Annotated in this window: 182 protein-coding genes, 1 other RNA gene and 8 pseudogenes (1 of these 191 running past the window's edge); 87 read left to right on the forward strand and 104 right to left on the reverse strand. The window is 40.8% G+C overall.

Going from position 1 to position 230686, the window contains the following annotated elements; all coding sequences use genetic code 11:
* The first annotated feature begins 23 nt into the window (after positions 1-23).
* The 7 genes from FVA69_RS06530 (at position 24) to gcvP (ending at position 9809) form a co-directional block, all read left to right on the forward strand.
* A complete protein-coding gene (locus FVA69_RS06530; RefSeq protein ID WP_109912924.1) occupies positions 24-602 on the forward strand; it encodes a YecA family protein in 579 nt (192 codons plus the stop codon).
* A gap of 191 nt (positions 603-793) precedes the next feature.
* The gene (pepP, locus tag FVA69_RS06535; protein ID WP_109912923.1) at positions 794-2116 is read left to right on the forward strand and encodes a Xaa-Pro aminopeptidase; all 1323 of its coding nucleotides are present in this window, start codon (positions 794-796) and stop codon (positions 2114-2116) included.
* Between the two features lie 34 nt (positions 2117-2150).
* Positions 2151-3329 (forward strand): 2-octaprenyl-6-methoxyphenyl hydroxylase, encoded by a 1179-nt coding sequence (ubiH, locus tag FVA69_RS06540; RefSeq protein ID WP_164528560.1) that lies wholly within the window; start codon positions 2151-2153, stop codon positions 3327-3329.
* Positions 3330-3355: 26 nt separating this feature from the next.
* The gene (ubiI, locus tag FVA69_RS06545) at positions 3356-4585 is read left to right on the forward strand and encodes an FAD-dependent 2-octaprenylphenol hydroxylase (protein ID WP_004913057.1); all 1230 of its coding nucleotides are present in this window, start codon (positions 3356-3358) and stop codon (positions 4583-4585) included.
* 518 nt (positions 4586-5103) lie between these two features.
* Entirely contained in the window at positions 5104-6198 is a 1095-nt protein-coding gene (gene gcvT, locus FVA69_RS06550) for a glycine cleavage system aminomethyltransferase GcvT (RefSeq protein ID WP_164528561.1), read from the forward strand.
* A gap of 45 nt (positions 6199-6243) precedes the next feature.
* Positions 6244-6636 (forward strand): glycine cleavage system protein GcvH, encoded by a 393-nt coding sequence (gene gcvH, locus FVA69_RS06555; RefSeq protein ID WP_123382449.1) that lies wholly within the window; start codon positions 6244-6246, stop codon positions 6634-6636.
* A gap of 296 nt (positions 6637-6932) precedes the next feature.
* Positions 6933-9809 (forward strand): aminomethyl-transferring glycine dehydrogenase, encoded by a 2877-nt coding sequence (gene gcvP, locus FVA69_RS06560; protein WP_004913047.1) that lies wholly within the window; start codon positions 6933-6935, stop codon positions 9807-9809.
* A 97-nt stretch (positions 9810-9906) separates the two neighbouring features.
* Here the strand turns inward: gcvP and FVA69_RS06565 are convergent, their stop codons facing one another.
* The 3 genes from FVA69_RS06565 to ygfZ form a co-directional block, all read right to left on the reverse strand.
* Entirely contained in the window at positions 9907-10803 is an 897-nt protein-coding gene (locus FVA69_RS06565; protein WP_164528562.1) for a YncE family protein, read from the reverse strand.
* A gap of 244 nt (positions 10804-11047) precedes the next feature.
* Entirely contained in the window at positions 11048-11668 is a 621-nt protein-coding gene (locus tag FVA69_RS06570) for an HD domain-containing protein (protein WP_164528563.1), read from the reverse strand.
* 11 nt (positions 11669-11679) lie between these two features.
* On the reverse strand, positions 11680-12663 hold the full coding sequence (ygfZ, locus tag FVA69_RS06575; protein ID WP_164528564.1) for a tRNA-modifying protein YgfZ: 984 nt from the start codon (positions 12661-12663) through the stop codon (positions 11680-11682).
* A 247-nt stretch (positions 12664-12910) separates the two neighbouring features.
* Between ygfZ and sdhE the strand changes: the two genes are divergently transcribed.
* Both sdhE and FVA69_RS06585 read left to right on the forward strand, forming a co-directional pair.
* Positions 12911-13177 (forward strand): FAD assembly factor SdhE, encoded by a 267-nt coding sequence (sdhE, locus tag FVA69_RS06580; protein ID WP_004913039.1) that lies wholly within the window; start codon positions 12911-12913, stop codon positions 13175-13177.
* Complete coding sequence (locus FVA69_RS06585; protein ID WP_042851636.1) at positions 13158-13568, forward strand: protein YgfX; 411 nt, start codon at positions 13158-13160, stop codon at positions 13566-13568. Before sdhE ends, FVA69_RS06585 begins: the two co-directional genes overlap by 20 nt.
* Before the next feature lie 89 nt (positions 13569-13657).
* Here the strand turns inward: FVA69_RS06585 and fldB are convergent, their stop codons facing one another.
* A complete protein-coding gene (fldB, locus tag FVA69_RS06590; RefSeq protein WP_164528565.1) occupies positions 13658-14176 on the reverse strand; it encodes a flavodoxin FldB in 519 nt (172 codons plus the stop codon).
* A gap of 117 nt (positions 14177-14293) precedes the next feature.
* Between fldB and xerD the strand changes: the two genes are divergently transcribed.
* The 7 genes from xerD to FVA69_RS21340 all read left to right on the forward strand — a co-directional run bounded on the left by xerD (position 14294) and on the right by FVA69_RS21340 (position 26811).
* Entirely contained in the window at positions 14294-15196 is a 903-nt protein-coding gene (xerD, locus tag FVA69_RS06595; RefSeq protein WP_164528566.1) for a site-specific tyrosine recombinase XerD, read from the forward strand.
* A 21-nt stretch (positions 15197-15217) separates the two neighbouring features.
* Positions 15218-15922: a bifunctional protein-disulfide isomerase/oxidoreductase DsbC gene (gene dsbC / locus FVA69_RS06600; RefSeq protein ID WP_164528567.1), complete on the forward strand. Its 705-nt coding sequence runs from the start codon at positions 15218-15220 to the stop codon at positions 15920-15922.
* 9 nt (positions 15923-15931) lie between these two features.
* A complete protein-coding gene (recJ, locus tag FVA69_RS06605) occupies positions 15932-17665 on the forward strand; it encodes a single-stranded-DNA-specific exonuclease RecJ (RefSeq protein ID WP_164528568.1) in 1734 nt (577 codons plus the stop codon).
* 129 nt (positions 17666-17794) lie between these two features.
* Positions 17795-18896 (forward strand): peptide chain release factor 2 gene (gene prfB, locus FVA69_RS06610; RefSeq protein WP_109912913.1). Its coding sequence is split into 2 segments (ribosomal slippage): positions 17795-17872 and positions 17874-18896, totalling 1101 coding nucleotides; the frame shifts between segments, so codons are not numbered across the junction.
* Between the two features lie 7 nt (positions 18897-18903).
* The gene (gene lysS, locus FVA69_RS06615) at positions 18904-20421 is read left to right on the forward strand and encodes a lysine--tRNA ligase (protein WP_115166895.1); all 1518 of its coding nucleotides are present in this window, start codon (positions 18904-18906) and stop codon (positions 20419-20421) included.
* An 817-nt stretch (positions 20422-21238) separates the two neighbouring features.
* The gene (locus tag FVA69_RS06620; RefSeq protein ID WP_109912911.1) at positions 21239-21793 is read left to right on the forward strand and encodes a hypothetical protein; all 555 of its coding nucleotides are present in this window, start codon (positions 21239-21241) and stop codon (positions 21791-21793) included.
* Between the two features lie 20 nt (positions 21794-21813).
* A complete protein-coding gene (locus FVA69_RS21340) occupies positions 21814-26811 on the forward strand; it encodes a hypothetical protein (RefSeq protein ID WP_241254168.1) in 4998 nt (1665 codons plus the stop codon).
* A gap of 202 nt (positions 26812-27013) precedes the next feature.
* Here the strand turns inward: FVA69_RS21340 and FVA69_RS06630 are convergent, their stop codons facing one another.
* The 3 genes from FVA69_RS06630 to FVA69_RS06640 all read right to left on the reverse strand — a co-directional run bounded on the left by FVA69_RS06630 (position 27014) and on the right by FVA69_RS06640 (position 29420).
* On the reverse strand, positions 27014-27832 hold the full coding sequence (locus FVA69_RS06630; RefSeq protein ID WP_115168261.1) for a helix-turn-helix transcriptional regulator: 819 nt from the start codon (positions 27830-27832) through the stop codon (positions 27014-27016).
* Positions 27833-28559: 727 nt separating this feature from the next.
* A complete protein-coding gene (locus FVA69_RS06635) occupies positions 28560-28925 on the reverse strand; it encodes a nitrous oxide-stimulated promoter family protein (protein WP_004913005.1) in 366 nt (121 codons plus the stop codon).
* A 282-nt stretch (positions 28926-29207) separates the two neighbouring features.
* Positions 29208-29420, reverse strand: a complete 213-nt coding sequence (locus FVA69_RS06640) for a DUF465 domain-containing protein (protein ID WP_004261774.1) — start codon at positions 29418-29420, stop codon at positions 29208-29210.
* Positions 29421-29686: 266 nt separating this feature from the next.
* On the opposite strand from FVA69_RS06640, the gene eco reads away from it, so the two are divergent.
* Positions 29687-30163, forward strand: coding sequence for a serine protease inhibitor ecotin (gene eco / locus FVA69_RS06645; protein ID WP_004913002.1), 477 nt, complete (start codon positions 29687-29689; stop codon positions 30161-30163).
* Between the two features lie 48 nt (positions 30164-30211).
* Here eco and FVA69_RS06650 read toward each other — a convergent pair whose 3' ends face one another.
* On the reverse strand, positions 30212-30649 hold the full coding sequence (locus FVA69_RS06650) for a universal stress protein (protein ID WP_004912997.1): 438 nt from the start codon (positions 30647-30649) through the stop codon (positions 30212-30214).
* A 300-nt stretch (positions 30650-30949) separates the two neighbouring features.
* On the opposite strand from FVA69_RS06650, the gene FVA69_RS06655 reads away from it, so the two are divergent.
* Positions 30950-31879 carry a cation diffusion facilitator family transporter gene (locus FVA69_RS06655; RefSeq protein WP_004912996.1) on the forward strand — a complete coding sequence of 310 codons (930 nt, stop codon included), beginning with the start codon at positions 30950-30952 and terminating at the stop codon, positions 31877-31879.
* Positions 31880-32113: 234 nt separating this feature from the next.
* On the forward strand, positions 32114-33154 hold the full coding sequence (locus FVA69_RS06660) for a galactose-1-epimerase (protein ID WP_164528569.1): 1041 nt from the start codon (positions 32114-32116) through the stop codon (positions 33152-33154).
* A gap of 72 nt (positions 33155-33226) precedes the next feature.
* Here FVA69_RS06660 and FVA69_RS06665 read toward each other — a convergent pair whose 3' ends face one another.
* The 3 genes from FVA69_RS06665 to prpB form a co-directional block, all read right to left on the reverse strand.
* Positions 33227-34681: a bifunctional 2-methylcitrate dehydratase/aconitate hydratase gene (locus tag FVA69_RS06665; RefSeq protein WP_004912992.1), complete on the reverse strand. Its 1455-nt coding sequence runs from the start codon at positions 34679-34681 to the stop codon at positions 33227-33229.
* A gap of 11 nt (positions 34682-34692) precedes the next feature.
* Complete coding sequence (prpC, locus tag FVA69_RS06670; protein WP_004912990.1) at positions 34693-35856, reverse strand: bifunctional 2-methylcitrate synthase/citrate synthase; 1164 nt, start codon at positions 35854-35856, stop codon at positions 34693-34695.
* A gap of 61 nt (positions 35857-35917) precedes the next feature.
* Positions 35918-36805: a methylisocitrate lyase gene (prpB, locus tag FVA69_RS06675; protein WP_164528570.1), complete on the reverse strand. Its 888-nt coding sequence runs from the start codon at positions 36803-36805 to the stop codon at positions 35918-35920.
* 245 nt (positions 36806-37050) lie between these two features.
* On the opposite strand from prpB, the gene prpR reads away from it, so the two are divergent.
* Positions 37051-38679, forward strand: coding sequence for a propionate catabolism operon regulatory protein PrpR (gene prpR / locus FVA69_RS06680; protein WP_164529326.1), 1629 nt, complete (start codon positions 37051-37053; stop codon positions 38677-38679).
* 598 nt (positions 38680-39277) lie between these two features.
* Positions 39278-40420, forward strand: a complete 1143-nt coding sequence (locus FVA69_RS06685; protein ID WP_004912983.1) for an MFS transporter — start codon at positions 39278-39280, stop codon at positions 40418-40420.
* A gap of 69 nt (positions 40421-40489) precedes the next feature.
* Here FVA69_RS06685 and FVA69_RS06690 read toward each other — a convergent pair whose 3' ends face one another.
* Both FVA69_RS06690 and FVA69_RS06695 read right to left on the reverse strand, forming a co-directional pair.
* On the reverse strand, positions 40490-41434 hold the full coding sequence (locus FVA69_RS06690; protein ID WP_164528571.1) for an ATP-grasp fold amidoligase family protein: 945 nt from the start codon (positions 41432-41434) through the stop codon (positions 40490-40492).
* A 373-nt stretch (positions 41435-41807) separates the two neighbouring features.
* Positions 41808-42905: a fatty acid desaturase family protein gene (locus FVA69_RS06695; RefSeq protein WP_004912978.1), complete on the reverse strand. Its 1098-nt coding sequence runs from the start codon at positions 42903-42905 to the stop codon at positions 41808-41810.
* 553 nt (positions 42906-43458) lie between these two features.
* Here FVA69_RS06695 and FVA69_RS06700 point away from each other — a divergent pair.
* The 5 genes from FVA69_RS06700 (at position 43459) to fghA (ending at position 47306) form a co-directional block, all read left to right on the forward strand.
* Entirely contained in the window at positions 43459-43785 is a 327-nt protein-coding gene (locus tag FVA69_RS06700) for a DUF1090 family protein (RefSeq protein WP_109913132.1), read from the forward strand.
* A 185-nt stretch (positions 43786-43970) separates the two neighbouring features.
* A complete protein-coding gene (locus tag FVA69_RS06705) occupies positions 43971-44888 on the forward strand; it encodes a bestrophin family protein (protein WP_164528572.1) in 918 nt (305 codons plus the stop codon).
* 168 nt (positions 44889-45056) lie between these two features.
* Entirely contained in the window at positions 45057-45329 is a 273-nt protein-coding gene (gene frmR, locus FVA69_RS06710; protein ID WP_109913133.1) for a formaldehyde-responsive transcriptional repressor FrmR, read from the forward strand.
* Between the two features lie 17 nt (positions 45330-45346).
* Positions 45347-46459, forward strand: a complete 1113-nt coding sequence (locus tag FVA69_RS06715) for an S-(hydroxymethyl)glutathione dehydrogenase/class III alcohol dehydrogenase (protein ID WP_004912967.1) — start codon at positions 45347-45349, stop codon at positions 46457-46459.
* Between the two features lie 10 nt (positions 46460-46469).
* A complete protein-coding gene (gene fghA, locus FVA69_RS06720) occupies positions 46470-47306 on the forward strand; it encodes an S-formylglutathione hydrolase (RefSeq protein WP_109913134.1) in 837 nt (278 codons plus the stop codon).
* Between the two features lie 74 nt (positions 47307-47380).
* Here fghA and FVA69_RS06725 read toward each other — a convergent pair whose 3' ends face one another.
* From FVA69_RS06725 to hemP, 8 genes are all read right to left on the reverse strand, one after another.
* Positions 47381-47599, reverse strand: a complete 219-nt coding sequence (locus tag FVA69_RS06725; protein ID WP_004912961.1) for a HEAT repeat domain-containing protein — start codon at positions 47597-47599, stop codon at positions 47381-47383.
* Between the two features lie 278 nt (positions 47600-47877).
* Positions 47878-48090, reverse strand: a complete 213-nt coding sequence (locus FVA69_RS06730; RefSeq protein ID WP_004912957.1) for a HEAT repeat domain-containing protein — start codon at positions 48088-48090, stop codon at positions 47878-47880.
* Positions 48091-48393: 303 nt separating this feature from the next.
* On the reverse strand, positions 48394-49182 hold the full coding sequence (locus FVA69_RS06735) for a heme ABC transporter ATP-binding protein (protein ID WP_004912955.1): 789 nt from the start codon (positions 49180-49182) through the stop codon (positions 48394-48396).
* A gap of 2 nt (positions 49183-49184) precedes the next feature.
* Complete coding sequence (locus FVA69_RS06740) at positions 49185-50186, reverse strand: FecCD family ABC transporter permease (RefSeq protein WP_004912953.1); 1002 nt, start codon at positions 50184-50186, stop codon at positions 49185-49187.
* A complete protein-coding gene (locus FVA69_RS06745) occupies positions 50183-51004 on the reverse strand; it encodes a heme/hemin ABC transporter substrate-binding protein (protein WP_004912949.1) in 822 nt (273 codons plus the stop codon). The genes FVA69_RS06740 and FVA69_RS06745 overlap by 4 nt, the downstream gene beginning before the upstream one ends.
* Positions 51005-51020: 16 nt before the next feature.
* Entirely contained in the window at positions 51021-52070 is a 1050-nt protein-coding gene (locus FVA69_RS06750; protein ID WP_004912947.1) for a hemin-degrading factor, read from the reverse strand.
* Positions 52071-52095: 25 nt separating this feature from the next.
* Entirely contained in the window at positions 52096-54108 is a 2013-nt protein-coding gene (locus FVA69_RS06755; protein WP_164528573.1) for a TonB-dependent hemoglobin/transferrin/lactoferrin family receptor, read from the reverse strand.
* Positions 54109-54539: 431 nt separating this feature from the next.
* A complete protein-coding gene (gene hemP / locus FVA69_RS21345; protein WP_004912942.1) occupies positions 54540-54713 on the reverse strand; it encodes a hemin uptake protein HemP in 174 nt (57 codons plus the stop codon).
* A gap of 209 nt (positions 54714-54922) precedes the next feature.
* Between hemP and FVA69_RS06765 the strand changes: the two genes are divergently transcribed.
* The 11 genes from FVA69_RS06765 (at position 54923) to fhuB (ending at position 68693) form a co-directional block, all read left to right on the forward strand.
* Positions 54923-55552, forward strand: coding sequence for an NAD(P)H-binding protein (locus FVA69_RS06765; RefSeq protein ID WP_004912939.1), 630 nt, complete (start codon positions 54923-54925; stop codon positions 55550-55552).
* 26 nt (positions 55553-55578) lie between these two features.
* A complete protein-coding gene (locus FVA69_RS21615; protein WP_004912936.1) occupies positions 55579-55806 on the forward strand; it encodes a hypothetical protein in 228 nt (75 codons plus the stop codon).
* A 401-nt stretch (positions 55807-56207) separates the two neighbouring features.
* Entirely contained in the window at positions 56208-57260 is a 1053-nt protein-coding gene (locus FVA69_RS06775) for a UDP-glucose--hexose-1-phosphate uridylyltransferase (protein WP_117162496.1), read from the forward strand.
* An 80-nt stretch (positions 57261-57340) separates the two neighbouring features.
* Complete coding sequence (gene galK, locus FVA69_RS06780; protein WP_109913138.1) at positions 57341-58495, forward strand: galactokinase; 1155 nt, start codon at positions 57341-57343, stop codon at positions 58493-58495.
* A 33-nt stretch (positions 58496-58528) separates the two neighbouring features.
* Complete coding sequence (gene galM, locus FVA69_RS06785; RefSeq protein WP_109913139.1) at positions 58529-59569, forward strand: galactose-1-epimerase; 1041 nt, start codon at positions 58529-58531, stop codon at positions 59567-59569.
* Positions 59570-59723: 154 nt separating this feature from the next.
* Positions 59724-60728 (forward strand): substrate-binding domain-containing protein, encoded by a 1005-nt coding sequence (locus FVA69_RS06790; protein ID WP_004912929.1) that lies wholly within the window; start codon positions 59724-59726, stop codon positions 60726-60728.
* A 262-nt stretch (positions 60729-60990) separates the two neighbouring features.
* Positions 60991-62622, forward strand: coding sequence for a sodium/sugar symporter (locus tag FVA69_RS06795; RefSeq protein WP_036958441.1), 1632 nt, complete (start codon positions 60991-60993; stop codon positions 62620-62622).
* 287 nt (positions 62623-62909) lie between these two features.
* Positions 62910-64985, forward strand: a complete 2076-nt coding sequence (locus FVA69_RS06800; RefSeq protein WP_164528574.1) for a TonB-dependent siderophore receptor — start codon at positions 62910-62912, stop codon at positions 64983-64985.
* A gap of 48 nt (positions 64986-65033) precedes the next feature.
* The gene (locus FVA69_RS06805) at positions 65034-65816 is read left to right on the forward strand and encodes an ABC transporter ATP-binding protein (RefSeq protein ID WP_004261670.1); all 783 of its coding nucleotides are present in this window, start codon (positions 65034-65036) and stop codon (positions 65814-65816) included.
* Positions 65807-66733, forward strand: coding sequence for an ABC transporter substrate-binding protein (locus FVA69_RS06810; RefSeq protein ID WP_123381777.1), 927 nt, complete (start codon positions 65807-65809; stop codon positions 66731-66733). Before FVA69_RS06805 ends, FVA69_RS06810 begins: the two co-directional genes overlap by 10 nt.
* A complete protein-coding gene (gene fhuB, locus FVA69_RS06815; RefSeq protein WP_123381776.1) occupies positions 66723-68693 on the forward strand; it encodes a Fe(3+)-hydroxamate ABC transporter permease FhuB in 1971 nt (656 codons plus the stop codon). The genes FVA69_RS06810 and fhuB overlap by 11 nt, the downstream gene beginning before the upstream one ends.
* A gap of 177 nt (positions 68694-68870) precedes the next feature.
* Here the strand turns inward: fhuB and FVA69_RS06825 are convergent, their stop codons facing one another.
* Positions 68871-69851 carry a LacI family DNA-binding transcriptional regulator gene (locus FVA69_RS06825; RefSeq protein ID WP_004912912.1) on the reverse strand — a complete coding sequence of 327 codons (981 nt, stop codon included), beginning with the start codon at positions 69849-69851 and terminating at the stop codon, positions 68871-68873.
* Positions 69852-70120: 269 nt separating this feature from the next.
* Between FVA69_RS06825 and FVA69_RS06830 the strand changes: the two genes are divergently transcribed.
* From FVA69_RS06830 to FVA69_RS06850, 5 genes are read left to right on the forward strand one after another with little or no spacing between them, the layout of a single operon-like run.
* Positions 70121-71038 carry a GNAT family N-acetyltransferase gene (locus FVA69_RS06830; RefSeq protein ID WP_110732086.1) on the forward strand — a complete coding sequence of 306 codons (918 nt, stop codon included), beginning with the start codon at positions 70121-70123 and terminating at the stop codon, positions 71036-71038.
* A 27-nt stretch (positions 71039-71065) separates the two neighbouring features.
* Positions 71066-72316: an MFS transporter gene (locus tag FVA69_RS06835; RefSeq protein WP_004912906.1), complete on the forward strand. Its 1251-nt coding sequence runs from the start codon at positions 71066-71068 to the stop codon at positions 72314-72316.
* Between the two features lies 1 nt (position 72317).
* A complete protein-coding gene (locus tag FVA69_RS06840) occupies positions 72318-73394 on the forward strand; it encodes a Gfo/Idh/MocA family protein (RefSeq protein WP_004912903.1) in 1077 nt (358 codons plus the stop codon).
* Positions 73391-74455, forward strand: coding sequence for a sugar phosphate isomerase/epimerase family protein (locus FVA69_RS06845; RefSeq protein WP_109913146.1), 1065 nt, complete (start codon positions 73391-73393; stop codon positions 74453-74455). Before FVA69_RS06840 ends, FVA69_RS06845 begins: the two co-directional genes overlap by 4 nt.
* A gap of 11 nt (positions 74456-74466) precedes the next feature.
* A complete protein-coding gene (locus tag FVA69_RS06850; RefSeq protein ID WP_164528575.1) occupies positions 74467-75606 on the forward strand; it encodes a Gfo/Idh/MocA family protein in 1140 nt (379 codons plus the stop codon).
* A 307-nt stretch (positions 75607-75913) separates the two neighbouring features.
* Here FVA69_RS06850 and FVA69_RS06855 read toward each other — a convergent pair whose 3' ends face one another.
* The 4 genes from FVA69_RS06855 to FVA69_RS06870 all read right to left on the reverse strand — a co-directional run bounded on the left by FVA69_RS06855 (position 75914) and on the right by FVA69_RS06870 (position 80043).
* Positions 75914-76246, reverse strand: a complete 333-nt coding sequence (locus FVA69_RS06855) for a DMT family transporter (protein WP_371021498.1) — start codon at positions 76244-76246, stop codon at positions 75914-75916.
* A gap of 90 nt (positions 76247-76336) precedes the next feature.
* Complete coding sequence (locus FVA69_RS06860) at positions 76337-77638, reverse strand: HdeD family acid-resistance protein (protein ID WP_004912893.1); 1302 nt, start codon at positions 77636-77638, stop codon at positions 76337-76339.
* Positions 77639-77665: 27 nt separating this feature from the next.
* Positions 77666-78940 carry an MASE1 domain-containing protein gene (locus FVA69_RS06865; RefSeq protein WP_164528576.1) on the reverse strand — a complete coding sequence of 425 codons (1275 nt, stop codon included), beginning with the start codon at positions 78938-78940 and terminating at the stop codon, positions 77666-77668.
* A gap of 416 nt (positions 78941-79356) precedes the next feature.
* The gene (locus FVA69_RS06870; RefSeq protein WP_004912887.1) at positions 79357-80043 is read right to left on the reverse strand and encodes an outer membrane protein; all 687 of its coding nucleotides are present in this window, start codon (positions 80041-80043) and stop codon (positions 79357-79359) included.
* A gap of 203 nt (positions 80044-80246) precedes the next feature.
* Between FVA69_RS06870 and FVA69_RS06875 the strand changes: the two genes are divergently transcribed.
* Together FVA69_RS06875 and FVA69_RS06880 are read left to right on the forward strand one after the other, a co-directional pair.
* Positions 80247-80477: a hypothetical protein gene (locus FVA69_RS06875; protein WP_109913150.1), complete on the forward strand. Its 231-nt coding sequence runs from the start codon at positions 80247-80249 to the stop codon at positions 80475-80477.
* A 113-nt stretch (positions 80478-80590) separates the two neighbouring features.
* The gene (locus FVA69_RS06880; RefSeq protein WP_164528577.1) at positions 80591-80755 is read left to right on the forward strand and encodes a hypothetical protein; all 165 of its coding nucleotides are present in this window, start codon (positions 80591-80593) and stop codon (positions 80753-80755) included.
* 502 nt (positions 80756-81257) lie between these two features.
* On the opposite strand, the gene FVA69_RS06885 is transcribed toward FVA69_RS06880, so the two are convergent.
* Genes FVA69_RS06885 through FVA69_RS06905 form a run of 5 tightly spaced genes read right to left on the reverse strand, consistent with a single transcriptional unit; the run spans position 81258 to position 88277 of the window.
* Positions 81258-82382 (reverse strand): 34 kDa antigenic family protein, encoded by a 1125-nt coding sequence (locus tag FVA69_RS06885; RefSeq protein ID WP_164528578.1) that lies wholly within the window; start codon positions 82380-82382, stop codon positions 81258-81260.
* Positions 82379-82642, reverse strand: coding sequence for a PAAR domain-containing protein (locus FVA69_RS06890; protein ID WP_164528579.1), 264 nt, complete (start codon positions 82640-82642; stop codon positions 82379-82381). Before FVA69_RS06890 ends, FVA69_RS06885 begins: the two co-directional genes overlap by 4 nt.
* Before the next feature lie 12 nt (positions 82643-82654).
* On the reverse strand, positions 82655-83617 hold the full coding sequence (locus FVA69_RS06895) for an SEL1-like repeat protein (RefSeq protein ID WP_164528580.1): 963 nt from the start codon (positions 83615-83617) through the stop codon (positions 82655-82657).
* A 3-nt stretch (positions 83618-83620) separates the two neighbouring features.
* Positions 83621-85567 carry a phospholipase D-like domain-containing protein gene (locus FVA69_RS06900; RefSeq protein ID WP_123381771.1) on the reverse strand — a complete coding sequence of 649 codons (1947 nt, stop codon included), beginning with the start codon at positions 85565-85567 and terminating at the stop codon, positions 83621-83623.
* 1 nt (position 85568) lies between these two features.
* A complete protein-coding gene (locus FVA69_RS06905; protein WP_164528581.1) occupies positions 85569-88277 on the reverse strand; it encodes a DUF2345 domain-containing protein in 2709 nt (902 codons plus the stop codon).
* Between the two features lie 316 nt (positions 88278-88593).
* Between FVA69_RS06905 and FVA69_RS06910 the strand changes: the two genes are divergently transcribed.
* Positions 88594-88899, forward strand: a complete 306-nt coding sequence (locus FVA69_RS06910; protein ID WP_231136859.1) for a hypothetical protein — start codon at positions 88594-88596, stop codon at positions 88897-88899.
* Here FVA69_RS06910 and FVA69_RS21620 read toward each other — a convergent pair.
* The 9 genes and pseudogenes from FVA69_RS21620 to FVA69_RS06955 all read right to left on the reverse strand — a co-directional run.
* Positions 88858-89199, reverse strand: a complete 342-nt coding sequence (locus tag FVA69_RS21620; protein WP_164528221.1) for a hypothetical protein — start codon at positions 89197-89199, stop codon at positions 88858-88860. The genes FVA69_RS06910 and FVA69_RS21620 overlap by 42 nt on opposite strands.
* The gene (locus tag FVA69_RS06920) at positions 89192-89701 is read right to left on the reverse strand and encodes a DUF6538 domain-containing protein (RefSeq protein WP_164528582.1); all 510 of its coding nucleotides are present in this window, start codon (positions 89699-89701) and stop codon (positions 89192-89194) included. The genes FVA69_RS21620 and FVA69_RS06920 overlap by 8 nt, the downstream gene beginning before the upstream one ends.
* Positions 89702-90300: 599 nt before the next feature.
* Positions 90301-90597 carry a hypothetical protein gene (locus FVA69_RS06925; protein WP_237683227.1) on the reverse strand — a complete coding sequence of 99 codons (297 nt, stop codon included), beginning with the start codon at positions 90595-90597 and terminating at the stop codon, positions 90301-90303.
* Positions 90594-91522 (reverse strand): annotated as a pseudogene (locus FVA69_RS06930) (transposase). The gene FVA69_RS06925 and the pseudogene FVA69_RS06930 overlap by 4 nt, the downstream one beginning before the upstream one ends.
* Before the next feature lie 436 nt (positions 91523-91958).
* A complete protein-coding gene (locus FVA69_RS06935; protein WP_164528583.1) occupies positions 91959-92543 on the reverse strand; it encodes an antirestriction protein ArdA in 585 nt (194 codons plus the stop codon).
* Positions 92544-92946: 403 nt separating this feature from the next.
* Positions 92947-93863: pseudogene (locus tag FVA69_RS06940) on the reverse strand (IS3 family transposase); the annotation flags it as partial.
* Positions 93864-95216, reverse strand: coding sequence for an IS110 family transposase (locus FVA69_RS06945; protein ID WP_164528584.1), 1353 nt, complete (start codon positions 95214-95216; stop codon positions 93864-93866).
* 167 nt (positions 95217-95383) lie between these two features.
* Positions 95384-95702: pseudogene (locus FVA69_RS06950) on the reverse strand (transposase); the annotation flags it as partial.
* Between the two features lie 33 nt (positions 95703-95735).
* Positions 95736-96014 (reverse strand): annotated as a pseudogene (locus FVA69_RS06955) (tyrosine-type recombinase/integrase); the annotation flags it as partial.
* Positions 96015-96169: 155 nt separating this feature from the next.
* Here FVA69_RS06955 and FVA69_RS06960 point away from each other — a divergent pair.
* Both FVA69_RS06960 and FVA69_RS06965 read left to right on the forward strand, forming a co-directional pair.
* Entirely contained in the window at positions 96170-96742 is a 573-nt protein-coding gene (locus tag FVA69_RS06960) for a cytochrome b/b6 domain-containing protein (protein ID WP_004917250.1), read from the forward strand.
* 677 nt (positions 96743-97419) lie between these two features.
* Positions 97420-97707: a hypothetical protein gene (locus tag FVA69_RS06965; protein ID WP_164528585.1), complete on the forward strand. Its 288-nt coding sequence runs from the start codon at positions 97420-97422 to the stop codon at positions 97705-97707.
* A 44-nt stretch (positions 97708-97751) separates the two neighbouring features.
* On the opposite strand, the gene FVA69_RS06970 is transcribed toward FVA69_RS06965, so the two are convergent.
* The 20 genes from FVA69_RS06970 to FVA69_RS07065 all read right to left on the reverse strand — a co-directional run bounded on the left by FVA69_RS06970 (position 97752) and on the right by FVA69_RS07065 (position 121278).
* Entirely contained in the window at positions 97752-98072 is a 321-nt protein-coding gene (locus tag FVA69_RS06970) for a hypothetical protein (protein ID WP_164528586.1), read from the reverse strand.
* Positions 98073-98084: 12 nt separating this feature from the next.
* Entirely contained in the window at positions 98085-98813 is a 729-nt protein-coding gene (locus FVA69_RS06975) for a hypothetical protein (protein ID WP_164528587.1), read from the reverse strand.
* A gap of 562 nt (positions 98814-99375) precedes the next feature.
* Positions 99376-100800 carry a hypothetical protein gene (locus FVA69_RS06980; RefSeq protein ID WP_164528588.1) on the reverse strand — a complete coding sequence of 475 codons (1425 nt, stop codon included), beginning with the start codon at positions 100798-100800 and terminating at the stop codon, positions 99376-99378.
* Between the two features lie 80 nt (positions 100801-100880).
* Entirely contained in the window at positions 100881-101333 is a 453-nt protein-coding gene (locus FVA69_RS06985; RefSeq protein WP_238789288.1) for a hypothetical protein, read from the reverse strand.
* Positions 101334-101376: 43 nt separating this feature from the next.
* Positions 101377-101550: a hypothetical protein gene (locus FVA69_RS06990; RefSeq protein WP_164528222.1), complete on the reverse strand. Its 174-nt coding sequence runs from the start codon at positions 101548-101550 to the stop codon at positions 101377-101379.
* 93 nt (positions 101551-101643) lie between these two features.
* Positions 101644-102378, reverse strand: a complete 735-nt coding sequence (locus FVA69_RS06995; RefSeq protein WP_164528589.1) for an outer membrane protein — start codon at positions 102376-102378, stop codon at positions 101644-101646.
* A 627-nt stretch (positions 102379-103005) separates the two neighbouring features.
* A complete protein-coding gene (locus FVA69_RS07000) occupies positions 103006-103842 on the reverse strand; it encodes a DUF932 domain-containing protein (protein ID WP_164528590.1) in 837 nt (278 codons plus the stop codon).
* Positions 103843-103943: 101 nt separating this feature from the next.
* The gene (locus FVA69_RS07005; RefSeq protein ID WP_164529328.1) at positions 103944-104378 is read right to left on the reverse strand and encodes an antirestriction protein; all 435 of its coding nucleotides are present in this window, start codon (positions 104376-104378) and stop codon (positions 103944-103946) included.
* A 240-nt stretch (positions 104379-104618) separates the two neighbouring features.
* Entirely contained in the window at positions 104619-105044 is a 426-nt protein-coding gene (locus FVA69_RS07010) for an antirestriction protein (RefSeq protein WP_164528591.1), read from the reverse strand.
* A gap of 91 nt (positions 105045-105135) precedes the next feature.
* Entirely contained in the window at positions 105136-106008 is an 873-nt protein-coding gene (locus tag FVA69_RS07015; protein WP_164528592.1) for a GTPase family protein, read from the reverse strand.
* A 457-nt stretch (positions 106009-106465) separates the two neighbouring features.
* A complete protein-coding gene (locus FVA69_RS07020; RefSeq protein ID WP_238789289.1) occupies positions 106466-106954 on the reverse strand; it encodes a hypothetical protein in 489 nt (162 codons plus the stop codon).
* A gap of 13 nt (positions 106955-106967) precedes the next feature.
* Positions 106968-107660: a hypothetical protein gene (locus FVA69_RS07025; protein WP_136134715.1), complete on the reverse strand. Its 693-nt coding sequence runs from the start codon at positions 107658-107660 to the stop codon at positions 106968-106970.
* Between the two features lie 12 nt (positions 107661-107672).
* Entirely contained in the window at positions 107673-109226 is a 1554-nt protein-coding gene (locus tag FVA69_RS07030) for a formylglycine-generating enzyme family protein (RefSeq protein ID WP_136134716.1), read from the reverse strand.
* Positions 109216-110451 carry an ABC transporter permease gene (locus tag FVA69_RS07035; RefSeq protein ID WP_419894543.1) on the reverse strand — a complete coding sequence of 412 codons (1236 nt, stop codon included), beginning with the start codon at positions 110449-110451 and terminating at the stop codon, positions 109216-109218. Before FVA69_RS07035 ends, FVA69_RS07030 begins: the two co-directional genes overlap by 11 nt.
* Entirely contained in the window at positions 110432-111124 is a 693-nt protein-coding gene (locus FVA69_RS07040; RefSeq protein ID WP_136134718.1) for an ABC transporter ATP-binding protein, read from the reverse strand. Before FVA69_RS07040 ends, FVA69_RS07035 begins: the two co-directional genes overlap by 20 nt.
* A complete protein-coding gene (locus tag FVA69_RS07045; RefSeq protein ID WP_136134719.1) occupies positions 111124-113121 on the reverse strand; it encodes a vWA domain-containing protein in 1998 nt (665 codons plus the stop codon). The genes FVA69_RS07040 and FVA69_RS07045 overlap by 1 nt, the downstream gene beginning before the upstream one ends.
* A gap of 8 nt (positions 113122-113129) precedes the next feature.
* Positions 113130-114128 (reverse strand): hypothetical protein, encoded by a 999-nt coding sequence (locus FVA69_RS07050; protein WP_136134720.1) that lies wholly within the window; start codon positions 114126-114128, stop codon positions 113130-113132.
* Positions 114129-114132: 4 nt separating this feature from the next.
* Entirely contained in the window at positions 114133-116856 is a 2724-nt protein-coding gene (locus FVA69_RS07055; protein ID WP_164528593.1) for a putative virulence factor, read from the reverse strand.
* Entirely contained in the window at positions 116853-119846 is a 2994-nt protein-coding gene (locus FVA69_RS07060; protein ID WP_136134722.1) for a virulence factor SrfB, read from the reverse strand. Before FVA69_RS07060 ends, FVA69_RS07055 begins: the two co-directional genes overlap by 4 nt.
* Positions 119847-119850: 4 nt before the next feature.
* Positions 119851-121278 carry an SrfA family protein gene (locus FVA69_RS07065; protein WP_136134723.1) on the reverse strand — a complete coding sequence of 476 codons (1428 nt, stop codon included), beginning with the start codon at positions 121276-121278 and terminating at the stop codon, positions 119851-119853.
* Between the two features lie 279 nt (positions 121279-121557).
* Between FVA69_RS07065 and FVA69_RS07070 the strand changes: the two are divergent.
* Positions 121558-122255: pseudogene (locus FVA69_RS07070) on the forward strand (IS1 family transposase).
* Positions 122256-122419: 164 nt separating this feature from the next.
* Here the strand turns inward: FVA69_RS07070 and FVA69_RS07075 are convergent.
* Positions 122420-123826, reverse strand: a complete 1407-nt coding sequence (locus FVA69_RS07075) for a VWA domain-containing protein (RefSeq protein ID WP_136134724.1) — start codon at positions 123824-123826, stop codon at positions 122420-122422.
* 417 nt (positions 123827-124243) lie between these two features.
* Here FVA69_RS07075 and FVA69_RS07080 point away from each other — a divergent pair.
* Positions 124244-125408: pseudogene (locus FVA69_RS07080) on the forward strand (IS3 family transposase).
* A gap of 22 nt (positions 125409-125430) precedes the next feature.
* Here FVA69_RS07080 and FVA69_RS07085 read toward each other — a convergent pair.
* A pseudogene (locus tag FVA69_RS07085) lies at positions 125431-125696 on the reverse strand (transposase); the annotation flags it as partial.
* A gap of 518 nt (positions 125697-126214) precedes the next feature.
* Here FVA69_RS07085 and FVA69_RS07090 point away from each other — a divergent pair.
* The 6 genes and pseudogenes from FVA69_RS07090 to FVA69_RS07115 form a co-directional block, all read left to right on the forward strand.
* The gene (locus tag FVA69_RS07090) at positions 126215-126934 is read left to right on the forward strand and encodes a WYL domain-containing protein (RefSeq protein ID WP_434738208.1); all 720 of its coding nucleotides are present in this window, start codon (positions 126215-126217) and stop codon (positions 126932-126934) included.
* Positions 126935-127038: 104 nt separating this feature from the next.
* The gene (locus FVA69_RS07095) at positions 127039-129924 is read left to right on the forward strand and encodes a DEAD/DEAH box helicase (protein WP_202983404.1); all 2886 of its coding nucleotides are present in this window, start codon (positions 127039-127041) and stop codon (positions 129922-129924) included.
* Positions 129925-129926: 2 nt separating this feature from the next.
* On the forward strand, positions 129927-134786 hold the full coding sequence (locus tag FVA69_RS07100; RefSeq protein ID WP_164528595.1) for an Eco57I restriction-modification methylase domain-containing protein: 4860 nt from the start codon (positions 129927-129929) through the stop codon (positions 134784-134786).
* A gap of 163 nt (positions 134787-134949) precedes the next feature.
* Positions 134950-141372 (forward strand): DEAD/DEAH box helicase, encoded by a 6423-nt coding sequence (locus tag FVA69_RS07105; protein WP_164528596.1) that lies wholly within the window; start codon positions 134950-134952, stop codon positions 141370-141372.
* A 14-nt stretch (positions 141373-141386) separates the two neighbouring features.
* Positions 141387-143513 (forward strand): UvrD-helicase domain-containing protein, encoded by a 2127-nt coding sequence (locus FVA69_RS07110; RefSeq protein WP_202983405.1) that lies wholly within the window; start codon positions 141387-141389, stop codon positions 143511-143513.
* Positions 143514-143761: 248 nt separating this feature from the next.
* Positions 143762-144294, forward strand: a pseudogene (locus FVA69_RS07115) (TraI domain-containing protein); the annotation flags it as partial.
* A gap of 430 nt (positions 144295-144724) precedes the next feature.
* On the opposite strand, the gene FVA69_RS07120 reads toward FVA69_RS07115, so the two are convergent.
* Entirely contained in the window at positions 144725-146728 is a 2004-nt protein-coding gene (locus FVA69_RS07120) for a hypothetical protein (RefSeq protein ID WP_164528598.1), read from the reverse strand.
* A 98-nt stretch (positions 146729-146826) separates the two neighbouring features.
* Between FVA69_RS07120 and FVA69_RS07125 the strand changes: the two genes are divergently transcribed.
* The 3 genes from FVA69_RS07125 (at position 146827) to FVA69_RS07135 (ending at position 149545) form a co-directional block, all read left to right on the forward strand.
* Entirely contained in the window at positions 146827-147057 is a 231-nt protein-coding gene (locus tag FVA69_RS07125) for a helix-turn-helix transcriptional regulator (protein WP_238789290.1), read from the forward strand.
* Between the two features lie 17 nt (positions 147058-147074).
* Complete coding sequence (locus FVA69_RS07130; RefSeq protein ID WP_164528600.1) at positions 147075-148568, forward strand: YfjI family protein; 1494 nt, start codon at positions 147075-147077, stop codon at positions 148566-148568.
* Between the two features lie 305 nt (positions 148569-148873).
* Entirely contained in the window at positions 148874-149545 is a 672-nt protein-coding gene (locus FVA69_RS07135) for an inovirus Gp2 family protein (RefSeq protein ID WP_164528601.1), read from the forward strand.
* Positions 149546-149791: 246 nt separating this feature from the next.
* Here FVA69_RS07135 and FVA69_RS07140 read toward each other — a convergent pair whose 3' ends face one another.
* The 7 genes from FVA69_RS07140 to smpB form a co-directional block, all read right to left on the reverse strand.
* A complete protein-coding gene (locus tag FVA69_RS07140; RefSeq protein ID WP_164528602.1) occupies positions 149792-150769 on the reverse strand; it encodes a hypothetical protein in 978 nt (325 codons plus the stop codon).
* 3 nt (positions 150770-150772) lie between these two features.
* Complete coding sequence (locus tag FVA69_RS07145) at positions 150773-152704, reverse strand: hypothetical protein (RefSeq protein WP_164528603.1); 1932 nt, start codon at positions 152702-152704, stop codon at positions 150773-150775.
* A 1-nt stretch (position 152705) separates the two neighbouring features.
* Entirely contained in the window at positions 152706-154910 is a 2205-nt protein-coding gene (locus tag FVA69_RS07150; protein WP_164528604.1) for a sugar kinase, read from the reverse strand.
* A 429-nt stretch (positions 154911-155339) separates the two neighbouring features.
* Positions 155340-155957, reverse strand: a complete 618-nt coding sequence (locus FVA69_RS07155) for a hypothetical protein (RefSeq protein ID WP_164528605.1) — start codon at positions 155955-155957, stop codon at positions 155340-155342.
* Positions 155958-156258: 301 nt separating this feature from the next.
* Positions 156259-157500 (reverse strand): integrase, encoded by a 1242-nt coding sequence (locus FVA69_RS07160; protein WP_164528606.1) that lies wholly within the window; start codon positions 157498-157500, stop codon positions 156259-156261.
* 181 nt (positions 157501-157681) lie between these two features.
* Positions 157682-158045: a transfer-messenger RNA gene (gene ssrA / locus FVA69_RS07165) on the reverse strand.
* Positions 158046-158093: 48 nt separating this feature from the next.
* Positions 158094-158576, reverse strand: coding sequence for an SsrA-binding protein SmpB (smpB, locus tag FVA69_RS07170; protein ID WP_004265004.1), 483 nt, complete (start codon positions 158574-158576; stop codon positions 158094-158096).
* A gap of 153 nt (positions 158577-158729) precedes the next feature.
* Between smpB and FVA69_RS07175 the strand changes: the two genes are divergently transcribed.
* Together FVA69_RS07175 and FVA69_RS07180 are read left to right on the forward strand one after the other, a co-directional pair.
* Positions 158730-159164 (forward strand): type II toxin-antitoxin system RatA family toxin, encoded by a 435-nt coding sequence (locus FVA69_RS07175; protein ID WP_004912851.1) that lies wholly within the window; start codon positions 158730-158732, stop codon positions 159162-159164.
* Positions 159148-159453, forward strand: coding sequence for an RnfH family protein (locus tag FVA69_RS07180; RefSeq protein ID WP_181937050.1), 306 nt, complete (start codon positions 159148-159150; stop codon positions 159451-159453). Before FVA69_RS07175 ends, FVA69_RS07180 begins: the two co-directional genes overlap by 17 nt.
* Positions 159454-159626: 173 nt before the next feature.
* Here the strand turns inward: FVA69_RS07180 and bamE are convergent, their stop codons facing one another.
* From bamE to nadK, 3 genes are all read right to left on the reverse strand, one after another.
* A complete protein-coding gene (gene bamE, locus FVA69_RS07185; protein WP_004265001.1) occupies positions 159627-160019 on the reverse strand; it encodes an outer membrane protein assembly factor BamE in 393 nt (130 codons plus the stop codon).
* A 112-nt stretch (positions 160020-160131) separates the two neighbouring features.
* Positions 160132-161793: a DNA repair protein RecN gene (gene recN / locus FVA69_RS07190; protein ID WP_004912847.1), complete on the reverse strand. Its 1662-nt coding sequence runs from the start codon at positions 161791-161793 to the stop codon at positions 160132-160134.
* Between the two features lie 86 nt (positions 161794-161879).
* Complete coding sequence (gene nadK / locus FVA69_RS07195; RefSeq protein ID WP_123382544.1) at positions 161880-162779, reverse strand: NAD(+) kinase; 900 nt, start codon at positions 162777-162779, stop codon at positions 161880-161882.
* A 101-nt stretch (positions 162780-162880) separates the two neighbouring features.
* On the opposite strand from nadK, the gene grpE reads away from it, so the two are divergent.
* The gene (grpE, locus tag FVA69_RS07200; RefSeq protein WP_004912841.1) at positions 162881-163474 is read left to right on the forward strand and encodes a nucleotide exchange factor GrpE; all 594 of its coding nucleotides are present in this window, start codon (positions 162881-162883) and stop codon (positions 163472-163474) included.
* A 105-nt stretch (positions 163475-163579) separates the two neighbouring features.
* Here grpE and ung read toward each other — a convergent pair whose 3' ends face one another.
* Complete coding sequence (gene ung / locus FVA69_RS07205) at positions 163580-164275, reverse strand: uracil-DNA glycosylase (RefSeq protein WP_004912838.1); 696 nt, start codon at positions 164273-164275, stop codon at positions 163580-163582.
* 379 nt (positions 164276-164654) lie between these two features.
* Between ung and grcA the strand changes: the two genes are divergently transcribed.
* Positions 164655-165038, forward strand: a complete 384-nt coding sequence (gene grcA, locus FVA69_RS07210) for an autonomous glycyl radical cofactor GrcA (protein WP_004912835.1) — start codon at positions 164655-164657, stop codon at positions 165036-165038.
* Between the two features lie 158 nt (positions 165039-165196).
* Positions 165197-166642: an ankyrin repeat domain-containing protein gene (locus FVA69_RS07215; RefSeq protein ID WP_164528607.1), complete on the forward strand. Its 1446-nt coding sequence runs from the start codon at positions 165197-165199 to the stop codon at positions 166640-166642.
* Between the two features lie 32 nt (positions 166643-166674).
* On the opposite strand, the gene srmB is transcribed toward FVA69_RS07215, so the two are convergent.
* The 4 genes from srmB to FVA69_RS07235 form a co-directional block, all read right to left on the reverse strand.
* Complete coding sequence (gene srmB, locus FVA69_RS07220) at positions 166675-168012, reverse strand: ATP-dependent RNA helicase SrmB (protein ID WP_109911444.1); 1338 nt, start codon at positions 168010-168012, stop codon at positions 166675-166677.
* Between the two features lie 182 nt (positions 168013-168194).
* Complete coding sequence (gltS, locus tag FVA69_RS07225; protein ID WP_042851630.1) at positions 168195-169400, reverse strand: sodium/glutamate symporter; 1206 nt, start codon at positions 169398-169400, stop codon at positions 168195-168197.
* Between the two features lie 522 nt (positions 169401-169922).
* Positions 169923-170840, reverse strand: coding sequence for a formimidoylglutamase (gene hutG / locus FVA69_RS07230; protein ID WP_164528608.1), 918 nt, complete (start codon positions 170838-170840; stop codon positions 169923-169925).
* A 2-nt stretch (positions 170841-170842) separates the two neighbouring features.
* Positions 170843-171574 carry an IclR family transcriptional regulator gene (locus FVA69_RS07235; protein WP_004912819.1) on the reverse strand — a complete coding sequence of 244 codons (732 nt, stop codon included), beginning with the start codon at positions 171572-171574 and terminating at the stop codon, positions 170843-170845.
* Between the two features lie 158 nt (positions 171575-171732).
* Here FVA69_RS07235 and trmN point away from each other — a divergent pair, with 158 nt between their 5' ends.
* Entirely contained in the window at positions 171733-172467 is a 735-nt protein-coding gene (gene trmN, locus FVA69_RS07240; protein WP_004912814.1) for a tRNA(1)(Val) (adenine(37)-N(6))-methyltransferase TrmN, read from the forward strand.
* Between the two features lie 31 nt (positions 172468-172498).
* Here the strand turns inward: trmN and nadB are convergent, their stop codons facing one another.
* The gene (gene nadB / locus FVA69_RS07245; protein WP_162598828.1) at positions 172499-174094 is read right to left on the reverse strand and encodes an L-aspartate oxidase; all 1596 of its coding nucleotides are present in this window, start codon (positions 174092-174094) and stop codon (positions 172499-172501) included.
* 384 nt (positions 174095-174478) lie between these two features.
* Between nadB and rpoE the strand changes: the two genes are divergently transcribed.
* The 11 genes from rpoE to acpS all read left to right on the forward strand — a co-directional run bounded on the left by rpoE (position 174479) and on the right by acpS (position 184386).
* A complete protein-coding gene (rpoE, locus tag FVA69_RS07250; RefSeq protein WP_004912810.1) occupies positions 174479-175057 on the forward strand; it encodes an RNA polymerase sigma factor RpoE in 579 nt (192 codons plus the stop codon).
* A 58-nt stretch (positions 175058-175115) separates the two neighbouring features.
* Positions 175116-175739 carry an anti-sigma-E factor RseA gene (rseA, locus tag FVA69_RS07255; RefSeq protein ID WP_004912807.1) on the forward strand — a complete coding sequence of 208 codons (624 nt, stop codon included), beginning with the start codon at positions 175116-175118 and terminating at the stop codon, positions 175737-175739.
* Positions 175739-176689 (forward strand): sigma-E factor regulatory protein RseB, encoded by a 951-nt coding sequence (gene rseB, locus FVA69_RS07260; RefSeq protein ID WP_004912804.1) that lies wholly within the window; start codon positions 175739-175741, stop codon positions 176687-176689. Before rseA ends, rseB begins: the two co-directional genes overlap by 1 nt.
* A 3-nt stretch (positions 176690-176692) precedes the next feature.
* On the forward strand, positions 176693-177157 hold the full coding sequence (gene rseC, locus FVA69_RS07265; RefSeq protein WP_164528609.1) for a SoxR-reducing system protein RseC: 465 nt from the start codon (positions 176693-176695) through the stop codon (positions 177155-177157).
* A gap of 404 nt (positions 177158-177561) precedes the next feature.
* Positions 177562-179355, forward strand: a complete 1794-nt coding sequence (lepA, locus tag FVA69_RS07270) for a translation elongation factor 4 (RefSeq protein WP_042851876.1) — start codon at positions 177562-177564, stop codon at positions 179353-179355.
* A 17-nt stretch (positions 179356-179372) separates the two neighbouring features.
* Complete coding sequence (gene lepB, locus FVA69_RS07275; RefSeq protein ID WP_004912796.1) at positions 179373-180338, forward strand: signal peptidase I; 966 nt, start codon at positions 179373-179375, stop codon at positions 180336-180338.
* Between the two features lie 303 nt (positions 180339-180641).
* Positions 180642-181322: a ribonuclease III gene (gene rnc, locus FVA69_RS07280; protein ID WP_004912793.1), complete on the forward strand. Its 681-nt coding sequence runs from the start codon at positions 180642-180644 to the stop codon at positions 181320-181322.
* Positions 181319-182227, forward strand: a complete 909-nt coding sequence (gene era / locus FVA69_RS07285; RefSeq protein ID WP_004912791.1) for a GTPase Era — start codon at positions 181319-181321, stop codon at positions 182225-182227. Before rnc ends, era begins: the two co-directional genes overlap by 4 nt.
* Positions 182228-182238: 11 nt before the next feature.
* On the forward strand, positions 182239-182967 hold the full coding sequence (recO, locus tag FVA69_RS07290) for a DNA repair protein RecO (protein ID WP_004912788.1): 729 nt from the start codon (positions 182239-182241) through the stop codon (positions 182965-182967).
* Between the two features lie 295 nt (positions 182968-183262).
* A complete protein-coding gene (gene pdxJ, locus FVA69_RS07295) occupies positions 183263-183994 on the forward strand; it encodes a pyridoxine 5'-phosphate synthase (RefSeq protein ID WP_164528610.1) in 732 nt (243 codons plus the stop codon).
* Positions 183994-184386 carry a holo-ACP synthase gene (gene acpS / locus FVA69_RS07300; RefSeq protein WP_004912785.1) on the forward strand — a complete coding sequence of 131 codons (393 nt, stop codon included), beginning with the start codon at positions 183994-183996 and terminating at the stop codon, positions 184384-184386. The genes pdxJ and acpS overlap by 1 nt, the downstream gene beginning before the upstream one ends.
* Positions 184387-184632: 246 nt before the next feature.
* On the opposite strand, the gene FVA69_RS07305 is transcribed toward acpS, so the two are convergent.
* The 3 genes from FVA69_RS07305 to FVA69_RS07315 all read right to left on the reverse strand — a co-directional run bounded on the left by FVA69_RS07305 (position 184633) and on the right by FVA69_RS07315 (position 186600).
* Entirely contained in the window at positions 184633-185079 is a 447-nt protein-coding gene (locus FVA69_RS07305; RefSeq protein ID WP_004912779.1) for a hypothetical protein, read from the reverse strand.
* A gap of 236 nt (positions 185080-185315) precedes the next feature.
* Positions 185316-185576 (reverse strand): YfhL family 4Fe-4S dicluster ferredoxin, encoded by a 261-nt coding sequence (locus tag FVA69_RS07310; protein WP_004912777.1) that lies wholly within the window; start codon positions 185574-185576, stop codon positions 185316-185318.
* 712 nt (positions 185577-186288) lie between these two features.
* Complete coding sequence (locus FVA69_RS07315; protein ID WP_231136862.1) at positions 186289-186600, reverse strand: hypothetical protein; 312 nt, start codon at positions 186598-186600, stop codon at positions 186289-186291.
* Between the two features lie 302 nt (positions 186601-186902).
* Between FVA69_RS07315 and leuE the strand changes: the two genes are divergently transcribed.
* Together leuE and tadA are read left to right on the forward strand one after the other, a co-directional pair.
* Positions 186903-187550 (forward strand): leucine efflux protein LeuE, encoded by a 648-nt coding sequence (gene leuE, locus FVA69_RS07320; protein WP_164528612.1) that lies wholly within the window; start codon positions 186903-186905, stop codon positions 187548-187550.
* A gap of 96 nt (positions 187551-187646) precedes the next feature.
* On the forward strand, positions 187647-188129 hold the full coding sequence (tadA, locus tag FVA69_RS07325; RefSeq protein ID WP_164528613.1) for a tRNA adenosine(34) deaminase TadA: 483 nt from the start codon (positions 187647-187649) through the stop codon (positions 188127-188129).
* Between the two features lie 40 nt (positions 188130-188169).
* Here the strand turns inward: tadA and mltF are convergent, their stop codons facing one another.
* Entirely contained in the window at positions 188170-189834 is a 1665-nt protein-coding gene (gene mltF, locus FVA69_RS07330) for a membrane-bound lytic murein transglycosylase MltF (protein WP_109911453.1), read from the reverse strand.
* Positions 189835-190104: 270 nt separating this feature from the next.
* Between mltF and purL the strand changes: the two genes are divergently transcribed.
* Entirely contained in the window at positions 190105-193992 is a 3888-nt protein-coding gene (gene purL, locus FVA69_RS07335) for a phosphoribosylformylglycinamidine synthase (protein ID WP_164528614.1), read from the forward strand.
* A 115-nt stretch (positions 193993-194107) separates the two neighbouring features.
* Here purL and FVA69_RS07340 read toward each other — a convergent pair whose 3' ends face one another.
* The 4 genes from FVA69_RS07340 to FVA69_RS07355 form a co-directional block, all read right to left on the reverse strand.
* Complete coding sequence (locus FVA69_RS07340) at positions 194108-194755, reverse strand: 3-keto-L-gulonate-6-phosphate decarboxylase UlaD (protein WP_164528615.1); 648 nt, start codon at positions 194753-194755, stop codon at positions 194108-194110.
* Positions 194752-195582, reverse strand: a complete 831-nt coding sequence (locus tag FVA69_RS07345) for a Cof-type HAD-IIB family hydrolase (RefSeq protein ID WP_115166961.1) — start codon at positions 195580-195582, stop codon at positions 194752-194754. The genes FVA69_RS07340 and FVA69_RS07345 overlap by 4 nt, the downstream gene beginning before the upstream one ends.
* Positions 195583-195632: 50 nt before the next feature.
* Positions 195633-196100, reverse strand: coding sequence for a PTS sugar transporter subunit IIA (locus FVA69_RS07350; RefSeq protein ID WP_004912756.1), 468 nt, complete (start codon positions 196098-196100; stop codon positions 195633-195635).
* Between the two features lie 72 nt (positions 196101-196172).
* Positions 196173-197927 carry a PTS ascorbate-specific subunit IIBC gene (locus FVA69_RS07355; protein ID WP_109911459.1) on the reverse strand — a complete coding sequence of 585 codons (1755 nt, stop codon included), beginning with the start codon at positions 197925-197927 and terminating at the stop codon, positions 196173-196175.
* A gap of 402 nt (positions 197928-198329) precedes the next feature.
* Between FVA69_RS07355 and ulaR the strand changes: the two genes are divergently transcribed.
* Both ulaR and ulaG read left to right on the forward strand, forming a co-directional pair.
* Positions 198330-199085: an HTH-type transcriptional regulator UlaR gene (ulaR, locus tag FVA69_RS07360; RefSeq protein WP_004912750.1), complete on the forward strand. Its 756-nt coding sequence runs from the start codon at positions 198330-198332 to the stop codon at positions 199083-199085.
* Positions 199086-199200: 115 nt separating this feature from the next.
* Complete coding sequence (ulaG, locus tag FVA69_RS07365) at positions 199201-200268, forward strand: L-ascorbate 6-phosphate lactonase (protein ID WP_004912748.1); 1068 nt, start codon at positions 199201-199203, stop codon at positions 200266-200268.
* Between the two features lie 114 nt (positions 200269-200382).
* Here the strand turns inward: ulaG and fbpC are convergent, their stop codons facing one another.
* From fbpC to FVA69_RS07395, 6 genes are all read right to left on the reverse strand, one after another.
* Positions 200383-201432, reverse strand: coding sequence for a ferric ABC transporter ATP-binding protein (gene fbpC, locus FVA69_RS07370; RefSeq protein ID WP_123382552.1), 1050 nt, complete (start codon positions 201430-201432; stop codon positions 200383-200385).
* A gap of 16 nt (positions 201433-201448) precedes the next feature.
* On the reverse strand, positions 201449-203527 hold the full coding sequence (locus tag FVA69_RS07375) for an ABC transporter permease (RefSeq protein ID WP_164528616.1): 2079 nt from the start codon (positions 203525-203527) through the stop codon (positions 201449-201451).
* Positions 203528-203729: 202 nt separating this feature from the next.
* Positions 203730-204761 (reverse strand): ABC transporter substrate-binding protein, encoded by a 1032-nt coding sequence (locus FVA69_RS07380; protein WP_164528617.1) that lies wholly within the window; start codon positions 204759-204761, stop codon positions 203730-203732.
* Between the two features lie 14 nt (positions 204762-204775).
* Positions 204776-206101: an MFS transporter family glucose-6-phosphate receptor UhpC gene (gene uhpC, locus FVA69_RS07385; RefSeq protein ID WP_109911464.1), complete on the reverse strand. Its 1326-nt coding sequence runs from the start codon at positions 206099-206101 to the stop codon at positions 204776-204778.
* A gap of 106 nt (positions 206102-206207) precedes the next feature.
* The gene (locus FVA69_RS07390; protein ID WP_109911465.1) at positions 206208-207734 is read right to left on the reverse strand and encodes an MASE1 domain-containing sensor histidine kinase; all 1527 of its coding nucleotides are present in this window, start codon (positions 207732-207734) and stop codon (positions 206208-206210) included.
* 7 nt (positions 207735-207741) lie between these two features.
* Positions 207742-208368 carry a response regulator transcription factor gene (locus tag FVA69_RS07395; RefSeq protein ID WP_164528618.1) on the reverse strand — a complete coding sequence of 209 codons (627 nt, stop codon included), beginning with the start codon at positions 208366-208368 and terminating at the stop codon, positions 207742-207744.
* Between the two features lie 1117 nt (positions 208369-209485).
* On the opposite strand from FVA69_RS07395, the gene FVA69_RS07400 reads away from it, so the two are divergent.
* The 5 genes from FVA69_RS07400 to glnB all read left to right on the forward strand — a co-directional run bounded on the left by FVA69_RS07400 (position 209486) and on the right by glnB (position 215154).
* Entirely contained in the window at positions 209486-210925 is a 1440-nt protein-coding gene (locus FVA69_RS07400; protein ID WP_004912732.1) for a sensor histidine kinase, read from the forward strand.
* Positions 210925-211755: a two-component system QseEF-associated lipoprotein QseG gene (qseG, locus tag FVA69_RS07405; protein ID WP_164528619.1), complete on the forward strand. Its 831-nt coding sequence runs from the start codon at positions 210925-210927 to the stop codon at positions 211753-211755. The genes FVA69_RS07400 and qseG overlap by 1 nt, the downstream gene beginning before the upstream one ends.
* Positions 211752-213092, forward strand: coding sequence for a two-component system response regulator GlrR (gene glrR, locus FVA69_RS07410; RefSeq protein WP_164528620.1), 1341 nt, complete (start codon positions 211752-211754; stop codon positions 213090-213092). Before qseG ends, glrR begins: the two co-directional genes overlap by 4 nt.
* Before the next feature lie 88 nt (positions 213093-213180).
* Positions 213181-214803, forward strand: coding sequence for an NAD+ synthase (locus FVA69_RS07415; protein WP_004912723.1), 1623 nt, complete (start codon positions 213181-213183; stop codon positions 214801-214803).
* Positions 214804-214815: 12 nt separating this feature from the next.
* Positions 214816-215154, forward strand: a complete 339-nt coding sequence (gene glnB / locus FVA69_RS07420) for a nitrogen regulatory protein P-II (RefSeq protein WP_004912721.1) — start codon at positions 214816-214818, stop codon at positions 215152-215154.
* 188 nt (positions 215155-215342) lie between these two features.
* Here glnB and hmpA read toward each other — a convergent pair whose 3' ends face one another.
* Positions 215343-216542, reverse strand: coding sequence for an NO-inducible flavohemoprotein (gene hmpA, locus FVA69_RS07425; protein WP_004912719.1), 1200 nt, complete (start codon positions 216540-216542; stop codon positions 215343-215345).
* A gap of 462 nt (positions 216543-217004) precedes the next feature.
* Here hmpA and glyA point away from each other — a divergent pair, with 462 nt between their 5' ends.
* The gene (gene glyA, locus FVA69_RS07430; protein ID WP_004912718.1) at positions 217005-218258 is read left to right on the forward strand and encodes a serine hydroxymethyltransferase; all 1254 of its coding nucleotides are present in this window, start codon (positions 217005-217007) and stop codon (positions 218256-218258) included.
* Positions 218259-218339: 81 nt separating this feature from the next.
* A complete protein-coding gene (locus FVA69_RS07435) occupies positions 218340-219491 on the forward strand; it encodes a 3-phenylpropionate MFS transporter (RefSeq protein ID WP_004912716.1) in 1152 nt (383 codons plus the stop codon).
* Positions 219492-219530: 39 nt separating this feature from the next.
* Here FVA69_RS07435 and FVA69_RS07440 read toward each other — a convergent pair whose 3' ends face one another.
* From FVA69_RS07440 to FVA69_RS07485, 10 genes are all read right to left on the reverse strand, one after another.
* Positions 219531-220235, reverse strand: a complete 705-nt coding sequence (locus FVA69_RS07440; RefSeq protein ID WP_117162430.1) for a fimbrial biogenesis chaperone — start codon at positions 220233-220235, stop codon at positions 219531-219533.
* Between the two features lie 13 nt (positions 220236-220248).
* Positions 220249-221331, reverse strand: coding sequence for a fimbrial protein (locus tag FVA69_RS07445; protein WP_181937049.1), 1083 nt, complete (start codon positions 221329-221331; stop codon positions 220249-220251).
* Positions 221332-221339: 8 nt separating this feature from the next.
* Positions 221340-223844: a fimbria/pilus outer membrane usher protein gene (locus tag FVA69_RS07450; protein WP_164528621.1), complete on the reverse strand. Its 2505-nt coding sequence runs from the start codon at positions 223842-223844 to the stop codon at positions 221340-221342.
* A 14-nt stretch (positions 223845-223858) separates the two neighbouring features.
* Entirely contained in the window at positions 223859-224548 is a 690-nt protein-coding gene (locus FVA69_RS07455) for a fimbrial biogenesis chaperone (RefSeq protein WP_109911472.1), read from the reverse strand.
* 49 nt (positions 224549-224597) lie between these two features.
* On the reverse strand, positions 224598-225188 hold the full coding sequence (locus FVA69_RS07460; protein ID WP_109911473.1) for a fimbrial protein: 591 nt from the start codon (positions 225186-225188) through the stop codon (positions 224598-224600).
* A gap of 413 nt (positions 225189-225601) precedes the next feature.
* The gene (locus tag FVA69_RS07465) at positions 225602-226879 is read right to left on the reverse strand and encodes a TRAP transporter large permease (RefSeq protein ID WP_109911474.1); all 1278 of its coding nucleotides are present in this window, start codon (positions 226877-226879) and stop codon (positions 225602-225604) included.
* Positions 226870-227349 carry a TRAP transporter small permease gene (locus tag FVA69_RS07470; protein ID WP_004912692.1) on the reverse strand — a complete coding sequence of 160 codons (480 nt, stop codon included), beginning with the start codon at positions 227347-227349 and terminating at the stop codon, positions 226870-226872. Before FVA69_RS07470 ends, FVA69_RS07465 begins: the two co-directional genes overlap by 10 nt.
* Positions 227350-227426: 77 nt before the next feature.
* Positions 227427-228431, reverse strand: coding sequence for a C4-dicarboxylate TRAP transporter substrate-binding protein (locus tag FVA69_RS07475; RefSeq protein WP_004912689.1), 1005 nt, complete (start codon positions 228429-228431; stop codon positions 227427-227429).
* Between the two features lie 52 nt (positions 228432-228483).
* Positions 228484-229929, reverse strand: a complete 1446-nt coding sequence (locus FVA69_RS07480) for a tagaturonate reductase (RefSeq protein ID WP_202983396.1) — start codon at positions 229927-229929, stop codon at positions 228484-228486.
* 364 nt (positions 229930-230293) lie between these two features.
* Positions 230294-230686 carry the 3' portion of a GntR family transcriptional regulator gene (locus FVA69_RS07485; RefSeq protein ID WP_004912686.1) on the reverse strand. 513 nt of this gene lie beyond the right edge of the window, so 393 of the gene's 906 nt are visible here — the last part of the coding sequence; its start codon lies off the right edge, out of view — the gene reads right to left on this strand; its stop codon occupies positions 230294-230296.

Genomic DNA, 230686 nt, shown 5'->3' on the forward strand with positions numbered 1-230686 from the left:
ATAAGCTAACATGACGAATTCAGATGTCTATACAAAAATCTTTACCAAACTATGAATCACTGGACAAACTCCTGCAACAGCACTCAATCGCACTTACTGCTGCGGAAATCCATGGTCTAATAACCGGGTTGATCTGTGGTGGGGGCCGTGACCATAGCTGGCAAACGTTAGTCCATGACCTTGCTAACGATGGTTTAGCTTTCCCTCAAACTGTTGCACAGCCACTGCGAGAACTTTTTGATACCACATTTGAAGCACTTGATGACAGCGAGTTTGCATTTGCCATGCTATTCCCTGACGAAGACGCTTCTGTTTTTGACCATGCTGATGCACTGGCTGGTTGGGTTAATCACTTTTTATTAGGGCTTGGAGTTACACAACCGAAATTGGCTGATAAAAAAGAGATAAGCGAAGTTATCACCGATTTACGCAATATTGGTATGCTTGGTTATGATGAAGACGAAGACCAAGAAGAACTTGAGCAAGCGCTAGAAGAAGTGATTGAGTATGTCAGGGTGGCGGTACAATTATGTTACATTGCATTGATTGAGCCAACTAAAGGCCCAACGACAGTGGAAAATGATAAGCCCGTTCTTCATTAATTTCTATTAATGTGCGTTTTCAAAGCCACTTAACTTTGTCGATGAATAATTTATTACTGATAAAATTAAGTGCTTGAAAACGGGATGTATCCAGTTTTAAGTCATTTCGCCAGTGTATGTTGTATGTGATTGGTTAAACACAAGCAATATATTCAGCAATCTAATTATTCTGATAATAAGGCAAAAACGGTATGAATAAACAGGAATTTATTTCTCGTCGCAATGCATTATTGGCTCAAATGCAATCAGGCAGTGCAGCAATTATTTTTTCAGCGCCTCCTGCGCAGCGTAATGCGGATTGCGAATACCCGTACCGTCAACACAGTGATTTCCTTTATTTGACGGGGTTTAGTGAGCCTGAAGCTGTATTAGTCCTGATTAAGAGCGATGAAAAACATAGCCATACTGTTCTTTTTAACCGTGTTCGTGATTTAACTGCTGAGATTTGGTTTGGTCGCCGCCTTGGGCAAGATGCTGCTCCTGAGAAGTTAGGTATTGATAAAGCGTTACCTTTCAATGAAATAGAAGAGCAGCTTTATCAATTATTAAATGGCCTCGACGTGGTTTATCATGCTCAGGGTGAGTTTGCCTATGCCGATAAATTGCTATTTGATGCCTTAGATATTTTACGTAAAGGCAGCCGTCGTAACTTACGAGCACCACAAACATTGGTAGATTGGCGGCCGATTGTCCATGAAATGCGCTTATTTAAGTCGGAAGAAGAAATTAACACCCTGCGTATGGCTGGGCGAATTTCTGCTCTAGCACACGTCAGAGCCATGGAAACTTGCCGACCTAATATGTATGAATATCAACTTTGTGGTGAGTTAGAGCACGAATTTACTCGCCATGGTGCACGTTTTCCTTCGTACAACTCTATTGTGGGCAGTGGTGAAAATGCCTGTATTTTGCATTACACCGAAAATGAGAGCCTAATGAAGGATGGCGAATTAGTCTTAATTGATGCGGGTGCAGAGTTTGAAGGTTATGCAGGGGATATCACACGTACTTTCCCAGTTAATGGTAAATTTAGCCAAGCACAACGTGAAATTTACGATATCGTCCTCAAAGCATTAAATACCGCGTTAGAGCTATATCGTCCGGGAACCAGCATCCATGAGGTGACTCGTGAAATTGTTCGTATCAAAACTGAAGGCCTCGTTGCACTTGGAATTTTACAAGGCGATGTGGATCAATTGATCGAAAACAAAGCATATCAGCCATTCTTTATGCATGGTTTAAGTCATTGGTTAGGGTTAGATGTACATGACGTAGGTTTTTACGGTACAGACCGGGATCGTGTGCTTGAAGTTGGAATGGTATTAACTGTCGAGCCTGGTTTGTATATTGCTCCAGATGCCGATGTGCCACCGCAATATCGCGGAATTGGTGTACGTATCGAAGATGATATTGTGATCACCGAAAACGGAAATGAAAACTTAACAGACTTAGTCGTGAAAGACCCTGATGAAATTGAAGCCCTAATGGCAGCAGCAACGCACAATTTAGGGTAGATGTCAGTCATCATAGAAAGGTAATAAACAACGCATGAATGTGATCATCGTGGGGGGCGGTATGGCGGGTGCAACATTAGCACTGGCGATATCATCCCTTAGCCAAGGAAAATTATCGGTTTCATTAATCGAGGCAGCTTTGCCAGATGGTAAACATCCCGGGTTCGACGCACGTGCGATTGCGTTAGCCCACGGTACTTGCCAATCGTTAGCAAAAATAGGTGTCTGGCCTGCTTTAGCAGATTGTGTGACCCCCATTAATCACGTTCATGTGTCTGATAGAGGCCATGCTGGTTTTGTAAACATTGCTGCCGATGATTATCATATCGACGCTCTAGGCAATGTCATTGAATTGCACGAAGCTGGCGCCCGCCTGTTTTCGTTGTTACGTAAAGCCCCTGGAGTTACCCTTTATTGCCCTGCAAAAGTAGAAAATGTTCATCGTGAACAAGATATCGTTACGGTCACCTTGGATAATGGCGATAAGGTAACCGGGGAATTACTGATTGCTGCTGATGGTAGCCATTCCGCGATAGGTAAAGCCTGCCATATGCAATGGCAACAGGATGACTATGGGCAGGTGGCTATTATCGCGAATGTGAAAACCGCCATTGACCCGCAGGGCCAAGCTTTTGAACGTTTTACTGAATTTGGCCCATTAGCACTATTGCCGATGTCACAAGGCCGTAGTTCATTGGTTTGGTGTCATCAACAAGAGCAAGCAGACACCATCAGGGCTTGGGATGATGCGACATTTATGGATAAATTACAGCAAGCGTTTGGCTGGCGGTTAGGTGAAATCGTCATGGCAGGTAAGCGCCATTGCTATCCACTGGTATTGCGTAAAGCACTTAACCCAGTCAGTCATCGAGTTGTGTTAGTTGGAAATGCCGCTCAGACTTTGCATCCTATTGCGGGGCAAGGTTTTAATTTAGGTATCCGTGATGTGATGCAATTGGCTCACATGGTGGTAAATGCAGACGCGAAGGGGCAAGATATTGGACGTTATTCACTCCTAAGCCAATACCAGCAAGCTCGGGCGTTAGATAGAGACAAAACGGTTACGATAACCGACGGTTTGGTTCGTTTATTTGCGAATCGCTGTTTACCGCTTATTGTCGGGCGTAACTTAGGTTTAATGGCAATGGAAATGTTACCGCCAGCTCGTGATGTTTTGGCTCGCCAAACATTGGGTTGGATTGCACACCAATAACCACGAAATAAAGAGGAATAAAGAATATGCAATCATTTGATGTGGTTATCGCCGGTGGTGGTATGGTTGGGTTAGCACTCGCTTGTGGGCTTGAGGGGAGTGGGCTACGTGTTGCAGTAATTGAGAATCATCCACCTAAGGTACCATTTAGTGCAGCAGAACCGCACGCATTAAGGGTATCAGCTATTAATGCGGCAAGTGAAAAGTTACTGTCCCATTTAGGTGTTTGGTCAACGATTAAAGGAATGCGAGCTTCTGCATATAATGGCATGGAAGTTTGGGATAACGATAGTTTTGGGCGTATTACTTTTACCGCTCAAGAGCGCAACTTAACGCATTTAGGGCATATTGTTGAAAATAATGTCGTACGTGATGCACTATGGCAAAAGGCGTCGCAGCTTCGCGATGTGACATTATTAGCACCCGCAACGATTAAAAAAGTAGTGTGGGGAGAAAATGATGTTTTTATTACGTTAGATGATGAAAACATGTTAACAGCACGGTTAATTGTGGGGGCTGACGGGGCAAACTCGTGGTTGCGTAGTCATGCGGATATCCCATTAACCTTTTGGGATTATGAACATACCGCGTTAGTTGCTACGGTCCGAACTGAAAAACCTCACGAAGGTGTTGCTCGCCAAGCTTTTGATGGTAAAGGTATTTTGGCGTTTTTACCATTAAGTGACCCGCATCTTTGCTCGATTGTCTGGTCTCAGCCTGCTACTGAGGCAGCAAGGCGCCAGTCTTTAGAACCTACTGATTTTAATAAAGAATTGGCAGTTGCATTTGATATTCGTCTTGGTCTTTGCCAAGTGGAAAGTGATCGATTAACTATTCCATTAACTGGACGCTATGCAAGGCAATTTGCGGCGCAACGTTTAGCGTTGTTAGGGGATGCGGCTCATACCATCCATCCATTAGCGGGCCAAGGGGTTAACCTTGGTTTTATGGATGTCGCTATGCTGATTGGTGAAATTAAACGTTTGCACCGTGAAGGCAAAGATTTTGGTCAATATTTATACTTGCGTGACTATGAGCGTAGCCGTAAGCACAGTGCAGCGTTGATGTTAGCTGGTATGCAAGGCTTCCGTGAATTATTCGATGGTAATAACCCTGCGAAGAAGTTGCTGCGTGATATTGGGTTAGTATTAGCGGATAGCTTACCGGGGGTTAAACCTCAATTATTGAACCATGCGATGGGGCTGTTTGATATGCCTAAGTGGCTGGAACAACTCCAAGTTGAAGACTCTCTCTAAATTCCTTTCAGTAAAGGCACAATATTATCAATTGTGCCTTTTCTTTATTTATCTCAATACACATAGTGTCATCACTGATTTCTGTATAAGAAATAATCCTAATGACCTCGTTTTAATATGAGTCGTAGACCTCTTCTTTTATTTCCTGACTGAAAAAAACTAATTATATTCATTTTTCGCATTAGTTTTATTTATATTGCTATGGTGGGTTTTATTTATCAAGGCATCATTCAAATTCTAGTTTTGGTGATATTTTGCACCATTAGACTCTAAATGTAAGGGTTTTGAGTGATCATTCTCAATTATTTAACAAAAATCGCTGGCAAAATCAGAGCGCAATCAGTAATACAGAGGAATGGTAGCCCTATTTTTTTTTATAGAATAGAACCGCAAACAGTGGTAGGTTTTTAAAAAGTTATCGTTTGCGTCGGGTTAAAATTATCACGTGATTTTGTTGCAGATGGGTAATTTTCACCACGCAATCACCCTGTCATATTAATAATGTAAAGAGGGTATTCATGGTAAAGCAAACAACACTATATGATGAACATATAGCCTGCGGTGCAAAAATGGTCGATTTTCATGGTTGGATGATGCCGTTGCATTATGGTTCACAGATCAATGAACATAATTTTGTCAGAACCGAAGCAGGGATGTTTGATGTTTCCCATATGACTATTGTTGATTTACACGGCGAAGGCTGTCGTGATTTTCTGCGTTATCTTCTCGCCAACGATATCAATAAACTTACAGAGCAAGGTAAAGCCTTATATACAGGCATGCTGAATGCTTCTGGTGGTGTTATTGATGACCTGATTGTGTATTACCTCGCTGATGACTTTTATCGTCTCGTCGTCAACTCAGCAACACGTGATAAAGACCTCGCTTGGATTGAGCAGCATGCTAAAGGCTATGCTGTTGAAATTCGTGTTCGCGATGATTTAGCACTATTGGCTGTTCAAGGGCCACAAGCGCCAGAAAAAGTTCATTCATTACTCAGTGCGGAACAAAACAGTGCTATTGAAGGAATGAAACCATTTTATGGTGTTCAAGCAGGGGATTTGTTCATCGCAACCACTGGGTATACTGGTGAAAAAGGTTATGAAATTGCCCTGCCTAAAGAGCAGGTCGTTGAATTTTGGCATAAACTGCTTAAGTCTGGAGTTCACCCTGCGGGCTTAGGGGCACGTGATACCTTACGCCTTGAAGCCGGTATGAACCTATATGGGCAAGATATGGATGAAAGCATTTCTCCCCTTGCCGCGAATATGGGCTGGACGATCGCTTGGAAACCTGAAGATCGCCAATTTATTGGCCGTGAAGCATTGGAAAAATTACGCGAACAAGGTACTGAAAAACTTGTCGGTATTGTGATGCGTGAAAAAGGTATACTGCGTGCGGGGCAAGTTGTCCGCTTTACTGATGAACTTGGGAAACTACAAGAAGGGGTGATAACCAGTGGCTCTTTCTCGCCAACCCTTGGCTTTAGTATTGCGTTAGCGCGTGTCCCGAACGGAATTCAAGGCAAAGCAATTGTTGAAATCAGACAAAGAGAGATGCCAGTTGACGTCGTTAAACCGGGCTTTGTCCGTGAAGGAAAATGCTTAGTGTAATTTGGGCGAATCTAATTAATAAATTTAAAAATTGAGAGGCTAATGATGAGCAATACACCTAAAGAATTAATGTACACCCGTGAACATGAGTGGCTGCGCGATGAAGGTAATGGTGAGTTTACGGTTGGTATCACCGAACATGCGCAAGAAACGTTAGGTGACATGGTGTTTGTTGATTTACCCGAAGTAGGTACTGCAGTAAGTGCAGGTGATGACGTTGCAGTCGTCGAGTCAGTTAAAGCGGCATCCGATATTTACGCTCCTCTGAGTGGCGAAATTGTGGCGGTTAATGGCGAACTGAATGACGCGCCAGAACTTGTGAACGAACAGCCATACCAAGAAGGCTGGATTTTCCGTATTAAAGCATCCGATACCGCAGAGCTGGCGGATTTAATTGATGCGGCGGGTTATACCTCTATGATCGAAGCCGAAGAATAAAATCCTAGTCATATTTCTTCTTGTGGCGGCGTTGGCTTCGCTCATTCGCCCTAGTCACATACTGATGTATGCTCCTAGGGTCTTATTCGTTTGCCGCCTAGCCACAACGCAACCTATTTAGAATAAACACTTTTTAGTGATAGCCATGAGATGAGCTATTTAGAGGATTGATAAAATATAATTAGTAAGAAACAAGAAACAAGCAGCAATATCATTGATTTTAAGCGTTATCTCGCAAGTTCCGTAATAATCGCCCTACAACTTATGCATAGCAGACAAAGGATGGGAACACAGATATGTCGATGTCACTGAGTCAATTAGAAAACCGTTCAGAATTCATTTCGCGCCACATTGGTTCATCAGAACAACAATTAAAAACCATGTTAGACACCGTGGGTGCAACGTCATTAGATACTTTGATGGACAAAATTGTCCCTAAAGCCATTTTGCTTGCAGAGCCACCAAGAGTGGGTGGGGGAGCAACTGAGCAAGAAGCCTTAGCTGAATTAAAAGCGATAGCGTCACTCAATAAGCGCTACAAAAGCTACATTGGTATGGGGTATGCGCCTGCAGTGCTTCCGCCGGTTATTTTGCGTAATTTATTAGAAAACCCGGGTTGGTATACCGCTTATACGCCATACCAACCGGAGGTGTCACAAGGTCGTTTAGAATCATTATTGAATTTTCAACAGGTAACTATCGACCTTACTGGTTTAGACCTTGCCTCTGCGTCGTTATTAGATGAAGCCACTGCTGCGGCTGAAGCTATGGCAATGGCAAAACGGATCAGCAAACTGAAAGATGCAGAACGCTTTTTTGTAGCAGATGATGTTCATCCGCAAACGCTAGATGTCGTTCGCACGCGTGCGGGTACTTTTGGTTTTGAAGTGATTGTGGATAGCGCAGAGAAAGCATTGGAACACGAAGGTGTTTTTGGTGTGTTACTTCAGCAGGTTGGCTCGACAGGTAATGTCCATGACTACAGCGCGCTCTTTGCTCAGCTAAAAGAGCGTAAAATTGTCAGCTGTGTTGCTGCAGATATGATGGCACTAGTATTACTGACCGCACCGGGTAAGCAAGGGGCGGATATTGTCTTCGGTTCAGCGCAACGTTTTGGTGTTCCCATGGGTTATGGTGGACCTCATGCGGCATTTTTTGCGTGTCGTGACGAATTTAAACGGGCAATGCCGGGACGTATTATCGGTGTGTCTCGTGATGCGGCAGGTAATACTGCACTACGTATGGCGATGCAAACCCGTGAGCAGCATATTCGCCGTGAAAAAGCGAACTCGAATATTTGTACATCCCAAGTGCTGTTAGCCAATATTGCAGCCATGTATGCGGTTTATCATGGACCAAAAGGGCTGAAAATAATTGCAGAGCGCATTCATCGCTTTAGCTCTATTTTTGTCAAGGCATTAGCAGATGCAGGTTTCGTATCACGCCATAAAACTTGGTTTGATACACTTTGCATTGAAGTCGCAGACAAAACAGCAGTGCTAGCGCGTGCTGAAAAAGCCAAAGTGAATTTACGCACTGACATTCGTGGTGCAGTCGGTGTGACTTTTAGTGAAATCACGACCCGCCAAGATTTAAATGAATTGTTTGCAGTGATCACCGGTGTCGAAACTAAGCTGGATTTTGAAAAACTAGATCAGTCAGTTTCCGCGACAGAACAAGCAATTCCAAACACGATGAGACGTGATGATGAAATTTTAGTACATCCCAACTTTCATCGTTACCACAGTGAAACCGAAATGATGCGCTACATGCATAGCTTAGAGCGCAAAGATTTAGCATTAAACCAAGCTATGATCCCACTCGGTTCTTGTACCATGAAGCTTAATGCGGCTGCGGAAATGATCCCAATTACCTGGCCTGAATTTGGCGAGCTACATCCGTTTTGTCCACCTGAGCAGGCGCAAGGTTATCATCAAATGATAGAACAGCTTTCTCATTGGTTAGTACAATTGACCGGTTATGATGCGGTTTGTATGCAACCTAACTCAGGGGCTCAAGGTGAATATGCAGGTTTATTAGCTATTCGTCGTTACCATGAAAGTCGCAATGAAGGGGAGAGAAATATTTGTTTGATCCCAGCTTCTGCTCACGGTACTAATCCAGCTTCTGCGCATATGGCAGGTATGGAAGTGGTGGTAGTGCGTTGTGATGATGAAGGTAATATCGACTTAACTGATTTACGTGAAAAAGCCCAGCAACATAGCGAAGCTCTTTCTTGTGTGATGGTAACTTACCCATCAACCCACGGGGTATATGAAGAAAGTATTCGTGAAGTGTGTGAAATTATTCACCAATATGGCGGCCAAGTATACCTTGATGGCGCAAATATGAATGCTCAGGTTGGGTTAACAACTCCAGGCTTTATTGGTGCGGATGTTTCTCACCTAAATTTACATAAAACATTCTGTATTCCTCATGGCGGTGGTGGCCCAGGTATGGGGCCTATTGGTGTGAAAAAGCACTTAGCACCGTTCGTACCGGGGCACTCTGTGGTTGAGCAAGAAATGTTAACTGACCAAGGTGCGGTATCAGCCGCCCCATTTGGTAGTGCATCAATTTTGCCAATTAGCTGGATGTATATTCGTATGATGGGCTCTTATGGCTTACGCAAAGCCAGCCAAGTTGCCATTTTAAATGCTAACTATATTGCTAAGCGTCTTTCTGGTCGTTATGACATTTTATATACAGGGCAAGAAGGCTATGTGGCTCATGAGTGTATTGTCGATTTACGTCCGATTAAAAAAGACACGGGTATCAGTGAACTGGATATTGCTAAGCGTTTGATTGATTATGGTTTCCATGCACCAACCATGTCTTTCCCTGTGGCGGGAACATTAATGATTGAGCCGACAGAGTCTGAAAGTATTACGGAAATTGATCGGTTCATTGATGCTATGTTAGCTATCCGTGATGAAATTGACCAAGTAGTGAAAGGCCAATGGACGTTAGAAGATAACCCATTAGTGAATTCGCCTCATGTGCAAACAGAGTTAGCAGGGGAGTGGCCTCATAGTTATAGCCGTGAGCTTGCCGTATTCCCTACTGAACAAACGAAAGCGAATAAATATTGGCCTGCGGTAAAACGCCTTGATGATGTGTATGGGGACCGTCACCTACACTGTTCGTGCGTACCGATTGAAGATTATATGTAGGAATAAATCACACCTTTCATTAAATAGTGTGAATTAAATATGTTTTAGGCTTGATTTCGATAGTTTACTGAAATCAAGCCTTTATTTATGGATATTTCTAACCTAAATATTGTGAAATCCCCGTATAATTTTTACCTTGGTATAGCTTTTCCACTTCACCTGTTTCCATAACGACTTGGTAAACCCCTCCATTAAGGTCGGCGACATACATCAGTTTTGCTGGTTTATCATATGTCAGCCCAATTGCTTCTTTAAAACCACGGCTTATTACCTTGTAATGGCTTAATCCATCAGCAGTAATATTGGCACAATTTAAGCTATTACCATCGGGCTCAGCGCCTCTATCTGTCCAATATAAAATATGGGTTTCTTCATCAAGCAATAAATCAATAGGTTCGGGTAGGTCTTGAAGGAGCAATTGAATATCGTTTCGTTGATTGGCTGATTGTTGGGTTTTAGGCGTTAATGGCACCCTAAAGATACGACCTAAATTACCTTTAGGGGTTCCTTTTTGAGTCCAGTAGAGCCAATTATTTGCGACATCAACAGTAATGCCAACACATTGGTCTAAGATATCTACTTTATTGTGTTTATCTCGGGGTCTTGCTACATGGACGAATAAATTAGAACCATCGATATTACACGATGAAACCATACCTCCTTCACGGTCACACCAATATAATCGTTGATTCACTAAATCAAGATGTAATTGTTTTGGCGTTCTTATTTTTCCATTGCCTAATAGCATTTTTCTGCCAGTGCCATCAAAATTCATCACATTGATGGAGCCATCGTCAGCTTCATAATCATCCCCCATATTGCTCCAATAAATTAATCGATTAGCAGGGTCAATAGCAATGCCGTCAGGGGTTCCACCGAGTTCTTCGATAATTGGGATTGTTTGACGAGTTGATTTATTGAATTGAACTATAGCGGGTGAATGGACATCTAGTAGTAAAAGGTAAGGATTTGAATATTCATTGAATTTTTGCATTTTAAACCTCACAGGCAAATGTTCAATGATAAAGATAGGAGTGATATTAATAATTAGCAAGTTATTAATATTGGTATTTCTATATAAGTCGAGATTAATAATTATTAAAAAATATAAAGTGGTTTATTATTTAAATTAAAATAATGAATTAGTGAAAGGTATATCTTACTATGGGCAATAGATATTAGATTAGATGAGTGTAAAACGTTAAATGAAGCGGCTTTTCAGCCGCTTTGGGCGACAATTACAGCAACCAGCCTTTTTGCTGAGCTAGCTCCAATTGTAATTTAAGTTGTTGATAAAATTCAGGTAGGATCTGTTGAATATAATCACATTTACTGAGAACTTGTTCCAGACGAATGTGGTTTTCGACCCAGCTTTGCCCTTGATTGTGCAGGTTCATCAGCATTGGCATTGCTCGGTCAATGGCATTCGCATACACAGATTCCGGGGTTTCTAATGTATCATATTCATTCCATAAAGCTAGCAATGTTTCATTTTGCGGGCTAGGCAGTAAGTTAAAAATACGCTTAGCCGCTTTAACTTCTTCTTCATGAATAGCATCACGAGCGGCATTATCAAATACCAATACATCACCTGCGTCAATTTCCACAATGTCATGCACAAGGGCAAGTTTTATCGCATGTTCGATATTAACGCCTTGTACATAGGGTGCAAAACTCATGGCTGCAACCGCAAATTGCCAACTGTGTTCTGCTGTATTTTCTTGGCGTTCACGGTTCAATAACTTATTTTTACGATAAACACTTTTGAGTTTATCTAATTCCATCAAAAATTGGACGACTTCGGTAAAAGCCCCAAAATTAACCACCTCTACGGGCTTGCTACCTAATGCAGATGACATAAAAACTCCAATTAATTCTCTTCTAATGAATAAGGTAATGGTGCGATAGTTAGATGACTTTGCTCATCACCCATAACGCGGAAAACGCTATCGGCTTCCATATCGTTATTCATAATGACTTGTACATAGATTTCGCCACTACCTAAGCGAATTGCCGCTAGCACGGTTCCTGTACGGCGCCATTTATCACCAAGCTGCCATTCCACACCTTCACCAATAGCAGGAATGGTAGTGCCTGTGCCTTTTAAGGTATACATCGCACGTTTATTTGCACCGCGGAATTTTGCACGGGCAACCATTTCTTGACCGGTATAACAGCCTTTTTTAAAGCTAATACCATGAGGTAGGGCTTGTAAATTGGTTGCTTGAGGTAAATGTTGAGCACTGTTTTGTTGATCGATAACTGCAAACCCAGCTTCGATATCAAGGGCTAGCCATTGTTCATCATTGACCTGAATAGCACTCAAGGTTTGAGCCATTTTTTGTGCCGTTTCTTCGCTTGTGATCACCAGAAAACGCTCTGTGGGTAATGCAAAATGCAATATGGTAGAAGCGCCGTCAGTAACCACTTGGTTTTGGTCGTCTGGTAATGTAGTAAAGAGTGTTGCCAGCGCTTCTCTAGCGCCTTTACCTGCGACCCCGATTAATTTTAGGTCCGGTTTCTTTTCAAAAGTGACTTTCGAGAAAACAGCATATTTTTTCAGTTCAGCGAGTTGTGAATCGGCAACGCTAGTTCTTAATAGATAGGAATAGCCATCTAAGTGATGGAATAAGCGGAGGTCACTCCACATCTTACCTTTGGGATCACAGTGTGCTGTTAATGTGTGTGATTGTGTGAGTGTGGCAATATCCGCGGTCACTTGACCTTGCAGGTATTTTTCTGCGTCGGCGCCGTGAAGGTGAATAAGTTCCCAGTTTTCCAGTGAAATCAAAACGAGTGGTAAAGACTGAGATCCGAGAGGAAATTGCTGTGTACTATCAATGTGGTTAGTCATGATTTCACCTATTGTTCTTTGATAGATAAGGGTGCCTAATGGTAAAATAGCTAGATAACATTGCAAGTAGTTATTATGATGAACCTGTATTATCTAATAGTTTTTCATCAGCTGTTTGTAGAAAAACGGTATTTTACTACTAAAATTACAACTATGTAGTCTATAACATGTTTTCTTGGCGGATAATCTGTTAGAGTATGGAAAATAATCAATCTAATCAGTTAACTGCAAAAAAGGCCGTAGTAAAATGGATATTGAGAATAAAGCGCGAATTCATTGGGCATGCCGCCGTGGTATGCGTGAATTAGATATTTCAATCATGCCGTTTTTTGAGTATGAATATGATAACCTGACAACCCAAGATAAGCAGGTATTTGTTCGATTATTAGAATGTGCGGACCCTGACTTATTCAACTGGTTAATGAATCATGGCCGCCCAGATGATGACGAACTTTTTCGTATGATTAAACTGATTCAGGAAAAAAATAAAAATCGTGGTCCTGTGGAAATCTAATCTCTCCATTTCATGGAAAACTCAATTGTTCTCAACCTGTGTTCATGGGGTCATTGGGATGTTTTTGCTTCTGACTCCATGGTCTCCTGGTAACTCAATGATATGGCTGCCGCTACTAGTGGTTGTCGTTGCGAGTTGGGCAAAGAGTCAGAAAAATATCAGTAAAATAAAAGGGGTTGCTGTACTGGTTAATGGCAATAAGCTTCAGTGGAAGAAAAACGAGTGGCGAATACTGAAAGCACCTTGGCTTACTCGTTACGGCATATTGCTGACATTAGAAGCGTTACAAGGCAAACCGCAAAAGATCCATTTATGGGTAGCTAAAGACGCACTTTCGGAGGAAAATTGGCGTAATTTAAACCAGTTATTGCTGCAATACCCTGATATCTAGGCAACCAAGATCAACCGAATTGGTGGCCTAAATACCGCTAGGTGCCGCTCACTTTGGGTTATCGATGAGCAAGCAAACATCAGTTTGCATTATAATAGAGCTTCAATTTCCTGAAAAATCTGTACACACCATTGTGCGATGCGTTCATCGGTCTGTTCAAACTGGTGAACTTCATCTAATGCAAGCCCCACAAACATATCACCGGTTTCATTGAGTGGTTTAGGGCTATCAAAGGTATAGCCTTCGGTCGGCCAGAAGCCAACGAATTTAGCACCAGTTGGTTTTAGTTGATGGTAGAGCATGCCAAGGGCATCAAGAAACCACTCGCCATAATCTATTTGGTCACCAAGACCATACATCGCAATGATTGTATTTGCGAGGTTAAGATTGGGAAGCGCTTCCCAAATTTCAAGCCAATCTTCTTGTATTTCACCAAAATCCCACGTAGGTATTCCCAAAATAAGAACATCATACTGTTCCATTTCTGCCGGCGGTGTATCGTTAACGTTATGCAGTGTGACGAAATCATCGCCGAGAATATCACGTATTTTTTCTGCAACCATTTCGGTATAACAGGTACTAGAACCGTAAAAAAGACCTATTTTCATATATATTATTACTATGTCCAGCTATGGTTTTCATCACAAGAGATGTATTGTAACAGAAGCCGGCACATTCAGGCATAATAGAATCGTGTGGTATTATCGAAAGGAAGTAGATCTGTCGTGGAAACAAAACAACTTAATCCATTAATTGAACAATTTCTTGATACAATCTGGCTTGAACAAGATCTTGCTGAAAATACATTAGCTTCTTATCGTAATGATCTTCAATTATTAGATAAATGGCTTGATGTTCACCAGTTGCATTTAGAAAATGTTCAATCTATTGACTTACAATCTTTTTTTGCTGAACGCATTGATTGTGGATATAAAGCAACCAGTTCAGCACGTTTATTAAGTGCGATGCGTCGGTTATTTCAATATTTGTATCGGGAAAAAATTCGCCTGGATGACCCCTCCGCGGTCATTGCTGCACCCAAAATTCCGCAGCGTTTACCCAAAGATTTAAGTGAAAAACAAGTTGAAGATTTATTAAACGCCCCTGCTACCGAAGATGCTTTAGAGCTACGTGATAAAGCCATGTTAGAAGTGTTATATGCCTGTGGTTTGCGTGTATCTGAATTAATCGGTTTAACGTTCTCAGATATAAGTTTGCGGCAGGGAGTTATTCGTGTTGTCGGTAAAGGCGATAAAGAAAGATTGATTCCCTTGGGGGAAGAGGCAATATATTGGCTAGAGAAATACATTGATGAAGGTCGCCCTGATTTATTAAATGGCAAAACGAGCGATATTCTATTCCCAAGTAAACGTGGCACGAAAATGACTCGGCAAACGTTTTGGCACCGAATAAAATATTATGCCGTACTTGCTCATATTGACAGTGAGCTACTCTCACCGCATGTTCTAAGACACGCTTTTGCCACCCATTTACTCAACCATGGGGCCGATTTACGCGTGGTACAAATGTTGTTAGGTCATAGCGATCTATCAACCACACAAATTTATACTCATGTTGCGACTGAGCGGTTACGAGTATTGCATGAGCAGCATCATCCAAGGGGGTGATGCATGATTAAAGGACTATCTATGAAACGCAAATTGTTATTATTGGCTGCCGCATGTATTACGTCGTTTACTTCCACAGTCTATGGGGCAACGGAAGAAAAAGTTATCCGTGATACATTGGAAAAATACAATATGGTTGTTGAGGTGATTAAACCTTCACCCATTGTTGGGCTGAATGTGGTTGAAACATCAACTGGCGTTGTATACATCACAGATGACGGCAAGTATTTATTGCAAGGGCCAATTTATGATATGAGCGGTAAAAACCCGGTTAATATCAGTAACCAGCCGTTATTGAAAAAAGTAGAGGCGCTAAAAGATGAAATGATTATCTTTAAAGCTCCCCAAGAAAAGTATGTTGTGACCGTTTTTACCGATATTAGCTGTGGTTATTGTAAGAAATTACATGAGTCTGTTGATGAATTAAACCGCCAAGGTGTCACAGTGCGTTATCTGGCTTATCCACGCCAAGGCGCAGATAGTGACGTAGGGAAAAAAATGGCGTCTATCTGGTGTAATGGCCTACAACAAAAGGCATTAACTCAAGCGTTTAAAGGTGAGGACGTTGCGATCATTGATGACTGCAAAATTGACCTAAGTAAGCATATGAGTGTGGGTAATTTATTCAAAGTGACGGGAACCCCAGCAATCATCCTACCTGATGGGCAAATGCTACCTGGTTATATGAAACCGGATGCCCTTGTTCAATTACTCAACCAAAAATAGTTAATTATTGTGAATGTAGAAACGCTCTTACAACAAAGACAGCAACAAAGCTCTGCGGCTCAACTTCTTGGCTTGCCTGAACTTTTACAACGGATTTACCAACACCGAGGCATCACGGACATAACTCAGTTAGAGCGTAAAGCGGCTAATTTATTGGATTATCGGTCATTATCGGGTGTTGATAAGGCATTACCACTACTTTATCGCGCACTAAATGAGCATGAAGCTATTACTATTGTTGGTGATTTTGATGCCGACGGAGCAACAAGTACGGCATTAGCTATTCGAGCTTTAAAATCAATGGGATATAGAAATATCAACTATATCGTTCCGAACCGTTTTGAAAATGGCTATGGTTTAACGCCATTGGTTGTTGAAGAAGCCCGTAAACGTGGAACAAATCTCATTATAACGGTTGATAATGGCATTTCATCTCATGAAGGGGTTGGTGCCGCTAATCATTATGGAATGAATGTAATTATTACCGACCACCATCTGCCGGGGGAAACGTTGCCTGCTGCGGATGCGATAATCAACCCGAACTTAAATGAATGTTGCTTTGCATCTAAATCATTAGCGGGGGTAGGTGTCACATTTTATTTAATGTCAGCCTTACGTGCGTATTTACGTCAGCAAGGATGGTTTGCGAAACAAGGGCTTGCAGAGCCTAATTTAGCCGAATACCTTGATTTGGTTGCATTGGGAACCGTTGCCGATGTGGTGCCTCTTGATACCAATAACCGTATTTTAGTTCACCAAGGGCTAAATCGTGTTAGAGCAGGGCGTTGTTGTGCGGGAATTAAAGCCCTCGTTGAGGTTTCCAACCGCGATTTATCTAGGTTAGTGGCAAATGATTTTGGTTTTGCTCTTGGTCCTAGATTAAACGCGGCAGGTCGATTAGATGATATGTCAGTGAGTATTGAATTATTACTGACAGACGATATGGCATATGCAAGGGAACTGGCGAATGAGTTAGATGGGTTAAATCAAACTCGTCGTGAGATTGAAGCGGGTATGCAACAAGAAGCACTCGTGCTTTTTAATCAATTCGAATACGGTGAAAACCAGTTACCGAATGGCTTAGCCATATATCATCCTGAATGGCATCAAGGTGTTGTCGGTATACTCGCTTCAAGGATCAAAGAACAATATCATCGTCCGGTTATCGCATTTGCCCCTGCTGGTGATGGTTTATTAAAAGGTTCTGGCCGCTCTATTCAAGGTGTTCATATGCGGGATGCACTAGAACGATTAAATACGTTACAACCCGGTATCATGCAAAAATTTGGTGGGCATGCAATGGCTGCAGGTTTAACTTTACATGTTGATCAATTTGACGCCTTTAAACATCATTTCGAATTATTGATGGGTGAATTAGTTCAACCTGAGCAATTAGCTGGGGTGATCTGGAGTGATGGTGAACTTTCTCGCCATGAGTTTTGTTTAGAAACGGCTGAACTTATTCGAGAAAGTGGCCCGTGGGGGCAAGCATTTCCAGAACCTATTTTTGATGGCGAGTTTCAATTATTGCAGCAAAGGCTTGTTGGTGAACGTCATCTGAAACTGATGCTAGAGCCTGTGAATGGTGGGCCAATGTTAGATGCAATCATGTTTAATATTGATGTCCGTAGATGGCCAGACAACAGTGTCAAAAAAGCTAAAATAGCCTTTAAATTAGACGTAAACGAATATCGTGGCCAAAGAAACGTACAATTAATGATTGAGCATATTTGGCCGGATTAAGCTGGTAATAAACCAGAAGAATAACCAGTAAATAGCGTTTGATGGCGCTATAAACATGAGATAAATTCCGCTATACTAAGCGGTTTGTGAATAAAAAATTATTTTTGACTAACCATAAGATATTGAAAAATGACGTTTGAAATAAACCCAGTAAAAAGTAAGATTCAGGACCTGTCTGAACGGACAGTGGTTCTGAGGGGGTATCTTTGACTATGATGCCAAGAAAGAACGCTTAGAAGAAGTCAACGCTGAGCTTGAACAGCCAGATGTCTGGAATGAACCCGAGAGAGCACAAGCCCTTGGTAAAGAACGCTCATCGCTTGAGGCAATTGTTGAAACGATTGACCAGATGATGCAAGGCCTTGAAGATGTTGAAGGTTTATTAGAGCTAGCGGTTGAAGCTGATGATGAAGACACATTCAATGAAGCAGAAGCTGAATTAGAGCAATTACAAGGCAAGTTAGAGCAACTTGAATTTCGTCGTATGTTCTCAGGCGAATACGATAGCGCAGACTGCTACATTGACTTACAAGCGGGTTCTGGCGGTACTGAGGCTCAAGATTGGGCAAGTATGTTATTACGCATGTACTTGCGTTGGGCCGAGTCAAAGGGCTTTAAAACCGAAATTATCGAAGAGTCTGATGGTGATGTTGCCGGGCTAAAATCGGCAACGGTCAAAATTATTGGTGACTATGCCTACGGATGGTTAAGAACGGAAACGGGTGTTCACCGTTTGGTTCGTAAGAGCCCGTTTGACTCGGGTGGGCGTCGCCATACTTCTTTTAGTTCTGCGTTTATTTATCCTGAAGTTGATGATGATATTGATATCGAAATCAATCCAGCAGATTTGCGTATCGATGTGTACCGTGCATCTGGTGCTGGTGGGCAGCACGTAAACAAAACGGAATCAGCGGTACGTATCACACATATTCCAACCAATATTGTGACGCAATGCCAGAATGACCGTTCGCAGCATAAAAATAAAGACCAAGCTATGCGCCAGTTAAAAGCGAAGCTATACGAACTGGAAATGCAAAAGAAAAATGCAGATAAGCAAGCGATGGAAGAGAACAAGTCTGATATTGGCTGGGGAAGCCAGATTCGTTCTTATGTCCTTGATGATGCAAGAATTAAAGATTTACGTACTGGTGTGGAAACGCGTAACACGCAAGCCGTACTGGATGGTGATTTGGATAAATTCATTGAAGCTAGTTTAAAAGCTGGCCTGTGAGGGAAAAATGTCTCAGGAACAACAAGGTGTTGAACAAGCACCTGATTTGAATAACGAACTTAAAGCCCGTAAAGAAAAATTAGCGGCACTGCGTGAAAAGGGTATTCCATTTCCAAATGATTTTCGTCGTGAAGATATTTCCGACAAAATTCATGCTCAATATGATGATAAAACATCCGAAGAGCTTGAAGACTTAAATATCGAAGTATCGATTGCTGGCCGTATGATGACGCGTCGTATCATGGGTAAAGCGTCATTTGCCACGCTACAGGACGTTGGTGGACGCATTCAAATTTATGTATCGCGTGATGACTTGGCAGAAGGCATCTATAACGAACAGTTTAAAAAATGGGACTTAGGCGATATCTTAGGTGCTAAAGGCCGTTTGTTTAAAACCAAAACTGGCGAGTTAACTGTTCATTGTCATGAAGTTCGTTTATTAACCAAAGCATTGCGTCCATTACCTGACAAATTCCACGGTCTATCAGACCAAGAAACACGTTACCGTCAGCGTTACCTTGATTTAATTGCGAATGATGAATCTCGTCATACTTTTATTGTTCGCTCGAAGATCCTCGCTGAAGTACGTAACTTTATGGTTAGCTACGGTTTTATGGAAGTGGAAACACCGATGATGCAAGTCATTCCAGGTGGTGCTTCTGCACGTCCATTTGTGACTCACCATAATGCATTAGATATCGATATGTATTTGCGTATTGCGCCTGAATTATACCTCAAGCGCTTAGTTGTGGGTGGTTTTGAACGAGTATTTGAAATTAACCGTAACTTCCGTAATGAAGGGCTATCTCCACGTCATAACCCAGAGTTCACTATGATGGAACTCTATATGGCTTATGCGGATTACCGTGACTTAATCGCGTTGACAGAAGATTTATTCCGTACACTGACACAAAAAGTATTAGGTAATACCGTAGTTCAGTATGGCGAGCAAGAGTTTGATTTTGGTAAACCTTTTGCCAAACTCACCATGAAAGAAGCGATTTGCAAATATCGCCCAGAAACCAATGTTGCTGATTTGGATGATATGGATAAAGCGGTGGCGATTGCTCAGTCTATCGGTATTAAGATTGAAAAGAGCTGGGGCTTAGGCCGTATTCAGTGTGAAATTTTTGAAGAAGTTGCAGAAAGCCACTTGATTCAGCCAACATTTATTACTGAGTATCCAGCTGAAGTTTCACCATTAGCACGCCGTAACGATGACAACCCATTCATTACTGACCGTTTTGAATTCTTCATTGGTGGCCGTGAAATTGGTAACGGCTTCTCGGAATTAAATGATGCAGAAGACCAAGCTGAGCGTTTTGCTGAGCAAGTTCGTCAAAAAGACGAAGGTGATGATGAGGCAATGTTCTATGATGAAGACTATGTTACTGCATTAGAACATGGTTTACCGCCAACGGCCGGTTTAGGTATTGGTATTGACCGTATGGTGATGTTATTCACTAATAGCCATACTATTCGTGATGTTATTTTATTCCCTGCTTTACGTCCTAGCAAAGCTTAAATGCATTATGCCCGGTTAATTCCGGGCATATATTTATAAGCTATCAATATTACTCTTCACATGTTTTATTCAAGTGGTCATTTTAGTTAAAAAATAAAACACCATTTACTAGACGTTAAATGAGTAACGTAAAATGAAATCACTGAAAAGTTTTTTTTTAGTGATTATGACTATGTAATCACTATGTTTTAATTAAAAATAAATTTGAGTTACGAATCGTATCAATTTAATATAAGTAATTCTGACAGATAACTGCTATGCTTTATTACGTAGTTGAATGTCTATAAATACGTTTTTTGATAAAAAATTGATTCTATTTATAATTTTTAATTACTGTTAACCTGTAGAATTGAATTAAGCAGGTTACCCATATTTGGTGTGATGGCGATTATTTTCATGTCATAGGCTTAAATGTGTCAGCAGCTTGATAAATGAAATAAGATTTTTTGTTAGCTAGCATTTTATTTGTTAACAATTGTTTCAGATGACAGAACTAAAATAAGAGTTTACTTGAAAGGTATTGAATTGCTAGTAAGGTTTACCAAGTAACCTAATCGTTATCTGACATAAAATAATAAAAAATTCCGAAAAAGGTGTTAATTTACTCCTTTATTGGACGACTAGTGAGAATTAGCTCATAAAATTAATGAAAATATAGCAATAAAATAATTTTAAAACTAAAGTTAAGTTAATCATAAATTTATGAGATGACTCTATTTCTACGTTCGGACTTATAGAAAATAGCTAATTTTTAGCTTACACTAGGTTTTTTGGACATCATTATAATAGCGAAGAAAAGTGCTGGTAAGGTAACCATATGTTTTTAAAAAATAAATTTCATGTTGCATCTTTGCTTATAGCAGGTACAGCTCTTCTTTCAGGTTGTACATTTGGCTCAGACACATACAATACAGCAACACCGAATACCCCAAGTAAACAGACAGTCAATGCAAGTACCGCTCAGCCAGTAACACAACCAACTGCGGATACGAATTCAGGCCAGACTGATAACACATACCCTGAATCTCAAAAAGTTTTAAATAGTGCCATTAGTCGTACACCAATAGCATCAACAAGCTATGGTGAAAATGGTGCTGATCAGCAATCATTTGCCCATTTAAATACGTGTGTTAAAGAATTAAACGCGCTCAAAACACTCTCACCTAAAGATTACAATCGCTTAGTAGGTTCATTTAAAGAAGTTAGCGAAATCAACCGTCTATATCGACAAGTTGAAAGTACTGCTAGCCCAGACACAATTGAATTATTACAAATGGCGATCGAATCCAAAACTAAAGTGTTGTGCGCAAAAGTTCGTTATAACTCAGTATTGTCTACCGAATCAACATTGAAGAAAATTAGTGGATTATGAGAATAAACCTTAGGCTTTGTGTGTCACTGGCACTTGTTACGACTTTTTTTAGTCATGCTCCAAAAGCAGAGCGCTTTAACAATATAATTGATGATTTTGATACTTACCTTCAAATGGAAAAAGAAGGCAAAGTGCAAGAACAAAAGCAGCAATTGCCAGTTAATACACAAAACCAAGGTTATGATATCTTTTCTTCGCTATCTACTGTTCCTGCGCCAAAAGAGAAACAAAAATCTGCGGCAGCTAAAGCTAATAAAGGAACTAAAAGTAAAGCAACAGGGAAGAATAAATCTGCGGCTACATCAACAAAGAAAACAGATGTAGTGAAAGCAGATCCTACTGAGCCAGAAAAAACGACGTTTCCTGAGGTGTGTGCGGTGACGACAGAAAATGGCGTAGCCCCTATTTTATTGTCGTCTTACCCTTATTTTTTTCAAAGCAATCAATGGGATCCTGCTTATCTAGCAAAAGATTTCGCAAAGTATCAATTAGTTCTTGACCCTCTCGGCTTATATGCGTCTAAATTTGCTAAGCCAACTGGTATTAATGCCTCTGCTTATCTTGAGCAGTTAGCGCAATTAATTGAACGTCAGCAATTAACTCATTTATATAAGTTTGGTATTGCTCAAGGAGTAGGCCAACTTATTGCCTATAATCATTTACTCAATGATGAACAACTTGTTTCTGAACTCATTAATCATAATAAGAGTATTGCGCAATTAACGCATACAATTACCGAAAAGCAATTTGAGATTGATAAATTAAATGATGAGGTTCTGAAGAATAAAGAGCAAATAGCTCAATTACAGACGATTGTAGATTCATCAGATGACCAGTCTTTAGTTGACACATTAAAGGCTAAATTGGCGGATGCACAAAAAACAATTGAGCAAAAGCAAAATAGCCTTGAGCAATTGAGCCAAGAAAATCAACAAACTCAAGAAACCATTGCTCAGCTTGAAAAGCAATTAAATGAAAGTGTTGTTGAACAAGCCCAACTTAAACAGCAATTAGCAGAAAAAGAACAGCAATTTGCCTCAGCGAATTTGAAAATTGAGCAACTGACAGCTGATATTGCAAAATTAGAGTCAGAGGCTAAAAATCAACTACAACTCGTTGGTAACACTGATGAACAGATAAAATCAGTGACAGCTGAGCTTTTACAGCAAAAAGAGTTGTTAAAACAAAAAGAAAATGAACTAGCAACGGCTAAAAGTGAAAAAGATGGCGTTCAATCTTCTTTAGTTGCTCAGCAAGAAAAAAGTAAATCACTCGAGTCTCAAAACCAGCAATTACAAGCCCAGTTGGTTGAAAAAGAACAATTAGCAGAAAAAATTCAAGCTTCCCTGGCAGAAAAAACTGAACAAGCAGAACAAAAAGTTGCATTAGAAAATGCATTAAAAGCGGCTCAGGAGCAGCTTAATTCATATCAAAGCACGCAGAATACGTTAGCAAAACAGTTGGCTCAAAGTGAAAAACAACAGGAAGACTTGCAGGCAAAACTCAGCCAGCAAGAGCAGAGTTATGCCACCGCACAAGCGCAGCTGAAGCAAGCGAAGGCGGACTTACAAAAACTCCAAGCGGATGTGGAAAAACAAACCGCGTTGATGAGCCAAGCCAGCGATCAGCAAGTTAAAGCGCTGACGGCGGATTTAAACAAACAACTGGCGTTGCTGAAGCAAAAAGAAGATGGGTTGAAGAAAGCGGAAACCGAAAGCCAAACCACCCGTGACGCCTTAGCCAAACAGCAAGCGGATGCGAAAGCGTTAGCCGAGAAAAACCAGCAGTTGGTCGCAGAGCTCCAGCAAAAAGCGCAACAAGCAGATAGAATTCAGGCGTCATTAGCGGAGCAAACCGCGAAAGCGTCTGAGAAAGTGGCGTTAGAAGCCGAACTGGCCGCGGCGAAAAAACAGCTAGCCGAGCACCAAGCCGCGCAAAATGCGTTGTCAAAACAGTTTGCGAACAGTGAAAAACAGCAGGCGGACTTGCAGGCAAAACTTAGCCAGCAAGAGCAGAGTTATGCCACCGCACAAGCGCAGCTGAAGCAAGCGAAGGCGGACTTACAAAAACTCCAAGCGGATGTGGAAAAACAAACCGCGTTGATGAGCCAAGCCAGCGATCAGCAAGTTAAAGCGCTGACGGCGGATTTAAACAAACAACTCGCGTTGCTGAAGCAAAAAGAAGACGGGTTGAAGAAAGCGGAAACCGAAAGCCAAACCACCCGTGACGCCTTAGCCAAACAGCAAGCGGATGCGAAAGCGTTAGCCGAGAAAAACCAGCAGTTGGTCGCAGAGCTCCAGCAAAAGGCGCAACAAGCAGATAAAATTCAGGCGTCATTAGCGGAGCAAACCGCGAAAGCGGCTGAGAAAGTGGCGTTAGAAGCCGAACTGGCCGCGGCGAAAAAACAGCTAGCCGAGCAGCAAGCCGCGCAAAATGCGTTGTCAAAACAGTTTGCGAACAGTGAAAAACAGCAGGCGGACTTGCTGGCAAAACTCAGCCAGCAAGAGCAGAGTTATGCCACCGCACAAGCGCAGCTGAAGCAAGCGAAGGCGGACTTACAAAAACTCCAAGCGGATGTGGAAAAACAAACCGCGTTGATGAGCCAAGCCAGCGATCAGCAAGTTAAAGCGCTGACGGCGGATTTAAACAAACAACTCGCGTTGCTGAAGCAAAAAGAAGACGGGTTGAAGAAAGCGGAAACCGAAAGCCAAACCACCCGTGACGCCTTAGCCAAACAGCAAGCGGATGCGAAAGCATTAGCTGAGAAAAACCAGCAGTTGGTCGCAGAGCTCCAGCAAAAAGCGCAACAAGCAGATAAAATTCAGGCGTCATTAGCGGAGCAAACCGCGAAAGCGGCTGAGAAAGTGGCGTTAGAAGCCGAACTGGCCGCGGCGAAAAAACAGCTAGCCGAGCACCAAGCCGCGCAAAATGCGTTGTCAAAACAGTTTGCGAACAGTGAAAAACAACAGGAAGACTTGCAGGCAAAACTCAGCCAGCAAGAGCAGAGTTATGCCACCGCACAAGCGCAGCTGAAGCAAGCGAAGGCGGACTTACAAAAACTCCAAGCGGATGTGGAAAAACAAACCGCGTTGATGAGCCAAGCCAGCGATCAGCAAGTTAAAGCGCTGACGGCGGATTTAAACAAACAACTGGCGTTGCTGAAGCAAAAAGAAGACGGGTTGAAGAGAGCGGAAACCGAAAGCCAAACCACCCGTGACGCCTTAGCCAAACAGCAAGCGGATGCGAAAGCATTAGCTGAGAAAAACCAGCAGTTGGTCGCAGAGCTCCAGCAAAAAGCGCAACAAGCAGATAAAATTCAGGCGTCATTAGCGGAGCAAACCGCGAAAGCGGCTGAGAAAGTGGCGTTAGAAGCCGAACTGGCCGCGGCGAAAAAACAGCTAGCCGAGCAGCAAGCCGCGCAAAATGCGTTGTCAAAACAGTTTGCGAACAGTGAAAAACAGCAGGCGGACTTGCAGGCAAAACTTAGCCAGCAAGAGCAGAGTTATGCCACCGCACAAGCGCAGCTGAAGCAAGCGAAGGCGGACTTACAAAAACTCCAAGCGGATGTGGAAAAACAAACCGCGTTGATGAGCCAAGCCAGCGATCAGCAAGTTAAAGCGCTGACGGCGGATTTAAACAAACAATTGGCGTTGCTGAAGCAAAAAGAAGACGGGTTGAAGAAAGCGGAAACCGAAAGCCAAACCACCCGTGACGCCTTAGCCAAACAGCAAGCGGATGCGAAAGCGTTAGCCGAGAAAAACCAGCAGTTGGTCGCAGAGCTCCAGCAAAAAGCGCAACAAGCAGATAGAATTCAGGCGTCATTAGCGGAGCAAACCGCGAAAGCGGCTGAGAAAGTGGCGTTAGAAGCCGAACTGGCCGCGGCGAAAAAACAGCTAGCCGAGCAGCAAGCCGTACAAAATGCGTTGTCAAAACAGTTTGCGAACAGTGAAAAACAGCAGGCGGACTTGCAGGCAAAACTCAGCCAGCAAGAGCAGAGTTATGCCACCGCACAAGCGCAGCTGAAACAAGCCAACGCAGACCTGTTGAAGTTACAAAAAGATGTTGAAAAACAAACAGCGCTAATAGGGCAAGCAAGTGACAAGCAAGTTAAAGAGCTAACAATAAACTTAAATAAACAGATTGCCCTATTGAAACAGAAAGAATCAGCTTTAGCTAAGTTAGAATCTGAGAAAAAATCAATTAATGATGCTCTTACTGCCCAAGAAAATGAGAAGAGAAAACTTGAGCAGCAAAATCAGCAATTTGTTAAGCAGACTAAGTCTCAAGAAGACAAAATTAACAAACTTGAAAGTGATATAGCGGCTAAAACAAAGAAACAGTCTGAGGTTGAGCAAAAACTGGCAGACACAAATAAGCTTTTTGGTGATTTAAAAACGACTTCTCAGAAAGAATTAGCATTAGCACAAGAGAAATTGAAAAAATTACAAACAGAGTTAGATTCGCGTAAATCCATTTCGAGTGATGAAACTTTAAAATTACAAATTGTGGACTTGAACCGATTGATAACTCAACTACAAGATGAAAATGATGCATTAAAAGCGAGAAGTGGATCAAAAACGAATACAGGTTTGGCTGGACGAGTTCCGCCTAGTAAAGATTTAAAAGCGATCGCTGCAGAAAATGCGAAGAAAAACCAAAAGATTATTGAACAAATTACTGCTCAAAAATACAGTAAGCTCGATAACAACACTTACTATAAGATCATGCAAGCAGGCTCACCGATAAAAGACGTCAAAAATAAAGATGTAACTTTTATTATGAGGGAACAATTGACGGATGGTAAGGTTACAGTATTGTACACCGATCAAAACCCTGTCACATTGCCTTATAGCCAGTTACCAGCTCCATTAAATTCCTTTGTAGAACGAGCAGGGGAAGGGGGCATGGTTAAGGTATATATTAAGCCTGAAGGAGGGTATGGTGTTGAAGGTATACCTGGTGAAGTACCACCAAACTCCATGTCAATTATTGATTTGAAAATAATTAAAGCAAAATAATATAATTTTTGTCTAAGTTTATCTTAAAGGTAATTTGTCACTGAAAAGGCAAATTACCTTTTTTGTGATGTATTAATTTAAAAGGGAGTATAAGAAGTATAAGAAGTTTAGGTGAATACTTAAAAGGGGGAGAGCTGCTTGCCGTTCTGCCAGATTATATTTCTATAACTGACAGGGCATGAGTTTGAATATTACTGAGCGGTTAAGCTGCTATTCTTGACCGACTCGGAGTGTATCCAAATCTTTTTCGATAAGTTTGAGTGAAGTAAGATTGACTTGAAAAACCAGCTTCCATTGAAACTTCAACAATACTCATTGTTGTGTTAATTAATAACTGGTGTGCATACATAATACGTTTTTCACTAATCCAAGAACGTGGTGATGTAGCATAAACGGTATTGAACAGCTCTTTAAAGGTTGTTAATCCCATGCCAAAAGTACGTGCAAACTCACTTAATCTCCACTCCTTAAGATAATTATTTTCCATAAATAATTGCAAACGCTCTACTTGGCGACTACTCAGCTGTCTAAAATTAGATAACAATAAAGCACCTTGTTCACTGTAGCTCAGTAATAATAATAACTCGCTTACTCTGAGTGAGAAGATAACATCAGGGTATTCATTATTGATAAATGCATTTAAGCTTGCTTTAATTTCGTTAATGAGAGGAGAAGAATTAAATTTAATTACATCACATGGTAAGCCTTCACCGCGGTCTATTCCACTTAACTCAGCACCATGATTGGAGATGAAGTTACGTAAAAACTTATCATCTAAAGAAATCCAAAGTAAATCACAATTTGTTGTTTCAGCGAGCTGCAATGAGTAAGCGCCTTGTTTGTGATATAAGATATCACCTTCATTTAAACGTTGAGAGTTAGATGGGGTTTCTAGTAATACCGAGCCTTGCTCTACGATTAAAAGCCCTTTGGTTTCTAAATCGATAATGTGATGAGCTGCGTTACTATTAACTTTTATTTGTTTAATTACGTATTGATTTGGTGAATTTACTACTTGCATGACGATACCTTCATTAATTGTATTTAAATATAACTTCAAAATTAAATGTTCAACAATTTCCACCTGGTGATATAAAGCATGGATGTTATTAGTATGTTTGAAATTATATAAATCGATTAATTTTGTGTCACATTGTAATTCCAAATATAAATAAATGTTTCCAAATATATATTTTCCGATCTTTTTCTGCAAATAGCTCGGTATTTATTGGTTTTAAAATGGTATTTTTTCTGTTTATTCCTATAATTTTAATTAGTTTAGATTAAAATTCTAAATTAATAAAATTAGTCGGTTGTTAATATATTATTGTTTATTACACATAAAATGTGTTTTTTTCTACTTTCTGCTCACTTATCATTTTTAGTATAGTAATATGAATTTTAGCTATGCTAATGGTGATATTAGAATTCGTTAAAACTATTATTGATTAATTTCATTAATGTAATAATTGATTGCTAACTTAATTTATTTTTTTTTATAATCGTATCGATTGATATTATTTATTAACATGAGGGTAATTGCTGTTAAGATGTGACTTGAGTCTCATTTTTTAGTAGATAGGTTTGAATGATGGCTCTGATAGGTATTTTAAATATATGTTTTGATAAATAGTTTTTTCTTGTTATTACTTTTCTCGCTTATTATTGTTTAATATACCCGTATTTTATTACTTCTCCTTATACTGTATTTTGCTTAAGTAGAGGGTTAGTTTGAGTTATGGTTACGCTTATCGAGGTTCTTGCTTCCGAGCTGTGCGTTTATTTACTTTGGTAGGTAAATCAGGAACAGGTTTACGATCATCAATTAAATGGCGTATAGCGAGTATTGGGTGATGGATTAACATTTTAGGGCCAGCCCAGCGCATAACTAGCTTCATTTGTTCCCGCATTTTGGGTTGGTAACAATGGATTGGACATTGTTTACATGCTGGTTTTTCTTCCCCATACCGGCATTTTTCTAGCCTATTAACGGCATAGGAAAATAATTTTTGATAAAAATCAGGAGATTCTAGTGGCGCAGGGTAGGCTTTTTCATAGATTTTTATCATTTTTTCAATCGTTTTAATTTCACGATGAATGCGTTTGCCAACCATAGAAAGTCCTTAGAGAATTAAAACATATATTTAATATACAATTTTAAGAGGCGAATGGTTAGCTAATGATGATTTATTCGTGTTTTTATTGATAGAGCTCAATTAAATGGTGAATTTTCGACGCAATAAAAAGAGGGTAAAAAATTACCCTCTTATATTAGTGTGAAAAACCACTTAGCTAAGACTAAATGAATCAATATAATATCGTCATTTTTAGAATGTTAGCTAAGTTTGTGATTTTCGTTATGTGAGAAAAATACCAGATATTATTATCGTGATAAGCTATTGACTCGAGAGCATTATCTTTTGCATTTCATCTTTAAGATGTAATTTTTCTTTTTTTAGCTTAGCGACATGCTCATTGTAACCAGCTCCAGAAGGACCTTCTAATTTACTGATTTCTTTGTCGAGTTGATGGTGTTTTTCATAAAGAGTCTGAAAACGGGGATGTGTAGAGATTAATTTTGAAACTAAATCTTGATCTGCTGATAACATACTACCTCCTCAGAATGTATTAAGCCTCAGATTCAGTATAAACATTGCGTACATTTTGTACATCCAAATAGCTTGTAATTTACATAATTTTTATTAGTTTTATGATCTTTCTACTAGAATTAAGTCGTATTACATTGCTTTACCTGAGTTATCTCTATTTTTGTAATTAAGAATCATCTATAGTGATAATTACGACGTAAATGACTTAATATGTATAAAAGTCTGGTTTTAAAAGTTAGTTTTATGTTCTTAAATAGGAATAAATAATGAAAAAAGCGATTTTATCTGTAATGGCAGCGGCACTAATTTCATCTTGTGCAGTAGCAACGGAAGATTTGGAAAAGATCGCGCCATATCCAAAAGCTGAATCGGGTATGACTCGTCATGTAATTGAATTAACCAAGCAACAAAATGAAAATGACTTTATGGTTGAGTTAGTTATTGGAAAAACGATCAAAGCAGATTGTAACCGCCAATGGTTTATGGGTGACCTAGACAAAAAGACATTAGAAGGTTGGGGTTATGATTATTATAAACTCGACGAAGTAAAAGGCCCTGCGTCTACCATGATGGGATGTTCTGAGCCGGCAAAAGACCGTTTTGTGACAACTCAGTTAGGTGATGATGCATTTGTGCGTTATAACAGCAAGCTACCAATTGTGGTTTACGCTCCAAAAGATATGCAAGTGAAATATCGCATCTGGTCTACAGACGATAAATTAATTGATTCAGTTAATAAATAAATATTCAAGAAAATGCCGCATTTAGCGGCATTTTTTATAGCAATTAATTTAGCGAATAACAAATACAGATGTTTTCGCATGGCGCACAATAGCGGATGCTGTGGAGCCTAATAGGTAGGTTGAAGTGCTTGGGTGATGAGAGCCAACAACTATTAGGTCGGCACCAATTTCTTGCGCATAATCCAAAATTTCGTCTTTGGCGGAACCAATACCAACTTTGCAGTTAATACGTTCATCAGCAACTTTGATATCTTTAATGACCTCTTCTAATGCACGCATTGCGAGAACTGAGCGTTCTGCAGAATCTTTATTGCTTTCTGGTAAGGCGGCAATTTCAATACCAAAAAATAATTCAAGACTTGGAATAACGGATAGAAAATGAATTTCGGCTGAGCTTAGTTGCGCTAGTGCCTCAACGTGTTTGATGATCTCTTGGTTCAACTCATCTTCTAACAAATCAATAGGAACTAGGATTTTTTTATACATAGCGACCTCATTTTCGTGTTATTTGAAATTAATTACAAAGGCTTATCTTCAATATATCATAAGTTAAATGGAAAGTAATAAATGCTATAACGTGCGCATTTATCGCTTAGAGTTAAGGTAAATATAATTAATTATCTGAAAATAAAGGATAATTATTGTTGAGTCACCCTTTGTTTACAATTATTAGTGAGACTTTTAACAGGAACTATGCGATTATTGATTTTAAATATCATTAACCAATTGATTTAAAAGGTTTATTTGAATGATAATTATTTTGTTTTTCATTAAAGAATACATCATATGAATATGAATAATGCCTCGCCCAAGAAAAAAAGTGAGCTCGAGCTACAGCAAATAAAATTTAATGCAGCGAAGAAAAGTACACTCATCAGTGTCGTTGTTAATACACTCTTATCCATTTGGCAGATAATTATTGGTGTTATTTCACATTCTTCAGGGCTAGTTGCTGATGGTATCCATACCTTGTCTGATTTAATTGCTGATTTTGTCGTATTAATCGCGAATAAAAAAAGCCATAAAAAACCTGATGAAGATCACCCCTATGGCCATTTTCGTTATGAAAATGGTGCCTCATTAATATTAGGAATAATTTTATTAATTGTTGGTGTGGGGATGGTTTGGTCTGCTATTGAAAAGTTACTCAACCCAGATTTAATTCCTGAAGTACATACCATAGCTTTGGTCGCTGCACTGATCGCTTTAGTGGCAAAAGAAGGTTTATTTAGATATATGCTTCATGTTGCTAACAAAGTGAATTCGAGTATGTTAGTTGCAAATGCTTGGCATGCACGCTCTGATGCCGCTTCTTCATTAGTTGTTGCCATCGGTATTATTGGGAGTTTATGCGGTTTACGTATTTTTGACCCGATTGCTGCCCTCATTGTCGGGACTTTTGTTTTTCGCATGGGGTTCAAATTTACGAATCAATCGATGCAAGACTTAATGGATAAAGGCGCGAATGAGGAAACTTTGCAGGAAATTCGTTCTGTTTTAGATAATATAAGTGAGTTATCGGGATATCATGATTTAAAAACACGTAAGTCGGGTGATTTTTTATTAGTAGATGTGCATCTAGAACTTGATGGAAATATGAGTATTACTGTTGGCCATGAGATTGCGGTAAATGTACGTAACAAGTTGATGGAAAACCCATTAATTTTAGATGTTATGACTCACCTTGACCCTTATGATAAAGATGTTAAGCATTAATCATACGTTTATTTTATTTTTCGATAAGAACCGAGCTTTAAAGTGGCTCGGTTTTTTATTGCAAGCTATTATATAAAAATGACTTATTAATTATTGCATCCAGTTGATAACAAGGCGAAAATTAATACGTTGTTTCATAATGGCACAATATAGTATTTGTTCAAAGTATAGGGAACATGTAGCAAACTCTACAAATTTGTACTCTATAGTGATTATTGAATGATTGAGGAAAAAATGCGGTTAACTCAAGAACAATGTCAGACATTTCGCGCTCCAAAAGTAATTGCCCTTACGAATCAAAATGGTATGAAGGTTATTCTCAGTAGCTTAGGAGCTAGTTGGCTTAGCTGTATACTTCCGTTAACAACAGGAAAGCGAGATGTTGTTTTGGGTTCACCCAATATGGCGAAACAGATGGAGCAAGGAGTATATCTTGGTTCGATAGTCGGGCGAGTAGCTAACCGTATAAATAACTCTCAATTTACGCTAAATAAGCAACATTATCAGGTAACGGGTAACCAAGGAGTACATTGCCTTCATGGTGGAAAACATAATTTTAGTCACCGTATATGGGGTATTTTTCAACCAACTCCACAGAAAGCTATTTTTTCTTTGGCGTCTCCTGCTGGCGAACAAGATTTTCCGAGCCAGTTAGACGTTGAAGTGAGTTATGAACTTACAGAAGATAATCAAGTGGTTATCCATCATAACTACCAAGCTACCGAGGCTTGCCCTGTTAACCTTGCGAATCACATCTATTTTAACTTAGCAGGAGAGGATTCGGTTAGAACGGCTTTAGAGCATGATTTATATATTGATGCAGACCAATATTTGCCAACAGATATGGACGGTATTCCAACGGGGGAATGGCATAATGTTGCAGAAACAAATTTTGATTTTCGCCAAAGTAAGCGAATTGGCCGGGATTTTTTACAAGATGATGTGCAGCGTCGTGTTGGGGGCTATGACCATACGTTTATATTAAACAACGCATTAACCGATGGTGAGCAGACAGTCGCAATCCTCAGCGCACCAAGTGGTGATGTGTGCCTCAATATCGCCACTACACAGCCTGCATTACATGTGTACAGTGGAAATAATCTGTTTGCAACGTCAGGGAAAACCCGAACGTATGTCCCTTATTCAGGGGTAGTGATGGCTACTCAGTTTCCAACAGACGCCATTAATCATTCGGAGTGGGGCACGCGATACAGCTCGATTGCTCTTTCTCAACAAGTGTATCGAAGCCAAACTCGTTACCAATTTATTTTCTAATCTAGCAGGTGAATATTCAGCGCCTCTATATTAAGGCGCTGAATTGAATTACTGGTTAATAATTATTTAGACTTAAATAACAAACAAATCCAGATATTCATTGACGGGCATTTTTTCTAGCATGGGTTTATCGAGAGAGGCTTTTAGAATTCGAATTTGTTGGGCTTCTGGGAATTGCCTTGCTAAATTAATTCTAAATTTATTCAATAACAATGGCATACCCTCTTTGCGGCGGCGTTTGTGACCAACTGGGTATTCGATAACAACTTCATCAAGCACTTGCCCATCTTTCAATGTGATGGTTAACCCGTTGCTAATCGAACGTTTTTCAGGATCATGATAATCTCGAGTAAACTGTGCATCTTCGGTGCAATACATTTTTGCACGTAATGCATCAATACGCGCATCTTTGGCAATATTGTCTTCATAATCAGCTGCGGTTAAACGACCAAAAATTAATGGGATAGCAACCATATATTGGATGCAATGATCTCTATCTGCCGGGTTATTTAATGGGCCTTTTTTATCAATAATACGAATACAAGCCTCATGGGTACGAATGGCAATAGACTCAATATCTTGTGCCGATTTCCCTAATTTCTCAAGGGTTTGATAGAGTTGTAAAGCTGCTTCTACCGCTGTTTGGGAATGAAACTCAGCAGGGAAAGAAATCTTAAACAACACATTTTCCATGACATATGAGCCATAAGGGCGTTGAAAACGCAGTGGTTGTCCATTAAATAAAACATCGTAGAAGCCCCATGTTTTTGCGGTTAACGCCGTTGGGTAGCCCATTTCTCCTTTTTGAGCCATTAAAGCCAACCGAACTGCACGGGATGTGGCATCACCGGCTGCCCATGATTTACGGGACCCTGTATTGGGGCTATGGCGGTAGGTACGTAAGCTGTGCCCATCAATCCATGCTTGGGAAACGGCATTGAGAATTTGATCTCTTTCCAGCCCTAATAAATGTGCAACAACCGCAGTTGAGGCTACTTTAACTAAAATGACATGATCAAGGCCAACTTGGTTAAAGGCGTTTTCTAACGCAATACAACCTTGAATTTCATGCGCTTTAATTAATGCAGTCAAAACATCTCTAATGACTAGTGGCGCTTTGCCTTTAGCAATGTTTTCACGTGAAAGCCAGTCAGCCGTCGCCAAAATACCGCCAAGGTTATCTGATGGATGGCCCCATTCGGCAGCAAGCCAAGTGTCATTAAAATCGAGCCAGCGGCACATGGTACCAAGATTAAAAGCGCCTTGCACAGGATCTAATTGAAATTGTGTGCCTGGGATTTTTGCTCCATTTGGCACAATTGTTCCTGGCACAATAGGTCCTAATAATTTTTTACATGCGGGGTATTCAAGGGATTCCATACCGCAACCCAGCGTGTCGAGCAGGCAATGATAAGCTGTATCATAGGCGAGGTCAGAAATAATCGGGTAATCCATTACATAATCAACAATATCGCTGATCACTTTATCAAATTCAATTTGTTGCGAACGCACGGTTTGTGTTGTCATTAGGTTACCTTTTAACGCTGTTCTATAGGAGTAAATAATTGATTTTCAGGCCCAATGTAGTTAGCTGAAGGACGAATAATTTTGTTATCTTGTCGTTGTTCAATAATATGGGCTGACCAGCCAGCGGTACGCGCCATAACAAATAACGGGGTAAACATAGCGGTGGGGATGCCCATAAGGTGATAAGCCACAGCCGAAAACCAATCTAGGTTGGGAAACATGTTTTTCTCACGTTTCATCACGGACTCAATGCGATCCGCAACGGTATAAAGATGCCGGTTTAAACTTTGCTCTGATAACTGTAAAGCAACAGATTTGATAATGGGATGGCGAGGGTCTGCGAGGGTATAAACTGGATGGCCAAAACCAATGATAACCTCACTATTTTTAATGCGTGCGGTAATATCGTGTTCCGCTTCGTCCATCGAGGCATAACGTTGCTGAATTTCTAAAGAAACTTCATTTGCGCCGCCATGTTTTGGACCACGCAGCGCGGCAATTGCCCCTGTCATCGCTGAGTAAAAATCCGTACCTGTCCCAGCAATAACCCTTGCTGCAAATGTGGATGCGTTAAATTCATGTTCCGCATATAAAATTGCCGTAATATGCATGAATTTTTCCCATTGAGCAGGAGGTTTTTTACCGTGTAATAGGTGTAAGAAATGCGCACCAATCGAATCATCATCTGTTTGGGTTTCAATACGCCGTCCATGGTGGCTAAAGTGGTACCAGTACAACAATATCGACCCTAATGATGCTAATAAGCGATCAGCGATATCTCTAGCACCAGAAAAAGGGTGCGATTCTTTTTCTGGTAAAACACAGCCCATCATTGATACGCCTGTGCGCATGACATCCATCGGGTGTGCGTTAGCGGGTATTGATTCTAACGTCTGTTTAACGCTTGCCGGTAACCCTCGAAGGGATTGCAGTTTTTCTTTGTATGCAACGAGTTCAGTTGCCGTAGGGAGCCTTTCATGGATGAGCAAATGTGCGATTTCTTCAAATTCACATTGTGTTGCCAAGTCGTGAATATCAAACCCGCGATAATGCAGGTCATTACCATTACGCCCAACGGTACAAAGGGCCGTGTTTCCGGCTGCTACACCAGAAAGTGCAACTGATTTTTTAGGCTTAAATTGAGGAGTTTCAGTGTGGTTAAGTTGTTCATTCATCATTTATTCCTTGTAGGGGACTGAGGTAATGCAACTTTCGGTAATAATAAGTAATTAAAAATTAATATTTTTTCTGTGAAAATAATGCATCCAGTTTTTGCTCATAATCGTAATAATGAATACTCTGATACAGCTCTTCTCGAGTTTGCATTAGCGTAATGACACTTTTTTGCGTGCCTTCTTTACGTAATGTTGTATAAACCTGTTCAGCCGCTTTGTTCATGGCGCGAAATGCAGAAAGTGGATATAGTGCGATGGCAATGCCAACACTGCGTAATTCATCAAGAGTAAACAGTGGGGTTTGGCCAAATTCAGTTAAATTGGCCAGTACGGGAGCAGAGGTGTTATTTGTAAATTTTTGATACATAGAGAGTTCTGTAATAGCTTCTGGGAAAAGCATGTCCGCGCCTGCGTCTAAGTAAGCTTGTGCACGTTCCAGTGCGGCATCAATGCCTTCTACCGCTAATGCATCAGTTCGAGCCATAATCACAAAACTGTCATCGGTTCGTGCATCAACAGCTGCTTTGATGCGGTCGACCATTTCTTGTGTCGAAACAATTTCTTTATTAGGGCGGTGGCCACAACGTTTGGCACCCACTTGGTCTTCAATATGTAACCCTGCTGCACCTGCTTTACAAAAGGATTTCACGGTACGGGCAACGTTAAAAGCGGAAGGGCCAAAGCCAATATCGGCGTCAACCATTAGTGGTAAGTCACAGACGTCGGTAATGCGTCGAATATCAATTAAAACATCATCTAACGTTGAAATACCTAAGTCAGGCATACCTAATGATCCTGCGGCTACGCCACCCCCAGATAAATAAATAGCTTTATAGCCAGCTTGTTTTGCAAGGAGTGCGTGGTTGGCATTGATCGTTCCAACAAGCTGCAATGGCGACTCTTGCTTGATAGCCTCGCGAAATTTGTGTCCTGCACTAAATGATGACATAGCGGCCTCATAAAATGTTAATCAGTTGTAATGAGATTAGGGTAACAATAGTCATATAGCAATTGGCGTGCCAACCTTGAATTAAGAGGTATGGGAATATAAATGTATAAAAAATCAATTGGATATTGATTTTTCTGGTTTGTGATAGAAAAAACAAAGTTAAAATAATCAGTTGGAATGTTTCAATGAAACAATATATTGTTAAGTGAAACGGAAATGAAACACGATGAGAAGGTATGGCGATGATGGATAAACCGATTATTTGGACGGTTTCAGTGTCCCGGTTATTTACACTGTTTCGAGATATCAGCCCAGAATATAGTGAACAAGCGGAAATCACACCACTTAATCTTGGTTTTGAACAGGCGGTAGAGGCCGTTCGTCAACGATTACAGGAAGGGCATTGTGACGCCATTATTAGTGCGGGTTCAAATGGTGCTTATTTAAAAAGCCATGTTTCAGTACCGGTTATTATCGTGAAAACCAGCGGGTTTGATGTTATGCAAGCATTAGCCAAAGCACGAGAAATTAGCGATAAAATTGGGATCATCAATTATAAAAAGCCATTTTCATCATTAGATGAATTTCAGCAGCGTTTTGGTTTGCAAATTGAACAGCGTAGCTATGTTACCGCAGAGGATGCGAGAGCTCAGCTTAAGGCACTGAAAGCTTTGGGGATCTCCGTTGTGGTGGGCGCTGGGTTAATCATGGACTTAGCAGATGAAATGGGGATGACAGGGGTTTTTGTTTATTCCACACAAACCATACGGCAAGCATTTTCAGATGCTATCGAATTAAGCCTGATGTCGAGGCGTGAAAACCATTCGCAAGACAAATATCTCCCCCCTAACCCTGCAAAAGTTCGTTATACCATTAATGACCTGATTGGTTCATCATTACAGATGGAACGTGTTAGGCAAACCATTATGTTGTATGCACGCTCTGATGCAACAGTATTGGTTCAAGGTGCGAGTGGAACAGGGAAAGAGATGGTGGCACAAGCTATTCATCACGAATACACCTTATTCAATCAACATAAGCGCAGCAAACAACAAATGCCTTTTGTGGCTGTGAACTGCGGGGCGATACCTGAAACATTATTAGAAGCCGAATTATTTGGCTATGAAGAAGGTGCCTTTACGGGGTCTCGCCGCGGTGGCCGAGCAGGCTTATTTGAACTGGCGAATGGGGGAACACTGTTTTTAGATGAAATTGGTGAAATGCCTATTGCATTACAAACAAAGTTATTACGAGTGCTCGAAGAGCGTTCGGTAGTGCGAGTTGGTGGGTATAAACCGTTACAAGTCAATGTTCGGGTCATTTGTGCAACCCACTGTGATTTAGACGGTTGGGTAAAAGAAGGGCGCTTTCGAGCTGATCTATTTTATCGGCTCGGGGTACTAAGAATGCGAGTACCAGCGCTCAATGAACGTGGCGATGATATTTTTGTATTAGCGGAGCGGCTGCTTAAATTAGCCTTTGCAGGATTAAGATTGCCTTTACCTTCCTTTCGTGTACAGCAACTAATTGTATGTAAAGAATTTTTTCTTGAGTATTCATGGCCCGGCAATGTTCGAGAACTCAGAAACTTAATGGAGCGAGTCGCGCTGTATTGCAGTGCTTACCCAGAAAAAGCGATCACAACACAAATGTTAATAAGTTTATCTCCAGAAAGACAGGGTAGCGAACACAAGGACGTCGTAATAAAAGATAAATCACATGAACCATTAGAAGACGTAATGGCAAGATTTAATGGGGATCGTAAAGCGGTGGCCGAGTATTTAGGAATTAGTAGGACTACGTTATGGCGCCGACTTTCCTCCCATTCCTCCAGACCGAATTCTCGTATTGCACTAAGGAAGAGTAAGAATTAGTATTTTTATGCATTCCTCTAATTCGATTTATAGTGTTTTCACTAAATTTTAATGAACCTCTATTAATTTTTAAATAAAAAGAAAAAATAAGGGAATAACAAACAAAAAAGTGAAATAAATTGTTTTAGTAAATTGAGCAAGGCAAATTTGCTTTATCAATCAGCTTATGCAGCAGGAGAAAACAATAAATAATTTTTTTTGTGATTAAGCACTTTTTAGGTTCCTTATATTTAGTTTAAGTTGTATCTAAAAGTAACAGAGGTGGTTTTGCATGTTGTTTTTATAACTAACTGTTATTTAGGTAATTAGTTTCTTTTTCTTGCCATTTTTGAACAGGGTTTACCTACAAAAAAAACGTGATTTTTCTCACATAAATTATTTTGTTAGTCACCATTAGATTTTCTCATTTTAACTTCGTGATTGAACGTTCTATATTGCGCTCAAATTAGTCTTATCTTTGTTTTTTTACTACTGCACTAATCGCCGAAATGTGTTCTTTCTTGGGAACACAATGTTGTCGTATTCTACGATGTAGTTGCAGCGCATATTATTTATTTTGTTAGTTGGAGAGTGGGGCGTGAATCAGTCCACTACTATCATGCGCAAACGCGACAATGCATTCGTTCCTGTTGCAGGGTTAACGATTTTTGCTATTGCATCGGGTTATTTAATGAGCTTAATCCCATTATCTATGGGAAGCTTTGGTATTGATACGCAATATGCCGGCTGGTTAGCGAGCGCGTATTATATTGGTTTATTAATTGGCTCAATGTTAATTGAACCTATTATTGCCAAAATAGGCCATCGTCTTGCGTTTATTGGTTTTTTATTGATGCTTGCCGCGACAGTTATCGTACTGCCATGGACGCCAACCATTGAAGCTTGGTTGCCGAACCGCTTAATTGCAGGGGTTGCGGTGGCGGGTATTTTTGTGGTTGTCGAGTCTTGGTTATTGATTGGCGATAATCCGAAAGAGCGTGCTAAACGTTTAAGTTTTTATATGACGTCATTGTATGGCGGAACAACACTTGGCCAGCTTGCTATTGGTGTCATTGGAACCCATGGTGCCTATCCATTTATGGTGGTATTAGGGTTATTATTATTAGCGGTAATGCCACCGTTATTAGTGCGCCAAGGTCAGCCAGAAAGTGGTTCTCATCAGAAACTCTCATTGAAAAAAATTGCTCGTTTAAGTAAACCTGCAATTATTGGCTGTATGGTTTCTGGTATTACTATGGGAACTATTTATGGGCTAATGCCGTTATCATTGAAAAAAGACCAATTCACCACTGACCAAGTCGGTGTGTTGATGGCCTCAATTATTCTTGGTGGGATGTTAATACAGCCAGTTGTTAGTAAATTATCTATCTTAATGAGTAAAACCTTGTTGCTTGCAATGGTTTCATTATTAGGTGTTTTTGCGATGGGTGTTATTTATATTTCGAGTGATTATTTGGTGATGATCGTTGCTTTAGCGTTACTCGGTATGTCAACTTTTGCCTTATACCCGGTAGCGATAACATTGGCGTGTGATAGCCTAGATTCCTCATACATTGTGGCAGCAACTCAGGTGATGTTGTTTAGTTACAGTATCGGTTCAGCAATGGGGCCTATCGCCGCCGGAACATTTTTAGGCCAACATAATGGTTTAGTGAATTTTTTCTTTATTGTGCTGTTAGTAACTGCAATTTATATGTTAATTGCCAGCTTACGTCGCAAGGCTAGTGTGTTAGCAAATTAATTTTATCAACAAATAAAACCAATAAATAAAAAGCTCTGTGAATTATTGCAGAGCTTTTTTGTATTCTAATTATTTCTTTTTATTCACGGTTGAAGGTGCCAGTTGTGCTTCAATGGGGGAATGCCTAGTGTTACGTACAATACGTTGTTCCCAAAGCTCCCCTAATTTGAAATCCCATGACAGCGGTGATATTTTTGTTCTACCTGCATTTGGAGCGAAAGTGAGTTCGCTGAAATACAACGTATTTTCATCAGACATCAAAAAATCAGCTCGGCAATAATCAAAAGGAGTGACGAGTATTTCTGCTAACCGTAACATCTCTTTGAATAATGGCGGTTCAGATACGGGTTCTAGCATGTTTGGATAACCAAAAGTCACGGGTTGTAACTGCCAGTTGATATCATAAATATTAATAAATTCATTACCAAATTCGTCGGTATAGTCAATTTCTGCATAGACAGGCTTACCGGAAAAACAATGAACCCGGCATGTTTCTGGTACTAACTTCCGGTTTTTATTAGCGAATAAATCAATATATTCTTCACACATAATTTGTGCGGGAATAGTTTTATAATGACGCTCTCGAGTAATATAGTAAAGATTTTTAGTTAAATGAAAATCCAATTTGTTTTTAGCTATTAGCCAATTAAATTGTGCTTTGTTTCGACAAATAATACTACTGCCACTGTCGTGATTACATTTTAAAACAAAACGCTCTGGCAGTTTGCTTATATCAATTTCATCGACATTTTTATAAGTATCAATGATAGGAACTAAATATTCATTTCCTATTGTACGTGAGATATATTCCCTTACCGTAAGTTTATCTGCAAATTGTGAATATAATGGGTTTTTATCTCGCAACATTCTAAAATTCACTTTCTCATTAAAGCTTTTTGGGGCTTTAAAGTCAGGGCGGTAATTGAGTTTTTTAGTAAATTTATTAGTGAGATATGTTTTGTCACTCATAATGAGTGTACGTAATTTTTTTATAAAATACTCTGCTTTTTTCATGCGAGCACCAACCATTCTAAAATTGTAGTGTGTAAATGAAATCTAATTTTTATTTGATTATATTTTTTATAACTTAAATAAAACATCAATAAATGTAACGGTCAATTTAATAATTTCTTAATAAATAAATAGTAAACAAAAGATAAATAAAGGTCATTTTGTTAATAATAGCCGGGTATCTGTATGCTTTTATATCAATAATTAAATCAATCGTTTTAATTATTCGTCATTAATAATAAGGGTATTGCCTATTTAAAGTGTAACATAGGCAAGAAAGATAGACCTTAAGGGTTTATTTAGAGAATGACCTCTAAATAAATGGATTTAGAGATGGCATTTTAGAAAGTTGTTATTTTTTAAATTACTAAAATTGTTATTGCAGTGGCGGTTGTCCCATTTGTTTTAAAAATCGTATTTGAGCTGCAACGAGTTGTTTGTAATCAATACAACGGTATGGCATATCGTACTGTTGGGCCAATTTGGCTAAGATGTGTGCTAGAGCAGGGTAATGGCGATGGTGCCAATGAGGGAAAAGATGATGTGTAAGGTGATAATTTAGTCCCCCAGTTAAGCGCCATAAAAAATGGGGAGTTGGTAGCCAGTCACAAGCCGTGACAAAATTATGGTGGTACCAGCCATGCGTGATTTGTTTATCCTCAGGTGCAGTAAAAAACTGTGTCTCTGCCCAATGTGTTCCTAATAATAAATAAATTACAAAAATGGAAGCAACCATCTGGCTCAACAAGTACGTGATAAATATTGCAGTTAAGCTGATCCCATGATGGTGAGCCACTATTACTGGGATACCAAGCATCAATATTAAGTGTCCTATCTTGCTACCTAAAAATAATCCCCAACCTAGTTTACCTTCTAAAACTTTCTGTGTTTTTAAGCGTGTTTTCCCCGTTCGATCAGACCAATCAAACACCAGAGCTATCCATGTGAGTGACAATGATGCGACGAAAGGCCAATAAATATGTTGATATTTCATAAAAGGTCGCCAACGCTGAAAGGGTGTTTGGCGGAATATGCCATTTTCTTCAGTGTCTAAATCATAATGTTCGATATTGGCATAATGGTGGTGATAATGAACGTGGCGTGTGCGCCAAAATTCCGGTTCTAATCCTAAGGGTAATGTAACTAAACGCCCAAATAACCGATTTTTCCAGCCGGATTTAAATAAGGTATTATGGCAGGCGTCATGTTGGCCAATCACATTTAATAGCATGATGAGTAAGACAAATACAAAATAGGACAATATGTAAACTGTGGTAGATGTTGTAATGAGAATTGGAAGATAACTCAGAACAGCAACAATAAACAAGACGCCAATTGCAGCAAGGTCAGCTAGGCTGGCATACACGTGATCGTGCTTAGTTTGCAGATATTCCTGACTTGCTTGTTTTAATGCGGTATGAAATTGTTGTTCGTTAGCATTGGCGAACTTGAGTTCGAATTCGGTGTGATGCATGTGATTCTCATTTGAGGTTATCTTCTTTATATTCAAAGAGTATATCTTTACTCAGTAAACCGTCGTAAACAAATATGAAAGGAGGTGGGAGTTTAGGCTTATTCTGAATCAGATATCATGGAAAAATTAAATCTCGAAAATTTAAATGCGTTTTTTTGATGAAAATAGTAGAAATTAATATTAATGCGGATAAGAGATTAAATACGAGATATGGATTAATTAAATTGATATGTTGTTTTATGAAGCATTTGGTAATAATACGTATTGCTTACCTACTGAGGTACGGAAACTAGCTACATCCTTGTAGAATAATCCTTTAATATTAAAGTATCAGGGAAAAATGTGTCTGTCTGTAATAAATCATGTAAAAAAAACATTTTAACTTAATACTCATCATTAATAATAAATGATTGTTATCATTTTAGGTGGGTTTATTTTAATTACTCGTTATATTTGTTTAGCCTAAGCTAAATTAGGAGCTTACCTATATTAATAATGTGCCAAAATGATGAAATAGCCACAGGTAAATTATTTTTTGAATTAGGAATGTGACATGAAAAAAATACTGTTAATAATTTTATCAACACTGATTATTCCAGTATCCGCTCAAGCCGGTTATAAATATTATGGTTGTGATAAAAAAATCTATCAATTAGAAAAACAGCTAAAATATGCCAAAATGCACGGTAATCGAAATAGAGTCATGGGGTTAGAGCGTGCTATTTCAAATGTACAAAATAACTGCTACGACCATTATTCCGGAGCCACAGGCCCAACTAAATTAAATCATCGATATAGTTTTACTGAAACGGATCATTTAGAGCAGCAGATAGAAGCGTTACAAGATGAAATTGAGCGTTTAAAAGCCGCAAAAAACTAGCTTAATAAGTAATATTAAAATCAAATATTACTTATAAACGAAAACCGTGTTGGATGAATTTAGCGCTATTGCTGCTTGTCATAATTATTGTGATATTCACTTTAATTGTTGTTTGGCTATAGCGCATTGAATTAATCAATGAAATAATAAGTTAATGTCGTTTTCTTAATTCAATATGTCTTCTTATGGTTATTCGTCCTCATCAGCACTGGTTTTTTCGGTTATTCGACTGGCATGGTTCTGTACTGTCAAAAATAACATTTCGGCTTTCTCTAAATATAATGATATCTATCGTAGCAGTACTCAGTTTTCAATGGTACGAACGATTAGGTATACACTTAACGATTGCTCCTTTTAGCTTACTGGGGATTGCCATCGCAATCTTCCTCGGTTTTCGTAATAATGCCTGTTACAGCCGTTTGATTGAGGCGCGAACGCTTTGGGCTTCGTTATTAATTAATCAAAGAAATATTTTAAGGAATATTAAAGGGTTATTACCTAATGACCAATTAGCTCAAAAGGAGTTTGCGAATCTGTTGATTGCTTTTGGTTGGAGCCTTAAACACGAACTAAGAAAAACCAGTCCAATCATTGACTTGTACCGGTTATTACCTCGAAATATTTTTGATGAGGTTATCCGAAGTCCGTTTCCCACTAGCCGAATATTGTTGCAGATTGGCCTAAAGGTGGGGGAATTACGTGATAAAAAAGTCATCAGCGATGTACTCTTTCAAGCCATTAATAAAGATATTAATGTATTATCGGACGTACTTGGTGGCTGTGAACGTATTTCGAATACGCCGATCCCGTTTGCGTATACGTTAATTTTACAGCGAACAGTCTATCTATTTTGTTCGTTACTTCCTTTTGCATTAGTCGTAGACCTACATTTTATGACGCCATTTGTTTCTGTTTTTATTTCTTATACCTTCCTAGCGTGGGATGCATTAGCAGAAGAACTCGAAGATCCTTTTGGGATTGCTGCAAATGATTTACCGCTTAATGCTATTTGTAATAGTATTGAACGTAATGCATTGGATATGTTAGATATTCAACCACTTCCCCCTCAGTATCAGCCAGATAAATACTTTAACTTGTTGTAGCGTTAATCTATTTCTTATTGAAGACAGTAGAACGTGATATTCACGTTTTACTGTTTAACCTTTATACCTAATATTATTTTGTATTTTGGGGGCATAAAAATAAGCAATTCTGTACAGATAATCCTATAGATACTATACTCCCCCTATGTATATTAAAGAGGCTTAAATATGCCACATTCCCCAAAGGAAAAAAAAGCAGTCCTTACTCGGGTTAGAAAGCTGAAAGGGCAATTGTTTGCCTTGGAGTCGGCCTTGGAGGATGAAGTTGAATGTGCTGCCATTTTACAACAAATTGCTGCTATTCGCGGTGCAGTTAATGGTTTGATGGCAGGGGTATTAGAAAGTCATTTACGAGAAGGGCTTCAAGAGTCTGCGACAACACAGTTGCAAAAAGACTCAGTAGACGATGCTATCTCATTAATTCGTACCTATTTGCGGTAAATAAAGAAGGAATAACGATGAAATCACGTGCAGCAGTCGCATTTGGCCCAGGTGAGCCATTAAAAATTGTCGAAATTGATGTCATGCCACCAAAAGCTGGGGAAGTGTTAGTTAAAATTAGCCATACAGGTGTTTGTCATACTGACGCTTTTACATTGTCAGGAGATGACCCAGAAGGTTTGTTTCCTGTGGTATTAGGGCATGAAGGCGCAGGTGTTGTTGTCGAAGTCGGTGAAGGTGTTACCAGTGTTAGTGTGGGTGACCATGTCATTCCACTTTATACGGCAGAATGTGGGAAATGTGTTTTTTGCGAATCAGGTAAAACAAACTTATGCGTCTCTGTCAGAGAAACACAAGGTAAAGGTGTGATGCCAGATGGAACAACACGTTTTTCTTATAATGGCCAGCCAGTTTATCATTACATGGGCTGTTCAACATTCAGTGAATATACCGTTGTTGCCGAAGTCTCTTTGGCAAAAATTAACCCTCAAGCTAACCATGAAGAAGTTTGTTTATTAGGTTGTGGTGTGACAACCGGTATTGGCGCGGTACATAATACAGCTAAAGTGCAAGAAGGTGACTCAGTTGCTGTTTTTGGGCTCGGTGGTATTGGTCTGGCAGTTATTCAAGGGGCAAGGCAAGCAAAGGCTGGTCGTATTATTGCTATCGATACTAACCCCTCTAAGTTTGAATTAGCACGTCAATTTGGTGCGACAGAGTGTTTGAACCCTAATGATTTTGATAAGCCGATTCAACAGGTTCTGATTGAGAAAACCCAGTGGGGTGTTGACCATACCTTTGAATGTATTGGTAATGTGAATGTCATGCGTGCCGCACTTGAAAGTGCACATCGCGGATGGGGCCAATCGATTATCATTGGTGTCGCAGGAGCAGGGCAAGAGATTTCAACTCGTCCATTCCAATTAGTGACAGGGCGTTCATGGCGCGGTACGGCATTTGGTGGTGTGAAAGGCCGTAGCCAATTGCCAAAAATGGTTGAAGATGCCATGAAGGGGGATATTGAACTGTCTCCCTTTGTGACGCACACATTGCCATTAGACAGTATTAATGACGCATTCGATTTAATGCATGAAGGTAAATCAATCCGTACCGTTATTCACTATGATTAAGGAGTCTTTGATGGAGAGAATTGAACGCCATGCGTGTTTTGGGGGCTGGCAGGATGTTTATCAACATCAATCCACTGTGCTCGGCTGTGAAATGAAGTTCGCAGCCTATCTACCACCACAAGCGAAAACAGTCGCCTGCCCGGTGATTTATTGGTTATCAGGGTTAACCTGTAATGAGCAAAATTTTATCACTAAGGCGGGAGCCCAACAATTTGCGGCAAAATATGGCGTAATTCTTATTGCACCGGATACCAGCCCTCGCGGTACTGAAGTCGCTGATGACGAGGCCTATGATTTAGGGCAAGGTGCAGGTTTTTATGTGAATGCGCAGCAAGCTCCGTGGCGTAATCATTACAAAATGTATGATTATATTGTGTCTGAGCTACCTGATTTAGTCGAAACACATTTACCTGTATCTGAAAAACGCGCTATTTTTGGCCATTCTATGGGTGGGCACGGCGCTTTAATGATTGGCCTACGTAATACAGGTCGATATTGTAGTTTATCTGCATTTTCTCCGATTGTTGCTCCAACTCAGGTTCCTTGGGGGCAAAAAGCGTTTATGGCTTATTTGGGGGAAGATACGGTTAGTTGGTCTCAATATGACACCGTTGAATTGCTCGAAAAGGCTGAGGCTATTCCACCTATTTTAGTGGATGTCGGTACTGCGGATCCTTTTTACCAAGAGCAACTGAAACCAGAGTTATTTGCGGATATTTGTGATAAAAAACAATTTGAATATTGTTTGAATCTGCGTGATGGGTATGATCACAGTTACTACTTTATTAGTAGTTTCATTGGTGAACATATTGCATTTCATGCACGATATTTAAGCGATAATAACTAAATATCATAAAGTGAGACCACTAATTGGTTTCACTTTACTATTTCCATTATTTTATCGTAATAATGCTCAAGTCACTATTCGACCACCTCATTGGAGAGCTTGCTAATTGCTTTAATTGCGCTGATTGCGACATCTTTATTTGGGTCATTACATAATTCAAGTAGGCGGTTAATCGTAATATGTTGTTTCAGCTGTATTTTACAATCGCCTAAAGCGGATATAGCGGCTATTTTTACATCATCATTTTTTCTTTTTGTTAAATCAAGTAATGTATTTATGACTTTGTTATCCATTCATTATCCTGCTAATAGGTATTAATAAATGAATTAAAACTCATTTATTTTTTAAGAGGGTAATTTCAATGTTTAAAATGCTACTAGAAGGAGGTATTTATTGATATCAAAAAACACAACTAATTTGAGTGTAGTGTGGCTGAGCTAGCGTATGAATAGGTAGTAGACATTATTACCTATTCATATTTAGTGACTAGAGAGATCGAGAAAGTTAAATAAGTTTAATTAATAAGTTTTAATTTCAAGAAGAGTATTGATAAAAAGATATTGTTTGTATATTAAAAATGGTCGGAGAGTTTACTTAGCGCTTTTATTGCAGACACTGCGACATCTTTATTTGGGTCTTTACAGAGTTCAAGTAAGCGGTTGATTGCATTTTGTTGTTCAACGGTTACTTTATAATCTCCTAAGGCAGAAATAGCTGCAATTTTAACATCATCATTTCCACGATGCGTTAACTCAATTAATGTTTCAATAATATTGTTTTCCATGTAAACCCTTTGAAATACCTGCGCGATGCTTAGGTATTCTAAGTGAAATTACTTGAGATTTATTTTTGAAATTTACGGGTTTATTAACGGATTATATAGATTTTACACTTTTTTGGGCTAATAACTATTTTATTAACTGAAGTGCATCAAGAGAGTAAATACTATTGATGTAAAGACTAACACCATTAAAAGTTATTGATAACATATTAAAATCGGTATGGTTTAATAATTCTTTATTAAGATAAGAATATTAAAGTACTTTACCCTTAAAGTGAGTTGAATAAAGTACTTTTTAGATATTAGTTAATGGCGCAAATAAACATGAGGCGTGTTATTTTCTGGGTGTTGAGTAACACCTAGGTCAGCTTGATACCATTGAGTTAAATTTTCAGTTGTTAAAACTTCAATAGGGGAACCTTGAGCAACAAGCTTTCCATCATGAATTAATAACACTTTATCTGCATACAGAGCGGTTAAGTTAAGGTCATGCAATACACAGCAAACACCTAATGGTCGTTGACGCGTCAGTTGATGCAGTAACCGTAAGCTATGCTGTTGGTGATATAAATCAAGTGCTGAAGTGGGTTCATCAAGAAATAAGCAAGCGGGTTGAGCTGTCGGTTGCCATAATTGTGCTAATACTCGTGCTAATTGAACGCGTTGTTGCTCCCCCCCTGAAAGTTGGCGGTAATCCCGCTGCCGTAGTGATTGGCAACTGGTTTGTGTTAACGCCTCATCAATAGCGGTATTTTTATATTCAGAACCGTAGGGGGTTCTTCCCATAGCAACAACATCTTCAACAGTAAAAGCAAATTGTAAGTGGCTATGTTGCTTCATGACGGCACGTTTTTGCGCTAATTCGTTATGATCCCAGTCACTCATCGCTCGGCCTTCAATAAAACACGTGCCATGGGTTGGGGTGTTATAACCTGTTAGTAATTTTAATAGGCTGGATTTCCCTGCGCCATTTGGCCCAATGATCGCGACAAATTCCCCTTGCTCAATAGATAAACTCACATTATCTATCAGTGTCTTTTCACTGATTTTATAAGATAAATTTTGTGCTTCTAATAAGAACGGTTTGGTTTGCATATTTAGATTCTCCCTGCAGGCTGTCGCAAAATGAGCCATAAGAAGTAGGGGCCACCAATCAAGCCTGTCAGCAAGCCAACAGGAATTTCAGCAGGCGCAACCGCAGTTCTCGCTACCGTATCAGCAATCAGTAATAACCCCGCCCCTACGATAGCTGAACCAGGAATGAGCCAGCGATGGTCAGGGCCGAGTGTCATACGAATAAGGTGCGGAACAACGAGACCCACAAAACCAATAACCCCACTCATTGCAACAGCACAACCGACTAACATGGCGCTGAGGAATAATAAAATAAATTTGGTGCGTTCAACATTAAGCCCAAGGTAATGTGCATCTTCATCCCCTAATTGCAGAATGTTGAGCTTATTTCCCTGCATTAGGCAGATAACACAAATAGGAAGAATAACTGAAGCGGCAATGGTCAGTGACGTCCAGTCAACATTACCGAGTGTGCCCATCATCCATAAACTAAATGTTCTTAGCTGTTGATCATTACTGATATAACTAAGAACACCGATGAATGACATGCACAGTGCATTGATTGCGATGCCCGCGAGAAGTAATTTTGCGAGGTTGCCATTTGATGAACGATTTAAGCTAAAAATAATAAAAGAAACGGTTAGGCTACCAATAAAAGCAGCAGCAACATGGCCATAACCTTGTATCACAGTCGGTAATGAAACAGAGAAAACGATAAATGCGGCAACGGATAAAGCCGCACCACTACTGATACCGAGTAAGCTAGGGTCGGCAAGTGGATTACGAAATAACCCTTGCATAATGGCACCAGACACCGCCAAGGCAAGACCAACTAAGATGGCAATTAACACACGAGGAAGGCGAATATTCAGCCATATCTGCCAATCCGAGTCTGTGGCAGAAGCCTGCCACAGTGCTTTTAATGAAAAGTTCATGGCGCCTGCATTCGACGCGATGAGAACTAAACCACCAAGTGCTAACAATAAAATGATAATCACCAAAAATGGGTTTTTAAAGCGACTCATTGGGATTTTTCTAATGCCTCACGTAGTTGTTGCATGACTTTAGGCGTACCTAAACTGAAGGTGAGCATACCGACATCATCAACAACCAAAAGCGCTTTATTTTTTCCTGCGGGGGTCATTGACATTCCTTGTAAGTTCCACACTTTTTCTATTCCGCCTAATGATTTAACCCCTTCCTGAGTAAAAATGATTAAATCAGGCTGGCTTGATAGCAAACCCTCTTGGGATAAAGGACGGTAACTGTCGAAGCTGCTCATGGCATTTTTTGCACCGACTGCGTTAATCACGCTATCTGCTGCAGTGTGCTTTCCTGCTGCCAATGGTAGAACGCCGCCATGGCTCATAATGAACAGGACTTTTTTATCTATAGGTGCCGTATTTACTTGGCTAAGTTGTTGGTTAAATTGATTAACCAATTGTTTTCCTTGCTCTGTTTTACCGACCACATTAGCGATAGTGGTAATTTTTTCTGGAATGGCTTCTAAACTGGGTTTCCCTGTTACCTTAATAATTTTTACGCCACTTTTTTCGATTTGCGAGAGAGCCATTGAGGGTTTAGCTAACTCACTCGCAAGTACTAAAGTCGGACGCATTGACAACACGCCTTCCGCATTAAGCATACGCATATAGCCCACGTCAGGGAGCTTGGTCGCTTGCTCTGGATGAAGACTGGTGCTGTCACGGGCAACGAGCTGTTCTTGTGCTCCGAGTGCATACACAATTTCAGTCACATCACCACCTAAGGTGACGATACGTTCTGCTGCATAAGAACTAACAGAGATAAACAGCGTTGATAAGATTAGAAGCCATTGTTTCATAATAAGTTACCTAGGTTTAAATGCGGGGTAATGCGGTGACTTGTTGGCGCCATTGCTCTTGCTCTGGAGTCCCTTCCGTACGCTGCCCATACATTTGTGCGATTTGATTTCCTTGGTTATCGAAGACTTCAAGGCTTGTCACATGGCCATCTTGCGTTGGCTTACGTGTAACCCAGCATTCGGCGATACCATTTTCAATCATGTGCAAGGTGAAATCAGGATTGAAAATATTTAGCCACTTTAAGTCTGAACCTTCACTTTGGTATGGCATGATTTTTTTGATTTCACCAGTGAAAATTTGCACACATCCGCGGTTGCCCACAAAAATCATAATTTCGTTTTGATCTTTGAATGCAGTGTTAATCAGCTGATTGAAGGAATCATTAGGCACTTTCCAAGCCAAATCATCACTGACTGCGGCGAAAACTTGCTGCCGGCTGAGGTTATTTTTCTTCAGGAGAACAAAAAATTGGTGAACATCTGTCATGTTGCGCCATTCTTGTTCTAGCTGTTGTTTTAGCTCTTCACTAACGGGCTGGCTGGTAAATGGCGCTGCTGCTTCATGGATGAGTTCCGGGTTATCTTGGGTAGCATATTTTTCAATCAGTGCTTGCCATGCCGCCATATCCGTTTCATCGGTGGTGTAAACTTTATGTAGCGCATCACCTTGTTTATCAAAGAATTGGATACTATGGCGCTCACCGTGTTTGCTATCTTCTGTCAAAGCAAAGATAGCGTCCCAATGGCTGAAAAACATTCGTAAATCAAGGGCTCGAGGGTTTAAAATTAAGCCGCCATGTGGGCTAAATGTCGCATTGTCATAGCGACCAACTTGCTCATGAACCACATATTCGTTGCGTGTAATCGCTTTCACTTTTCCAACAGTGGCTAATTCTGTCAACAAAGTGGGGGCATCGACGTTTAAACGAACAGCTTTGTCGTGACCAACACGACTATGCAGGAGCTGAGCTTCAGATACATTTAAATAGGCGGCGAGATCGCGAGCGTATTTGGCTTTGTTCTCTGTTTTTGCTTGTTGGTAACGCTCGTAAAGTGCTGAATTCACGTTTATCTCCTTAATATTGTGTGAATTACCATTGGAAGCTGACAAGCAGCTTGGCATTACGTCCATCTTGAGGAATGCCTTGTGATGAGTAGTATTCTTTATCAAAAGCATTGCCTAACACGACACTGGTTTCTAACCCTTTGAGTTGTCCTTCACCTTGGTAACTCACATAGAAGTCATGCACGGCATAGCCGGCTTGTTGTTCAGCTTTAGAGGCTTTATTGAAGTCGGTATGGCGCGTAAACTCGCCTAACCAGCCCACTGAAAAACCGCTGTCTGCGATAGGCACAGCCAAATTACTGGTGACAGAATCAGGTTTAATTGATGTTATTGATTTTCCATTAGATTCATCTTTTCCTTCAGTATGGTTATAAGCCAAACTCCAATTGAAATAGTCGGTTTTATAATCCATCGAGGCATCCCATCCCCAAATTTTTGCACGTTTAGTATTGATTGATGTGGTGTAGTTATTTTGCAGAACATATCTATCAACATTCACATATGTGTTGATGTAATCTTTCGCTTTGGTATCAAAATAGCTGGCTTTAAATTGCAGGTTATCCCTTTCCATCAATAAGTCATCGAAACGCAGACCAAAACCATATTCTGCCGTACGGGTTGATTCAGGTTTCAGATTAGGGTTTGGTTTCCATCGATTAACGATTGGCCCCATTTGGAAGTGGACCTCGTCGTTATACATTTCCATCATAGAAGGGGCTCGGAAGGCTTCTGAATATGACGCAAATAGCATCGACCACTCTGTTGGTGTGATGCTAACGGCCCCTTTAGATGACCATTTGCCTTTTTTCACATCTTCATTGCCATCGGATGTGGCTTTATAGTGGTCATAGCGCGTACCGACAATAAAGGAAACAGGCAAATCTTTTAGGCTAATTTCATCTTGTAAAAATCCAGATGCAAAGGTGATGTCCGCATCGGGGAATTGGGTGGTATTTGCATAAGGGGTTTGTTTTTGCTTATAAGCTTCACTGCCGTAAGTCAGGTTATGTGACGCTAATGGCAAGTTATAAAAGTTAGAGCGGTTATCTGCTTTTATGCCATAAGTTTTTTGTGTACGGCCTTCATAGGGGGTTCCTTGGCCTTTTGCTGTGATATTAACATCGGAGTAATAAGGCGTGACTTTAAAATTTAACCATTCCTGTGAGCCCGGTTTGATTTGATAAGTCATCTGCGCATCACGTTGGCGGGTGGTGCGGTTAACTTTTAGATTGTCACTCCCCGCATTAATTTCTTGCGGATTTTTCGGCTCATTGGCATCGTTATTATAATAACGCACTTGGCCAGAAAGCTTTTGTGCATCATCAATTTGCCATGTACCTTTCGCGAGCAGGTTACCGATGGTTTCTTTGTTTTTCATGTCATCGCCATTACTCATGCGGACATTACCGGTTTCTTTAGTCACAAAACTGAATAGCCCATCAAGGTTATCACTACGGCCAAATGCGGTACCACCGAAACCGAAGCTATGATCGCCTGTAGCGGCTTCGGTAAAGACACGGAAACCGTGGTCTTGGCCTTCACGCAACAAATCTTTGGCATCAACTGTTTCCCAAGCAATCACACCGCCCATAGCACCACTGCCATAAAGCAAGGCTGAAGGGCCACGGATGATTTCAACTTGCTTAATCAAGGCAGGGTCGATAAACGTGCCATTGACATGGCCTGTATCTGTCCCTTGGCGAATACCATCAACTAAAGTCAAAATGCCGCGTCGATCAAACCCGCGCATATAAATATCTTGCCCATTCACTCGGCTGGTGCCGGTGACGCCAATCCCTGGTACTTTGCGTAAAATATCATTGACCGTGCTGGCCGTTTTTGTTTCAGGTGAATTGTTTTTAATCACGGTAACCATCATCGGGGTTTCGAAGCTGTCACGCTCGCTCCCTGTGGCATAGACGGTCATCACATCATGATGATTTTTTTTTGGTGTTGGCTCTGTTGTTTGTGCTTGAGCACTTGCTATTACGCCTAAAATGGCGCTGGTCAGGACTGACATTCGCAAAACAGGGGACATAATTGTGATACTCCATATAGTTTTTATCTGTATTAAGCAGAATGAATTCGTATTAGTTGATGATGATGCGTTGGTCTGGAGGACCTGAATTCGGTATGACACAGGAAAAATTGCATGTAAGCAGTGTCTGAACATAGCAAGAGGAGTAAACACATAATGAAAGTATAAAGCTGAGGTAATAGCAGACTACTGGTTTGTGTTCAGCAGGACTATTTAGGGTTTTGCACATGAAAGCGACCGCTGTGCGATAGTAAAGTATCGAGTGGCTATCCTTGCTAATTCGATATTTAGCGGTACAAATGTGGAATACAAACGTCAGTTTAAACTCCATAAGAAACCTTTTCCTATGTTTAGATTAAGCTGGCTGCCTGGATAATTGACCTAGGTGGCTTGCGAATTAAGTTTTGGTGCGACTTACTTTGGGTACGGTTTTACTTAGTTAAGATCAATTTACCTGTACGCGTTTGTCTCAATTGATAAAGTTCGCCATTATGTTGAATTGAGACCTTACCGGCAGGGCCCAATAATTGTTGGCTTTCTATCACGTCAGTTTTAACGGTTTGTTTTGCCGTTTCGACGGTATTTTCTGCAACTGGGGCTGTCATATTATTTACCATACTAAGTTTGTTGATAATCGAAATGATATTGATAATGATTATCTTTAGAATGATTGCTAATATCAAGCAATTTTCACAATCAAACAACAAAAGAGCCACAAACAACTAAGTTAGTACGAAAAAACAGCATGAATCTAGTGGAAGCCCACTGACAAGGCTATAATTGAATTTCTCCATTCATTGCATGGGTGAATAAAATGAAAATATTACTGTTAGGCGCGACAGGGCTTGTGGGAAGTCATGTTTTATCCTTGGCTCTTGCAGACTCTCGTGTGACTCAGGTGATAGCACCAACACGACATGCATTAGCAGAACATGAGAAATTACAAGCACCTATTGTAGATTTTAATCATCTGCCTGATGAGGCTGCATTATGGGAAGTCGATGCGGTGATTTGTGCACTGGGTTCAACTCTCAAAGCAGCAGGGTCGAAAGCGGCATTTCGTCAAGTAGACTACACTTATCCTTTAACTTGTGCAGAGCTGGCCAAAAAATGGCACTGCCCGACATTTGTGTTGACTTCTGCTTTGGGGTCAAATGCGAAGTCACCTTTTTTTTATAGTCGAGTAAAAGGGCAGCTCGAACAAGATTTAATGTCACTGGGTTTTGATTCTTTAACTTTGGTTCGGCCGAATGTGATTAGTGGTGACCGCCAAACAGCGCGTTTGGGTGAAGTCGTTGTGATCCGTATTATTTCTTTTCTATCACCTATACTGCCAGCTAGTTGCCAAGTTAGCCCCGCAACAAATATTGCGAAAGCATTATTTGAGGCCGCTGTGGCTCCCTCTAAAGGGGTTCATGTTATTTCATCTAAACAGCTGATATAACACTGAGTCGTTCATTTTTATTAGTTATGCTGATTTTTATTTCACATAAAAATGCCGCTGGGGCTTTAACAGGGTTTGTCAGTCTATTCGCTTATATTGGGGCATCAATCGCAGGATATTCATTATCAATCGTTATTGAAAAATACCAATGGAATGGTTTCTATTCCTTACTATTAGGCCTATCCATTTTCTTAATTTTACTGCTAATTATTGTAATGGTAATGACGAAGAAAGAGGTCAGCGTGGAAGGTTGATTCTTCTATAGCGTTATACTAAACCAAGTCTACAATAGTCGGCTTGATTGCTTGCAAACCTACCTCTGAATTTGTGTTAATAAACTCGATTACTTGCATCGCCGTCCATCTAAGGGGCGGCTTTTTACTTAACTTGCAGCCAAATATTATTATTTTACTCAAAATGGACAGCTTTATATTTTTGTGTAAACGTTTACACTAATCGAGATGGATCACAGAATCCTATTGAAACTCGTTGCTATAATTCGTGGTAACGACAGGTTTGAAGGTGAAGTTATGCTTAAGCAGTATTGAGGGAGAAGATAAATGCAACAGGATCAACGATTGATGATAGGGCTGTGGATGGCTGCGGATAGCAATCAAATATCCCCAATGGTGATGAAATTGAGGAGACAGATAAGATGAATACAATGCCATTTAACCCTTCGGATTGCCCCCATCGTCGCTATAACCCATTAACGGGCCAATGGGTGTTAGTGTCTCCCCATCGAGCAAAACGCCCGTGGAGCGGTAAAGATGAAAAGTCATCAATAGAAGATTTACCTCAGTATGATGCACACTGCTTTCTTTGCCCAGGTAATACAAGGGTTTCAGGGGAGGTCAATCCTAACTACCAAGGGACTTATGTATTCCAAAATGACCATGGTGCATTATTAGCACAACCCTGTGCCCAACCTGATAATCAATCTGAGTTGTTTCAATCACAATCGGTGAGTGGTGTTAGCCGAGTGATCTGTTTCTCTCCTGATCACAGTAAAACACTGCCAGAGCTGTCTGTGCCTGAACTTGAAGGCGTTATCGAAACATGGCAGCAACAAATCGCCGAATTAAGTGAACACTATGCTTGGGTTCAAGTTTTTGAAAATAAAGGGGAAATAATGGGGTGCTCTCAACCTCATCCTCATGGACAAATTTGGGCTAGTGATTTTTTACCCAATGAAATTGCACGTAAGGACCACTTTCTCGCGCAATATTATCAACGTCATGACCGTAATTTATTAATTGATTATATTAAAGCAGAACAACAAGATGGCTCACGGATTGTTGTTGAAACTCAAGAGTGGATTGCACTTGTCCCTTATTGGGCGGCTTGGCCATTTGAGACGCTGTTACTACCAAAACAACATATTCGCCGCATGGATGAAATGAATGAAGTCATTCGCGCAGACCTTGCTATAGCGCTAAAAAAACTCACAAGTCGCTACGATAACCTATTTCATTGCTCTTTCCCTTATTCAATGGGATGGCACTTTGCGCCTTTTATGAATGAAAGCCAAAGTATCGAACATTGGCAATTACATGCTTTATTTTATCCACCATTACTGCGTTCAGCGACAGTGAAAAAGTTCATGGTGGGGTATGAAATGTTAGCGGAAACCCAGAGAGACATCACGCCAGAACAAGCCGCGCAACGTTTACGTGAGGTGAGTGACTGCCATTATAAACAAAATTAAACCGCTAAATAATTTATCAAATTGTAATTAACTTGGCTGTGTGCTGGGTTAAGCAAATGACGTATTAAGGATAATAAAAAATGGAAACGTTAAAGCAAACTGTTGCCACATCGTTTGAAAAAACCTTTGGTTATCAACCTGAAATATATGTTCAAGCGCCAGGGCGAGTGAATCTTATCGGCGAACATACAGACTACAATGATGGTTTTGTTTTGCCTTGTGCGATTGACTACCAAACGATGACTGCAGCAGCAAAACGTGATGATCGCATCATTCGAGTCGTTGCGGCTGATTACCATAATGAGTGTGATGAATTCAGTTTGGATGGCGATATTACATTTTTGCCTGAAAAAATGTGGGCGAACTATATACGCGGCGTAGTGAAGTTTCTCTTACAAAGAGGGTTTTCGTTTAATGGTTGCGATATTGCAGTCAGTGGAAACGTTCCGCAAGGAGCGGGCTTAAGCTCTTCAGCTTCACTAGAAGTTGTGATTGGACAAACACTTAAAGCCTTGTATCAATTAGATATTAGTCAACAAGATATCGCGCTGAATGGCCAACAAGCTGAAAACCAATTTGTTGGTTGTAACTGCGGTATTATGGACCAACTGATTTCAGCTTGTGGTGATGCAGGCCATGCTTTACTTATTGATTGCCGTAGCTTGGCGCTATTTCCTATTTCCATACCTGATGATTTGGTTGTGATGATAATCAATTCAAATAAGCAACGAGGCTTAGTTGGGAGTGAATACAATACACGCCGCCAACAATGTGAAGAAGCCGCCAATTTGTTTGGAGTGAAAGCGTTGCGTGATGTCACATTTGATGATTTTTTGCAGCAGCAACACCAATTATCTCCTATTGTTGCCAAGCGAGCTAAACATGTGATCAGTGAGAACGAGCGTACTTTGGCGGCAGCAAAAGCATTAACGCAAAATGATTTATTGCAACTAAGCGAATTAATGGCGCAGTCACATATTTCCATGCGTGATGATTTTGAAATCACAGTTAAAGAAATTGATACTTTAGTGGATATCGTTAAGTCCGTTTTAGGTGTTCAAGGCGGGGTACGTATGACTGGAGGGGGCTTTGGTGGCTGTGTGGTTGCAGTGATGCAGCAGCAATGTGTTCAACCAGTGATTGACGCGGTAGAAGCGCAATACCAGAAAGCGACAGGTTTACAAGCCGATATTTATGTATGCCAACCTAGCTCAGGTGCGAGTGTGGTGCGTTAAAAGCAAATCAACACATTGAGAAGTTGAAATAACATGATGTTTACTCAAGAAAAAAATCAGACATTAGGTTCACCCAAAGTCGTCGTGTTAACCAACAAAAATGATATGGAAATTACCCTGACAAGTTTAGGGGCAAGTTGGCTAAGTTGTATTTTACCACTAGCGAGTGGGAAACGAGACGTTGTCCTAGGTTCGCCAAATATGGATAAACAGAAGGAACAAGACGTGTATTTGGGGGCGACAGTGGGGCGCGTGGCTAACCGAATCACGAATGCACGCTTTTCTATTCATGGTGAAAATTATTTAGTATCAGCCAACCAAGGGGTGAATTGCTTACATGGTGGGAAAGATAATTTTAGCTATCGAGTTTGGGCAGTTTCACAGCCTAGTGCTCAACAGGTTATTTTTTCACTTATTTCGCCAGATGGTGACCAAGGTTTTCCTGGGGAATTGAACGTTGAGGTGAGTTATGAATTAACGGATGAAAACCAAGTGATTATCCGCTATAAACACCAAACTACAAAGAGCTGCCCTGTGAACCTAACCAATCATGCTTATTTTAATTTGGCAGGTGAAGGTAGTGATAAAACAGCTCTAGATCACGCTCTTACGATTTACAGTGATTGTTATTTACCGACAGATAAAGCAGGGATCCCCAGTGGGGAGTGGCGTAATGTGACTGGTGGTAATTTTGATTTTCGCCAAAGCAAGCTCATTGGCCGCGATTTTCTCCAAGATAACGACCAAGTTTCTGCCGGGGGATATGACCACACATTTATTCTCGATACAGCTCGTATTGATGGACGGCAAACGGTGGCATCGCTGTGTGCTCCCGAGAGGGACGTAAAAATGAATATTTCTACAACGATGCCCACCATGCAGCTTTATACAGGGAATTATTTGATTTCAGTTGCGGGTAAAACAAAATCGTATACGCCTTTTTCTGGTGTTGCATTTGAAACGCAATTTCCACCTGATGCAGTTAACCACCCTGAATGGGGGGAGCGATACAGCCCGATTTCACAGCCTAATCAAATATATTGTAGTGAAACGTGTTATCAATTTATTTTTTAGGCCTACTGTTGATTAACACCGCTGAAATGCGGTGTTTTATTTTTCTATATTATGCATAGATGAGTCTTAGCTAAATAATTTTAATATGCGCTATGCCATTGTTTTTAATTCTAGCTCATTGTTTAATAAGCCATCCTAATTGTAGAGGTGCACGATGGCGACAATCAAAGATGTGGCAAAAGAAGCGGGTGTTTCTGTTGCAACTGTTTCACGGGTGATTAATCAATCACCTAAGGCAAGCCAAGCTTCTATTGCATCAGTAAAAAAGGCAATGAATAAGCTAGGGTACCGCCCAAATGCGGCGGCTCGCGCGTTAGTGAACCAAAGCTCAAATACAATTGGGGTGCTCGTTAACGATGTGTCAGACCCATTTTTCGGTGTTATGGTTAAAGCTGTTGATGCGGTAGCTCATAAAAATGGTAAACATATCTTGATTTGTAACGGTTATCATAATGCAAAGGAAGAGCGCCAATCTATTGAGCTGTTGATTAACAACCGCTGTGATGCTTTGGTCATTCACTCTAAAGCCCTTGATGATGCAGAACTACTCCAATATGCGAACGAAGTCCCGAGTATGGTACTGATCAACCGCCATATTGATGAGATTGCAACCCGCTGTATTTCATTAAATAACTACAAAGGTGCCTACTTAGCGACGGAACACCTCATTCGTCATGGACACACTAAAATTGCGTACATCTCTTCAAATCACCAAATTGAGGATGCGATACAACGTTTGCAGGGCTATCGAGACGCATTGAAAAATAATGGTATTCAACTGCCTGATAGCTATGTTGAATATGGTGCTCCTTATGGGGAAGGTGGCGAGCAAGCGATGACTAACTTGCTGATAAAATCACTCGAGATCACTGCGGTCGTGGGCTACAACGATTTTATGGCTGCGGGGGCCATCGCGGTATTAGATGAAAATGAAATTCACTCGCCAGAACAAGTTTCGGTTATTGGTTTTGATGATGTATTGATTGCCCGCTATATCCATCCACGCTTAACAACGATTCGTTATCCCATTCAAATGATGGCAGAAAAAGCCACTCAGTTAGCACTTTCCTTAGCAAGAGGGGAAAAAACGACAGTTGAAAGTTTGATTTACTCACCGACACTGGTTCAACGTAATTCAGTTAGGCCTTTGCACGCCTAGTGATTTTATAGGCATAAAATTACCGCATTTCATGTAAACGTTCTCATTAATATTTGATGAGCTTCACGGAATCATCAAAAAATAGATTACTTTCGAGTAATTCGTCTTCGTTCTTTTCTAAAAACTTGCATTAAAATCTGTTATTTAACTCACTAAGTTAACGTTGTTGAGGATATTGTGAAAATATGTGATTCATTTAACGGTGATATTTTGTGGTAACGTTTACACTGGCTTCGTGATCATTTGGCGAAGGAATTTGATTATGCAAACTGAAGGGGTTGGGTTAAGCACATTAGATTACGGAATATTCATTCTGTATGTGCTTATCATTATTAGTGTGGGTCTTTGGGTTTCTCGAGATAAAAAAGGACAAAAAAAAGGTACAAAAGACTATTTTCTGGCAGGAAAAACATTACCTTGGTGGGCGATAGGTTCTTCACTGATTGCGGCAAATATCTCTGCAGAGCAGTTTATTGGTATGTCCGGCTCTGGCTTTTCAATTGGTTTGGCCATCGCATCCTATGAATGGATGGCAGCACTAACTCTGATTATTGTCGCAAAATACTTTATGCCCGTATTTATTGATAAAGGTATTTTTACTATTCCAGAATTTGTTGAAAAACGCTTTAATAAAACGTTAAAAACGATCTTAGCCGTATTCTGGTTAGCATTATTTATCTTTGTTAATTTAACTTCAGTTCTCTATTTAGGGTCGTTAGCATTACAGACAATCCTAGGCATTCCAATGCATTATGCTATTTTTGGTTTAGCATTATTTGCAGTGATTTACTCTCTTTATGGCGGGCTATCTGCGGTTGCGTGGACGGATGTCGTACAAGTTTTCTTTTTAATTTTAGGCGGTTTTTTAACCACAATAATGGCGGTGAGCTATATTGGTGGTGATGCGGGTTTATTCGCGGGTATGAGCCGTATGGCAAGTGAAGCGCCTGCACATTTTGAAATGATTTTAAGCCAAGACAACCCGCAATTTAGCAATTTACCCGGTATTGCCGTATTAATTGGCGGACTATGGGTTGCCAATTTATATTACTGGGGCTTCAACCAATATATTATTCAACGTGCATTAGCGGCCAAATCAATTAATGAAGCGCAAAAAGGCTTGGTTTTTGCGGCATTTCTCAAACTGATTGTCCCAATCCTTGTTGTTGTACCGGGTATTGCTGCATTTGTGATTGTTTCTGACCCTGCATTACTGGCGGGATTAGGAACAATGGCACAAGAGCATATGCCAACACTGGCCCAAGCGGACAAAGCCTACCCATGGTTAACTCAATTCTTACCTGTCGGCGCTAAAGGGGTCGTATTTGCGGCATTAGCTGCAGCTATCGTTTCTTCTTTAGCTTCCATGTTGAACTCAGTGGCAACTATTTTCACCATGGATATCTACAAAGAATACATTGCTCCATCAACCGCGGATCATAAGCTAGTGAATGTCGGCCGGATTAGTGCAGTTGTTGCGTTAATTGTGGCATGTTTTATCGCACCATTATTAGGTAACATTGGGCAAGCTTTTCAATATATTCAAGAGTATACGGGGTTAGTTAGCCCTGGTATTTTAGCGGTATTCTTACTAGGCTTATTTTGGAAGAAAACCAATGCAAAAGGTGCGATTATCGGTGTGCTGCTCTCAATTCCGTTTGCGCTATTCTTAAAACTGATGCCGTTAGGTATGCCATTCCTTGACCAAATGATGTACACCTTCTTCTTTACTGCAGTCGTGATTGGTTTAATTAGCCTGACAACGGCAAAAGAAGATGACTGTGAGGGGGCGATTATTTTAACGTCCGAGACCTTTAAAACGTCGACAGGTTTCAATATCGCATCCTACGCAATTATGGTTATCTTATGTGTGCTATATGCGCTGTTCTGGTAGTGCAATATTTCTAACAACCTGATAAGTAAATGATAGCACTAGGCGGGAAGGAACACTCCCGCCTTATTTTTTGCATTTATTAACTTAAATAATGACCTAACATTAGTATCGAAATCATTTTCGTTATTCTCGCTGAATAATCTCCCTTCTTTATGTATGGTTAATTGTATCTAAATTGATTTTTTTAATAACTATTTGTTATAAGTAAATATGCCAAATTGATTTTAATTTGACTTATTTTTAGGAATAATACTGAGACTTATTATTATTATCATTGGAACTATTTTGTGAAAAATTTAGGTTTATTTCGTTTACATCAGGTTGCCATTTTCACCTTGTTAGCGCTGGCTGTTCAAAACCAATCCATGGCAAATGAACAAAATAGCGACAAACAAGACTCTTTCATTGTCAGTGCACAAGCACTCAAAGTGAATACTGCGCTGCAAGAAACGCCAAAATCTGTTTCAATTATTACGGAACAAGATTTGACCATACATGCTCCGCAAAAAATTGATGAAGCACTTCGCTATACCTCGGGGGTTGTTGCACAACCTTATGGGGCTGATAATGATACGGACTGGTTCAAAGTTCGCGGTTTTGATGCCGCAACTTATTTAGATAATAGCCGGTTATATCGAGATGGCTACTACACTTGGCTACTTGAACCTTATGGATTGGAAAGTATTGAAGTCGTGAAGGGGTCATCAGCCGTTCTCTTTGGCGAATCCACTCCTGGAGGCGCTGTTAACTTAGTAACGAAAAAGCCATCTATTAATGCTAAAAATGAAATATTTTTAGAAGCGGGTAATAACGATCATCAAGCGCTAGGCTTTGATCTTTCTACAGCATCAGCCGATGCAGGTGCCCGCTACCGTTTAGTGGGAACGATGAAAAAATCGGATGGGGAACTCAAAGGCACGGATAATAAACGTATTTATCTGGCGCCAAGTGCGGCATTTGACTTGTCTGATCAGACTGTACTTACGTTAATGGGAACGTATCTGCACGATGATGGTACGCCCACGAATCCTTTTTTCCCAGCGGCGGGAACATTAATTCACTCTAATTACGGTAAAATTAAGCCATCAACCAATTTAGGTGAGCCTGATTACGATAAATACAAGCGGACTCAGTTCTCAGTGGGTTATTTATTAGAACATCAATTTAATGATGAGTGGCGTTTTGCGCAGCGTGTAAATTATGGTTACAACGACCTAACACTCAGAAGTGTTTATGCTTTCTTTAATGCAGACCCTACCGTGCAGGAATTGGGGCAAGGTATTGTTTTTCGCGATGGTAAAAACCAAAGTTTTAGTTTTGATAACAATATCGTCGGTGAATGGGATAGTGAGCGGTTTGAAAATACCTTACTTGCGGGTATTGAATTCCAATATCATCAAACCAAAGGCGATGAACAGGATAATTATGCTTTTGGTAAAATTAACCCTTGGAAGCCAGTTTATGGGCACTATACCCCACTTGACCCATCAAATAACATTCATCGCACTATTGATAAAACACAAGCTAGTATTTATTCACAATACCAAACAAAGCTTGATAGCAAATGGATTGGGGTCGTTGGTGCACGTTATGATTGGGTAAAAACTGAAAATAAAGCACATAAAAAAGCAGAAGATGAGTCTAGAAATGATGGGCAGATGAGTTTAAATGCGGGTTTAATGTATATTGCTGACAATGGCATTTCACCTTATTTAAATTACTCTCAATCTTTTGAAGTTCAATCGACAATCGACCCAACAACCCAAAAACTATATAAACCACTTAAAGGTGAGCAATTTGAAGCAGGTATCAAATATACACCTTATTTTATGGATGGTTATTGGAATATTGCTTGGTTCGATATCGAACAAAAAAATGCGTTAGTCACAACTCCTGAACACCCTGTTGCAACACAAACAGGTAAAGTCACTTCACAAGGTATAGAAACAGAACTATTTGCAAGTGTTACTGATAATTGGGATATTAAAGCGACATACACTTATACCAATGCGAAAACAGATCAAACAGGTGGTAAGGGACGTAAACAGGCTGGTATGATCCCCAAACATATGGCGACTGTCTGGACTGACTACGAAATTCCAATCGTGAGTAACCAGTCGTTAAAACTCGGAACTGGTATTCGCTATTATGGTCAATCAAAGGATAACCCAGCAAGCAGCAACCTTTCTGTTCCTAGTGCGACGCTCTGGGATATGGCCGCGATATATCAATTATCGAACAATTGGCAGTTCCAGTTCAATATGAATAACATCCTCAATAAAGAGTATGTTTCATCCTGTGATACCTGGTGCTATTACGGCCAATCGCGCTCATTTGTGTTACAAACAAAGTACACTTGGTAATTTTAAAAAAGGCATGCTAATAATGTTGGCATGCCTTGAGTCCTTTCTATGTTTCGATTAGCAAATATTAATATCGTTCGCGATCATCGTTCTATTTTATCTATAGATTCGTTAAATATACCCACAACAGAACTCACAGTGGTTCTTGGTCATAATGGTTCAGGAAAATCTACACTGGTTAATCTCCTTTCTGGGCAGATGGCACCGGATAGCGGGCAAATTGATTTAAATGGCACGAGTCTTTCTCAATATAAAACGAAAGAATTAGCGCAAAAAATCGCATATTTACCACAAAAACTGCCAGCCTCAGCGGGGCTGTCTGTGAAAGAACTTGTGCGGTTAGGGCGTTTTCCGTGGCGAGGTGCACTTGGTCGCTGGCAAGCTGACGATGAAATTATTATCCAACAAGCGATGGAGAAAGCTGGGGTTGAGGGGTTTTCCGCGAACTTAGCAGACAACTTGTCTGGTGGAGAGCGCCAGCGCGCATGGGTTGCCATGTTACTTGCTCAACAATCACCAGTTTTAATACTGGATGAACCGACTTCTGCATTAGATATTCACCATCAATACCAGTTAATGAATTTATTGAGTGAGCTTAATAAAGTTCATGGGATTGGTGTGATTGTGATCCTTCATGACCTCAACCTTTCTTTACGGTATGCAACACACATCGTGGCATTAAAAAAAGGGAAAATAGAATTTGAGGGAAAAAGCGTTCTTCTCCATGATGAAGCAAGGCTATCGTCACTCTACGATACTCCGATTAAATTAATACCACACCCTAGTTTTCCCGAGTCAGAACATCATAGGGTTGCTATCGTATGCGCTTAAGAATCAATTTGCTTGGCCTTATTTTATTAACAAGTACATTATTATGCTCATTTTATACACGGGCTTATTCTGTTACGGACAGTCGTGGTATTGTCGAGTTCAATTCGCCGCCTCAGCGCGTTGTGGTTTTAGATTGGGATTTGCTGGAACAGCTATTAACGCTTGAAATTACACCTGTTGGGGCCACGGAATTAGAGAGTTACCAGCAATGGGTTGTTGACCCTGTTGTTCCTTCTTCAGTCAAAGAGGTAGGAACCCGGGCTGAGCCTAATTTAGAGCAAATTGCCGCATTGAAACCTGATGTTATTATTGCAAGTAGCGCGCAAGAAGATTTACTGCCTTTATTGGAAAAAATAGCGCCAGTCGTTTATTTATCAAATTTTGCACGCCAAGATGACTCAGGGCTTGTAGCCATTGCGCATTTTAAAACGTTGGCTCGCTTATTTGACAAGACCTCTTTTGCTGATGAATATCTAATGAAAATGGATAAACGTTTTGCTGAATTAAGATCACAACTTGAACGTGCTTTTACAACGAAACCAAGTGTTGCTGTTATCCGGTTTTCAAGTTTAAGCACTATTTTTCTTTATACTGAGAATTCAACACTCAATTATGTTCTTGAACAGCTTGCATTAAAGCCCGCTATTTTAGTCCCCGCACGTCCTTGGGGAATAGAGCAGAGACGAATAAATTCATTGCAGTTTATAAATGATGGGTACGTGTTATACATCAAACCATTTGTAGAAGAAAAAAAACTAAATGATTCTATTTTATGGCAGTCTATGCCTTTTGTTAAACAAGGGCGGATAAATAGTGTTCGTCCCGTTTGGAATTATGGTGGTGTCTTTTCCTTGCAATTAATGGCGGAAGCATTAACAGAAAGCTTATTACAGGTTGCTCCTCATAATGACAACTAAACAGTACTCAATACTATTTTTTGTATTAATGGTGTTCGCGCTGATTAACCTTCAGCTCGAACCTGGGGTTACACTCAGTCAGCAATTATTTTTAGTTATCCATCCAGCTTCAGCCGATACATTTGCTGATTATTTTTATTTATATGGCCAATTACCACGCCTTGCTATGGCATTATTAGTGGGCGCGACTTTTGGTTTATTGGGCAGTTTGATGCAGCAATTAACACAAAATAATCTTACTTCACCACTAACATTAGGTTCATCATCCGGTGCTTGGTTAGCATTAGTGGTAGTCAATATTTGGTTTAGTAACGAGATAGGGTTATATCAAACGCTAGCTGCGATGGTGGGAGCATTACTTGCATTTGGTTTAGTAATATTAATTGCAGGTATTCGTAATATGACAGGCATTCCGTTGGTTGTTTCGGGAATGGTCATCAATATTTTGTTTGGTGCTATAGCGACTGCATTAATTACATTAAATTCTCAATTTGCACAAAACATTTTTATGTGGGGAGCAGGAAATCTAGCGCAAGATGGCTGGCAAAAAGTGGTTGGTTTATTACCTTTATTGTTCCCTATCATTATTATTATCTGTTTTGCACCTCGTATTTTGACATTATTGAAATTAGGTCATGAGGGGGCTAAAGCTCGTGGCTTATCCGTTTTACCTACTTTCTTACTTTTTATTGTTTTAGCATCTTGGTTAGTGGCGGCGACTATTTCAACTGTAGGGGTTATTAGTTTTATTGGTTTATTAGCCCCAAATATAGTACGGCGAATGGCGAATATGAGTGCAAGGCAAGAGCTATTAAACAGTGCAGTTGTAGGCGCGATTTTATTGCTTCTTGCAGACAGCGGGGCTATCGCACTAACAAACTACCTTAATATTGTGGTTCCTACGGGGGTAATGACTGCTGCTATTGGCGCTCCTTTATTGATCTGGTTTAGCCGCCGAGCAATGACAGCCCAAGATCAATTATCGATAGGGTTATTACCAACAAAAATAATACTTTCCAAAACCACGGTATGTATTCTTATTTTATTGTTAGCAAGTGGAGTTGTATTTTCACTTTGCTTACAAACGAATGGTGAACAATATTATTGGCAACTGCCATCAAGTTTTCAATGGGATATTAAATGGCCTCGTTTATTAGCGGCTATATTCTCTGGCTTAGCATTGAGTATTGCAGGCGTTTTATTACAAAGAATTATTTATAACCCGTTGGCCAGCCCAGATATTTTAGGGGTTTCTTCAGGTGCTACAGCGGCACTTGTTCTATTTAGTTTACTATTAGGCACTGCTATTCAAACCTCATTTTGGGGTATTGCTTTAATCGGGAGCCTGATTGTATTAGGGCTATTGTTGTACCTAGGTAAACGACATCAATACGCACCAGCAAGCTTAATTTTGACAGGGATCTGCCTAACGGCAACGTTAGAAGCTTTTGTTCAGTTCTTTTTAGCTCAAGGTACATTGAGTAGCTATCGGATATTATTATGGCTTTCAGGGTCAACTTATCGTGTGGAAGGGCAACAGGCTATTATTTTTTCAATCAGTATTGTTGTGTTAGCTATATTAGCGATCACGTTAAATCGTTGGCTAGTTTTATTATCAATTAGTCGGTCATTTGCACAGGGAAGAGGACTAAATTCACAATTAGCGACTATATTGCTATTAATCTTAGTTGCATTATTGTGTGCTTTTGTCACTTCTACTGTTGGCCCTATTGCATTTCTTGGTTTAGTTGCACCCCATATGGCTTTTTTAGTTGGCGCTAAAAAGGCGAAACAACAACTTATTATTAGTGGGTTGATCGGCAGTATATTAATGGTTTGGGCAGATTGGCTAGGACAAATTATTATTTATCCAACACAGATAGCTGCTGGAATATTTGTCGCTATTTTAGGTGGTGGGTATTTTTTATTGCTGATGGCGATGAATAAAATCAAGTCATAATTTATGGTATAAATATGGCTAGCCAAATCGCTATTCAAGGAGACCTAACTAATATTGATAAGTCAGGTCATATCGCTATGGCCATAAAAAAATATAAATACGAAAAGAAAATAGTAGTATTTATCTTATCCGTATTATTTCAATATCACAGCTCCAGAATGGAAATAAAAAGGTGAGTTAAGTTGAGCCACGCTCAATTAATTGCCATTCGAGGATTTCATGGCTGTCATCGAGTTTCGGGTGCTTAATTTTATTGAGAAGCAGTTGAACGCTACGGATGCCAAATTGATGCATCGGCTGTACAATAGTACTTAATGGCGGCGTAGTTACTTGACCGAAGGGCACACCATCAAACCCTAACACGGCAATATCATTCGGAATATGCCAACCTTGCTGATGCAAAACACTCATTGCACCGCCTGCAATGACATCAGAAATCGCGAATACGGCATCGGGTTTGGGCGCATTTTGCAGTAACTTTTCCATGGCCTTCGCCCCCGCGGTGTAATCTAATTCTTCTACATATTCGATTTTACAATACTCAAAGCCAAGTTCAGCGAGGGCCTTTCGATACCCTTGTTCCCGTTGCTGCGAATAGAGGTAACGCATATCACTGTTAATTAATGCAATGCGTTGGCGATTTTTCGCTGCTAAATGATAAACGCCAGCGCTAGCGGCTTGTAAATTATCAATAGTAACCGAAGACGCACGAAATTCAGGATCCCCCTCACCACACTGCACCCACGGAAAATCCCCAATCATATCAGTAAGTCCCGGCAAACAACTCACTGCATCCATAGTGATGACGCCATCAACAACCTTACCTCTGAGTAAACTCAGATAAGCGGATTCACGCGTTGGATTGGATTCAGAATTACATAACAAAATATGATAGCCGTGGCGTTCCGCTTCTTCTTCAATACCTCGTACAACCAGTGAACAAAAGGGGTTAGTTATATTAGACACTAACACTAATAGCATGCGACTACGCGAGGTGCGTAGTTGGCGCGCTAATAAATTAGGCTGATAATTACACTGAGCGATGGCGGCGAGAACTTTATCGCGAGTTGCCGGTTTGACAATATGTTGATCATTCAATACCCGTGAAACCGTTGCGGCAGAGACTCCTGCGATTTTCGCCACTTTTTCTATCGACATTGTTCACTTTTCCTTTTGTCTATTGCCATGCACAGTATGCAACATCGTGATGAAAAGTACGATTGATACAAGCAACTTGTGATGCAGATTGCAAATTTATCTTTTAGGTCATTATTGAACCATTCAGCTAGTTGCTGAAAGAAACAATTTGGCTATATTTTATAAATGAAATCGATTTCAGTAAAAATGTAATCGATTTCATTTTTGAGTTTAGCTGCCATTTAGTGAAAAGCCTCATTTTATAAACAATAAAACATGAGAGGTAATGAATGGATATACAACTACAGCTTGCGAAATACACTGATCGGAGTGAAGTCGCGCATTTGATTTATCACTCAACGAATGTCTGGTACCAGCAACATGGTTTAGGCGAAATATTTCAGTCTGCGCCTGAAGAGTGCCATTTATTTGTTGATGTATACCAACAACTTGATCCCGACTACCACTGGGTAGCCCGTGATTCACAACTTAATATTCTTGGCTCGTGTTTTTTTCACCCACGAGAAACCCATTTGGGTCTTGGGATTATGAATGTCCATCCCAATGCATTTGGACAGGGTATTGCAAAGAAATTATTGTCCAAAGCAGATGAATTAGCAGGAAATATCCCCATTCGCTTAATTTCAAGTGCCCTGAATTTAGACTCTTATTCTCTTTATCGCCGCGGCGGTTTTACACCTTATGCAATTTACCAAGATATGGCGATTTCAGTACCAGAGCAAGGCGTAAATCTCCCTCGTTTGACCGAAGGAATTGTGCGAGATGCTCGAACCGAAGACTTACCGGCTATTTTACAATTGGAAGCGGATTTATTGGGTATTAGTCGTCAGCGGGATATTGAATATTTTTTGAATGACACCAGCGGGTTATGGCGAATTGCAGTCTGGGAGCATAACCAGCGCATCGAAGGTTATCTTGCCTCTATCGCACACCCCGCATCGAGGATGCTAGGACCCGGCTGCAGCTATCGTGATGAGGTAGCGCTGGATTTACTCGGTTGGATGTTAGACAAACATCATCGTGGTGCGACGCCAGTAGTTTTAGTTCCCACAGAGCGAAGCGCACTATGCCAAGCGCTATTGCGATGGGGCGGTCGAATTTGTGAACTGCATCTTGCGCAAGCCAAAGGTTATGCGCAGAAACCAAGCGGCGTGGTTATGCCGTCCTTTTTACCTGAAAGTGGCTAATAAAAAATAGAAATTATTGGGGGTCTTATGGGTACAAATAGTCTTGCTCAAGGCGGTAAAAATACTGCCCATGTATGGGTAGTACCGCGATTGGCGTTAATGATGTTCCTTCAATTTTTTGTGTGGGGGGCATGGTATGTCACGCTAGGGGTTGTCATGGGGAAATATGGCTTATCAGCAATTATTGGTGATGCTTATTCGACAGGACCCATCGCCTCTATTTTATCTCCTTTTGTACTAGGGATGGTGGTTGACCGTTTCTTTGCATCACAAAAAGTGCTTGGCGTGCTGCATCTCATCGGTGCTGCTTTATTATGGATGATCCCAAGTTACTTTACGGGGGGTCATAGCGGTCTATTATGGATAATCTTTGGTTATATGCTTTGCTATATGCCAACTATTGCTCTTAGTAACAACGTTGCCTTTTATAGTTTACCGAACAGTGAGAAAGCGTTCCCAGTTGTGCGTGCATTCGGTACATTTGGTTGGATTGTCGCGGGGTTGATTGTTGGTTCAACAGGGTTATCAGATAGTACAGAAATTTTTACCTTGGCGGCAGCGGCTTCGTTGGTATTAGCGATTTACAGCTTTACATTACCACACACGCCAGCACCAGAACGGGGTAAGCCTGTAGCAATGCGCGACTTGTTATGTGCGGATGCGTTTGCCATGCTTAAGCAACGTCATTTCTTAGTTTTCATCATTTGTGCAATGCTGATCTCCATCCCATTGGCGGCTTACTATGCCTATGCGGCGCCATTTGTTGCAGCGACAGGGTTTACTAACGTTGGTGGCGTGATGTCTTTAGGGCAGATGTCAGAACTGTTCTTTATGTTATTGATACCCTTCTTCTTTGCGCGTCTTGGCATTAAAGTGATGTTACTCATTGGGATGCTGTCTTGGTGCTTACGTTATGTCATGTTTGCCTTAGGGATCGCTGAAGAACTGCGCTGGATGATTTATATCGGCATTTTCTTACATGGTATGTGCTATGACTTCTTCTTTGTTATTGGTTTTATCTATACAGACAAAGTTGCTGGCGAGAAAGTAAAAGGGCAGGCGCAGAGCTTGTTGGTTTTGTTTACCTATGGCGTGGGGATGTTAATTGGTTCACAAATCAGTGGCATGCTGTTCAATAGCATTGTTACAACGGAAGGCGCAGCGGCTCTGCCACAATGGCAAAGTTTCTGGTGGTACCCAGCGATAGGTGCGTTACTGATTGCCGCATTGTTCTTCTTCGCGTTCAACTATAAAGAAAAGCCAGTGGAGGGGAAATAAGATGGCTAATTTACGCGTCTTAGTCGTTGGTTGCGGCAATATGGGAGCCTCTCATGCAGAGGCTTACCACCGAATGGAAGGGGTTGATATCTGCGGGCTGGTGGCTCGTGGTCATTCAAAAGACATTCTCAATGAACATTTAGGTGGTGAATATGCCACGTTTGATAATTACGAACAGGCATTAAAAGCAACGCAACCAGATGCGGTTTGCTTAACGACATACCCTGATACTCATGAAGCTTATGCATTGCTAGCACTCAAGGCAGGCTGTCATGTGTTTATTGAAAAGCCATTAGCCACTACGGTTGAAGGGGCTAAGCGTGTCATTGCTGCGGCTAAACAAGCCCATCGACAAGTGGTGGTCGGTTATATTTTGCGTCATCACCCATCGTGGCAACAATTCATTCATCTAGCTCATGAGCTGGGTAAGCCATTAGTGATGAGAATGAATTTGAATCAACAAAGCCATGGTCAGATGTGGAATGTACACCGTAACTTGATGCAATCACTATCACCGATAGTTGACTGCGGCGTTCATTATTTAGATGTGATGTGCCAAATGACACAAGCTCAACCAGTGAGTGTCAGCGCTATTGGCGCAAGATTGACCGATGAATTACCAGACAACATGTATAACTATGGTCAATTACAGGTTCGTTTTGATGATGGCTCAGTGGGTTGGTATGAGGCGGCTTGGGGGCCAATGATCAGCGAAACGGCGTATTTTATCAAAGATGTCATAGGCCCTCGAGGTGCGGTTTCGATAATGGCTCGCCATGGAGAGGGAAATAGTGATAATGTCGATGGGCACACGCGCACTGACTCTTTACGTATTCACTATGCAGAGCTTGATAAAAACAATGCCTTTAAGCATCCCGACCGTTGGGTTGACTGCCAAGACGAGCCAGGCCATTTGGCGCTATGCCTAAGTGAACAACGTTATTTTGTTCAAGCGATTACGGAACAATTTTCATTAGAACAGCATTTACAAGACGCACTCAATAGCTTGCGAATTGTTCTTGCTGCGGATGAAGCTGTGCGTACACAGCGCACCGTGATTTTAGGGAGTGAGTCATGAAAACAATCCAAGGCCCCGGTATCTTTTTGGCACAATTTATTGGCGAAAAAGCCCCTTTTAACTCATTAGAAGGCCTCGCTGAATGGGCATCAAGCCTAGGTTTTACCCATATCCAAGTGCCAACGATCGACCCACATATCTTTGATTTAGATTTGGCCGCCACAAGCCAAACTTATTGCGATGAGTTGGTTGCCATGTTACAGCAATATGGTATTCAGATCAGTGAGTTATCGACCCATATACAAGGCCAATTAATTGCGGTACATCCAGCGTATGACACGGTTTTTGATGGTTTTGCCCCAGCGAGTGTTAGAGGTAATCCTCAAAAGCGCCAGCAGTGGGCGGTAGAGCAACTCATCAAAGCGGCAAAAGCCTCGCAGCACCTAAAGCTAACTACGCACGTGACTTTCTCAGGCGCGCTGGCGTGGCCTTATTTTTACCCTTGGCCCCCTCACAATGCACAACTGTTTGATGAAGCATTTGCTGAACTTGCGCTGCGTTGGTTGCCTATTCTGAATGTGTTTGACGAGTGTGGCGTTGATGTGTGTTACGAGTTGCATCCAGGGGAAGACTTACACGATGGCGTGACATTTGAGCGTTTTCTCGGCCTTGTCGATAACCACCCGCGTTGCCATATTCTCTACGACCCAAGCCATTTATTGCTCCAGCAAATGGATTATCTCGCGTTTATTGATTGCTATCACCAACGCATTCGCGCATTTCATGTCAAAGATGCGGAATATTCACCAAATGGCCGTAGCGGTGTCTATGGTGGCTATCAATCATGGGTTGAGCGCGCAGGGCGTTTTCGTTCGTTAGGGGATGGCCAGATTGATTTTGTCTCTATTTTCAGCAAATTAACCCAGTACGGTTTTTCCGGTATCGCCACAATGGAATGGGAGTGTTGCCTTAAATCTCCAGATGTCGGGGCGAAAGAGGGAGCTGATTTTATCGCCAATCATATTATTCCAGCGGTTGATCATGCCTTTGATGATTTTGCAGCGGTAGATACTAATCTTCAACAAATCAGAGCGTTACTTGGGATCGTGAGTGATAAATAAAGGATAAGGCGATGAGACTAAAGCTGGGAATGGTTGGAGGTGGGGAAGGTGCATTTATTGGTGCAGTGCATCGATTAGCGGCTCGTATGGATGATGAGTTTGAGTTAGTCGCAGGCACATTTTCTTCGAACGAGCAAAATTGTCAACGTACAGGGCAACGGCTGCACCTTGCGCCTGAACGATGCTACGCTAGCTATCAGCAAATGGCGCAAAGCGAGGCGGCACGTGGTAATGGCATTGATGTGGTTGCGATTGTCACGCCTAATCACTTGCATGCCCCTATTGCCGTTGAATTTTTGCGCTCAGGTATCGACGTGATCTGTGATAAGCCATTGTGTACATCATACTCAGAAGCTTTGCAGCTTGCCGATGTTGTGAGAGAAACGGGTAGGCAACTGATTCTCACACATAATTACAGTGCTTATCCGCTAATTCGCGAAGCGCGCAGCCGGATATTAGCAGGGGAACTAGGCGAAATTCGTTATATTGAAGTGGAGTATTTGCAGCAATGGCTAGCAACACGATTAGAGGAAACTGAAAACAAGCAAGCGAGTTGGCGTACCGATCCACAAAAAGCGGGAGCGGGCTGTATCGGCGATATCGGTACTCATGCGTGGCAGTTAGCTTCATTTGTCACAGGGATGTTGCCAGAGGCCATTTGTGCGGAACTCACATCAATGATCCCTGAAAGAGTGCTAGATGATGATGTGCGTGTGCAAATGCGTTATCACAACGGAGCAAAAGGGCGTCTATGGGCGAGCCAAGTGGCCTGTGGTGAAGAAAACGGGCTGCGACTACGCATATATGGCAGCCAAGGGAGTCTTTCATTTTCCCAAGAAAATCCTAACCAGTTATGGTTAAAACCGTTTGATTCGCCAATGTATTGTGTGACACGGGGATCAATGTCTCAATGGGAGGAAAACCGTGCGATGTCAAGGGTTCCAGCCGGGCATCCCGAAGGATATTTAGAGGGTTTTGCTCAGGTTTATCGTGAGGCGGCAACTCGTTTACGCGAGGGAAGCGGTGCATCACCGTTATTACCAGGTATTGAAACTGGCCTACAGGGGATGGCATTTATTGATGCCGCAAAACGTAGCCATGATAGCTGCGGTCAATGGATTGATTTTACGCAATATCGTTGCTCATCATAATCTCTGCGATGGATGGTCTGAGGTTAATGAGTTGGTATAATCTATAACCTTTATGAAATATATTTCGGCACAGAGGCTGTAATAATGATTTTTTCTTTGTAATACGGATAAGCAAAAGCGACGAGGGGGAGTGAACCGGAAAGCTATACTGCTTGATAGAATCAGTTAAAAGGAGAGGATACCTCTCCTAGTGATGTTACACCACCAGCGTGGTGTAACAAAAAATGTTTCAATGTCGGTATGTATCTTGTTACGTGTGCAACTTAATGTCGTTATTTAATCCATTCTTGTTGAATAATTTCGACACTCAATGAGTAATTGATTTAGAGAACAGCTGGATAATAACAATTCCCAGCGCAATGCATGCTAGACCAATTAATGCTGGAAAATCAAGTTTCTGTTTATAAACAAAAAATGATAATGCTGAAACAAGAAATATTCCCGCTCCAGCCCATATCGCATAGGCGATACCAATATTCATACTTTTTACAACTTGGGATAATCCATAAAAAGAAATGGCATAACCAATAACGACAATAATACTGGGTACCAACTTAGTAAACCCATCAGACGCCTTCATCATGGTTGTCGCGGTTGTTTCAGCTATGATAGACACCATTAAGATTGCGTACACTTTCAGCATAAAAACCTCTTTAACTTATTTAGCAAACATTCCAAAATGACAATTTTAAACTATGTTTGAGATAAAAATGTCTAATGGCTATGAAACTCAACGCCTAAGTAAGCGTTTATACCAAGGGACTGGAACTGGGTGTACAATAGCCCGCAAAGCACGTGCATAATCCATAATTAATCCAGGGGTCCATGCCATCATCAGTGCACGCCGACGAATTTGAGCCGCAATCCATAACTCTGGCATGCAAAGTACATTTAAAATCCCGATAAAATCACTTCTCTTTTGCATAGACAAAACACCATCTAATGCAGCCTCCAAACCATATGCAACACTGCTGGAGCAGTTTTGGTATGTTAGGTTATAAATAGGGTATTGGCGATATTTTTCCCAAAAACTCAATAAAGAAGCATAGTTATAAACATTGAAAACAATCTGTCTGTCAGATTCACACCATTCGGATGCTTCAGTTTGATAATTAGGCAAGAAACGCCCCGGAACATTATTATCAGCGGTTGCTTTTAGTAGCCTGAAAAACTCTGATGGAGAACGATCAATATCTTCTTCAGGGTATAAGCTGATATAGAGGTGCGGGTAGAGTTCTAGAGATGCATGCCCCGTCGAGATTACTCCTTCAGAATCAACAGCCGCAATATAACGATTAATAATTGGCCGTGGTACAGGGCGTTGGTTTGCGGAGCCTTCGGGGGTCCAGATATGAACAGTCAAAATAGTATCTTGTTCAGTTTCTCTACTTATAGTGGAAGATTGTGGGGTCTCTGTTATGGGTCGCATTGCCCCTTTTTTCTTAAACGACACAGGTAAAGGACGCATCAGTTCAAATATGGATGTTCCTCGTTGGATATGACGGGCTCGAAATGCTAACTTCAGGCATCCAAATCCACTTCCTATCATCAAAAAACCGATAAAAAAAGAAATTGTTGCTTGGTGATGGGTAAACAGAAAAAAGGCAAACAGCATTTCAATTACGCCCCATAATAGGATTAATTGCCATCCAGGAAAACGTACGATCCAAGCTGATGCAACAACAAATAATCCGGTAATAAAAAAAACAAAACCGAACATTGCTGACAATAATACATTGCTATATGTTTGATTAATCAAGATAACCAATGCACAGAACAAAAATAGACCACCTTTAAAGAAAAGTATCGTTTTTTGTGTTCCAATTCCGCTTGAAGCGACACTTAATGTGATCAGACTTTCAAGTAACAATAGAATACCAAACAAATGTATTGGAAAAAAAAGAATACCATCAACACCATCAATGAAAATAAATATACCAATAAAACACCAAAGGAGCCCAATCCCCCAGAGGTAATGTGCTTTTCCTCTGATAAATTCGGCACCGAAAAGTAATAATGCAATTTGTAGCATCACTTATCCTTTGTTATTACATCAATTTTAGGATACTTCACCCAAAATAAACCAATTCCCAACAATCATTACTGGCTTGTTATGACTAAAAATAACACTTCCACGATCTTCTATATTCCACCAACGACCTTCTTTATCTTTCAGACAAAAGGTTATTATTGGAAGAGTGGTATGAGCTTGCTCTTGCTCCCAATGTCGAGCGAGTTTTTCTCGGTCGTCAGGATGAATAGATTCCATAATTTGCCTTAGATCGGAAAGGGTTGTTAAATCAGCCTTCGGATATGAACAATCTGTATTTCCCCATTCTATAGCACCATTATCTAGATTAAGTTGATATACTAGGTGCTGCGGTTTATAAGCTCCTTGTGTGTCATCAATTCTATGAGTACTTCGAGCGACAACTCGTAAAAAAACCATTAATAATGATATGACGGTCAAATATCCCTGTATTAACCACAGTGACTCATGGCGAAATAGGCCATGAAGATAAAAAGGCCCATGCTGATTACGAGTGTAATAGATTGTAATAGTGGCAAGTATTAATAGTGCTATTGATCCCCCTCTGTTTCCCCACAGCATAGACAGGGTAACAGCAAGCAAAATAGGGATACAGAGTAGCGATAATTTAGCAGTATTACGATGATGATGAAAATAGGAATGGTATATCTGTATCGCAGTATCATTGAATATTAATATAGTGCTAATAATAAGAAGAATAAAAACAATACTTCCCCAAACTATATTAATTTTGAAAGAAGGCACCACCCTTTTGAAATGGGTATTAATTAGCCCCATAATCACTGTTGTGGCAAAGATGTTGCCAGTAATATCAGCAATAAAACCATCCCAAAAAATATCATTAAGTGATGTATTATCAAGCCAATACAAACTGATAGAAAATAGAACTGCATCTGCAAAACTGACAATTATTGTTGCCGATAGCCATAACAATATTAGTTGCAGATCATCTCCTCGTTGAGCATACCTACGGACAATCCAAGCAATAGCAATACAAGAAAGTACTGCCAGAGCGGCGTATATAAGTGAAAGGGTGATTTGCTCACTATCAAAGCCATTCAGAATTAAGTTTAATACAATGAAGCCAATCAGTAATTGTAGCCATTGGCGTTTGTGCATACATAAAAAAGCGGTTGTTGCGACCCCCGCAGGAAACCAAACAACAGAAATATCTGAGTTCTCTGGTGTCAGTATTTCGGAGATTTCACCTGTTACGTAATAAAGTAATAGCCATCCTATTATTACGATTAACGTGGTCTTATTTGATAGTAAAGATGTTTTCATAGTTTATTTCAGGTTATGCATCATAAAGTTATGTTTGGCCTTATCTTAATGCGAAAAGGTCTACATCATTTCTCTTTTCAAAAAATATCAAAATGATATCTTGAGGTATAGCTATTATTATATTTTTTCCTGTATTTTTAGACACTTTTTATTTTATTCTGAGTTCGGCGCTGTAGGTACTTCAATGAACATTACGCGTCTAGAAAAAGCCAATAGCGCACCTAATCTGAATTTCTTAAAAAGAAAAACACGGCTTGTTGTTTTCATAGACAGCTATTCGTGAAAGATACCTACGTTATATAAAGCAGTAGCCGAGCAATAATGGCAAAAATTGAGCGTGTCCACCACAATTAAAAATAGCTAACAAGAGTTAGCTATTTTTGAGACAATACCAATGAGATAACACTATAAAAATACTAAAATAAGTATCTGACACCAAATACAACTTCTTGAGATTTAAGGTGTGCTTTCATTTGCTCGTCTTGTAAGCCTCGAGCATTAGCAAATCGGTTCATGCCACTTTCGATTTTACCTAGATCCACATAACGGTAGCCTAAGTCAAAATTGAGTTTATTAATAGGTTCATAGCTGACGCCGCCACCGAGAGAATATACCAAGTTTGTATCAGTGTTACTTGCGTATTGACGTGAAACATTTCCTTGCCATCCAGACGATTTTACTTTTGCGATACCAACACCAACGGTTCCATAAATAGAAACTCCCTGATAAATTTCATAATCACGGTAAGCATTTAGCATTAATCGTTGGGACTCTGTTTTATGGTGATTCAAGCTGGTCGGAAAAGTGGTTGATCCACTTGTATATTCTGCCTTTTTATTGAAAGTATATTCTGCTTCTGTACGCCAACCATTACCAAATTGATAGCCAGCAGCTAAAGAGCCATTATAAAAATCATCTTTATCATCACCCGAGACAAATTGACCAATACCAGGTCTACTACTGGTATCCATATTATCTGCTTTTTGCCATACCTTCGAGAGCCTTGCAGCACCATAATAGCCCTCATCATTCGTAGAGGCTAAGGCATTTCCAGCTGCACTTCCAAATACAGCAATTACTAATAATAAGTGTAATTTAGTCATGTTATAGTTTCCTTTGTGTATTATATCGAGATGGGATTATTGCAGGTAGTGGTTATTAGTAAAGGGGAGTTATTTGATTGATATGTTCAATTTATTTCAACAAAATGATATAGATGTTACTTGGATTACCGCATTCTTCATGAAATGAGTATTTCATCTTCTAATAACAGAGGTTGTATCCCTCGCTACTTTAAAACAAGTTTATGTCAGGTAAATATTTACCTAATGGACTTCCCCAGAATTCTGCTTTATGGCCAGAAGAATATCGCGAACTGGAGCAGCTTGATTTATTCGCTAACAGTCTAATTAGGCAACTGAAAAATCGAAAAATCTACAGAGAGCGAGTACAGGTTGAAATTGAAAAAGTACCTGAAGCACATCGGGAATTTTTTAGAGATAAATTAAATCATTGGTGTGAGGTGATGAAAGTATGAAACGTACACACTTGGAAAAAATAAAATCGTTCCCATCATATAACTACATATTTTATAGCGGAGATAAGGCCGTTTATTCATAAGGTTATTAGATGTAGTTAGTTGGGGTGAAAATGAAAAAATCGGTTTATAAAGCAAGTGGTTTATGGAACCAAACATCTTTCATAACTCTTTTTGTCGCAACAAGCGAAAAAGATGTACTTTCAACAATAGCATTTTGGGCAAATCTAGGTGGCGCTAGAGTAGATGAGTTATCTATTGAGCGTTATTGCTCATGAAGCCGGTAGAGTCGATTGAAGGGTTTTAAAGTGAGAGATCTGATGCATGTTACTCCTTGAAATAAAAGAAAATGATAGCTATTCAAGGGGATAATATATATCTGAGATTTTTTTTACTGTGGTGATAATGATTTATGTTAGCAGGTTCTAGTAGAATGCTAGAACCAATATGGTGACGAGGTGGAACAGCATAGTTAATTATGTCGAAAATAGAATTATACCTTTAAAGCTTATTGTAGATCTTGACAGCAAATTCATGGACTGCTTGTGATAAATCTGAGGGGGTGCCTAATAGAGTCGGTGCAGCATCGACATAAAAATGAATCGCTTCTTTTATTTCTAGTAAAGTCGGAGGCGGTGATATTTTTTTTTAGGTTCCTGATAGCTTGTCTAAGCTCTTTGACATCCATGGGATGGGAACTAAACCATGTCGGGCGGCTAGCCCAGTACTCAATGGCATGACGAATTTTATCACTCATAACAATCACCTCTTATTAGCTTATTAACATATTATTTGTTGTAACAATAAGTTATCGTGTTCTTGGCAGACTATCAGTTGGTTTTCGGGATTATCGCTGACCAAGGACAAGGTGGTACTATGCCGAGCAATCCCACCCTTACCGAAAAAATTATCGACATCATAAAACTGATTTAAGAGACAATGAATATCTTGCTGTACATAGCTTTCAATACATTGGCTTTTGTTTTTATCTGCGATCCCGCTATGCCACACTGAATTTAATTGGTGACCCGGTAATTGAAATTCACATTGTGTTTTCAATGCATCAGCGAAGGATTTTATCTCGGTAGATATCGGGCGTAATAGCTTCGCTTTGATAGGTACTCTTAAACGCTCGTAGAACCCTTGAGGGGCGAGTAATAGACTAGCGGCTTCTTCACTCGCTGTTGAGTCTAATTGAAATGATAAAATAGCATATAACTTGGGTTCAAAGGGATTTTCATACAGTGCTAATAACCATTCACTGAATGATTCGTATGGTAATGCCTCAACAGACTCAAGTGCCAATGATAAGCGTGTGGCTTCCTGCTCAATAAGTTCTTGCCAATTAGACTCATTATCTTCTGCTTGCCAATACAGTGTTATCGGCTGGGTGAGGGCGTGTTGATGATAAAATGTCGCGATTGGGACAAGCAATTTTTGTATCGCTATTTCTTGTTTTTCCCATAACGAAAGGGATTTCAAGGCGTTTAGTGTTAATATATTATCTTTATTAATTGGTAAAGAAGATAAAGGTACGCCCTCTTGTTTCTCTTCACCGATTTGAGTTAATCGTGAATGTGTTAATAATCCAAGATGCATACTCGCCCAATAACGCCATTCTTGGTGCGCATCATCCAACATATTGGTAAATAGCTGATGGCGATAAGTCGTGATTGAGTAAGCAAGTAATCGGACAAGCAGAATACTAATCACCGGAAGAAAAACAAATAAAGCAATTATTTGATTATTACTGATTTCGCTAGACAATACGCCAATTGAAGATAAATACACGCCAATACCAAATCCAGCAATACCAATGAGAACAACCAAAAACAACCAAAGCATCAAGCGAGGTAATTTAGGCTTAGGTGGGTGACCTAAAGACGGAGTTTTCCAGCTTATCATGATTGTTCACCCGACGATGATAAGCTCGTAATCAATGTACAACCACATTCGGTCTGAAAACCATTGAGTGCCGCCTGACGACCGGATATTAAAATACGCGTTGAACCGGGTAAAATGGCATTAACGCCATGACCTTTTTTAGGGCAACTGACTTTATCTCCCACTAAAGCTATCGGTTTGCCGTACATCACCGAACCAGAAGCGGAGATCACTTCGCCGCCATGAGTAGTTTTGTCACCTAATCGAACAAGTGCGCGCATGTTAAGATCCTTTTATTGGTTATCCTGTTGTTTTTTATATTCAAACGTGCCATCCCATTCAGGGAGTTCAGCAGGTGGTAGCGGAACGATTTTATCAATATCGGGAAAGCGTGCCTCGGGATTATTTCTAATCTCATTAGCAATAGCTTCATAACGGAGAGAACGTTCAGAATCAGGTTTTACAGGTAAATAATAATAGGAATTTTCTTTTACATTTGGCTTGAATGCACCTTCAAATGTTGATGCTGCGGCTCTATACCCATTTTTTGTAGATAATTGATAGTATTTTAATGTTCCACCAGTATTTTCTTCAACATTCCATAAGTAATTTGCCAGACGATATGCGGCTTTCCCATTACCTTGATTTGCAGAGCAATCCAACATTTTTTTCCCAATATCAGGGCGATAAGCAGGGTTATCTTTGTCGGATAAACGTTGAGAAACAAAAATATCGCCAATCACATATTGGGCTTCGGGACTGCCTAAATCTGCGGCTTGACGAAAATATGCTAAAGCTTTAGTACGATCAGCGACGACTCCATAGCCTGTATCGAGGTAGTGTCCCATTTGGTAATAACCATAGCTGATGTCTAATTTGGCCATTTTTTGAATAATATCCCAAACCTCTTGAGCTGCTCCTTTACCTTTAATCGGGGGGACTTTGCCGTAACTGATTAAATTGCTTAAGTTAAGCATGGCTTTGGGGTGATTACGCTCGGCCGCTTTGCGGTAAAGTTCGCCAATTTTGGCATAATCACGTTGATATTTATTAATTTTCTCAAGCTCACGGGCTTGTTTAAACCAAACATCCGCTTCAGGGTCAACGGGAGGCAATGTGTCTTTTTCATATACACAGGTGAAGGCTAAATCGGGTTCTGTTTTTTGAGTCATCGCTTTCTCTTTTTTTTCAACAGGTTTGCAGCTAACAAGCAGCACTAAAGCACACAGTAATAAATAAGATTTAATTAGTGACATAATTTAATCCGAATTTTCTAATCCAATCGTTTTATCCTCAAACGGAAGTAAAGAAGCTATAGGCATTTTTTTATCTTTTTTCAATCCTTTGTTTCTATTTGAAATATCAATCCATTCATCAAATTCTTTTGTTAAATCATTTGATATGCCCCCAGTGCCCTTATGCATCCCCCACAAATGTTCCCTCAGTGGCTTAACAATCGGGAAAATATCTGTATCTTGCAGTACGACGGCAATTTCAGTATCAAATGCCATACTGCGTAAATTGATATTGGCAGAGCCTTGGATTAAAAAGGTGTCATCCACTAAGGTTAGCTTGCTGTGGACATACACCGATTGCCAGCGGTCAGAATCGGGCGAAACCAAGGTACAAATGACGCTCTTAAACCCGTCAATCTCTTCTTCTTGAATATCATCGGGTTCTACAACCTGAATGGGTTTGAGTAAGCTCTCTTGTGTGGAAACCATGATATTTTTAAAGGTGCCATCAAATGCGGCATACTCACGCATAAGGTCACGGCGGCCTAACGTCTCTAGCATTTTATAGGTTTGATAACCGCCCACGTGGTTGGAGTCACCAATCTCTGCTTTCGTGGTGGAGTTCGTCACCACAAACAAATAGAATGGTGGCAGTTTTTCTCCTTGCAGTTTAGGGTCGGTTGCAGCAGCTTCTGCAAAGCATTTATTTCGCTCCTCGACCATATTGCGTACATCCCGCCCAATTGACGATAACCGGAAATATTGATTTTCAAAATAGAGATAATTACGCGCATGTTTAACACCATGATCGTAAGATTTTAAAATATCGTATTCGTCATATTCCGGTTGAGTGCGGCAAATTTTACCCGACGTTGGAATTAATGGGTTTCGGGCTAAAAAGGTATAGCGCTCATTGAGTGCATCAATGAACTCAATGGTGGGCGTATATTGGCTGCGCATAAGAGACTTTCTTTGCTCTAACAGCTGAGCACCTTCATTATCCGTTGTAAAAAAGCCTTCGGTTTCATTCCATGCCGTGACAAAATTATCATTTAAATCACACAATACTTCGCCATACACACAGTTCGACGTATCTTGCCATGCGGTCGGGCCATCACGCCCTAACCATGACATATCTTTATGTTGAACAATCGAGTGTTTATCATCATCCCAATACTGCGAATGCATGTTATGACCCATCACAAAGCCAATCGCTAATTCAGGATCTTCATAATCAATCAAAACCGCTTTTTGATGGTGAGTGGGCACTACAGCAAGTGCGGCTAAACGTAAACTGAATTCAACATCATCGCTACCAAATTGGTGCTTGGTTAATTCAGCCACCTTACTTAAGCGAGATGAAGGGCTGTTGATCGCCATCGAACGTGTACGAACTGATAAGTTTTTAATTTGATTGTTTTTAGCTCGAATAAGCCATTCTTTATCAAAGGTATATTGTTTATCAGACTCATAATCTAATTTAGCCCCAATGGTCTGCATCATATCTGAAGGTAGTTCAACCTTTTGCCTTGGCGTAAAATACGTTTGCTTAGGCCAGCCGGGTAAACTGGTTTCACCCAGCTTAGCTATCTCATCAAACCACACCAGAATGCGTACCTTTACACCTTCTTTGGCTTTTTGCTCAAGAAGCTCCGCAATATTAGGAAATTGTCCATCCCTAATTCCACTTGAGCGTTCAAAATACATGGAGGGCTGAAATCCCCATGTAATAATCTCAATACTCTTTTTCGCTTTACGAATGGCCTCCGCAACCGCTGCAAAGGTCTGTTTTCCATTAATAAGTGGCGCATACACAAATAAACTCATAGGGTATTTGGTGCGCTCAGGGATCCAACTTGGCGTCATTTGCAGTACCATGCAGGTCGAGACGGGTAAGCGTATTTTCTGCTCGGTTGCCGGAATGGGTAATTGCACGGAAGCGGGGAATCCCCCAGATTGATTTCCTGACATATTATTTTCTCTTATTCCATTCAGTGATAAATTGGGAAAGCCCTTCCCCCCATGCTTGACCTATTCGCGAGCTTTCTCGCTCTTGGCTCGGCGCACTGGTTCGAAAACCGACATTAACGGGCTCGACGTGTTCTTCCTCTTGCGACTCCGCAGAAGGAACATCGATATCGTAACGGTCCCCATTCAATAAACGCAGTTGGTAGCTGTCCGTAGGAATATCATGGTCAATTTGCACATTACCTTGTGCATCACTCATGCCTTTTAAAATCAGTGCCCCATTGGCATACAGCTCATACGGCTCAAACGCGCGCGCCTTCATTGGGCTTTGCGGCGACGAACTCAGTTGAAAACGCAAGGTTTGTTTTGGCATTGACTGTGGAAATTGTGGATGAGTGACATCCATCGAGGCAGGGCCTTCAACCACCCAGTTAGTCGCTTTGACCGTTTGGTTGCTGGGGCTGCCGTACTCAATCTGCCCGCCTTTTAAACGAATATAGGCACCACCGCAGGTCAATAGCAGTTCATCTTTAGCGGCGACGACAGTTTTACCGCCCGTACTGGTGACGGTCATGTCTTTGAGTGAGGTGAGATGCATTTCATCACTTTGAGCTTGAATTTCCACTTTACCTTTTGCTGCAAAGGCTTTGATTCCTAGGGTATGAGCAAATAAGCTGATGGCTTGACCTGCGGCTAAGGTGATTTTTTTACCGACTGAGATATCTGCCTGTTTATTGGCCGTCAGGGTAATGTTTTCACCGCTGTGAGCCTGTACGGTTTTGGGGGAGGTTAATGCGATACCCGCGGGCGCACTGAGTAATAACGCTGCCTGCTGCAATTCGTTGATGGACTCAGTTAATAAGCGTTGTTGAGCCTTCATGTCTGCCAGCTCTGCTTTCGCGACTTCGGCGGCTTCCCGTAGGGAGCTCACAAGGTTCAACGCATCATCCAATTGCTGCTTGGCTTCGCGCATATCCAGTTGTTCAGACGAGGCTTTTGTGCGTAAATCGGTGCTGATAAACAGCCCTTTTCCTGCTCGAATAGCGCCCCAACTGTCGGTGCGCAGTTCAAAGCCGTCACCGCGTTTTTCACGTCCTTGATTAACCAGATGCCCTAAATTGAGTTGCGATTTCCCCCCGTATTCGGTGCTGAATTTGATGTGTTCTTCCCCGCGTTTGTCTTCCATGCGTAGCTTATTATTTGCCGGAGTACGAATGACATTGCGGGTATTATTTTTGTCGGTGATGTGGTCGGGGCGATGCGAGTCATGCAAGGCATGGGCAATGTACGGTCGGTCTGGGTCACCCTCATGGAAGGCAATGGCAACTTCTGTCCCTTGGATTAACGGAAAGTGCATCCCGTAGGTATCGCCCGCGTACGGTTTCGCTAGCCGCACAGGCATACTTTCATACCCCGTCGATTTTTCATCACGATCCGCATCGAATTTAACCCAATAAAAACCATGCTCATTCTGGTGGGCGTAGATATCGTGAGGTTTAGCACTGGTGACGCGTGCCATCAATGTCCCTGCAATCACAGGGCGAGGCTTCAAGGTCGGACGCCAGCACAGAGCTTCGGTGTACGACGTTGCTTCAAATTGCACGACTAAGGCACTGCTGCGGCTACCTGAAAATCGCAATCGAGTAATCAGTATTTCAGATTGAAAGTCAGACGGTAATGTTGAAGGCAGTTGGTTATCGGTAATTTTGAGCACCAATAATGGCGTTAGCATCGGTGAATTACTTTTACCGTGCAGCTGAGTTTGACGAGCCAGAAAACGCTCATGGTCAAGGCGTGACCAAAAGTGAGCGGTTTCCGTTTCTGGTTGGTACTTCTCACCGCGCTCAAGATGACGAGGTTTATAATGATAGACATCACCGTAGTGGATGTCCTCTCCCTCACCTCGAGTCATATCCGTTTCAATGGATTGCAAGGTTTGCATCGCTTGGCGGTGATTATAATCTTTGGTGGTGACACTGCGCTCAACCACTTGATGACGTAGTGATAACCCCCAGACACTTTCTACACTCTCGTCATTCATCCCTGATGGGCTATTGAGAGGTAGCTTGAGGTCATACACATAGGCTCGTTGGCTATCCCCAAAATGAATAACTTCGGTTTTGGTATCCGGTTGCAAACTGAATGAATAGAAAATCCCCACTTCACTTAGCAGGCGTTCAATAAACTGCCAATCACTCTCATTGATTTGGTTAATTTGCTCTCGCTTGGGGTATTGGCGCTGCAAATGAAACTCAAACTCCCAGCCTTTCATGTCATGCTCACGTAAAATGAGGTCAATGACATCCGGCACCGATTTATTGAGGAAAAAGCGGTGAGAGCGCATTTGATGGCGTAACAAGGAGACAAACGGTTCTATGACAATTTGGTATTGTGCTTCATCCGCTGAGCCAGACAGCCGCTTGAAGTGGGTAATTATCCCATGAACCCGCTTTTGTGGTTCATTTAACGTGTTCAGCATAGCCAATGGCAGGGTAGGCGATGAAAAGGTAAAATCAGCACTGCGGCGTAGAAATTGTGGCGCTTGCAGGTTTTTCTCTGTGGAAGTAAAAGTAATCTGATAACGGTACGTTTCGCTAATGGCTTCACGTCCCGTGAAGTGCTCAACATCTAAGTGGGTCTGGCAACCTTGTACAGCAAGCTGGTAGCGATTATGGGATAAAAAAGGTCGTAGTGCATTATCCATTAAGCTCATCTTATTTCCTTTGTGTCCACCGTGGTAACCGAAAGTACAATAAGCCGCGAGTGAGGTTACCCACTTCAATGTTAAGTAATTTGCGTTAAGATAACGAATTATCACAAACAAAAGCAAATTGAATGTGAAATAATCTTGAAGTGTTTAGCATAAAAGAGATTTATCTGAATTCATCTACACTTACGTTGAGTTTCATTCCTTGCATTTCATTCAGATGTTGCTGACAGGGTAGTTGAGTATGACAAATGAACTAAAGTTGTATGTATGATTAAATTTAGGGGTACTGGATAGTGTGGAGATTTAGCAAACAATCATTATGAAAAAAATCATTTATCTGTTTTCTTTCGCTGTTATTTTATTACTTGTTACTAAGGCTGTTACCTATATTGACTTTGCGGAAAAAGATCTGGTTAAGTCAATTATTCCTGCTTGGATTCAAGCGATTGGCAGTATTTTGTCAATCATTATCGCAGGCATGATTTCAGCTAGGCAAATTAAACATGAAAAGCAGCTTGAAAAGATAAAGTCGGCTCAATCAGACTTATCGAAAATGCGTATTGTAAGAGCATTTATAGTCCGTTCAGTAACGCTTATGAATGAAGTTCGTAACGCCATTGAGTGAGGTGATGATAGGGATTTCCATCAGGTGTCCCAATGGACGATGCGCAACACAAAACGTGCAATGGAAAATAATTGCTAAGGCGAGGCATTGAGCATACTTGTTTTTGGTCTTTTGGCTGTGTCCTTTTTGTTGGCTTTCTTCTTGATAGTCGCTAATCAGTTTAGATAAGGGGTAACGTGGCTTATCATCAATGATTGATTCAGCCTCAAAGGTTACGGGGGTGGTTAGCCAGTCAGGTGTTGGGTTTGATAAATACGTATTGAGTCGTTGATAGTGCTGCAAAGACGCTTGGTCAACCATAAGAGCCAGTTGCTGATAGTCTTGTTTTGGTTAAGTTAGAGGTGACATCCGATTGTTGCTCTTGGATTTCATCTAATAACGTGGCAGCTATTCTCTGGTTTTTGGCATTATCTCTATACTCTTTTTTAATAATACGCTTGTGATGAAACTCAATAAGCACCGTTGCGACGTGCTGTAAATCATTGAGCTCATCAATTCCCTTATCAAGGTTGCCATGAAAATCATCCATTTCACGCTGCCACCATCTGTTGACTAATAACTTGAGTTGCTGCTGAAAAAAGGCAATGTGTTCCTTGGTCATTTTCGGGCTTCCTGAATATTGGACTTGCCAGTGATTATATTGACTATTGAGGATTAAGGCTAATGATCGGGCTGCATGCAGTTGCTTTGTTTTGAGGCTCAGCCGGATGTCATGGCGAGCGTTTACAGTCGGGATGGTTTTACGAAACCACCACGTATTAGCACGTTGGTAAAGGTAGTGGGGGAGTTTTAATGTCGTCATGCGGTACATTCCTGCGCTGGCGGAGTCTGAATTAAGCTTGTACTATATTGATTTTAAATCAATAAAATTCAATTCAACTTTTAATTTGGGCCTATTGTTGGGCCTAAAGTTTATTTTACTGTTTTTTGCTCTAGACTAAAAAGTAGATTGCTATTTTAATATGATTGGTTGATGAAACGGAAACGACCAATAAAATTCTGTAGATTGTCTTGTGCCATAAGCATACATTGTTGATTATTGATTATTGATTATTGATTATTGATTATTGATTATTGATTATTGATTATTGATTATTGATTATTGATTATTGATTATTGATTATTGATTATTGATTATTGATTGTTGATTGTTGATTGTTGATTATGATACTCATTTTGTTCTAATTCATTATACGCTAGGATATTTGCCATATTCATCAATTAAAAAAATCTGAGACAGGTACCAGTTATTGTTTTGTTTGACAAAATGATATTCATAAATTGAGGAATAGTATAACTGTGTTACTTTAGTCGTAATATTGGCAATATTTTCGATAATTACTGTAGCTATAATTTTGGGCAATATTTCCATATGCTCAACAGCAATACTATATGATTTTTTCACTTTGTTTTCTTCCAATCAGTTGCATATGTTTTGTCTATCAAGCCTTTTAGCAGCGATGATGGTTCATGTTGTCTTTTCGTATTTCTGGATATTTTTTGTTTTATAGGTTTGGCTGGGGTAGGGCCTAATAAGAGATCAAAAGCATCATCAATAGTTATATTTTTTTCTGCTGCTATAATTTGAGCTTGTAATTTTAATAACCTCTTTCTTGCTATAACTGATTTAGTATCCATATTAACCTTTAACGTAATGAATTTCATATGGCTATTATCAAATCTGGTGTATGGCATCATGTCGCGTTCCTGTCTGATTGATCCGATACCCGTTCACCATTCTTGAACTTTACATTGTTGACCACTAGCGTCAGTAGATTAAATCCTTTGATCTGCTTCCATTTATTTTGTGCTGATTCCAACAGTTTGTAAACCATTACTAAGGTGGTTTCTCGTGAACCACAATTACGTACACGCTTGGTTCTCAGTCGAACGGTTACAAAGGTCGACTCTATTGGATTGGTCGTCCGAATATGGCACCAGTATTCGGCCGGGAAATCGTAGAATGCTTGCAACTCATCTCTGTCCTTGCGCAGGCGTTCCATCGCACCATAATACTTCGACCCAAAGCGCACCAATGCACGATCAAAAGCTTTGTAGGCACCATCATGAGTCTCAGATATCCAAATCTCATGCAATGCTGTTTTGACCTTAGGCTGAGCTGGCTTTGGCTACGTATTCAGAATGTTCGCCGTCTTTTGTATCCAACAACGTTGATGGCGTGTATCTGGATAGGACTTGCTCAGCACCTTCCAAAACCCTAGTGCGCCATCACCAACCGCGAGCTTAGCACCTAACAACGATGATAATGCTTCCTGATAATCACCTGTGCTGACACCCTTCAGGTACAGCCAAGGCATTAGCTCTTCTACACTTCTAGCTCGCTTTATGTAAGGCATGCAAGGCGGTAAAAGGTTACTGCTGAAACGGATTACTGATCCACTCTGATCACGTACCTTGGGCTCTTTAAACTTGATATCACCAATACCAGTGCTTTGCGAACATCCGGTAACCTATAGCCAGCATACTGATCTAGTAACACCTGAAGCTCTGCTTCAAGGGCCTGAGCGATCAAATCTCTGGCACCCGACCGCAGAAGTTTACTCTGTAGGGATGTTATCTGTTTTTCTGGTTGTGAAAGCGCTTTGAGGGTAGAATTCATCATGGCGTGTCACCTTCTATTTATTGGTAACTTTATCTTTATCAATCAATGGGATATGTCATCCTTCTAAATCCTCGTACACCAGAAATCACTATAACTCATTGCATATCGTTAATCCATTAACTGACAATCTCTATTTCTAATTCTTACATCTATCCACGATGTCATATCTTTTAAAAGAGCAAGGGCATCTTCTTTTCCCCGCGTATTACCCCAAAAACTTAGTTTAAGATATTAAATTATAGCTTGATATCAGTACATTAAATAAAAAAGAAGGTCTAGGTAATGACCACCTTTACGAATATTTGTAAAGGTGGCTAAATGATATTATTCAGTTTGATTGATGTTCTATCTTATGGATGTTATTGGGATACCACTGCATCAATTATTCTCCGTCCTATGGGATGAAAGCGGTTTGACTCTCATTCTGTTGTTCTATCTACCCGCCCGTATGATAAACATATCCTCCATCGTAAAAAATCCCTCCTTGTTCAATACAAACATCATGTCCGTAGCGTTCATAGTCAAAGTAATGGGATAAATGACCAAGTTGTGCTAAATCATAACAACCACTTTCTTCTATCCAATAATAACCTAAGTCATATTCATTATTGACCCCCGCTAATTGCTGGAAAGAATCTAAATTATCCGCTAAATGAATTAAATCATGAATTGAACTCGCTGAAGAACCGATTTCAATTGCCGCCTGATAAAGGTCAATTTCATCAGGCGATAACATGGCTAATTGTGTGGCTAACTCGTTCAACTCATCTAAAAGGCTATATTCTGAAATGTAGGATGACAGGCCATCAATTGAGGATTCATAGTCGGTCAAGAAATACTCTTCATAGTGAATACCATCAATGCTAATACGGGCTAAACAGTGTTCTATCTCTTTTGAGGTTGCTGGAAGCTCAAGCCATTCACCAACCAGCTCTCCTTCGTTATATTTTCCTAAATTCGTAATAAAAACAGAAATCATTCCCGATTTTAGGCATGGGGAAGCCGTCGCTGTTATTCGCATATTCATGTCCTATTATTGATGTATTGTGATTTAATTAATGGCGATATTTTGATAAAGGGAGCTATTTCCCTTTAGAAGACGATGTTGATATAAAATATCCATCAGCTGAAAACAGACAATCTACTTAAAACGTGATTAATGACGTTTTAGATCAAGATGATGAGCAGACTCACAGATCCGATAATGCGTTATGTTTTTTACCATGATTTATTTTTGTGTGGGTTAAAACGAAAAAAGCCCCTGTCCATCAGGACAGAGGCTCTTGCTTTCGTGGGCTATAGGTTACAAACTAAAATGCATTATAATAAAATTATAATCATGATTATGTTTTTAGGCATAAGCTATTCTTAAATCACTTTATTTTGGCTTTCCAAAGAATCCATGTAGTCAGCATATGTAGTGGTCAACAAAAATTGGTCACCGTTTTAAAGTTTTCCCAATATAATCGTTCTGATTCATTGGGCGTTAAGCCACCGTTATATTGATGGGGTCTAAGCTGGCTATAATACCCGATGATATATCGTGTTATTTCTTGCTGTGCTTCTATAAAATTACGGTAGCCTAAAGTGGTACCCATTCTGTCTTTAAACTTCGAAAGAATCGCTCCATCGGCGCATTATCCCAACAATTACCTCGCCGAGATAAACTTTGCTTTATCTGATAACGCCATAATAATTGGCGATATTGGCGGCTTGTATAATGACTTCCTTGATCTGAATGAAACAGGATATTTATTGGATTACCTCTTGATTCAAAAGCCATTGATAATGCTTTTCCTGTTAGCTGGCTATCCGGTGAAAATGACATCGCCCAACCAATGGGTTTTCGAGCAAATAAATCCATTACAACAGCAAGATACATCCAGCGGTTACCTGACCAAATATAGGTCATATCACCCAACCAAACTTGGTTTGGCTTCATGACCGCAAATTGACGCCCGAGATGATTTGGTATTGCAACGTGCTCTTGAGTCGCTTTTTTATATCGATGATTTGGCGTTTGGCAACTCACTAAGCCGAGTAATTTCATCAACTTAGTTGCGCGATAGCGTGTTAAAGGAACCTGTTTTGTATTCGATACAATGTCAGCAATAGTACGAGCACCAGCAGAACCGCGACTACTTTCATGGGCTTCTCGAACAAGCGCCCGAAGCCGTATTTGCTCCGCTGATGGTACCTTTGAGCGATGACGCCAATATTGATAGCTACTGCGATGAACACTGAACACGTTACACAGTTGTTTAATACTAAAGCGCCGACTGAGTTTCTCGATCAGCGAGAATTGTTCAGAGAATCCGACATCACCAGCGCTGTAGCCTTCCTAAGAAACACATTCTTCTTTTGCCTGTAAAGTCATACCCATTCTCTCGGCTTGGCGTTTGAGATTTTTTAGTACCCTTTCTTTGTACCGCTCTTCGTAATATTCAGCGCCAGGATCTTGATACTTTTTGCCATATTTCATTGCATTGTAAAACAGTATAGCTATCTTTCTTGCAGTGGCAGTTACCGCTTTTGCTTTACCAATCCTAGATGAGAGCCTTCGATAAAATGCACCAAGGGCTGTATCTGAACGACCAACGGTCGTTGCTGCTAGTCTGAGATGAGCGACAACTCGATTATTACTCTTTCGGGAGTGAGAAGACATGACCTTACCACCACTAATTTTTGAGCCTGGGCATAATGTTAACCATGAGGTAAAATGCTTTTCAGTCGGCCATTTATTCATATCTGTACCGCACTCAGATATCAGTCGTAACGCAAGAAAAGGGCCTATGCCGTGAATTTGCGTGAGATCTGCCCCTATTAAACGATAAAGCTTTTCTCGCACATCAAATGTCATTGCGTTTGCCTGCTTTGCTCTGTGCTTTGGTTTGGGGATAGGCTCATCGGGTTCGCTCGAATTTATGCAAAGCCTATCGAGTACAGCTTCAATTTGTACATCACATTCACCGACTCGTAACTGATAGGCATCATACATAAGAACAGCCTGACGTAGAGCAAATAGATGTTCTGGCTGATAGTTACCTTTTAGGGCCGCACAAATTGTTTGTTCGTCTGCTTTACAACGTGGATCTCTGAATTTTGCTAATATAGCTGGGTCGTGCTCGCCCGCAACGATGGCTCTTACAATCTTCATCCCCGTTACGCCTGTGATATCAGAAACGACTATATGCAATTGAACGTTCATGAATGTGAGTGCTTTTTGCATATGTTGAATATGCGCTGCCGCATAATCCAACATACGTTCTCTGACTCGCATATATGTCCGAAGTTCAGCTATTGTAGCATCGGGCCTAAAACTGGCTTTTAGCAAACCACATGCATGAAGGCGCTGGATCCATTGTGCATCTCCCACATCAGTTTTCCTACCGGGTACTGCTCGGGTATCACGTGCATTGGAAAGGACAACCTCAAAACCATGTTCTTCCAAAATTTCATACACAGGTACCCAGTATACGCCGGTCGACTCCATAGCAACGGTCGTTATTCTACATTTAGTTAACCAACGTGCCATGTTATGGATATCGCCAGTAAAAGCTTTAAACGTTTGGACGGATTTGTCACTGCGATCAGGAGGAACGGCGACAACATGAAAACGGCCACCGATATCAATCCCCGCCGCATTAGGATTGATGACAGGAAGTGATTGGGATTTTGGTTTTAATTTTGACATAGTAACCTCGGCTCAATTGTGAATACCGGATGGGGAACTCGGATTAATCACTTTCCTAAACGGGGTCTATGCCACCAACATCGGGTCCGCAGATTTCCCTGGGTCAGGTTTTTTGACGGGATTTATGTCTCCAAAAGGCGTACGACCACTATCCGGTTAATTTAGAGTATAGATCTTTCTATGTTTTTTAATATCTCATTATGCTCTTCAAGTCGTGCAATTTTCTTTTTCAATTCACGGATCTCGACTTGTTCTGGCGTCATGGGGGACGCTTTCGGTGAAATCCCTTTGCGTTCTAGCTTGAGTTGCCGAACCCATTTGTCCATGGTTGATTTACCGACGCTCATGGCGTTAGCGGCCTCGACTACGGAGTAGCTTTGGTCAAGTACCAGTTGAGCAGCTTCAAGTTTAAATTCAGCACTAAAAAGTCGTCGTATACGTTTTGCCATAAATGTCACCTGTCTGTTTATGAAGTGATGATATCACCTCTGACTTAGTGACCAAATTAACTATGCCACTTCAATACCACTGCATCATTTCACGTCTTCTTTCCAAATATTGCGCATGGTTATAGGTTCCTCGAATGGAGTTTTTATCCCTGTGCGCCAATTGAGTTTCAATACATGCGCTATTAAATCCTTTTTCATGCAAGATCGTACTCATCGTGTGACGAAAGCCATGCCTTGTCGCTTTACCGTCATACCCAATTCGCTTTAATATCATATTGATACTGACTTCACTCATGGGTTGATTGATATTGCAACGCCCCGGAAAAACTAATTGGTATTGGCCTATAAATACAACAATCTTAAAGTGATAATTGTAATTAACTTGTAGATGTGAACTGTATTTCATATAAAATATTCTACAGTTAGGGCTTAAAGCCATAACTAAGTGAGTTATAAGCAATTAAACTGTGTTCGTGTGAATAATTATAAAAAAGGTGAAGCATTGTGGGCATATTTAAATCGATTTGGGATTTTTTTGGTCTTTATCAGACTAAAAGAATAAGAATTTTACATATGTTAATTCTACTCTTAGTGATATCGCAAATCATTGTTAGTAATTGGATGACGGGTACTAAGTCAGTAGTTATTCCGTTTTTTGAAGAGACTTATTTATTTACTTGGATTCATATCGTTTCAGGCTTTGTGCTTTTTTTCTTAACGTTCTTTTTAGTCGTGTTATGTTTTCACCAGAGAGGGTTTAGATATTTTTATCCCTATCTCTGGGGGGATTTTAAGCAAATCAAAGAAGATATAAACTCTCTTTTAGCTAAAAAGCTACCAGACAGCTCACCTAAAGGGCTTGCCGCGACAGTTCAAGGGCTAGGGTTAGGTGCTTTATCAATTGTTATTTTGTCTGGTATTGCATGGTTTTTTCTATGGTTACAGCAGTCTCCATTTGCTTTAGAGGCTAGAAGTATTCATAAATCACTCACAATTTTAATTGAGATTTATATTTATGGTCACGGTGGTTTAGGGATTATTCATTTTATAATTTGGAAAAAAAGTAAAAATAAATAGGTTTGCTTGATACCTCATTGGCAATATGGGTGATTAGTCGCCCATATTCATTAAATGATATTTTGTTGCAATCTGTAGATGCTAATAAGTTACCGTGACGCAAATATGCGTTACCTAGTAAATCAATAGTTTATCTACTCTGAATATGAATAACCAAATCTAAAATAACGGTCCTATTACGGTTCGTATAATGCGATTGAACGGCAAGGTTAAACGGGGATGTTACGGGGAGGGTTAAGCCGATAACGGTAAGGTTACGGTAAGGAATCAGGGCGAGATTACGGCGAGGTTTCCACAATGGTTTCCAGTGAAAACGGACTTTAGCAAATGGAAACTAACACTAAGGTTACGCTAAGGCTTCAGGTGGTCAATTTGACCGTTAGTAATGAAAACAATGTGTTGCCACCTCTTACCATTGGTCGCTGAAGCGATGACCAATGAGCGTTAATCTGGTTTTGTGACAGAATTAAACGTTATCAATTAGTTATATTTTGATTCCGTCGATTTAACGGAATTAAGTATAATCAACAGCTTATATCTACATACGGGATTATCCCGTATCATCATGGATAAATTGACGTTTAGATCACCCCTAGAAATTGGAATTATTACCCAATCTTCCAGAGTCCCATTAGCATTTTATTTTAACCTATGGCTTGTATTGTGATGGTATCAAGATGAATAAACCAGAAATGAGAAAAGCAAAATCAATCAGGATCACCACGTCAGGAATGGTAATCAAAGCCCCTGAGCGAGTTAAAACAGCGACAGGTAAAGTTATGGCCACAATGACTATTCAGGCTGAGAGTGACAAGCGTAGCCCGTACCCATTAAAGATAGTGGCATTCGATATTAACGCGCTGGAGCTTATGACCTGCCAGAAAGGAAACAAAGTAACCGCTACAGGTCGCTATGAATGGTTTAATGGTTATCAACTTATTGTTAAAGGAATAGATTGGCAATAACATATATGTTGCCAATCTACTTTTAATTAACAAGGGGGTATAGATTAATAATCTATGAGGTTTTTATCTATCAATTTATGCTTAATCGAGCTAGCTTTATTGTATCCAATTCTAAATAATAATTGAATTATCTTTGTACTGTCCTTTCCTGTAAGAGAGTAAAAAATTTCTGCTTTTTCTTCAGGCGCCATTTCATTGATATTGTGCCTAATATAATCGCTTAATTCACTTTGAATGACAGGGTTGTAAATAATTTCAGAATTATATTGTTGTATCGCTAAATGTAATAACTCAGCAGGAGTTATTTTAAATTTTGATAGTTTATGTTTGTCATCATCAGAAATGGGAATGCTAATATGGGGCATTTTGCATCCTCATTATTCTGCATCAAATGATACTTGGAATGGATAGTTCTTGCCACCTTCAATCCATTTGAATCCATAAATTTCAATGCCATAATCATCTATGGTGACATAGGCAGAGACATCAATTTCTAGCTTGTTATCTAGACGGATAGCAATCCCTTTATAGATATCAGTATTTGTTTTTTTTAACACTAGCGAATAACTATTACCATCGTATGTTAAATCGAATTTAATTTCCAAATTACCATCGGAAATAATAGGATTGGAAATTTTTTTGTCGGTTATCCCGTCATACTCTTCATAAAATTTCAGGTTTTTTACATCAGCTGGAATATATTTTATTTTGTTCATTGGTTCGTCATCCTTAATAATATAAATTTTTGTATTTGCGCTAGGTCTTTTTCGGTATAGACTTATTTTATCATATAACAAACTCTCTAATAATTGAAATTGAGAATCAGTGATAACATCTCTATATTTTGAGAGCTGTAGCTCTGTTACTTTCCCATCAAGCTCAGCATGATGATTGAGATAATTGTCAATTGACATCGAACGGTACCCAATTACCTTGGATGGGGCAAATCGCCATGTTGAACTATATTCGTCATACCATGCGTACCAACACTTAAAGCGACCCAACTGACCTTCTAATCCATTCAAAGTCCTGTTTGTTAGATTTGAATCAAACATTTTTATATTTTGTATGATGCTTTGTTTATCTGTAACGAGAGCAAAATTCATTTACGGCACCTTTCTGTGATAGTGATTATAATTTAATTATGATTAGATCAATTAGATCTGTCAAGTCATTTAGATCAATTAAATCCATGTGATCGGTTAGCTTTATATTTAACGATGTCGTGTGGAAATTACAAGCAGGGTTATTTCTGGATGGTATTTCATTATCTGCAATGAAGTAGTCATTGATGATATTTATGCAATGATGTTACTGGAAAGTGTAGGGCTAACATTGAGATTAAAAATCACCTCAAAACAGGCATGACAAAAATATTAGGGGGTACATTTGGGGGTATCTATAAAGTTAGAATTAAAATAATCATTTAATATCAATGAAGTGAATGCTATGTATTGTTCTCTCCTCCGAATTAAACGCCATGCTATTGATTAGCATGGCGTTTTTGCTTTTTAGGTTTTAGCGGTATGCCATCCAGTATGCCATTTTATTTTGGTTTCCTTCCCACGGGCTTGGTCTGTTTTGGATGCAATGTAATATTTTACGCGCTTTGTTCTTCAGAATAACGAGATAGTGAAGGCAACTTTGCTATCTCGTTATCATTTTTTATTATTGAACTGAGATAGTTACAGCTGGAAGACGGAACGGATCGCCCATTGCCATGTAGTCATCCACGTTATCAATGTTACGCAATGAACCCGCAATGAGTTGACTCATATCGAGAGGTTGTGTACTAATAACTTTTCCTTCCTTTGTTTTTTCAATCAATTGCTTTTCTTTTAAAAAGTAGCTATTCGTGCCTTTGTTGTATTCCCAGATAATTCTTTCCACTCCTTTATCTGGATATTGCTGAAGGTAATCTTTAACGGCATTTTCAGCGGCTAATTTGGCTTGAGCGTCGATCACTTTATTTTGTTTCTCTGGTGCTAGGTTATTGAGTTTTTCCTGATATCTTTGCATTTTTTGTTTGAGTGCAGTTGATTCACGTTCGGCTAATGTATTTTTGAGACTAAGCATGGCATCACTCAGGGTTGTTAGCGTTTGATCAAACGCTTGCCATTTTTCTATAATCGGTTTTTCGCAATGAATTGTTGCATTATTTCTCAGTGTTTCAATATCCTGTTGATAACGCTTTGAGGATTCGCTCTCAACGTACTCATATTCAGAAAAGCTAATTCGACTTTCACAGGTTTTTAAGTGATCCGGATCAAATCGAATATAACGCTCACTAGAGCGTTCACAGTTTTCTTTTTCCTTCTTAATGTATTGTGCTTTTTTAGCATCTAAAAACACCTTATCATTTCTCACTTTTTCTTTATAAATGGCTTTTTGCTTGTCCAATTCCGCTGAAATACAATGTGATGACATTCTGGATTTAGCCATATCAAGCATTTCTTGAATCTGTGTTTTTACTTCTGGATGATGAAAATACAAATAAAGTTCTTGATAATGTTGATAATGATCAAAATTGATAATTGTCAGGTAATGGACTGTACTATTGGGTGGTAAGTGGCGATTGGGGAGTGTTGAGACTATACTTTGTATGTCTGGCATATTTTTATTCTGTTGATAATAAGACGAAAATGTATCTTGTAATACCTTTTGCTCTATGGAAGATGGGGCCTTGATGGCAAATAGATTACCCGAATATTGCTGTAGCTTTTCTACCTGTTGAATCTCTTTGTGTAATTGGGTTAGATTACGATTGATATTATCCCGTATTGATTGTGCTTGCTGTTGTAAACGTTCGGTCTCATGCTCATAGGTTTTGTTGTACAATTCTTGTCGTGTGCTTTCGTTGTAATTAAAATAGTTTTTACCCTTATGGAGTTCACAAGTATAAATAACATGTTGATATGCTGTATTTTCAATTGACCATGTAATGGATTTGCACACATTCCGATGGTCTAAAAGTTGTTGATACGTATACTGGCTAAAACCTTGAGGGGACATATCTTTAACCTGCTGTATTGTGTTATCACAACCTGTTAATAAAAGCGAAATAGGGAATAAAATGACACAGATATTCTTCATGTGATGTCCTTTGCATATTCTGGTAAAAGTCGATTAAGCTCAATCTTAATGAACCAATAAGGAAACTTACGCCGGGGGAGTTAGTGAGAAATTTCACGATAATAGAGGGGCGGGCAGTCAAAATCAGTGAATATTTTCACTCTATTTTTCTCGTTTGGTTGAAATTTCCCTATCGGTTTATCATCAACATAAACCTCAAATTGTGTTGCTTTTGCTATCGCTTCAGCGAACTTGTACCACAAATTACCGTTACCGCGTGTTTGGGTTTCATCAGGAATGTAATAAACTTCATCATCAATAATGAAAGCGATATTGTCGCTGCCGATAGGGTTTCCATCTTGATAAAGGTGAACACCATTATCCATGTCGTCGTTTGCTGCAATATTACAAGCAAGGATCACGCTTAAGTGCTTGTCATTGCTGATACCGTATTCCATATAACCTTGAGCAAAGCTTTCAGACCAATAGTTAGGAATAGCGGAAGCACTGAATGTAGAGCACATGAGTAGGCAAGCGTATATCATTTTTTTCATGGAGATTAACCTTTTTCGATTTTTTGAGTAATATTGCAATGTATTAGCGGTATAACGGAGATATTGGCCTTGTTCTTAGGCCCATGACAACGAAAAACGTAATCCCTGCCCAAACACTGTAGATATGACCGGTAGGCGAAATCCAATTATAAACAACGACAATTGCGCTAATGACAAAAGCAATCAGCAGGTATTTAATAAAACAAGATGAGTTCATATAACCGCCTTTTTAGGATGTAAAATAGCCAACATCAAAAAGGCATGTTGGCTAGGTAAGTTGAGGGTAATCTATAAGGTTGAATGCCAGAGATTAGAATCGATAAGTCAAACCAAATAGGATATCGTTGGCCTTCACTTTGATTTTTGAGGTGTTTTCCCCATCGCCTACCGCTGTCGTGATGTCGGCTTTTCCAGCATCTAAATAGCGATAACTTAGGCCCATATCCCAATCGTCATTGATGGCATAGTTCACCCCCGCACCGACACTCCAGGCAAAGTTATTGGCGGTATGCGTGTGAGTATCATGCAGAGAGAGTCCTGGGGTATAAGCATCAGCGCGGGTGGTTTTAAAATCCACGGCCGCATAGCCTAGCCCGACAGAGATATACGGCGTGAAATTTGAGCTATTTTTAATGTCGTAGTACCCATTGACCATTAACGTATTGAGTTTGATTTGGTTTTTAATATCACGAGTTTGATGTACGCCATTACGCACACGGTCGCGGATGTTGTAGGTTGAATTCGCTTTATCACGCGCCATAAATTCCAATTCAGCGCGAACAGGGATATCAAACTGATTGGAAAAGTCATAACCTAACGCAAGTCCACCGCCAAATACGCCAGTACGATGGCTATCCCCATTTTTTGTACCATTATCACCGGCATCAGCATAGCCGCTGTAGACAAACTGCTGGCCAGACATTTGCACAATGGATGCGCCCATTTTACCCGTGACATAAAGCCCCGTTTTACTGTCATCCGTGTTAGCGAATGCCGGTAATGAAATGCACCCCATTAGGGCGGGAACAATAAACGCTTTTTTCATGATTGATTTCCTTTTAATCAATATCACATTAAGTATGGTTGAATCGCGTTATGTCAGTGGAAGACATGAAAGATTTGACTCAATCACCTTAATATCACTGACATAAAGATAATTTTACGTGAGATAGTTTAACTTAATTGATCTGTTTTACCTATCAATAATTAAAATACGATCGGTGATATCGATCATATCTATCAATAAACGGTTATCGATCGGCGTAATCGATCAACTGTTGTTTTGGTACTTAAATAAGAAAAAGAGTCGATGACGGAGTTAGTCAAAATGGACAGGAATAAAATGATGTTTAAAGAATTCTCTCCTTTCTTGAATAGGTTGGTATGCTCGATATTATCAAGCACCAAAATACGGGATAAGTCTTTATGTTAGCGCTAACGCTTTATAAACAACGCCGTTTACTCATGTTATAGATATGAAAACCGAACTCCGTTAAGACCCAATGGTTTGATGTATGTAGTTGAATCATTCCTTTTTTCTCCAGCGAGTTGAGTGTCCTTTTGTTGCAGAGTGAGCCATAATTGAGTTTCACATTACTCAAGGTTTTTAGTTGCCGTTCTGATAATTTCATCGCGTTCACCGTAAGATTCGATTATTTAATGTTTACTGTAGCTATAGTTGTTCGCGTCCAGCAAAATGAGCATGCATTTGTTCTGTCAGTACCCACAACGCTTTATTGAGCTTAATATCCCCATCAATTCCATTCACTGAACGCGTGCGAGCGCGTTTACCTTTGGCATTCCTGCCTGATAATCCTCCCTTGATTAAATTTTCCTGCAAACGTTGGTACACTGTCCAAAGATCGTCTTTTTTATCTTCAAAGCGGCGAGGTTGTAACACTTGGGCTTCAGTGATCGGTTGATGTTCTTCGCCATAACGATACATGAGAGCGGCTTGGGCGAAGATCTGTTGTGCTGGTGGCGGTAATAGTAAGGACTGCATTTGCTCACGTTTTTCAGCGATAGCATCAAACGTATCTAACACTTCGTAAGCCCCTTCAATCACTTTATCGATGACATTACCTTTATGGGGAACTCTGACCTCACCAAAGGTATCGCCACAAACTAGCCCATTTTGACAAACATAACGAAAAAAGCCCGGTAACATCTGATAACTACTGGAGCCATCATGGCTATTAAGTAAGATGATTTCAGGCACTTGGCTACCCGTAATTTGGTCGTGACGTCGGAGCCGTAACATATGCTTAGTATGATCACGACGGCTGTCATCTCGCACACGAGTTTGGCATGCAAAGAACGGATAAAAGCCTTCTTTTTGCAGGCTATCCAATAAGGTAATCGTAGGAATATACGTGTACTTTTCGCTACGAGAATCGTGTTTCTCTTCAGAGAACACACTGGGTACTGTGCGAAATAACTCTTCGAGAGTTAACGGGCGGTCACGGCGAATGCTATTCGCCGCACCAAAGCGAGAAGCTAAACGAGACATAGGGGGCCTCCTCAGTGATAATACTGATAAATTAAAATAAGATAAAGGAAATAAGTGAGGTGATAAGCTGGTGGACGCTGTATTAAAGCGTTATCAATAACTTAGTCAATTAGGTGAAAGATTTGTGCTTGCTCGGGATGTTGCATCGCATAGTCACGAAGTTGGTAAAAATACTCTACCAGCACAGAACTCTCGGTTTTAAACGACCAGATGCTATACACCATTAGACAGACTGCGATACCGGCTGCTTCAGGGCTTAACTCAGCCTCGTTACCATTATGAGGGTTAAACATCGGCAAGGTGATTTCAATCATCTCAGGCCAGATAAAAGCCCCCCCATTCGATAACATGGTGAACTCCCAAAACGCGCCCTGATAGCGATGACAGAGCTTCGCCATCATGTTAAAAATATCGCCCTCGATACGTTGCCAATCGGGTACCGTCCCAAAGTAGAAACGCCAGAAGAGATGACGGCCACTGGAGTGAACGAGATTGGTTTTGATAACCGTTGATTCTTGCTCTTGTAAGGTAAACATAATAGAACTCCAATTCAGTCGATATTGATAGACAGTAATAAGCAAAAAAGCCCTACACCTTGCGGTGCAGAGCTTTCTCGAAATGATAGGTATATTGAGTATCATTTTTAGTGACTCATTCTGATGATTGATTCACTAAAATAATATAGATATAAAAATAAATGTAAGTTAATTAATGGGTTAGTCTGATGATGCTTTTATAATGAATCAGATAATACGAAAGCGTAAATAAGGACGTGGTTAATCGATTAGATTGAAAATGGCGGAACGTTCTGGGTGTTGCGCCGCATAATCACGCAATTGATAAAAGCGATCGACGAGGATGTCACTTTCCGTTTGAAATGACCATAAGCTGTACATCATCAAACACACGGCAATGCCTGCCGCTTCGCAACTGACGTTGGCTTCATTGCCGTTATGTGGGTTGAACAGCGTCAGTGTCTCTTGAGGTAAATCGGGATAAATAAAAGCGCCACCATTGGATAAGGTGCAATATTCCCAATATCCACCCTGATAGTTATCACAAAACTGCCCCATAGTGGTAAAGATGACCACTTCAAAGGTGCTCCAGCCTTTCACGCTTCCGAAGTGGTTGATCCAAAAATCCAGGCGTTGTTCATTGGGGACGAGTGTCATTGCAATAGCGGATTCAGTTGTATTATTCATCAGTTGATACTCCAAGAAAAAGAAATAAAAAAGCGTCAATCCCGTTAAGGACTGGCGCTTGATGTCATCAATGTTGTATTAATGTAAGAAGCTAAAAGAATATGCTCCACAGGGATTTAGCAACGGATACGATGCTATTTTTGACTGTATTCATCGTTCCTTTTATTAATGCAGGCAGGGGAAGGATATCTATCAGAGTATTGACGATATCACTGACGCATTGCCCAAAATCGTTACGTGCGGCGTTCTCCACGGATTGCGTCCGGTAAGGGGTGTTCAGTTGCCTAGCTACCCCGCTACTGGCTTGCGCCGGTAACGCCTGTATGAGTTGCTCTGCTAATTCAGTGAGTTGATAGTTTTCGACCGCAGAAACTGTTATCACAGGATGATGTGGCTTAAAGGCGGTTATGACGGCTTGTTGCTTTAATTTTAAGTTATAGGTCTGCTCTGAGGATGGTTGATGCTTGTATTCATCCCACTGGCGACAAGGCTCTATTTTATCGGCTTGGTTCAAGACAAATAGAAATTGATTAGGCTGGTAACCGCATTTCTGCGTGAGAAAGCGATAGCACTGTTCATCAGAAGACCATGCTCGGTCATCGGCCTTGAGTACCCAAATGATTAAATCGAATTCTGGTAATAAGTTGCGATAGAGCTGGTGGTACTCTTTATCCCGCTCAAGGCTTTCCCCCACGCCGGGTAAATCTACAAAAGTGAGAGTATGGTTGTTCATCGTCATGCTGAAGCGTTGGGCTTGGCGTGTGCAGCCTGAAACATCACTCACAGGTGATAATGACGATTGGAATAGTGCGTTGATAAGACTGGATTTTCCCGCTCCCGTTTTACCCATCAAACCGATGATGGGAGAGTAGTTGATGAGCTGACTGAGTTGGTTGAAAAAAGAGGTTTGGAATGAAGTCGGTAGAGTCGATAGGAGGGTTTTAAAGTGAGCGTTCTGATGCATATTACTCCTTGAAATAAAAGAAAATGATAGCTATTCAAGGAGATAATATATATCTGAGATTTTTTGTAATAATGTTGATTTATAAAAAGGATCTATAATGACCAATCCCAGACTGCAGCTAGTATCAGTGTTAAGTGGCTGAGTGAGCTCGGGTTAGGGTATTAATTAAGTTTTTTTTGGAATGCTAATTCAAAACAAGAGAATGCTGCGGTACAGTATAGCCTCGGTGTTATATATGGACATGGAAAAATAGAGGAAAAATTAAAGTACTTGCCAAAGCCTTTATAGCACAGTTTGTGACGAAGGAATTCAATAAGCATTCGATGCATATAAATTACTCAATAAATAAAGTGTGAGAGCATTTTGAATTCGATGTTACGGTCGATACTAATTTGAGGAATAATTAGGGCTGGTGGTCATGTTAAACCACTCACCCTAATGTCTAACGTGTTATCACTTATTTCAAATCTAAATCTTTTTGTAAATCTAAAACTTGGTTTTTTAAACTCTCTAATTCGAGTTGTTTTTGCATTACGGAACGTTCGGGAGCGTTCTGATTTTCCTTCATTTTTTGGTCAATAGAATAGATTTGATTTTGAATACTCTTACTGTTTTTAGATTTGGCTCTTGCTTGATTTAACAAGTTATTGATTGAATTGTTTAACGCTTGCTGGCTTTTCTGTTGGCTTTTTAAGTCAGCATTGACTTGGCGTTTTTCATTTTCAATTGCCGCAAAAACAGCTTTAAACTCATTATTTAACACTTTCTCGTGTTCAAGTTTTTCCTGTTTTAACTCAATCCTCTTATCGTAAGTGCCAGAGTATTTGCAGTTAAATTTGGTAATAATATTGACGTCACCAGCTGTGGGGTCGCAATCTTCTACGTTGGTCGCACAACCAGAAAGAACCAATACTGAACCTAATGTGATTAACGGTAATAGCTTCAAAATATGCCCTCAATTAGCTGATTTTAATAGCAGTACGCTGAGAATACAGGCTATCTAACTCTTTTTCTAAAGACGTTACTTGCGTTTTCATTTCCGCAATTTGTGTATCTAACTGCGCAGTTTTCATACCTTGTGCCGTACTTTTCTCAGAAATTTCTTTCCATTCTATTTGACGTTTTTTCATGTCTGTCAGAGATTTTTGTAGAGAGGCAATGTTGGCATCAATACCTTTCAGTTTTTTCTCCGCCGCTTTTTGGTCTAAACGTTTTTGGGCAATGGCTTGGTTGATTTTAGCCAGTTCGCGTTTGTCATCAGCAATAACCGATTTTGCGGTGCTGGATGCGCTTTTTAGGCGTTGGTTTTCTTGCTGAATATCCGCAATCATGGCATTTAACAGTTGCTCTTTGTTCGAGTATTTTTTGCGTTGGTTATCAAGGTAAGCGTTCGTACCGACACCAATACCGCAACCAACAACTGCCGCCGCAATCATACACGCTGTTCTGTTATTACTATTTGCGGTTAAACAGGCGAGCGCACCAACTGCCGCGCCACCCATACAAGCGGTAACTCCGGATTTACTGAAAAACTCAATGTCTTCATTTTGTGATAAACGCGGATCAACATCTGGTTTTGAGCGAGTTGTTTGACACCCTGTCAATACCATTGTGACTATCAAACAAAATGTACCTATTAATTTTTTATTCATTTAGCGTAATTCCTATTGTTGTTTTTTACATGTATCAAGCCATTCATTTCTTGAAACTTTTCCATTCTTCCAATAACCATCTAAGTTAGAAACATAAGCCGAGAGGTAGGTTTGTAAATTTGATTTTCCTCTGGCCTCCATCATTTGTTTAACAACGTTAACTTGAGACTTCACTAAGGATGCATCGTAGGTTGTGGCCATATCGACTAAGGTATCTGCGTAGTAATTCACCACAAAATCCAAGGCTTTTTTGTGCTCTTCAAGTTGTGATTTCCGTTTCTCGCAAGTACCTTCGGCAGCATTGGCTGCACAATTTTTTTCATATAAATCCGCTAAGCGGTCATAAAACTCGCCATCATCTTTGAGTTTGGTACACAAAAATGCCCCCAACTGTAATGAGGTTCTAATCGCCTGGTCGCGTTGCTCATCTCGTAATTGAGCGTTCGCTTTCAGCTCATCTTTTAACTGTGTTAATTTCTGTTTGATTGCTTCATCCTGCACTTTTGCTGAGATGGCGCTTAGGTTATTAATAGAGCTACTTTTAACCTGTGGTTGGCCGTTAGCCGGGGATGAGTCTGAACCTAATTTAAGCCACTCTTTTTCAATCTCTTTAATGCGATCTCTTGAGGTTAAAGTCGGTGATACTATGACAAGGCGGAAACCTGTATACTTATTCTTGGTTGGTCCTGTATCGGTGTAATAGGCTTCTTCTTGTCGCCAAGCACTGCGGATATCACTTTCTGGGGTTAAATAGCTTCCGCCTCGCACGATGAATCCACCGGCTTGCCCATGTTGGCGATCCAATTTATTGAGTCTAAACGGTTCGAACATCATCTCGGAGACGTTACCTAGCATATCGTGCAGCCCTAATGGGTTAGGGTGTAGCAAGCCTGTAAGCTGTAAATCTCCATTGGCGGATTGAGCACCTGCCGACCAAACATAGTTACGAATACCTTCAGGCATAGGGAATCGGGTGTCACGGAAGTCGGATGCAGAAACAGATAATCCACCCCTTTCGGCGAACTCCCATTCTGTTTCCGTCGGGAGACGAGCAAAGCCTTTCGCACCATCTTCAACAGGCAGGGCGCTCGGGTGTTTCTCGCGTAACCATAGGTTGTATTTATCTGAAAACTGCATTGCGTCATACCAGCTCACATTGACTTTCGGTAAGCGCAATTTATTGGATGGAGTAGGGCACTCTTTCCCTTGCAGCGTATTTTCTAGCGCAGCGTATTGAAGATCGGTGACAGGGTATTTCGCCATTAAGAAATAACGGCCTTTATTTTTCTCTGTAAAACTTCCTGCAATATGCTCGGTTCGAGTCTGTTCTAGATAGCCCCAATCGTCCCCTTCTTGGCCTAAAGTAATATTGTAATCTTGCAAGGGTTGATTCACGGGGATAGCGACTTTACGAAAAACCATGCTGCCCTCACAAGGGAATGGCAAGATAACGTCATCCGGCAACGCTTTCGGGTTAAAGAATTTCTCTTCCCACGGCGCGGCATAAGTGATTCCGCTGTGCAGTAAAACGAATGACAGTGTGATTAACGCTATTTTAGATTTCACGTAAGCTCTCCGCAGGTTGTATTTTCACTGCACGTAACGCCCCAATGCCTGCAACGCAGAGCGCGATAAATAACGCAGTAAATAAAGCGATAAGGATGTTGATTGGCTCAAGTCGGCACACAAAGGCGTTCTGAGGTAATTGTTCGCCCAATAAGCCAGTGAACAGATAGCTGCCGATAAGGTACAGCAAGAAGCCAATAAAGAAGGCGATGCTGGTTAAGAGCAAGGCTTGAATGATGATATAGAAGGTCACGGCCAACTGATGAAAGCCCAATAACCGCAATACGGCCATGTCTTTACGTTTTCTATCGATGTTTGCTAAAAATGCACCAATCAGGGACGCGATGCAGCCAAATAGCGAAATCCACATGATCACAGAAAAGATAATATTGAGTACGTAGGTGATGGCTTTAACGGAATCAATCTGGCTTTTTTGTGTTGTGACTTCAATATGTTGCTCATTAAACCAGTCATTGATAGGGGCTATTCCATCTAAACTGCTGGCGTAGATGCGGGCTTTTGCAAAGCTCTCTCTGACTTTGGGCTTTTCGCCGTCCGTGATATTGAACTGAGGAACTTGGTAGCCATCTCGGTAATCTTCCATCGCAATCAGCACGGATAACGGCACAAATGCGGCAGGACGAGAAAACTTGGCATCGCTAATAATATCGACCACGCGAAAGGACTGTTTTACGCGCTCGCTGTTGTTATCTCGTTTGCGAGTGATCACTAGATTCACTGTATCGCCTTTGTTCGCGCCTAATTTTTCAGCGGCGCTGGTGGAAAGCACCAGTGTGTTTGCTTCAACAGGAGCCGTCACATCACTGAGCAGCGGGTCGCCTTTTGCGGTGGGGATAATTTCAGCGTTAGAGACAAAATGTTGGCTATCGGCAACAAGATCAGCTTGGGTATTTAAACTGCGCGTTTGAGGAATAACAAACTGGATATCAGGGTGTTTTGATAGCTCATCAAACCACGATGGTGGGTAGTTTCCATTCCCAATCATGCGTACTTCTAAGTTTCTTGGGTCGTTAAGTAATTGATTATGAAGCTGCGTGATAATGCCGTTTTTTAAGCCGAACAGCAGTAACAGTGGGGCAATGACTGATGTTAATGAAAAAATAATGCACAGGGCGACCTTTCGGTCATGGAGTAAGTCCTGCCATGCCAATCGGCTAAGTAATGAAAACTTTGTTTTTATGGCACTATTTTTTTCTAAAGACACTGCCATTCCCTTCTATTTCAGCATGATATTGGGTAAAGCCAAACTGCTCTACCAGCGTCCAGTCATGGCTAACAATCAGCGCGCTCAGGTTTAAATTTTTCACCATTTCAATAATTAATGAATACAGGGACTGCGCATTTAGCGGATCAAGTGCCGCGGTGGGCTCATCAGCAAGTAACAGAGTCGGTTGATGGGCGATGGCTCTGACAAATGCCACGCGCTGGCGCTCACCGATAGAAAGCTGATGGGGATAATTATTGAGCAAATGGCGTAATTGAAGGTGATCAATTGCAAAATCTAGCCAGTCAGATTTTGTGGATAAGGAGAGTATTTTTCTCGGCAAAACAATATTTTGTTGTACGGTTAAATAAGGAAGAAGCCCACCATTTTGCAATACAAAACCAAAATGCGTTGCCCGCAACTGTGCCAAAAACTTGGCATCATCATGCAGAACGGCTTCGGTAATATTGAGCTCTGAGGTCAGTTGGTAATGGGTGAGCTGATCAGGTTGAAGAATCAACCCAATAATTTCTAACAATGTGCTTTTTCCACAGCCGCTTAATCCCGTCAATGCGCATACCTGACCGGGCTCAAGCACGAGAGAAGGCAGGGTGACATGAAAATCACGTCCCCCGTCATTTCGTGTGAGTGACAACTGCTCAATGTGCAACATTAAGGAAGGTTTTCCAAAGGCACAGGGTAAACATAGTCACGAGGATCGCTATTCGGTGCGAGTGGGATCCAACGGTCAATATCTTCATTATAACGTTGATAATATTGAAGTTTATTGTTGAGTCGACGAATGAATTTCTCCTGCTCTAGCCCATCCCAGCTTTTCCACGTTTCTTCATCTAAACCAAGAACTTCACTGAGATACGGCAGATTTTCGACATACTCACCCAGTAAGCCCATTTCGCTGAGTTTAGTCCCGGATGCTTGTTTGATTTGCTTAGGATCGTTCCCCATGGTGGCGGCAATAGAGCGCAGATTTTCAAACATATTATCCGGCGAAATCATGCCTTCGTTGGCTGCATTCACAATCTTCTTCATCACTTCGCTGAGGTCGCTCAGTTCGCTTTTGGTCAGCAACACTTGGACTTCAGTGGTGGGTACGTTCTGCTTCAACACATCACGGTCGCTGATCCACGCTTTGAAAACACTTGGCGCTTTGGTGCCCTGTTTTTCACCTAAATACGCAAGGCGCATGGCGTAACCAAGATCATGGGCATCAGAGAGCATCGGTTTGGTCTCTTTGTCGTTGCCATACTTAGGATCGGCATTTAAGGCGCTGCCAATGCCTTTTTCACCACGATAAGCCATCTGAATTTGAGAGGTTATTGCGGATGAAAGGCTGTCGACCATCTTCCCAAAACTTGCAATATCACCAGAGTTAATCGGGTAATAAAGGGATTTATGAATATACGGGTTCAAGGTTAATGCTTCATATTGCGCCTGTGCGGAAGCATGGTTTTTGCTCCCTGACGGAGTTTTTAAATGCAATGTGTAGAGCGCCACACCGCGGTAGGCGGCTTCTTGGCGAATTTGTTCTGCATCTAATTTTGTGGAGGAAAGCGGGTCATCCGCAGGCAATGCCCCTGCATCCGTAATCAGGATGACATAGCGCGCCCCAAACCGCGTCCAATCAATTTTATCCAGCGCCATCATCACACCGGCATAGGAATCTTCATCAAATCGACTACTGGATACTTTGGCTTGTTTTAACTCTTTCACTTTTGCAAGGAAATCAGGCCCATCTTTCACATCATTTGGGTTTACGTACATTTTCGCATCATATTCCAAGCCTGGGACAGCTTTGATATTTGAACGGAATGCCACTAAACCAAATTTAACGTTATCTAGCAGATGGTCTTTTTCGACCTGCGCATACACTTTTTCGATGGCTTCTTTGGTACGGTCGATATATGGATCCATAGAAATAGTCGAGTCAATAACAAAGACAACCGCGGCCGAGAAGCCCTGCATCATCTGCTCTTGGTCAGCGGCAGATGCTGCATTGGCTGGCGATGTTTGAGCTGATGCTGCTTGGGATGGTGGTGTTGAGACCGATGCCACTTCCAGCATTCTGACTTTGTAGCCCGCTTCTGTGAAGGCTTCATCGGATTCTAAGACGGGCAGAAGATAGAAATTCTTTTTCTGATCGACAAAGTTATCCGGTTCACGGGCAAGTACCGCCGGATTGGCTTTTTTATTCGTCACATCGGCCAGTAATGGATTGTATTTTGTATCCGGTTTATCCGAATTCAAAATGTCCTCAAGGGTCGCTTTATCTTTTAAAAATAAAGTTGGATTACGCCCAGCGGGGTTAGTCATCGCGAGGGTTAATTGCATTTTCCACTCGGAAGTACAATCCGCTTTCATCCAGCCACTGGTTTTCCCGAATTGGTCTGGCCCCACATGCAACCACTCGGTTGCACCTTGGTTTTGGCGCTGATAAACATAGAAGCGGCTGAAGGCTGGCTGCTCTTTGCCTTTCGTGGCAATTTTGTCAGAAAGTTCACAACCGGGATAAGTTAACACCCGCTGATAAAGTGTTTTCTTGCCAGCTTGCAGCAACGGTTTTTGTTCATCCGCATAGGCGGGGCTGCTCAATACGGCGCTTGTGAAAGCCGTACTTCCAAGTAAAAAGCCTAACCATAGAAACTGTTTCATATTGACCTCTATTTCTTTAAGGCTTCTAAACGGGCTTTTGCATCACTATTTTGCGAGTCATTATTCACCGTGACTTCGTACCAATAGATGGCTGTTTCTTTATCTGGGGAGAAACATTTTCCGGATGACGCATTATTCGGGTCATACTCTTGGGCGTATTTAAAGGCGATTTTGGCATCTCCAGCTTGCGCTTTGTACGCATACAAACGCTGGGCGATATCACATTGGTTATTGGCTATAGCCGCATCAATGGTCGAGACAATCTCGACATCACTCGGGTGGCTTTTTAAGCAGTTTTGTACGAATGCGAGAGCTTCACCGGACTTCATACTGTCAACGCTACACGCCCCTTCAATACCATTGGCAGGTGCGTATGTTTGAGCCGGTGCAGCTGGCGCTGGCTCTTCACTTTTGTTTTTGAACAGAAAAAACCACACCAGCGCGGCGATAATTAGCAGCAATATCAGGGCGATGATAATGCCCATGACTGGGGATTTTTTGGTTTTTACAAGAGCGACTTTTTCAATAATCGGTTCAGGGGCTGGCGGGATCTCCGCAACGGCTTCAACAGGTTCAATGATGGGTTCAGGTTCGATATCATCGATGGTATCAATGGTAGGAACAACACTTCCTCCAGATGGAATGACATCTTGTTGTCCCTGAGCGAGTGAACTTAAAACACCATTATGAATTTTAAGTGTTCCCTTATCTTCATTTCCTTCATCATCTTTGAGGGTGAATCGATAGGCCATTTGCAGGTTGCTGACCAGCGGGTCAACAAAGGTTTTATCAAGAACAATATGTAAATCATCGCCATTTAACTCAAATGAGAGTTGAATTTCAAAGGCATTACCGACCCACTCACCTTTGTCATTGAGGTAGTTACCATCTTGGTTTCGTTGGATGGTTAAGCTGACATTTTCATGCTCGCCATCCCAATTACGGATGGTCAATAACGCGTTGCCAGGGCGAGCTGGTTGTAATGGCTTTAATTCTGGATTAAACACAGTTTCACTCCAATGATGATTTCATCGATTTAATAATTTGGCCAAGTTGAGCATTCTGCTCAGCGCTAATTTCTCGTCCCGCAGAGTGACCTGCGTTTTCTTTAATGACGGTATCGAGAGCGATTAACCAGTCATAAACAAATAAGAATGTGTAATTCAGCGGTGTGGCTGGGAGGCGCACAAGGCGCTCGTCATCGGCCCATTCCACGCTATTGCGGTCTGGTCGTTCAAAGATTTTTTGCCCAACGTTCACTTTACTGTTTGGACGTAAAACCCCATCGTCTTTGAAATTAAACCAAGTGATGAAATCACCTAAAATATTATGAACGCGAGACACTTGGGACTCCGCTAATTTATCTCGCAGAACACCGACTGTTTCTGTTCCTGCCAAGGCATTCACCAGCTTTTGCTCTAGTTGTAAGCGGGAAATAGCAGTGATCAGCTCATCGACAAACGTCACCATGATCTCTTGTTCGATATTAAGGTAAGTCAGTAACGTATTATTATCCGGTAAACTGCGTAAATGGTTTATCCAAAGCGCAATGACTTTTTGTGGGTAAATGATTTCATACCCATAGCTTTGTGGCTTATCGGTTTCAGGGGCCGAAATGGTAGCAGGCTCATCACTAAACAGGTCGATACCGCCACCAAACTCGTTGGCACCCAGTGAGAAAATCGAGACGTTTTGTGGCTCTGCGTCAGACTGTTTCGGGTCTTTGATTTTGCTAAGCGCATTTTCTTCTTGCATGTAAAGCTCATACAAGTCTTTGCGGCTCGGCATGATGTAATCAATAAACGCCCCTTGCAGATAAGGCACTTTCTGCATGAAACGCAGGATGGATTCGGAATTTTTCGCTTTGACTAATAGCTCTTCTTCACCGCCAGACTGATACCATTTTTCAAGGTGATTACCGATCAATTCTTTTCTTAATTCATCAAGTTGCTCGCTAATGCGCTCTAATTTCAGTTGTTTTAATGCAACGGTTTCGAGGTAGTTAGCCAAGCGGGACATACCACCATCATTGAGCTGCAACATACTGTCCCAGGATTTACTGGTATCGCGAATATGTCGCTGAACAAATTCATCTTCCACATAGGTTCTTTTCATTAATTGGAGATGTTCTGTGCAGCTATCATCAAAGGCAATTTCTTCCTCATTCTGCATGCGGATAAATGAGGTCGGAACGCGAGGTTTGCGTACTAAAAAGGTGTTATCAAATGCGCGATTATCAACCCAATCAGACATCCAAGGGTATTGACCAAAACGCTCTAACATTGCCATTTTGATCATGCCACCTTTACCCCATGATTGGCGTAAAAGGGCTTCATTGAGCGAGAGTGACTGAGAGATGCGTAAGTCAAACATGGTCATTGCCCAGATTAATCCACATGGGCGTTTAGCGCGGGTTTGTGCGTCTTTACCTTGGGTGTTGTGGATCCATTCTGTGAGCACGCCGCCCACTTCTTTGACATCGGATTGTTTGGTGGATGCTGTGCAGACAACCAAAACGTTCATCTCTTGGTTATCCGTGTAACGCTCGAACAAATAAGAGACTTTTCCACGTAAAATTAATTGGGCGAGTGGGTTAGCATCGTCACTGTCCACCGCATTACGAATGCCACTCATGGACTCAACGCCCAGTCTGCCTCGGTAACCTGGGAAGTCTAACAGTTCAACCTGCTCAAAAAGTGGTTTGCTTGGGGTATCAAGCAGTGGGATCACCACTTCAACGGTCAACGCCGTCAATTCTGCAATAGAGAGCGACACCGGTGAGCCTGCATGCTCCCCTTCGAGTGGGCAGACTTGAATATCGCTATCAATGCTTTTATTGAGTCGCTCAAGCATATCGACGTTCATAATACTGTCCTCTTGAACGAGGACACCATTGCGCTCTTTGACTAAAGATTCGAGGGGAGCGAGGACAATTTCAGCGTAATTTAATTTCGCCAAGGTGCGACTGAAGATTTCGTAAGCTTCTGTTAGCTCAGGAATTTCACCCCATAAAATGGCGAAAAGTTTTGCCCGTTGTGAAATTGATAGGTACGGTGCCAATTCAACGGCTTTTGGCCAATAACTTAATGCGAGTTTTTTATGACTGTTTTCTGCGTGACGTTTTAAATAATCCCATAAAGAAATCATGTCATCGTGGGAGATCCCCGCCACTGGTGCAGAGGCGCGTTGCTGTTCAAACTGAGTGAGTAACTGGGATAATTTTTGCTCGTCTAAAACGTAATCAATTTTTTCTTGGTTAAAGTCATACAGATAAGCGTTCGCGAGGATTTTAATAATTTCCACTTCGTTGAATAAATGTAATTCAACGGGGTGGCTGTCTGTGCCTTTGGTCGCTGAGCGCGTAAATCGAGTGACTAATCCAGTTGCCTCTTTTCCGCCGCCGGGTGGGTTAATGTGGTCAATGAAGTCCAGCTCTTTACCGGACATTTTGGTTTTTAAGCGTCCGTTATTGCCCGCAGCTAATGCCGAGATAAGATACGACTTCCCTGCCTGAGATAAGCCAAAGAAGCCTACCGACATCGGGCGTTGAGTGGCTGTCACCAAATTTTTGGCAATGTTTTTGCTGCGTCTTAAGCGATAAATAAGGTTATCAGCCTCAGTGTTTAGACGAGGAGCATGCTCTCTGACTGTGTTAATCCAGTTAATTGCATTATCGGCATTTTGGTAAATGGCATTCCAGCCATTAATCAGCTGTTGTTCATTATTCATACTCATTTAACTAATACACTCCCGCTGTCCATCCAGTAGTTGGTTTCACCGATACCACTGTCTGCTAATGTGTTGAGCTTGAAATTTAAATCTCGTGGTTTGACATTCGATGCATCCAGCATTTCAACCTCGGAAATCACAAAGCGCTCAAGGCTTACTGGGTTGTCATCGCGGGATTGTCGCTGCTGTTCGACTTGTAATTTCATGCGGATAACGCCATTTTCCACACTGAGCTTTTGAGCCAATTTAGGGTTCTTAATACGCAATGTGTAGAGTGGCGAAGCAGGCCAGCGGGCATTATTTAATTGTCTAAAGCCCAAGCGGACGGCACCTCGAGCTTCAAAAGAGGTCTGCTCATCGAGTTGATAGTCTGGGCGGTCAAGGTCAATATCTCGGTAATAGACGACATCATCGCTTAACGTATTATGGCTATCCAACATCCCCAAATAGCGAACGGTGGAATAAGGACGGAAATTCCCGATAGAAAAATAGAAGTTCAATAAGCGAGAATTTTCAGCGAGTAAGCAGAGCATAGCCCCTACCGCTGCGGTAGATTTTGGATCGTCAATCCGTCCTTTTTTATTAAAGGGATACCAACCACCTGTTTTATATCCATGCAAAGGTAAAATGCGGGATGGTGGAACCGGTTGCAGTAACTTAAAGAGTGCCTGAATGCCCGGTAAGCGGGAAGGGCGACCGGTTAGCAATAAAATATCGCAGGAATAGTAATGTAAAACCTCACATAAGGCCTTCAGGCTGGAGGTAATATTGATGCGTTGCCCTGAAATAAACTCCCCATGAAGCTGAGCAAAATTGACTTGCAAAGGCACATTGAGAATTGAAAACACATCGGTTGCGCCAAGCTCTTTATTGACGGCATCGTTAATGTAATGAAACACTTTTTGCGTTGGTTGCTGGGATAAAAACTCACCAAAGGTCGTGTTAATATTTTCGCAAATTTTCAGTGGGTTATAATTTTCGTACTGATTCAAAATCTTTAACCCAATTGGGCTGAAAATTTGTAATGTCAACTGCTGGCGCAAAACTTGCTGCCCTGCATCCAGTCCTTCACTACCAAAAAGGGAGGACATCAGCGCATCAGGGTCGGAGATACCCGAATCCAGTAATGAGGTTCGTAGTGCCGGCAATACGCATAAGCGAATGATATCTAATAGAATATCATCCCCCGCAATTTTGAATCCTTCACGGAAGAGCTGAGTAGGAACGATTTTAACGTTGCTGCCATTACCCGCATCTAATTTATAACGGGTGATCACCAGATCGGTTGTTCCACCGCCGATATCAATCGACGCGATTTTTAATACAGAATCCCCAGTGAGTGCTCGGTTATCATCGCGAACTTGGCTTTTAAAGAAGGCTTCAGTGCGTTCACCAAAGTGGATCTGTGTTTCGTTGTAGAGATACACCAATTGCCCGCAGGTGGCTTCATCCCACTTCACATGAATAGAGGGCAGCGGCGGGCGACAATCAACGTCATTGCCTTTAAATGTCAAGGGGTTATCAATCGGGTTCCAACCCATCGCTTTCCAAATCAACCCAAGGGCATTTTCCATGCAGTTTTCGAAGATCACTCTTTCAGGTTTAGGCATGGCGGGGGGAATGGTTAAGATAATATTGCGTAGCTGGCGCGGCGCACTGGCATGGTTCATTTTTAAACGCTGAGCCGAGCTGTTCATCTGGGTCAATGCTTGAGTGAGAACCTCGGTAAGCATGATGGTCATCAGTGAGCTGCGGGTATAGTTTGGTGTGAAAACGGGCATGCGATCATTTTCGTCTAAACGAAATAGCGGCTCACCGTGGTCGTTCAACAAATAGGTCATTGGGATTGCAGTTGCCAATGGCTCTTTTTCGGTTTGACCAAAAGAGCGGCTAAAACGCCATCCTGGAGAATAAGGGGTATCGTCCCATAAATAGCGTTTCGGGCTGGAAACCCCAGTAGACCCTTCAGTGCCAAGTCGTTGAGATGCCATTCTGTTAGCTTCGGGGCCTACACGACCAATTGTCGGCCACATAAAGGCATCATTACGTCCGCTGCTGACGGAAAAATCTTGCTTACCAAATTCAGCTTGAGCGAACTCAACACGGCTTTGGAACGGTTCGTTGTAAACATAATAAGGCCGGCTTAAATCGCGGAGAGTTAGCTCGTAAAGCTGGGTCAGGCCTTTATCATCGTTTTTATGATCTTCAATTAAGATCCCACAAGTACGTGAGTTTCCGACGTCTAAGATCAAATCCACTTCAATCGGTGGTTCTTGGGACTTGGTTTCATTCAGCTTCACTTCGGGTAACTTAATATTCTCACCCAGAATTTGCAGCAGATTGAGGTAGTGGGCTTGATGTTGGAACTGTGAAAGCGCCTCTTCCAATTCATCGTGATACATTCGGAGTATTGATGTTGCTTGTTCACTGAAAATTTCACGCAACCAGCTATCTACCCAAGAAAACTCTAAAAAATCTTCAACTTCGTGGCCTAAATAGGCGAGCGCAAAGCCAATTCCGGAGCGCACATCATCTTCATTCGGTGCGAGATAGGTGGTATTTTCGCGATTTGGCACGATTCTGGTATCAAACGCGACGACAATACGGTGTGTGTTTCCATCTTCATCGGGTTCAGGCAATTGGTGAAAAATGGCTCTAGCCCAGTTATATGGGCCGTTAGAAAATGATCTCGGTGGATTAAATCGGAAAAATGGCAATGGGATCCAAATATCATTCAGTAACTTTAATGACTCTTCGATGGAAAAACTAAATTCAGGCTCTGAGGCTGTCGGCATACTATTTTTAGGGGCAGGGAAGAAAAACTTGTCGCTGCGTTCATCATAGATTAAACGCAGTAATGGACCATTTTCGCCTTTGCGGGTGAACTCGCCATACTCTTTACGTTGGGATAGCGTAAAACCAAAATCCAAAAATTGGATATTGCTGTCACGAATAAGTGTGATTTTATCTTTATAATCAGTTAATTGCGCTAACATAGAATTAGTTACTCTCCCGTTTCATTGAGATAGGGAATATTTGATTTTTATCGTATTCACCTTGGCAGTCAGCGATGTTTTTTGCGCCAGGGCGGCAGGTAATATTGGGCATGCGATAGGAGGAACCATCGCTGCAATTTGCTTGAGCTTGGTTATTAATATTCAGCCCACCGGAATTCATGGATGCCGAGATAGGGCCTCTACAAGTCACGCCGTCACTGCGGGTCATAATGACGTCACCTTTGCCATTATTCACATTGTATTGCAGGCTGAGTGGCTTCCCGGTTTTTTGATCTTGAACCCCAGCTCCTACATTCCACTGCCCATTTAAAAATTGCACCGACCCATTTTGAACCGCTTCTTGCGGGATATTCAGTGGTGCTGGCGTATTTACAGTTGCGCTATTATTTGCAACATTGGCGGCTGGTTGGTTATTGGCAGGCGTATTGTCAGCGGTAGATTGAGTCGGGTCAACTAAAGGAGTAGTTGGCGCATTTGGGTCTTGTGATATTGCGGGGATATTGCCGTTGGTACCCTCAGGCGTCACCGCAGGGTTCACTAATGGAGTATTTGGTAAGTTGGTATACACTGCGTCCGCAACTTGGCTATTGGTGGCTAAATCAGGAACGACCACCGTACCATTGACGCTATGTGTGTTAACCACTTTAGTCTGTCTCGGCTTCACTAACATTGGGTCTACACTTATATTCGGCTTAGGAACTTCAACGGCGGGAACATTGATATTCGGTAGGTTTACCTTCGGTGTATCAAGGTTAGCGGTTGGCACAATCGGTACACTAAAACAGCCCCTTAAAAAAAAAGCGGCTAGCAGAAGAAGTAATAATAAAGGCAATAACCACAGTATAAATCGCCACCACGGTTTTTGGGTCACAATCACCGGAGCGGCTTCAACAACAGGGGCAACGGCTGGTGCAACTGGGGCGGGAGAAACTAATGGTTTTAAACAGGCCACGGGATCAGTGCGTGACTGCTTGTTCACGTTCACGAATCCCCAAAATGTAATAACAGGCTGACCCCCGACAATATAAACGTGGTCTTGATCAGGGAATTGTATTGTTTTATTCAGTAGTGCACCAAATAATTGCTGCTCTTTGTTCTCTGATTGTTGCTTATTTTCACTGAAATTTCTCAATTCATCTTGGTTGTTTTTTAGCCGTGTGTAAGCATTGTTTTTTTCTTCTTCAGATGCGGTCGTCCAAGAAATAATTTCACCATCAACAGGAGAATACCAGTCAATTCGCTCGCCAGTTTCATTGGGTTGGGGGATGGCAAGGCAATCTGCAATATTATTTTTTTTTTGTAAGCGTAGTGTTTCTCGAAGTTGTAATGCAGACACATAAACTGCCTGCCCATTTTCTCCCAATGGAAGATAATTTTCTAATTTACCACTACGTAGGAAAGCTTTATTCACATTAATCTTCCTAATTTTTTTAAATTAAAATAATAATTTTTGGGTAATTAATATTTTTGGACTGCATGACCTCATTTGTTATTTTAATCGACAAAAAACGTGTTGTCTATTATGTTAAGTTTTCAAACTGATGTTGGTCATGAAATAAGAAAAAATCGCATATAGCATATAATAGAAGAGTATGAAATGAGAAATAATGGCGAATCTATATCAAAAAATGGTCATGTATTCAATCTGGTGAGTAACCTGTAATATAGGGTAATTTATCGGAGAATATTCATGGCCAAAATCAATGTAAGGAGCCCATTTTGTCAACAAACTCCCTCAGTAAAAAAACATGGATTAGAGAGTGCTTGCCATCAACGTTATCGTTGCCAACATTGCTGCCGAAGCTTCCAACTCGACTATGAATATCGTGCCTGCCAACCGGGAACAAAGGATAAAATAATTGACCTCACGATGAATAATGCGGGTATTCGTGATACCGCTAGAGCACTTCATATCAGCATTAATGCGGTTGTTCGCACTTTAAAAAATTCTCACCGACGCAGGTAACGTCTTTATCCCTTGATAATTTGCACATTGAACTCCTTTGCGAAGTCGATGAACAGTGGTCTTTTGTGGCTAACAAGAAGCAACAACGCTGACTTTGGTATGCGTGGGAGCCCCGCCTAAAACGGATTATTGCTCATACGTTTGGTCGTCGAAACAAAAGGACTCTTCTCTAGTTACTGGCTTTACTGTCTCGGTTTAATGTAGCTTTTTGGTGCACGGATAAGTTCAGTTCTTATGAGATATTTCCCAAGCAGAAACATGTAGCAAGTAAGTTTTATAAGATAGGAATAGAAAGAGAGAATTTGAACCTAAGAAACCGCTTAAAGCGCCTTAACCGTAAGACGTTAGGTTACTCGAAGTCACCTGAAATGCATGACAAAATCATCGGGACATTCATTGAACGTGAACACTATCTATTATGATGATCTCTATATTGAATACACGACCCGTTTTTGTTTGTACTGACTGAGTCTGCTTTTTCTTATTGAGCTCTCCTATGCCATCTTAGTTATCTAAGACAGTCCCTAATTTTTATTATAGTGTAATAAATTAATATTACACTATAACATGAGATTATAATGTAAAATTAATTACAGCCTTCTGGAATGTAATCATTGAAGGCTTTCTCCATCATCATGGCAACGTCCTTGGCATTTGTTGCCGTAAAGACTTTTCCTCCTGTAGCTTGTGCCACACAGTTTCCAGCCCCGCTACCCATAATATCAATGACATTGATTACGGCTTTAGGGTGAGCTCGTTTTAACGCTCTCGCTGCTGCACACGGGTCTTTTTCGCAAGATTCAACACCATCAGAGATCAATATGATGATGGTGTCTCGGTTGTTGTCCTTAATGGATCGATTTGCTTGAGTGATGGAGTCGGCCAATGGGGTTCCGCCGTCCGGCTCTATTCTCTTGATAAAACTCAATAGGCTAGAGCGATTATTCGGTGTAATATTGCCTGTTGACTGAATTTTTTCGCAGTCGGCTGCAACTATAGTTATAATGTTTGTGTCATTAGGAATGTTTTTAACAATTTCTCCTAACGCTTTTTTAGCCACGTTAATGCGTCTTGGTTCCACATCCCAACCGGCGAACAGTTTCCCACTTTCTTCAATATAATCAATTTGTTGCTTTGTCAAATTCATGCTCATATTCATGGAGTAAGAGGCATCGAAAATAATCAAAACTTGAGGTGCATCTTGGGGTTTCCGGTTCACAGGGCACACTTTTCGGACCGGTGGATTGAGTTTTACATTACAGACGCTGTTGCCTCTCGCATCAGTCCGTCCGTGTTTTTGTATCTCTGCTTGTAGGCATTTTTCCATCGGGGTTAATGGATTAACGGGAACTAGTACAGACTCAGGAATAGGCTTAGGTGCTGGCTCGACATGAGTATTTTCGGCAACAGCCGGGAGTGTTTTTGGGTCAAAACAGCCTCTTAACCATGAAAATAGTAATGCAAAAAGTAATAGCAGAATTAAAAAGCCAAATGAGGCTAACCAGCGATTTCTATCTGGCGCAGCGGCGGCAGCAATGAGGGCTGCGGGTTGAATAGACGCAGGGGCTGGGATAGGAACCGCAAGGGGTGACATTCTCGGCCACCATGTTATAACGGGCTGGTTATTTATAATATAAACACTTTCAGTATCAGGAAAGGCGGAAGCTTTCTTTAATAAAAGATGCTGTTCTTGGGTGATCAGTTTTTCTTCAAGTAATTTATTCGCTCGTGTCTGAATATCATTTAATCTTTCGCAAAGAAGTCGGTGATTATTTGAAAATTCAATTTTATCTAAAGATGATAGTGAAACGGGGTGACCGGAGACTGAGGTGCTCCAGATAATTGCACCATCGGGTTGTTGTTCACCATGGGCAAATAAATATTGGTATTTTGCTGGGAAATATTGAGTTAATAATGCCAACAGTTCTTGTTGATTCTTTAAACTGTAATCAGCTTTTTGGGTGTCACTGGTTAAACGCAATACTCTATTCATGGCTAAGTAACCTTGCTAAAACGTTCATCGCATCGGAAAGTTAACTGGATAATAAAGAGTATAATTATCACATCCTAGGTGCTTAGTCTTAATTATTATGTTCAAAAAAATGAAGTTGATAAAAATAAATTGCATGATAAACAATTATGATTACTAATCAAGATTTGTCATAAGAATCATTCTTCTTTCATTCAGTAGAATATTTGATATTTTTTCGCTAAATTAAAAGACCTGATTCTGGTTATATGTCAAAATAAGTAGACTTATTTCCTGTAATCTTGAACCACTATCTTCAGACAGTTGGTATCACTTAAATTAGTGATAATCTTAATACTAGTTTTTAGACTAGTTCTTGGAGATAACATGATCGAGATATTAGGTTCTGAGCGCAGAAAATGACGTTCCTCACAAGACAAAATGGCTATAGTTTAGCAAAGTTTTTAGCTGGGTATGAGTATTTCCATAGTTGCTCGCCAACATAGTGTTGCGGCAAGCCGGCTTTTCCTTTAGCGTAAACAGTATCAAGAAGGAAGCCTGACCGCGGTAACAGCAGGTGAACACGTTGTTCCTGCCTCTGAGCTAGCCTCTGCAATAAAGCAAATTCAAGAGCTACAGCGGTTGCTCGGCAAAAAACAATGGAAATGAACTTCTTAAAGAAGCTGTCGAGTATGTTTGAGAAAAAAGTGGATAGCCCTTGCGCCCTTATTACCCAAGGATGGAAAATAAGCTTAGTGAGCCGAACCTTATGTGTATCACGAGCGCAGTTATACGTTCTAGCAAAACGGAAAAGTGAGTGGAAAGATAAACGAGGACGACGCCCTCAAGATGATAGCGAGGCGCTTGCTCGTCAACGTGATTGATAAGCCCTACGTATGGTTATCGCCGCGTCTGGGCGATGTTATGTCGGCAATCTGAGCAGGAAAATATCGCAATTATTAATGCCAAACGTGTTTACCGTATCATGAAGCAATCAGCATTATTACTGGAACGTAAACCTGCAATCCCAGCCTCGAAACGAGCTTATACAGGCAAAGTAGCGGTGAATGAAAGCAACCAACGTTGGTGTTTAGATGGTTTTGAGTTCCGATGTGATAATGGTGAAAAACTGCGCGTCACGTTCGCTTTAGACTGTTGTGATCGCGATGCTCTGCATTGGGCAGCAAGCACGGAAGGCTTCAATAGTGAAACCGTGCAAGATGTCATGTTAGGCGCAGTGGAGCATCGCTTCAATAACGTATTACCGACAAAGTCAGTAGAGTGGTTGACCGACAATGGCTCAGCATATCGAGCTCATAAAACACGATGGTTCGCTAAACAAGTTGGTTTATCCCCTAGACATACGGCAGTACGGAGTCTCCAAAGTAACGGTATTGCAGAAAGCTTTGTAAATATCATGAAGCGAGACTACATAAGTTTAATGCCAAAACCTAATGGATTAACGGCAGTAAAGAATCTTGCGGCAGCCTTCGAGCATTACAATGAATGACATCCTCACAGTGCATTGGGTTATCGTTCTCCGCGAGAGTACCTGCGGCGTCGAACTCATAATGAAATAAGTAATAAAAAGTGTCTGGAAATATAGGGTCAAATACTTAGAGCCTACCGTCCAGCTGTTTACATGCAAGCAAATCGTTCAGCCAAAAGCGCTCAAAGACACCGGTATCACGCCATTCAAGGAAGCGCCGATGTGTAGAACTCGAAGAACATATCCCGTGGCATTCAGGGCGTTCCACTAACCGCCAGTCCTGAGCACAAAGAATATGGCATTCATGGTAGCACGATTTAAACACGTTTACGGTGAGTGCCGAGCGGATGATTAGTTTTGTGCTCAGGACTATGCGGTGCTATTTTTTCAGAGTTCATCGCTGATCCGTCATCTGCTACCTGTCATATTTTCACCTTCAGAAATTGCCCGTTACGACATTCTGACAATCCCTTCTGTGGTAGGTTTTTAGTCTTCCTTACAAAATAATTTATGATAGGATAAGGCCTAATAAAATTAATTAGGTTGGAGCCTATTCCGTGTTTTATATCCATCAGTCCAGCTTCAACCCGTAGAGATGATTGAGTCAGTGTGGATGAATAACTGCGTTGAGCGGATCAGTTTAATGTTATTATGCGATGCCAGTCATGACTTGATAAACAGAGTATTAAGACATTGGTTGAATGGGATAAACAAGACGCATGACAAATGATGATCTGAAACAAACGGTAGGGGCGAAGTCATATAGGCTTTCGGAGATAGCACAGTTGCCACAAGCAATCCGGGATCGCATTGCTCACATCGATTTCACCTTATTGTTTAAGGGAGAAGCGGTGCGGGCAGATTTAGTCGATCGCTTCAGCATAGCTGCTACACAAGCAACGAAAGACTTCTCGCTATACAGAGTGCTTGCACCAGGTAACATTGAGTATGACCAAAAGCTCAAGCTGCATAAGCGAGGTGAAGCATTTGAGCCCTTGTTCGACTACGACGTCGTTCGAACATTGGCGACAATTAGCCAAGGGTTTGGAGATGGCTTTACTGGCAAGGTAAAACCGCCTTTTGCGTGTGAAGCGCCTTATCACCTTAACAAACCGAATCTATCGATAGTGGCGAAAGTCACCGAGGCCATACACAAAGGCAAAGCCTTGCGTATCACCTATGTATCGTTATCGAGTGGTGAAACAACGCGTGAAATTGTACCGCATACGCTGGTGGACAATGGCCTGCGTTGGCATGTTCGTGGTTTTGACCGCAAGCATAGTGAGTTCCGTGACTTTGTGCTGACCCGCATTAAAGCAGCGGTTGTGATTGAGGATTCGACGTTGTCTGAAACGGAGCTCAAAACCCAAGACCGGCAATGGAATCGCTTTGTAGAGCTAGAGTTAGTGCCGCATCCTCGTATCGAGCACAGCGAAGCGATAGAGTTGGACTATGGCATGAAAGGTGGCGTTTTAAAGATTGAGATTAGAGCGGCATCGGCAGGCTACTTACTCAGACAATGGAATGTGGATTGTTCTACCAACGCCACACTCAAAGATGATGGAGCTCAATTGTATTTAAAGAACAGAGCAACACTTTATGGAGTTAAAAACATCATGCTAGCTCCGGGAATTACAAGTTAGTCGGTGAGTAAATCATTGATTCTTAGATGACTGCCTATGAGGTCACAGGCTGCCAAGCACACAAAAAACGGAAAAGATGTTTTTCTTTTAAAGGAACATTAATGATAAACCAACAAGTCAATTATGCTCCCGGCATGCGCATTGTGATACGCGATGCTGAATGGGTAATTCAAAAAGTCGACAGCAGTTCAGATGGTGGGCTGCTGATAACCTGTGAAGGGATTTCCGAGTTAGTACGCGGTCGAGAAGGGCGATTCTTGACGAGTTTGGAAAACAAAATTGAAATACTAGACCCAAAAAATACCGTATTGGTAGAGGATGACTCCTCGGGCTATAGCGCTGCCAAGTTATACATCGAAAGTATGCTGCGCCAACGGGTGCCAACAGATGAGAAAGTACATCTTGGTCATAAAGCGGCGATGGACCCATTACCTTTCCAGCTCGACCCGATCAAAATGGTGTTAAAGCAGCCTCGTCAACGTATCTTGATTGCTGATGCCGTGGGTTTGGGTAAGACCCTTGAAGCTGGCATTTTAGTGTCAGAGCTTATTCGTCGTGGTAAAGGTAAGCGCATTCTTGTCTTAGCGGTGAAATCAATGTTGACGCAGTTCCAAAAAGAATTTTGGAGCCGTTTTTCTATTCCATTAACACGTCTTGATTCAACCGGGATTCAGCAGGTACGCAATCGCATCCCCACTAATCACAACCCGTTTTACTACTACGATAAAGCCATTATCTCGATAGATACGCTCAAGCAAGATGTCGAGTATCGCCATTACCTAGAGAGTGCATACTGGGACATCATAGTCATTGATGAAGCGCACAACGTAGCAGAACGTGGTTCACACTCGCAGCGCAGTAAGTTAGCCAAATTACTGGCTCGTCGTAGCGATACCTTAGTGATGCTTTCTGCAACGCCACACGATGGCAAGGCTGAAAGTTTCGCTAGCTTGATGAACATGCTGGACGCAACCGCCATTGCCAACCCTAGTGATTACAGTTACGACGATTTCAAAGACAAAAATCTAGTGGTGCGCCGTTTTAAGAAAGACGTCAAAGACCAAATGGTGGGTGAGTTTCCAGAACGGCACATTGACCGAGTCTATGCCAAAGCCAGCGCACAAGAAGAAGAGGTTTATCGTCGCTTAGTCGAGATGTCGCTGCGCAGCTTAGAGTCGGGTAACAAAGGCACCAAACTATTTAAAGTAACGCTTGAAAAGGCACTGTTTTCCAGCCCAATGGCTTGTTTGTCTACGGTTGAAAACCGCATCAAAAAATTAGAACAGAAGCTTAAGAACACTAGTGATGTCGATTATCAAGAAGACATTGATGAGCTTGAACATCTCGCATCCGCTTTACGCAACGTCGATAAAGCCAGTTTTAGCAAGTACCAACAGTTACTTACGACGATGCAAAAAGATCTTCAGTGGAAGAAAAGCCAATCCGATGACCGCTTAGTGATATTTACAGAAAGCATCAAAACCCTAGAGTTTCTGTATCAAAATCTGCAGCAAGATTTTGGTTTAGCTGAGGGAGCTATTGCCCAGTTACATGGTGGCATGTCAGACACGGATATCATGAGCGTCGTGGAGGAGTTTGGCAAAGAAAACTCGAAATTGCGCCTATTAGTCTGTTCTGATGTGGCATCAGAAGGTATCAACTTACATCACCTCAGCCACAAAATGGTCCACTTTGATGTGCCTTGGTCGTTGATGGTTTTCCAGCAGCGTAATGGCCGTATCGATCGCTATGGACAGAAACACCAGCCAGAAATCCGCTACCTGCTAACGCAAAGCGACAACCCACGAATTAGTGGAGATACCCGCGTACTGGAAGTGCTGATCAATAAAGACGATCAGGCGCAGAAAAACATTGGTGATAGTTCGGAGTTTACTCGTGCGTATTCTCAAGAAGAAGAAGAAGCGCAAGTTGCTAATCAGATGATGAGCGATGACATCAGCTTTGACCCTGCGGACTGGATTGACAACTTCTACAGCCAAAATAGTGAGCAGCAAGAAGAAGACCTGTTTGCAGGCTTCGCAAACGACGTGTCCAATGCGCAAGAAGGCGATGATACGGCCCAAGCTGTTTCCTTATTTAAAGACGATGTCGATTACTGTGAGCACGCGCTGAAGTATCTTAACCAGCAGGGACAAAAGCTCAAATACGAAGTGGACAACAAAGGTGTTGTTTCGTTATTTGCCCCTAAAGACCTGCGTCAGCGTTTTAAATTCTTACCTACGGAAATACAGCCCAAAGAAGAGAACAACCATACCCTCTATTTGAGTAACCGGCTTGATGTGATTAACCAGGAAATTATACGTTGTCGCAGTGAGCAAACGGCTTGGCCGAAAATCCAATATCTCTGGCCGATAAACCCGGTTTCACAGTGGCTGGGCGATAAAATGATGGGCGCGTTTGGTCGCCACCAAGCGCCAGTGCTGCGCATGCCTGCACTTTTCGAAAGCTATGAAGATCACTTTGTGCTTTCTGGCTTGTTTCCGAACCGTAAATCACACCCGGTAGTCAACCCATGGTTGGTGGTCAGTTTTGAGGACGGTGAACTCACGGGCATTGAGCGCTTTGAAGACTTTATTCAGCGTTACCCATTCCACCAGCAAGTGCTGTCTAACAAAGGCGGTGAACGCAGCCACGAGCGCCAAGAAGCGCTTTTAAGCCAAGCGATCGATGCAGTACGCCCATACTTGCTACAACTTCGTAATGAAAAAGAAGCCGAGTTAAATCAAAAGCTCAATCAGCAGATGGAAAAACTCGATAAGTTACGCGATAAGCAAATGAAGCAATTGGAGCTGGACTTTGGCGATAGCAAGCAAGCAGAAAAAATCGTTAATGACAAAAAAGCACAGCGCCAACGGGAAATTGAGCAGATCTTCGATGAATATTTACGCTGGATCGAGGACACCATGACCACAGAAACCTCACCATACATTCAACTGGTGGCAGTATTAACCGGATCGGAAGGGCTATAACCATGGCATTGGTTGGTATTTACAACGAAAACGACTTTTACTCACACCATTATCTGAGCGAAGTGTTTGTCGGTGATATTCGTGGTGTATTAGAACAGTGGTTAGAAAAAGAAAACCAAGCCCGCGAAATTGAACGTGCAGAAAAAGAGCAAGGTGGTAAACCGCAGCGTGGTTATCGTGCACCTCACACACAGCTGGCAAGTTATAGCGGTGAGTACTTTCGCGAGTTAAATCAGCATCTCAGTGTTAAAGACATCAACAAACGCCTTAGCAATCAGCGTGCGCGTTGGAGCCCCATCTTGCATGCGCTCGGGTTTGAGATAAAACCAACACAAGTCTTGCTAGAAAACGGTCAGCTACCGGTTTTGTCGGCTTATCAAGACCATCAAGGCTTACCTCTGTTATGGATCCTCGAAGCCCATGATCCATCCATGGACGATTGCGCTGACCCACTGTCATTGCCGTTATTATCACAGCAGTTAGAAGCACTTGAACCAGAGCAGCGTAAGGTTCTATTAAAAACACAGCAAAGTGATGAGCTGAGTTGGCAGGACTTAATTTCGAAAAAAATCTTTAGCGCCCCAGAGCCACCTCGCTGGTTGCTGTTATTGGGCAATCGCCAATGCTTGTTGCTAGATCGTACCAAATGGGCGCAAAACCGTTTGTTACGTTTTGATTTAGAAGAAATTCTTGGTCGTAAAGAGAGCGATACTCTCAAAGCGATGGCTGCTCTTTTGCATAAAGACTCCATCTGCCCACTGCAAGGTCAGAACCTACTGGATAATTTAGATGAAAGCTCACACAAGCATGCGTTTTCAGTATCCGAAGATCTCAAGTACGCGCTGCGTGAATCCATCGAGTTGTTGGGGGATGAAGCCGCAAAACAACTGATTGAAAAAGGGTTTACCTACGACGGCAAAAACAACATTGATGCCAGCCAACTAAGCCTTGAATGCTTACGGTACATGTATCGCATGCTGTTTTTGTTCTATATCGAAGCAAGGCCAGAGCTAAAATACGCACCGACAAACTCCGATGTCTACCTCAAAGGGTACAGTTTAGAAGCACTACGCGATTTGGAAATGGTGGATCTCTCTACCGAAGAATCGCGCAATGGTCGCTATATTCACGACAGTTTGCAGATGCTATTTCGTCTCGTGGCCAAAGGCTTTGCTGGCAACAGCAAACAGAGCGATAGCGAGAGCAGCTTATTTGATGATATTCAGAAAAGCTTTGCCATCCGCAAACTTGAAAGTCACTTATTCGATGACGCGCGTATGCCGTATTTGGCGCGTGTGGTATTTCGTAACGAAACCTTACAGCGCGTGATCAAGTTAATGTCGTTAAGCCGCCCAGGAAAAGGAAAAGGCAAGCGTCGTGGCCGCATCTCTTACGCGCAGTTGGGGATTAACCAGTTGGGCGCCGTGTATGAAGCCTTGCTTTCCTACCGTGGCTTCTTTGCTCAAACTGACTTGTATGAAGTGAAAAAAGCTGGGGAAGAGCTCAACGAGCTGGAAACAGGCTACTTTGTCAGTGCCGAGCAGTTGGCCGAATACCAAGATGATGAAAAGGTATTTCGCAAAGATGGCACCTTACTCAGCCACCCGAAAGGCAGCTTTATTTACCGTATGGCGGGGCGAGATCGTGAAAAATCGGCCTCGTACTACACCCCAGAAGTGCTCACCCAATCTTTGGTGAAATATGCGCTGAAAGAGCTGTATAAAGAGCAGCTCGAACCCCTCGCAACCGTTGCGGAACAGGCCGATAAAATCCTCACCATCAAAGTGTGTGAGCCCGCCATGGGCAGCGCGGCGTTCTTGAACGAAGCCATTAATCAGCTGGCTGAAAAATACCTTGAGTTAAAACAACTGGCGCAAGATTCCCGCATACCGCAAGAGCAATACACCCGAGAGCTGCAACGGGTAAAAATGTACATTGCCGATAACAACGTTTACGGTGTGGATCTAAACCCCGTCGCCGTCGAGCTGGCGGAAGTCTCGTTATGGCTTAACGCCATCAGCGATGAAGCCTTTGTGCCTTGGTTTGGTTATCAGCTATACAATGGTAACTCATTAATTGGCGCACGCCGTCAGGTGTTTTCGACAGGCGACCTCACTTATAAAAAAGCCAAAGATCCAAGTTGGTTAAACATCGAGCCAAAACGTTTAGGCCATAATGAAGCGCGCAGTCCGCATGAGGTTTATCACTACCTGCTGCCCGATAACGGTATGGCCAACTACAGTGATAAAGTGGTAAAAGCGCTTAAGCCAAAAGAAATTGCCACCATCAATGCATGGCGCAAAACCTTTGTTCGCTCGTTTAGTATGGAAGAAAAAGATCAGCTAAAACGTATCTGCCAAAAAATTGATGAGCTTTGGCAAGCGCATGTTGAGCAGCGCCGAAAAGAGCGCAATATCACCACCGATAACCTGCAAATTTGGCCAAACTCCGCGCGCTCAGCGCAACGTTCAAGTACCAACGATAAAGATAAGTTACTGAGCCAATCACAGCAGTCAGGCTCAGCCGTTTACCCGCGCTTAAAAATGGTGATGGATTACTGGTGTGCGCTGTGGTTTTGGCCAATGGAGAGTGCCGATGAGCTGCCAAGCCGCGCGGAATACCTAGGTGAAATTGAGCAGGTACTCGAAGGTTATGCAGAAACAGCAAGTCTTAATGTTGTTGAATCTGGCTCTGGTCAACTCGGTATGTTCGATGAAGTGGCAGAGTCTCAAACGCAAGATCTGTTTGCCACTAATAACCGAGGTACCGTCAATAAAGACTTCTTATATATGGTCTTTCCGCGTTTGGCGCTGGTGGATAAGCTGGCCGCGCGCTATAAATTTTTCCATTGGGAACTGGAATTTGCCGATATTTTTGCCGACCACGGCGGTTTTGATCTTATTTTAGGGAATCCGCCATGGCTATCTTTGGAGTGGTCTTCCAAGGATGTTTTAGGCGATTTTTATCCTGAACTGATAATTAAAAATAAAAATATTTCTGGAGTTCCGCTAGATATTAATTCTTCTAACTTGAAAACTTATCTAGGTGAGTATGAATCCATAGAAGGCGTATTGTCATTTTTAGGGAGTAAATATTACCCTATATCATCCAGTTCAAGAACAGATCTATACAAAGCTTTTATTGAAAAATCATGGTTCCTGTCGAGTGATGAAACAATTATAGGCTTGGTTCATCCAGAAGGAATTTTTGAGGATGATAATAGTTATAAAATTCGCAGTGAGGCGTATAGAAGACTAGCTTTCCATTTTCAGTTTCAAAACGAGCTAGACCTATTCTCTGATATACATCATGATCGAAGATTCAGCTTAAATGTTTATCGTAAAATAGGATGTGTTGATTTTGTTTCAATATTTAATTTATTTAATCCAGCTACAATTGATAGTTGCTTTTTGATTGAATCTGAAGATGTTTTTGGCGTCAAGACTAATAATGGCTGGAATGTATCAGGTAATACATCTCGAGTTATAAGGTTTGATCAGAGTGTATTTGGCGTAATTTCAAAATTGTTCGGTGGTAACAATTCTTCGAATAGTATTGATGTAAAACTTCCTGGTATTCAATCAAAACAACTTCTCAGCGTCATAAAGAAAATATCGCAGTCTGAGGGTGTCAATGATATATATAAAAATGTAGACTTTTCAACAATGTGGCAGGAAAAGAGTGCTATTTCTGAGAACAGAATTAAACGTATTTCTTCGCAGCCAGATTGTTGGTCGGAAGTAGTTCTATCTGGACCGAATTTCTACATTGCAAATCCCGTTTATAAGAGCGCAAAATCTGAATGTATTAAAAACTCTGATTACTCTACAATAGATCGTAATGAGATTAGTTCTTCGTATATTCCACGAGTTTCCTATCAGCTGTTGAATAAATCAGATAGTTATATTCCAAGAAGAAAGTATGATAACGTTTTATTTACGGAGCAATATAGGATTGTTGCGAGAAAAATGTTAAATAGCTCAAATGAAAGGACACTTATCTCTTGTATTGTTCCTCCAGGTGTTTGTCATATCGATGGAGTTCAATCAATATCTTACGCTGATTTAAACCAAACTCTTCAGGCTGCAACAATTGCTTCATCATTAGTGTCGGACTTCCTAGTAAAAATAACTGGTAGGAAGAATTTATATAGCGCTTGGGATGTTATTCCCTACGTCGTTTCTGAGGGGGCCATGGTAAGGTATTTGGCCCTGAATTGCTTGACAGACGCATACTCCGAAATCTGGGCTAAGAGCTTTGTTAAGGAATTATTTTGTTTTCAAACTTGGTCTAAGAAAGATAAGCGGCTGAAAAATAGATTTTATTTTGAATTAGACTCAACTTGGCACCCAAATTTTTCTCTTAGAGATGATTATTCTCGTCGCCAAGCCTTAGTTGAGATCGATGTCTTAGTCTCGATGGCGTTGGGTATAACCTTAGAAGAGCTCAAAACCATCTACCGTGTTCAGTTCCCAGTAATGCGCCAGTATGAGGCCGATACTTGGTATGACCAAACTGGTCGCATTGTGTTTACCGCTTCAAAAGGTTTGGTAGGCGTAGGTTTAGACCGTAAGTTTAATAACAAAAACGGGTTTACCCTCTCGATTGAAGATGGCGTGTTTGCCGACAAAACCAGCGGGCAGGGCAGTGCAGCCGAGCCGTGGACGGAGAGTAATATAGCGCTCGGTTGGGAAGATATTCGCGGGCTGAAATCCGGCAAGGTTTACAAAACCTATATGGATGATACCCAACCAGGCGGTCCAGTCGAGCGCACTATTGAATACATCGCCCCATTCGACAAGTGTGATCGTGAGCAAGACTACGAAACCGCATGGGCGGTGTTTAGTGAGCGTTTTGCCTAGTTGAAGTTTAGTAAGACATTCGCTGAATAATGTAGGCAAGAGCGCCGATGCTTCGACCACGGCGCTCGAACCGCCGAATCACTTGCATTTAGCCAATAGAAAAACGAAAGAAAACAGCGCGAGAAAAGAATGCAAAAAACAATGCAAAAAGGACAGTGAAACCATGTTACCGTCAGTGGTGAGTGACCAAGTCGCAAGCAGCGTCAAAAAATACGTAAAATCCGCCTTTACCATGAACAGCCCATGCTTTGAAAGCGAAGACTATTCGATGATCGATAGCTTTTTAAACGAGCGCGATAATCTGGTCAAAGGCCCTTATTTATCCATTCAGTTGCCTTTTCGGCAAAGCGCGCTGGCGCTGAATTTTTTTTCGCAAGTACACTTACCCTTTCCGCCCTACGCACACCAAGCGGTTGCTTATCAGCGCCTTGGTGGTGACAACCCACAGGCCACCTTGGTCGCAACCGGCACGGGCTCGGGTAAAACGGAATGTTTTCTTTACCCTATTTTGAATCACTGTGCAGCAAGCAACCAGCCGGGGGTGAAAGCGATCGTCATTTACCCAATGAATGCGCTGGCAACCGACCAAGCTAAACGTTTTGCAGAAACGGTGTACAACAATGCGGGCTTAAAAGGCAAAGTCACTGTCGGCTTGTTTGTTGGCGGTGGCGATGGTCAAGGCAGCGTTGTTATGAGTAAAGATGGCGTGATCACCAGCAAAGAGCATTTGCGCAATAACCCCCCCGATATTTTGCTCACCAACTACAAAATGCTCGACTATTTGCTGATGCGCCCTGAAGATCAATCGCTGTGGCTACATAACCAACCAGGCACATTAAAGTACTTGGTAGTGGATGAACTGCACACCTTTGATGGCGCGCAAGGTTCGGACTTGGCTTGTTTGATCCGCCGTTTAAAGTTCCACTTAAGCGTGGATAACCAAGGCTTTGCGTGTGTTGGCACCTCAGCGACTGTCGGTGATGATTTAGCCCCATTGCTGGAGTACGCCAGCACCATTTTTGATGCACCGTTTGATGAAAGCGCCGTGGTACGAGAAGACCGTTATCGTCACGATGAATATTTACAGGCTCATCAAGCACTAGTGTTTAACTCACCGAGTTATGAGCAGCTCTCGTTGCTTGATGCCTCTCAGTTCGCCGATGAAGTCGCCTATTTAAATCAGCAGTTAGCGCTGTGGTTTCCCGAGCATAACTTAGCCTTGCCAGACGATCTCGATTCGGACGAAGGGCGAGCCGTGCGCATCGCATTAGGGGAAGCTCTGCTTACACATCAGTTTTTCCATTCACTACTGGGATTGCTGGATGGCAAAATTCGCGCGCTGGATGTGCTGGTGAATGAACTCGACCGAAGTTTGTCACTCGGATATCAAGCCACGTTACAGTTGTTGCAGAGCTTTATTGCTTTGGTGTCAATAGCGCGCCGAGGGATAGATGAACCGCCAGAGGTCGAGCAAGAACGAATAGCACTGGGCAAAGCGCGCCCCGTGCTGCCATTTTTGCAAGTGCGTTACCAAATTTGGCTGCGCGAGCTACGCCGTTTGGTGGCACAAATCCATCCGAAGCCGGTGTTGCGTTTTAGTGATGATTTGGCGTTTCACGAAGGCGAGCAACATATGCCAGTGATCCACTGCCGTGACTGTCATGCAACAGGGTGGGGTAGTTATGGCGATGGCTACAGCGATCAGCTCGAGAATGATTTGGAGGTGTTCTACCGCTTGTTCTTCGCTCGTCATCAAGGCGTGCGCGTGTTATTCCCCATCAACGAAGGTGAAGATATTCCGGCCAAAGGGCTTATTCGACGCGTTTGCCCAACCTGCTTAACCTTAAATTCGGACAGCGCCCCGATCCACTGTGGTCATGAGCAAGACGCACTGATCCGTGTATTTATCCCCGATTTGGTAAAAACAACTGAAACTAAAGGCCCACACTTTGACAATCAGTGCCCTTATTGTCATAGCAAAAATGGCCTGAGCATTATTGGTGCGCAATCCGCGACACTGTCGAGTGTTGCTATCAATCAGCTTTATGCTAGCCGTTTCAACGACAATAAAAAACTCATCACCTTTTCTGACTCGGTCCAAGACGCCGCCCACCGTGCGGGTTTCTTTGCCGCACGTACTTGGCCGTTAATGGTGCGAGGACATATCGCCACCGTTGCGCAGCAATTTGAAGGGCTTGATCTGGCGAGCTTCGCCACGAAAGTGACACAAGAAGCCCAAGCTAAACTCGTGACTCCTGAATCGTTTGTCGCAACGTTTACGGCGCCGAATATGGAATGGTTAAACGATTATCGCGAGCTGGTGGAAGGAAACGATGCCGCCACATTACCCGCCAAAAGCAATTTGCCAGATTTAGTGGCGAAACGACTTAATTGGGAAGTGCATTCAGAATTTGGCTTGCGAGCAGCGATTGGCAGAACCCTTGAGCGCACTGGCGAGGTGAGTGTCGATGTGTGCAGTGATGAATTGGTCGCACTTTGTTCAAAGCTGCATGCTGAACTGGTTGATGAACTGGGGAATGAGTTCAGCGGAGTGAACGATCAACATCTGCTGCATTTCTGTTTGGGCGTACTACACCGCATGCGTTTGAAAGGGGCGATAAATCATTCAGCCTTACAACACTACATTCAAGACGCTGGCGAAACCTACTATCTAACTAAAATTGACCGCCTAACTTCGAAATTTATGCCCAACTGGAGTGACAGAACGCGCACCCCTCAATTTTTGTCGTTTGGTAAGATTAAACACTTCGATAATTTGTTTGGTTCTAAACATCACCACAGTTGGTACCAAACCTGGCTTAACAAATGTTTGGGTAATCAGCACAACGTGATGATCTCCTCGCATACCCAGACGATTTATAGCCGATTAATGCATGCGCTACGCAAAGCGGGCATCGTTGCTCAATTTGATGTCAAAGGCTGTGAAGTCTGGGGCTTGCAACCTGAAAGTCTAAAGCTGACGACCAATCTACAAGCCATCGGTTGTGACCGTTGTACCGAACGTTTGGTGGTGGCTAAAACTGCCTATGCCAGTTGGTATGCTCAACCTTGTCATAATGATTGCTGTCAAGGGCGTTATACGCGTGATCTGCCGTTTGCGGAAAAAGAGTGGCATTTTGCACAAACACACCGTGTCAATGCCAGTGAACACACCGGCTTACTTGAGCGTGATGTGCGTGAACAAGTTGAAAACTCATTTATCAAAGGGCAATCAAGCTGGGCTGTAAACTTGCTCTCCTCGACGCCGACGCTTGAAATGGGTATCGATATTGGTGGATTGTCATCAGTGCTGCTTTGCTCCGTGCCACCAGCCCAAGCGAACTATTTACAACGTATCGGCCGCGCAGGGCGAAAGGATGGTAATGCCTTTAACATGACCGTCGCAGAAGGTAATCCTCACGATCTGTTTTATTATCAAGAACCATTGGAAATGATGGCGGGCAGTGTCACTGCACCGGGTGTCTATCTTGATGCTTCGGCCATTTTGGAACGTCAGTTAACGGCGTTTTGTATAGACCGTTGGATTAAAACAGGTGTGACCAGTAGTGCGATTCCTAAGCGAGTAAAACAGATGTTGGACGCGACAGAAAGTGGCCAGCGCGATCTATATCCATACAATTTCCTCACTTTTGTTAAAGGTAAACAGCAGGAGTTGTTTGATCTCTTCATCTCTATTTTCCACAGCCTATCGCCAAACTCAGTCGATAAGTTACGTGCCTTTATGTTTGGCAGTAATGTCGCTTACAGCTTAGAAAGCAAAATTGAGCAGTCATTGAGCCATTTGGCGACTGACCGTAAATCGTTGCGCAGTCGCGCTGAAAAACTCAAACGTAGTATTGATAAATTGAAGTTGTCGCCAGTTAAAGACCTCAATTTTGAATCTGAACTCAATGAGTTAGAGAACGAGCGCAATGCGCTGTTGGCGCTGATTCGAGAGATTAACGGGAAAAATACTCTCAACTTTATGACGGATGAGGGCTTACTGCCGAACTATGCATTCCCTGAAGCGGGCGTTACGCTTCGCTCAGTGCTTTGGCGTAAAAAGGACACCATTGAAACGGAAGATGGCTCAAGCCAATACGTGACACGTACTTTTGAGTACGAGCGTCCGGCAGCGGCTGCGCTTTCTGAGCTTGCGCCAACGAGCCATTTTTATGCTGGTGGGCATAAAGTTGAAATCGAACAAATCGACATGAAGGTATCCGAGCCTGAGACATGGCGCGTGTGTAGCCACTGTAACTACAGTGAACGCATTGAGGCCGATCAGCATTCCTTCTGTCCCAAATGTGGCCATTCCGGTTGGGGGGATGCAGAGCAGAAAATTCGCATGCTGAAACTCAGACAGGTTTATGCGCGTTCTAGCTCGCGTGACTCAAAAATTGCTGACGATGCTGACACTCGTACTCCAGCGTTTTTCCAACGACAAATGTTGGTGAACTTCATGCCGCAAGATGTCGCTTACGCTTACCACATTCCTAATAAAGAAATGCCTTTTGGTTTTGAATTCTTAAACCGAGTGACGCTGCGAGATATTAACTTTGGTAGTGCATCTGATGAAGGGGAAGAGTTCTACGTTGCAGGAGAGAAGAAAAAGAAAACAGGCTTTAAGGTGTGCAGTGACTGTGGCTTTGTACAAAAAAACTATGGCCAACCAACGCACGAAATCGCCTGTAAATACCGAAATTCTCCTGAAGAGGCGCGTTATGAGGACGTTTTGTATCTTTATCGCGAGCTTGAATCTGAGGCCATTCGAATTTTGTTGCCCGTGAGTAACTATGGGTTAGGTGAAGTAACGGAGTCTTCTTTGGCTGCTGCGTTGCAATTGGGTATGAAAAAATACTTTAAGGGCAGTGTCGATCATCTAAAAGGCACGATTTATAAAGAACCGGCAGATGCAGGTGAAAGCTATCGTTATTACTTAGTCATTTATGATTCAGTGCCTGGAGGTACAGGGGCTCTTAAAGAATTAATGCAGGAGCCTGACAACCTAATCGCCCTGCTATCGATGGCGCTGGAGGTCATTGAACATTGTGCCTGCGCCTCGGAAGGTAAGGATGGTTGTTACCACTGTGTTTATGCTTACCGTGATCGCAACAAAATGCGCTCAATTTCCCGTGAGCATGCGCGTAAGTTGCTCAGAGCTATCATCGATAATAAAGACAAGCTGATCAGTATTAAGAGCGTTTCAGATATTGAAATTGATGGCGTAGTGGAGTCTGAACTTGAACGGCTATTTATTGAAACCTTGAAAGGGCTTGCCAAAGAGTTTGTGGTAACCAAAGAGTTTTTCCATAACCGCTCGTCTTGGTTTATCGCGTCAAAAATTAACTCTTATGTCTCTTGGCATTTGGTTCCGCAAGTTGAACTCGGTGCAAACGACGGAGTTTATATCGAAACTCGTCCTGATTTTGTTTTGTATCCCGCATCTCAGATGGCTGGTGTGAAACCTTTAGCCATTTATCTTGATGGTTTTGCGTTCCACAAAAAAATAGTGTTTGACGATGTTGCTAAGCGTAATGCAGTGCGCGATAGCGGCCGCTATAACACGTGGACATTAGGCTGGCATGATATTGTTCAAAGTGATAAGAGTAAAATGAAAGAGTTTTTTGGTTTGCATCGCCAAGAAATTCAAGCTAAAGAAGCGCTGTACCCTAAGTTCATCGAGCGTAATTACCAAACATTGCGCAGCGTCTATGAAGGTGAAAATAACTTTAGTTTGCTGAAAAAATGGTTACATCAACCCATCGAAACATCCGTATTTTTCCGTCAAGCTTCGACGGCGAACTGCTTCTATTGGCTCGCGTTCAATAAGTCACGAGACTTATCGGTGAAAGCGAAGTTTGAATACGAAATGCGTGAAAATAGCCCCGCGAGTCGCTTTAGTGAACTCTGTATGGATACGCCATATCTGTTCGGTGGTTTACTTGATTCAGTTGGCACTTCACAAAGGTTAGTGGAAATTGCAACTGTTTTCCCTGTTGAGTCATATGCTTATGTGCTGAAAGATGCGGTGAAAGGTCAAACACCTTTTGAGTATGTTGAAGCAAATATGCGTTTGCACATTTGCTTTGATGATCGTGACATTCACGATGAGCATTTTGAAGAGTACCTCGCGGGCTTTTGGAAGCTGGTGAATATCGGCCAGTTTATGCGTGATTTTTCCTGCACTTCCCGTGTACTGCTCCAAGACGACGTGAATGACGGTACACTGATGCCGAATCAAACCGCCTCTGTTACCGTAAATTCGCCATCTTCGGTGGACGGAGCGGATGAAGAATGGCAGCTTATTATTGAGCATCAACTGCTAGAGCCGGAGGTTATTGAAGCGATGATGGCAAAAGGCCTGAGTGCTCCTGAGGTTGGCTATGAGTTAACGAGCGAAGAAGGCGAAACTTTGGCTGAGGCAGAATTGGCTTGGCCGAGTAGTCAAGTAGCCTTGTTGTTGCCTGAGCAACAAGAGGCGGTAGATCTATTTGAATCAAAGGGGTGGTTCGTCATTGTTGGCGCATTAAATGAAACCGTCTTTGAGCAGCTAAATTTAAAATTAAAACATAATGATAGGTAACCACAATGTCAGGTATGGATACTCCAAAAATTGCAATTGCATCCGATTTTTTGCTTTCTTTTGCTGCGATTCCCAAAGCACAACAAAAGAAGGTGCAAGAGTTTTTGAGTAAGTTTCGTGAAAACCCCACAAGCTCTGCGATTAATTATGAAAAAATCCGTGATGCGAAAAGTAAGAATGTGCATTCGGTAAGAATCGATCAAGCTTATCGAGGCATCGTTCTTAAACCAGAAAAAGGCAATGTTTACATGTTGATGTTTGTTGCTTTGCATGATGATGCTTATGATTGGGCTCGTACTCATCGCTGCGAAATTCACCCGTCAACAGGCGCAATTCAGATTATTGATGTTTCTAATGTGGAAGCTGAGATTGTTGAGCCGACACAAGGGATTTCTTCGCAAAACTCAACACTTTTTGCACAGTTTAAAGAAAAGCAAATTCTCGCGCTTGGTGTACCAGAAAGTTTTATCCAACGTGTGATGTCAATTGCGACTGAGAAACAACTTGAACAGTTGGAAGAGAGTTTGCCAACTGAAGCCTTTGAGGCACTGTTTATGTTGGCCGCTGGAGACGACTATGAATCTGTTTATAACACCTATAACGACCAAATTAATGGCGATGTTGAGATTGATGTAGAAGACTTTGATGTGGCGTTGCAACGAGCCGTTACTCTGCGCTCTTTCAAAGTGGTTACCGATGACCTTGAACTCCAAAAGATGCTTAATGCACCGTTGGAACAATGGCGAGTATTTTTGCACCCAAGCCAACGAAAGTTGGTTGCACTAGAGGCTAAAGGTCCAACCCGTGTGCTCGGCGGTGCAGGGACAGGGAAAACTGTAGTGGCGATGCATCGCGCTGTCCATTTGGCGAAGAAGCTTATTTTAGAACAGAGTAATCGTAAGATCTTATTAACGACTTTTACCAAAAATTTAGCCTCTGATATTAAAGCAAACATCAAGAAAATAGCGACAGATGAACAATTGGCACGAATTGAAGTCGTCAACATTGATGGCTGGGTTTCTCGTCTGTTGAAGCAGTTTAAATATGACTACAAAGTAGTGTATGAGGGTGATGCTAAACGAAAAAAATGTTGGGATATCGCTGTTAGCCAAGCGCCTGCCGAGCCGTATTTCCCTGATTCTTTTTATCAAGAAGAATGGCGCCTGATTGTTCAAGCAAATGGGATTAAAACCAAGCAAGAGTATTTAAAGGTAAGCCGTGTTGGGCGAGGTACCTCATTGAGCCGTTTGCAGCGCTCTCTCGTTTGGCCTGTTTTCGAAGAATATCGAAACCAACTTAACCGAAATCAAATTCGAGAAATTAATGATGCGATGTTAGACGCGATGGCGCTCATTAATGAGCAACAACTCGTTCTTCCATATAGTTCGATCATCGTCGATGAAGCTCAGGATATGGGGAGCCAAGCTTTCACGCTACTGAGAAGTATCGTGCCAGAACAAGAGAATGACCTATTTATTGTTGGTGATGGCCACCAGCGCATTTATCGCAATAAGGTGGTACTTGGCCGTTGCGGCATCAATGTTCGTGGACGTCGTTCTCAAAAGTTAAAGATTAACTATCGTACTACTGAGGAAACCCGTCGATTTGCCACAGCTATTTTAGAAAATGTGCCAGTCGATGATCTTGATGGTGACTTTGATAAATCGAGTGACTATTTATCTCTTTTCCATGGTGATTTGCCAATTGTGCAAGCGTGTACCAGTTTCGATGAGGAGTGTGGCTTCATACGCAAGCAGATAGAATCGCTTATTGAATGTGGTGTGCCGTTGAAGAATATTTGTATTGTATCGCGAACTAACGCTCTTCGTGACAAGTACAAAAGCGCTTTTGAACAAGCTGGATTCGATTCTTACTCGCTCTCTTCAGAGAGTTCTGACAACGATAAACCAGGGCTTTGTTTTGCTACGATGCACCGAGTTAAAGGGCTCGAGTTTCAATATATTTTCATTGCGGGAGCAAACGAAGGTGTCATCCCATTGCAAATGGCTATAACCGAAGATCCTGTCGAAAAACGCGATTACGATTTCAACGAAAGAGCGCTATTACACGTTGCTGCAACAAGAGCAATAAAGGGTCTCGTCGTTACATCGTCAGGACAACTAAGCCCTTACTTGATTTAGTTATCTTTATAATTGCCCAGATATCAATTTGAGCTTGTTTAAAATTGTGCTTCACATAGGGTATGTGAAGCCATGTTTTGGATATCTCGCCTGTATGTGGTGGAGAAATTCTCTCACGAAAGGCCATATGAGTGATTTTCCATTCTATTCAACAACCAAGTAAAGGGAGAATAGTTGCATAAATTTATTATCTATTTTGACTCAGGTAGCTATAGAAAACCTTCACACTATCGTGTCGGAGGTTCACTATGTTCAAAAACCTATTTTTTCAAGCCAAAGCATTACCAGAGCTGTCATCGCAACTGGATACAGAAATTCCACGCTATCCGCCATTCCTGAAGGGGTTGCCAGCTGCGTCACCCGAGGATTTGCAGTCCACACAAGACGAGCTAATTGCCAAACTGCGCCAAGTACTTGGCTTCAATCAGCGTGATTTTCAAAGGCTAATTCAGCCCTGCATTGATCATCTGGCTGCTTATGTTCACTTGTTGCCAGCTTCTGAGCATCATCATCACAGTGGTTCGGGTGGTTTATTACGTCATTCGTTGGAAGTTGCTTTTTGGGCGGCACAAGCTGCTGAAGGGATCATCTTTGTTGCCAGTGGCACACCGGTTGAGAAAAAAGAGCTGGAACCAAGGTGGCGTGTTGCAGTAGCCTTCGGCGTTTTGTTTTCCATGATATTGGTAAGCTCGTATCAGACTATTCCCTAACAGACGAAGATGGCGGCTATCAGTGGAACCCTTTTAAAAGGCAGATAGCGCCTACTACCTGCCTAAGCAGCTTCTAGTACTGACTATAGCCTAGCCATATGGGGAATGTGGAAACAACACGAAAGGATAGGTGAGTTAAACACTAAGAATTCCGAATTGCTTGTTGAGCTGACCGAACAAGTCAAAGTCAATGAAGATTATCAAGAACGCGTCCAATCCCTCCATCAACTCGATACAAAACATACTCAGGAATTAGCTAATGCAATAATTCAAATTGATAAGATAAGTTGCGTAACTCTATGATATTTTTTGCTCTATAATATTCCTCTCTGCCATCAAGTAGGTATTGCCCAACTTAAAAATCATAAAACGAATTAATAACAAGTTAACGGGCCGCCCACTAGCCAATAAAATTTAAAATAGAAGGTATACCCTGCAACAGCTGCTACATGTAGCAGCTGTTGCAGGTACATTGATTGACATGAATAAGATTGAAGGTGTTTAGTTATCTTTATTAGTCTGTTTTTCTTTCACGATGAGTAATGCGCGACGTAATGTTTCTCTTTCTTCATGTTCATCTTTTGATATTCCTGTAAATGATAATATGTTTGGAAGTGATTCGCCATAACCCGCTAGATTTTTATATAAATAAGAAAGGCAACCAAGGCAATTATATAATGTAGCCTCATTGAGTATACCTATCAGATTATCATTGGTTTCATGTTTCGTTAATACTTTATTTTGAATGATAAGGCTTGCCAGTTCTTTATCTGTAAGCAACATTTTCTCCTGAAAAAAAGCTTCCCTTAATTTTTTAAGGGCGAGCTCAACCGAATCGAGAAGCCCATAAACGGATTGTGGGGCAATGAGCTCGGAGTGATCATTATCATAAATAATCATTTTTTTTATCATTCTATTATATATCATGATTGAATGCAGAACTGTTTGGTTGTTGGGATCATTAATTACAGGGTTTTCTTCTATATCAGAAACTGACTGAGTGGAATTTTTAATGTCGGGTGTAACAATGATATATTCAGTATATACACCTTGATTTGTTAAAATAGGATTGATATAGGAGAGTAATGACCCGTATCGAATCGATTTTGGTTCAAACTTTATCTTTAATGCGAGATTGATAATAGCGAGTGTAGATGTAAAAAAACCTAATGGGAATTCTTCAAATGAGATTTCGTTAATAACCTCTCTTATGTTATCTAACTCGTTAGCGTAAAGTAGCTCAAGAATATAAGGGATTTCTTTGTATAATTTAAGAGATGGCACTTCGTCACAGAGCTCATCTAAGTATGATGATAATTCAAAAATGCTTATTTTTTTTAGGGAAAACTCAGATAAGTTTATGGAGGGTACAAGAGTAGGTAAAGGCAGATGAGATTTATTTTCAAATATAAAGTTTTCTAGAATATTAAGAATACCGTAACAATAACTAGGGATACATTGACACTCACATTCAGGGCCTTGGCCGCAATCACAGTCATCTTCACAACTAGGGATATCTATTTTCTCGTGAGAAATTAACACCTCGATATACTCATACAGTGCATCTTCTCCCAAAAAAATAGGATCATTTTCAACATTTTGGTAAAGATACCGTTCTAAATAGAAGAGAGGATCTGGCGCTTCAAGTTTATCTTCAAGTAATTTTTTATAATTTGATACAAGTGGCGTCAGTAGGTGAGTGATTTTTTGAAAGGCGAGCAGGACACTAAGAGAAGTATAAGCGACTCTCAATTGCTCAAATTGGGTATCGTGTGGTTTACCTATCTCGCTCGCTTCTTTTTTGCAAGCATCAATAATCGTATCGATGTTACAAATTGTTGTGAATGATGAGGTTCTTATATTGTTAATTGAGGTTGTAATTTCAAAAAGATTAACAATGGGGTTGAACGCTAATGTCTTGATGTAGTATTTGAGATAGGCTCTCACCCCCTTACAGAGCGATTCGAGATTATTGTGATGATTGTCGTAGTATTCACTCAGTATAAAATGATGGATATGACTGTAAAAATGTAATTGTTCTTTATCGACGGAAAGACTCAGCGTTTTATACATATCTAATGCCACAATGGCGGGTATGGTGGCTTTTGTATATTTTCTTAATATTTCTTTTTTTTCTAAATTAGACACAACGTATTGAGCAATCAATGCGTTATACAGTTGCTCATATTTATAGAAAAACATCTGTCTTTCTGTCTGAGTAAAGACTGCTTTGCTATCGATGATATTAATCAATTTTTGATAAGTTTCTTTAGTATTGATGTTGTCATCACCATATTCCTGCGTTTTCAGATTACCTGTTTTTGCAAAAAAATCTTGATGTAATGAAAAATTTTCAATTTTTCTCTGGTTAGCTAGATTTAGCGTTTTATATTTTTTGTTTTTATTTTTTCTTTCTTTTGTGTTGGTTTTTTCTATTCTTTCCTTATTTAAAACTGTTATGTCGTAAGCTGTTAACATGATATTAGCAAAAATATGGGTGTACATGACATTCTCCAGTTGGTTTCCAATTTTCTACGAGGACATATTGCCAGATGATGTGGAAAATGAATATCTCTTAAGAACGTGAATCAATGGAGAATCAAATGCATCATCTAAACGAAAATATGAGTCAGAATAATTTGCCTATACGTATTTTACGTATGACCGAGTTAACGGTAATGCTAGGGATATCCAGATCGAGCATTTATGAAAAATTGAACCCTCGCTCTAAGTATTACGATGAGAATTTTCCTAAGCCTATCAAGCTTGGCGCCTCATCAGTTGGCTGGCAATATGCTTCAGTTGAAAAATGGTTAACTTCAAGGATGGTTTAATCAATAAGGCGGATGAAATGTCACAAAAAAATGAAGAGTTATATTTAAACATAGAGAAATTACCAGATTATTTTCAACGCATGATTGAGCAAGTACATATAAAAACAGGAGCGGCGGCTGAAATTATTTTGCCTACTCTGTTAAGTGTGATGTCCCTGTCGTGTCAGGATAGCTTTGATATTGAACCGATAAGTGGACGAAAATATCCACTGTCACTTTATCATGTTGTTTTGGCGAGGTCGGGGTGCCGAAAATCTACTGTTTATAAACTGCTCACAAAAGCAATTTCAGAATTTGAGCAACAACTCGAACAGGATTTTTATATTGAAAGAGATAATTATGAGCGGAGTCTGGTGCTATGGAATGTAAAATTTAGCGCATTGAATAAATGCTATCAAAAAGCGCTGAATCAGGGAATAAAAGTGAATGAAGCTTTTTTGAATTTAGAAGAGTGCCTTGTTCAAAAACCAGTAGCGCCAATAAAAAAACGTTTAGTAATCAATGATTCAACAAGTGAAGGTCTGGCTCAGGAGTTGGGGGATGGATATCCCGTATTGTCGCTGATGTCAGATGAGGCGGGTGAATTGTTTGAAAGTAGTTTATTGCGAAAAACACCATTACTAAATTCGCTTTGGTGCGCAGAGGGGAAATCGGTAAGCCGAGCATCTAGAGATAACTATGTCATCAAAGATTGCCGTTTTAGTCTGTTACTTATGGTCCAGCCAGCGTTATTTGACAGCTTTATGGATAAAAAAGGAAAGAAAGCAAAGAGTTCAGGTTTTTTAGCTCGCAGCTTATTAGTGGATCTAGATCAAATTCAGCAATTATGTGAGATAAAAAATGTTTCACATTCAACTGAATTAAGTTTAGCAGATTTATCGGCTACGTTGATAAACCATTTACAAAAAGGAATAAAACGTCGTGAGAATGATGAAGAACGCCATTGTATTACTTTAGCACATGATGCCCAAGGGGCGTGGAATGGCTATTATCAAGCTGTTAAAAAGATGATGGAGCCCGGCGGGGAATTACATGCTTATGATGATTACGCATCGCGCTTTATGGAGCATGCTTCTCGAATTGCTGGGGTGATGCAAATGTTTATGACACCCGATTCCACTGTTGTTACGTTGGAAACGCTGGAGTCGGCAGTCTATATTACTCAGTGGCATCTTAATCATTTTATCAAAAAAATAGATGATTTTAAGGAAGTTAGTGATGCTGAAAAACTCCTGTTATGGTTGGAGGAGCATCTTGTCAGTAATAAATCTTATGATTTTAGGCGAAATGACATCATTAAAAATGGCCCCTATTCACTGAGACGTTCTGACCGTTTGCGGCCTGCATTAGAAAAACTACAGCAGGAAGCTAAAGTTCAATTATTCGAAAAAAATGGGATTAACTATGTCAAGTTTATGGGGGCAAGAATGACACCTGAAGAGCTAGCCGAACGATTGAATATTCCGTTGAGTAGCAGAGGAGTATTCATACTCAATAACTCACCAAGATAAGGATAACTTCAGAGTTATTTTTAATAATATCAGTGAGTAGGATTATATCACCAAGCGAGGTTTATTGCGGCTTTGGGGAGGGGTGAGTCTGTCTTTTATTAAATGGAATGATGTCGGTATAGGTAATATATACCATCTTACTAAATACAATACTAATTTATAACAGTAACACCCATCAATCAACAAAGCAATGTTTATTTAATCACTGTACCTATTGTGTCTATAACTCACTGTGTTATGGATGCGATAGGTACTTAAACACGAATACAGATATCGCTATTTCTATGATAGTAAGGTAATAAAAAATGTCAGATTATGCATTAACTAAAACAGAATTGGATCAACTGATAACTATCGCGAGTGATCGCTATGATTCCTCGATATCGTATTATATCCTTCGTCGATTACTGGCAGTGGTTGAGAATACACTAGAACACCATAACCGAGTATTTGCAATCCGAGTTGATTTACGATTCGCTCAGGATAGTAGTCCTGATGCCCCGGATATGCCGGTATGTTTTCAACGCACGGATGAGCGAGCCATTACCCGTTTTATCGAGTCACTAAAAAGCCAACTGAGAGCAGCACATCATCGTACGGGGCGTTCAGGTACACCAGCACTCCCTTATTATGCTTGGGTAAGAGAACGTAATGAAAGTGAATATCCTCACTACCATTTAGTTTTGTTATTTAATCGAGATATATACGGCTATTTAGGCAACTATTTACAAGATGATGCCAATAATATGGCGACTAGAATACAACGAGCATGGTGTAGCGCCATTGGCTTAGAGTACCCGGACTATGCACCATTAGTTAACTTTCCAGAGAACCCCGTATTTCGATTTGATAGACGAGATGCTCTGGCCCGTCATTCTAATTATTTTGATTTCCTATTACGCATGACGTATCTGGCTAAAATGAATACCAAGGAGCTGATTACTGACTTTAGAAACTTTGGAACCAGTCAGGTTTAATTGAGAGGCATTAGCTCAGACTTGAACTAACAGGTTTCGTTGGGTAGAACATAACTAAGCCTGACCGGCTGGTCTGAGCGAAAAGCGGAAGTTTCCACTATTCTATCAAGGTAATCTTCAACCGGCCGATTTAGAGGCGTTTGCTTTAGAGCAATAACTACACCTTGAATAAAAGGTTGTCTAACTCTATACACAACTCAAAATATAATGGCTCTGTGGAGTTAGACACCGTGCGCTTTCGTCCTGTCAGGGAGCTAAAATTTTCCAGATGTCATAGCCGATATACGCCAACGTTGAGGTAGCAAACAGGGTAAAAATGATGACAACGTAGCGAAATCTACGCTGACTTACAGCAATTTTCGCCGCCAGATGGCTCTTTTGCTGACTAACAGCTTCAGTCAGCGCCTGCTGACTTATTTGCAGAGACTCAATAGCCTGGGTTGGTGGCGTTAAGTGCTGTACCAGAGCTGTCTGGACGTCGGTGGATAGCATTTTAAGGCCGCTTAACACTTCTCGCCGATCGTTTTCTTGCTGTTCCGCGAACGTGGTCTGCGCCGTTTGCACATTTTGACTGACGCCCTTGAGCTGCTGGTTAAGTTCACTTACCAACTGTTTTATTTGCTGCTGGACTTGCATGACACTTTCTAGTTGTTCAGACAATCGTTGGTCACGCTCTCGCGTCGACCGTTGCTCGCTGGCATTGTCTGCGCTGTTGTCCTCTATAGATTGGTTAACCGCCAGTAGCTGCTGCAATAGGGCCTCAGCGCTGTCGATACCTGCTTGCTGACACTGCTGTATTGCTGTCTGAACACTCTTATTTTGCAGCTCAAGAACATCAGACAGTTTTGCAAAAATCTCGCCTGTCTCGGCTTTCAGTTGGCTATCATAGTGCGCCGATTGTTGACTAAGAGCGGTGCGAATATCTTGTTTTTTTTCATTGACCTGAGTCGAAATAAATTCCTGCAGCTTACTTATCATCCCAGGAATATCGTCATCTTGCAGCTCACGTAATGATCTTTTCAGAGGATTAATGATTTCTTCAGTGTTTGCGTCTACCGCATTAATAGCATCATTGATTTCGTCAACCTTATATTTTGTATCCAGAACCTCTGCATTGAGTCTTTTTAAAGAATTCTCAAGGGGATTGAGCGGTTCCTTAAGTATTTTTACCATTAGCTCGGCGAGCATTTTTTCTTTATTTTTTATTTCACTGGTTACGTTCATGTCTTACCCAGAATATTTTTCAGTTAAATTCATTAAATCTTCCCGCTGATTTTTCAACGCCACACAGGATAAAACTTGTAATAAAGCATCACAATTATCCTGTTCCTGAAAGACCGAATCCAGGCGTGCACTTAATGTGTTGAGATACTCTTTATCAAGAAAGTGGACAAACTGCTTACAGCGGGCAAGATCCTCCTTTGAAGCTGCGGCAATTTTTTTTAAATCATCCTTGTGCGAGACGATCTGTTGTTCAAGCGATGTTTGCCGCCGTAAGGATTTATTTTGCTCTACTCGCAACACGTCAAGAGTCATCCTTTCTTTGGATAGTTCACTTTTGTATTCATTCCGGACGTTCTCTGCTGCAGCCATCCATTGTGAGGTCCACAACCGAATGACTTCCGCTTTTGCATTATCAGCAGCATAGATGACGCTGTTTTTGTCCGATAAATAATTCGCAGAACTAAGATAGGCATCGATCCAATAGTCATCGAGCGTATAGCGAATAGCATTGAACTTTTCATCAAGAATATCCTGTACCTCCTGCCTGGTAGGTTCAATATTCTTACGGGCTACTTTTCGCCAGTACGTTGACTGACTTGCTATGGCCAACTGGATCTTTTTAATTTCACTGCAATAGTCGGCAATCATACGGCGTAAAGTCGTGCATTTTTCGCTTTTGTACTCTGCCGACAATTTAATTACTGCGGCCTCTTTTGCGGCTTTATCGATAAAACCTCGGCTGACAGCTAACGAGTTATCTTTTAATAACCAGTTAGTTTGGTTTATTTTTTCCAGCGACCGAGAGATCGCCTTTTCCCAGGTCATCAGTGTATTTTCTGTTTCTTGTAGCTGTTTTTTTAGCGCTGACAGTTTTTTTTCGACAACTGCCGTTTTTTTCTCCTGAATATATTTAACGCTGAGGTGGGTATCTAGGGTGCTGCGCAACCGCCCGAGCGGGCTGGTCGATGCCGCAATCTGTTCCAACAGTTCGTTACGCAAACGGTTGACCATGGGGGCAACACGGGCATACAGGGCGCTATCGTTTTCGGCCATACTCAGCCAGCTGCTGCCAAACTCGAGTGGAAAGTAGAGGTTCAGATCTTTCGCCATGTCACTCATGCTGTTAAAGCGTTCGATCTGTTCAATAAGGCGCTGACGTAGCTGGGTGATATCGAAAGCTGGATCGTTGCGAATCAGCGTCTTCACCGACTGTGCTGAGTAAGAATAGGTGGTCACGATGCGAAATCGGCACGGCATCGCCTGCCAGTCCTCAATACCCGGCAGTGTGATAACGTCCGGTTGCAGAAAACTCAAATCATCACCACGACCAATTAGCAACACCAAATCAGCGAAGGGAAGATAACTCTTCGCCATTTGATTGACATGCTTTTGCTCTTGCGCATTCGCGGGATTATCACCAGGTAGATCCAGAATACGCACGCCGAGTACACCCGTGGTTTTCATCCTGAAAAAACGCCCAGGAATATGCACAATGCATGGGGAGTCGACAACCAGTTCTCCCCGTTCCATCTGCTTTCTGATCTGCGCTAAGGCATCGGTCATATCGTCGTCAGAGGCAAACCAGTGCGTTTTCGATTGCACAAACAATCCCCAGCGCTGGTCCGCTGAACGACGATATTCCATGGCGGTGGCGGTGGCCGACTTCCCAGCTTCCCGCCCGCCGCGCAGCACGTGCGATAATGTTGCCATTTGCTGCAGATCTATGCCCATCAGATCGAGCAGTAAGGTGGTTTTTCCGACCTGCGTCTTACCAAAGATAACCACGTACGGTTCGGTATCGCTTTCCCTGAGCTGTATTCTTTCCTGAACGTCATGACTTAAGGTTTTAATCAGCTGATCGTAGGCGCGAAAAGCCCACTCTAACTGCCGCGACTCTAACTGCTGCCAATAATTTATAACCTTCCAGGACGTCATCTCACTCACCGTGGTTGGTTATTAACACTTGTAGACCCGAAGCCGATGAACCCAGCTCAGTACGCAGGTCATCGATAAGGGTATTCACATCGGCAATGGCTTTGGCGAGCCGATCCTTGCGCATCAGTATTTCGTCCATGTGATAACGCGTACGTAACGTTTCGCTAATCCGCTTACGCGCCGCATTCATCGTATCGTCGAACTGACTGCGTAAATGCTCAATATGGTGATCATGAACGCTGGCAAGCATGGTGTGTGCCTGAGAGCTCGCTTTTTTCTCGAAGGTGCGCATTCGTGTTACCGCAGACACGGTCACGTAGGCCGCCGCAACAACGGCGGTTACCGCAACGGCAGCAGGATGCATTATCACTGGTGCGGGGGGAAGGGGGGAACCCGTTTGGTCAATAGAAGATTGATCCTGGCCAAAGAGCGCGCCAAGGATATCGGAATCACCGTCGCTGACAATGTCAATCGCCAGCACTGCCGCCAGTGATTTTATTGCGGTCTTGCCAAGATCAACTCCTGCGTTGAGGGTTTGAACCCCTTCTGCAGCGACGTTACCTGCGGATGTCTCACCATCGTACTGCTCAAGTGTGACGTAAGGTCGCAGCTCTTTGCAAATTTCAGGCATGGCGTACACAAGGCGAGTGTACTCCAGCGAGAGCACTGGGATCAATTCCACGCTTTTCCTGAGCTGTTTATTCATCACCGTGGTATTTTGCCCATTCGATGTGGCACCATGATTTAACAACATTTTGATATTACTTATTTTTTCTGCATCCAGCTGTTCGTGCTGTATGGGCTGCCCGGCGCTATTCATATAGCCAAGTGTTATCAGCTTCTCTAGCTTTGGTGATGCAGGCAAGTTTGGGCGATTGTTGCCGTTTGGCATGGGCTTGAGTTTTGCCGCCGTCAATTGTTGCAAGCTGTTCACATAGTCATTGAAGAAACCAGTTGATGCGTCTTCCCATGAATCCTGAACCAGTTTCTGTAATTTGCCTTTTGTCTCACTGGTGGTATCAAATACATTCGATATCCAGTTGGCAAATCCCTCATGGTCCTTGACCAGCCTGCGGTCCATGTTAACCTTTGCCGCTTCAAAGGTTTTAGCGATACACGCTTTCACCTTTTTGGTGTGCTCTTCTCTTAGTTCCTGTACGGCGTCGTCAAACACTTCTAGTACTTCTGCCAGAACCTGACTGCCATCATCCTGGCAACCTTTATCACTGTGGTAATATAGACGTGACTGAGTACGGATCATATTCATGACGCGGGGCAGATCCTTACTGACAATCCCAGTAAGGTGGGTTAACTGGAGATAACGATTGGTTTGTCCGGAAAAGTTAAGGTCATCAATGGCTCGGCACAGGTGCGGCATCCATTCTGTTATGTATTCCGGATCGTCGGTGCCGGTTAAAATAATATTGTTATCCGTATATTCGGCAGCGACATTGAAGGTTTCAGCCGCGCTTTTTCTTAATTCAGCTTGCCGTTGTGGATTATGGCGATACGCTTCTGTCTTGGAGATGACAATATAAGGTTTACAGTCCTTAAGCTCTTTTTCCAGCATATCTTTGACGATTTCGAGCTGCTGCTGGTTTGCCAGTCGAGTTTCGTCGGTTACGATGATACAACCGCCTGCCGCGATCATTGCCTGACGCATTAGTTCTTGCCATTCACGATTTTCACGCTCTTGTTTTTCATAGCCAGGCAGCAGTAACCAGGCCTGATTATTGCGTGTAAAATAACGCTGCGGTACTTTCAATACTGGCAGTAAATCCCCCGCATCAGGATCGCAGACCGCTCGCTGAAACTCGTTGACGTCGACGCTGATATCCTCTAGTGTCAAATCATTTCCAGTTTCGACTAGGCGGCGGACATAACCCTGAGGCACTTCAGTCTTAGAACTCTCGAGGATTAAGACTGGCATTTTCTCGCCGCGTCCTTCATTGCTACGTAACCAGCCGCTACAGTCTTGATGCAGGCCATACAGGCTCGCCATCAGAGTCGTTTTACCCGCTCCTTGCGAGCCCCCTATAGCCACAATCCAGGTATCGGCGAGCACCTCAGCAAGCAGCAGTCGTCGCATGACTTCAAGTAATTTTTCATCAAGCTCTTCACTGTCAAGTGCGGAACAGGCCCCACGTAAACGACGCAAAGTATTATTCAGCGCCTTGAGCTGGATTTCCGGTGATTTCATTGTCATTTGTTATCCTCAGAAGGTCTTAAAATTGTAAAACCTAATTATATCAGGCGCCATAGCGTTAGGCTTGCGAAGATTAAGGCAAATTTCGCGCATCCAGGAGACCAATTGGAAAACGGAAATGATCCTATGTTAAGTCTGTTTTTTGAGTAGACATGAGTTGATGGGGGGAGTGAGCAACAGACCTTCCATAGGTTGTATCAACAGGTCTGGTGAGGATTCCATTCTTCGCATGTAATTTTCCTGAATTCGAAATCTAGCAGGCTGCTTACATGACTGGAAAAAGTATAACGAAAAGTAAACATGCTCAGCAGTTCTTATTTCGACTTAGTGTTAATACAGAATTACGGAAACGAATCTAACCTCTTTATTTCAGCATCCCGTTCTTGGATGGAGGTTTACGTCCCTTCAAGGTCTGCGGCGGATCTGTCCTTAATCTAACGTTCCCTTGATGGCTATGCCTTGTGGTATCTGAAGATCATCAAACTTGGCTGAGGTAATTTTAGGATCTCCAGTAGTACATCGGAACAGTTCCAAGAAGAACCGATAAGAGGTTAGGTTACACGAATCGTATAATACTCGACTACTTGCTCCTGCAATTTTTGTTGCGGAAGCGCAGCGCATCTCTGACTTCGTATAGTTGAAAATGAACGAAGCTGGGGTGATATTCAGCATTTTGTCGCACTGGCTCAGCAGTTCATTGTGACCATCTACTGTCATTGCAATACCTTTATGAATTCTCTTTGACTGAATCAGAACCCCTTTTGAGTAGGTAAGCTGTGGTGTATTGATTGAGACGTGAAACAGCATGTCTGCACCAGCCTTCTTCTCTTGTGCAGCTATCCCCTTACGGTGTCTGAGAATTGATGAAGACCAAGTGATATCACCAATTTTATCGTCAAAAGCTGCATCTAATCGGCCGATTAGCGCCCCAGTGATGTCGTCTTCATCCGTGACTAACCCGTTCGAATACTTTAACATCGCAGCGCTGACTGCACGGTCTGCTGCGTGTGCAGCTTTCTGGAATGCTTGTTCTAGTTTATGTTTCATTATTTATCCTCATCCCAATCCTGAACTAAACAAACTGAAATCTGTAGTTTTTTACAAGTCAATTGGAGTGCAAATATCCTGCATAACCGGACTACTCATTTTTGGTATCACCACCGATTTTACTCATAAAACGAAGCAGTTCATATGTATACACTGAAAAGTGGGTGAATTGCTCCTTTATTAGTAGAGTGCGGACTATAGTAGTGTTCGGTAATGGCACATAGCTGACATCTCGGTGATATTGATATATAGTCCCGTGTTATTATTATAGTACCAGCTCAGATTAGAGCTGGTACACATGTTATCCAACTAGCGATATTCCTCTTACTCCACCTTCAATAATACTTCCCCTATCTGCCGATTCAATAAAATCAGCCCACCATTGCATCATAGGGCGTCTTTGCTCTAAGTAATCACTGCGGTTGTATGCTCGCCTCACTTCGTTTTTATCGACGTGGGCTAGGGCGGCTTCGATAACATCAGGTGGGAAGCCTTGCTCATTGAGTGCGGTGCTGGCAATTGAGCGTAGACCATGAGAAACCAAGAGACCACCGAATCCAGCGCGTTTTAATGCTGCATTGACGGTTTGGCTATTCATCGGTTGGGTAGGCTTGATTCGGCTAGGAAAGATAAACTCACGATTACCACTTAATGGTTTCATTAGCTCTAAAATAGCTAAAGCAGCGTCAGATAACGGAACAGTGTGCTCACGGTTCATTTTCATTCTAGCAGCGGGGATCTTCCACTCCTTGGTTTCAAAGTTGATTTCGTCCCAGCGAGCTTCAGCGGCTTCGGCAGGGCGAGAGATGGTGAGTAGCTGCCACATAAACAAGCATCGAGTAGATAGGCTAATACTAGCTGTACGCATTGTCTGCATGAGCTTTGGTAGCTGATCAGGGGGAATACTTGGCATATTCTTTTTCTTGGGTTTTTCAAAAGCTTTGCCAATGTTGATACTTGGAACGGCATCAATTAACCCAGTATTTTGAGCATAGATCATCACTTCGTTGATACGCTGACAAAGGCGACGGACAGTTTCTAGTGCGCCTCTGGCTTGTACCGGTTGTATTGCTTGAACCAATATGTGCGCTTTGATATCAGTAACACTAATATCGCCAATAGCGGGGAAGACATCTCGTTCAAGTGAACGCCAAATGTCGTTACCATAGTCTTCGGTTACTGTGGACTTTTTCACTTCCCACCAACGTTCAGCGACAAGTTGGAAGGTATTGGTTTTAGCCTCTTGAGAGTTTCTTATTTGATCTTTTTGATATTCTTGAGGATCAATATCTTTTGCCAGTAATGAGCGAGACTCTGCTCTAAGTTTTCTAGCATCTGAAAGTGTGACTGCAGGGTAGGCCCCAAAACTTTGTTTGGTCCTTTGTTTTGTATAAGGGCGGTAGTAACGGAATTGCCATAATTTGCTTCCGCTAGATTTGATTAGCAGTGTGAGTCCATCACCATCATACAGCTGATAGTCCTTGTCCTGTGGTTTAGCTGCTTTGATTTCGGTATCGGTTAATGGCTTTGTTTTTCTTGCCATGAAAAATCTCCATGCGTTTAGGCCCAACAAAGATGTTAGTTCTTTTCGTTGGGCCTATCAATGGGCCTAAAGGAATTAGCTTGGGTGGGATAAAATAGGACAGTGTAGGACATAAAAAAGCCCGCAACTCATTGAGTTAGCGGGCTTTTCAGTCTTCTTTGGACGTCCTTAGAAGATAATTTGGTGGAGCTGGCGGGAGTTGAACCCGCGTCCGAAATTTCTACATCCTCGGTACTACATGCTTAGTCTAGTCTTTAAATTCATTTGCCAGCTGCGGACAGACACGCCACTAACAAACTATCCTGATTAAATTTAACGCTTCAACCCCAGGCAAGGCATCCACGCGATCTCTTTTGGGTTTGACCTCTCTTGATCCCCGTCCTAAGAGCGGAGGCTAGGGAGAGAGGGCTCTAAGCAGGTTATTAAGCTGCTAAAGCGTAGTTTTCGTCGTTTGCGACTATTTTTTTGCGGCTTTTTACGAGGCCAACCGCCCCTCGGCATGCACCTTGGGTTTCGCAAATCCCGTCGAATCCAGAATCAGCCCCAAGTTGTTGAGCTCAGTATAACAGAAAAATACTCTATAAAGCTAGAGGTTAGCGGTTAGAATGTTTCATTATACGTGCTTTATCGAGTTGCCATTCACGTTCTTTAATATCAGAACGCTTGTCGTGAGATTTTTTACCTCTGGCAACACCGATTTTAACTTTACACCATGCATTTTTCCAGTAGAGAGAAAGTGCAATAACGGTATAACCTTCACGATTAACTTTACCGTAGAGTGTATCTAATTCGCGTTGATTTAAAAGTAATTTACGGCTACGCGTTGGGTCGCATACAACATGCGATGATGCAACAGTCAGTGGTGTGAAGTTTGCACCGAATAAATAAGCTTCACCGTCCCGTAAAAGAACGTAGCTATCTCCAATGTTGGCTTTGCCTGCACGGAGTGATTTAACTTCCCAACCTTGTAGGGATAGACCCGCCTCGAACTCCTCTTCGATAGAATATTCGTGGCGAGCACGCTTGTTCATAGCAATTGTTGCTGAACCGGGTTTATATGGTTTTTTCTTTGTCATAGTGCAATCATTATACTGTAAGCTGAGTTGAAAGAAATCTTTCTAAGCTGATATTTTTTTGATTGTGCAAATCTTGCCCTATGTGGGTTTTGTTTTTTGTTTAACCAATCAAAGATGGTATTATACGCTCAGTTTTTGGGGATAGGAATTGATATGCCACAGATTAGTCGCTCTGCGTTGGTCCCTTTTAGCGCAGAACAAATGTATAAACTCGTTAATGACGTTATTTCATATCCAAGCTTTTTGCCGGGGTGTGTAGGTAGCCGAATTATTAGTCATAGCTCTGAAGAAATGACCGCTTCTGTTGAAGTGTCAAAAGCAGGTATTAGCAAAACTTTTGTCACAAAAAATGTGCTAGAGGATAATAAATGCATACACATGCAACTTGTTGAAGGGCCATTTAGTAAATTAGCTGGTGGTTGGAAATTTATTCCTTTAAGTGCAGACGCTTGTAAAATCGAGTTTCATCTTGATTTTGAGTTTACAAATAAATTGATAGAGCTTGCGTTTGGCAAAGTTTTCAAGGAACTAGCAAATAATATGGTTCAAGCTTTCACTTTAAGAGCAAAGGATGTATACAGTGTCTGAGCTGAATATTGAAGTGACATATGCGCTTCCTGAAAAGCAATTTTTGCTATCAGTCAAAGTGAAAGAGGGGACGACAATAGAAGAAGCGATACTTGCTTCTGGTATCCTTGCCCTTAGGGATGATATTGATCTTAAAAAAAATAAGATTGGTATTTATAGTCGCCCTGCTAAATTGACAGATTTAGTGCAAGATGGAGATCGAGTTGAGATTTATCGACCTTTGATTGCAGACCCAAAAGAGTTACGGCGTAAAAGAGCTGAAAAATCTAAAGAAGTTAAAAATAAGTAAATTAATTTTATGTAGCGAACCGAGCAAAAGCTCGGTTTTTGTCTTTAAATTTATTTGTGCAAAATGCTTTTAATAAATTTTTAATAAAGATACTCATAATAACAACCTGCCTGAATAAGTCCTTCAGAAAACAGGTTGTTATTGTCACACTAGGTGGTTCTTAGTGTTTATGGTTAGTCAGCTGTTTTAGTTTCTGATGCTTTTGTTTCAGCAGCTTCCATTGATTCCTGCGCGGCAAGATTTTTCTCATTTTTGATGTCAGTAAGAATACCATTACGATCAAAGATAAGAGTCAAAGTTTCTTGCTGAACTGGGTCATGCCCAAGTTCTTGGCGGAAAACATAATACCAAGTCTGAGTACCAAACGGGTCAGATAACATTGGGGTGCCCAAAGTATAAGCAACCTGTTGCTGTGTCATTCCTTTTTGGATCTTAGCGACATCTTTCGCTGTGAGGTAATTACCTTGGTTAATGTCTGGGTGATAGACAAGACGTTCCATCATTGAACAGCCCGTAGACATTAATGCGAGTGATAGCGCGGCAGCAGTTAACAATTTATAACGCATGGATATCTCATTCCTTTTGGAGTCAGAACATCAATGATAATCGACATTGATACAATTTAAAACCTTCCTTATCGACTCTAAGACCACATGAGCGTAAAAAAGTTGTCAAAAATTATGCTGCAAGCAACTCTTTTGCATTGGCTAGCGTATTTTTTGTTACCGCAGATCCAGCAAGAAGACGCGCAAGCTCTTGTAATCTAGATTTTTTATCCAATAATTGCATACGAGTTTCTGTTTCTACACCATTTGTCTCTTTACTGACATAAAAGTGGTGATGACCGCACCCTGCCACTTGGGGTAAATGTGTAACGCACATAACTTGCGTTGATTCACCTAATTCACGTAGTAACTTCCCTACAATTGCTGCTGTTGGTCCACTAATACCGACATCGACTTCATCAAATATTAATGCGGGCGTATCCATTTTTTTAGCTGTAATCACTTGGATTGCTAGTGCTATACGTGATAACTCACCGCCCGATGCCACTTTCGCAAGTGCTTGGTGTGGCTGCCCTGGGTTAGTCGTCACATTGAACTCTACTTTACAGGCACCATCAATTTGTAGTTGATCTGGAGTAAATTTTACATCAATAGTAAACAGACCATGAGGCATTGAAAGTTGGTGCATGCTATTGGTAATTAATGTACTTAATTCTTGAGCATAATGTAAACGTACATGGTGTAAACGTTCCGCACATTCGAGAGCAATATGATGATTTACTTGTACTTGCGCATTTAACGTTTCAGAGTCTTCATTTTGGCTGGCTATTAGTTCTTGTTCGCTCAGTAATTGCTGAAATAATTCGGGTAAAGCTTCGGGAGTGACATGGTGTTTACGCGCTAAGTTAATTTGTTTAGAAATGCGTTTTTCTAGTTCAAACAAGCGATTAGGGTCAAGCTCATATTGGTCACAATAATGCTTTATTTCATCACTGACTTCGCTGACTTGTATCGATGCTTCTTCAAGCATATCAAGTAGCTCTGAAAATTTAGGGTTGAGAGCGACTAGATCAGATAATTCATTTTTTGCCATATTTAATAAGCTAATAACATTCGAATCATCATTTTCAGATAGTATTTGCGTTGTTGTTTGGCCAATAGCTAAAAATTGCCCATGATTAGCGAGTTGTTTATATTCTTGGTCTATCTCTTCAAATTCCCCTTGAACAGGGAGGAATTCGTTCAGTTCTTTTAGATGATATTCTAGCAACTGTTGTCGAGATTCACGTTCTTGCATTTGTTTTTGAAATACAGCTAATTGTTGGCAGGAATCGTGCCATGTTTGCCATGCTTTTTTCATTTGAGCAATTAGCTCTTGCTGGTTTGAATAGGCATCAAGCAGGGATTTTTGATGGGCGCTATCTAGTAAGAGTTGGTGTGCGTGCTGACCATGGATTTGGATCAGTAATGTTCCTAACTCTCTAAGTTGCGATAAAGGAACTGAAACGCCATTAATGAAACCACGTGAACGGCCATCAGGAGAGATAGTGCGGCGTAATAGGCATTCATTTTGGTTATCGAGTTGGTGCTCAGTAAGCCAATTGGCAGCCAGTTGAGCATCCATTAAGGAAAAGCGAGCACAGAGGTCGGCACGTTGTGCACCGGGGCGCACCATATTGGCTTCACCCCGATTGCCTAAACACAGGCCAAGTGCATCAATAGCAATGGACTTACCCGCACCTGTTTCACCGGTTATGGTTGTCATGCCATTACGGAAATCAATTTCTAATTCACGTACGATTGCAAAATTATTGATTGTTAGTTGGGTAAGCATCGGCGCTCTCCTGTAAAAATACACACCTGTGTTTTAATACAGTGTATGACTGTTTTTTTATACAGTAAAGAGGCAGATTGAAAAAATTAAAAAGTTTTTTTAGCCCATCCTAATTTTGAACTTAACGTGTTGAAATAATTATAATCTTGTGGATGAACCAAATTAAGATTTTTATTACTACGTTTGACAATGACTTCTTCACCGTCCTGAATAGGGAGCATGATTTGGCTATCACAGCTGACTTCATAATCAATATTTGTTCGTAAAAACTTCAGCCGAATACTGCTGTCACTGCTAATCACCAGAGGTCTAGAGGATAAGGTATGTGGAAACATTGGAACCAATACAATAGCATCCAAATTCGGGGTTAAAATAGGGCCTCCAGCGGAAAGTGAATAAGCTGTAGAACCTGTTGGTGTGGCAATGATTAAACCATCAGAACGTTGAGAAAAGGCAAATTTTTCATCAATATAGACCTCGAACTCGATCATATGAGCAACTTTACCAGGGTGTAGAACAATTTCATTAATTGCGGTGCTTTTACGTGCTTTTTGGTTAGCTTTAATGACTTGTGCTTCTAGTAAAAAACGCCTTTCTTCGCGGTATTCACCTTCAAGAACACGTGAAAGTTGTTGTAATGCATTATCCGGGTCTAAATCGGTAAGAAAACCGAGATTACCACGATTTACACCAATAACTTTATTATTATACCGAGATAATATACGAGCAGCGCCGAGCATATTGCCATCTCCCCCAACAACAACAACTAAATCAGCTTGTTGGCCTATTTCAGTTAATGTTCCAGTGTTGGCATTGACTAATTTTAAATCTTTAGCAACTTGTTTATCGATAATGGCCTGATAGTTTTTTGAAATTAACCAATGGTATATTAATTCATGAGTTGCCAATGCTTCAGGGTGCCTAGGGTGCCCGACAATGCCTATCGTTTTAAAATGTGGTAGTGGTGTATTATTGTCCTTTCGCATACTTTTTTGGCCTCTGATTGTATGACTTCCCTTGAATCCCTGTATTAGATCCCCATAATACTCTCATATATGGGATTAATGCTAAATACGCGGAGATATTCATGAGTAGTAAAGACCAAAACATGCATGATGAGCAAGCTTTTGAACAAAATGAATCACAAAAAGTGCAAGCTGAGCAAGAAGCCAGCGTTCAACAAGCTGATGAATTACAAGCAGACGAACAAGCGTTAGCCACGCGTATTGCTGAGCTTGAACAACAGTTAGAAGCCTCACAAAAAACTGAACGTGAAGCGATGTTGCGTGCACACGCAGAAATTGAAAATATTCGCCGTAGAACTGAGCAAGATATCGAAAAAGCACATAAGTTCGCACTGGAAAAATTCTCAAATGAATTACTACCAGTGATTGATAACTTAGAACGTGCGATAGATGCAGCAGATCACGAAAGTGAAGAGTCTAAAGCGATGTTAGAAGGGCTAAATTTAACGCTAAAAACTTTTTTAGATGCAGTGGCTAAGTTTGGTATCGAGCCTGTCAGTGATATCAATGTGCCATTTAACCCTGACGTTCATCAAGCGATAACGATGATTGAGTCACCAGATCACCAAGCTAATCATGTGATTGAAGTTATGCAAAAAGGGTATACATTAAACAACCGTTTACTAAGACCTGCAATGGTGATTGTCTCTAAATAAAGAGCATCGTTATTTAAATGGAGGCAAATGCCCCCAAGAGAATATTACTAAAGGGAAATCTATCAATTGATTTCCCTTTTTTATGACTTAGTGCCAAAAAATCATCTATGGTTGCAGATTTGGCTCATCTATTACAGGGTTCCAATCAATAGGTGTTTTACCTTGTTGTTCTAAAATAGTATTAGTTTGTGAGAAATGGCCACAACCTAAAAATCCTCGATGAGCAGAAAGTGGGGAAGGGTGAGGAGCCTTGAGTACATGGTGGCGCTTTGTATCAATTATTTTACCTTTTTTCTGTGCATGGGAACCCCACAGTAGAAAAATAACGCCTTGTGTATTTTCATTGATTGCTTCAATAACTTTGTCCGTGAAGGTTTCCCAACCTAAATGGGCATGGGAGTGAGCATTGCCTTGTTCTACGGTGAGAACGGTGTTAAGGAGTAAAACACCCTGTTGAGCCCAACTGAGCAAATATCCATGATTAGGTCTTTGAAAGCCAGCGATATCCTTTTCTAATTCTTTATACATATTCACTAATGACGGTGGTGGCTTAATACCAGGGAGTACGGAAAAAGAGAGGCCGTGGGCTTGTCCTGGGCCATGATAAGGGTCTTGTCCTAGGATAACGACTTTAATATCGGCAAGTTCGGTATACCTAAATGCATTAAAAACGTCGTCTTGAGCAGGGTAGATAATTTTACCATTTTTGCGCTGTTCTGCTACATAAGCGAGTGTCTCTTTGAAATAGGGTTTTGATTTTTCAGGGCCAATAACATCGTGCCACGTAATGGAGTTTGACATGAAATATTCCATAACAATGAATTTAGGAAGGAACAATTATATGAACCAGTTGATAGCTATAAGCTTACTGGTTCATGAGAGAGAGATAAAGCCCTGATATTGACTATTAATTTTAAAAAAAATTGAAAATTTATACAAATAGTTAAAAAAATAAATTGTTAATTTTGATTTAAATCATAAAGTTGGGGTGATTGAATTAGTTGCTAAGTGGAATAATTGATAAATATCAAAGAAAATAGGGGATCTAGCTGGTATAAAATAACTATATACATTGGTTAGACCAAATATCCAATTACAAGTTTTCATAAGATTGATGGTTAATGTAGCTTCGATTTATTACACAAATCGAATGCAATCTAGCTCGAACGTGGAGGTCGACATGATTACAGGTATTCAAATTACTAAAACTGATAATGCAGCATTGTTGAATTCGTTTTGGTTACTGGATGATGAAAAAAATGAAGCTCGTTGTGTTTGCGCGAAAGCCGATTACAACGAAGGGCAAATTGTTGCTAAAGATGAATTAGGTGCTTTTGAGTATCGCGAAGTTCCTTTAGAAATGAAACCTACCGTACGTGTTGAAGGCGGTCAGCACTTAAATGTTAACGTATTAAGCCGTGAAACATTAGAAGATGCAGTTAAAAATCCAGAAAAATATCCGCAATTAACAATTCGTGTTTCTGGTTATGCCGTGCGTTTTAATTCATTAACGCCTGAACAACAACGTGATGTTATTACCCGTACTTTCACTGAAAGTCTGTAATAAATATTAGACATAATTACATCTAGTAATATATATTAAATTCTAAAGCCATTGTTATCAATGGCTTTTTATTTGTTACTAATAAAGTTGATTATTTCCCACCTTGGTTATTTGTATTTCAATATTCTTCCAACAAATACACTTGTTAGGGAGAAATCATGTCATTATCTACACAACAAATACTATCAAAAAAAGATGAGTATATTTTTGTTAGAGAAAATTTAAATATTTATCTACGGCACCAACATCAAGATATTAAATCATGTATAACAGAGATATGGCCTAAAGATGTATTAAGAAAAGATTTTTTAGGCACTCAGGCACAATCAAAAGATTATATATTAGCTCTACTAGCACAAGGCGCTTATCATAAAAATTGGCGGAATATACAGGGTATTGAAAAATTAAGTAATAAAGATATTTATGATCTCGGAATTAATGCGGAATTATTAAATGACGAGCAAACGGGATTTCAAGCTAATATTTGTCGATTCAATGGCTTATATGTCCTTTGTTTTGCAGGTACTAACGATATTATCGATTTTTATAGTAATATCCGTCAAGGACTTGGTTTTTATGAGTCTCAATATTTTCAAGCTGTTGGTTTGATGAATATTTTATTCAATGCAGTAAATGGAAATACGATTTGTACGGGGCATTCATTAGGTGGGGGATTGGCTTCAATTGCGGCGTTAGCGAGTCAATCACCTTGTATTGTATTCAGTCCTGCAGGATTGGCAAAAAACACGATTAATAATATTGGGATTGATTATCACGTTGCTGAAAAAATTGCACAAGAAGGGTTGATACGTTATTACACGGTACAATATGACTGGCTCGATAGATTGCAAAACTCTTTACCGATCCCTTCTGCTTTGGGAAATTGTATTAAAATGGCTTATAGCGAACATAACTCTTGGAAAGATTGGTTACCGACCCGTTTAATAACAAGAAGTTTTATAGCTCATTCAATGCTTAAAATTATTAAGGTTATGTGCAAATATAAACCATGGAATAACTGGAATGCAATCACAGGTGAATATAATAAGGTACAAGAAATACCACTAGAAATTTTTCCTATTAAAGAAGAAAAACAGGGGATAAGTTGGCAAGAATGTTGTGAAAGTGCAATCAAAAAAGGAAATATAACTGAATTTTCAGCACTCTTATCATTAGATCATAAACCTTATGATATTAATGTATTGGCACAACAGTCAGTCAGAACTGCCAATGGGCAATTTATTAAAGCTTTAATTGAATCTCGATATGGTCAAACAATTAAAATGCTTCAATCAAAAGGGCAAAAAAGTATTTTACATTTAGCTGCGCAAAATGGCCGTCTTATACAATCGCAGCTTTTATTGAAAAATGGATTAACAGTAAACATTAAGGATAGTTTAGGAAATACGCCTTTACATGATGCTTTAAATAGCCATGCACTCGATGTTGCTACACTATTATTGGAAAATGGAGCTGATTGGCGTATTAAGAATAATAAAGGCCTAGATTGTAAGGATATACTTGGTAACCATATTATTAAGCCTGATCTGCTGACTCATGAAGGAAAACAAATGCGAGAGAAAGTTTTACAAATGATGGGCTAAATAAAAAACGGGCCTAAACCCGTTTTTAGTCATTAGCTTTTATCGTTAGCGGTTGATATAGAAGAGCTAACAGGAGTACGACGTTTTCCAATATTTTTCTTGTCGCGATGGCGTACTTTTTCTTTTTTCTTAGCTTGTTCTTCTTTTTTCTTTTCTTTACGCTTAGCAAGTACTTTCTTTGATGGTTTTGGTTTATTTAACATCGCTTCTGAAGGAGCTTTAGTTGTTGGACGTAAAGAATCAACAACGCGAATCTTGATAGGCTCTTCAATATAACGAGTTATTTTACCAAATAATGGAAAGTCATGCGCTTCGACTAAAGAAATTGCCGTGCCTTTACGCCCAGCTCGGCCAGTACGGCCAATACGGTGTAAGTAGACATCTGCAGTTCTAGGCAAGTCAAAGTTAAAAACATGGCTAACGTTTTCGATATCTAAGCCACGAGAAGCTACATCTGTTGCAACCAGTACTTTAACTTGGCCATCAACGAGGCGGCGTACAGCTTCATTACGCTTAGCTTGTGGCATTTCCCCTTCAAGATAACAAGGTTCGATACCCGTTTCGCGTAACCATTGGACTAATTCACGTAAACGCTCACGCTTACGTACGAAGACGATGGCTTTGGTGACTTCATCTTGTTTTAACAAATGGCACAGTAAGGCTGTTTTATGCTCTAGTGTGTCAGCACGGTAATGAAATTGCTGAATTTTTTTACGTTCACGACGTGAAGGGTCGGCATCAATTTCAATTGGATCTTCTAATAAACGCTCAGCAAAGTCACGAATAGCTTCGCCTTCAAGAGTGGCAGAAAACAGCATAGTTTGCTTGCGCCAGCGTGTTTCGCCTGCAATTGTTTCTATGTCATTGGCAAAGCCCATGTCGAGCATGCGGTCAGCTTCATCAAGGATCAAAATCTCAACTGCGCGGCAGTCAAAGTTTTCTTCCTTAATATACTGGAGTAGTCGGCCTGTTGTTGCGACGACAATATCTTGATTTTCGCTGAAAACTTCAGCGTGGTTCATATAAGCAACACCACCAGTGATGGTAGCGATATCTAGATGATTATGAGCGCATAATTCTTTTGCTTGGTCAGCAACCTGCATGGCTAGTTCGCGAGTTGGCGTGACAACTAGAACGCGAGGCGGCCCTGATTTCTTTCTCGGGAAATCAAGTAAATGTTGGATCGCAGGCAGTAAAAACGCGGCGGTTTTACCTGTTCCTGTCGGGGCTGAACCTAATACATCGCGGCCATCCATTGCAGCAGGAATTGCTGCCGCTTGAATCGCGGTCGGACGTTGATAGCCTTTGTCTGAAAGCGCATTAATTAGGCTTTCATCAAGTTCAAGTTCAGTAAAAGTGGATGCAGTCATGATATACCTCTATTTGGGGCGCTGATTATAAACAGGTTAGCAAAATTGTTCACCTGAAAAAATCAGCTTTGCTCAAGTGTAACTGTTTTCACTACGGACAGGGAGCGATATATCTATGGATATGAGTGAAATATATAGAAGGTAAATAGTTGAAGGAGGAGAGAGCTCCTCCTTCAGTATACTTAGCTAAGCATATTAATTAACCATGTATGATAAGGGATACCCACTAAGTCAATGAGTACTGCACCACTGAGTGGCACAATCATGAAAGCTTTCATCGAAACTTGTTTGTAACGTTCACAAACCGAGGACATATTTGCCATTGCGTTTGGCGTCGCACCTAAACCATGCCCCATTAAGCCAGCACACATTACCGCAGCATCGTAGTTTTTGCCTAATAAGCGGAAAATGACAAAGACAACTAACAAAATTAAAATAATAACTTGTGCTAATAGGATGGTGAATAATGGCAAAGCAACGGCTTTTAACTCCCATATTTTCAATGACATCATAGCCATAGTCAAAAATAGGCCAAGTGAAACTTCAGAGATAAGGTCAACCGACTTTTGGTTAATACGGAACAATTCGACTTGGTCATTAATATTACGGATAACTATTGCAATAATCATCGCCCCGACATAGCTGGGTAATGAAAAGCCAGTTGCTTTGGTAAACTGCGCTGAAGCGAATTGACCGATAACCATAATCCCTAGAACGAGAGCTAGCATTTTTAAAAAAGCGTGAGCATCGATAGATTCAATTTTCCCTGCGATAGTTTCAGGAACCTGAACTCGCTCAACGTTTTCATCAGCTTTAATCTGCACGTTAAATTTCTTAATTAAGAATGTTGCAATAGGGCCACCGAGTAAGCTCCCTGTAATTAGGCCAAAAGTTGCCGCAGCAATGGCTGCAACCGTTGCGGATTGCACGCCAAGGCCCTCAGCCATGCCCCCGAAGGCTGCCGCACCGCCATGGCCTCCAGTAAGAGAAACACCACCAGCCATGATACCGATAACGGGATCAACACCGAGTAAATGCGCAAGGCCTGCACCAAAAGTGTCTTGGAAAATAACGACAAACCAGCAAATAAACAGGTAGATAAAGAGTAACCGGCCACCACTTTTTAAGATGCGGAAGCTGCCATCAATACCAATGGTAGTAAAGAAAGCGACCATTAAAAAGGTTTGTAAACTGGTATCAAAATTGATTTCAGCAAGGTTAAATGATTTGAGCCCCCAAATAATCAAACTAACCAGAAAACCGCCAATGACGGGAGAAGGAATACAAAAGCGCTGTAGCCATTCGATACGTTTTTTTAAGTGGATCCCCATGAGTAGGCAGATCACCGTTAGGAAGAGGGTGGAGAGTGTGTCGAGGTGTAGAATCATATTTTTCCCTTTTTAACTGTTGTCTTTCACGCTACAGCGTTGTTGGCCGCGCTCCGTTACCCTAGTCACATACTTTTGTATGCTCCTAGGGATAACGTCACTTGCCGCCTAGCTGTAACGCGAAATTCAATAGTTAAAAACCATTAAGATATTGCGCTACAGCGTTGTTGGCCGCGCTTCGTTACCCTAGTCACATACTTTTGTATGCTCCTAGGGATAACGTCACTTGCCGCCTAGCTATAACGCGAAATTCAATAGTTAAAAACCATTAAGATATTGCGCTACAGCGTTGTTGGCCGCGCTCCGTTACCCTAGTCACATACTTTTGTATGCTTCTAGGGATAACGTCACTTGCCGCCTAGCTGTAACGCGAAATTCAATAGTTAAAAACCATTAAGTTATCGTGCTACGGCTAGTTTGATAATCAACTTCAAAGCTATTTTTATTGTGGTGTTTGAAAATTAATTATCTTAACAGCGTGAGAAACAGTGTATTTATCAGTCGAATTGTTGTGTTGTTTTATTAGAATAAATATTGGTAAATCAAATAAGCCGCGAGTTTGGCGGTATGGTTGTCAATATCAAATTCAGGGTTGCATTCTGCGATATCAAAAACAGCCATTTTTTGGCTACTTTTGATAATGGCAAACAGTTCATCAAAAACTTCAGTGGAAATACCTTTCGGTGCTGGTGCGCTAACGCCCGGCGCAATGGCAGCAGAAAACACATCTAAATCAACGGTGACATATAAATAGTCTACGCCGCTAATAAATTTTTTAATTTTTTCAATTGCTTGAGGAAGCTTAGAATAAGCAAGTTCTTTATCACGGATATATTGGCAACCTAATGAATTAGCGGTATCGAACAATACTTTAGTATTGCCGTGGTCTGCGATGCCTAAACATAAATATTGAAAAGGGCGTTGGTGCTGCTGACACAACATGGCAGATTGTAAAAATGGGGTACCAGAAGTCGCGAAAGGGGCTTCGCGTAAGTCAAAATGCGCATCAAAGTTAATAATACCGATCGTTTTACCTGCTTGATAATGTTCAACATAGTCAAACAGGCCTTGGAAGCTTGCAAATGCGACTTCATGGCCACCGCCAAGTACAATCGGCTTTTGGTTTTTAGCGAGCAGTGCGATAAGCTGGTCGGATAAACGACGTTGTGCGGCTTCCAGATTGCCATCATCACAGCTAATTGTACCGACATCTTTAATTGCAAGCGGTTGATGAATAGGTAACCCAGCCAGTTGATAGCGAATTGCATCTGGGCCTGCTTTAGCGCCTTGGCGGCCTTTATTGCGCCTAACGCCCTCATCAGAAGCAAAACCAATTAATGCAAATTCAGCAGGTGTGTGTTTATTAATGACTTGATGGATGCGCAAATGCTCTTGTGTTTCACCATCTGTGCGCCCTTGCCATTGGAAAGGTTGTGTCATAGTTACTCCAAGTTAATTAATTTAGTGATGTTATGCGCTGTTTGGCAGGTGTGCGTGATAAATTCATCCACGCGATGTGTAGAGCGGAATTCAGGTGCCATAACTGAAACGACAGCTAACACATCATTTCCTTTGAAAATCGGTGCAGATACCCCCAGTACGCCTTCATCGATTTCACTCACAGACATGCCGTAACCTTGCTTGCGTATCTGTTGTAAATCTTGTTGTAGCTTTATTTTTTGTTGTTCAGTGGTTAACTGCTTTGTATGAGCTTCAAGTACTTGGTTTTGATAGAGTTCATGACGAAAAGCTAACAAGGTTTTCGCACTTGCTCCCTTAACTAAAGTATTGCCTCGCCCAATAATAAAAGAACAGCGTAGCGCTTGTTCACTCTCAATCATGTCGACACAAATGGTCTCTCGTAAATTTGAGGTAATAATTGCCACCGTTTCTTGGGTTTTTTTCGCTAAAGTTTGCAGTTCTTGTTTAGATGCGCTCATCAATAAACTGTGGTGATAGTATTTTTCTTGATTTTTGATACTCTGCGAGCCGACACAATATGTGCCATATTGTTTTGCGTGAGATACAAATTCCCAATCTATGAGAATTGTTAGTAAACGATAGACGGTTGATAATGGGATCTCTAACGCTGATGAGATAGACTGTGGCGTCACTGGAGATGCGCAAGTTGTGATGTAAGACAAGATGTCTAAGGTTCTATTTATACTGTTCATAGCATCTCCTTTTTTTCGAACTTATCAGTAAATTTTTTTCGTCTCAAATATAATTCCCATAATATGAGAATTATATTGTAGCAAATAGGTTAATTTATGACTTTTATTTGCTTAGAATGAGAATATTCGAACAAGTATTAGCCAATTAGAGTGTTTGCATGTGTGAGCAAAAAAAGAATTACCGTAAAGGCGGTTTTACATTTAAACAGTTTTTTGTGGCTCATGACCGATGTGCGATGAAAGTGGGGACGGATGGCGTGCTATTGGGGGCTTGGGCTCCCGTGGACGGTGTTCAATCTGTATTAGACATTGGAAGTGGTAGTGGGTTAATAGCCTTGATGTTAGCGCAAAGAAATACAAAGTTACGTGTTGATGCGGTCGAATTAGATAGTGATGCCGCAGTGCAAGCGCAGGGAAACTTTACTGAATCGCCATGGGCTGAGCGTTTGCATGTTATCAACCAAGATATTGTCAGCTACAGCCAGTTGCATTCAGTTCAGTATGATTTGATTGTGAGCAACCCACCGTATTTCGAACCTGCTGTTGCGTGTCGGGACGAAAAACGAGACCAAGCGCGATATACCGCGACATTAACTCATGATGTATTACTAGAAAGTGCAAAATCCTGTCTTCTATCTCATGGACTATTTTGTTTAGTGCTGCCCTATGAGGTCGGTGAAAAAATGCAGAAGATGGCTGAGAATTCAGGCTGGTTTACTGCTTTTCGCGTTAATGTTAGTGATAAACCTACAACAGCCTACCATCGCATGCTATTGGGCATTCAACTGCAAGAGACACAAACACAAGTGACATCGCTGGCACTCAAAGATGAAAAGGGTGAGTATACTGATGAATTTCGTAAACTAATTCAGCCATTTTATGTGAAATACTAAAGCCGGCACTTAAGGCCGGCCCTAGCTCACGTTATTCAGGTTGTAAAATAGTGGGGCCTGAATTAGGAAGTGGTTCTGGGTAATCTAAGGTGTAATGTAATCCCCGGCTTTCTTTGCGTTCTAATGCACAACGAACCATTAATTCAGCAACTTGAACTAGGTTTCGTAGTTCCAATAAATTATTTGAGATACGAAAGTTGGCGTAATAATCGTGAATCTCTTGTTGAAGTAAATGGATGCGGCGTAATGCACGTTCAAGGCGTTTAGTCGTTCTGACGATCCCCATGTAGTCCCACATAAATAGACGTAATTCATGCCAATTATGTTGAATAACCACCTGTTCATCTGAGTTATGTACTCGGCTTTCATCCCACTCAGATAAATAGGGAATATCATCGATCTGTTTGATCGTTTTATTAATGTTTTCAGCCGCCGCCCAGCCGTATACCAAGCATTCTAATAGCGAATTGGATGCCATACGGTTTGCACCATGTAAGCCGGTGTAGCTCACTTCGCCAATTGCATAGAGATTCGTGATATCAGTCATACCCGTTTCATCGACAATTACACCACCGCATGTGTAATGGGCCGCTGGTACGATAGGGATGGGCTCTTGAGTGAGGTCTAACCCTAAAGTCATCAATTTCGCATAAATAGTCGGGAAATGGTTTTTAACGAAATCGCTAGGCTTATGGCTAATATCCAAATACATGCAATCAGCACCAAGGCGTTTCATTTCATGGTCAATAGCACGTGCAACAACATCGCGAGGGGCAAGTTCACCACGATCGTCGTGATCTGGCATAAACCGGCTACCATCAGGGCGCTTGAGGTAAGCTCCCTCACCACGTAATGCCTCAGTTAATAAAAAATTACGTGCTTGTGGATGAAATAAACAAGTTGGGTGAAATTGATTAAACTCAAGGTTAGCAACACGACAGCCAGCTCGCCATGCCATTGCAATCCCATCACCAGAAGAAATATCTGGATTCGTGGTATATTGATAAACTTTGGCCGCGCCGCCCGTAGCCAGAACAATCGTTTTCGCTCGAATAGTTTCAACTTGTTCTTTTTGGCGGTTCCAAACGTAAGCACCTAAAATTCGCGGTGATTCAGCTGTGCTAGAAAGGATTAGGTCGACGGCATTATAGCGTTCTTTAATATGAATGTTTGGGTGAGCAAAAGCGAGGTCGACTAACGTGGTTTCAACTTCTTTTCCTGTCGCATCAGCATGATGGAGAATTCGTCGATGGCTATGGCCGCCTTCACGGGTCAAATGATACTGTGTTTCGCCGTTCTCGGTAATCTCTGTATCGAATAAAACACCTTGGTCGATAAGCCATTGAACGCATTGTTTTGCATTGGAGGCAATAAACTCAACAGCTTCTTTCTGGCAGATACCTGCACCAGCAATTAGTGTATCTTCTACATGAGATTCGATGCTGTCAGTGTCATCAAAAACTGCAGCAATACCGCCTTGTGCGTAATAAGATGCTCCTTCGCTAAGGCTGCTTTTACTAAGAATGGTCACTTGATGAAAGGGGGCGAGCCGCAAGGCAGCTGAAAGTCCTGCGACACCACTCCCAATGATTAAAATATCAGTGTAATGCTGTGTGGATTCGTTCATAAGTGTTTGCATGTATATAATAGTATGTATTGAGTTTTTTATGTTAGCCTATCGAGTGTCCTATTGCTATTAGTGGATGGCTGTTAAGGTACAGTATATTGACCTAGCGCTATTTACGTATTCAAATGGTTTTAGTGTGATAGCTATCGCATTCGTGCCTAAAATCTGTATGCTGTCTTCTGGATCTTGTAGTTAGTTGTTTTAATAAGGATCTTTAAGATCAACCAAGTAATTTTTTCATCAGTTTTGTAAATTTTTGACTATTTTTTTAGATTAAATTGAACTTCAACGAGTTCTACTACTCAAAGTAGTGCTTGCTTTAGGAAGGGAGAACATGATCAAGTTAACATATTATCGGCCTGAATTCGGGAGATACTTCCTGGAATGAGCGAGCAATTGACCGACCAGATTTTGGTTGAAAAGGTACAAAAAGGCGATCAACAAGCTTTCAACTTATTGGTGATAAAATATCAGCATAAAGTCGCGAGCTTAGTATCTCGCTATGTACCGCAAGCAGATGTGCCTGACGTTGCGCAGGAGTCATTTATAAAAGCTTATCGCGCCATTGGTTCGTTTCGTGGTGATAGCGCATTTTATACTTGGCTTTATCGGATTGCGGTAAATACAGCTAAAAATTATTTAGTTGCCCAAGATAGGCGCCCACCTGCGTCGGACTTGGAAGCGAGTGATGCAGAAAACTTTGAAACCGCGAGTGCCTTAAAAGAAATTTCGAACCCAGAGAACTTAATGTTGTCTGATGAATTAAAGAAAGTTGTTTTCCGGACCATCGAATCGCTGCCTGAAGATCTTAGAATGGCAATTACGCTCCGCGAGTTAGATGGTTTGAGCTATGAAGAAATCGCAGAAATAATGGATTGCCCAGTCGGCACCGTACGTTCTCGTATTTTTAGGGCAAGGGAAGCGATTGATAATAAAGTTCAGCCACTGATTCAACAGTATTAGTATGTTAAATCAGTCAATTAAACATAATTGTGATGCAATTAACTGAAGGTAATTGGGCATGCAAAGAGAGAAACTTTCCGCAATGATGGATGGCGAAGTACTAGACTTAGAACTGGTCAGCGCTATTTCACGTGATTCAACGTTAAAACAACGTTGGGAGAGCTATCATCTTATTCGTGATACTCTACGTAACGATACTAGTGAAGTCATGCATTTTGATATTGCAAGTAAAGTTGCGGCAGCATTAGAGAATGAAGCTGTGCGTATTAATCCTCAGGTAGTTGTCGAATCGCAGCCAGAGCCTGCGACTTGGGGGGCTTTCCCATTCTGGGGCAAAATTCGTCCTTGGGCGAGCCAGTTAACTCAAATTGGTGTTGCAGCCTGTGTGTCTTTGGCTGTAATTGTTGGCGTTCAACAATACAACCAAAGTAATGCGGTTGACTCACCGGTTGATGAGCCAATGTTCAATACCATTCCTGTCGGCAGCGGGGCACCAGTTAGCTTGAATATCTCAGATAACCAATTATTTGGTAATGAGCAGCAACTTCAACAAGTTGAACAACAAAATCAACGCATTAATGCGATGCTACAACAGTATGAAATTGAAAGACGCTCGATGCTCAACCAGCAATATCAAGAGTCTGCACAACCTGCGTCTTCAGCAGGAGTTAAATTGCAATAATGAATAAATGGTTATCCGTCATCTGCCTGACGGGCAGCCTGATTATTTCTAATCAAGCTTCGGCATCTGAAATAGATGCCGATGTTCTTTTTAAAGAAATGGGGAATGCTGCCCAGAACCTTTCTTACGAAATGTCTTATATGACATTTAGTCCGCAATCAATAACGCCTGTACGTTATCGCCATGCAATCATTAATGGTGAACCTGTTTCACAAATGATCCAAATGGACTCATCGCGTCGTGAAATTGTTCAAAAAGGTAATAGTATTAGTTATTTTGAACCAGGTTTTGATGCATTTAGCTTAAATGGCAAATATATAGTTGATAATTTGCCATCAGTAGTTTTTGCCAATTATCAGCAAATTAAACCTTATTATAATTTTATTGATGCGGGACGTACCCATATTGGTGATAGGCCTGCGTTAGTGATTCGCATAATATCGAAAGACAACTCTCGGTTTAACTATGTAGTATTAATCGATGAAGAAACGAAATTGCCATTACGTATCGACCTTCTTGATAATAATAGCCAAACATTAGAACAATTTCGTGTGATCTCGACGGTGCTAGATAGCCAAACAGTGAAAGACTCATTACTCGCATTAAGTAAGGTAAATATGCCACCATTATTGATTTCCCCTAAAAATGGAAATCCTTCTTTTAAATGGCAAGTTGGCATGTTACCTCCTGGTTTTGAAGAAATATCTCGTTCTTCGCGAAAATTAGCTGAAGACGACGTAGTAGAAACCGCAATGTTTAGTGATGGTTTATTTACCTTTTCTGTAAACGTGACAAAATCGACTAAAGGCCCGTTACTTGATCAACCGCTTCAAAATGGGCGTCGTACTATTTACACAATGACGCAAAAGCAAAATGTTATCACTATCATTGGTGAATTACCGTTAGCAACAGCGCAAGTGGTAGCAGGTAGTATTCAGTTTCGGGAGTAAATTATGGTAAAAGAGTGGGCAACAGTAGTCCGTTGGCAAAACGGTAGAGCTTTATTGCGCTATGGTTCTTCGTCCGGCTGTGGTAGTTGTGGTGCTCGTAAAACCTGTGGTTCTTATGCTTTAAGCAAAATAGGGCCAAATACGGAACATGAATTAGAAATTGCGATTGAACAACCGCTAGTTGAAGGGCAAAAAATTGAAGTGGGCATCCCGGAGGGAAGTTTGATCCGTTCAGCGCTATTAGTTTACTTAACGCCTATTTTGGGGTTATTTATTTTTGCAGGCTTAGCACAGGCGTTTGATTTTGAGCAGTTCTGGATAGCGATTTCAGGTGTAATTGGTGGTATTATTGGCTTTTATATTGCGCGTAGACTAGCCTCAAATTGGCGTGATGATGAAGCTTTTCAACCTGTTATTTTACAGATAGGGCTACCTCCAAGTGAGCTTTCAGTACAAGTTAATTGCTAAATTTCAATATGTTGAGTTAGAAGATTAATTTGATATTATCAATAGAAAGGGGAAACTTAAGTTTCCCCTTTTTGTGGATTAGAGTTAATTAACAAACAAATAGTATTATGGCGAACAAAGTTATTAACCAATTTTGTCTGTTTTGAGTTAGAAATTACAATAGATTGACTATGGCTATAGAAGTGGTTGGTGTGAGTTGTATTAATGATGAATCACGACAACTAATCTATTAACCTGATGCAGGTTTACAGTTGTTTTACATTGAATCTTTGTGTTAGCGGGTTCTTATATGTAAAATGCAGCTAATTAACAATCTTGTGATAATCATAGCATTTTAGTTTTGCTGCAATATTTGCACAAAGCTGATTTTGTAAGGCAATTTAAAAGAAGATATTACCTTGAAAATCAATAACATAAGAAATTTTTCCATCATTGCACATATCGACCATGGCAAGTCGACCTTGTCAGACCGCATCATTCAAATTTGTGGTGGCTTAACTGACCGCGAAATGGCGGCACAAGTTTTAGACTCGATGGACTTAGAGCGTGAGCGTGGGATCACTATTAAAGCACAGAGCGTAACGCTTGATTACAAAGCTTCAGATGGTGAAACTTACCAATTAAACTTCATTGACACACCGGGTCATGTTGACTTCTCTTATGAAGTGTCTCGTTCATTAGCTGCCTGTGAGGGGGCTTTGCTGGTGGTTGATGCAGGGCAAGGTGTTGAAGCTCAAACTTTGGCAAATTGCTATACCGCTATCGAGATGGACTTAGAAGTTGTTCCGGTCTTAAATAAAATTGATTTACCAGCTGCTGATCCTGAACGTGTTGCCGATGAAATCGAAGATATTGTCGGCCTTGACGCACATGATGCAGTTCGCTGCTCTGCAAAAACCGGTATTGGTGTTCAAGATGTGATTGAACGTCTTGTTAAAGAGATTCCACCACCTGTTGGTGATGCAGATGCTCCGTTACAAGCACTGATTATTGACTCTTGGTTTGATAACTATTTAGGCGTGGTTTCTTTGATCCGTATTAAGAGCGGAACATTGAGAAAAGGCGATAAAATTAAAGTTATGAGCACAGGGCAAGTGTATAACGCAGACCGCCTTGGGATTTTCACACCGAAGCAAATCGACCGCGATGTATTAAGTTGCGGTGAAGTGGGCTGGTTAGTTTGTGCGATTAAAGATATCACTGGCGCCCCAGTTGGGGATACATTAACTGGGGCTCGCAACCCGGCAGATAAAGCGTTACCAGGGTTTAAAAAAGTTAAACCACAGGTATATGCAGGCTTATTCCCCGTCAGTTCTGATGACTATGAATCATTCCGTGATGCATTAGGTAAATTAAGTCTAAATGACGCATCTTTATTTTATGAACCAGAAACTTCGACTGCGTTAGGCTTCGGCTTCCGTTGTGGTTTCCTTGGTTTATTGCATATGGAAATCATTCAAGAACGTTTAGAACGTGAATATGATCTTGATTTGATTACCACTGCACCGACTGTCGTGTATGAAGTGCAGCAAACTAACGGTGATATCGTGTATGTCGATAGCCCATCTAAGCTACCGGCATTGAACAATATTGAAGAATTACGTGAACCAATCGCAGAGTGTCACATGCTGATGCCTAAAGAATATTTGGGTAACGTTATTACACTTTGTATTGAGAAACGTGGCGTTCAGACCAATATGGTCTATCATGGTAATCAAGTATCGCTGACTTATGAAATCCCAATGGCAGAAGTAGTATTGGATTTCTTCGATCGCTTAAAATCAACGTCTCGCGGCTATGCATCTTTAGATTATGCATTTAAACGCTTCCAAGCATCAGATATGGTGCGTGTCGATGTTCTTATTAATAATGAACGTGTTGATGCTTTGGCCTTGATCACACACCGTGCGAATTCTCAATATCGCGGTCGTGAACTGGTCGAAAAAATGAAAGAGCTAATCCCGCGTCAGCAGTTCGATATTGCGATTCAAGCAGCGATTGGTAACCATATTATTGCTCGTTCTACAGTTAAACAATTGCGTAAAAACGTACTTGCCAAGTGTTATGGTGGTGACGTTAGCCGTAAGAAAAAACTGTTGCAGAAGCAAAAGGATGGTAAGAAACGTATGAAGCAAGTTGGTAACGTTGAGCTACCACAAGAAGCGTTCCTTGCTATATTGCATGTTGGTAAAGACTAAGTTTACAAGGAGCCTCAATGGCTAACACCTTTGCCTTGATCCTAACACTGGCAACATTAATCACAGGGATTATATGGTGTTTAGACAAGTTTAAATTTGCACCTGCGCGTAAAGCAAAACTCAAGCAGTTACAGGATGCAACGAATGGCGCCGTGAGTGAAGCGGATGTGGCAAATGCTGTCCGCCGCCCATCGTGGCTTGAAACAGGGTCGTCTATTTTCCCTGTGTTGGCGATTGTACTGATTGTGCGTTCATTTATTTATGAGCCATTTCAAATACCTTCAGGGTCAATGATGCCAACGTTGTTAGTTGGTGATTTTATGTTGGTTGAGAAATTTGCTTATGGTTTAAAAGACCCAATTACACAAACGACGTTAATCGAAACGGGTAAACCGAAACGTGGCGATATCGCAGTTTTTAAATACCCAAGAGATCCTAATGTTGATTTTGTAAAACGAGTTATTGGAATGCCGGGTGATAAAATTATTTATAACCCAGATGCAAAGGAATTAACAATTTACCCGAATTGTGCAGATAACAAATGTACAGAGACCTTACCTATTGTTTATGGTCCTCTGGCGCCGAGTGAATGGACCATGTTCCTTGATATCGGTTCTGTTGTTGATAACCAAAAGGGGAATTATGAAATTCCATTAGACCAACCTCTACCAAGGAATGCGTTACGCCAGTATGAGCGTAGTGAAAAATTGGATACGGTTGAGCATCAAATTTTAATTATTCGTCAAGCAATTACTGAAGCTAAATATCTGCAACCAGGTATGCCGAAGAACGAATGGATTGTTCCTGAAAAGCACTACTTTATGATGGGTGACAACAGAGATAATAGCTCTGACAGTCGTATGTGGGGCTTTGTACCAGAAGAAAATTTAGTCGGTCGTGCAGTATTTATTTGGTTAAGTCTTGATAAACAAGAAAATGAATGGCCGACAGGTATTCGCTTTAGCCGAATTGGTCCACTATAATTTGAATAGTGGGTCTAGCCAAATGTTGGAAATGCGGGTTTTCATTTGAAAATCCGCATTAACCGAAGCATTATTGTTTTACCCAGTGTACAATATAGATTAATTAATATTATTGGCTCCCCAATTATTAACTCTCCTATTTTAACTTATTGTAACTAATGAATTTTTATAATTAGTTCCACTGAGCTGTAAAATATATGGAAGCATAAGGAGTCAGTGCAAACGCAACAGTTTTGTAAAATGGTGAATTTTACAGGTCTGTTGCGTGTGCTTTTTTATCAAATAAAAAATGGTTGGGCGCACATGAACCCCTCTTTATTAGAAAAATTACAGCGTAAGCTTGGTTATCAATTCAAACAGAACGAGTTATTAATCCAAGCATTGACACATAGAAGTGCAAGTAGCAAACATAATGAGCGTCTAGAGTTTTTAGGTGACTCAATTTTGAGTTTTGTGATTGCAAATGACTTATACCACCGTTTTCCAAAAGTGGACGAGGGTGATATGAGTCGTATGCGAGCAACGCTTGTACGCGGAAATACATTAGCAGAAATCGCACGTGAATTTGAACTCGGTGAGTGTTTACGTTTAGGGCCGGGGGAATTAAAAAGCGGTGGTTTTCGTCGCGAATCTATCCTTGCTGATACTGTTGAAGCACTGATCGGTGGTATTTTTTTAGATAGTGATATCCAAACGATCGAAAGAATTATTTTAGATTGGTATCAAAGTAGACTGGTTGAGATCAGTCCGGGTGATAAGCAAAAAGACCCGAAAACAAGGTTACAAGAATATCTGCAAGGGCGCCATTTACCACTACCTAATTATTTGGTTGTTCAGGTTAAAGGTGAAGCTCACGATCAAGAATTTACGATCCACTGCCAAGTTAGTGGTATTGACCAACCGATTAATGGTGTTGGCTCAAGCCGTCGTAAAGCAGAGCAAGCAGCAGCAGAGCAAGCATTGAAAATTTTGGAGCTTGAATGAGTGAATTACAATCCCACTGTGGTTTTGTTGCCATAGTTGGACGGCCAAATGTCGGTAAATCGACATTATTGAATCAATTACTGGGGCAAAAAGTTTCGATTACTTCGAGAAAGCCACAGACGACTCGCCATCGTATTATGGGGATCCATACAGAAGATAATTACCAAATTATTTATGTTGATACCCCAGGACTTCATATTGAAGAAAAACGTGCAATTAACCGTTTAATGAACCGGGCTGCATCCAGTTCAATTGGTGATGTTGAGTTAGTTATTTTTGTCGTTGAAGGGACTAATTGGACCGCTGATGATGAAATGGTATTGACTAAGTTATCTAGCTTACGTTGCCCTGTTATATTAGCAATTAACAAAATTGATAATGTGACTGATAAAACGATACTATTGCCTCATATTAGTATGATCAGTCAGAAAATGAATTTTTTAGATGTTGTTCCGATTAGTGCTGAAAAAGGTACTGGTGTGGATACAATTGCTAAAATTGTTAAACAGCATATCCCTGAAGCAGTACACCATTTTCCGGAAGATTACATTACTGACCGTTCTCAGCGTTTTATGGCATCTGAGATTATCCGTGAAAAGCTCATGCGTTTCTTAGGTGATGAACTACCATATTCGGTGACGGTTGAAATTGAACAATTTAAGGTAACAGAAGCGGGTATTTACCATATCAATGGCTTGATTCTTGTTGAGCGTGAAGGCCAAAAGAAAATGGTTATTGGTAACAAAGGTAGCAAACTGAAAACCATCGGTACCGAAGCGCGTATCGATATGGAAAGAATGTTTGATAACAAGGTGCACCTTGAGCTTTGGGTTAAAGTTAAATCAGGCTGGGCTGATGACGAAAGAGCATTACGTAGCCTGGGTTATGTTGACGACCTAAAATAGTAGGTGGCAAAGTGAGTGGTTGGCAGCGTGCGTTTGTACTCCATTCAAGGCCTTACAGTGAGACGAGTTTATTACTCGATTTTTTTACTGAAGGCGAAGGAAAAATACGTTTACTTGCAAAAGGCGCTCGCCGTAATCGCTCACCATTAAGGGGCTGCTTACAGCCCTTCACACCTTTGCTAATCCGCTGGGGAGGCAAAGGTGAAATCAAAACCTTAATTAGTGCAGACCCGGTTTCTTTAGCCCTCCCTTTAACAGGAACCGTTCTATATAGCGGTTTATATCTTAATGAATTAACCGCGCGTGTATTAGAATTTGGTACACCATATTCTGCACTATTTTTTGATTATCTCTCCTGTTTACAAATTCTTGCTGCGAGTGAGCACACTCCTGAATTTGCCTTGCGTCGCTTTGAGCTAGCCTTGCTTTCTTACCTTGGTTATGGTGTTGATTTTTTACATTGTGCTGGTAGCGGGGAGCCCGTTTCTGACACAATGACTTACCGGTATAGAGAAGAAAAAGGATTTATTGGTAGTTTGGTTGTTGACCAGCTTAGTTTCACGGGTAAACAACTTAAAGCACTGGCAAGTCGCGAATTTCCTGATGCAGATACGCTTAAAGCAGCAAAACGTTTTACTCGACTTGCTTTAAAGCCTTATTTAGGTGGAAAACCTTTAAAAAGCCGAGAGTTATTTCGCCAGTTTACTTATTCGCCAGTTGTGCAGAACAAACAGAGTTGAAATTGTTTTTAATTTTATTTTTACCTAGTTTGTTATACCGCTAATACCCCTAATACCTCTATATATCCCTTTCTCATGTATCTTTTTAGCTGAACTGGCTTTATCAAACAATATATTTTTTTGTCGATATAAAATCTTACGAAGCGCTTCGCAAAAATTAAATACAACGACTGAAATAGGGTATGTATATTGGAATTTACTTCGAATGATGAGAGATTTATTCCCTCAGCACAGGAAATTACAGTAGGATAGTTGGCAGATAAGTTTATTAGCGTTTACTAATGAGGAATAAAAAATGGCAGAGCTTTTGTTAGGCGTAAATATCGACCATATTGCAACGGTTAGAAAAGCAAGAGGAACTCAATATCCAGATCCTGTACAAGCTGCGTTCGTTGCTGAACAAGCGGGAGCTGATGGTATCACCATTCATTTACGTGAAGACCGCCGTCATATTACAGATAGAGATGTCACATTGCTAAATGAAACCATTCAAACTCGAATGAATCTTGAAATGGCGGTAACGGACGAAATGGTAGAGATTGCTTGTCGTATTAAGCCTGCATTCTGCTGTTTAGTACCTGAAAAACGGGAGGAAGTGACCACGGAAGGCGGTTTAGATGTCGCAGGGCAAAAACAGAAAGTTGCAGATGCTGTTAAACGCCTCACAGAAGCGGGTATTTTAGTTTCATTGTTTATTGATGCAGACCACGCACAAATTGATGCTGCGCAAGAGTGTGGTGCTCCGTTTATTGAAATCCATACAGGAGCCTATGCAGATGCTAAAACAGAACAGGAGCAAGAACTTGAGTTTCGCCGTATTCATGATGGCGTTATATATGCGGCGAGTAAAGGAATTAAAGTCAATGCAGGTCATGGCTTAACCTATCATAACGTTCAACGTATTGCTCAGTTACCTGAAATTTATGAGCTTAATATTGGTCATGCAATTATTGGTCGAGCATTATTCAGTGGGTTAGCTCAAGCCGTTGCTGATATGAAAAAAATTCTGTTGGAAGCGCGTAAATAATGGCAATTGTAGGGTTAGGTACAGATATTGTGGAAATTGCTCGTATTGAGTCTATGATTGAACGTACAGGTGACAGCCTTGCTAAACGCATTTTAACGGAGGCTGAGTTAGTCCAGTACCAACAACAATCAAAGCCAGCTCGCTTTTTAGCAAAACGCTTTGCAGTTAAAGAAGCTGCAGCAAAAGCACTAGGTACGGGAATTCGCAATGGTCTAGCGTTTAATCAATTTGAAGTCACTAATGACAAGCTTGGGAAACCCTTATTGAGCTTAAGTGATGAGGCATTAACGTTGGCTAACTGCATACATGCAACACACTTTCATGTTTCGATTACCGATGAGCGGCATTATGCGGTAGCTACTGTGATAATTGAAAGTACTATGAAGAATTAAAGTCTTTCTAAGTAGTAGAAAAATATAGGTTATTTATTGCTTGTTTGATTAGCCAATAAATAACCTATTAATATAAAAGATATATTATCTGAAAATAGAATACAATACTTATTTTAAGTTAAATATCTATGCTTAACGCTATGAAATAAAATGGCCATTCAATCAGTTAATAAAGAATTGACTGGCTAATAATACATCGCTTTGTAATTAGTTTAATTAAAAACTATTTTCCATGGTGAAATTATATTATTCTCTTACAAATTTTCTAATTTCCCACTCTAAAGTTCGCTGAGATTGTTCATAAAAGAAGAAAAATCCATTTTCAGCATAAATTGCTGTTCCTTGTTTAGAGTTTCTTTTATAGTCAAGAGAGTCAAATAGTTTTATAGAACCATTTGCATAAATAGTAAATATATCTAATTTAGACTCAGTGGTGTTTGTACATATAAGGAATTGTTTGTTTTGATTTGGTTCATAAACAACTTGGAGGTCATCATGGAAAGTATCTAACACTCCATCTTGTACAAAATTTTTAAGATCTATTTTTCCATCTTTTGTTATTTCATAAATAACAAAAGACTTGTTCTTAGCTATACCAATAAAGTAATTATAGTCTTTTACAGTATAAACTAAACTTGTGCTGTAATAATTATTAAATTTACTTTTTTGAACGCTTTCACTTGATTTGGTCATAATATCCCTCTTTGAAAATTGGTAAATGCGAGGGGTTAATGTATCAGAAAATATTTATTGTAATAGTAATAAATATTATCAGAATATAATGTTTATTAATCTTTGGTAATAAATTGTATAAGCGAAAACTTATATAAGCTTAAACTGATAAGAATTCATCATAGGAAGTAAGCTACTACTAAATATTATTATGTTTATTTTTTATAATGATGAATTCTTAAAGTAATCATAGAGGTTTAAATTTTGTCTGCGTGGTGGATCATAACAAATTTATCCCATAGCTGATCTTGGCTTTCGATATGATTGGGATCAATAATGATAGTATTGTTTATGGGACATACTGATTGGCAGGTAGGCTTATCGTAGTGCCCTACACATTCAGTGCATAGGTTTGAGTCAATCTCATAAATTTCGTCACCCATAAAAATTGCATCATTTGGGCATTCAGGTTCACACATATCACAATTGATACAGCGTTTTGTAATTAATAAAGACATATCAGTGACTTATACTCGACTAAGTTAAAAAATAGTAACTTATACCTTGCACCTATTCGTTACTTCTATTCAATTCTTGTGTTTTTGTGCAACCATTTTACATTGAAAAGCTTGAAAAAGTAATACTAAATTACAATACTTATTTTTCATATTATTTAAATGTAATTTTTTTAAGTTCATTGTTATGCAGAATGGCTACTTTCTTCTGAAAAATAGGAATATTCAAATCAAATGGTTTTGTTAATGGAATGTAAATGAATTATTTGGTTTTATTAGTGTTTTTTATTGCTGTTTGGTTATGGATTTAGTATTAGCTAAAAATGAATTATATTTTAATAGGAAATGCATTATTTAAAAAAATTGAAAAGGAAGTTGTTTTTAATTAAAAAATTTTAATGTTAAAATATTATTTATTTATTTATTTATTTATTTATTTATTTATTTATTTATTTATTTATTTATTTATTTATTTATTTATTTATTTATTTATTTATTTATTTATTTATTTATTTATTTATTTATTTATTTATTTATTTATTTATTTATTTATTTATTTATTTATTTATTTATTTATTTATTTGTTAATCAATGATAAAGGGATTTTTTTAGAATTTTATGGGGAGTATGTTTAATTATTATCAATAATGGCCTTATACTTGACCCTTATGTATTTTGAATTTTAACTGAAGTATAATTCGGTGTTATTATTCCTCTATTGAATAGCTATGGATTTTCTAGTTTTTATTTTTTCTGCTTGGCTATATATATGAATAAGACCATTAGCGATATAAAGTGTTGCTGATTGAATGGTATCTCTAACGTTGAAGTTATCAACATTGATCGGCTGTATACCCGCTTTATCATCTATTTGGTACAATTCGACAATTTTTTCATTTAAATTATAACCACATAAATATTGTTTATTTTTTACTGAATTATAGAATGCTTGAATGTTACTAAGGTAGGATTTCAGTTTTCCTTTTTGTACTGGAGCATTCGGGGCAACTTTACCATTATCTGCCATAGAGTATACAACGTAAGTTTTATCTTTTGAGTGCCCTAAAAAATAATTACGTTTAGCGGCACTAAAGGTCATCTTTGTTGGATAGAAATCTTCGAATGCTCCATTTTATACTAATGTTCTAATAATAAGCATATATTTATTCCTTCCGTTGTTAATAATGAATAAGCCTAGTAATCATAAATAAGTTTGATTTAAAATAATCTTTATTATCAGTTCATTTCATATATCTAATTAATTGAATAAATATTCACAAAGAGTGAAAGTTATGATAAAAATAATAAAAAAGATAAAGGGTCAAAAATATGTTCGAAAATCTTGGCGTTCTTAACTTCTGGACTTATTTGGCAGGGTTAGTTTTAATCATTATTGTACCAGGACCTAACTCATTATATGTATTAAAAACAAGTACATCGAGTGGCACTCGGTTTGGTTATCGGGCTGCTCTAGGGGTATTTACTGGAGATGCAATATTAATTTTCCTGTCATTTATCGGTGTCGCTTCAGTGATTAAAGCATCCCCGACATTATTTATGATAGTTCGCTATTTAGGTGCGGCTTATCTACTATATTTAGGCGGTAAGATTTTATATAGCACATTTATGTATAAAAAATCGCAGCCAAACGGTATTGATGCTATCCCAATTAAAACAGAAAAACACTTTACTTGCGCTCTAGTGCTGAGCTTAACAAACCCGAAAGCAATTTTATTTTATATTTCTTTCTTTATACAATTTGTTGACTTTAATTACTCACATGCATGGGTACCTTACCTTGTACTTGCGACGATTTTAGAATTAGTGAGTTTTTTATACCTGAGCTTATTGATTTTTAGTGGCTATTTGATTGCGCGTTTTTTGCGTGAAAAGCAACTCCTTGCAAAGCTTGGAAATTGTACGGTAGGCGCTTTCTTTATGGGGTTTGCAGCTAAATTAGCGATTTTTAGCAATTAAAATGAGGTTGCTATTACAGAGACAAAAGCATTTTAATTGCGGTCATTCTAACATTTGAGGATAATCGCGTGTAAAACGCATTGACCAGAGGTAAGAGTGACGCAAATTGAAATTGATGAGTATTGGATGCAACAAGCTATTGAACTTGCGCTAAAAGCACAAGATCTTGGCGAAATTCCTGTTGGTGCGGTCTTAGTTAAAGACAATCTTTTAATTGCTTCAGGCTGGAATCGTTCGATTATTGACCATAATCCAACAGCACATGCTGAAATTATGGCTCTGCAACAAGCAGGGCAAGTGCTGTCAAATTATCGGTTATTGGATACCACATTATATGTAACGTTAGAGCCTTGCATTATGTGTGCAGGCGCAATGATCCACAGCCGTATTAATCGTGTCGTTTATGGTGCTAAGGATTTTAAAACTGGCGCTTGTGGTTCCTACCTAGATATTATGGGGCAAGCCGGGCTAAACCATTATGTGGATGTGACTGGTGGTGTTCTAGAAGAGCAATGTTCTTCAATGCTGAGTGCTTTTTTTAAATTGCGTAGAGCGCAAAAAAAAGAACAAAAGCGCTAACACAGTAAAATTTAGCGCACTTATTTTATTTCAGCATGATTTATAGCGAGTTTTCAGGTGCTTCTGGTGGCGAGATAGGTGTTTCATTATCGGTCTCATCGGTATTTTGTGATGGGTGTAATGAAAGTAAATATTTTCCTAATGGCAGCCTTTTTTCATCAAGAGTTTTAGATGGCCGCGCCGCAGAACTCATTTTCCCTAAATTCGTCATACTAACTTTTTCAGAAATAGGGGACTGATTTTGCATAGCTTGAGATTCAGTAGTGCTATGGTTCTCAGGAGAAATCAAATAAATAAGTGACTTCTGGGCAATATCAAGAGCATGCTGTTTTCTTTCTTGGCTTTGTAAGTAACCCACTAAACTTTGATGATAACGACGAATATTCTCAACGTAACGATAAGCTTCGTGGCCACGTGCATAACCATAAGTGAGTTGTGAGTAATATTTTTTCTGCGTCAATAAAGGTAAACGGGCTTTTACATCTAACCACCGGTTAGGGTCTCCGCCTAACATTTCAGTTAATTTACGGACATCCTGCATATGCCCATACCCCATATTATAGGCGGAAAGGGCAAACCAGATACGGTCATCCTCTTCGATGGTTTCAGGTAAACGCTCCATAATATAAGCTATATAAGCGGCGCCGCCCTTTATGCTTTCTTCCGGGTCTAACCTATCCGCAATACCCATTGTTGTTGCGGTTGGCTTTGTTAGCATCATTAGCCCGCGTACCCCCGTAGGTGAGGTCGCTAAAGGATCCCAATGGGACTCTTGCCATGCAATAGCCGCTAATAATTTCCAGTCAATTACCTGAGCATATTTTTCAAATAGAGGTTGATACTCGGGGAGTTTATTATCAATGGCTTTAATAAATGCCATTGTGTCGAAATAATCGAAAGACTCTACATGGCTGAAATATTTTTCATTAAGACGTGCAAGTAATTCGCTTTCATGGCTGATGTTGAAGAAATCAAGCAACGCAGCATCTAAACTGTTTTCTTTACTACGACGCATATACCAAGTAACAGCATGATCATCCAATAAATCAAAAGCAACCGCTAATTGCGGGTGAATACGTTGCTGTAGTGCAACGGCAATAGAGTCTTCTAATGTGTAGTCAACCTCACCATCGGCAACCATTTCAAGGATTTGATTGGTATTGTATTTTGAGGTTTCTTCCCACTTTAGGTTTGGGTATTCCTTGGCGAGTTCCTTCAAGGTACTTGCATGCGCCGTACCCGCTGTTACCAATAATTTACCCGTTATTTCATTGAAGTTTTTGGGGCGATTTGTTCCTTTGCGATAGACAAGTTGTTGAGTGACATTAAGATAACTTGGACCAGTTTTTGTTTTGGCTAAACGGTCTTTGTTATACAGTAAACCCGCAACCGCGATATCGGCATCGCCATTTTCAAGGTCATCAAATATTTGCTCGAATGTTGGGCGGATGGTTATCTTGAGTTTAACGCCTAAGTATGAGGCAAAGCCTTGAGCCAGCTCGTAGTCGAACCCACGCAGCTGTTTCTGCTCATCAATATAGATAAGTGGCGAGCTAACGGCACTAATACGTAATTCACCTTGAGAAATAATTTTATTAATTTGTGAATTCTGCGTATTGGGCCAGCGGACGTTAAAACCGATGACCATAGTTGCTAGTAGCGCGATGACCACGATAATTAAATAGTTAACTTTTAAGTTATTCAAATAATAGTTTCTCGTGCATTGGCTGGTGCTGTATGTCCATAAAAGAGTATGGCTAAGTAATGGTTATAATTCCAGTAGTCGGCTATTTTGCTCAACATTTAGGAACGGTGCAACCTATATTATCGTATTTAGCACAGAATAATATTTAACTAATCGCTTTATTTTTAATCACGCAAACGGTTTCGTATTGATGAACATTGCTCTATAATGTGTTCCGGTTTCCCTGCTTTCATGTTCAGGGCTGGCGTTTAAAAGAGAGAAATTAAGACGATGGAAATTTTGCGTGGTTCACCTGCTCTATCAGCATTTCGTATTACCCGCCTTTTGGCGCTGTTTGCAGAAAAACAGCTTCCTGTCACGGATATCTATGCTGAGTATATGCACTTTGCTGAATTATCAGCGCCGTTGAGTGATAGTGAGCAAGGCAAACTGAGCAGTTTGTTAAAGTATGGTCCTTCTCTGGCTGAGCACGAGCCATTCGGTAAGCTTATTTTAGTCACTCCTCGTCCGGGAACTATCTCTCCGTGGTCTTCAAAAGCCACCGATATTGCACATAACTGTGGTCTTCGCCAAGTAAAGCGTATCGAACGCGGGATTGCTTATTATGTTCAAAGTGATGCATTGACCCAAGAACAGTGGCATGAAGTGATCGCTATTTTGCATGATCGCATGATGGAAAGCATTTTTTCTTCTTTTGAACAAGCGAGCGCACTGTTTGTGCAGCAACAGCCGGCACCAATGAAATCCATTGATGTGATTACAGGTGGCCGCCTTGCATTGGAAACAGCTAACAGGGAAATGGGGCTCGCGTTAGCCGATGACGAAATTGATTACCTGTTAGAGGCATTTACTGGGTTAAAACGTAATCCAACGGATGTTGAGCTCTATATGTTTGCGCAAGCAAACTCAGAACATTGCCGCCATAAAATCTTTAATGCAGACTGGGTAATTGATGGTGAAAAACAGCCTAAATCACTGTTTAAAATGATTAAAAATACGTTTGAAAAAACACCTGACCATGTTTTATCTGCTTATAAAGATAATGCCGCCGTTATGGAAGGTTCGTCTGTTGGCCGCTTTTTTCCTGAACCTGAAGGACGTACATACCGCTACCACCAAGAAGATGCTCATATCTTAATGAAGGTGGAAACTCATAACCACCCAACAGCGATTTCACCATGGCCGGGAGCAGCAACAGGCTCTGGCGGTGAAATTCGTGATGAAGGCGCAACAGGGCGTGGCGCGAAGCCAAAAGCTGGTTTAGTCGGTTTTTCTGTTTCTAACTTACGCATTCCCGGTTTTGAACAGCCTTGGGAAGAAGATTTTGGTAAACCAGAGCGCATTGTGACGGCTTTGGATATTATGATGGAAGGGCCATTAGGTGGGGCGGCATTCAATAATGAATTTGGTCGTCCTGCGCTATTAGGTTATTTCAGAACGTATGAAGAAAAAGTTAACAGCCACAATGGTGAAGAATTACGTGGTTACCATAAGCCTATTATGTTAGCGGGTGGTATCGGAAACATCCGTGCAGATCACGTACAAAAAGGCGATATTACGGTTGGTGCAAAACTGATTGTACTCGGTGGCCCTTCAATGAACATTGGGTTAGGTGGCGGGGCTGCATCATCAATGGCATCAGGCCAATCAGACGCAGATCTCGATTTTGCTTCGGTACAACGTGATAATGCCGAAATGGAACGCCGTTGCCAAGAAGTTATCGACCGTTGCTGGCAGCTTGGTGATGATAACCCTATCTTATTTATCCACGATGTGGGCGCAGGTGGTTTATCGAATGCCATGCCTGAGCTGGTGAGTGATGGTGGCCGCGGTGGACGTTTTGAGTTACGTAAAATTCTTAATGATGAACCGGGCATGAGCCCGCTAGAAGTTTGGTGTAATGAGTCTCAAGAGCGCTATGTGATGGCAGTTTCACCTGAGCAGCTTTCTGTCTTTACGGCGATTTGTGAACGTGAACGTGCGCCATTTGCCGTGATTGGGGAGGCGACTGAAGAGCGACATTTAACACTGAATGATGAACACTTTTCTAACCAACCTATAGATATGCCTTTGGATGTTTTACTGGGTAAAACACCAAAAATGCTGCGTGATGTAACAACATTAAAGGCAGAGCCCGATTCATTAGATAGAACAGCGATTAATTTAAATGAAGCGGTGAAGCGTGTTCTACATTTGCCTGCAGTAGCTGAAAAAACATTCTTAATCACCATTGGTGACCGCACAGTGACGGGTATGGTGGCACGTGATCAGATGGTTGGCCCATGGCAAATTCCTGTTGCTGACTGCGCGGTAACCACCGCTAGCTTAGATAGCTACTATGGGGAATCCATGTCAATAGGTGAAAGAACACCAGTAGCATTGGTAGACTTTGCTGCATCAGCACGAATGGCAGTTGGGGAAGCATTAACTAATATCGCATGTTCTTATGTGCAAGATTTAAAACGCGTTAAATTGTCGGCTAACTGGATGGCAGCAGCTGGGCACCCTGGTGAAGATGCAGGTCTATATGAAGCGGTTAAAGCGGTAGGAGAAGAACTGTGCCCTGCGTTAGGTTTAACTATCCCAGTTGGTAAAGACTCCATGTCAATGAAAACGCGTTGGCAGCAAGATGGCGAAGAACGCGAAATGACCTCGCCACTTTCTTTGGTGATTAGTGCATTTGGTCGTGTTGAAGATGTTCGCTTGACAGTGACACCTGAATTAAAAGTAACTAATGATAATGCCTTGTTATTAATTGACCTTGGGCAAGGCAATAATGCGCTGGGCGGCTCTGCGCTCGCACAGGTATATCGTCAGTTAGGTAATAAAGCCCCTGATGTACGCAGTCCTGAAGTATTACTTGGCTTCTTTAATACAATTCAGAAGTTGTTATCAGAGCAAAAACTTCTAGCCTACCATGACCGCTCAGATGGTGGTTTATTCGTCACTTTAGTAGAAATGGCTTTTGCGGGTCATTGCGGTATTAATGTTGATATCAGCTCTTTTGATGAAGACACGCTTGCGGCGTTATTTAACGAAGAGCTAGGAGCAGTCATTCAAATTAATGAAGCCGATAGAGCGTATGTAGCGGAATGTTTTGAGCAAGCAGGGCTGGCAGGTTGCGTTCATTATTTAGGTTCTGCAATACATGATGATGTCGTGATTATTAATAGCCGAGATACGGTTGTATATCGTGAATCTCGTAGTTTATTGCGTCAATGGTGGGCTGAAACTACTTGGCAAATGCAACGCTTACGTGATAACGAAGTGTGTGCAGACGAAGAGCATGCGATGAAACAGGATAACCAGGACCCTGGTTTGAATGTGAAACTGACGTATGACATTGAAGAAGACATCGCAGCGCCGTTTATTTTGTCAGGCGTGCGCCCTAAAGTGGCTGTTTTACGCGAACAAGGCGTGAACTCGCATGTGGAAATGGCCGCCGCTTTTGACCGTGCTGGTTTTGATGCGGTTGATGTGCACATGAGTGATTTACTTGCAGGTAACTTGTCTTTGGAACAATTCCAAACATTGGTGGCTTGTGGTGGTTTCTCTTATGGGGACGTATTAGGTGCGGGTGAAGGTTGGGCAAAATCTATTTTATTCAATAATAAAGTTCGTGATGAATTTGCTACGTTCTTTAACCGCCCAGATACCTTATCTCTTGGGGTGTGTAATGGTTGCCAGATGATGTCGAACTTACATGAGCTGATCCCTGGTGCGGAATTCTGGCCTCGCTTTGTACGTAACCGTTCAGAACGTTTTGAAGCGCGCTTTAGTTTAGTAGAAATTGCGAATAGCCCATCGTTATTACTGCAAGATATGGCAGGCTCTCGTATGCCTATTGCTGTTTCTCATGGTGAAGGGCAAGTGGAAACACGTGCAGCGGCACATTTACAGCAATTAGAAGATAACGGGCTGGTGGCGATGCGTTTCGTGAATAACTATGGCCAAGTGACAGAGGAATATCCAGCTAACCCGAACGGGTCAGTTAATGGAATTACTTCTGTAACCTCGAAAGACGGCCGTGCAACGATTATGATGCCGCATCCTGAGCGTGTTTTCCGTACGGTAAGCAATTCATGGCACCCTGAAAATTGGGGAGAGGACAGCCCATGGATGCGGATTTTCCGTAATGCACGTAAGCAATTAGGTTAATAAATCACAAGCTCGATAGATTGTTGAAAAGGCCAGCTATTTTGCTGGCCTGAATTTTAATCGAGCTAGTTTTAAACGGAAAGGTTGGTTTTTGAATCAGAATTATTCCTAATTACTATTTCCAAAAACGGTTGATTTGCTCACGTAATGCTTCTGCCGTTTTTTTACCCTTATCGCCTACTAATGCACGGCCAGCAATAAAGGCTTTGGCCTTGATACCGTTAAATAAATGGATATCCTCCGGCACGATACCGCCAGTAATGGACAGTTCTAGCCCTAAATCAGACAGTTTTCGCATTTTTTCGATATCTTCATTGGTCCAGCCAATACCGGCGAGTTCAGCATCGCGGGAGCGGTGGTAAATCGCTTGGGAAATACCTAAATCGACCCAATTTTTGGCATCTTCAAAAGTCCAATTACCATAAATTTCAATTTGGATCTCACGATTAAACTCATCGGCAACTTTTTTGCAGGCAGCAATAGTGGCAATATGCGCCGCGGCTGAGACTGTGATCCAATCTGCTCCTGCTTCAAATGCCATTCTCGATAAAATGGCTCCCCCATCGGTGGTTTTCATATCGCAAACCAGAATGTGATTAGGGTATTTTTGACGTAAAGTAGAGACCGCATTCATGCCATCAGCGAACGCTAAAATTGTACCCACCTCAATAATATCAACGAAAGTGTGTACATTTTCAGCCACTTCGAGTGCGGCAGGTAAGTTGGTTTGGTCTAATGCAATTTGGATCAAAGGCTTTGTCATTGTGATTGTCCTAAAATATTTTCATGGATTAGACGCGCAAGGCCATCACCGTTATTATCTGTAGCACAGATAGCATTCGCATGGGATTTCACCGTGTCATCGGCATTTTTCATTGCTACGCCTAGGCCCGCTAGCTCAATCATGGAGATATCGTTGTGGTTATCACCAACAGCGATAACTTGGTTTGAGTTATAACCCTGAGAGTTAAGATATTCTGCTAAACGCGTTCCTTTGTTATTGCCTTTTGCGGCAAAGTCGAAACGGTTTGACCATGATTTTTCGGCATTAAAAGTTTGTTTAATCCAAGGGGAATTTAAGAAACGTTCTAACGTAGACGGTTCACCTTCGACGACGAACTTCCAAATATAGTCAGCCTGCTGGACTTGTTCTTCAAATGAATCAATGCGATAAATTTTCGGTGGATGAGCCATGGTTGGGTCGTTAGCCCACTGTTCCATTGCACTCATGTAATCGATAGGGTCGATTTTTGAATACACCATGGCATCGGTGATGTACATCACCATTTTCAGTTTATCGTTCTGTGCTAATTCGATGAATGTCAGTGCATTCTCTTTGGTAAGGGCATTGTGCGTGATAACTTTTTCATTTTGGTAATCATAGATATAAGTACCATTGCAACAAATAATCGGCGTAGTTAGCCCGAGTTCATCATAGTAGGGACGGGCAGCAGTATGGTGGCGACCAGTGACTATCATGACGTGGCATTGTTTTGCTGCTTGTTGAATGGCTTGTTTGACTGCAGGGTGGATCGTATGTTCTTGAGTTAAAACCGTTCCATCCAAATCAAGCGCTAATACGTTATACATAGTTGATTACCTCTATCGCTAATTAATGATTTTCTTTTATTTTCATTAAATTAGCATAATGCTTGATCAATAACCTGATAAACATCATCAATCGTGCGGCAACGGCGTAGTTTTTCAAGATCAACGCCGGTTTCACTGTCTTCATCATCGAGAACACGAGTAACTTCCATCAGACCTTCCATATGTTCATCGGATGAACTGCCTGCCAAGGTGATAAGTACGTCAACAGGCTCATCTTCGCCATCAAAAACAATCGGTTTTTCCAGTGTGACTAAAGCAAAAGCGGTTTTTAGTACCCCGTCTTCAGGCCTTGCGTGAGGAAGCGCTAAATTAGGTGCGATACAAATATAAGGCCCAAGTTTTTCAATACTGTTGATAATTGCTTCATGATAGCTAGGTTTTATCGCACCTGAAGCGATGAGCAAGTCTGTGCCTATCTTAATGGCATCACGCCAGTTATCAGCGGATGCTTGTAGCTGTATCGAATTATTGTCGATTAATGATTGTTTAAATCCCATCATTGCCTTCCTATTTTTATACATTAAGTGAATAGATACCGTTATGAGCGATATCTATACCCATGAGTGATGCTATTTATTCCCTATAAAATTGGTATGTATGATATCGAGTAGTTCATCACCAAATGAGTTGGGGTTGAGCATATTTTGTACGCCAAGAATGAATTTACCATCACCCGGATCCATTTCTGCACTAAGGTGTTTAGAGGAAACGATAATATCAGTTGCTGGTAATTTCGATTTATAATCGGAGACTGCACAAGAATCCATCACATGAGGAATGCCTTTCTTTTCGAGGTACTGGCCAATTTTCATTTTCATCATCATGGACGAGCCTTGTCCATTGCCGCAAACCGCTAAGATACGTACAGGCTTAGTACCATTATGTTCAATAGATGCAGCTTCGACTTCTTCATTGGTTTCCATTTCAGTTTCGATTGGGTTTTGTGCATCTTCTTCGGCGCGAAGTTTCTTTGCAGCAAAATACATATAGACAAGGGAGAGGGCGACAACGACAAAGAAGAACATTTTAGAGAAGGATAAACCTTGCATAATGACAGGGAAGGCGAGCGCCCAGTCGGCCATACCCATCCAACCACTAAAGTCCGTACCTTGGCTATTAATTAAGCTGATTGCCCAAGCTGAACCCAATACTTCAATGATACCCATCACGAAACACACTTTCATGACGGCTTTCCAACCCCCAAAATGGTTGGCAAAAATACCGATAGTGGCGTTCGAGAAGAACATAGGGATAAAGCCTGGAATGATCATAATGGGGGAGTTGAATGCCAACATACCGAGTACCGCAACAAATTGCCCGATAGCACCCCACATAAAACCAAATACCATGGCATTAGGGGAGAATGCATAGATAGCGGCGCAGTCAATCGCAAGAACAGCATTGGGGATCACGCGCTCTGAAATACCTTTGAAAGCTTCAGATAATTCAGCGACAAACATGCGTACACCGGTAACAATGATTTGGATGGCAACGGCAAATTTTAAACCCGTTTCAATGATATAAATAGTCCAGTGAGTGGTACCTGCCATGGTTTGTAGGTTGGGAATGCCAAAAGAAATCAGAATAACGCCAAAGAATAAGGTCATCACAATGGCGGTGGCGGAAATGCTGTCATGGAATATATGCAACCATTTGGGCAGTTTTAAATTATCTACGCTGTCTTTTTTATCGCCCAGTTTCGGAGCAACTTTGGTTGCTATCCATGAAGCAAATTGTTGCTGATGACCTATTGAGAACCCAGCACCTCCCGTCACTTCTTGCGTCGGTTTAAACATAATATTGGAGGAAATACCCCAATACAGTGCCATTAATACCGCAGAATAAATAATGGTTTCCCACATGCTCGTCCCGAGTACAAAATAGAAAACAGCGATCAAGCCTGCTTGTTGAAACATAATATGCCCTGTCAGCATAATGGTACGAATACCGGTGACGCGGCGGAAAAGGACTAAAAGAATATTAATTGCGAGAGCTAACAACACGGTATAGCCCACCCATGAATAGTTATCTCCCATCGCTTCCATGGTGGCCATCATTGATGTATATGGGTCAATAACTGACCCTGTAAGTCCATGGTATTCAGACATTTTTTCGATGACGGGTTTAAAACTGGACACTAAGGTACTGGCACCCACGCCAACTAGCATAAAACCAACAATCGTTTTGATTGTCCCTTTGAGGATTGTCGTGCCATCGCGCTTTAATAGCCAATAACCGATAAATGTGACTAAGCCTAATAATAGAGGCGCTTTTGTCATTACTTGGCTGTAAAAAATATAGAAAGCGTCGTATAAAAAATCCATATTTTTACCTCTAATCAAATTGTATTTGTAATTTATCTGGGTCAGAGATTAATCATATTGATCGTATCTGGTGTTATTGCGATATAATCATTTAAAGCGACTAATCAGTCTCGCAAAAATCAAATGTGATCATATGTAATCATGAATTGCTCTTTTTTGATTGTTCTCATTTGTGCGTTTTTTTACCAGCAAAAAAATAAATAAATGGCGACCTGATCACGTAAAATTTAAAATTATCTTATATATCAATAGAGTAAATTTATATTTGTCAAATGTTGTTTTTTTACCTGAGCAAAGGTTGACAATAGTAAGTGAGATAAATAGAATCAAAACCAATCACCAATAATCATTTTGAATCATAGTCCATCATCAAGGTGATTATTAACTAATAAGGCGATGATTATGAATGAAGTGCAAAGACACAATGAAATATTGTCGTTATTGGAAACACATCGAGTGATCAATGTTTCTCATATTACCGAACAATTTAGTGTGTCTCCTGCAACAGCTCGTCGTGATATTTCAAAGTTAGATGAGCAAGGTAAATTGCGAAAAATCCGTAATGGTGCTGAACGTATTGAAAATAAAAAACGTAAGTGGACACCGTTAAACATTAACAGTACTGAGCACTATGAAGAAAAATCTGAAATCGCAATTAAAGCGGCAGCGCTTTGTCTTCCTGGGGAAAGCGCTGTCATTAACTGTGGTTCTACCGCGTTTATGTTAGGGCAGCAATTATGCGGGAAAAACGTACAAATTGTGACTAATTATTTTCCATTAGCGAGCTATTTGATTGACCAAGACCATGATGACGTAATTCTAATAGGTGGGCAGTATAACAAAGCACAAAACATTTTTTTGAATCCGGCTTTGAACACGTTAATGGGTTATGCAGGTAACTGGATGTTCACATCAGGGAAAGGGTTAACAGAGGCTGGCTTATATAAAGCTGACATGCTAACTGCGGTAGCAGAACAACAAATGCTTGACCAAATTGATAAATTAGTCGTTGTTGTAGACAGTTCAAAAGTGGGTCATCGAACCGGAATGTTATTTTGCCCAGCTAATAAGATAGATGTTCTTATTACTGGAAGAAATGCCAACTCTGAGGTTATCAAAGCGATTGCCGCACAGGGCACGCGAGTGATACTGGTTTAATTCCGTCGTATACCTAATTTTTAACATTTAAACCAATTCAGCCTTCATGCCTTAATTTCTCGATTAAGGCATCAGGCTCCCTACATCTAAAATTCTTGAAAAAGGTATTATGACTATGAGCAAAGTTAATGAAATCACACGTGAATCTTGGATTTTAAGTACATTTCCTGAGTGGGGAACGTGGCTAAATGAAGAAATTGAAAAAACGGTTGTTGAACCTAATACCTTTTCAATGTGGTGGCTAGGATGCACAGGGATTTGGTTAAAAAGTGAGGGAAATACCAATGTTTGTATCGATTTTTGGTGTGGAACAGGGAAAAAAACACAGAAAAACCCATTGATGAATAAGCAACACCAAATGATGCGCATGGGGGGAGTTGAAGCGCTACAACCAAACTTACGCACTGCGATTTTCCCTTTAGACCCGTTTGCCATTAAAAATGTTGATGCGATTTTAGCGTCTCATGACCATGCTGACCATATTGATGTGAATGTGGCGGCGGCGGTAATGCAAAATTGCGGCGACCACGTTAAATTTATTGGTCCTCAAGCCTGTGTAGATTTATGGATTAAGTGGGGCGTACCAGTAGAGCGTTGTGTAGTCGCCAAAGTTGGCGATGTACTGGAAGTAGGGGATATGAAAATCCGTGTGTTAGATTCATTTGACCGCACAGCATTGGTGACATTGCCACAGGGTGTTTCTTCCACTGATAAGCAAATTTTAGATGGCATGGATTCTCGTGCGGTGAACTACTTGATAGAAACAACTGGCGGCTCTATTTATCATTCCGGCGATTCACATTATTCAAACTATTATGCGGCGCATGGTAACCGTTACAATATTGATGTCGCACTGCTTTCTTTTGGCGAAAACCCACGTGGTGTGACGGATAAAATGACGTCATCGGATATTTTACGTGCAGCAGAATCATTAGATTGTGAGCGGGTTATTCCATTCCACCATGATATTTGGGCAAACTTCCAAAATGACCCGCGTGAAATAGAAGTGTTGTGGAATATGAAAAAAGAGCGTTTGCAATATAAATTTGCCCCGTTCTTCTGGCAAGTGGGTGGGAGATATACTTATCCAACCGATAAAGACCGCATGCATTATCAACATTTCCGTGGCTTTAGTGATATTTTCAAAAATGAACCTGAATTACCATATAAAGCATTTTTATAATTAATTGGTTTGTTAAGAAAAGCAGAAGGGGAAACTTTTCTGCTTTTTTAATTGGACTTAATAACGAAAAAAACCGTCACCATGAAGAGACGGTTTAAGTGATTGAATTAGAAATTATTCTTTTTCGGTTAAGATAAACATGCCGTATGGGTGGATCTGCAAATAAAGTTTTTCCCCAATAGTGGGTTGCAACTGCGTCGCATTAATTTGCAGTAACATAGATTGACCGTGCCAATCAACAGTGACCTCGTATTGAGGTCCCATATAAGCAACGTGAGTAACTGTGCAGCATTGGCTATCTTCGCCTTGCAAACTCAGTGTGATGGCTTCAGGACGAACCCCCACAGTCACCGCAGTTTTATCTGTAACAAACTGCTCTGGACGCGGTAAACGATAATTGAAAATATCCACCGAGTCAGCGCTAAGAGTTGCAGGGAAAATATTTGCATCCCCCATAAAGCTCGCCATAAATTTTGACGCTGGCTGGCGGTATAGCTCTTGCGGTGAACCTAACTGCATGATTTTCCCTTTATTCATCACTAGAACCATATCCGAAACCGCAAAAGCCTCGCTTTGGTCATGGGTGACATATAAAGAGGTGATATTGAACTGTTGCTGTAACTCACGAATTTTTTCACGCATGCTACGACGCAAATTTGCATCCAAGTTACTCAATGGCTCATCAAATAATAGCACTTTAGGTTTGAGTATCAATGCACGAGCTAAGGCTACACGCTGCTGCTGACCTCCAGAAATTTGGTCAACAAAACGGTCAGAAAAACCGGCCAAATCCACTAACTCTAATGCTTCTTCAACTCGTTTTTTAATTTCCGCTTTGGGTAATCCTAACATTTTTAAGCCATAACCGACATTATCCCCTAACGACATATGTGGGAATAGGGCGTAGGATTGGAAAACCATACAAATATCACGCTGTTGAATTGAACGGTCTGTCACATCTTCGCCATCAATAAACATGCGGCCTTCAGTGGGTTTTTCTAACCCCGCCACTAGGCGTAATACGGTAGTTTTACCGCAACCGGATGGGCCGAGTAGGGTCACCATGCTACCTTGCGGAATAGAAAGACTTAAATCATCGATGACGGTATTGTTGCCAAAGCGTTTAGTCACATTTTTTAGTTCAACAAAATTATGTTGTGTCATGTCAGTTACTCCGTGATTACTCTGCATTTTTGGCTTTGGAACGTGAAACACGGGCTTCGCCAATCAAATAGTCAAATAAGAAAATAATTGCCAACATTACGACAATCAGGATTGAGCCATAGGCAATAGCAACGCCATATTCACCGTCTTCTACACGGTTCAAAATATAGGCTGTAGCGACGCGAGTATCAGGAGTAACCAAGAATACAATCGCACTGACCGTGGTGATCGCACGGACAAAGCTATAGATCAGCGCTGATAAAATGGCTGGGCGCAACAATGGCAGTAAGATAAAGAAGATGGTACGCATTGAACCCGCCCGTAAGCTGAGAGAGGCTTCATCCAACGATTTATCAATTTGCCCTAAGCCTGCAATACCTGCACGGATCCCGACAGGAACGTTACGCATGGTCATTGATATAATGACGATAGCGGCAGTTCCCGTTAAATAAAATGGGGAATCGTTAAAGGCTAAGATGTATGACACGCCCGCAACTGTTCCCGGTACGGCAAAGCACAGCATCGTGGTAAATTCGATGGTCTTTTTACCGCGGAACTCTTGGCGAACCACAATATAGGCAATTAATAAACCGAGGATCGCGGTGATGGGGGCGGCAATACCGGCGTACAGAAGGGTATCCAACAATGATGGCCACGCACCATCGCTCATTCCTTGACCGAATAATTTTATAAAGTTATCGAAAGTTAAGGTGTAATCAACACCCCAGTTAACGGTAAAGCTACCGTAGAAAATACTGCCGTATAACAATACGTTAAATGCAACCCAAATCGCTAAGAAAGTGGTCACAGTGGCAATTAATGACGTTGGTAAAGGCTGAACATCACCACGGTAAGATTTTCCTGATACGGTGACATAGGAGCGTTTACCTATCCACATATACTGTACGCAGAACACTAATAGTGAGAACACTAATAATGACGCACCTAAGGTACTGGCAGCTTGATAATCTAATTGGGAGCCGGTGATATAGAAGTAAATTTGCGTCGCGAGTACGTCGAAGTTACCGCCTAGAACCAATGGGTTACTAAAGTCAGCCAGCGATTGTACGATAACGATTAAAAATGCGTTTGCCAAAGCAGGTTTCAATAATGGCATAAATACATTAAAGAAAGTTTGGTAACGGTTGGCACGTAAAGTATAAGATGCTTCTTCTAAAGATGGGTGAATGGTTTTAATTGCACCGTCTAAAATCATGAATGACATAGGGGTAAATGCGAGGACTTGAGCCAACCAAATACCGGTGAAGCCATATAACCAGTTGGTATTTTCAAGGCCCATATAGGCGGCAAGAAACTCAGTAATATAGCCTGAGCGCCCCATCATCAACGTGACCCCTAGACCGACAACGAAGGGGGGTGTGACGATAGGTAAAATAGAAAACACGCGACCAATAATAGCGGAGCGTTTGGCGATGCGTGAAGTATAAATGGCTAAAATCAAACCAAAGAAAGTACAACCAGCACCTACGGCCAATGATAAAAATACTGAGTTAATAATAACTTGGACAATATGCGATTGCGTCAAAATTGCCACAAAGGCGAATGGTGCAAAGTCCCCATTTCCATCAGTAAACATCGGAATGAAAATAGCGACACTTGGGAACACAATGAATAGGGCTATTAAGGCCACAACGGTGATCAGCGAGCCAATAACGAATTGGTCTCCACCGAGCCACTCAAGTCGAGTTAACGCCAGTGTCATCACCATACCCAAGGCGATAAATAGTACAATAGTTGAGTAACCTAACCCTTTTCCTTCAAAATAGGAGGTTAAGATCACCACGGCTGCGGTGACAACCGCCACGCCAATATCGAAATAATGGCGGGTTTTATGGTAACGATCCGCTGGTGTTAACGGGCGAATAAATAAAATAGAAGGCAATAAATACCAGAGCCAGCTAATGTTTAGGTTGCTCCAACCGTAAGCCGCTATGATTTCGTCTTGTGTTGAGTCAAGTACGCCATAGTCTAAGCTCCAAGAAGGCAGCAACGCGAAACCTAGCCAAGCAATCAGCAGCCAAAAAAATATGCTATCTTTTTTGGTTGAGGTCGATAAGGTTAGGGTTTGAGACATAGTTCCCCCTAAGCTCGTCATATATTGCGCTGTCACAGTGTTGGCTTCACTCCATTACCCCAGTCACATACTTTTGTATGCGTTTAGGGATAACGTCATGCGGCGCTGGCGACAACTCAAATTATTCAGAGCTTAATTAAATTTAATTTTTATTTTAGTTTAGTAAGAGCTCAGTGCGGTGGATGGCCACCGCACGAGATAGCTATTTGCTCATTTTGACTTCTGTTACCCATTTATTGATAAGGTTCTTACGGACATCAGCATCACCGTATTTGTCCATATCGTAATTAATTCGGTTTAACTCATTGAGTTTTAAAGAAATAGGAGATGACTCAGCTGTCGTATTGGTTAAGATTTGGTAAGATTTGCCTTCTTTCCAACTTAACTCTTGGGCTTCTTTCGATAAGACGAAATCAACAAACAGTTTCGCGTTATCCATATTGCGTGCATTTTTCAGGATACTGATCCCGCCAATTTCATAGCCAGTACCTTCGCATGGTGCGATAAGCTCTAATGGCGCGCCATTTTCCACTTCTAATGAATAATCATGTAAAAAGCCAATACCAATGGCCGACTCACCGCGAGCGGCGTTACGTGCTGGGGCAATACCTGACTTAGTATATTGAGAGATATTTGAGTTTAATTTTTTAAGGTAATCAAAGGCTTGCTCATTACCCCATAATTGGTCGAAAGTGGCTAATGCGGTATAAGCGGTTCCTGAACTTTGTGGGTCTGCAATTTGAATTTCGCCTTTATATTCAGGTTTGGTTAAATCTTTCCAGCAAGTTGGGATAGGTAACCCTTTCTCTTTTAGGCGGTCTTTGTTAACGCCAAACCCTAAAATACCGATGTAAACTGCGGAAGAGTAATTACCTTTACGTTTTGCAGGGTCTTGGAATTGTGGCATGATTTCAGCCAGATTTGGCGATTTGTATGGTTCAAGTAAATCCATTTCCCCTGCTTGTGAATGTGGGTCTAATGTACCGCCGTACCACACGTCAGCTTGTGGGTTTCGTTTTTCAGCTTCGATTTTGGCTAACGTACTGCCAGAACCATTACGTACAAAGGTGGTTTTGACATCATATTTCTTAGCAAAAGCTTGTGTTTCAGTTTCACACATGGCGTTAGTGGCGCTACAGTAAACAACTAAACGGCCCGCAGCATTTGCAGTGGTAGTAATAGCTGCAAGGGATAAGCCTGCAGCAACAAGCGTAGAGAGAGTTTTCAGTTTCATTGTCAGTCCTTTATTCAGGTTTTATTATCAGAGGGTGAAACAGTGCCCGCCAAATGCTCTCGTTTGCTGACATTGGCAATCAATAGAGGCATTAGCAGTAATCCCATCAAAGCCGCGGCACTGGCAAGTAAGGAAAACATGCCTGACCAACCATAATGTGCAATGACTTGAGAGAGTGGCCACCCGGCAATCGCCGCCCCTAAATAGGCGTACAAACCGAGATAACCTGTTACCGCTCCAGCTGCTTTTTTATGACAATATTCTGTTGCAGCTAGACCGATTAACATTTGTGGTCCAAAAACAAAAAATCCAATCGCAAAGAAGCATGCAGCCAATAAAGCATAGTGATGAATTGGCGTTAACCATAAGGCACTTACTGAGACACAAAGACCCAATGAAAACAGCAGGATCATAGGCGCTCGTTGGCCACGAAACAGAATATCAGAGCCCCAACCAGAGCAGAGTGCCCCTAATAATCCGCCCAGCTCAAATAACGATAATGTTGCATTCGCACTGAGTAAATTGGTGCCATGTTTCTCTGTTAACCATAGATTTCCCCAATCATTTATCGCCATGCGAATGAGATAAACCAAAATATAGGAGAAGCCCAATAACCAAATCATACGGTTAAAAATGATGGCATCTTTTAATATCACTAGCATTGGCATTGGCGGCGATAAGCGCTCTTGGCGTAACTCCAAAACATCGTGTCGCCACTGCCCAACGCTTGGAAGCTGCTCTTCTTGCGGTGTGCCACGTAATTGACGACATAACCACAGCCCAATAATGACACCAATAACACCAGGGACAATTAAGGCCATTTGCCAACTGTATTGGGTCGCCAATAATGCGGTAAGCAAGGGCAGTAACATTCCCCCAAGGTTGATGGAGATATTCCATAATCCCCACCAAAAGCCACGTTCATTACGTGAATACCAATGCGTTAGAATGCGTGCACAAGGCGGCCAACCCCAACCTTGGAAAAAGCCATTTAATGTCCAAACAATTAATAACGCTGGAAACGATAAGCAATAGGCAAAAATGATGTTGAGTAACCCCGTCATCACTAAGCCAACCCCCATAAACCAACGGTATCCTGTAATATCGTGGAAAATCCCTGAAAGAAACTTGGAGATTCCGTAAGTCAAATAAAATGACGTCGCTATCCAACCTATGTCACTTTTATCAAGAAACAGTTCGTTTTGCATAACAGGCATCACGAAGTTAAAACTCTTTCGTGTGAGGTAAAAAGTGGCATAACCAATAATCATTGATAGCATTAAGCGGCGACGCCAAAAACGATACGTGTTATCCAGACTCAACGTGTCTTTACCTGTCATAGGGCGGTTTCTCTTGTTAAGGAAAATGTAATCAAGTTTTTAACAAAAAGGATGAGAGAAGGTATTAGAGGGCTAGGAATTATTCCTAGTTTTGCGATGTTTTATCTTAAAATGTGGGCAAGTTAACACTTATTTGTGTTCCGTTTTGGGTTGTTAATGTCCAATCACCACCTAAGGCTCGAACTCGCTCCTCAATACCGCGCAACCCAAAGCCACTAGTGCGTTTGCTAAATGGAATGCCGACGCCATTATCATTAACAACAAGCTGGATCGAGTCACCTATTTGCTTAAGAGATATGTGGATTTGTGTGGCTTTTGCATGTTTACTGATATTGTTAAGTAACTCTTGGACGAGGCGATAAAGCGTAAACAACACTGTTTCATTGATCGGTGTTGTTTGTAAGCCATAATGAAAGTGGCATTGAATATTATTCTGTGGAAAAGAAAATTCAGCAATTAAGTGTGTTAGTGCATTTTCAAGCGACATTTCATCTAACACAGGAGGGCGCAACTGGCGCAATAATTGCCGCGTAGATTGATGAATTTGTTGCGCTAATTCATTTATTTGACTTGCTGCTTGGTGGCTGATGTCATCTGTTGCTGTTTTTTTCACTAACATCGACTGAATTTGAATCGCGGTGATATTTTGCCCAATTTCATCATGCAGCTCACGGGCAATCGCTTTTTTGATATCTTCTTCGGTATGCACGAGCTGCAACATTAAGTCGCGCCGTGTTTTTAGTTCTTCTTCTAAGCGTTGGCGATAACGTTGTAGGTTACTCGCCAGCTGTTTTTGTCGGCTAATTGCTATCCCAAGGCCAATACCAATTAAGGCTTGAGTGCTGAGAAACATTTCTAATTCTTCTAAATCAGCAAATGCACCGTGAAATTGCCGGGCAAAAGTAATGATTAAACTACCTAATAATGCAGAAAGTACGCCACCTTGCCAGCCATAACGATAAGCCATAAAAACGTTAGGAATAAACACCAGTAAGACAATTAACCGTTCAATTTCGGGAGCAAAAAATACTTGGGCGCTGAGCCCAACGACACAAAATAGAAAACACCAAACAATTAAAGAGGTTCGTAATTGCTTATCTGGCGTCCCATAATCAAGGAGCATTTGGTAGTGCTGTTCGTGTAGATATTCATAAATAAGGTAAACAAAAGGAGAAAGCAGTATCCCTCCGGTGAATGTTGTTAGGAATAATTGGCTAATGGAATAAGATGATAACCCACTGAATAATAAAGCATGTAATACACTATTTGCCGCAACGCCTGCGAGTAATAATAATAACCGCTGCCAATATAACGTATAACGCCACCAGATATTTTGAATAACAAAAGCAACACCGAGACTTAATAACGGTGATAACAGTAAAATAGGTTGGAAGAGAAGTTGCTCTGATGATAACCAAAAATTTAATATCCCTTCGCTAAGTAGCAGTGTTGGCCAGTAGCGTCGCCAAAGGATAATCATCAATGCTAGGCGTAAGCCTTGCGGCAGAAATAAAGTTGCCTGAAAACTGTTTTGACTTAAATAAAAGCCGATGATCCACAACCCAATCCATAACAGCGAATAAGTAAAAAATAAGAAGATGGATTGCAGCGTTAACCGTAAGCTTTTATTCATGCCTAAATTACCGTGAAATTAGATTATGTTCTAGCGCGTAGTGAACAAGGTCGATGGTATTTTCGCATTGCAATTTGCCTAATATATTTGCGCGGTGAACGTGCACGGTTTTATGGCTTAATTCAAGTTGCTCTGCGATCACTTTTACACTCAAGCCAGCAACTAATAAATCAAATACTTCCCGTTCCCGAGGTGTCAATTCATGTAGGCTTTGCTGTTGTTGAGGTGAGTGGCGTAGTGCTCGCATAGCATCGGAACATAAGTAGCAGCCGCCTTGGTGGACAGAGCGAACAGCTTGCACTAACTCTTCAGGGCCACAACGTTTAGTTAAATACGCGCTGGCTCCCGCATCTAAAGCACTTTGCACAAAGGCTGGGGTATCATAAATGCTCAATATAATGGTGCGAAAATCAGACTTTTTTTGACGTAAACGTGATAAAAGCTGTAAACCGTTTTCATCTGGCATCGATATATCCATGATGGCGACATCGATATCCAAATTAAGCAAATTAGGCCAAGCTTCTTGGGCATTCGCATATTGCCCAACAACAGAAATATCGGGTTCCAGTGTTAAAAGTTGAGCGAAACCAGAACGCACAACCACGTGGTCATCAACTAAAGCGATTTTTATCATATTTTTTATCAATTTGATGAGTAGGATATTGGGAAATCTTATATCAATATCGAGAAAGATTAGCTACCAGCAGAATGTAAAATTCTGCTGTTCATCCATAATGACGAGCAATTTTTTTATTGGGGTAAAATTTTCACGCAAACTTATTCATATTGAATAATAAATGACCAAAAAACAAGGTGTATAAAAATAGCGACAGACGCCACTTTGGGGTGTCGCCAAAAGGAGACATTTATCTTATTGATAAATATAGATTTATAAATTTGATGTTTAGGGTGTCTTAAATTAGCGACAATATTGAGAAAGAGATAAACCGTTTCAGTGTATCCAGAATCACTGAATAGATGGTAAAAAATAAATTGTCTTATTTTTTAATGTGTTAAAAAATAAATTGAAAAGTTGGCACGGCATGTGCATAATAATATTCAGTTGCTCATTCAACTTCTTATGTAGGTCCAAAATTAGTTGGGTACATACCACATAAACCAAGAATGACGCCAAAGTAAGGTGCCTACCGTCCAACAGCACAGATATTCGCCTTCGGGCCTTATCAAACACAGGGCGACACGTGGAGTGAGGCACCACCTATATAATTATCTTTAATGTAAAGGCATAATTATATAAAAGCAGTAACCATCAGAATCAGAGTAGTTGTTATCGCTGGCGGGGTAAAGGTAAGTCCTTTATCCCGCCTTCCTATTTTATGCCCACCATAATGCCCGTCATACTTTGTACCACAGCGTTGTTGGCTGCTCTCGTCTACCCGAATCACATACTTATAGAGATATCTTCACTTGGCGCCTAGCTGCAATCCGAATTATTTAGGGCATAGCTGAGCGTTTTATTTTTAAAGCAAAAACTAAAGAAAAGACGAAAGAATTCATTTAATAAGACCTATCGATTCTTTTATGCTTTCGTTTATGCGAAAAAGGAACATCCGGAGCGATGAACATACCTATCTGAAAATTATCATTTTTTACCAATTAAATTGGCACGTTCATTGCTTTTAGTTGTTACACTTAGTCTGATTTTAACGCTATGGGACACATAATTTGGATTGTGCTTTTCGCATGACAAAGAGTTCTGCTACCATTGCAATACGTTGAATGGGTATGAGATGAATGTATTGAGTAAATGGCGTTTTTTCCCGCGCTCCTTGCGCCAACTCGTTGTGATGGCATTTTGGCTTGTACTACTTCCTTTATTAGTACTCGCTTACCAGGCATATCAAAGTCTGGAGCAACTTAGTAACCAAGCTGCCAATATCAATAAAACCACGTTGCTTGACGCACGGCGTAGTGAAGTGATGAGTAGTCTCGCCTTAGAAATGGAACGGAGCTATCGTCAATATTGTGTGTTACAAGATCCCACCTTGCAAACGCAATATCAGAAACAGTTTGCAGATTATCAGCAAATGTTCGAGCGTCAGAAAACAATCTTACCCACTTCGTCAGACACCTCCGCATTGACTAACACTTTGGATGCACTTAAAACGGTCGCTTGTGAAAACAATGAGCCGACAGAAAAAATTACACGAGCTTTAGAACAGTTTTCTGCCGAAAATGCCTCATTAGTGCAAGAAACTCGTGATGTGATTTTTAGCCGTGGAGAACAGTTACAAAAAGCAATTGCGAATAAAGGTCAATTATTTGGCTGGCAGAGCTTAATTTTATTCTTATTAAGCGCTTTACTAGTTGCATTATTCACAAGGATGATTATTGGCCCAGTTAAAGCTATCGAACGAATGATTAACCGTCTTGGAACTGGACGCACGATAGCCAATAATATTGAGCGCTTTAAAGGCCCTAGGGAATTACGGACAATTGCGCAGCGTATTATTTGGTTAAGTGAGCGATTAGCATGGCTTGAATCACAGCGTCATGAATTTCTTCGCCATATTTCACATGAATTAAAAACACCTCTTGCAAGTATGCGTGAAGGAACGGAGTTACTTGCTGATGAGGTAGCTGGACCATTAACGGTGTCTCAAAAAGAAGTTGTAGAAATTTTGGATCACAGTAGTAAGCATCTTCAGCAACTTATTGAGCAATTACTTGACTATAATCGTAAGCTTGTAGATGACCCACCAGAAGCACAGATTGTTGATTTACAAAAGCTCATTGAAGATATCGTCAAAGCACATAACTTACCCGCACGGGCTAAAAACATCAAAACAGAAGTGCGTTTAAAAGTGGATAGCTGTTTAGCTGAACCCTCACTTCTTGGGCGAGTTATTGATAATATCTATTCCAATGCGGTGCACTATGGCGGCGAATCAGGTAATATTTGGATCTCTAGTCGCCAAACAGGCAATAAATTGCTAATTGAAGTTGCGAATACGGGTACGCCAATTCCTGAATCTGAGCAAAGCATGATTTTTGAACCTTTTTATCAAGGCTCATTACAAAGAAAAGGTGCTGTTAAAGGAAGTGGGCTAGGGCTAAGTATTGCGCAAGATTGTATTAAACAAATGGGGGGCGAGCTTTCTCTTGTTCCCACTAAATCAGCAGATGTCTGTTTTAGAATTGAACTGCCTCTAACCGCAGAGAATGAATAATGGTAAATCGGTCTACAGGTGTTTGGGCGGTACTTTACCGTAACGCATCGTTAAGTAAAAATAATCGAAGAGTACCTTATGTGATGGGACGTACAGGGCTCAATTTTGGGGCGGTCTTATTTTCCCTAATCTTAAGTGGATGTGTCGCTAAAAATGGCCAGTCACCGCTCGAAACTCTAGCGCAAGTCGTTGTGCCTGAGGTAAAAGTTACGGACTATCGGTATACATCATGTGAAACGATCTGGAACAATGACCAACCTACTGCACGGGAAAACGCGCTATTTTGGTTGCGAATGATGGATTGTGCCGATCGTACTGAAACCAGTCAAGCACGTGAGGAAGCAGGTAAAATCGAGGTAACAAACTGGTCGAGTGCATTTCAACAGAACATTTTGTTGAATTCTGCAGATCCGTCTATTGCTGAACGTCGCAAAATGCTGGATAGCATTAATACGTATAGTTTGAATTTTCCAACAGCAGTACGGCCATTATTGCAATTATGGCGTGAGCAACAGGTGCAAATTATCAACTTGTCAGATGCGGGGGCTCGTTATAAGCGCCTACAACAAGAAATGGATACAAAGCTCGACCGCTTGAAAGAAGATAATGCTAAATTGGCTTTCGAACTGAATACGACCTCCCGTAAGCTTGAAAACTTAACGGATATTGAACGTCAGCTTTCTTCTCGTAAGAAAAGCACGAACGAAACCGAAAAAGAGGTAGAAAATGGGGTTGAAGGAGATAAACCTATTTCCTCTGAAGAGCCAAAGCCTGATAGCAGCGCATCTTCTCCAGTAGAGCAAAATTCATCGGAGAATGAACAAAAATGACGAATCGTAAGTCAGCAAATTTGTTACTAGTTGACGATGACCCAAGTCTTCTGAAACTGTTAGGTATGCGTTTGAGTAGTGAAGGCTTTAAAGTCACTACCGCGGAGAGCGGCCCTGAAGCGCTAAAAATCTTACAAAAAGAAAAATTAGATTTAGTGATCAGTGATTTACGTATGGATGAAATGGATGGCATGGCGCTTTTCGATGAGATACAAAAAGCCCATCCAAACATGCCTGTCATTATATTAACAGCTCATGGCTCGATTCCTGATGCCGTCGCGGCAACACAACGAGGCGTATTTAGTTTTTTAACTAAGCCAGTCGACAAAGACGCATTATATAAATCGATTGATGAAGCACTCGCGCTCTCTTCAACACCCATAAGTGATGAAGAGTGGAGCTCTGGTATTGTCACACGTAGCCCCTTAATGATACGCCTGTTAGAACAAGCGCATATGGTGGCACAATCTGATGTTAGCGTATTGATTAACGGGCAAAGTGGTACAGGTAAAGAGGTTTTAGCGCAGGCGATTCATAAAGCTAGCCCTAGGGCGCGTAAGCCGTTTATTGCCATTAACTGTGGTGCACTACCTGAACAATTATTAGAGTCTGAACTATTTGGGCATGCAAAAGGCGCCTTTACTGGCGCAGTTAGTAATCGCGAAGGGTTATTCTTTGCAGCCAGTGGTGGGACGTTATTTTTAGATGAAATTGGTGATATGCCAATGCCATTGCAGGTTAAATTACTGCGGGTATTGCAAGAGCGCAAAGTTCGTCCTTTAGGTAGCAACCGTGATTTAGATATTGATGTACGTATTCTGTCTGCAACTCACCGTAACCTACCAAAAGCAATGGAAAAAAATGAGTTTCGTGAGGATCTTTACTATCGTTTAAATGTGGTCAACTTACGTATTCCTGCGTTAAATGAACGTTCAGAAGATATTCCATTATTAGCTAATCATCTATTGCGTGAAGCTGCATCACGTCATAAACCTTTCGTACGTAGTTTTTCCAGTGATGCAATGAAATGCTTAATAACAGCGAGCTGGCCGGGCAATGTCCGTCAATTAGTGAATGTGATTGAACAGTGTGTTGCATTAACGACGTCTCCTGTTATAAGCGAAGCACTGGTTAGCCAAGCACTTCAAGGTGAAAATACGGCGCTACCAACATTTGTTGAAGCTCGCAATCAGTTCGAATTGAATTATCTACGTAAGTTATTACAAATGACGAAAGGAAATGTTACCCAAGCTGCCCGAATGGCAGGACGAAACCGTACAGAATTTTATAAATTACTTGGCCGTCATGATTTAGAAGCTAATGATTTTAAAGAATAAATAAGTATTATTTACCACATGGTTGTTATCGATTACATTATGTGGAATAAGGCAATTCATATTCACGCTCCGGGAGAAAAAATACCTTATGAGCCGTAAGCTTAATATTTCACTAGCACAACTTAATTGGTTAGTCGGTGACATCGAAGGCAACTGCGATCGCATGCTGCAAGTTGTGAGTGAACAAGCACCAAACACAGATATTGTCATGTTTTCAGAGCTGTCTTTGACAGGGTATCCACCAGAAGATTTAATTTTCCGAGCTGATTTCGAGGACCGCTGTTTAGTACAACTCGACCGTTTGCAAAAAGCCAGCCAAGAAACGGCGATTATTGTTGGTCACCCATGGTATGAAGGGGATGATATCTATAATGCGCTGTCCTTTTTCTATCAAGGCAAATTGCACGCTCGCTATTTTAAACAAGAGTTGCCAAATTATGGTGTGTTTGATGAACCCCGTTATTTCACTGCAGATGAAAAATCCTGTGTTGTTGAATTTAAAGGTTATCAGCTCGGTTTATTAATTTGTGAAGATATTTGGTATGACGAGCCAGTAGATGCAGTCAAAGGGGCGGGTGCTGAAATATTATTAACCATCAATGCATCTCCTTATGATATTCATAAAGAACATATTCGAACCGACTTATTAGTCGAACATTGCAAACGCACTCATATGCCAATTGTGTATCTCAACCAAGTGGGTGGGCAAGATGAATTGGTGTTTGATGGTGGCTCAAAAGTCATTGCAAATAAAGGTAAACAAATCTTTAAATTGGCAGAATTTAAAGAGCAAGTTATCACAGTTCAATTTGATGAACTTGCATTGGTGAGCGAAGGTAGCGTATTTATTGAGAATGACCCAGTTGCTCAGGTATACCAAGCTTTAGTTATGTCAACTCGTGACTACATCAATAAAAATGGTTTTAATGGTGCAATTTTAGGGCTATCAGGCGGTATTGACTCAGGGCTAACGGTGGCTATTGCGGTTGATGCTATAGGGAAAGAGCATGTGCAAGCTGTCATGATGCCATTCCGCTATACTTCTGAAATGAGTATTCACGACGCTAAAGAGCAAGCTGATTTGCTTGGGGTTGAATTCGATATCGTATCCATCGAACCGATGTTTGATGCCTTTATGGCTCAGTTAACGCCGATGTTTGAAGGAACCGCGGTTGATACCACTGAGGAAAACTTACAAGCACGTTGCCGAGCGGTTATTTTAATGGCAATGTCAAATAAACGTCGTCGCTTAGTGTTGACTACCAGTAATAAAAGTGAATCTGCTGTTGGTTATTCAACATTATATGGCGATATGGCAGGTGGTTTTGATGTGTTAAAAGATGTGCCTAAAACCCTTGTTTTTGAGTTAGCTAAATATCGTAATACATTATCTCCAGCAATTCCTCAACGTGTGATTGATAGGCCACCGTCAGCAGAACTTGCTCCAGGGCAATTAGATCAAGACAGCTTGCCGCCTTATGATGTGTTAGATGCATTATTGGAAGGCTACGTGGAAAAAGACTTGTCAGTTAATGATTTAATCAAACTTGGTTTTGATAAAGACGTGGTACGAAAAGTTGTACGTCTTGTTGATATTAATGAATATAAACGCCGTCAGGCTCCTGTTGGGCCACGTATTACGATGCGTAATTTCGGTAAAGATCGCCGCTATCCGATCACCTCAGGTTTTGGCCGTAAAAACTGGTCATAACAGGAATTATTTATGAAAAAAATTGATGCAATTATAAAGCCATTCAAACTTGATGATGTTCGTGAAGCATTGGCTGAAGTGGGTATTACCGGAATGACGGTAACTGAAGTGAAAGGCTTTGGACGTCAAAAAGGGCATACTGAGCTTTACCGTGGTGCAGAGTATATGGTTGATTTTTTACCTAAGGTTAAAATTGAAATTGTTGTCCCTGATGACATTGTTGAAAACTGTGTCGAAACCATTATGCAAACGGCCCAAACGGGCAAAATTGGCGATGGGAAGATCTTTGTTTATGATGTAGCTCGAGTGATCCGTATTCGGACTGGTGAGCAAGATGAAGAAGCGATTTAATAAATTACGTTATGTGAAAAAGCGGTAACGGAAAATACACAGGAATGGGATTAGAATTGCGTATTTATTATGCGAGTCCGTTACCGCTAAATTTAGAAAAATGGCAAACACTTAACCATTTAAACCATTTTCTTCAGTTAATATGTTTCAGAGAATGCTCTTCTAAACAGAAGAGCATTTTTTATCCATTAATTGAGGGGTAATACTTTATGTGGTCCAAAACATTCATAGTGAATAGCATCGGCATCGACACCCATTGCAATTAGCTGTTTGCCTACGTGCTGCATAAAACCAACAGGGCCACAGAAATAGAATTGCATGTTCGGTTGCTCAATCCATTCACGTACCAATTCTAAATTCATTAAACCTTCATATTGGTAATCAAACCCGAGACGATCTTCCTCTCTTGGTTGATTAAACCAAATCGCAGATTGGCTGGTTTGTTGTTTTGCTAATAGTTGTTGAATTTCGTGCCTAAAGGCATGAACAGCACCATTTTCAGCGGCATGGAACCAATTAACTTGAGCATTGTGACCTTGTTCTGTTAGATGATTTAACATACTCAGCATTGGGGTTAAACCAACGCCTGCAGAGATCAAGGTAACAGGTGTCTGGCCATCAACATCAATGAAGAAATCACCACAGGGTGGGGCGAGTAGTACATGGTCACCTTCATTTAATTGTTGATGTAAGAAATTAGAAACTGAGCCTTGTTCTTCACGTTTTACTGCAATACGGTAGCTACGGCCATTAGGCGCAGTCGTCAGTGAGTATTGGCGGATTTCTTGGTTTTCAAATCCCTGGTTGTTGACATAAATAGTGATATATTGGCCTGGGCGGTAATCCGCGACAGGTTTCCCATCGACAGGTACGAATTCAAAACTGGTGATCACATCACTTTGGGGCTGTTTTTGTTTCAATTTAAATTCACGTAAACCTTCCCAGCCCCCAATTTTATCTGCATTCTCTTGGTAAATTACTGCTTCACGACCAATAAAGATATCAGCTAAGACCCCGTAAGCTCTTCCCCAAGCATCAAGTACTTCTTGGCCTGGGCTAAGTAGTTCATCGATAGCCGCCAGTAAATTTTCCCCAACAATAGGGTAATGCTCAGGTTTGATATTTAAACTAACGTGTTTTTGGGCAATTTTTTCAACCGCTGAAATCAGTGCTTCAGGGGTTTCAATATTTACCGCATAAGCACAAATAGCGTTGAATAGAGCTTCACGTTGGTCGCCATTCATTTGGTGAGTCATGTTAAAAATATCTTTTAGTTCAGGGTGTTGTTTAAACATCCGATCATAAAAATGTGCGGTTAATTTTGGCCCTGTTTCAGCAATGGCAGGAATGGTGGATTTAACAATGGCGATGGTTTGGCTATCTAGCATACAGGTGCTCCTGAATTATTTTCATGTTCTCATCGTAGTGATCGTAAGGCGTCAGTTTTTAGTTTTGTACAAACATATCCTTTTACATCATTGGGATAAGTATATTTCATCCCAATAAATCACTCTTTTTTGAGAGACATAAAGTTTATTTATAAACATGTATTTTAAATACAACTTATAATATTTAAGGTTTTATGTAAAGACTCAAACTGGGAAAATATGTCGGAATTAAGCACACAATGAGAAGGGGCTAGCAAATCTGGATGTTTCTACGTTAAAAATTAAAATTTAAGCTATTTTATAGTGGAGCCTTCAGAAGCAAATGAAGTGAAAAAAATTAATGCAATCGTTTGCGTATATTTTTTCTTTAGGGCTATCTCAAGAGAGAAAAAGAGTTTACACTGTGTGTCATTGCGATGAATCGATTTTCAACCTATTGAATTGCTGAGGCAGGAGAAGCGAATGTTAAAGCGTGAAATGAATATTGCTGACTACGATCCAAAATTATGGGAAGCAATGGAGCAAGAAGTACAACGTCAAGAAGAACACATTGAATTAATTGCTTCTGAAAACTATACCAGTCCACGAGTCATGCAGGCTCAAGGTTCTCAGCTAACCAATAAATATGCAGAAGGCTACCCAGGCAAACGCTACTATGGCGGTTGTGAGTATGTTGATGTGGTAGAACAATTAGCGATTGACCGTGCGAAAGAACTATTTGGTGCTGACTATGCGAACGTGCAACCACACTCAGGTTCACAAGCTAACGCTGCTGTTTACATGGCGTTATTACAGCCAGGTGATACTGTTCTGGGGATGAATCTGGCACATGGTGGTCACTTAACTCACGGTTCACCAGTTAACTTCTCAGGTAAACTGTACAACATCGTGCCTTATGGCATCGATGAAAGCGGTAAAATTGACTACGATGATATCAAAGCGCAAGCTGAAAAACATAAACCAAAAATGATTATCGGTGGTTTTTCTGCGTATTCAGGTGTGGTTGATTGGGCAAAAATGCGTGAAATCGCAGATGGCATTGGTGCTTATCTGTTTGTGGATATGGCTCACGTAGCAGGTTTGATTGCTGCTGGTGTTTATCCAAACCCAGTGCCTCACGCACATGTTGTGACGACAACAACACATAAAACTTTAGCAGGTCCACGTGGTGGATTAATTTTAGCTAAAGGTGGTGACGAAGAGTTATACAAAAAAATCAACTCAGCCGTATTCCCAGGTTCTCAAGGTGGCCCTTTAATGCATGTGATTGCAGGTAAAGCGGTTGCATTGAAAGAAGCGATGGAACCAGAATTCAAAGTTTACCAACAACAAGTGGCTAAAAATGCCAAAGCAATGGTCGACGTTTTCCAAAAACGTGGCTATAAAGTCGTATCTGGTGGAACGGAAAACCATTTGTTCTTAGTGGATTTAGTAGACAAAGATATCACAGGTAAAGATGCAGATGCTGCACTGGGCCGTGCGAATATCACAGTTAACAAAAACAGTGTACCTAACGATCCTAAGAGCCCATTCGTAACGTCTGGTGTACGTATCGGTTCTCCTGCAATTACACGCCGCGGCTTTAAAGAAGCAGAAGCGAGTGAGCTAGCGGGCTGGATGTGTGATATCCTAGACAACCTCAATGACGAAGCGACCATTGAGAGCGTAAAACAAAAAGTATTAGCAATTTGCAAGAAATACCCAGTTTACGCATAATTTAAACGACAATTCGTGATTAAAACCCGCTTCTACATGTATGTATGAGCGGGTTTTTTGCATTGAAAAAACGGAGGGATGATGGTCATTCCATCAACGCGTTGGCTAGCCATTGATTATTTTACCTACTTTTTTGCCTACAGTATTTTCTTACCATTTTGGTCAGTTTGGCTACAAGGTGAGGGAATTGATGCAGAAATGATTGGTGTTTTGTTAGGGGTAGGGTTAGCAGCCCGTTTCCTTGGCGCGATGTTCATTACTCCTTTAGTTAAAGAGCCCTCGAAACTGATTACGGCACTACGTTTACTTGCAGGGCTTTCACTCATTTTCTCTGTTGGTTTTGCTTTGGGTTCTCATTGGGCATGGCTGCTATTTGTAATGATAGGCTTTAACTTATTTTTTGCGCCAATGGTTCCGTTAGGAGATTCACTGGCAGGAACATGGCAAAAACAATTTACCTTTGACTATGGCAAAATTCGCGTCTGGGGGTCGATAGCTTTTATTATTGGCTCCTCATTGATGGGGTATTTAGCAGGTGTTTGGGGTAATAAAGCCATCATGGTAGCGTTGATAGTAAGCTGTTTAGCATTATTACTAGGCGCAATGATGAAACCGGCAATTATGCCAATGGGAGCGGCGAAAATTGAAGGTGGCAATAAAGTCACTTTTAAACAGTTGATTGCTGATAAAAACGTCGTTAGGTTTTTAATTTGTGTGACCTTATTACAAGGGGCCCATGCAGCTTATTATGGTTTTGCTTCCCTATTTTGGAAAGAGGCGGGTTATTCAGATTTAGTGATCGGTAATTTATGGTCGCTGGGGGTGGTTGCTGAAGTCATTGTATTTATGTTAAGTCACCGTTTGTTCCGGCGTTGGAGTGCGCGTAATTTACTGCTGTTATCCGCATTTTGTGGAATTATCCGCTGGGGGCTGATGGGGGCGTTTACTGCATTACCTGTGTTAATTGTAGTGCAAATTCTTCACAGTGGGACTTTTACGATTTGTCATCTAGCGGCAATGCGCTTTATCAGCGCAAGAAAAGAAAATGAAATTATCCCATTACAAGGTGTTTACTCTGCCCTCGCAACCGGTGGTGGGTTAGCCGTCCTGACTATTATTGTGGGGTATATTTATGAGCGAGTGCCTGCTCATCATGGTGTAGTTTTCTATTTAATGGCGCTTCTTGCTATTCCTGCCGTGTTTATCCGCCCTAAAGTTGTAGCTCAATCCTAGTATATATCAACCAAGCTATAAAAGGGGCTAAACCTATTTTTATAGCTTGGTTTGGTACTGAATTTGTTTCCCTGTATCGTCAATATAAATCATTGTTATATTTTCTCCGTGATTAATGACGGCGGTTGAAGGGAAGATTTGTGATGAAAATGGCGCAACCATCGAACTTTTTGTAATAGAACGGCTTTCATTATTAGCTAGATAGATATTGGCAATACTTAAAAAATAAGGGGTTGGGTTGTTGACGATAATGCCATCTTTAGCTAAATGGAATTTAATGTTATTGATTAAATCATCTGGTTTATTTATAAGCGCAATTGGTCGATAAAAAACTTTAATCCGTGTTTGAATGGCGAACTGCAGCATATTTGCACTATTTATTTGTTTTGGCTTTGGCGCAATGTCTAATACATTTAAATAAAATACAGACTCTTTATTCGTAGGGAGTTTGTCGCCAATAAAGCGTATTTGTAATTGAGCTCCGTCATTTGCCGCGATTTTAGTAACGGGGGGGGTCACAATAAATGGCGCGTTCGTCGTTTCTGGTGTTGAATCGAGGTTACCTTCATCCACCCAACTTTGAGTCAATGTGGCTTGTTCACTGTAATTAGTCAGTTGAATCCCGACGGCCTTTTTATCGCTAGGAAAAATAATTCGTGTTCCTTGTAAAACAAGGCTCGCACATGCTTGGACGCTAAAAAATAGTAACGTAGCAAACCCTGTGATTTTAATTATTCCGTCCATAATATTTTCCTTTCTAATTGTATGACATCACCACGGTTGCAGTACTTGAGACTTGTCCTTGAGTGACACTACTTGGGTTGTATGCATGGTAATAAGCACCTAAGTTTACTGAAAAAGAAGGGGAAATCGGATTTCCTTTAAGGACAGTAAAAATATTTGTCGCGCCATTTTTAGCTGCTACGCTATCCGAAAGTACTAACGGTGTATTGAGATTGCTTGCGCTAACTAATCGGAAACCAACGCCTTTAGCACCTTGGCTAATGGTATTATTCAAGGTTGTTTTATCATTTGAGAGTAAATTACTACTGGATAAAAAAATAGATACATCACGAGAAGCATTACCGCCTGCTAAAAAGTCTTGGCAGGTAAAGTTAAGCGTGAATGGCGTGTAGCCTGCTCTGGTTACAGTTTTCACCGCATTGATACTTACTGGGGGTAGCGCAACGACTAAACCTTGGTTAACAAAATTACAGGTAGTGAGAATGGGATTATAAGTTAAGGTCATTGGTTGTAAGTAGATGTCATCGGCACTGGTTGGCCATTGTAGCGTTAACAGAAAAGTGACTAATTTGACTACAATATCTAATAACCACTGTAGAATTCCCAAGCTGGATGCATCAGAGGCGAGTACAATAGGGGTAACTGTGGCGGTACTTCCTGATACTTCGACATAGTTGGTTCCGGGTTTGGCTGTGAGCAAATTAAATTGAACGGTAAAATTTGTATCGAGCTCACTACCTTGATGTATACCTTCCGTAAGGCCGACAACTCTATCTTTTTCTAATGCAGTGACTGTAATTGAGACAAACTGCTTTCCACCATTAAAACCAATAGTGGCTGTTCTGCCTTGGAAGGGGGATGCAATACCGATAGAGTTAGGAAAAAGCAATCCTCTTGCAGTACAGGTAAAAGTTCCAGGGTAGATGGTTCTGCTATTTTTACTAACTTGAGTCGATGTACTGGTAAGTTCTGTCGATAAATCAAAAGCAAGAGCGGGAGCCGTCACTGTAGATGTTTGTCTACAATGTGCTGAGGAATACTGGCTATAAGCCAATATACTGGAAAGCATCAGTGCTAAAGTGATTTTTTTCATCATGTTTTCCTTTATCGACAGAGGTTTTTATTCTTATCCATTGTATTGAGTAGTGGCTCAATAACACATGTCTTTTTCCCTTTAAGCTTTATGTGCAATGCCATCGGTAATTGCTCACTTTTGATATACATCACGCCAGATTGACCGACATAACCAACACTTTGCTGTTTAGCATCTGTGATTTCTGTACCAAAAGGTAAGCTATCGCCATTAGCAAGCACGCCTCGGATGAGATAAGTTTGTCGTGTATCGGTTTCGAGTTTGATGTAATTCACCGCTCCTTGATATGGACTCACATTGGCCATATTACCGAGCACCTCTGCACCTGCGGTTTTTTCTGTATCCGTCAAGGTATAGGTATTGGTTCTATACGGTGTGGAATTAGCAACTAAAACGACACCTTGTTGGTTGGTTAAGGTAGTTTTATCGGCGTTGACCATCATGTTACTGGCCATTGGAGCATCAATGATGGTATAGGTTTGTCCTGCTTCGCCTGAAAAAACAATATGCCCAGGGATAGCAACCAGAGTTCCTTTGGCGCCTAAACCAGTTTGGCGGTAATTATTGGCCTCTGTGTAAGATCCTGAAAGCGTGCTAGAGGGAAGCTGATAGCTGACGTTGCCACCAACTAAGTTATTCCCACCGTTTTGGTTCGTTGCAGTTAACGTATAATTGACTTGGTCATTTTTACCTGCAATACCACTGACACTTAGCGTAGTTTGTTGGTAACGAGAGTCAGTGAAATAACTTCCCATGCTAATATTGGCGCGTTTTTCAAATAAAGAAAAAGGAACACTAAAGTTGGCATAAATACGTGTTTCTTCTTCGCTGTCGTAATTACGAACACGTGAAACAGACACACTATAGGAAATATCGTTATAGTTATTGGCATAACCAGCTTGATATTCACGGCTATTACCGTTTGTATTCCAATAATCACGATGTGTCCCCGAGATGAATACCGAACCATAACCATCTGCTAATTGTTGGTTTAAATTCAATGTAAATGTGTTTTTAGCACGTGAACCGCGTAAGGCGTCATAATTAGTGAGTGAAAGTTCAGGTGGAATATTATTGCCGAGTTTTTCTGATAGCTGGTCTTGATAAACTTTCCAAGCGCGATAATTGTCTTGGGAATAAATGGCATCAATAAAACTATAGTAGCCACTAGTCGAATAACGATATGACGCCAAGGTTAAATTGGTCGACGTTGCGTTAATATATTTGTTATAAGTCAAGCGATAGCTTTGACCACTATGATCGCCTGAATCTAATTTAGTATTTGCTTGCGTAATATCAGCTGAAATGGCCCCAAAACTAAAATTCCAACCACTCCCAATAACGCCGGAATAGTATTTTTCGCTAAATAACATTCCTGCATAAAGTGTCACTAAATTATTTAAACCATAGTGAAACTCACCTTGAGTAAATTTGGGTTGATAATTGGTATTGTCGATTTTTGTTTGCCCAGCAATGAGGCTGTAATTGTAAACGCCTTGTTTGAGCATATCAGGTACAGCAGAATAGGGTACAGTAAAGGTTTCTTGCCTTCCATCAGCTTCTTGGACAACGACGAATAAGTCACCACCACCAGCACTAGGCTGAAGGTCATTAAATGCGAACTCACCAGGGGGAACGTTTTCTTGATAAACCAGATTGTTATTTTGGTATACGCTGACTAATGCATTTGTTTGAGCGACACCGCGTATAATGGGGACAAAATTTTGACTTGAATTTGGCAACATACTGGCTTCTGTTGCCAATGCAATGCCTCGAACTCGAATACTATTAAATAGGGCTGCAGGTGTATAAAAATCACCTAATTTCAACCCGGATTTGATTGCACTAAGGGGGCGATAAATATAACGGGTATTGTTTTTCCATTTTTGGCTACCATGAGAGCTATGTCGATAGCTGGACTCATCTCTAAATTGCCAGGCGCCCAAATTAATGCCTGAATTTAAGGTCGCATAAAAATTGTCACTGCTGGTTTTTGAGTTTTTTTTCTCTTTGTAACTATAATAATTTGTATTATAAGAAAAAATAATTGCAGGCTCGCCATAATTCCAGAGGCTGGGGTCAACATAGTTAGCTTCGATTTGTTTCAGAGCGACTTGAGGGACGATAATATCGAGCCGCAGGTCGTTGATATTAAATTTATACTTTATATTGGGTACTAAATCATCTATAGGAATAAATGGCTGTTGTTTGGTTTGTTCAATTACCTCAGAAGACAAATTCAGATTTAATTTTTGCACATCATCAGCAGCAAGGCTGATCACTTTACCATCATTATTGATATCAATTTCAAACTGACCTTTCCAATTATTATTGACATAAAGGTCGGCTAATTGTTTACCTGATGGAATGTTATTATCAGTATAGAATCGTGAAATATCTCCTTGTGCAGATTTACCTACCAATAGGGAAGTCTCAAACTCGTCCGCTATTGAGTTCTTTTGATAACTTTGTAGTCCTATTAAGATTAGGAGATAGAGATAATTTTCTTTTTTCACGATGATTTCTTCTATTAAAGTTTAATATTTTTAGATTTGAAAACACCATAGTCATCCACATACATTAAAATAAGATCGTGGTTTTTCATTATTCCTTTAATAGGTAATTCTTTTTCAGACATAGGGGCAATCATCGCAGAATCAGTTAATGAGTTATTTTTATCGTCAGATGGTGCGATAGCTGCAATAGTTAAATGGTATTGTGAATTATTTTTAACTAATATTTTATTATTTTTAATCTGATAGCTTGCATTATTAATAACCTCATCGGGAGATTCAGTTAGCCCAATAGGACGATAAAAAATTTTAATTCGTGAACGTGTGGCTAGCTGAATTGCATTTTTGCCTTTAGCAGACTCTGGCGTTTTAGGAATATCTAAAACATTTAAGAAAAATACGCTTTCAACATTTTCAGGAAGTTTTCCGGGTATTTTTTTAATTTTTAGTTGCTGACCTTGTAAACCTTCAATTTTAACAATAGGAGGGGATAAATAAAAAGGCGCTTCAGAATTCTCAGGCGTGGAATTTTCATCACCGTTATCAATCCATGACTGAACAAGAGACGATGTTTTACTGTTATTGGTTAATTGTACAGCAATACTATCAGCGTCAGCAGGATATATAATTCGAGTGCCAGTAATAATAACATTAGAAAGTGTTGCGCTCGAAAATAAAATAGTGAGTAATAAAACTAGAATTTTCATAATAGCATCCATTTAAAGCCAGGCTAATAAAAGCCTGGCTAAGTCATAATTATAAATAGGAAACTGTATATATTACGTTTGATTGCAAAAGACCGACTTTGGCGGCAGTTGCATTAGTTTTATAATAACTGGCAATTAAATTGAGGGTAGCTCCTGTCGCACCACCAGTATCAGCTCCTGTAAGGTTAGTATCAAAAGCCACATTGAGTGGAATTGCGGTGGTTGGAGTACTGGTTTTAGATAAACTAAATCCGACGTTTTTGGCAACGGAAGCATCATTTTCATTCACGGAAGTATTCACTAAATACAAACCGGAAGGAGAAATATTACTTGACGAATAGAAGTGTAATTTCAGATTACTTACAGGGACGCTTGCGGGTGCGCAATCAGAGAAAGTTAAAGAAAATTGTTTTTGATTTTTAGAAATAACCGTGGCGGCAGTTGTCCCTGCATCTGTTACGGTTATTGGATCAAGAACAACAGTCATATCGGCACTATTTCCGCCATTAATGGTACAAGTTGTATCGCTTATTGCTCCAGAAATTGAAATAATTCCCCCAGCACTATTCGTTATTGCAAGTGCTGAACCTGATATAAAAGATAAAGAAAGTAAAGACAGAGGTAGTATATATCTAGACATAATTAACCCCATAAGGTCAAAAATAAAATAAAGTTATATAACTTTGATTAACAGCTGAATGTAAATTAGCTGTATTGTTTTATGCTAGATATAAAGTGCATTTTTTTCAAATTCAAAATTAAAAAAACAAATAATGAGATTGGTGTGTTTTTTATATATATGAATTTAATGTAATATTATTTTTTTGATTGTTTCAAAATAACGCGTAATAAGTGTGTTTATTGGTGGTTAGTGGTTTGTCTATTGGAATACTTCTCGTTGTAAGTGTTATTATGACAATGGCAAAGGTCAATTAACTTAATCATAAATAGAAGTAATATTAACCCATGGAATTAAATAAAATTTAATTTATAAAAAATAAATTGATAATAAAATGGCAAATCATAGAAAATGATTTGCCATTGAAAGATATCTTATAAGCTTGGTAGGAAAGTAGTAAATACAGGCATAAAGGTGACTAAGAGTAAAACGATAATTAATGCAAAGAACAAGGGCATAACTTCACGAATAAAATCAGAAATACGGACACCAGTAATCGATGTGGCTACAAACATGACGGTTCCCATTGGCGGTGTTAAGCAGCCGATGGCCAAATTAAGGATCATGACAATGCCAAAATGGATAGGATCAATCCCTAATAGCTTTACTGTAGGCATTAATAATGGAACAAGGACAATAATTGCGGCATTTCCTTCAATAAACATACCTAGGATTAACAACACCGCATTGACAATCATTAAGAAGACATACGGGTTATCAGAAAAATTGGTCATCATTCTGGCAACATCTTGCGCCACTTGCTCGTTCGTCAATACCCATGCTAATGCGGAACAAGTCATAATAATGAGCATGATACTTGCTGTTGAACGGGCTGTTTCTAAAAATGAGGCAGCAATGTCTTTTAACTTCATTTCACGATAAAAGAAGGTACCAATTACAATAACGTAAAGTACAGCAATAGCACCAGCTTCTGTTGGTGTAAAAATACCAAAGCGAATTCCACCAATAATAACGAGAACTAATAGGAAAGCAGACATCGCTCCTTTACCTGTTTGGTAAACTTCAGCAAATGTAGGTGCTTTATCTCTAGCAGGCTTATATCCACGTTTTTTTGCAATCAGATAAATTGCAACCATTAAAGCAACGCAGCACATTAATCCAGGAATGATTGCAGCCATAAACATCTTACCAATAGAGACGTCAGCGACAAATCCATAGATGATTAATGCAATACCCGGTGGAATTATAGGTGTTATTAATGAGCCTGCGGCAGTGACAGCGGCAGAGAAGCTTTTTCCATAACCTAATTTTGTCATTTCTGGCACTAACATTTTAGATAGCATTGCACAGTCAGCGAGGTTAGATGCAGAAAGTCCGCCCATCATTGTACTTAATAATACGTTAGATTGGGCAAGTCCTCCTGGATAGTGGCCAGACAGAGTACCAGTAAATTTCAACATTCGTCTAGTAATACCAGTGTAATTCAAAAGGTTACCTAACAAAATGAAGAAAGGGATAGCAAGTAACGTCACATTTTCCCCAGCCCCAATAATGCGTTGTACCGCAATGAGGGGAGAAATGTCACCCGCAGAGAAAAAGTAGGTGAGTAATGCAATCAGTACACTTAAAAAAATGGGAACATTAATTAAAAAGCAGAATATTAATACGATACAGGCGATAATTACTGACATGGTTTATCTCCTTTTAGTAATTTACTCATGTCTTCCAGTAAATGTTGGATAGAAAATAACACCATGATGGATGCGCCAATGGGTACAGAAAGGTCGATATAATAATAAGAGACACCAATAATTGGTGTTATTTTGTCTTCTGCAATAATAGAGAGTTCATATCCAAGATAACCAAAAATTGATAAAGCAATAATGGCCATAATATGAGTAACGACCGCAATAGCTAATTGTACTTTTTCAGGAAATAAAGAGGTAATTGCATCAATACTGACATGCATTCTTTTGCCTGCCGCAGATGCTGCGCCAATCATCACCAACCAAATGTAGCAAATGATTAAAACTTCCTCACTCCACATTAAAGGGTCATTAAGAAGCCAACGCATGAATACAGCAAGAATGGTAATAATGACAATAGCGGCAACAGCAAGAGAAGCCACTATATCACTTAATTTCCCCAGAAATTTAAACATAAAAGATCCTTGCGAGAATAATAGTTAACCATTTGTATTGTAAAAATATTGGCGGTATTAACCGCCAAGTAATAGGGTTACTTATTAATAATATCTTGAGTTTGTTGATATAAATTCGCAGACCATTCAGGGAATTCATTATAGAAAGGCTTAGATTTTTCTTTGAAGAGCGCTCTGTCTACTTCAACAACAGTAACACCTTCATTTTTCATTTTCTCAATGATTTCTTTTTCTTGTTGTAAGACTAAATCTGTTAGGAATTGCCCAGCTTCATTTCCTGATTCAACTAAAGCCTGCTGAATATTTTCAGGTAATTTAGCGTAGGTTTTGCTGCCCATGACTAGGTTGGTTACGTTCTCTACATGACCCGTTAAAATCAAGAATTTGGCCGCTTCATGGTGTTTTTGCCCATATAGCACAGGAATTGGGTTTTCTGCGCCATCAATAATTTTAAGATTAAGTGCAGTATAAACTTCTGCTAAAGGTAATGGTGTTGGTGTGGCACCCATTGCCTCTAAACCTTTAATTTGAATTTTATTATTGGGGACGCGAATTTTTAAACCTTTTAGGTCATCTGGAGTTTGGATCATTTTATTGGCTAAGATATGGCGTGAACCATATAACCAATCTTTAGAAACCACGTGAAGGCCTTTTTTATCTAACTGTTGTTCTAAGGAACCATACCAAGGTGAGGCATTTAATTTAAAAATATCTTTATAAGATAGTCCTAAATACGGCCCAAACATAATGCCGTAATCAGGTACATAATCAGAAAAGAAGGCACCATCTGCTAAGGTAATTAGTGGGCTACCTAACTTCATTTGTTCGATGACATCTTTTTTGGAGCCTAATTGTGAGCTTGGATAAGGAATTAATTCACCTTCACCATTAGTTTTTTCATTGAATTTTTTTGCCCATTCGTGAATAGCTAAATCAAAAGGCTCTCCAGGGTTATTTTCATAAGCGACTTTTAACTTATATTTAGCATCTGCAAATGCGGCATTTGTCATGCTGCCCATTAATAGCATTGTGCTGAGTGTTAAGCTAAGAAGTTTTTTTCCGTTTAATGTGCTCAGTTTCATAAAGGTATCTCCTGTAGGGGGATTTATTGTTTTAAGTATTTATTTTCTTTTTCTAACCAATGTATTTTCTGCGTAGCATTGATTCTGTACCGCTACTCAGAATTTCAGTAATTTTTTGGCTCACATCATCTTGTAATTGTGGTATTTCGTTGAGGTTTAATCCCCATAAATCAGACATTGCTAGCACATTTTCAGTAAGTTGTTTTACATTTGAGTCATAGAGTTCATGCCAAGCTTTAAAGCGTTCAAGTAAATAATCATCATCATTTAAAGGAATGAGTTGTTCAGCCTGTTTTCCTCGATAGAAAACAATAAGTGCAGCAAGTGAAAATGAAATGCAATAAGGAATTTTATTGTATTGCTTAACATAAGAGATTAATTGAGGTAATAGGCGAGTTTTAAATTTAGTTAACGAGTTTAGAGATATTGAAATTAATTCATGTTCTATATATGGGTTATTAAAGCGGTCAATAACTGCGGAGGCAAAAGCCGCGAGCTCCGAAGGGCTTTGAGATAAAACAGGAATAACTTCATTATCAATTAAATCTTTAATGAAAGCTAAAAAGATTGGGTTGCTAGTGACATCACGGACAGTTCTGATCCCTGCCAAGTAAGCAACAGGAACCATCGCGGTGTGCGCACCATTTAAGATTGCAACTTTACGCTCTTTGTAGGGCTTTATGTCATCGACTACTTTGATATTTAATGGTAATTCATTCAGTTTTAGCTTCTGCTCTAGTATTTTTGGCCCTTGAATGACAAATAAATAGAAATACTCAGCAGTGACGAGAAAATCGTCTTTATAACCTAATTCTTTTTCCAGTTTCTCAATTTCATTTTTCGGGTAGCCAGTAACGATCCTATCGACTAACGTAGAACAAAACGTATTACTGCTATTTAGCCAAGCAATAAAATCTGCGGGGAGTTGCCAGTCTTGCGCATGTTGATTCACAAACTCTTGTAACTTATCGCCATTATAGTCAATTAACTCACAGGGGATGATGAACACCCCTTTGCTATTATCACCATTAAAATGTTGAAAGCGGTGAAATAAAAACTGAGTAAGTTTCGCAGGGAAACTACTTGCTGGTGCATCTTCTAAGCGTACGTCGTGCTTATATACGATCCCTGCTTCCGTCGTGTTAGAGAAGATCCATTGTAATTCGGGATTTTCTGCACATTTTAGAAACTTATCATATTCAGAATAAATCAGTATTTCACGGTTAACCGAATTAATAATTCTTATATTCGAAACGCTTTGTTTTTGTTCATTAATTCCCCTGGTGATGGCAGTATAAAGTCCATTTTGCTGATTAATTGAGGGATGTGATGAGTCAATTGGCCTGACAAGCGTAATGCCACTATTGAAATCTGTCTTTTCATTCAGTTGGTCAACCATCCAGTCGATAAAAGCACGTAGAAAATTACCTTCTCCGAATTGCAAAATTCTCTCTGGGTATTGCTTATTAGCCATTGACTGTCTATTTAAGTAATCCATGACCATTCCTCTAGTTATTATGTGTATTAATCATCCGGTGTTGATTCAGACTAGAAGTATTTTTTTCTATGGACTATTAATTGCATCAATTTTGTGGAATGAATGGCTTTTTGATGTTTTTAATCTGTTTTTTATCAGTTAAAAACAGATGGAATTATAAATGAATTCAATCTATTTAGTTAGTTGGTATTTTAATTGCATGAAAAATAGTAATATTTTTATTTTTTATAATTTTGATTAATAGTAATTTTATAATTAAGTTGTTTTTTTTACTAAAAAATTCAGGTTTTATTTGATGTATATATTATCGAGCCAAAGAATAAGTCATCGTTGACCATTCATTGGCCTTGTAACTTAATGTTATTTATTCATAAGTTTGCTGTATGGAGTTAATCATAGTTCTTTTAGCGGTATCTAAATGATGTCGAAGTTCATTCATCGCCACAATATCATTACGGCTAATCAAAGCACTTAAAATGGTCATATGTTCTTCAATTGCCAGTACATTTCTTTCTTTTAAATCTGACTCATCCCATTGATATTGAAAGTGAAATATCACAGTGATGATTTCAAGAGACTGATTAAAAAACGGGTTATTGGCACCTGATAAAATAAGACTATGTAGTTCATAATCTAGTTGGGAAAAGTCGCGGTAATTGATAGTAACGGTTTCCCGTAGTGTCCTATGTTTGAGTAATAGCTCTTTCGCTAAAATCCAACGGTGGTCATCTGGTGGTAAATTTAAAAAATGAGTCAG

Origin of the sequence: Providencia sp. PROV004 (assembly GCF_011045615.1) — a bacterium.
GTDB lineage: Bacteria > Pseudomonadota > Gammaproteobacteria > Enterobacterales > Enterobacteriaceae > Providencia > Providencia rettgeri.

Coding starts and splice junctions, on each gene's coding strand:
- FVA69_RS06530 (WP_109912924.1), top strand. CDS start 24: ATGTCTATACAAAAATCTTTACCAAACTATGAATCACTGGACAAACTC.
- pepP (WP_109912923.1), top strand. CDS start 794: ATGAATAAACAGGAATTTATTTCTCGTCGCAATGCATTATTGGCTCAA.
- ubiH (WP_164528560.1), top strand. CDS start 2,151: ATGAATGTGATCATCGTGGGGGGCGGTATGGCGGGTGCAACATTAGCA.
- ubiI (WP_004913057.1), top strand. CDS start 3,356: ATGCAATCATTTGATGTGGTTATCGCCGGTGGTGGTATGGTTGGGTTA.
- gcvT (WP_164528561.1), top strand. CDS start 5,104: ATGGTAAAGCAAACAACACTATATGATGAACATATAGCCTGCGGTGCA.
- gcvH (WP_123382449.1), top strand. CDS start 6,244: ATGAGCAATACACCTAAAGAATTAATGTACACCCGTGAACATGAGTGG.
- gcvP (WP_004913047.1), top strand. CDS start 6,933: ATGTCGATGTCACTGAGTCAATTAGAAAACCGTTCAGAATTCATTTCG.
- FVA69_RS06565 (WP_164528562.1), bottom strand. CDS start 10,803: ATGCAAAAATTCAATGAATATTCAAATCCTTACCTTTTACTACTAGAT.
- FVA69_RS06570 (WP_164528563.1), bottom strand. CDS start 11,668: ATGTCATCTGCATTAGGTAGCAAGCCCGTAGAGGTGGTTAATTTTGGG.
- ygfZ (WP_164528564.1), bottom strand. CDS start 12,663: ATGACTAACCACATTGATAGTACACAGCAATTTCCTCTCGGATCTCAG.
- sdhE (WP_004913039.1), top strand. CDS start 12,911: ATGGATATTGAGAATAAAGCGCGAATTCATTGGGCATGCCGCCGTGGT.
- fldB (WP_164528565.1), bottom strand. CDS start 14,176: ATGAAAATAGGTCTTTTTTACGGTTCTAGTACCTGTTATACCGAAATG.
- dsbC (WP_164528567.1), top strand. CDS start 15,218: ATGAAACGCAAATTGTTATTATTGGCTGCCGCATGTATTACGTCGTTT.
- lysS (WP_115166895.1), top strand. CDS start 18,904: ATGTCTCAGGAACAACAAGGTGTTGAACAAGCACCTGATTTGAATAAC.
- FVA69_RS06620 (WP_109912911.1), top strand. CDS start 21,239: ATGTTTTTAAAAAATAAATTTCATGTTGCATCTTTGCTTATAGCAGGT.
- FVA69_RS06630 (WP_115168261.1), bottom strand. CDS start 27,832: ATGCAAGTAGTAAATTCACCAAATCAATACGTAATTAAACAAATAAAA.
- FVA69_RS06635 (WP_004913005.1), bottom strand. CDS start 28,925: ATGGTTGGCAAACGCATTCATCGTGAAATTAAAACGATTGAAAAAATG.
- FVA69_RS06640 (WP_004261774.1), bottom strand. CDS start 29,420: ATGTTATCAGCAGATCAAGATTTAGTTTCAAAATTAATCTCTACACAT.
- eco (WP_004913002.1), top strand. CDS start 29,687: ATGAAAAAAGCGATTTTATCTGTAATGGCAGCGGCACTAATTTCATCT.
- FVA69_RS06650 (WP_004912997.1), bottom strand. CDS start 30,649: ATGTATAAAAAAATCCTAGTTCCTATTGATTTGTTAGAAGATGAGTTG.
- FVA69_RS06655 (WP_004912996.1), top strand. CDS start 30,950: ATGAATATGAATAATGCCTCGCCCAAGAAAAAAAGTGAGCTCGAGCTA.
- FVA69_RS06660 (WP_164528569.1), top strand. CDS start 32,114: ATGCGGTTAACTCAAGAACAATGTCAGACATTTCGCGCTCCAAAAGTA.
- FVA69_RS06665 (WP_004912992.1), bottom strand. CDS start 34,681: ATGACAACACAAACCGTGCGTTCGCAACAAATTGAATTTGATAAAGTG.
- prpC (WP_004912990.1), bottom strand. CDS start 35,856: ATGAATGAACAACTTAACCACACTGAAACTCCTCAATTTAAGCCTAAA.
- prpB (WP_164528570.1), bottom strand. CDS start 36,805: ATGTCATCATTTAGTGCAGGACACAAATTTCGCGAGGCTATCAAGCAA.
- prpR (WP_164529326.1), top strand. CDS start 37,051: ATGGATAAACCGATTATTTGGACGGTTTCAGTGTCCCGGTTATTTACA.
- FVA69_RS06685 (WP_004912983.1), top strand. CDS start 39,278: ATGCGCAAACGCGACAATGCATTCGTTCCTGTTGCAGGGTTAACGATT.
- FVA69_RS06690 (WP_164528571.1), bottom strand. CDS start 41,434: ATGAAAAAAGCAGAGTATTTTATAAAAAAATTACGTACACTCATTATG.
- FVA69_RS06695 (WP_004912978.1), bottom strand. CDS start 42,905: ATGCATCACACCGAATTCGAACTCAAGTTCGCCAATGCTAACGAACAA.
- FVA69_RS06700 (WP_109913132.1), top strand. CDS start 43,459: ATGAAAAAAATACTGTTAATAATTTTATCAACACTGATTATTCCAGTA.
- FVA69_RS06705 (WP_164528572.1), top strand. CDS start 43,971: ATGGTTATTCGTCCTCATCAGCACTGGTTTTTTCGGTTATTCGACTGG.
- frmR (WP_109913133.1), top strand. CDS start 45,057: ATGCCACATTCCCCAAAGGAAAAAAAAGCAGTCCTTACTCGGGTTAGA.
- FVA69_RS06715 (WP_004912967.1), top strand. CDS start 45,347: ATGAAATCACGTGCAGCAGTCGCATTTGGCCCAGGTGAGCCATTAAAA.
- fghA (WP_109913134.1), top strand. CDS start 46,470: ATGGAGAGAATTGAACGCCATGCGTGTTTTGGGGGCTGGCAGGATGTT.
- FVA69_RS06725 (WP_004912961.1), bottom strand. CDS start 47,599: ATGGATAACAAAGTCATAAATACATTACTTGATTTAACAAAAAGAAAA.
- FVA69_RS06730 (WP_004912957.1), bottom strand. CDS start 48,090: ATGGAAAACAATATTATTGAAACATTAATTGAGTTAACGCATCGTGGA.
- FVA69_RS06735 (WP_004912955.1), bottom strand. CDS start 49,182: ATGCAAACCAAACCGTTCTTATTAGAAGCACAAAATTTATCTTATAAA.
- FVA69_RS06740 (WP_004912953.1), bottom strand. CDS start 50,186: ATGAGTCGCTTTAAAAACCCATTTTTGGTGATTATCATTTTATTGTTA.
- FVA69_RS06745 (WP_004912949.1), bottom strand. CDS start 51,004: ATGAAACAATGGCTTCTAATCTTATCAACGCTGTTTATCTCTGTTAGT.
- FVA69_RS06755 (WP_164528573.1), bottom strand. CDS start 54,108: ATGTCCCCTGTTTTGCGAATGTCAGTCCTGACCAGCGCCATTTTAGGC.
- hemP (WP_004912942.1), bottom strand. CDS start 54,713: ATGACAGCCCCAGTTGCAGAAAATACCGTCGAAACGGCAAAACAAACC.
- FVA69_RS06765 (WP_004912939.1), top strand. CDS start 54,923: ATGAAAATATTACTGTTAGGCGCGACAGGGCTTGTGGGAAGTCATGTT.
- FVA69_RS21615 (WP_004912936.1), top strand. CDS start 55,579: ATGCTGATTTTTATTTCACATAAAAATGCCGCTGGGGCTTTAACAGGG.
- FVA69_RS06775 (WP_117162496.1), top strand. CDS start 56,208: ATGAATACAATGCCATTTAACCCTTCGGATTGCCCCCATCGTCGCTAT.
- galK (WP_109913138.1), top strand. CDS start 57,341: ATGGAAACGTTAAAGCAAACTGTTGCCACATCGTTTGAAAAAACCTTT.
- galM (WP_109913139.1), top strand. CDS start 58,529: ATGATGTTTACTCAAGAAAAAAATCAGACATTAGGTTCACCCAAAGTC.
- FVA69_RS06790 (WP_004912929.1), top strand. CDS start 59,724: ATGGCGACAATCAAAGATGTGGCAAAAGAAGCGGGTGTTTCTGTTGCA.
- FVA69_RS06795 (WP_036958441.1), top strand. CDS start 60,991: ATGCAAACTGAAGGGGTTGGGTTAAGCACATTAGATTACGGAATATTC.
- FVA69_RS06805 (WP_004261670.1), top strand. CDS start 65,034: ATGTTTCGATTAGCAAATATTAATATCGTTCGCGATCATCGTTCTATT.
- FVA69_RS06810 (WP_123381777.1), top strand. CDS start 65,807: ATGCGCTTAAGAATCAATTTGCTTGGCCTTATTTTATTAACAAGTACA.
- fhuB (WP_123381776.1), top strand. CDS start 66,723: ATGACAACTAAACAGTACTCAATACTATTTTTTGTATTAATGGTGTTC.
- FVA69_RS06825 (WP_004912912.1), bottom strand. CDS start 69,851: ATGTCGATAGAAAAAGTGGCGAAAATCGCAGGAGTCTCTGCCGCAACG.
- FVA69_RS06830 (WP_110732086.1), top strand. CDS start 70,121: ATGGATATACAACTACAGCTTGCGAAATACACTGATCGGAGTGAAGTC.
- FVA69_RS06835 (WP_004912906.1), top strand. CDS start 71,066: ATGGGTACAAATAGTCTTGCTCAAGGCGGTAAAAATACTGCCCATGTA.
- FVA69_RS06840 (WP_004912903.1), top strand. CDS start 72,318: ATGGCTAATTTACGCGTCTTAGTCGTTGGTTGCGGCAATATGGGAGCC.
- FVA69_RS06845 (WP_109913146.1), top strand. CDS start 73,391: ATGAAAACAATCCAAGGCCCCGGTATCTTTTTGGCACAATTTATTGGC.
- FVA69_RS06850 (WP_164528575.1), top strand. CDS start 74,467: ATGAGACTAAAGCTGGGAATGGTTGGAGGTGGGGAAGGTGCATTTATT.
- FVA69_RS06860 (WP_004912893.1), bottom strand. CDS start 77,638: ATGCTACAAATTGCATTATTACTTTTCGGTGCCGAATTTATCAGAGGA.
- FVA69_RS06865 (WP_164528576.1), bottom strand. CDS start 78,940: ATGAAAACATCTTTACTATCAAATAAGACCACGTTAATCGTAATAATA.
- FVA69_RS06870 (WP_004912887.1), bottom strand. CDS start 80,043: ATGACTAAATTACACTTATTATTAGTAATTGCTGTATTTGGAAGTGCA.
- FVA69_RS06875 (WP_109913150.1), top strand. CDS start 80,247: ATGTCAGGTAAATATTTACCTAATGGACTTCCCCAGAATTCTGCTTTA.
- FVA69_RS06880 (WP_164528577.1), top strand. CDS start 80,591: ATGAAAAAATCGGTTTATAAAGCAAGTGGTTTATGGAACCAAACATCT.
- FVA69_RS06885 (WP_164528578.1), bottom strand. CDS start 82,382: ATGATAAGCTGGAAAACTCCGTCTTTAGGTCACCCACCTAAGCCTAAA.
- FVA69_RS06890 (WP_164528579.1), bottom strand. CDS start 82,642: ATGCGCGCACTTGTTCGATTAGGTGACAAAACTACTCATGGCGGCGAA.
- FVA69_RS06895 (WP_164528580.1), bottom strand. CDS start 83,617: ATGTCACTAATTAAATCTTATTTATTACTGTGTGCTTTAGTGCTGCTT.
- FVA69_RS06900 (WP_123381771.1), bottom strand. CDS start 85,567: ATGTCAGGAAATCAATCTGGGGGATTCCCCGCTTCCGTGCAATTACCC.
- FVA69_RS06905 (WP_164528581.1), bottom strand. CDS start 88,277: ATGAGCTTAATGGATAATGCACTACGACCTTTTTTATCCCATAATCGC.
- FVA69_RS06910 (WP_231136859.1), top strand. CDS start 88,594: ATGAAAAAAATCATTTATCTGTTTTCTTTCGCTGTTATTTTATTACTT.
- FVA69_RS21620 (WP_164528221.1), bottom strand. CDS start 89,199: ATGGTTGACCAAGCGTCTTTGCAGCACTATCAACGACTCAATACGTAT.
- FVA69_RS06920 (WP_164528582.1), bottom strand. CDS start 89,701: ATGACGACATTAAAACTCCCCCACTACCTTTACCAACGTGCTAATACG.
- FVA69_RS06925 (WP_237683227.1), bottom strand. CDS start 90,597: ATGATGCCATACACCAGATTTGATAATAGCCATATGAAATTCATTACG.
- FVA69_RS06935 (WP_164528583.1), bottom strand. CDS start 92,543: ATGCGAATAACAGCGACGGCTTCCCCATGCCTAAAATCGGGAATGATT.
- FVA69_RS06945 (WP_164528584.1), bottom strand. CDS start 95,216: ATGTCAAAATTAAAACCAAAATCCCAATCACTTCCTGTCATCAATCCT.
- FVA69_RS06965 (WP_164528585.1), top strand. CDS start 97,420: ATGAATAAACCAGAAATGAGAAAAGCAAAATCAATCAGGATCACCACG.
- FVA69_RS06970 (WP_164528586.1), bottom strand. CDS start 98,072: ATGCCCCATATTAGCATTCCCATTTCTGATGATGACAAACATAAACTA.
- FVA69_RS06975 (WP_164528587.1), bottom strand. CDS start 98,813: ATGAATTTTGCTCTCGTTACAGATAAACAAAGCATCATACAAAATATA.
- FVA69_RS06980 (WP_164528588.1), bottom strand. CDS start 100,800: ATGAAGAATATCTGTGTCATTTTATTCCCTATTTCGCTTTTATTAACA.
- FVA69_RS06985 (WP_238789288.1), bottom strand. CDS start 101,333: ATGAAAAAAATGATATACGCTTGCCTACTCATGTGCTCTACATTCAGT.
- FVA69_RS06990 (WP_164528222.1), bottom strand. CDS start 101,550: ATGAACTCATCTTGTTTTATTAAATACCTGCTGATTGCTTTTGTCATT.
- FVA69_RS06995 (WP_164528589.1), bottom strand. CDS start 102,378: ATGAAAAAAGCGTTTATTGTTCCCGCCCTAATGGGGTGCATTTCATTA.
- FVA69_RS07000 (WP_164528590.1), bottom strand. CDS start 103,842: ATGTCTCGTTTAGCTTCTCGCTTTGGTGCGGCGAATAGCATTCGCCGT.
- FVA69_RS07005 (WP_164529328.1), bottom strand. CDS start 104,378: ATGTTTACCTTACAAGAGCAAGAATCAACGGTTATCAAAACCAATCTC.
- FVA69_RS07010 (WP_164528591.1), bottom strand. CDS start 105,044: ATGAATAATACAACTGAATCCGCTATTGCAATGACACTCGTCCCCAAT.
- FVA69_RS07015 (WP_164528592.1), bottom strand. CDS start 106,008: ATGCATCAGAACGCTCACTTTAAAACCCTCCTATCGACTCTACCGACT.
- FVA69_RS07025 (WP_136134715.1), bottom strand. CDS start 107,660: ATGAATAAAAAATTAATAGGTACATTTTGTTTGATAGTCACAATGGTA.
- FVA69_RS07040 (WP_136134718.1), bottom strand. CDS start 111,124: ATGTTGCACATTGAGCAGTTGTCACTCACACGAAATGACGGGGGACGT.
- FVA69_RS07045 (WP_136134719.1), bottom strand. CDS start 113,121: ATGAAACAGTTTCTATGGTTAGGCTTTTTACTTGGAAGTACGGCTTTC.
- FVA69_RS07055 (WP_164528593.1), bottom strand. CDS start 116,856: ATGAGTATGAATAATGAACAACAGCTGATTAATGGCTGGAATGCCATT.
- FVA69_RS07060 (WP_136134722.1), bottom strand. CDS start 119,846: ATGTTAGCGCAATTAACTGATTATAAAGATAAAATCACACTTATTCGT.
- FVA69_RS07075 (WP_136134724.1), bottom strand. CDS start 123,826: ATGAATAGAGTATTGCGTTTAACCAGTGACACCCAAAAAGCTGATTAC.
- FVA69_RS07100 (WP_164528595.1), top strand. CDS start 129,927: ATGGCATTGGTTGGTATTTACAACGAAAACGACTTTTACTCACACCAT.
- FVA69_RS07105 (WP_164528596.1), top strand. CDS start 134,950: ATGTTACCGTCAGTGGTGAGTGACCAAGTCGCAAGCAGCGTCAAAAAA.
- FVA69_RS07110 (WP_202983405.1), top strand. CDS start 141,387: ATGGATACTCCAAAAATTGCAATTGCATCCGATTTTTTGCTTTCTTTT.
- FVA69_RS07120 (WP_164528598.1), bottom strand. CDS start 146,728: ATGTACACCCATATTTTTGCTAATATCATGTTAACAGCTTACGACATA.
- FVA69_RS07125 (WP_238789290.1), top strand. CDS start 146,827: ATGCATCATCTAAACGAAAATATGAGTCAGAATAATTTGCCTATACGT.
- FVA69_RS07130 (WP_164528600.1), top strand. CDS start 147,075: ATGTCACAAAAAAATGAAGAGTTATATTTAAACATAGAGAAATTACCA.
- FVA69_RS07135 (WP_164528601.1), top strand. CDS start 148,874: ATGTCAGATTATGCATTAACTAAAACAGAATTGGATCAACTGATAACT.
- FVA69_RS07140 (WP_164528602.1), bottom strand. CDS start 150,769: ATGAACGTAACCAGTGAAATAAAAAATAAAGAAAAAATGCTCGCCGAG.
- FVA69_RS07145 (WP_164528603.1), bottom strand. CDS start 152,704: ATGACGTCCTGGAAGGTTATAAATTATTGGCAGCAGTTAGAGTCGCGG.
- FVA69_RS07150 (WP_164528604.1), bottom strand. CDS start 154,910: ATGACAATGAAATCACCGGAAATCCAGCTCAAGGCGCTGAATAATACT.
- FVA69_RS07155 (WP_164528605.1), bottom strand. CDS start 155,957: ATGAAACATAAACTAGAACAAGCATTCCAGAAAGCTGCACACGCAGCA.
- FVA69_RS07160 (WP_164528606.1), bottom strand. CDS start 157,500: ATGGCAAGAAAAACAAAGCCATTAACCGATACCGAAATCAAAGCAGCT.
- smpB (WP_004265004.1), bottom strand. CDS start 158,576: ATGACAAAGAAAAAACCATATAAACCCGGTTCAGCAACAATTGCTATG.
- FVA69_RS07175 (WP_004912851.1), top strand. CDS start 158,730: ATGCCACAGATTAGTCGCTCTGCGTTGGTCCCTTTTAGCGCAGAACAA.
- FVA69_RS07180 (WP_181937050.1), top strand. CDS start 159,148: ATGTATACAGTGTCTGAGCTGAATATTGAAGTGACATATGCGCTTCCT.
- bamE (WP_004265001.1), bottom strand. CDS start 160,019: ATGCGTTATAAATTGTTAACTGCTGCCGCGCTATCACTCGCATTAATG.
- recN (WP_004912847.1), bottom strand. CDS start 161,793: ATGCTTACCCAACTAACAATCAATAATTTTGCAATCGTACGTGAATTA.
- nadK (WP_123382544.1), bottom strand. CDS start 162,779: ATGCGAAAGGACAATAATACACCACTACCACATTTTAAAACGATAGGC.
- grpE (WP_004912841.1), top strand. CDS start 162,881: ATGAGTAGTAAAGACCAAAACATGCATGATGAGCAAGCTTTTGAACAA.
- ung (WP_004912838.1), bottom strand. CDS start 164,275: ATGTCAAACTCCATTACGTGGCACGATGTTATTGGCCCTGAAAAATCA.
- grcA (WP_004912835.1), top strand. CDS start 164,655: ATGATTACAGGTATTCAAATTACTAAAACTGATAATGCAGCATTGTTG.
- FVA69_RS07215 (WP_164528607.1), top strand. CDS start 165,197: ATGTCATTATCTACACAACAAATACTATCAAAAAAAGATGAGTATATT.
- srmB (WP_109911444.1), bottom strand. CDS start 168,012: ATGACTGCATCCACTTTTACTGAACTTGAACTTGATGAAAGCCTAATT.
- gltS (WP_042851630.1), bottom strand. CDS start 169,400: ATGATTCTACACCTCGACACACTCTCCACCCTCTTCCTAACGGTGATC.
- hutG (WP_164528608.1), bottom strand. CDS start 170,840: ATGACACAACCTTTCCAATGGCAAGGGCGCACAGATGGTGAAACACAA.
- FVA69_RS07235 (WP_004912819.1), bottom strand. CDS start 171,574: ATGAACAGTATAAATAGAACCTTAGACATCTTGTCTTACATCACAACT.
- trmN (WP_004912814.1), top strand. CDS start 171,733: ATGTGTGAGCAAAAAAAGAATTACCGTAAAGGCGGTTTTACATTTAAA.
- nadB (WP_162598828.1), bottom strand. CDS start 174,094: ATGAACGAATCCACACAGCATTACACTGATATTTTAATCATTGGGAGT.
- rpoE (WP_004912810.1), top strand. CDS start 174,479: ATGAGCGAGCAATTGACCGACCAGATTTTGGTTGAAAAGGTACAAAAA.
- rseA (WP_004912807.1), top strand. CDS start 175,116: ATGCAAAGAGAGAAACTTTCCGCAATGATGGATGGCGAAGTACTAGAC.
- rseB (WP_004912804.1), top strand. CDS start 175,739: ATGAATAAATGGTTATCCGTCATCTGCCTGACGGGCAGCCTGATTATT.
- rseC (WP_164528609.1), top strand. CDS start 176,693: ATGGTAAAAGAGTGGGCAACAGTAGTCCGTTGGCAAAACGGTAGAGCT.
- lepB (WP_004912796.1), top strand. CDS start 179,373: ATGGCTAACACCTTTGCCTTGATCCTAACACTGGCAACATTAATCACA.
- rnc (WP_004912793.1), top strand. CDS start 180,642: ATGAACCCCTCTTTATTAGAAAAATTACAGCGTAAGCTTGGTTATCAA.
- era (WP_004912791.1), top strand. CDS start 181,319: ATGAGTGAATTACAATCCCACTGTGGTTTTGTTGCCATAGTTGGACGG.
- pdxJ (WP_164528610.1), top strand. CDS start 183,263: ATGGCAGAGCTTTTGTTAGGCGTAAATATCGACCATATTGCAACGGTT.
- acpS (WP_004912785.1), top strand. CDS start 183,994: ATGGCAATTGTAGGGTTAGGTACAGATATTGTGGAAATTGCTCGTATT.
- FVA69_RS07305 (WP_004912779.1), bottom strand. CDS start 185,079: ATGACCAAATCAAGTGAAAGCGTTCAAAAAAGTAAATTTAATAATTAT.
- FVA69_RS07310 (WP_004912777.1), bottom strand. CDS start 185,576: ATGTCTTTATTAATTACAAAACGCTGTATCAATTGTGATATGTGTGAA.
- FVA69_RS07315 (WP_231136862.1), bottom strand. CDS start 186,600: ATGGCAGATAATGGTAAAGTTGCCCCGAATGCTCCAGTACAAAAAGGA.
- leuE (WP_164528612.1), top strand. CDS start 186,903: ATGTTCGAAAATCTTGGCGTTCTTAACTTCTGGACTTATTTGGCAGGG.
- purL (WP_164528614.1), top strand. CDS start 190,105: ATGGAAATTTTGCGTGGTTCACCTGCTCTATCAGCATTTCGTATTACC.
- FVA69_RS07340 (WP_164528615.1), bottom strand. CDS start 194,755: ATGACAAAGCCTTTGATCCAAATTGCATTAGACCAAACCAACTTACCT.
- FVA69_RS07345 (WP_115166961.1), bottom strand. CDS start 195,582: ATGTATAACGTATTAGCGCTTGATTTGGATGGAACGGTTTTAACTCAA.
- FVA69_RS07350 (WP_004912756.1), bottom strand. CDS start 196,100: ATGGGATTTAAACAATCATTAATCGACAATAATTCGATACAGCTACAA.
- FVA69_RS07355 (WP_109911459.1), bottom strand. CDS start 197,927: ATGGATTTTTTATACGACGCTTTCTATATTTTTTACAGCCAAGTAATG.
- ulaR (WP_004912750.1), top strand. CDS start 198,330: ATGAATGAAGTGCAAAGACACAATGAAATATTGTCGTTATTGGAAACA.
- ulaG (WP_004912748.1), top strand. CDS start 199,201: ATGAGCAAAGTTAATGAAATCACACGTGAATCTTGGATTTTAAGTACA.
- fbpC (WP_123382552.1), bottom strand. CDS start 201,432: ATGACACAACATAATTTTGTTGAACTAAAAAATGTGACTAAACGCTTT.
- FVA69_RS07375 (WP_164528616.1), bottom strand. CDS start 203,527: ATGTCTCAAACCCTAACCTTATCGACCTCAACCAAAAAAGATAGCATA.
- FVA69_RS07380 (WP_164528617.1), bottom strand. CDS start 204,761: ATGAAACTGAAAACTCTCTCTACGCTTGTTGCTGCAGGCTTATCCCTT.
- uhpC (WP_109911464.1), bottom strand. CDS start 206,101: ATGACAGGTAAAGACACGTTGAGTCTGGATAACACGTATCGTTTTTGG.
- FVA69_RS07390 (WP_109911465.1), bottom strand. CDS start 207,734: ATGAATAAAAGCTTACGGTTAACGCTGCAATCCATCTTCTTATTTTTT.
- FVA69_RS07395 (WP_164528618.1), bottom strand. CDS start 208,368: ATGATAAAAATCGCTTTAGTTGATGACCACGTGGTTGTGCGTTCTGGT.
- FVA69_RS07400 (WP_004912732.1), top strand. CDS start 209,486: ATGAATGTATTGAGTAAATGGCGTTTTTTCCCGCGCTCCTTGCGCCAA.
- qseG (WP_164528619.1), top strand. CDS start 210,925: ATGGTAAATCGGTCTACAGGTGTTTGGGCGGTACTTTACCGTAACGCA.
- glrR (WP_164528620.1), top strand. CDS start 211,752: ATGACGAATCGTAAGTCAGCAAATTTGTTACTAGTTGACGATGACCCA.
- FVA69_RS07415 (WP_004912723.1), top strand. CDS start 213,181: ATGAGCCGTAAGCTTAATATTTCACTAGCACAACTTAATTGGTTAGTC.
- glnB (WP_004912721.1), top strand. CDS start 214,816: ATGAAAAAAATTGATGCAATTATAAAGCCATTCAAACTTGATGATGTT.
- hmpA (WP_004912719.1), bottom strand. CDS start 216,542: ATGCTAGATAGCCAAACCATCGCCATTGTTAAATCCACCATTCCTGCC.
- glyA (WP_004912718.1), top strand. CDS start 217,005: ATGTTAAAGCGTGAAATGAATATTGCTGACTACGATCCAAAATTATGG.
- FVA69_RS07435 (WP_004912716.1), top strand. CDS start 218,340: ATGGTCATTCCATCAACGCGTTGGCTAGCCATTGATTATTTTACCTAC.
- FVA69_RS07440 (WP_117162430.1), bottom strand. CDS start 220,235: ATGGACGGAATAATTAAAATCACAGGGTTTGCTACGTTACTATTTTTT.
- FVA69_RS07445 (WP_181937049.1), bottom strand. CDS start 221,331: ATGATGAAAAAAATCACTTTAGCACTGATGCTTTCCAGTATATTGGCT.
- FVA69_RS07455 (WP_109911472.1), bottom strand. CDS start 224,548: ATGAAAATTCTAGTTTTATTACTCACTATTTTATTTTCGAGCGCAACA.
- FVA69_RS07460 (WP_109911473.1), bottom strand. CDS start 225,188: ATGTCTAGATATATACTACCTCTGTCTTTACTTTCTTTATCTTTTATA.
- FVA69_RS07465 (WP_109911474.1), bottom strand. CDS start 226,879: ATGTCAGTAATTATCGCCTGTATCGTATTAATATTCTGCTTTTTAATT.
- FVA69_RS07470 (WP_004912692.1), bottom strand. CDS start 227,349: ATGTTTAAATTTCTGGGGAAATTAAGTGATATAGTGGCTTCTCTTGCT.
- FVA69_RS07475 (WP_004912689.1), bottom strand. CDS start 228,431: ATGAAACTGAGCACATTAAACGGAAAAAAACTTCTTAGCTTAACACTC.
- FVA69_RS07480 (WP_202983396.1), bottom strand. CDS start 229,929: ATGGATTACTTAAATAGACAGTCAATGGCTAATAAGCAATACCCAGAG.